Here is a 182,080-nt window from a genome sequence, read left to right as displayed (position 1 = left end):
CGGCCAGCCTTGGTGCCCAGCTAGACCGGTCGGGGGCGCGCGCACCCAGCCGAGTGAGGCAGGATGGACCCATCCGCACCGTCGTGGGAGGGGCGCTTTGATCCGATATGTCGTCGTGCTGGGGCTGGGGTACGTGCTGGGCTCGAAAGCCGGACGCAGGCGATACGAGCAGATCGCCGCTACGTATCGCTCGCTGACCAGTAGTCCCATGGCCCAGTCGGTGATCGAAGGTGGGCGGCGCAAGATCGCGAATCGGATCTCGCCCGACGCCGGGTTTGTCACCGTGGCCGAGATCGACAACGCGACGGCCGTGGTGCAGCGCGAAGTCGAGCGGCCGGTCGATGAGGCCCTTACACCGTCAGATCGTCGCCGCTAGCCTGCTCCAGCAGGCTGCGCCGGTATGCCTCCATGGCGACCAGGTCGCCGAACAGCGCGTGATACTCGTCGCCTTGCTCGATGGGTGACATGCGCTGCAGCTTGGACTTGACCTCGGCGATCTGCCGGCCCATCCAGACCTCCTGCAGGCGAGCCAGCACCCCGGCGATGTAGCGGGGCAGTCTCTCGTCATCGACGGCAACGGACTCCACGCCGAGCTCGTTGATCAGGCCCGCGGTCAGACTCGATGTGGTGTGTTGGCGCACCGCGTCGATCCACTGTGCGCCGGTAGTGCCGGTCGACGTGCCGCCGGCCGCGTCGATGGCCGCGCGCACGGCCGCATACCCGGGGTGGGTGAAGCTCTCGACGGTCAGGGTGTCGAACACCGGGCCGGCGAACGCCGGGTATTGCAACGCCGACTTGAGCGCCTCGCGCTGCGGCCACAGGGTCGGGTCGCGCGGGTCGGGACGAGCGGCGGCGGGCTCGGCCGGGGCGCTTTCGGTTGGTTGCTGCTCGGCTCCGCGACGGCGCGGATTCGGCGCGAAACCACCCCGGGTCGCCGGGGCCTTGGACGCCCTCGCCTCGGTCCGCACCCGGTCGATGATCTGCGCCACGTCGTCCCACCCAACCCAGCCGGCGAGTTGGCGGGCGTACTCGTCGCGCAGCGTGGGGTCTTTGATCTGACCCACCATCGGGATGCAGCGGCGCAGTGTGCCGACCCTGCCTTCGGCGTTGTCCAGGTCGAACTCGGCGATCGCGGTGCGAATCGCGAACTCGAACAACGGGGTTCGTCGTGCCACCAGGTCGCGCAGCGCGCCGTCGCCGGACTTCAGTCGCAGGTCGCAGGGATCCATGCCATCTGGGGCGACCGCGACAAAGGACTGTCCCGCCAGGTTCTGTTCGCCGCCGAAGGCCTTGAGCGCGGCCGCGCGGCCGGCCTCGTCGCCGTCGAAAACGTAGATCAGTTCGCCGCGGAAGAAGCTGTCATCCATCATCAGCCTGCGCAGCATCGCCAGATGCTCGTCGCCGAATGCGGTGCCACAGGACGCGACCGCGGTGGTGACCCCGGCCAGATGCATGGCCATCACGTCGGTGTAGCCCTCGACGACGACCGCCTGGTGTCCCCTGGCGATGTCGCGTTTGGCCAAGTCGAGCCCGAACATCACCGACGACTTCTTGTAGAGCAGTGTCTCGGGCGTATTGACGTACTTGGCTTCCATCGGGTCGTCGTCGAACAGCCGCCGGGCCCCGAACCCGATCACTTCACCGGCCGAGCTGCGGATCGGCCACAGCAGCCTGCGGTGAAAGCGGTCCATCGGCCCGCGGCGCCCCTCCCGGGACAACCCGGCGGCCTCGAGCTCCTTGAACTCAAAACCCTTGCGCTGCAGATGTTTTGTCAGCATCTCCCAGCCCGACGGCGCGAATCCGCAGCCGAAGCGTCGAGCGGCCTCGGCGTCGAAGTTCCGCTCCTTCAGATACTGACGGGCCGGTGCCGCCTCGTCGGATTCCAGCGCCGCCGCATAGAACTCGGCCGCGGCGGCGTTGGCCGCGACGAGCCTGCTGCGGCTGCCACGATCGCGCTGCACGTTGGTGGTCGCTGCGCCGGTGTAAGTGATCGTGTGGCCGAGCCGGTCGGCGAGCAGTTCGACGGCTTCGACAAAGCTGACGTGTTCGATCTTCTGGATGAACGCATACACGTCGCCGCCTTCACCACAGCCGAAGCAGTGGAAGTGGCCGTGGTTGGGGCGAACGTGAAACGACGGGGACTTCTCGTTGTGGAAGGGGCACAAGCCCTTCAGCGAGTCAGCGCCCGCGCGTCGCAGCTGGACGTAGTCGCCGACGACTTCCTCGATGCGGGCGCGTTCACGGATGGCGGCGATATCACGATCGGAGATCCGGCCAGCCATCGGCTCAGTCTAGGACGACGGATCCGGCGGCGTGGCCGACCAGGTCAGCTGGCCGGGCCGATCACGCCACAGGCAACGCGGTCCATTGCCACGTCGGTGTCCTGAGGACCGTGCAGCATCAGGGCCGTCCTGGTACCGCCCAGCAGATCATCCCTGGTGAACGCGTCTGTGGTGGTCACCAGATAAGCGGAGCCGTCCTGGCGCACCTCCAGCGACGTCAGGTCGCCGCTTTCGGGCTTTCCGGTGTGCCCGGGCGCCTGGTAGTGACCGCCCGCCGACAGGAAGTTCCCCGGCGGACCGCCCGTCGGCGCAACCGAGTTCGGCTCGCACTTGCCGACCTGGTGCACGTGCAGGCCATGGATACCGGGCGCCAGGATGCCGGGGGTGTCCGTCTTCACCGTGACGGTGATGTAGCCGTCGGTGAAGTCGAAGGTGGCCGTGGCCACCTGCCGACCGTCGGGTGCTTTGAGTGCAGCGGCCAGCGCTTGGCCGCTAGGCGCCGCGCTGGATGTCGCCGGCGACGCCGGGGCGCCGCTGAGGACCGAAGGGGTAGTGCCCGGCTGGGTGCTCGCATGCTGGGGCGAACTGCAGGCGGCGATGGCCACGACCGGAATCGACATCAGGGCGGCAACGGCGGTGTTTCTGCTCATGCCCGCAGCCTAACCTGTGCCGTCCAGCCGAGGAATGCCTTTACGGGCTCGTCGGGCCGGCATCGATTCGTTCCAGCCGCCCCTCGGTGTACGAGGCGATCTGGTCGATGATGACGCGGAGCCGGGCGCCGTCGTCGGCGGCCGTGGTGAAAGCCGAGGCGAACATCGGATCCAGCGTTCGGGGGGCTCCGGCGTACAGCCACTGCGCCACTTGATGAATGCGGTCGCGCTGCCGGGCCTGCGTCTCCAGATGCCGCGGGTCCGACATGATGAACTGCAGCGCCAGAATTTTCAGCAGGGCGACCTCGGCGCGCACCAAATCGGGTACCTGCAGCTCGGCCTGGAAACGCACCAACGGCCCGGGACCGGCCGCCGCGCGTGTGGTGGCGATCGCGGCCGAGGCGAATCTGCCCACCAATTCACTGGTCAACTGTTTGAGCGCGACCGACGCGGCCAACGTGGCGTCGTACTTACCGACGGCCGCAACCACCGGCAGCCCCGACAGCCGGCGCGCGGCGGCCATGAAATCGTCGGCGCTCACCCGGGAAAATTCGCTCTCCCCCAGCTTGGCCAGCGCCGCCGCCTCGTCGTCGTCGGCAAGCACCCGCAAATCGATGCGCTGTGAGACGACGCCGTCCTCGACGTCGTGCACCGAGTAGGCGACATCGTCGGCCCAGTCCATCACCTGTGCTTCCAGGCACATTCGGTGCTGCGGTGCGCCCGCGCGCATCCATTCGGCGGCCTCGCGGTCCGCCTCGTAGAACCCGAACTTCCTTCTTCCTGCTCCGAGCCCGCTGCCGCTGTACCACGGATATTTCGTAACCGCGTCCAGCGACGCGCGGGTCAGGTTCAGCCCCGCGCTATTGCCTTGCTCGTCAAGCACTTTGGGCTCGAGGCTGGTCAGGATCCGGAAATTCTGGGCATTGCCTTCGAAACCGCCGTACTGGTCGGCGACCTCACTGAGTGCGCGCTCGCCGTTGTGCCCGTAGGGCGGGTGCCCGATGTCATGGGCCAGCCCGGCCAGCTCGACGAGATCGAGATCGCAGCCCATTCCGATCGCCATGCCGCGCCCGATCTGCGCGACCTCCAGCGAGTGGGTCAGCCGGGTGCGCGGCGTGTCACCTTCACGAGGCCCGACGACTTGTGTCTTGTCCGCCAAGCGGCGCAGCGCGGCACTGTGCAAGACGCGTGCCCGGTCCCGGGCGAAGTCGGTGCGGTGCTGACCTTCGGTGCCCGGCAGACCCGCGGTCTTCGGCGCTTCGCCCACCCGCCGTTGACGGTCGAAGTCGTCGTATGGGTCTTGCAGGTTCGTGATCACCGACGCACAGTCTGCCAGGGAATGCCGGGAAGTGGCCTCGCCGTCCCCCACGGCGTTCCGCGGCTCGGGGTAGCTCGCCTCACGCCCTGCGGGCCGGCGTTGTCGCGGGGCTTAAATTGACCTATGCGCACTGCCCGCTTACTCCGCGTGATCCTGACAATGCTCATCACCGGGCTGCTGGTGGCACCGACGGCCGAAGCGCAGGCCCCGTTCCGGCTGCCGGGGTATGTCACCGACAACGCGGGCGCGCTATCGGTCTCCGGTCGCGCCGAGGTGAGCGCAGCGATCGACAAGCTCTACACCGACCGCCACATCCGACTGTGGGTGGTCTATGTCGAAGACTTCTCCGGCCAGAGCGGGATGAACTGGGCACAGCGCACCGTCCACGAAAGCGATTTGGGTACTTACGACGCACTGCTCGCGGTGGCCACCACCGGACGCGCATACGCGTTCCTGGTGCCGTCCGGGGTGAAAGGCGTGACCCAAACACAGGTGGATGACCTGCGGCATAACAGGATCGAACCCGATCTGCGCGACGGCGACTGGAGTGGTGCCGCGGTTTCCGCGGCGAATGGGCTTAATGCGACGCCGAATTCGTCGAACCGATTCTGGCTGCTGGGCACACTCGGCGTGATCGGCCTCGCGGTAGTGGCCCTGATGCTCGTCATGCGTTATCGCCGCCGGCGACGCCGCGCCGCCGAATTGGCTGCCGCGCGGCGAGTGGACCCCACCGACCAGACCGCGCTGGCCGCCGTGCCGCTGGAAGCGCTCGATGACCTGTCGCGCTCGATGGTGGTGGAGGTCGACAACGCGGTACGGACCAGCTCCAACGAGCTCGCCCTGGCGATCGACGAGTTCGGCGCCGAACGCACCGAGCCCTTCACCAAGGCCGTCGAGAATGCCAAAGCAGCACTGTCCCAAGCCTTTACGGTGCGTCAGCAACTTGACGACCACACACCCGAGACGCCCGAGCAGCAGCGCCAGCTGCTCACCCAGGTAGTCGTGTCGGCGGCCGGCGCCGACCGCGAACTAGAGGCCCAGACCGAGGCGTTCGAGCAGCTGCGGGACTTGGTGGTCAATGCCGCATCGCGGCTCGACGCGCTGACCCAGCAGGTCGTCGAACTCACCACTCGCATCGAGCCGGCCGAACAGCGACTAGCCGAGTTGAACAACGAATTCGGTCCTGCGGCACTGACTTCGGTGTCGGGTAATATCTCGGCCGCCACGCAGCGCCTGGCATTCGCAGACCGCAACATCGGCTCGGCCCGAACGCTGGCCGGCCAAGCGGTGAGTGGACAGCAGAGCGGTTTGGTCGACGCGGTGCGGGCCGCCGAGTCAGCGCTCGGGCAAACCCGCGCGCTGCTCGATGCGGTGGACAACGCGGCCAGCGACATCCGGCGTGCCGTTGAGCGGTTGCCATCGGTGATGACCGACATCAAGGCGGGCATTACGCACGCCACCGAGCAACTGCAAAGGCAGGACATCAAATCCGCGCATACCAGCGAGCTCGTCGCGGCCCGTGACGCCGCCACCAGAGCCGTCGACGCAGCCGGCGGGGGATCCGCCGATCCCCTGGGCACATTCGCTCAGCTGGCGAAGGCGGACTCCGACCTCAACCGGCAGTTGGCCACACTGGCCGGGGAACAGGCAGCCGCCGATCGGCTTGCTCGGTCACTCGAACAGGCGCTGTTCACCGCCCAGGCGCGGGTGCGCGGTGTCTCGGAGTTCATCGACACGCGTCGCGGCAGCATCGGCCCCGACGCTCGAACCCGGCTCACCGAAGCCCAACGACATCTCGAAGCCGCACAAGATAAAAGGACCACCAACCCGGCCGAGGCGATTGCCCACGCCAATGCGGCCTCGACACTGGCGGCCAACGCGCAGTCGCTGGCCAACGCCGATTTGATGTCCGCGCAGCGCGCCTACGCCCGCCGCGGCGGCAACAACACCGGCGCGATGATCGGCGGGATCATCATCGGCGACCTCCTCAGCGGAGGAATGCGCGGCGGATTCGGCAGCTGGAGTCCCACGTCGTTCGGCGGATCTTCGAGCTCGTCGCCGGGCGGCGGATTCATGGGTGGCGGCGGACGATTCTAAGACAATAAATGCGTGGCGGCGGACGGTTCTAAGACAATAAATGCGTGGCGGCGCACGTTCGTAAGACAGCAGTAGGGGTGCACCGATTCGGCGCGCCCCTACTGCTCGAAAGTACGTTAGGCCCAGCTGGACCCGACGGCGCTGTCGGTGCTGGCCATGTTGTTGCCCGCACTTTGCACCTTCTGGCCGTGGGAGTTGGCCTGCTCGTAGATCACCTGGAAGTTACGACCCAACTGGGTGATGAACTCCTGGCAAGACACCGAACCGGCGCCGCCCCAAAAGTCTCCGGCGGCAAGCACATCGCGAACGATGGCCTGGTGCTCGGCCTCCAGCGAAGCGGCCTGCGCGCGGACCAGCGCACCGTGCGCGTCCACATCTCCGAACTGGTAATTGATCGACATTGTCTATGTCCTCAAGTGTTGGGTAGCAGCGAGTTTCGCGGCTAGTGGCTGAGGGTCTGCTGCGAGGCCTGCTCTTGCGTCTCGTAGTTGTTGGCGTCACGGATCAAACCGTCACGCACGCCGTGGAGCATGTTGACAATGTTGTTGAACGCCTGGTTCATCTGACCCATGGTGTCGTACGACGTGGCCTGAGCCTGACCACTCCAGCCAGCGCCGGCGATGTTCATCGACGACGACCACATCTTGCGAGCCTCATCCGACACCGTCTGCGCGTGCATCTCAAAACGGCCCGCCATCGCACGCATCGCATGCGGATCAGTCATAAAACGTGTTGCCATACTGCCTGTTCCTTAGTTACGCGGACTAACCCACAGACGTGGCGGACCTGTTGCCCGACAGTCTTTCTCGCTCACCCAGCCGCTGGAGAATGCGGTACAACGCTGCTGGGTCGGGGAACTTCGAAGCGAGGTTCGGCGTCGCCGCCCCATTCGCCCCACTGCCCCCATTCCTTCTTTTCACTCATGCCGTCGGCGCCCGCCGCCTCTGAATCCGGCCCGTCGATCGCCTTGTCATCGGCATCGGAGAGCTCTTCGCGCTCCGGTGCCCAATGGTCATAGTCGTCCGGCGGAACGGCCACACCCCAACTGAGTGGAACCGTTAAGCGACCGAGCATGCCTGACTCACCCCGAACTGCCGCCACCGAATCGTCCGGCAGAGGTGAACCAAGAGGCAAAAGCATGATGCCCCCTTTCCACACCCGAAACTCTGTTCACACAGACCCCAACGGCGCACCAATGGCCGCCGAGTATTTTTCATACTAAAGCAAACCAAAGGACAATTGTTGGAAATTTCTGTTTCTATCGCCGTTAAACACGAAAATTCAGCCACACGGGAACCCGCAGCCGCGATCGTCGGCGAGCCCGTCGATCGCGACGGGGACGGACGCAACTGCGAGGAGCGACGCGCCTGGGAGAACCGGCCGCTGGGCTTGAGTGCGAAAAATGTTGCTCGGCAGCGATTCTGCGAAAAATCAGCAGGCGCGTTCACAAAGGTGTTCACCCGCGACCTCGGCGTGACGGCAATTGGCTCGAGCTTGCCGGACCCGACAACACGACCGGCACCCAACGCTGTATCTACCCGCAGTACGCATGTTCTTGGCCGGCATTGCGTGCGTCAGAATCATTCACTGTCGCAAACCGTACCTAATAGTTTGATTAAGCGCGTAACTCATGAATAGGCGTTCGCAACATGTTGAGAAATTTGCACGGCTCCCGATTCGACGGTTTGGGCGCTTCGGCAATTGCGGCTGGGCCTCTCAGGCGCCCTTGCGGGGCACCACCTTGGGCCGGGACTGCACCACATGGGGCGGACTCGCCCCGGCGCGGCCCACCATTCCGGTCGGCTTGTCATCCCCGGGCCCCGTCCGCGCCGGCATGGGCATGCCAGCAGCGGGTCGTGCCGGCTGCGCCACGGCGCCGGGCACTGCCGCCGCCGAGCTAACGATCGGCGCCGGCGTCGATCCCTGCCACACCGAGGGCACCGATATCGCGCCCACCAACCGCGCCCTGCCCAGACTGGCCGAGATATTCGAGCCCCAGCCCCCGCCGCTGCCGAGCACGTTCGTCCCCGGAGCGGTCGAACTGACGTATTGCGACGGACTGCCGGCGGCCACATTCGTGGCACCGGCCAGCGACGTAACCGGCGCGGTGCCTTGCGTCATCGCCATCATCGGCGACATCAACGCGCTCGCCGGGTACATCCCGATCTGGGCCGCCGACATCAATGACGACACCGGCGCCGACGAAACTATCGATCCCACCTGAGTCAGCGCGGATTGAATTGCGGTCACCGCTGACGAGAAGCCCGGGCCGAATATTTGACCGCCCACCGACGACAGCGTCCCGGCAAACTGCGACGCCAAACTGCTCAGGGGCGTCGTCAGCAATCCCGCCAAACTCGACGGTGCCGAACTGATCGACGGCAAGGCCGACATCACCGATTGCGCGCCCGCGTGATAGCCGAACATGGCCATCACATCCTGCAGCCACATCTCGACGTATTCGAATTCGGTGGCCGCAATTGCTGCGGTGTTCTGGCCCAGAATGTTCGTCGCGATCAATGTCATCAACTGGACACGATTTGCCGCCACCGCCGCGGGCGGCACTGTCGCCGCGAATGCCCCCTCGTACGACATTGCCGCCACCCGGGCCTGCATGGCCGACATGGAGGCGTGCGCCGCCGCACCGTGCAACCACTGCAGATAGGGGCCTGCCGCCTGCGTCATCGACTCCGCTGACGGACCCGTCCACTGCCCATTCGACGCCAGGCCCGAGACCACGGAGTCGAAGGACGACGCCGACGCCCACATGTCGGCGGCCAACCCATCCCACGCCGCGGCAGCCGCCATCAGCGGCCCAGAGCCGGCACCGGCGTACATCAGGGCCGAATTGATCTCCGGCGGCAAAAACGCAAAATCCAGAACCATCTACACCTCGACACGCCTGGCCGCTTCCACGGCCTCACAACTGCACCCCGACAGTCATTACAGCGACTGGACACTGCGTATAAGACTAAAGCCGAATAGTAGGGCAGCACCACACCAAGATTGCCGCGTTTGTCCAAATGGCTGGATTGCGGGCCGCTAGGCGCCCTTGAGCCGAACCGCCAGGTAGTCGGCGACGGCGTCCATCGACACCCGCTCCTGCGTCATCGCGTCGCGGTCACGCACGGTGACGGCGTTGTCTTCCAGCGAGTCGAAATCGACCGTCACGCAGAATGGCGTCCCGACCTCGTCCTGGCGCCGATAACGGCGTCCGATCGCGCCGGCGTCGTCGAAATCGATGTTCCAGGATTTCCGCAGTTCGGCGGCCAGGTCTCTGGCCTTGGGGCTCAAGTCGGCGTGGCGGGACAACGGCAGCACGGCCGCCTTGACCGGGGCCAGCCGCGGGTCGAGGCGAAGCACCGTGCGCTTGTCCACGCCGCCCTTGGCGTTCGGGGCTTCGTCCTCGGCGTAGGCATCGATCAAGAACGCCATGAACGACCGGGTCAGGCCGGCGGCGGGTTCGATCACGTAGGGCGTGTACCGGGTGTCGCTAACCTGGTCGTAGAAGGACAGGTCGGTGCCGGAATGCTTTGCGTGCGTTGATAAGTCGAAGTCAGTGCGGTTTGCGACGCCTTCCAGCTCACCCCACGGATTGCCCTGGAAACCGAATTTGTATTCGATGTCGACCGTGCGATCGGAATAGTGCGACAGCTTGTCTTTGGGATGTTCGTACAGGCGCAGGTTCTCCGGGTTGATACCGAGGTCGATGTACCACTGCTGCCGGGTGTCGATCCAGTACTGGTGCCATTCCTTGGCGGTGGATGGCTCGACGAAGAACTCCATCTCCATCTGCTCGAACTCGCGGGTGCGGAAGATGAAGTTGCCCGGGGTGATCTCGTTGCGAAAGCTCTTGCCGATCTGGCCGATGCCGAACGGCGGCTTGCGCCGCGCGGTCGTCACCACGTTCGCGAAGTTGACGAAGATGCCCTGCGCGGTCTCGGGCCGCAGGTAGTGCAGCCCCTCCTCGGTCTCGATCGGCCCGAGGTAGGTCTTGAGCATCATGTTGAATTCGCGCGGCTCGGTCCACTGACCGGGCTCCCCGGTCTCCGGGTCGCGGATGTCGGCCAGCCCGTTGGGCGGCGGATGCCCGTGCTTGGCCTCGTAGGCCTCGATCAGGTGGTCGGCGCGGTAACGCTTGTGGGTGATCAGCGACTCCACCAGCGGGTCGTGGAACACCTCAACGTGCCCGGATGCCACCCACACCTGCCGCGGCAGGATGATCGACGAGTCGAGTCCCACGACGTCGTCGCGGCCGGTGACCACCGTGCGCCACCACTGCCGCTTGATGTTCTCTTTGAGTTCCACGCCCAGCGGCCCGTAGTCCCAGGCCGACTTGGTGCCGCCGTAGATCTCACCCGCGGGGAAGACGAATCCGCGCCGTTTGGCCAGGTTAACGACGGTGTCGATGACGGACGCCACGGGGTGTCCCACTCTCTTTCTTCGATTACTGCGACGCGCGGGGCGGCGAAACGTCGCCCGCGAAACCTCAGCAATGGTATCGACCGAGCCGGGGTCTTTGACATGCGTCATCATGCATGTGACAGTGGATGTCGTTCCCTACAGTGGGGCACTGGCACGTACCCGGCACTTCTCAAGGTGATGACTTTCGCATGGTGATGCCCTCAACGCCGACCGCCGCCCATGGCTCCTCGTCGGACCCGGGCGCCCACGGGCACACCCAGGCAGCAGCGGGCGAGCACTCCCCGTTCGCCGAGTATCCGGTACCGCCGTCGCGCGAAATTCTCGACGCAGCCGGTGAGCTGCTGCGCGCGCTGGCCGCACCCGTGCGCATCGCGATCGTGCTGCAACTACGCGAATCCCAGCGCTGCGTGCACGAGCTGGTCGACGCGTTGGGCGTGCCACAACCGCTGGTCAGCCAGCATTTGAAGATTCTCAAGGCAGCCGGGGTGGTCGCCGGGGAGCGATCCGGCCGCGAGGTGCTCTACCGGCTGGCCGACCACCACCTGGCGCACATCGTCGTCGACGCCGTCGCCCATGCCAGCGAGGACACACCATGACAGGACCCAGCGTCCGTTCCACCCGGCAGCGGACGGCAATTTCCACGCTGTTGGAGACCCTCGACGAATTCCGCTCCGCGCAGGAGCTGCACGACGAGCTACGCCGCCGCGGCGACAACATCGGCCTGACCACGGTCTACCGGACGCTGCAATCCATGGCTACGGCGGGAATGGTCGACACGCTGCGCACCGACACCGGCGAGTCGGTCTACCGCCGTTGCTCGGAGCACCATCACCACCACCTGGTGTGCCGCCACTGCGGGTCCACGATCGAGGTGGGCGACCACGAAGTCGAGGAGTGGGCGGAGCAAGTGGCCGCCAAGCATGGCTATTCCGAGGTCAGCCACACCATCGAGATCTTCGGCACCTGCTCGGACTGCGGTTAAACCTGCCGAAAGTGAAACTGGCTTCACGTTCGCGCCCCAATGTGAAACTAACTTCACGCTCGGCGTCGGCTAACCGCTGATCGCGGGCTCAGGCCGTCAGCACGCGCCGTATCTGGGCGCCCGTATCGAGCACCAGCAGGATCAGGGTGCGCAGGGCGTCGTCGGTCAGGCCCGCCCCGGGAAAGTTGTATCGCAGCATCACGTCCGCGGTTTTGGATCCGCCCTTGCCGGAGTTGCGCTGCGCGGCCTTGTCGCTGATCTTCTCGACCAGCGTCACATTGCCGAAGTTGCTGTCGTGCGCTTGCTTGGCGACCTGATCGCTGAGCTTCTTGGTCAGCGGCAGATCCCACGCCACGATCTGGGTGAGCGACACCAGGTCCAGGCCCTCGGCGATGTTCACCACCCGCAACGACGCGAACGTGGCGTCGTGGTGCACCGTCAGCCCACCGTCGGGTTCATCCTCGACCGGCAACACATCGCGGAGAATCGACCCCAGGCGCTCCTGCAGGGATGGCATCAGGCACTCCCAAACCGTCGGTTGCGGTCCGCATATTCAACGCAGGCCGCCCACAGATCGCGACGGTCGTAGTCGGGCCACAGCTTGTCTTGAAAGATGTATTCGGCGTAGGCCGCCTGCCACAGCATGAAGTTGCTGGAGCGCTGCTCCCCCGAAGTCCGCAGAAAAAGATCCACGTCCGGGATGTCGGGCCGCTGCAGGTGATGCGCCACCGTCGTCTCGGTGATGCGCTCCGGGTTCAGCCGCCCGGCGGCGGCCAAGCGTGCGATTTCCTTTGTGGCTTCGGCGATTTCGGCGCGGCCGCCATAGTTGACGCAGTAGTTGACGGTGATGACGTCGTTGCCCTTCGTCATGTCCTCCGCGATCGCCAATTCATTGATCACGCTGCGCCACAGGCGTGGCCGCGAACCCACCCAGCGGATCTTGACCCCCATCGCCATGAGGTTCACCCGGCGCATACGGACCACGTCGCGGTTGAACCCCATCAGGAAGCGGACCTCCTCGGGAGAACGCTTCCAGTTTTCGGTCGAGAAGGCGTAGAGGCTGAGCCACTTGATCCCGATTTCGATTGCCCCGCAGACGACGTCGATGACCACCGCCTCGCCCGCCTTGTGGCCGTCGGTGCGGGTCAGCCCCTGCTGGGTGGCCCAGCGGCCGTTGCCGTCCATCACGATGGCCACATGGTTGGGCAATCGGTCGGCCGGGATCCGCGGTGCCACCGCCTTCGAAATGTGCTGGGGTGGCCGGCTCGGGCCGCCGTGGGCAGCGGGCGGTAATTCGGGGAATTCCACCGGCCACGTCGACCTGTCGGGAAAAGTCGGATAGCCGTCGGGCGCTGCGGGTAGTTGCGGGAAGTCGGTGGACTTCAGCTTGCGCTCGTGGTTCCTAGCCACAGTCCTCATCCTGCCCGAGCAGCGCTGCGCGCCGATCGGCGATCGTCCGGTCTACCCGATAATTGCGCTCCACCAGCGGCAACGTCTTGAGCTGGCGTTCCAGGTGCCATTGCAGGTGGGCGGCCACCAATCCGCTGACATGGCTGCGGTGGGACTGCGGCGTCGCCTCGGCGGCTTCCCAATCGCCATCGTGCAGCGCGGACATCAGTTCCAGCACGCCCAGCGGCGGCGTGGTCGAACCCGCGGGCCGGCAGTGGCCGCAGACGCTGCCACCGGCGGCGATGTGGAATGCCCGATGCGGGCCGGGTGTGGCGCAGCGGGCGCACTCGGTCAGCGCCGGCGCCCAGCCGGCGATGCCCATGGCACGCAGCAGGTAGGCGTCCAGCAGCAGGTCACGGGGGCGGTGTCCGTCGGCCACCGCCCGCAGCGCGCCCACCGTGAGCCGGTGCAGCGCCGGGGCGGGCGCCCGCTCCTCACCGGCGAGGCGTTCGGCGGTTTCCAGCATCGCGCACCCGCAGGTGTACCGGCCGTAGTCGCTGACGATGTCGGTGGCGAACGCGTCGATCGCGACGACCTGGGTGACGATGTCGAGATTGCGGCCGGGATGCAGCTGCACATCGATGTGCGCGAACGGCTCCAGCCGCGCGCCGAATTTGCTGCGGGTGCGGCGCACCCCTTTGGCCACCGCGCGGACCAACCCGTGATCGCGGGTCAGCAGGGTGACGATCCGGTCGGCTTCGCCGAGCTTGTGCTGGCGCAGCACTACCGCTCGGTCTCGATACAGCCGCATCTCAATAGTTTTGCACCCCGCCGCGACATCTCGGGTATCCGCGCCGATAGTCTCGTACCCCGTGATTGGCGCTCCTGGGTCCGCTTCCGGATCCGCTTCCGGATCCCGTGGCACGCGCCTGCCCACACTCACTGACCTGCTCTATCAGCTGGCCAGCCGCTCGGTGACATCCGACACATTGGTGCGCCGTTCGCTGCACGCGATCGACGCCAGCCAATCCACGCTGAACGCATTCCGGGTGGTGCTGACCGAGTCGGCGCTGGCCGACGCGGCCGAGGCCGACCGGCGACGCGCCGCCGGTGACACGGCGCCGTTGCTGGGCGTCCCGATCGCGGTCAAGGACGACGTCGACGTTGCCGGCGTGCCCACCGCCTTCGGCGCCGACGGTTACGTCCGGCCCGCCGCCCAGGACGCCGAGGTGGTTCGCCGTCTCAAAGCCGCCGGGGCCGTCATCGTCGGCAAGACCAACACCTGCGAACTGGGACAGTGGCCGTTCACCAGCGGGCCCGGGTTCGGGCACACCCGCAACCCGTGGTCGCGGCGGCACACCCCGGGCGGATCGTCGGGCGGCAGCGCGGCCGCGGTGGCCGCCGGCCTGGTCACCGCCGCGATCGGCTCCGACGGCGCCGGCAGCGTCCGCATCCCGGCGGCCTGGACACACCTGGTCGGTATCAAGCCACAGCGCGGCCGCATCTCCACCTGGCCGTTGCCGGAGTCGTTCAACGGGATCACCGTCAACGGCGTGCTGGCCCGCACCGTGGCCGACGCGGCGCTGGTGCTCGACGCCGCATCCGGGAACGTCGAGGGCGACCGGCACAAGCCCGCCCCGATCAGGGCATCCGACTACGTCAGCATCGCGCCCGGGCCGCTGAACATCGCGCTGTCAACCCGGTTCCCGTACACCTACTTTCGGGCCAAGCTGCATCCCGAGATCCTGGCCGCGACCCGCTCCGTGGGCAAGCAACTCCAATTGCTCGGCCACACCGTCGTTTCCGGTAACCCGGACTACGGCGTGCGGCTGGGGTGGGACTTTCTGGCCCGCTCGACCGCGGGGCTGCGCGAATGGGAGGAGCGGCTGGGCGACGGTGTCGCCCTGGACCCCCGCACCCTGTCCAACCTGCGGATGGGACATGTGCTGGGACAGGCGATCCTGCGCAACGCGCGCCTGCACGAAGGCGCGCTGCAGCGCCGGGTGGGCTCGATCTTCGACATCGTCGACGTGGTGGTGGCACCGACGACCGCGCAACCGCCCCCGCTGGCACGAGCCTTCGACCGGTTGGGCGGCTTCGGCACCGACCGCGTGATGGTCAAGGCGTGCCCGGTGACGTGGCCGTGGAATGTGCTGGGCTGGCCGTCGATCAACGTGCCGGCGGGGTTCACCTCGGACGGCTTGCCGATCGGTGTGCAGCTGATGGGACCGGCCAACAGCGAACCCATGCTGATCTCGCTGGCCGCCGAGCTGGAGGCGGTCTGCGGCTGGGCGTCCAAGCAGCCGAAGGTGTGGTGGGAGCATGAGCACGGCCAACCCCTGGATTGAGAAGCGCTAAAAGCCCAGCCGCCCAAGCTGTTTGGGGTCACTCTGCCAGTTTTTGGCGACCTTGACCCGCAGGTCGAGATAGACCTTGGTGCCCAGCAGCTTCTCGATCTGCCGGCGCGCCACGGTCCCCACTTCCCGCAATCGGGCTCCGCCCTTGCCGATGATGATGCCCTTCTGGCTGTCCCGCTCGACGTAGAGCAGCGCATACACGTCGATCAGGTCGTCGCGGCCCTCGCGCGGATTGACTTCGTCGATCACCACCGCCAGCGAATGCGGAAGCTCGTCGCGCACTCCCTCCAGGGCGGCCTCCCGGATCAGCTCGGCCATCAGGATCTCTTCCGGCTCGTCGGTCAGCTCGCCGTCGGGGTAAAACGCCGGACCGGTGGGCAGTGCGGCGGCCAGCACGTCGATCAGCAGGTCGACCTGGGTGCCGGCGACCGCCGACACCGGGACGATTTCGGCCGAACCGTCGACCAGCTCATTGGCCGCGACCAGCTGTGCGGCCACTCGGTCTTTGGGCACCTTGTCGATCTTGGTGACGATGACGACGAGCGTGGTCTTGGGTGCGACGGAACGAATCTGGTCGACGATCCAGCGGTCTCCGGGGCCGATCGCCTCGTCGGCCGGGATGCACAGCCCGATCACGTCGACTTCGGAGTAGGTGTCCCGGACCAAGTCGTTCAGCCGCTTGCCCAGCAGGGTGCGCGGCCGGTGCAAGCCCGGGGTGTCGACCAGGATGATCTGGAAGTTCTCCCGGTGCACGATGCCGCGGATGGTGTGCCGGGTGGTCTGCGGGCGCTTAGAGGTGATCGCCACTTTGCTGCCGACCAGAGCGTTGGTCAGCGTCGACTTGCCGGTATTCGGCCGGCCGACCAAACACACGAAGCCCGAACGGAATTCGTTCCCACTTGGTGTCATAGCGAGGCACCGGCGCTGTCGGTGAGGATGATCGCCGCGGTCGGACTGCCGGCCTCCGCGCGCGCCATCGCGGGGCGCGCCAGCACCACCAGCTTCTCGTCCTCGGGATCCTGCTGCTCAGCCATCATGCGTGTCCTCAAACTCGTGGTCCTCCGGCTCGACCGGACTGAGCAGCACGGTGCCGATCCGCAGCCGGCCGCGATGGTCAGGGCCGCCCTCGGCGCGTAGCCGCAAGCCGTGCGAGACCACCTCGGCGCCGGGCAGCGGAACCCGGCCCAATTCCAATGCCAGCAGGCCGCCCACCGTATCGACGTCGAGATCGTCGTCGAACTCCACGCCGTACAGTTCGCCGACATCTTCGATGGCCAGCCGCGACGACACCCGGAAATGCTTGTCGCCCAAGTCTTCTATCGGAGCCGTCTCTTCCTGGTCGTACTCGTCGGCAATCTCACCGACGATCTCCTCCAGCACGTCTTCGATGCTGACCAGGCCGGCAATCGCGCCGTATTCGTCGACGAGCAGCGCCATGTGATTGCGGTCGCGCTGCATTTCACGCAGCAGCGCATCCAACGGCTTGGAGTCCGGCACGAACACGGGCGGACGCATGATCTCCGACACCTTGGTGTCGCGGCCACCGTCGGCCGACAAGAACGTCTGCTGGACAAGGTCTTTCAGATACACCACCCCGACGACGTCGTCGACGTTCTCGCCGATCACCGGAATGCGCGAATGCCCGCTGCGCACAGCCAAGTTCGTCGCTTGGCCGGCGAATTTGTCGCTTTCGATCCAGATCATCTCGGTCCGCGGCACCATCACCTCACGCGCCGGGGTGTCACCGAGTTCGAACACCGACTCGATCATCCGGCGCTCGTCGGCGGCCACCACGCCGCGCTGCTGGGCCAGGTCGACGACCTCGCGCAGCTCGATCTCGGATGCGAACGGGCCATTGCGAAAGCCGCGACCCGGCGTGAGCGCGTTACCCAGCACCACCAGCAACCGGCTGATCGGCATCAACAGCGACGAGATCACCTGCAGCGGAAGGGCTGTCACCAGCGAAATAGAATACGCATGCTGGCGGCCCAGGGTCCGCGGGCCCACCCCGATGACGACGAAGCTGGTCAGCACCATGATGGTCGCAGCGCCGAACACCGCCCAATTCAGGCCGAAGTTGTCATAGAGGAACACCACGAGCAGCACGGTCGCGGTGACCTCACAGATGATGCGCAACAGCACCACCAGGTTGATATAGCGCGGCCGGTCGGCCATCACCTTCGCCAGGGACCCCGCACCCGGGCGCTCATCGCGCATCAGCTCCGCCACCCGAGCCACCGACACCGTGCTAATCGCGGCGTCGATCGCCGCGAAAGCCCCACCCAGACAGATCAACGCAATCGCGCCGAGCAGCTGAGATAAGCCGGTCAATTGTGAGAATGCCTTGACTCGGTCGCGGACTTGCCGGTCGCGTCGCCGCTCTTGTTCCGACGATTCAGCAACCCCGCGATGACGACGACCGCCATCACCAACAACCCGTACCGCACTCCCCACGGCCACCAAGGTTGGGCAGGTGCCGCGGGCTGGGCGGGCTGGGTCTGATCACCGCGGACGGCCAGCGTCGCCAAGAAGTCGCCATTGTCGGTCGGCCCGAAGCCGGGCAGCGACTGGGTCTTGGTCACCCTGATTTGCACGCCGCTGCTGGGATCGGCGACCTGACCCCAGGCCAAGGTCGAGTCGTCGAGCAGGAAGGAGTCCTGGCTGCCCGCGGGCTCGCTATCGTCGTGCCCTACCACCGCCACCTGGCCGACTTGCACGATCTCGTTCACGGCGGGGATATCGGCCAAGACGCTCTGGTACAGCGTCGGGGCTGCCGGGGCCGCGTACTCCGGCGGCGGGGGGCCCTGGAAGTTGTCCGGCGGTACGAAGGCCCCGCCGTAGAAGCTGCCCGACGCCAGGTAGCTGTCGCCGACCGCGGTGAACGGGACCAGGCCAACGGTGGCGGCATCGAGCACGATCCGGCCGCCGGCCGGCAGGTACGCCTCCCGGGAAGCGCCGCCGTAGGTGTAGCGGAAGGTCATCGCCTGACTGAGCGGGTTGTACAGCGTCGGGCGGTGATATTCGTCGTAGTCGACGTAGTCCCAGTGCCGGGGACGGGCCAACTCCTTGTTGTCAGCTTTGATGAGATCGACATTCTCGCTGTGGGCGCTGACGACGTTCTGCACCTGCTGGTTGAAGTCCGTCTGGGTCGGCGGCTTCGGTGGGTCGGCGGGATTGAGCCGGGCCGCCGGTGCGGCCTTGGCAGCCGCGATCGCCTGTGGGGGCGCCTCGAGCTTCTTCGGCGGTGACACCACGGCCACGTTTCTTGGTGCCCCCGGGGACGGCGGATTGATCTTCGGGGTCTGCACCGGGACCGGCGCCGGGCGGGTGGACGTCGGCGGGGGCAACGGCGGAGGCTCCGGAATGTATACCGGCACGGTGCTCGACGGCGCCGGGGCCGGCCGGGGCGCGGGGGCGTTGCACACGTTCGCGGTGTGATAGGCCTGCACATAAAACAGACAGTGCTGGCAGGACACGGGGTTTGACCCCTCGCCGGCGCACGGCGATGCCTGTGCCACACCGGTCGTGCCGACCAGCAGCACCGACGGCGCCAAAGCCATGGCGGCCGAAACCGCGATCCAGAGTGCTCTCTTCAAAGGGCTCAATTGTCGAAATACCTTGACTTGTCCAGCAACCGGCGGTCTTTCTCGTCTTGCCGGTCGTAGTGGTAGGCCTCGACCTGTTCGGCTACCCACTCTTCGAGAAGTCGCTGCTGTAGCGCGAACATCTCCTTCTCCTCATCGTGCTCGGCGTGGTCGTAGCCGAGCAAGTGCAGCACGCCGTGAATTGTCAACAGCGCCAACTCATGTCCGAGACTGTGGCCTGCCGCGGCGGCCTGCTCGGTCGCGAATTCCGGACACAGCACGATGTCACCCAGCATCGACGGCCCGGGCTCGGGCGCGTCCGGGCGGCCGCCGGGCTCGAGCTCGTCCATCGGGAAACTCATCACGTCGGTCGGGCCGGGTAGGTCCATCCAGCGCATGTGCAGGTCGGCCATCGCCGCGGTGTCCAGCAGCACCATCGACAGCTCGGCACCCGGATTGACCTCCATTTTGGCGATGACGAAGCGCGCGACGCTCACCAATTCCACTTCGGAGACATCGATGCCCGACTCGTTGGACACTTCAATAGTCATGGGCTGCTCACCGCACACTCATCGGCGATTTCGCGTTCCGGATGCCCGCCGAGCGGCCCGATTCATCCCGGAGTCCGGGTCCTCGTGGCGAGCGTAAGCATCGACGATCTCGGAGACCAGCCGGTGGCGGACCACATCCGCGCTGGTCAACTCCGCGATGTGGATGTCGTCGATGTCTTCCAGGATGTCGACCGCCGCCCGTAGACCCGACCTGGCGCCGCCCGGCAGGTCGATCTGGGTGATATCGCCGGTGACGACGATCTTCGACCCGAAGCCCAGCCGGGTGAGGAACATCTTCATCTGCTCGGGCGTGGTGTTCTGCGCCTCGTCGAGAACGATGAATGCATTATTAAGGGTTCTACCCCGCATATATGCGAGCGGCGCCACCTCGATCACCCCGGCCGACATCAGCTTGGGGATCAGCTCGGGATCCATCATGTCGTAGAGCGCGTCGTACAGCGGGCGCAGATACGGGTCGATCTTCTCGCTCAGCGTGCCCGGCAAAAACCCAAGGCGCTCACCGGCTTCCACGGCCGGACGGGTCAAGATGATGCGGGTGACCTTCTTGGACTGCAGGGCGTTGACCGCCTTGGCCATCGCGAGATAGGTCTTGCCGGTTCCGGCCGGCCCGATGCCGAACACGACGGTGTGGGCGTCGATGGCGTCGACGTAGCGCTTCTGGTTGAGCGTCTTGGGCCGGATCGTCTTGCCGCGGCGCGACAAAATATCCAGGGTGAGCACCTCGGCCGGTGACTCGTTGCCCGTGCCGACCAGCATCGCGACGCTGTGGCGCACCACCTCGGGTGTCAACGGCTGGCCATTGGCCACGATCGCGATCAGCTCGGAGATCACTCGCTCGGCGAGCGCGACGTCGGCCGGTTCGCCCGACAGCGTGACGGCGTTGCCGCGAACATGCAGGTCGGCGCTGAGTATGCGTTCGAGGGCGCGCAAATTCTCGTCTGCCGAACCCAGCAAGCCCACGACCAGATCAGAAGGAATGTCGATGCTGCTGCGAACCTGAGCATCGGCCTGCAGGGCCCCAGCTGCGTCAGCAGCGTTGGTCTCGCGTGGCGTCACGTGGTTTCCGGTGCCTGCCTTCTCGGGCTCGTCAGGGTAGTTCGGGATGCCTCAGTCTACGCCGAGGGCTCCGCCTGGTCAGCCGCGAGCGGCCCAGGTGGCCCGACCTCGACGGTTTGCTCCCATCGCGAAGTGAGCACGCCGAGGGCACCCAGGGCCACCGCGGCGGCTGTCGAGGTCCGCAGTACCTGCGGGCCCAGCCGTGTCGCGACGGCCCCCGCGTCGGTCAGCGCGGCCAGCTCATCCGGCGCGATACCTCCCTCGGGACCGACCACGACGAACAGCGAGCTCGCCTGCGCCACAGCGACATCCGCGATCCGCTCGGCCGCCGACTCGTGCAACACCAATACCGCTGCGCCGGCGGCCACTTCATCGCGGATCCGCTGGGCCAGCGCCGCCGTCGACAACACGCCGTCAACCGGTGGGATGTGCGCCCGCCGCGATTGCCGGGCCGCCGAGCGGACCACGGCGCGCCAGCGGCGCAGACCCTTCTCCACGCGGGCCCCCTGCCAGGTGGCCACGCATCGGGCCGCCTGCCAGGGCAAAAACGCGTCAGCGCCGGCCTCGGTGGCCAATTCGATCGCCAACTCCGAGCGCTCCGATTTGGGCAGCGCCTGCACCACCGTCACCGGCGGCTTCGGTGGATCGACGCTCCAGCGGTCCAGCACCCGGGCACCTAAACCGTCGCGCCCGGACTGCTCGACCACGCAGCGGGCCAAGCCGCCGGCGCCGTCGCCGAGCACCAATTCCTCCCCGGACCGGATCCGGCGCACCGTCGCGGCGTGAAACCCCTCCTCACCGTCGACGACGGCCAGTTCACCGGCGCCGGGTAGTGCTTCGATGTAAAACAGCGTCGCCACCATGTGCAGGGGCCCCTCAGAAGTTGCGTCAGCGACCGGTGAAGGTCTCGCGCAGCCGGCTGAACAGCCCACCGCCGCTGTGCGTCGAGCGGACCTCGGGTACGTCGCGGGTGCGGCGGTTCTTCAGCTCGCGCAACAGGTCGCTGTCGTGGTTGTCCAGCCGGGTGGGAACGACCACCTCGACGTGGACGTGCAGGTTGCCGCGGGTGGCCGCGCGCAGCTGCGGCATCCCGTGGCCGCGCATCGTGATGACCGAACCCGGTTGCGTGCCAGGCGGAATGGTGATCTCGCTCGTGCCATCGAGGATGGCGTCGACGCTGAGCGTGGCGCCGAGCGCGGCGTCGACCATCGGCACCGACACCGTGCAATGCAAGTCGTCGCCGTCGCGGACGAAGATGTCGTGGGCCTGCTCATGGACCTCCACGTAGAGGTCACCGGCCGGCCCGCCCCCGGGCCCGACCTCACCCTGAGCCGCCAGCCGAACTCGCATGCCGTCGCCGACACCGGCGGGAATCTTGACGCTGATCTCCCGGCGGGCCCGCACCCGGCCATCGCCCACGCACTGATGGCAGGGGTCGGGGATGACCACGCCCACTCCGCGGCAGGTGGGGCACGGCCGCGACGTCACCATCTGGCCCAACAGCGAGCGCTGCACCGACTGCACCTCACCGCGGCCGCCGCAGGTGTCGCAGGGAATCGGCACGGAATCGCCGTTGGTGCCCTTGCCCTGGCAGCGGTCGCACAACACCGCGGTGTCGACCGTGACCTGCTTGGTCACACCGGTCGCGCACTCCTCGAGGTCCAGCCGCATCCGCAGCAACGAGTCCGAACCCGGCCGAACCCGGCCGATCGGACCGCGGGACGTCCCGCCCCCGCTGAAGCCGCCACCGAAGAAGGCTTCGAAAACGTCGCCCAGGCCGCCGAAGCCGCCAAACCCGCCGGCCCCCGCGGCCGCGCCTTCCAACGGGTCGCCCCCCAGGTCGACGATGCGACGCTTCTCGGGATCGCTGAGCACCTCATAGGCGGCGCTGATCTCCTTGAACTTCGCCTGCGCGGCCTCATCGGGGTTGATGTCGGGGTGCAGTTCACGCGCCAGCTTCCGGTACGCGCGTTTGATCTCCGCATCGCCGGCGTTCCTGCTCACGCCGAGCATCCCGTAATAGTCGCGTGCCACGCCTGACCTTTCTGGGCCCTTTTAAGGCCGCGTTACCACGTCTGTCCACAAACCCTGCGGGTGCGCGCTCATCGAGCACCCAGGACTTCGCCAATATAAAGAGCAACCGCGGCTACGCTGGCGATAGTTCCCGGATAGTCCATGCGTGTGGGCCCCAACACACCCATGCCGCCGTACACGGTGTCCATCGTGCCGTACACGGTAGACACCATCGACGTGCCCGCCATTTGCTCGGCTTCCGTCTCATGACCGATGCGCACCGTCACCTTGCCGGCTTCCTGCTGTGCCGCCAGCAATCGCAGCACCACCACCTGCTCCTCGAGAGCCTCGAGAATGGATCGCAGCGACCCGCCGAAGTCCGCGGCGTTGCGGGTCAGGTTGGCGGCGCCGCCCATCAACAGGCGCTCTTCGGTGTGCTCGACGAGCGACTCCAGCAGCACCGTCGCCGAGCGGCCGACCGCGTTGCCCAATCCGCCGGCGCCGCCCAGCTGCTGCGTCAGCTCGGCCACCGCGACCGAGGCCGCGGCCAGCTTCTTGCCCTCCAGGGCCTGGCCGAGAATCTCCCGCAGCTGAGAGAGCTGATGATCGTCGATGACGTCGCCGAGCTCGACGATGCGCTGATCCACCCGCCCGGACGACGTGATGACCACCATCAACAGCCGGGCTGGCGTCACCGCGATCACTTCCAGATGCCGAACCGTCGACGTCGACAACGTCGGGTACTGCACCACCGCCACCTGACGGGTGAGCTGAGCCAGCAGCCGCACCGCCCGGCGCAATACGTCGTCGAGGTCCACGCCGGATTCCAGGAAGCTTTGGATCGCCCGCCGCTCGGCCGACGACAACGGCTTGACGTCGTCGATCCGGTCGACGAACTCGCGGTAGCCCTTCTCGGTGGGCACTCGCCCGGAGCTGGTGTGCGGCTGGGTGATGTAGCCCTCGGCCTCCAGCACCGCCATGTCGTTGCGGATGGTGGCGCTGGACACCCCGAGGTTGTGGCGCTCGACGAGCGACTTCGAACCGATGGGTTCCTGGGTGGAAACGAAGTCGGCGACGATGGCGCGCAGCACCTCGAAGCGACGGTCGTCAGCACTGCCCATCCGTACCCACCTCCTTGACCGAGTCCATTTTACGGTCTCACGGCGCGCTGACTCTCCATCAGCAAGCGTCCACCGCGCGCTGCCGATCATTTTGCGGCTAGCCTGTCCAGCATGTATCCGTCGGGCCTCGACGACGCAGCCAAGAAGATCCGCCCATGATTTTCAAGGGCGTACGCGACGGTAAGCCCTACCCGGAACACGGGCTGACCTATCGGGACTGGTCCCAGATCCCGCCGCAGCAGATCCGGCTCGACGAATTGGTCACCACGACCACCGTGCTGGCCCTGGACCGGCTGCTCTCGGAGGATTCCACCTTCTACGGCGATCTGTTCCCACACGCGGTCCGCTGGCGGGGCATCATCTATCTCGAGGACGGCCTGCACCGCGCGGTGCAGGCCGCGCTGCGGAATCGCACGGTGTTCCATGCCCGGGTCTACGACATGGATGTACCGCTGAGTCAGCAGACGCAGGGATCCGGTTCGACCTTCGGGCATTGACCGGTCACGTTTGCGCGTCGCCGGGTGTCGACGTAGTTGAGGGCCAACAAGGTCCGCACCGTCACTATTCGGGAGGTTCGCCATGTCCCGGCTTCAGGGAGTCTCCGATCGCGACGCCAGCCTGGGCGCCAAGATCGCCTTCTTCTTCACCAAACGCAAACTCGCGCAGATGGCCGGCCTCGAAACGGCCGGCATGCTCGAACCGTTGCGGATGTATGCCCACATCCCCAAGTTGCTCAGCGCCTACGGCAAGCTCGAGCAGGCCGAATCGAAGCTGGACATGCTCAGCCCGCGGCACCGCGCGCTGGCCGAGCTGAAGGCGGCGACGACGGTGCGCTGCGAGTACTGCATCGATCTCGGCTCGCAGATCGCCCGGCAATGGGGAATCACCGACGAAGAACTGCTGGCGATCACGGACTACCGCAACGCCGCGTGCTTCTCCGAGGTCGACAAGCTGATCCTCGAGTACGCCACCGCGATGAGCCGCACCCCGGTCGAGGTGACCGACCAGCTGTTCGACGCGCTGCGCGCCCACTTCGACACGCCACAACTGGTCGCCCTCACCCACGTCATCAACCTCGGCAACATGCGCGCCCGGTTCAACACCGCGCTCGGCATCGGGTCGTCCGGCTTCTCCGGCAACCGGGTGTGCGCTCTCCCCGACGCCGGCCGCGGATGACGGTGGACGCGTCGCTAATGGCGCGGTTCGAGGCGGCCCGGCCACAGCTGGGCGCCATCGCCTACCGCATGCTGGGCTCGATCGACGACGCTCAGGACGCCGTGCAGGAAGCCTGGCTGCGGCTGAACCGCAACTCCGGCGAAGACATCGCGAACCTCGACGCCTGGCTGACCACCGTGGTCGCCCGCATCTGCCTGAACACCTTGCGCGATCGCCACGCCCGTCATCGCGAGGAACCGGTCGCCCAGCTGCCGGATCCGATCGTGGACACTCCCGGCGAATTCGACCCCGAACACCGCGCGATGCTGGCGGACGCGGTGGGCCTGGCGCTGTTTGTCGTGCTGGACACCCTGCCGCCGGCGGAGCGGCTGGCGTTCGTCCTGCACGACGTTTTCACGATCCCGTTCGATCAGATCGCGCCCATCGTCGACCGGACGCCGGAAGCGACCCGCAAGCTGGCCAGCCGCGCGCGCCGGCGCATCCAGCAGGCGGACCCGCTTCCCGACGCCGACATCGCCGCGCAGCGCGAGGCCGTCGACGCGTTCTTCGCCGCCGGGCGCTCCGGTGACTTCGACCGGCTGGTGTCGGTGCTTGATCCCGACGTGGTGTTGCGCGGCGACTTCGGCTCCGGTGCCGGGTTGTTCCGCGCCGAGGGTGCGCCGTCGGTGGCCAAGCTGGCCCGCAGCTACGCAGGCCCCGAGCGTGAAGTGCGCGCCGCGATCGTCAACGGCGCGGCGGGCGCCGTCGTATTCGTCGCCGGTCGGCCCGCCTCGATCATGGCGTTCGTGGTACGCGACGGCCGGGTCGCCGCGATCGATGTGCTGGCCGACCCGGCCCGCATCGCCAGGCTCGACCTGAAAGCCGTGTCCGGCTAGTTCGTCGCGGTCGCCGCCTGCACCAGGGCGAGCGCGGAGTCGTGCTGCAGGATCCAGTTGCCACCCTCGTTGACGAACGCGAGGTTCTTGGTGACCGGTCCGGCGAACTTCGGACCCGCTATCGCGACGTCGGCGGTGGCCGCATTCGGGCCGGCCGGCGCAATATTCGTCACGGTGAAGGTCTCCGGAAAGTTCCCGTTCCGGTAGGCCTTGCGCAGGTCGTGGTCGGCCACGTGACCCTCATCCGGACTGATGCCGCCCTGGACCAGATTGATCTTGGTCGAGTACCCAGTACCGGCATCGGTGACCTGGTTGCACAGGTTCACCAACTGGTCCGGGGTCGGCAGGTTTTGACCCGGCGCCGGCGGCGGGGGCGGAGGCGGCGGCGGGTCCTGCGGCAGTGCTGGTCCATAAGGCGCGCCGACCGCGGCCAGCTGCACCTGAGTCATCGGTGCTGCGACAGCAGCGATTCCGACGGCCGCGCCGCCGACGACGGCCAGCGCCGCCACGCTCATAGCTACGGATTTCACGATTCCCCCTTCAGAGGCCCGTTCGGGGCCAACCTGCCAGATGCTAGTCAGCTTCCGGCCGCTTGCAGAAGCTCCATCGCCGAAGAGCGCGACAATATCCAACCGCCCTGGTTGACGAAGGTGACGTTTTGCATCACCGGGTTCGGCAGCTTCGGGCCCGACACCGCGACGTCCGCAGTTACCGAACCCCCGGCGGCCGGCGCAATGTTGGTGATGTTGAACGCCAACGGCAGGTCGCCGTTCTTGGCCGCCTTCTGCAACTTGCGGTCCGCGAAGTGCGCCTCGGTCCCGCCAATGCCGCCTTCGACCAGATTGCCCTTGCTGGTGAACGACACGCTGGGATCGGCGAGCGTGTTGAGCAGCCCGGTCAGCTGGTCCGACGTCGGAACGCCGGCGACGGGCGCAGGGACGGGCGCGGGCGGCGCCGGATCCTGCGGCAACGGTGCGCCGACCGCGGCGAGCTGCACCTGGGCAGCGCTACCAGTCGGAATGGCCGCGATTGAGGTGACGCCGATCGCGGCGGCGCCGAGAGCGCCCAGAGCTGCCACACCGGTGGCAATGGCTTTCACGGATTTCATGATTCCCCCTTCGAAGTGCAGCGACGTGACGGAATGCCACCCCATGCCAACACCTGGTGTAGATGGTGTGGTTGTGCACCTTGTGACAGATGCTACGCGGGATCGCACGGATTAATCTGTGCGCAACCTGTGTAGCAGCCCAGAATCTCGGGTTTGCTGGCTAGCCAACCGACCGGGTCCCGGCGACGGACTCACGCAGGCTCTTCGGCCGGATATCGGGCCAGTTTTGTTCGACATAGTCCAGGCACGCCGCCCGGGTGGCTTCGCCGTGCACCACGCGCCAGCCCGCCGGAATGTCGCTGCAGACAGGCCAGAGACTGTGCTGCTCCTCGTCGTTGACCAGCACGAAGAAGGCGCCATTGTCGTCGTCGAAAGGGTTGGTACTCATCGCTTCTCCACCATCGTTTGGAGTCTGGACAAACCCGCGGGACCGACCCAGGACCCCAGTACTCGGTCCGACAGCAGTCCCAGGCAGCTCAGGTTGGGAAATCCGGGGCCCTGGGTGAGGCCGGACAGGTTGGGCAGGAACAGCTTGGGGGTGACGTCGCTGACGGACAGGTCGTAGCCGATCCCCTCCTGCAGGCGCTCGGAGGCCAGCGGTCCGCCCAGACCCAGCTCGAGGGTGTCGAGGGCCTCCTGGCTGAACAGTGAGGTAAACCAGAGTGCGTCGGCGCCCGAGCCGTCGATCACCAGATCGAACCCGTGCACCGTCTCCAGGTTCTCGCTGAACCGGTTGGTGGACAGCGTCAGCCGGATCTGCCCGTCGCGACCTACCGCGTGGGCGACCCGGCCGCGCAGGTGGCGGATGCGGTCGTCGGCCAGCAGCGCCTCTTGCACGTTTGCCGAGAAGACGCCGCGGTCGGTGCGGGCCAACGCGTCGCGGCGTTCGGCAAGTGTCAGCGCGGTCCAGTCCGTGGGGTCCGAGAACAGCGAGTTCTCGAAGAAACTCTCGCCGCGGGTGAACAAGGTTACCTGCGGCGAGATGACCGTGATCGTCGAAACCCGGTGCCGGAAGAGCTCATTGAGCATCGAGGCGGCCGTCTCACCGCCGCCGATCACCGCAACCCGCTCGGCAGTGATCCGGTCGTGGCCGGCGGCGCGATCCCAGAACTGGGCGATCGACATCATCCGCGGGTTGCCGGGCAGCAGCGATTTCTCCGCCTGGCCGGGCCCGGTGATCATCAACGCGTCCGCGTGCACGGTGGTCTCGTGGGTGCGTAGCGCCCAGCGGTCACCGAGGACACCCAGTCCGTCGACCTCGCCGTGCACCACTTTCATCCCGACCTGGTCGGCGACCCAGCCCAGGTACTGGCTCCACTTGCGATGCGGCGGAGCCGGCCTGCCCCGGTCGATCCACTCGGCGAAGGATGCGGTCGCGATCAGATACGACTGCCAGCTGTAGCGGGTCATCAGCTCGTCGAGATCGCCGTTGCGGCGCGGCACCAGCGCCGACCGGTAGGGGAACCCGACATCTTTTTCCGGGCTGGTACCCAGCCGGTGCGCCCCGTCGGTCCAGCCGCCGCTCGCCTGCCAGTTCGCCCCGACCCCGGTGCGTTCGACGGCGATCACGTCGGGGACCTCGACGCCCATGTCGCGCAGTGCCTTGGCCTTGGCGGCCACGGCCACCGCCTTGGCGCCGGCGCCGAGGATCGCTAACGTGCTCATGTCACCATCTCCCGCAGTGATTCAATCCAAAGCTGTTGCAACGCAGAGATATCCGCATCATCGAGGATGTCGGGCAGCGCGCGCCACTGCGCGGCCAGGATGCGCTGCCCGTCGAACGGGAGCACGGTGGCCATGATCGTGAGCTCGTGGCGCACCGCCAGATCCGGTTCCGGTTGCGGCGATACCCCGGCGAGCAGCCCGCGCTCCGGCGCCACCACGGTCCCGCCGCCGGTGTGGGCTGCGCCCAGATAGTTCAGCAGCAGCTGCGGGTCGGGCAACGAGGCCAGGCGCGGGGCGGTGTCGGTCCGCAGGTAGCGCAGCAAGCCGTAATCGAGTCCGTCACCCGGGATCGCCGCCAACCGCGCGCCGACGGCTCGCGGGTCGGCCGAGTCCACCCGCACCGGGTAGATGGAACTGAGCAGTCCGATCGTGTCGCCGGTGTCGATGGTGTGCGCGCCGGGTCCATCGACCAGACCGTCTGCGCGGCCATGGGTTTCGAGCGCCAACAGCGGCGGCGGCGTGGCCTGGTTCCGACGCTGCCGCCAGCGCGTCACCGTCGCCGCGGTGGCGGCGATCAACAGGTGGGGCAACGGCAGCCCGCAATCCAAGAGCCGGCGGGTGATGTCCGCATCGGCGGCGACCATGCGGACGATCAGGTCGCCGGCCCGGTCGCGGCCCGGATCGACCCGTCGGGCACCGAGGTTGGGGTCATCGCCTTCGAGTTGGGCCGCCCAGAACTGCGCGGTGTCCAACCGGGCGGCACGCTCGGCGAGAACAGCGGCCCAGCGCCGGTAACTGGTGTGCTCCCGGACCGGTGCGGGCGAGTGTCCGGTAGCAAAAGCCCTTAGCGCGGCGTCAAGTTCACCGAGAATCACCCGCCAAGATGCCGGATCCATCGCCAGCACATGGGCAGCCAGCAGCAGCACGCTCGGTCCGGTCCGCGGGCGAAGCCACACCGCGGCCAGCAGCGCTCCCCGCTCCGGGTCAAGACGGTCGACGGCCTGTGCGACGTATCCGGGGACCACCGCGTGCAGGTCGTCGGAGACCGCGACCTCGTTGATGATTTCACCGGGGGGTTCGGTGGTCGGCGCCGGCACCAAGGTCATGGTGGCGCGGTCCAGCCGGGTGCGTAGCACTTCATGCCCGGCGACGATGCTCGCCAGCGCGGCATCCAGTTGCTCGCGGCTGACGTCGTCGGGCAGCCGGATGGCTTCGGTCTGGGCCAGCCGTCTGGCCTCACCGTATTCGTAGAGCCAGCGGCCGTTGGCCAGCACCGGCATGGGCCCGGCGCCGTTTTCGACATCGGTTATGGCAGATGCAGTTTCGGAATCGATTGCCTCCGCCAGTTCCCGGATGTTGGCGCACTCGAGGATGAGCCTGGCACGCAGCGCGAGACCCCGCGCCCGCGCCGCCTGCACCACCGACAACGCCATGATGCTGTCCAGGCCCAGCTGCAGGAAGTCCGCGGCGACGTCGACTCGGGGCAGGTGCAGCAGCTCCGAAAGCACTTCGGCCAGTGCGGCTTCGGTGGGAGTTTCGGGATCGGCCCCGGCGGAATCCGTGGTCTCGGCCGCGTCGAATGCGCTCAGTGCGGATTCGTCCAGCTTGCCGTTGGCGGTCAGCGGAATTTCGTCGACCTTGATGATGCGCTGCGGAATCATGTAGCGCGGCAACCGGGTACCGAGCATGGCACGCAGCTCGGCTGCCGGCGGTTTGGATGCGGCCGTTTCGGAAATCACCACGTAGGCGGTCAGCCGCGCTCCTGCTTGCCGCTGCCGCACCAGAACGCCCGCGCGCTGCACGGCGGGGTGCGCTTCGAGGGCCGCGGCGATCTCGCCCGGTTCCACCCGGTAGCCGCGAATCTTGACCTGCGCATCGGCGCGCCCCACGTATTGCAGCGAGCCGTCCGGCCCCCGACGCACCAAATCGCCGGTGCGGTACATCCGCTCGCCGGCGGCGAACGGATCGGCGACGAACCGGTGGCTCGTCTCCCCCGCGCGGCCGAGATAGCCGCGGGCCAGTTGCGCGCCGCCCAGGTAGAGCTCGCCGGTCGCCCCCACCGGCACCGGACGCAGGGCCGAGTCCAGCACGTAACCGCGGGTGTGCCGGGTCGGCCGCCCGATCGAGGGCTCGTCGTACTCCGTGATGGTTGCCACCACGGCCTCGACGGTGGTTTCGGTTGGGCCGTAACAGTTGTAGGCGCGCAATCCGGTTCGCGCACACTCGCCGCGGATCAGGGCCCACGCCGAGCTGCCGAGCGCTTCGCCGCCCAGCGCCAGCACCACCAGCGGGACCGTCGTGAGCAGTCCAGATGCGGTGAGTTGGGCGAACATCGACGGGGTGGTGTCGATCATGTCGACACCGTGCCGGGCAATCGCCCCGACGAGAGCCTCGGCGTCGGTCTGGGTCCGCTCGTCGACGATGTGCACACCGTGACCGTCCAGCAGCGCGACCAAAGGCTGCCAGGCGGCGTCGAATGCAAACGACCAAGCGTGCGCGATGCGCAGCGGGCGACCCAGCCGGGCGGCCGCGGGGCGCAACACGCTGTCCAGGTGATCATCGGCATAGGCGCCGACTGCCGCATGAGTTCCTATGACGCCCTTGGGTTCTCCCGTCGTCCCCGACGTGAAGACCACATACGCGGCCCGCTCGGGCGACACCTCGACCGGCCGGAACTCGGCGCCGCCATACCCGCGGGCTTCCAGCAGGTCCTCATCGACGACGATCGACGCACCCGTTTGACGCAGAATCGACTCCACCCGTTCGGGGGGCAGCCCCGGCTCCGTCGGCACACACATGCCGCCGGCTTTGAGCACCGCGAGCATCGCGACGACGTATTCCGGCCCGCGGAAAAGCCGTATGGCCACCGGGGTTTCGGAGTTCACTCCGCGAGCGGCGAGCCGGGCGGCCAGCGCATTGGCGCGAGCGTCGAGCTCGCGGTAGCTCAGCGTGCCGCCTGCCCAGCTGACCGCGACGTTGTCGGGCGTCTTGCCGGCGACCTCGGCGAAGCGAGTGTGGATGCCGCGTGCCGGTGGGGCTACGGCGTCCGCGGCGTCCGCGGCGTCCGCGACGGTCTCGTCCTCGAACAGGACGCTGACCTCACGCAACGGCCGCTCCCAGTCCTGCAGCAGCCGTTCGGCGCTGGTCAGCACCCGCCGGCCCAGCCGCCCGGCAGTGATCGCGCCGAGCGCGCCGTCCAACACTTCGATCAGCACCACGAGTTCGCGGCCCTCCAGGTGGGCAGCGATCGCGATCGGGAAGTGGGACAGGCTCTCCAGGGCAGATGGCCGGAATGTCGCACTGCCGGCGGTCAATTCGCCACCGGCGACCAGTCCGTCCATCGGGAAGTTCTCGTAGACGAGCAGGGTGTCGAACATCTCTCCCACGCCGCCAAGCGCCCGCAGCTGCGCGTGGCCGAGGAAACCGTGCTCGCGCAGCAGCGCGGCAGTGCGCTGCACCGCGCGGCATTGTTCGCCGACGCCGGCGGCCGGGTCGAGCTGCACCCGCATCGGCACGGTGTTGATGAACAGGCCGATCATCGTCTCGACGCCGGCAAGTTCGGGCGGCCTTCCAGACACTGTCACCCCGAAGACCACGTCGTGGGTGTCGGTCAGCCGGGACAACACCAGCGCCCAGGCCATCTGCATCAGGGTGTTGACGGTGATGCCACGCGATCGGGTGCCCGCGACCAGCCGCTCGGTGGCGTCGGGCGGCAGTCGCAGTTCGGTGGTGCGCGGCAAGCCGGCCCGCTGCCCGTCGGCCGCCTCGGCCGAGCCGAGCGAAGCCGACAGCAGGGTGGGGCCGGGCAGGCCGGCCAGGTGCCGACACCAAACCTGTTGGCTGGCTTCGGGATCGCGGCTTGCCAGCCACCCGATGTAATCCCGGTACGGCCGCGGGGCGACGGGCAACGCCGCAAGGTCTCCCCCGGCGCCGTACAAGATCATCATCTCGTTGACGAACACCGGCAACGACCAACCGTCGATCACGATGTGGTGGGCGGTGATCACCAAACGCCACCGTGCGCATGGCAATTCGATCAGAAGGAAGCGAATCGCCGGCCCATGTTCCAGATCGAACGGTCGCCGGCGTTCGCCGACCTCTAACGCCTGCACATCCTCCGGCGCGGCCGTGACGACGTGCCACGGCAGCTCGACGCGGGACGGGACGATCTGCACCGGCCGCGCGATGCCCCGGCTGAAGAAGCTGGCCCGCAGGTTTGGGTGTCGCGCCAACATCTTCGACGCGCAGTCGTGCAGCAGCGCGACGTCGAGTACACCGGAGATGTCAGCGGCCATCCCGATCATGTACGGATCGTCGGCCGCTTCGCCTTCGACGAATTCGGTGAGCGCGGACAACGAATACAGGCCCTCTTGCAGCGGGCTCAACGCCATCACGTCCTCGATGTCGGGTGCGACATCGGTTTCGGTAGCGGTCATGACGTGCCGTCGCGTGACGACGACCAAAGCTGCGTCACCGCAGCCAGATCGTCGGCCGACAGGCCGGACGCCGCCATCGGCTCGAAGCGGGCATCCGCCGGCTCATCGGCCTGCTCGGTATCGGTCTGCGCGTCACCCAGCGCGTCCAGGGCGGCGGCCAACTGCTGGACCGTCGGATGCTCGAAGATCATCCGCGGACTGACCGCCAGGCCCACCGCGCGGGCCCGCGATGCCAGCTGGACCGAAAGGATGCTGTCGCCGCCGAGCGCGAAGAAGTCGTCGAACCGGCCGACCTCGGGGGTCGAGAGCAGCTCGGCGAACACCTTGGCCAGCGCCCGCTCGGTGTCGGTGCGCGACGGTTCGACCTGCCCGCTGGTGGCCACGGCCGGCTTCGGCAGCCCGGGCCGGTTCAGCTTGCCCGAGTCGGTCTTTGGCAGTGCGTCGAGCACCGTCAGCGACGACGGCATCATGTATCCGGGCAGCGCCGTCGCGATCGCGGCACGCACGGCGCCCGCGAAGGCTGCCTTCCCGGCGTCATCGACGATCGGCCGTTGCGGCACAACATATCCCGCCAGCGATGTACCGCCGTGCACCTCCCAGGTACGCGCCGCCGCCGCGCCGACGCCCTCCGCCGCCGCCAGCGCGGCTTCGACCTCGGCCAGCTCGACGCGGAAACCGCGCACCTGTACCTGATGGTCGACACGGCCGGCGAACTCCAGCTGGCCGTCCTCGGTCCACCGGGCCAGGTCGCCACTGCGGTACAACCGCGACCCCGGTTCCAGCGCATACGGATTGGCCACGAACCGCGTCGCGGTCAGACCTGACCGCTTCCAGTAGCCCCGGGCCAGTTGGTCGCCGGCGTAATACAGTTCGCCCACCACACCGACCGGCACCGGGCGCAGGCCGTCATCGAGCAGGTAGGCATCCGCACCCGGCACCGGCTTGCCGACAAGCGGATTCGGCAGACCGAGCCGCCCGCGCGACACCGCACCGGAGGTCTCGGTGGAACCGATGTTGTTCAGCAGCTGAGTATCCGTGCCACCGGCACATGCGGCGACGAGCCGCTGCAGCAGCGACGCGCTCACCGGCTCCCCACCGCAGACCAGCCGGGACAGGGAACGCACCACATCCGGCCGGGTGTCCACCAGCGCGGAGACCAGGCTGGGCACCGCGGTCACCTGCGCCACCGAATGGCGGGCCATCAGGGCCCCGAGGGCTTCGGCGTCGCGGTGCTCGGCGTCGTCGGCGAGGATCATCGTGGCACCGGCCGCCAGGCCGGCCAGCATCTCCATACCGCCCTCGAGGAAGGTGATCGAGGCCTGCGCCAGTCGAATGTCGTTGGCGCAGGGCGGGTAATGCCGCAACTGCCAATCCAGCCGGGCCGACATGGACCGATGCGTGCCCACGGCGCCCTTCGGCTTGCCGGTGGAGCCGGACGTGAACACCAAATACATCGGGTCGTCGGGGTGCGGTGCCGGCAACTGCTGCACGGCCGCATCGCTGTTGTCCACGGCGGCACGCACTTGTGGGTCGTCCAGCGAAATCACCGTGACTCCAGGCACTTCCGGCGTGCTATCCACGGCTTCCGCGGTGGCCAGCAGCACGGGCGGCGCGACATCGTCGAGCATGAACTGCTTGCGGGCCAGCGGATAACCGGGATCGATCGGGAAGTAGCCGCCGCCGGCCTTCATGATGGCCACCAGCGCCACCACCATGTCGATGCCACGCCGCGTCGAGAGCCCGACCAGCGTCCCCGGTCGCACGCCATGTTCGGCGAGCAGCGCCGCCAGGTTGTCCGAACGGCGGTGCAACGCGGGGTAATCGATCTGCTCGTTACCCCAACGCACCGCGATCCGATCCCGGCCCCAATTCCGGCTGGGCGCAAGCAATTCCGGAATGGTGCGCGGTCGGTCGTGCGGCGCCGGCGTACCGCGGCTCCACTCGTCAAGGATGCGGCGCCGCTCGTCGTCGTCGATCACCGCAACGTCGCGCAATGTTGTATCGACGTTGTTGGCGAACTCGGTGACGATCCGCGCCAGCCAGTCGGCCAACCGCTCGATGGTGGACCTGCTGTACAGCTCGGTCCGATAGATGACGTTGCAGGTGTATCCGGCGCCGTCCGACCCGTCGGTGCCGAAGAAGTTGACGCTGAGGTCGGCATGCGCCATGTCGAAGACGGGGTCCAGCGAGGTGCACACCGTGTCGTCGTCGCCGCGGCTGTCGGGCCCCGAATCGATCACCCGGGTGGCGGGCAGGTGGTCACGCACGTGCACCACGACCTGGAACAGCGGGTTGCGCGACAGCGAACGCACCGGGCTGACGCTGTCGACCACCCGGTCGAACGGCAGATCCTGGTGGGCGTAGGCGGCCAGCGCCGTCTCCCGGGCCCGAACCAGCGCTTCTCGCAGCGTCGGGTTGCCGTCCAGGTCATTGCGCAGCACCAGGATGTTGACGAAAAAGCCGATCAGTTGCTCCAATTCGGCTTCCGTGCGTCCGGCAACCGGGGTGCCGAGCGGAATATCCACGCCGCCACCGGCCTTGTGCAGCACCACGGCGACGGCCGTTTGCAGCAGCATGAATTCGGTGATGCCCATCTCGCGGCACAACTCGGTGAGCTTGGCCCGGGTGGCCGCATCGATGGCGAAGTCGACGGATTCGCCCTCGCCGCTGGGCACCGGCTGGCGGGCAAAGTCGGGTCGCAGCCCGGTGTCCTCCGGCATCCCGGCCAACTGCCGCGTCCAGTAGTCCCGCTGCTCGCTGGCGATCGGGGATTCCTGACCACTGGAGTCACCCAGGAACTCGCTCTGCCAGGTCGCGTAGTCGGCGTACTGCACGCGAAGCGGCGCCCAGGACGGCACCTCTCCGGCTCGTCGGGCCCGGTACGCGGTGAGCACGTCGGTGAACAACACGCCCGCCGACCAGTGGTCGGAGGCGATGTGGTGGACCACAAACGACATCACGTGTTCGCCCGCGTCCCCGCCGGTGCGCAGCACGGCGATCCGGATCGGCCGCTCGCCGTCCAATTCGAAGCAGTGCCGACGCTCGGCGTCGAGCTGCTCCGTCAGCCAGGCTTCGCTGTCTGTGGCGGCGCCGTCGAAGGCCGCCCGGCGGATCGGCAGATCTCCGGCCGGATTGACCACTTGGTAGGGCACGCCGTCGATTTCGACGTAGCTGGTGCGCAGAATTTCGTGGCGGGCAACGACGTCGCCGATGGCGGCGATCAAAGCCTCGATGTCCCACGGCCCGGTCAGCTTCGCGGCGAACGGAATGTTGTTGACCCAACTGGGTCCGTCGATGCGGTAGGCGAACCAGCTGCGCAGCTGCGACGCCGACAGCGGTAACGGTTCGTCGTGAGCGGTCGCGATCAGCTTGGGCCGCGACTGGGCGAGCTCGCCGGACAGCAGCTGGTCGACCCGCTCGGACAGTAGGCCCACCGTCCCCAACTCGAAGACGTCGCGGATGCCAAGCTCCACACCGCACTCCGAACGGATCGCGGTGACCAGTTTGGTTGCCACCAGGGAGTGGCCGCCCAAATCGAAGAACGAGTCGTCGACACCCACCCGGTCGTGGCCGAGCAGCATGGAAAACATTGCGGCGACGCGGCGTTCGGTGGGAGTCGTCGGGTCGCGGTATTCGGCGCCGGCCGCGATCTCCGGTTGCGGCAGCGCGACTCGGTCGATCTTGCCGTGCGCGGTGATCGGGATCTCGTCGAGCACGACGTAGCCGGCCGGGGTCATGTAGTCCGGCAGCGCGGCGGCCACCCGGGCGCGGATACGTTCGACGTCAACGCTGTTGGTGCCGCAGTCCGGGGCCGGGGTCACGTACCCGACCAGGCTCTTGCCCAACCGGGGCAGGTCCACCGCCAGCACGACCGCCTGGCCGACGCTGGGATCGACCGAGATGGCGGCGGCGATCTCACCGAGCTCGATGCGGAAGCCGCGGATCTTGACCTGTTCGTCGGCACGTCCGACGAACTCGATGTCGCCGTCGGCATTGCGGCGGGCCAGGTCGCCCGAGCGGTACATCCGCCCGCCGGGGGTGAACGGGTCGGCGACGAAGCGTTCGGCTGTCAGCCCCGGACGACGGTGATAGCCCTGAGCGACATGTGTCCCGGCGATGTAGATTTCGCCGATCACGCCCACCGGGACCGGGCGCAGCGCATCGTCGAACAGATGCACCTGAGTGTTGATCTTAGGTTTACCGATCGGCACGATCCGGGTGCCCTGCGTGCCCTGCACCGGGTAACTGGTGCAGTTGACGACGGTCTCGGTGGGTCCGTAGAAGTTGTACAGCAGCGCGTCGAAGGTGGCGTGGAACTTGTCGGCGATCTCGCCGGGCAGCGCCTCTCCACCGATGGGGACTCGCCGCAGGGTGCGCCACTGGTTGACGCCGGGCAGCGACAGGAAGAGCCCCAGCAGCGACGGCACGAAATGCATCGAGGTAATGCCTTCGCGGCTGAGCAGATCGGTCAGGTAGCCGATGTCGCGCAGGCCGTCGGGCCGGGGAATGACCAACCGGGCACCCATGATCAGCGTGCCGAAGATCTCGCCCATCGACACGTCGAAGCTGGGCGAAGCGACCTGCAGCAGCGATTCGGTTGCGTCGACCTGGTATTCGTCGCCGAACCAGACGAAGTACTCGGCGATCGGCGCATGCGGCACCGGGACGCCCTTGGGCAGCCCCGTCGACCCCGAGGTGTAGATCAGATAGGCGGTGTTGTGCGGGCTCAGTGGCCGAATCAGCTGTTCGGGCGCGGTGCCCGGATAGTTAGATAGGCCGGTAACCGGTTCGTGCAGAACCAGTTTGGCGTCCGCATCGCCCAGGATGAAGGAGACTCGATCCTGCGGGTAGGTGGGGTCCACCGGCAGATAGACGGCACCCGCTTTGAGGATGCCCAGGGCCGTGACGACGAGTTCGGGCGACTTGTCCAGCAATAGCGCGACCCGGTCTTCGGTGCCGATGCCCTGCTCGATGAGCCAGTGCGCCACCCGGTTCGACTCTTCGTCGATCTCGCGGTAGGTGTAGTCGCGGCCTTCGTAGCCGACGGCCACGGCATCGGGCGCTTGGGCCGCGCGCCGGCTGACCAACTCCGGCAGCGTGGCAGCCGGGGTGGTGAACTCTTCACCCGTCGACACCTGGCGCAGCCACTCGGCGTCTTCGTCGCTCATCAGCGCGCACGCGGACAGCGGCGCGTCGGGGTTGCTCAGCGCGTTGTCCAGCAAGACGACATAGTGTCGCAGCAGCTGTTCGACCAGGGGACGATCCAGCACCTCGACCAGATATTCGGCCTCGACCAATCCGCCACTGTTCGCCGAGCGCTGAAGCTCCACCATGAAACTCAGTGGCAGCTGGTTGAAGTGACCGCGTAACTCGCCGCGCTCGCACTTGACGCCCGGCGGGCAGAAGCCGGCGCCATCTGCGTCTCGCTGTCCGAAGCTCACCCGGGTCATGCGGTCCGCGCCGTGCCGGCGATCGGGGTTGGATTCGCGCACCAGCCAGTCCAGGTCGGCGCGTGAATGCGCGAAGGCGCCCACGGCGCTGTCACGAGTTTGGGCCAGCAGTTCCCGGAAGGTCTGGTGGGAGTGCGGTTGCAGCCGAATCACCACGGTGTTGCCGTAATAGCCGATCGCGTCCTCGGCCCCGAGGCCGCGATTCAGCACCGGGACCGCGACCAGGAAGTCACTCGACTGCGTGTAACGCTGCACCAGTGCGGCGAACGCCGACATCAACACCATGTAGGGCGTGGCGCCGCATTCCCGGGCCAGCGCCGCCGCCCGCTCGACAACGGCCGCCGACAAGGGCGCCGAAGCGCGCTGCGCACGCCAACTGCTCGGCACCACCGACCCGTTGGCGCCCGGAAGCTCAAGAGGCTCCGGCAGATTCGCAATCAGCGGCCGCCAGTAGTCCGCGTCCTCGTCATGACTCGGGGTGTCGGCGAAAGCCGGCTCCACCGTGGGAGCGCCGGCCGCCGGCGCGGCGCCGAAACCATCCGCGTCGGTGTACGCCCGGGTCAGATCGGCGAAGAAGGGCGCCCATGAGCCGTCGTCCCACGCGATGTGGTGGGCGGTGATCAACAGCATCAGTTCGTCGGCCGACAAGCGCGCCACCGTGACCCGCAGCGGCGAAGCCTTGGCCAGGTCGAAGGGCCGGCCGAAGTCCCGCTGCGCCAGCACATCCAGCCGTAGCCGCCGGGACTGATCGGTCAGGCCGGACAAATCGTGTTCGGCCCAGTGCGGTCGCAGATCCTCGCGGATCGCCGGATACGGGAAGCCCTCACTGTCGGTCTCGTAGGTGGTGTGCAGCACGCGATGGCGCGCGGCCACGGCATCGATCGCCCCGTGCAGCCGCGTGATGTCGACGCTGCCGGTGATGCGATACGAGACACAGATATTGAGCAGCGCGCTGTCGGGATCGACGGACTGCACGAACCACATCCGGTGCTGACCGCCGGACATGCGCGGCTCGTCGCAGGTCGCCACGGACCCTTCGGCCGCGGGCCGATCGAGGCCACGTTCAGCGATCTTGCGGCGCAGCAGTTCCAGCCGCTTATCGTCGAGCCGGGCACTGGCACCGGAGGTTTCAGTCACGCTAGGAGTCCAACCTTTCTAGCATCGCGAGCGTCGAGTGGTGCGCCCCGATCGGAGGGGCGGTGGCTTCCAACCTCGGCGGCGCCGTCGGCCCGCCGGTTGAGCCAACGCCCAACGCATCGATCAATTCGTGCACGGTGATGCCGCCGAGCATGCGTGCCACCGGAACCGAGCTCCCCACCGTCCGGCGCAGCCGCTTGCGCAGATCGAGCGCGAGCAGCGAGTCCACCCCGAGGTCGATCAGTGACGCACTCAGGTCAATCGATGACGAATCACCCAAGTGCAAGGTCGCGGCCAGCTCGGCGCGCACCACGTCGGCGACCGGCTTCGCATCCGAGTCGTCGTCACTCTCGGGGCTGTCGTTGCTGCCTGGACCGCTGAACGGCATTGGCATTCCCTGGCTTTCGAAGAAGACCGCGAGCCGCTCGAAGTCCGCGTCGAAAATCAGTGGATCACCGACGTAGCGGTTCAGGCTGGCTTCTATCGCCAGTTCGGGTTCCATGGCAATCAGGCCGGAACGCTCGGTGCGGGTGATCTCGTTGGCCGCCACTACCCCGGCGGCCCGCCACAGTCCCCATCGAACCGCCATGCAGTCCCGGCCTCTGGCACGCAGCTGCGCGGCCAGCACGTCGAGCATCCGGTTGGATGCCGCGTAGGCCGCGTGGTTGTAACCGCCCCATACGCCAAACACGGACGAGCAGGCCAGTATCCGGCTGTCGGGCCGCGCCGGCCACACGTCGGCCAGCAGCGCCAGCCCCCGAACCTTCGCGGCACAGACCTCCGCCACATCCATTCCGGCGAGATCGGCGCGCGCAACGGCTTTGGCGATACCGGCGGTGTGGATCAGCAATGACGCACCGGGGCCGGCATATTCGGCGGCGACGGTGGACACGGCGGCACGGTCGGTGATGTCGCACAGCGGGGCCCGGACCACCGCATCGGAATTTTCCGCGAGCCGCGCCAGCGCGTCGGCATCAACGCCGTTGCGGCTCAACAGGGTGACCGTGCGGGCTCCGTGCTCGATGCAGTACCGCGCGTACCGCAGGCCGATGGCTCCGCTGCCGCCGGTGATCACCACGTTGTCCAGCGCAGCGGCGTCCAGCGGCCGACTGGTTGCCGATTCGCGGCATTCCCGGAAGGTCCGGACATGGCGCCGCGGCGATTCGGTTCCTCGTAAGGCGACCTCGGCGTCGTCACCGAGCAGCACGTCGACGACCGCGAGTGCGGTCTCGGGGTTGACGTCGCGGCTGGGAAGGTCCAGGTGCCCGAACGTCTGGTCGGGGAATTCGAAGCCGACGCTGCGATGCATCGCGGCCAGCGCCGCCTGCGCCGGCGAGACGTGGGGCTGGTCGGAATCGACGTGCTCGGCACCGACGGTGAGCAACCACACGGCCCGGCATCGTGGACCGATGACCGCGGCGTAGTCGGGCAGGCCCGCATCGGCGCGGCCGGCGATCTGCTCGATTGCGGCAAGCGCATCCAGCTGGTCGAGCTCCGGGGCGATCACCGCGACGACTTGCGCCTCGCCCAGCGGCACTGCCTGGCAACCGTCGTGCGTGGCAACGGCGTCGATCAGCTGCTGGGTCAATGCGCCTGCCGCGGCCTCACCGAAAAACCCGATGGTGCAACGCGTTGCGCTGACCGGGCTCGCTGATGTCACCTGCTGCCAGTCCTCGACGGCGGCGGTAAGCGCTGGAACCGGCACCGTGTCGGTCAGCGGTTCCGGTGTCACCCACAGATGCTCCGCCCGCATCGGCGCGTTCGGGAAGCCGCGCAGCGGCGGCTGGACACCGCCCGGGACGGCATTGGCCCACGGGCTGCCGGGTTCAGCGGTCGCGACGGCGGCGATGCTCGCCGACAGCGAGTCGGTGATGGATTTGTCGCGGTGCCCAGATCCGACGATCACGGCCGACTCGTCGTCGACGATGTCGGCGAGCGGATACAGCAGCGACGGGTGCGCGGACAGCTCCACGAACGTGTCCATACCGTCCTTTTGGGCACGTCGCACCGCCCGATCGAATCGCACCGTGCCGCAGAGGTTCTCATACCAGTACTCGGAGAAGTCGACGTCGCCGTCCACCTCGTCACCGAAGGTGGATCCAATGAAGCGCGCAGCTCCGCGCCGGAAGGCCGACTCGGGGATCAGTTCGATCAGCGGGGTGCGCAACGCCCGTAGCGCACTGGTGTGGCCCGGATAGTCCACGGACAGCTGGTGATTGAAGATGCCTCGCCGCCCGGCCAGTTGCACCGCGGCGGCCACGGCGTCCTGGTCACCGGACACCACGGTCGACGACGGCCCGTTGACCGCCGAAACTTCGAGCCACCCCGGCGCATCGGCCAGCACCGACTCCGCCCCGTCGAGGCCGACTCCCAGCACCGCCATCGCGTAGCGGCCGGTCAGCCGGTCGACAACGGTCGCGCGCGCGCCTACCAAGGTGACCGCATCCGGCAGCGTGATCGTTGCGGCCACGTACGCGGCCGCCACCTCGCCGAGGCTGTGCCCGATGGTGACCTCGGGAACCACGCCGCAGTCTCGCCACGCCGCGGCCAGCGAGACCGCATGCGTGAACTGTGCTCCCTGAATCTCCGTGCGCGACCAGCTCTGCTCCACCTCGCCCACCAGGTACGGCAGTGGTGACGGCAACCCGGCGGCGACGAACGCCTGCCCGCACTCGTCGGCGGTCGCCCGGTAGGTAGGCAGGCGCCGGTAGGCGTCGGCTCCCATCGCCTGCCATTGATTGCCTTGTCCCGGAAACACGAACGCGATTCGCGGCGTCGAGCTCTGCGACGACCAGCTGATCAGGGGGTGCTCTTCAGCACGGGCGAGCGCGGACAAGCCGTCGACGAGCTCGGTCCGGTCGGCGGCCCGCAGCACCGCTCGGTGCCGTCGCACCCGCCGCAGCCGCAGCAGGGTCGACGCAACCGCCGCCGCGACATCCGGTGCGTTGGACGCGTTGCGATCGAGGTAGTCCAGGATCGCCGCCGCATCCGGGCGGACGAGTTCCTTGTCGTGCGAGGTGAGCAACACCGGGACGCGACCATCGGGTAACACGTGATCGAGCACTATGCGACCTCAGGCACTGAGACGATCAGATGTGCGTTGGTGCCCGCGATCCCGAACGCCGATGCCACGGCCGTGCGCTGTCCGGCGATCGCCGGCCACGGCGTCAAGCTCTGCGCCAGACGCAATCCTTGGCTTTCCCACTCGATTTCGGGACTGGCTTCGGCGGCGTGCAGGGTGGCCGGGATGGCGCCGTGTTCGGCCGAGACGAGAACTTTGGCCAGGCCGAGTGCGCCGGCAGCGGCCAGCGAGTGGCCCACATTGGATTTCACCGAACCAAGCAGAGCTCCGACTCCAGGTTCGGTGTCGCCGTAAGTCTCTGCCAGCGAACGTAGTTCGGTGCGGTCGCCGAGCCGGGTACCGGTGCCGTGGCCCTCGATCATCCCGACTTCCGCGGGCTTGATCCCGGCCTGGGTGATGGCCCGGCGGAACAGCCGGACCTGTGCGTCCTCACTGGGGGCGGACAGGCCGGCGCTGCGGCCGTCCTGATTGACCGCGGTAGCGCGGACTTCGGCCATGATCTGCCGGCCGGCCCGCAGCGCTGCCGATTTACGTTGCAGCACAAACATTGCCGATCCCTCTGCCCACACCGTTCCGCTGGCCTGCGCGCTGTACGGACGGCAGTAGCCGTCGTCGGAGAGGGCATGCTGCTTGGAGAACTCGACGAAGAAGCCGGGTGAGCCCAGCACATTGACTCCGCCGGCCAGCGCCAGGTCGCAGTCGCCGTCCTTGAGGGCACGCACCGCGACGTGGAAGGCCACCAGCGCCGATGCGCACGAGGAATCGAGGGTGAGCGCCGGGCCGGTCAGCCCCAACGTGTACGCGACCCGGCCGGAAATCACGCTCAGCGCCGTCCCGGCGAGCAGATGACCACTGTGCCGGGAGAACTCGGCCATCTCGGGGCCATACCCCGTCATGGATGCGCCGACATAGCAGCCCACGTCATGGCCGGCAAGGTCGTCGGGATTGATGCCGCTATTCTCCAGCGCGCGCCACGACACCCGCAGCGTCACCCGCTGCTGCGGGTCCATCGCGATCGCCTCGCGCGGCGAGATGCCGAAGAATTCCGGGTCGAATGTAGCTGCCCCGCAGAGGAATCCACCGCGGTCGTGGATCTGTTTGAATCCGCTGCGACGTGATCCGGCGAGCAGCTCCGCGACCGACCAGCCGCGGTCGGCCGGGAACGGGCCCAGCGCTTCACGGCCGTGCGCCAACAGGTCCCAGTAGCTGTCGGCGGTGTCGATGCCGCCGGGCGCTTCGACGGCCATCCCGACGATAACGACCGGGTCGGCACCTTCAGGTTCGACTCCATTGTCAGACATCGGCATTCACCTGTGCGGCGATCGCGTCGACGTGGTCATAGACGTAGAAGTGCCCGCCGTCGTAGAGCGACAGCGCAAACGTCCCGGCGGTGTGCCTCTCCCACCGCCGCAGCACTTCGATCCCGATGCGGTGATCGTCGCGGCCGCCGAGGACGTGGATGTCGGCACCAATGCGGATGTCGGGACTGGGGTCGTAACGATTGAACGCCTGGTAGTCGGCTCGCATCGCGGTGGTGAGCAGTTCGGAGAACTCTTCGTCGGCAAGCAGTTCGGGATCGGTACCGCCCAGATCGGCGATGTCGGCCAGCACTCCGTCATCGCTGGTCGGCAGCTCGGGCAGGTCGGCCACCACGCACGGCGGCGGACCCGCGGACGCCCACAGCATCTGCACGGCGACGTCGTTCTCTTCGGCCACCCGGGCGAATTCGAACGCCACGACGGCGCCCATGCTGTGGCCGAACAACCGCAACGGTGCGACGCTGCGCCACGGCCCGGCCGCGAAGAGTCCGAGGGCGAGGTCATGCACGGTTTCGTGAGCAGGTTCGGCGAGCCGGTCGGCGCGCCGCGGGTACTGCACGATGTAGGTGTCGCCGCCGGCGGCCAGCGCGGCGGCCAGCAGCCGGTAGCTCGCGGCGGCGGCCCCGGCGTGCGGGAAGACCACAGTGGCTCCCGCGGCCTGCTTTTCGTCTCGCCCCGGGACGAGCTTGACCCAGGACGGAAACGTGGCAGGCATGCTAATCAGGTCACGGAATGTCATTGTGCCGCTTCATAGTTTGCGGATTGATCAGTTGCGTCCAGAACCAAGTCAGCGTCCATGCCGATAACCTCCAGATACAACTCGGCGACCTGGTCCAGCCGGCCGGGGTCGCGCTCGCGGCGACCGAGCAACCCGGCCAGCGCCGATACGGTTCGGTTGGCGAAGACGTCGGCGACCATCACATCCGGGCTGTCCAGCCAGCTGCGGATTCGAGCCACCGCTTGGGTGGCAAGCACCGAATCGCCGCCGAGGGCGAAGAAGTCGTCGTCGAGACCGACCCTATCCAGGCCGAGCAATTCCGCGACGATGCCGGCAAGCGCGGATTCCAGTGCCGTCGATGGCGCCCGGTAGCCGGGTGTGTCGGTGTCCGAGCCGGAGACGGCGGCGGCCAGTTGCCCGGCGACGACGCGGCGGTCGATCTTCCCGGCATCGGTGAACGGAATGTTCTCCACCAGCAGTACGTGACGCGGAATCATATGCGTGGGAAGGACATCGACGAGAGCATCGCGAATCTGCTCGGGAGTTGGCTCGGTGTCGCCAGATGCCTCCGCACAGACGGCCGCGGCCAGTACCTCGGATCCGCCCGACCCGGACAGCAAGGCCGCCAACGCGATTCGCACTCCCGGCAACCGCCGTATCGCGGCCTCGACCTCGCCGAGCTCGACCCGGTACCCGCTGATCTTGATCCGGTGGTCGGCGCGGCCGACGAACTCCAGCGTGCCGTCCGGCCAATACCTGGCCAAATCACCCGTGCGATACCAGCGTCGGCCGTCATGCTCGACGAATCGCTCCGCGGTGAGATCGGGACGACCGCGGTAACCGCGCGCGATGCCGCGGCCCGATACCCAGAACTCACCGGGCACCCAGTCGGGGCAGTCGTCGCCGGTGTCGCTGACGACACGGCACGCGTTGTTGACAAGCGGCGTCCCAAAGGGCAGGGCGGTCCAGTCCGCCGGCAGCGCGGCAGCGTCGAGCACCTCGAAAATCGTGTTGTGGACCGGGGTTTCGGTCGCACCACCCAGGCCGGCGAACCGCACATTGGGTGCCTCGGCCGCAAAGCGGCGAGCCAACTCGGGCCGCACCCAGTCGCCACCGGTGGGAATCACCCGTACCGACGAGAGTCCCCCGCCGGCCACCTCGATCAGCATCTCCAGCCAACCCGGCATGAAATGCAGCACGGTGATGTGGTGGAGGTCGATCAGCCGGGCCCACGCGTCAGGATCGCGGCGTTGCGCCTCGTCGACCACGACGATCGACCCGCCCGTCCGCAAGGTGACGAAGAGGTCCATCACCGAAATGTCGCCTTCCAGCGTCGACAGGGCCAGGCATCGATCCTGCGGCCCGATCTCGAAGTGATGGCCGATGAATTCCACCGTGTTCATGGCGGCGTCGTGTGTCACCTCGACACCTTTGGGTTCACCGGTCGAGCCCGAAGTGAACAAGACGTAGGCGAGGTCGGCGGGATCGACTCTCACAGACTGAATCTCGGCGCCGGCCGTCACGTCGGCGAGCACGTCGGCAAGCGTCAGCGCGGGCACCGGCAACGACGGCTGCTGTCCGCCGCAGACCAGGGCCAGCCGCACGCCTCCGGTTTGCAGGATGCGCTCCGCGCGCTCGCGGGGTTGATCGACGCCGATCGGTAGATAGGCCGCGCCGGCCGCCAGGATGCCCAACACCGCGGGCACCTGCTCGGCGGACTTCGGGCCGACCACCGCGACCGTGTCGCCGGCCTCGACCCCGGCCGCACGCAATGCCGCGACCACTGCCAGCACCCGATCACGCAACTGCGCATAAGTGAGGTCACCGGAACTGGAAAACACCGCGGGAGCATCGGGCCGCTGCTCGGCCTGCCGGAAGAACCCGTCGTGCAACGCCTCTCCGCTGGGCTCGGCGGTGCGGCTGTTCACCGCGTCACGCACCGCGCACTGTTCGGCGGGCAGCGCCGACGGGCCCGCGAGCTCCCACGGTTCGTCGCCGGAAGCCAATCGCAGTAGCTCGTCGACTTGGTCAGCGAACATCGCATCGATGACGCCCGGCGCGAAAACGCCGTCGCGCACGTCCCAGTTCACCAGCACTCCGCCGTCGAACTCAGTGACCTGAGCGTCCAGTAACACCTGCGGGCCCTGGGAGATGATCCATCCGGGTGTGCCGAATTGCTCTGTGACGTCAGCACTGAACAGTTCTCCGAGTCCCAGCGCACTGGTGAAGACGACCGGCGCCAGCACCTGGGTGCCGCGGTGGCGACTCAGATCGCGCAGCACGGACAGCCCGGAGTAGGCGGAGTGCGCGGCGGCGGTCTGCATGGCATCCTGCACCGCCCGCGCCCGCTGCGCGGGGGTTGCTGCGCCCGTCAGATCGACGTCGAGTAACAGCGACGAAGTGAAGTCGCCAACCAACAAGTCGACGTCGGCGTGCAGCGCCTGCCGCCCGAACAGCGGGACGTTCAGCAAGAACCGCGAGGTGGCCGACCAGCGGGCCAGGACATTGGCGAACGCGGCGGCCAGCGCCATCGCCGGCGTGATTCCCCGCGCTCGCGCGCGGGAGAACAGGGCGTCGCGAGTCGCCGAGTCCAGCCAGTGCCAGCGACGCGTTCCGCGCCGTGAGTCTCGGCCCCCGAGCACGGGCGGCATCGGCGGGTCGGGCAACTGCGGGATACGTTGCGCCCACCACTGTCGGGCGGCATCGCGAGCCGGCTGTGGACGCTCCTCGTCGCGCACCACGGCTTGACGGTATTCCCGGTAGGTGTAGCCCAATTCGGGTAAATCGCGACCGCGGTAGAGGGCGGCAAGGTCGGACATCAGAGTGCGGTAGCTCATCGCGTCGGCCGCCTGCATGTCCAGATCGACGTGCAGCCGCGAGCGCCACCCGGGCTGGGGGCACCGCCCGCTTGCGGGGGACAGCGTCAGCGCGAGTTCGAACACCGCGCCGCCGAGCTGCTGATGCGACTTTTCGTCCCGGATCGCGTCGAGCCGCTCGGCGACCCGATCCGCGTCCAGGTGCCGCAGATCCTCGACGACCACGGGGAACTCTCCGCACTCGTCGGCCGCGGCGATGCGCTGCGTGCCGTCGGGCAGGAACCGCACGCGCAGCATCGGGTGACGAATCGCCAGCCGGGTGGCCGCCGCTCGCAGTCGGACCGGATCGATCGGCCCACCGTCAAACTCCACATACAGGTGCCCGGCGACCCCGCCGAACTGCTGGTTGTCGTGGCGGCCCACCCACATCGCGTGCTGCATCGGGGCGAGCGGAAACGGCTCGCCGGATGCGTCGGCGCCGTCGCTATCGGGGGCCCGCTCGTCGGCGTCGGCAGCCCGTGAGCCCGCGGCTGCTACCAGCTTCGACCAGGCCTCGATCGTCGGCGTGGCAGACAGCGTGGCGAAGTCGACGTCGATGCCCCGGCGGCGCCAACGACCGGCAAGCGACATCATCCGGATCGAGTCCAGGCCCTGGCTGATCAGGTTGTCAGCTGGCTGAACAGCGTCAACACCGACGCCGAGCAGTTCGGCTACCTCCGCACGGATGTCCTCCGAGCCCGCGGGGGCACGCACCACGACTCTCCTCCTGAATTAGCACAGGCTGCCCTAATTTGGTTTGGTTACCCTATCCTTTATCCCGACGCCTTTGCTACCAAGCCCCCCTTAAGGAGCCCCGGTGATCCCGAACACAGCGCAGCCCGTAGCGGGTTTTGTGCCGTTCCCCACCGACCGGGCTGCCACCTATCGAGCGGCTGGCTATTGGGCGGGCCGACCCCTGGACTCCGTCCTGACCGAGGCGGCCGCGCGCTGGGCGGACAAAGTCGCGGTGCTCGACGCGCGCGCCGACCGGGGTATGACGTTCGCCGAACTCGACGAGCGGGCACGCCGCGCCGCCGCGGGGCTGCGTGCTCTGGGCATCGCGCCGGGCGACCGCATTCTGCTGCAACTCCCCAACGGCTCGCAGTTCGCGGTGGCGCTGTTCGGACTGTTGCGGGCCGGGGCGACCCCGGTGATGTGTCTGCCGGGCCATCGCGCCGCGGAGTTGGGCCGCTTCGCGGCGGTCAGCCAGGCCACCGGGCTCCTGATCACCGATACCGCAAACGGTTTCGACTACCGCGCCATGGCGCGCGATCTTGTGCAGCAGCACCCGGGCCTGCGGCACGTCATCGTCGATGGCGATCCCGAGTCGTTCGTGTCATGGGCCCAGCTCTGCGAGTCCGCCGCCGACACCGAGCCTCGTCCAACGGCCGACCCGGGATCGCCTGCGCTGCTGCTGGTTTCCGGCGGCACCACCGGACTGCCCAAGCTGATCCCCCGCACGCACGACGACTACGTGTTCAACGCGGCCGCGAGCGCCGAGATCTGCGGCCTGCGCTCCGACGACGTCTATCTGGTCGTGTTGTCGGCGGGCCACAACTTCCCGCTGGCCTGTCCGGGCCTGCTCGGCGCGATGACGGTGGGCGCCACCACGGTGTTCGGCACCGATCCCAGCCCCGAGGCCGCCTTCGACACGATCGCGCGCCATGGCGTCACGGTCGCCGCCCTGGTCCCCGCATTGGCCAAACTGTGGGCACAAGCCTGCGACTGGGAGCCGGTCACCCCAAAGACATTGCGGCTCTTGCAGGTTGGCGGGGCTCGGTTGGAGCCCGACGACGCCCGCCGGATTCGTCAGACGCTGACTCCGGGCCTGCAGCAGGTGTTCGGGATGGCCGAGGGGCTGCTGAACTACACCCGCCTCGACGATCCGGCCGACGTGATCGAACACACTCAGGGCCGGCCACTGTGCGCGGCCGACGAACTGCGGATCGTTGACGGCGCGGGTGAGCAGGTAACACCCGGCGAAGAGGGCGAGCTGCTGGTGCGCGGCCCCTACACGCTCAACGGCTACTTCCGGGCCGAGCGCGACAACCAACGCAGCTTCGACCCCGACGGCTTCTACCGCAGCGGCGATCTGGTCCGTCGACGAGACGACGGCAACCTGGTGGTCACCGGCCGGGTCAAGGACGTCATCACCCGCGCGGGTGAAACGATCGCCGCCCAAGACTTAGAAGAGCAGATGCTGAGTCACCCGACGATTTTCTCGGCCGCCGCGGTGCCGCTGCCGGATCCCTATCTGGGTGAAAAGATCTGTGCCGCAGTTGTTTTCACCGGCGAGCCGATCGGCCTTGCCGAGTTGAACGCATATCTTGACCGGCGCGGTGTCGCCGCGCACTCGCGGCCGGACATGTTGGTCGCGATGCCGGCGCTGCCCACCACGCCGATCGGAAAGATCGACAAGAAGGCGATCGTCCGCCAGGTCGGCACCGCGTAATCAGGTCGGCACCCCGTGTCGAGTGTGAACTCACGGCTATCGGTGTGTAGTGACGGCGCCCTGAGCGCACACTCGACGCCGTCATCGCGCACTCGAGGCGGCTAGTAGTTCAGACCGGAGAACATGACGCGGCCGGGGTCGACCTTCTGTCGTACCGCGGACAGCCGGGAGAGGTTCTGGCCGAAGTAGCGCGCGGGTGGCTGGTTTGCCTCGATGTAGTTCACATAGCCGCCTACCGAATACGCTTGCACCGCTTGGTGAGCCGTGCTGAGCCAGTTCGTTGCGGCCGCCGGGTCGCCGGTCTCGACGTACCACTGCACCAGCGCGGTCTGCCGGCGCCACGGAAACGCGGTGGCCCCCGGTGCCACGGTCGCCAGCGCACCGTCGAGGGCGTGCATGATGGCCAGCATGCGGCCCGCGCCGCGCGGAAAAGCGTTGACCGCGGCGGCGATTCCCTGCGCGGCGGCCGGGGTGAGACTCGGAAAGACATCCGATCCGCCGACGTAGCCGAGCGGGGCCGGGTTGAGGTTGTTGACGGCCAGATACCTCACCAGGTCCATGCGGTTGAACGTGTGGTTCTCGGTTCCGGTCGGCTGTATCCCGACGGCAGCGATGATGGCATTCGCCACGCTGGGACCCGACCCGGCCGGGCAGGTGGCGAGAATCCGACATTGCGAACCCGTGCCGTCGTTGGTGCTGTCGGCCAACGCCCAGCTGTTTCGGTCGGCGGTGCGCAGCCAATTCGCCCAACCGACGAGAACCTGCGCGAACGACTGCGGCGGGAAGTTGAGGTTCACGGCGTCGACGTCGTGGGTGGCAAAAGTGTTGAAGGTCATCGAAGTGGTCACCCCGAAGTTGCCGCCACCGCCGCCGCGCAGCGCCCAGAACAGGTCGGGGTTGCTGTTGGCAGACGCGGTAACCGCCTGGCCGCCAGGTACCACGACGGTGGCCGACGTCAACTGGTCGCAGAGCAGTCCGGCGTGCCGGGAATCGGCGCCCATCCCGCCGCCCAGGGCGTGTCCCGCCGCACCGACCGACGGGCAAGTACCCGTCGGCAGGCCACGGCCGGCACCGGCCAGCGTCTCGTGCATCGAATACAGACTCGTCGCCGGCGTCACCGTGACCTGGCCGGTAGCGGCGTCGAAGTTGATTCCGCCGGGCAGCTGGCGCAGGTCAAACACCATGGCGCCGTTCGCCGTAGACGCGCCGATATACGAGTGCCCACCGCTGCGCGGCGCGACCTTGAGGTGGTTGGCGGCCGCGAATGCCATCGCCTTTTGCACGTCCGCCGCCGATGTGGGGGTGACGATCGCCGCCGGACTAAAGCCGTTGTAGTTGGTGTTGAACACCTGCTTGGCGGCCCCGAATTGGGGACTGTCCGGGAGTAGCACCTTACCGCCGAGGGCGCTCGAAAGTCCGTCCCAGCCAGTGGCATTCGGTGCGGCGGCAGCCGGGACCGAACCGAGTCGGCCCGATCCGAGCATTGCACCGGCCGCTAACGCTCCGGCGGCACCACGCAGAAACGTCTGCCGCGAGATCTCACGCGCCATCGTCGGACTTCCGCGATTGCGTCATGCCCCGCATTGTTGAACCACGCGCTCCGCGGCAGCGCCCGACGTGCGGCGGTATAACCGAAACGAGCCCGAACCGTTACCGCCGCCTGACCGAACGCGGGGCGCACACCATTCCCCGCACGACACGCGCGGGCCTAAGCTAGTGATCGATCGCGTCCACAACCGGGAGCGACCGCACGGAAAAGGAGCGAGGTAATGGCCCAGGGTCTGTATGGATTGCTGACCGTCCTTGCCCTCGCCCTGGCTCTGGTGTTGGTAGCCGTTGCTACGGTGTTCGTCGCGCGAATGGAACGCCGAGTACCTGCTCCGATCAGCGAAGAAATTGGCAGCGCCAAGACCGTTCTCCATAAAGTCCGCAAAGGCGAGCCCATGTCGCCCGACGAGGTGAGCTTCGCAAAGCAGGTCGTCGCCGATCGCAGCTCTTTGCGGGCGTTGTGCATCCCCGCCGCGTTGTTCATGTTGGGGTGCTTTTTTGTGTTCGGCAGTCTTTACCATTTGCATGGGGCGACACCGTCCGAGCGGACATTCCTGGGAGTGATTCCGATGCTCACGTCCACAAACCTGGGCCTGCGGATGGTGAGCAGCGCACGGCTGAAGGGGCGCTTGCGGAAAATGGCGTAACGCAACGCCACGTGGCCACATCCACACCCACTCTCACGTGCCATTTTCCACTGGCAGCACTACTTGCAGCAAAACCCCGGGCATCGCGATTCGCCGTGCTGCCGTTTTCGTGGATTCCCGGTGAGTTCAGGACGGGGCTCGTCCCTGTTGCCGAGAGCACCAGCGGATGGCAACGTCCGTGATCATCGTGTTCGTTTTTTCGCGTAGAGCCGCTAGTCTTGACGATCAGTCCAAGCCATTGGGCACACGACCGTCTACTATCTGAACCGGCGCGAGGGCGGGATGGGATGAGAGCACAAGGTCAGGGGCCGGAGCCCGAAAAGGTGATCGAGTGAGCCCGCGTTCAGCCGGGAGGACCGTCCTGGCGCGAATGTGGATGCCGTTGGTCGCGGTCGTTGCGGTCGGTGCGGGCCTGCTGTGCATGCACAAGGTGCACCAGTTCTCCGAGCCGGAGCCGGTCATCACCGTCAACGGTCCGCAGGCACCCGATGAGTTCAACATCAAACGGATCACCTATGAGGTGTTCGGCTCCGCAGGGCAAGGCGGGAAGCTTGTCTACATTGACATCGACGGCCACCCGCATCAGGTTGATGTCACGACACTGCCGTGGAGCCACACGGAGACCACCACGCTAACGGTGGCGTCCGGCAGCATCTCGGTGCACGTGAGTGGCGGTCAGGTGGGCTGCCGGATGCTGGTGGATGGCGTCGTCCGCGATGAACAGTCGAGTGACCATCAGGACGCCGACGTCCAGTGCAGAGTGAAATCGGCATGAGCGAGCACCGCACCGATGAGCCCCGCGTCAAACGCCCTTTCATCCCCAGGATGGTCCGCGCCTTCGCGATACCGATCATCTTCTTCTGGGGCCTTCTCGCGGTCACGACGAACACCTTTATGCCCCAAGTAGAACGGGTCGCAGAAGAACTCGCCGGACCGATGGTCCCGCACTACGCGCCCTCACAGCGGGCACTGCTGCACATCGGCGAAAAGTTCCACGAATCCAACTCGACCAACTTGACCATGGTGGTGTTCGAGGCGAACCGGCCACTGGGAGACCAGGACCATCGGTACTACGACGATCTGATGCGCCGCCTCGAGCGCGACACCAAGCACGTGCAGTACGTGATGGATTTGTGGGGCAAGCCGTTCACCGCGGCGGGGGCGCAGAGCGTCGACGGCAAGTCCACCTATGTGCTGTTGCGTCTCGCCGGTGACATCGGCCAGATTCAAGCCAACCAGTCGGTGGACGCCGTCCGCGACATCATCAAGAAGGACACCCCGCCGCCCGGGCTCAAGGTCTACGTCAGCGGCGCGGCCCCGCTGGCCTCCGACACGTTGGCTATCGCGAATGCGAGCCTGAACAACGTCACGATCGTCACGATCATCCTCATCATCGTGATGCTGCTGCTGGTGTACCGCACCCCGTCCACCCTGTTGGTGCCCTTGCTCGGCGTCCTCATCGAGATGCTCGTCGCGAAGGGCATCATCTCGACCCTCGGGCATTACGGATACATCGAACTCTCGTCGTTCGCGGTGAACATCGTCATCGCGCTAACCCTGGGAGCCGGAACGGATTACGGCATCTTCCTTATGGGTCGCTATCACGAGGCGCGACAGGCCGGCGAAAGCCGGGAAGACAGTTTCTACATCGCGTACAAGGGTGTTGCGCCCATCATCATCGGTTCCGGGCTGACGATCGCCGGTGCGTGTTACTGCCTGACGTTCGCGCGCCTGAACTACTTCCACACCATGGGGCCGGCAGTAGCGATCACCATGCTGTTCACCATCGCGGCAGCGATGACGCTGGGCCCGGCGGCCTTGACCGTCGGCAGCCTTTTCGGGATGTTCGACCCGAGAACCACCGTCCACGGACGTCTGTATCGGCGGATCGGGGCGAGCGTGGTGCGCTGGCCGGTGCCGATCCTGGTGGCCAGCTCCGCCATTGTGATGCTCGGAGCAATCTTCGTGCCGACCTATCGGCAGAACTACGACGATCGCCAGTACCAGCCGGCCAATGCGCCCGCAAACCTGGGTTTCCAAGCGGCCGATCGGCATTTCCCCAAAAGCAAGCTGTTCTCCGAGATGCTGATGGTCGAGACCGATCACGACATGCGCAACTCGGCCGACTTCATCTCGCTGGACCGGGTCGCCAGGGCGCTGATTCGGCTGCACGGTGTGGCGATGGTGCAGGGCATGACCAGGCCGTTGGGCCGCGCGCTCGAACACGCCAGCATCCCGTACCTGTTCACCACGCAAGGCAGCGGCAACGGTCAACAACTCCCGTTCAATAGGGAGCAGAACTCCAACACCGATGCGCAGGCCGAGATCCAGTCGCACTCTGTCGCGGTCTTGCGGAAAGAGATCGGCTATTTCCAAAAGGTCTCCGATGAGCTGCACCAGACCGTGCTCACCGTTCAGGATCTGGAAAAGATCACCCAGGAGATGAACGAGGAAGTCTCAAATCTCGACGACTTCTTCCGTCCGATCAAGAGCTACTTCTATTGGGAGAAGCACTGTTTCGACATCCCCATCTGCTGGGCATTCAGATCGGTATTCGACACGATCGACCACATCGACCATTTGGCCGAAGACATCACCCGCACCAAAATGTCGCTCGAGGAGGTCGACAAGGCCTTCCCGCAGATCATCGCCCAACTGAAAGCCACCGCCGACGACACCGAGGCACTGCAGTTGAAGTTGGTCAACAGTTACGGTTCGGCGGATCTGCAGGCCACCCAGACCGAGCAGACATTCGACGATTCGATCAACGTGGGCAACGACTTCGACAAGTCCCGCAGCGACGATTTCTTCTACATCCCGCACGAGGCCTTCGACAACGAGGACCTCAAGGCGGGCATGAAGTTGATGATGTCGCCGGACGGGAAGGCGGCCCGGTTCATCGTCACCCACGAGGGTGACGCCATGGGCCCCGAAGGCGTGGAGCATGTACAACAGTTTCCGGACGCGATAAAAACGATCCTGAAAGAGACGTCCCTGGCCGGCGCCCGGGTATACATCGGCGGTTCGGGGTCCAACGACAAGGACATCAAGGAATACGCCACGTCGGATCTGCTGATCGCGGCGATCGCCGCCTTCGTGCTGATCTTCTTGATCATGATGTTCATCACGCGAAGTCTGGTGGCGGCCTTGGTGATTCCCGGCACGGTGGCCTTTTCCTACGCCGGGGCGTTCGGGTTGTCCATACTCGTCTGGCAGCACCTGATCGGCCTGCACCTGCACTGGCTCGTCCTACCGCTGACGTTCATCATCCTGGTGGCGGTCGGATCGGACTACAACCTGCTGCTGATCAATAGGGTCAAAGAGGAGCTGCACGGCGGAATTCACACCGGTCTGATCCGCGCGCTGGGAAGCACGGGCGGTGTGGTGACCTCGGCGGGTCTGGTGTTCGCCTTCACGATGCTGGCAATGCTGACAAGCGATCTGCGAACGATCGGGCAGGTGGGTTCCACCGTCTGCATCGGCCTGCTGCTCGACACCCTGATCGTGCGTTCGTTCGTCGTGCCGGCGATCCTGCGGATCCTCGGGCCGTGGTTCTGGTGGCCGACGCTGGTGCGCAACCGCCCGCTGCCGCAGCACTAACGCCGGATTGTGTGAGAGACCCATCCCGCCTTGTGCGCTCACCCCAAAGCTGCCATTGACGAATGTCACCATTTGCGGTTGACTCCGTTGCATGGCGGACGTCGTTCCGGCCCGTGGGTCATTGCGGTCCCGCGGCGCGGCAGCGGTAAGCACCTACACATTGCGGCCGTTCAGCGGGCTGGTGCCGCCCGAGCGGGCGTGGGGAATTTGGCTGTCGCGCCGAATGATCGCGCGGGTCATGGCCACCTTCGGCCCGTCGGTGGCGGGCACGCGCGTTGAACAGGTCGACACCAGGTTGTCCGACGGCCGCCGGGTCAAGGGCGAATGGGTGTACGGGCCGCGAACGCCGACGAGCGAGCCTTCGCGTTCGTCGACCGAGGCTGGGCCGATGGGCGCCGGCTCTTCTCGCGGGCAAGCCCGCTCGTCGACCGACGCTCGGCCGATGGGCGCCGGCTCTTCTCGCGGGCAAGCCCGCTCGTCGACCGACGCCGGCGCGGTCTACTACGTGCACGGCAGCGGCTACGCCGTGTGTTCGCCAAAAACCCACCGGCGGTTGGCATCCTGGCTGTCGTCGCTGACCGGCTTGCCGGTGTTCAGCGTCGACTACCGGCTGGCACCACGCTATCGCTTCCCGACCGCCGCCGACGACGTCCGCGCGGGTTGGGACTGGCTGGTGCCAACATGCCGCGTACCGGCGAAACAGATTGTCGTGGCCGGTGATTCGGCGGGCGGCCACCTGACGGTCGACATGCTGTTGCAGCCAGAGGTCGCCGCGAACTCCCCCGCCGCGCTGGTGTTGTTCTCGCCGCTGATCGATATGACATTCGCGCTGTCGCGCGCCCGCGAGCGGATACGCCCCGATCCCGCCATTCGGGTGCGCGACGCGGCCCGCCTGGTCGCGCTCTATCACGCGGGCATCGATCTCACCCACCCCCGGTTGACGCTCGACATCGCTGGCGGAGCAATGCTGCCCCCGACCCTGGTTCAGGCCGGTGGGGCCGAAATGCTGCAGGACGACGCGCGGCGGCTGGCCGCCGACGTCAAAGCGGCCGGCGGCCGCTGCGAGCTGCAAGTGTGGCCGCACCAAGTCCATGTGTTCCAGGCACTTCCACGCATGACACCAGAAGCCGCCAAGGCCATGGCCTACGTGGCACGCTTCATCGCCCACGCGTTGCAGGATGCGCGCGCCCTGGCCGACGAGGTGGGCTGACGATGTTGGGTCCGCTGGACAAGCTGCTCGGCAAATCGACATCCACCAGCCACAGCGCGTTGGCGGTGGTGACCGGGGCCGGCAGCGGCATCGGAGCCGCGTTCGCCGTCGAGCTCGGCCGCCGCGGGGGCACGGTGGTGTGCAGCGACATCGACGAAGCCGCCGCACAGATCACGGCCGACGCGATTATCGAGCAAGGCGGCACAGCAGTGGCCGTCCGCTGCGATGTCTCGCGATTCGACGACGTGAGCACCCTGGCCGACCAAGCACAGTCCTTCTTCGGGGCCGCACCCACCCTGGTCGTCAACAACGCCGGTGTCGGCGCCGGCGGCGCGGCGATCGGCGATGTGCCCCTGGATGATTGGACGTGGACCCTAGGCATCAACTTGTGGGGTCCGATACACGGCTGCCACGTGTTCACCCCGATTCTGCGCGAGGCTGGGCCGTCACATGCCCCACGCGGCATCATCAACGTCGCCTCGGCGGCCGCGTTCGGCGCCGCCCCGGGTATGGCCGCCTACAACGTCAGCAAGGCCGGTGTTCTCTCGCTTTCCGAAACGCTGGCCGCCGAATTGTCCGGCACCGCAATCCGGGTCACCGTGCTGTGCCCGACGTTCGTCAAGACCAACATCGTCGAATCGGGCCGCATCACCGAGCAATCCGGTGAGCTCGCCGCCAAACTGATGCGCTGGACCGGCCTCTCGGCGCAGAAGGTGGCGCGAACCTGCCTGGACGCTCACGATCGCGGCGAGCTGTACTGCATGCCACAACTCGACGCCAAGATCGGCTGGAATATCAAACGTATTGCCCCACAGGCATACACCCGCGCGATTGGGCTTGTATCCCGCGCAAACATGCACTGATAACCCTGAGTGAAAGGAGCTGCTGGTGGCCATCGACATGGAAGCCATGCTCGCCAAGATCAAGGATCGGCAATGGGCACTCGCCGACATCGACTGGGACGCACCGGGCGCCGACACCATCAAGCCCGAATTCCGGCCCAAGCTCAAGGCCTTCATGGCCGACCTGTGCTGGATCGAGAACATCGGCGCCCGGGGCTTCGCGGCGCTGGCCAAGAAGGCGCCCGACGCGACCATCGCCGAGATCTACCGGTATTTCCACGCCGAGGAGCAACGCCACGCCAACGCCGAACTGGCGCTGATGAAGCGCTGGGGCATGCTCGAGGACGGCGAGATCCCCAAGCCCAATGTCAACATCCGGTTGGCCATCGAGTGGCTGGACACGTTCGCCGACGACATGCCGCTGTCGGTGCTGGGCACCGTGATCCCGATGCTGGAGGTGGCACTCGACGGTGCGTTACTGAAATTCCTGCTGGAATCCGTGCAGGATCCCGTCTGCCACCAGGTTTTCGAGAAGATCAACAACGACGAATCGCGGCATATCGCCGTCGATTTCGAGGTACTCGAGATGATCGGCAACGCAAAGGCCCGCCGCCTGGCTATCGAATTCGTCGGCCGCTTCGCATCACCGGGCCTGATCCTCGGGATGGTCATGTACGTACCGCTACTTAACCGCGTCCGCAACGAGATGGCCGGGATGGGAATGGAACCCGAGCGACTGTTCAACGCGGTCAACCGTTTCAAGCAACTCGGCGATCGGGGCGAACGTACCCGGCGGGTGCCTACCTACAAATTGCTCAAGCGGCATGGCATGTGGGTGGTCAACCCCAGACATCCCTATCAGCTGCTGGCCAATTCCATGGTGTGGCTGTCGGATTTGTATCCCAAGCCGCTGCTGCGGCCGATGCCGAGCTGGTCGAAGGAACTCACCCACGAGCCGGCGGCGTGATCATGAGCCCCGACCACATCCACGCAACACTGATCATCGGAGCCGGCTTCACCGGACTCGGATCCGCAATTCGGTTGGCCGAGGCCGGGGTTGGCGACATCGTCATCCTGGAGCGCGCCGACCGGGTGGGTGGAACCTGGCGCGACACCACCTACCCGGGGGCCAGCTGCGACGTCCCGTCGCTGCTGTACTCGTACTCGTTCGTGAAGAACCCGACCTGGTCGCGGACGTACTCACCGGCCCCGGAGATCTGTCGCCATCTCGAGGACATGGCGACCAGATTCGATATCCGCCGTCACATCCGGTTCAACCACGAGGTCAGCGACCTGACCTTCGACGAGTCCACCGGTGTGTGGACGGCTAAGACCAAGAACCGCAAGCGCTTTCGGGCCCGCACCGTCGTCTTGGCGTCCGGCCCCCTGTCGGATGTCAGCTTCCCCGACATCCGCGGCCTGGACAAATATCAGGGACACAAGATTCACAGCGCCCGCTGGGATCACGACTACGACTTCACGGACAAGCGCGTCGCCGTCGTCGGTACCGGCGCCAGCGCCATCCAGATCGTTCCCGAACTGGTCAAGCAGGCCGGGTTCGTCAAGGTGTTCCAGCGCACCCCCGGCTGGGTGCTGCCGCGCCTGGACACGGCGACGCCGCCGGCGGTGCAAGCCCTGTTCGCCAAAGTTCCCGCCATCCAACAACTTGCCCGCCAGGCGCTGTTCTGGGGCCACGAAGCCAGTGCAACGGCTCTGGTGTGGGACACCCCGCTCACCTCACTGGTGGCGCGATTGGGCCAGGTCAATCTGCGCGTTCAGGTCAAAGACCCGTGGCTGCGCCGGCAGCTGACGCCCGACTTCGCTCCCGGATGCAAGCGCATGCTGGTCTCCAGCGACTACTACCCGGCGCTGCAGCGCGACAACTGCAAGCTGGTCTCCTGGCCCATCGCGACGCTGAGCCCCGCCGGCATCCGCACCAGTGACGGCGTCGAACACCACCTCGACTGCATCGTGTTCGCCACGGGCTACGACGTCCACCTCACCGGCCCGCCGTTTGCCGTCACCGGTCTCGGCGGCCGGTCGCTGGCCGACGAATGGGCCGACGGCGCACAGGCTTACAAGAGCATCAACGCGCACGGCTATCCGAACCTGTTCTTCATGACCGGCCCCAACTCCGGGCCGGGTCACAACTCGCTGCTGGTCTACATCGAAGGCCAGCTCGACTACGCGGTGCGGGGTATCCGCACCATCCTCGACGACGACCTGCGCTACCTCGATGTGCGCGAAGACGTCCAACTGCGCCACAACGAGGACATCCAGCGCCGCCTCACCAAAACGACCTGGATGTCGGGTTGCCGCAGTTGGTATCTCACCAAGGACGGGTTCAACGGCTCGATGTACCCGGGCTTCGCGACGCAGTATCTTCGCCAGATGGGCGATTTCCGCTACGCGGACTACCATGCGGTGGCGCGCCGGGCCACGGCGCGCGTCACCTCCAGCGCCTGAGGACGAAATGGCACAGAACCGACCGGAACCCGGCACGATCGCCAGCGTCCTGTACAACGTGCGACGGGCGCCCAAACGCGTTCGGCGCCAATCGCGGGACTTCATCGAGACCGCGGTGTCTCAGCTTTTCGACGCGGCCGCACGCCAGCCGCACGGGGTCGCGGCGTCCGGGGAGTACCGGATCGACGACCTGGCCCGGCTGGCCGGCACAACCACCCGCAACATCCGGGTCTACCGCGACCGCGGACTGCTGCCTCCGCCACTGCGGGTCGGCCGAATCGCCCTGTTCAACGACACGCATCTGACCCGGCTGCGACTGATCACCTCGATGCTCGACCGCGGCTACAACATCGCGCACGTACGCGAAATGCTCAGCGCGTGGGAGGAAGGCAAGAACCTCGGCGATGTGCTGGGCCTGGAGACGGCCATCGTGGGTAGCTGGACCTCCGAAAAGCCGGAAACCATGCCGCTCGTCGACGCCCAGCGGCTCGTCGACGACCCCACCGCATTCGAGCGGCTGGTCGCACTGCAGGTGATCCGGGTGGACGGCGAGCGGGCCACCGTGATCCGGCCCAAGCTGATCGAAGCGTTCAACGAGATCCGTGGCTACGGGGTCAAATTGGAGAAGCTCGTCGACCTGCACGAGCAGATCGTGCCCGAGATTGACAAGATCAGCGACTTGCTGGTGCGTGCCGGCGCCGAACACGTCATCGACAAGATCAAACCGGGCCAGGCGCTGCCCGCGGATGCCGAGATCGCCGAGCTGATCACCATGCTGGTCCGATTCCGCACTCAGGCCGTGGCAACAGTCACGGCAACGCTCGCGTCCTCGATCGAGTCGAACATCGAGTCGTTGGCCAGCCGCATCCTCGCTGACTATCTGGAACGCTCACCCGAGGCCGGGCCAGAAGCGGTCCCCGACGAGTTGTCCGCACGCCGGCGCAAGGCCAACTGAGAAGCTACTGACGCGCAATCAAATACGGCGCCAGGGTGGACAGCTTCTCGCAAGTCTCCTCGAATTCGCGCTCGGCCAACGACTCTTCGATGATTCCGGCACCGGCCCGCAGCCACGTCGTACCGTCGGATTCGTAGGCCGCCCGCAGCGTCAGCGCGGCATCCAGCGCCCCGTCAGCCGAAACCGTCACCACCGCACCGGAATACAGCCCGCGCGGTCCTTCGTCCAGACGCAGGATCGCCTCGACGCCGGCGCCTTTCGGGATGCCCGACGCGGTAACCGCCGGGAAGAGCGCTTCCAAAGCGTCCATCCGGTCGCTGGACGGATCCAGACGCCCGCTGACCGTGGAGCCCAGGTGCTGCACGCTCCCCCGTTCCCGCACGGTCATGAAATCGGTCACCACCGCTGTTCCGGGTTCGGCGATCTCGCTCATCTCCTGCAACGAGCTGCGCACCGAAATAGCATGCTCGACAATCTCTTTCGAATTCGTCTCCAGGTCATCGCGAGCTTGGCGATCGTTGGCCGGACCACGACCGAGCGCGCGGGTGCCGGCCAACGGCTCGGTGATCACTTCGCCGTCCCGACGGACGGCCGTGACGAGTTCGGGGCTGTAGCCCAGCGCACGGATTCCGCCCAGCCGCAGCAAGAACGACCTCACCGGCGTGTTGTGCCGACGGCCCAGTCGATAGGTGGACGGGAAGTCCAGCGCGAACGGCACTTCCACCGAACGGGAAAGAATCACCTTGTTGTAGTTGCCGGCGGCGATCTCGCTCACGGCCGTGGTCACGCGATCGCGGTAGCCCGACCCGTCGGCGGTGATATCGATCTCGCGAGTTTCGCGCAGATTGGGCACGTCCTCGCGCAGCATTTCCAATACCGCTTCGCGGTGATTTTCCGCCGCATCGGAAAGGGAAACGCCGTCCTGGCTCACCACGATGCGGGAAATCGGCCAGAACAGTCGTGCCAGTGGAGTGCCCGGGGCCAACCGTTGCCGTAGTCCGTAACGGTAAACGCCGAATTCGAATGCGATCCAGCCGAACAACTGATCGGTTTCCAGCAACAGACAATCAATGGCTTCGCCCAGCACCGATCCCGGTCGCCCGGACCACTGTTGCCGCCGCGTCACACCATCGCGGATTACCCGCAGCTCGTCGCTGTCCAGCTCGATCATCGCGTGCACACCGCTGGCGAGCACCCATTCACCGGCGTTCTCGTAGAGCAAGTACTCCTCGCCGAGCCGTTCGGGCAGGACCGTGGCGAGCTGACCTGCCAGGTCGGCCGGATCGATATGCGCAGGAAGGGGAATCGGCAACGACGTAGAGCCGATGGGGGTTGTCTCGACGCTGGCCTCGGTCACAGCTAGTAAATGTAGCCTAACCTATGAAAGTCCCCAAGCAGTGGTCGTGTGTGCTCGGTCTCCTTAGCTGCGCACTCCATACGCATCGCGTGGAGTTAAAGCATCAGCCGTTGTCACGGCCCCCCTTCAAGGGGCTGCGGCGGTAGCCCAGGACCTATCTCGCCCAATACCGTTTCCGCAGCCAGAGGCGGTAAAATCGGCATTTGCGGGGTGGAAATGAGCGCCCTCTGCGAGGCACCCGAAGCGGCCGAACGTTTCCAGATCGTTTACCTACCGGGCCCTGCGCGACGGGCTACCATAACCGGAGTTCTCCCAACGAAGCTGGTTTGCGCAGCGACTCGCCAAGCTCAGCGGCGGGGGGTTCGGTACACCGCCGTCACGTACTCCTGCGCATTGGGGCGGCGGGGATCACGCCAGATGCGGCATAGGACTAATGACAGAAAGGCGTAACAAGACTTTAATCCGACCGGGTTTACGAATCGCCCAGCAAACGCCCGATCGCCATCTATCCCTCCATCGATCGAGAGGAAGAATATGTTTGTGATCAGGCTCGCGAACGGTGAGGAAGTCCAGGCGTCCGACGGCGACGAGCTCGAAATTAACCAGGAGACCGGTGTCCTTACGGTTTCCCGGGTCGATGGATTCGAAGAAATTACGACGCATTACTCGCCGTCGGCGTGGCTATCCGTGACCCACCGCAAACGAGGCGCCGGGGTCAGACCCTCGCTAATTTCCGGTGGAACGACGACACGCTAATCCTGACAGCAAATGCACAGCGAACTCACAACGCATTCACGCTAATCTCAGCTTACCCGGTCCCACCAGCACCGCTGTGACCACCGGTTTTGTGATGCGCGACCATTTTGGCGCGGCCTGGAACGGCATGCACATTTCGGGCTCAATCCGAGTGGCGGTTTGACAGCGGCAGAGCTAAATTTTCCACGGTCGTCGGGATGTTCGTGGTCGCCCCTGCTTGCGGACAGTGCTTCCCCCGGGCCACCGGACAGATAATGAGAGGCACCATGCTGCAAGAGTTCTGGCATAACTTCACGCATAACCTGTTCAAACCACTTCTGCTTTTCTTCTACTTCGGATTCCTCATTCCGATCTTGAAGGTGCGATTCGAGTTCCCCTATGTGATCTATCAAGGCCTCACCATGTATCTGCTGCTGGCTATCGGCTGGCACGGGGGTGAGGAACTCGCCCAGGTCAACGCCTCCAGCGTCGGGGCGATCGTGGGATTCATGGTGTTGGGCTTTGTGCTCAACTTCGTGATCGGCGTTATCGCCTACTTCCTGCTGACTTGGCTGACCAAATTGCGGCGAATCGATCGGGCAACCGTCGCCGGTTATTACGGGTCGGACTCGGCCGGCACCTTTGCCACCTGCGTGGCGGTTCTGGCCGCCGTCAACATCGCCTTCAACGCGTACATGCCGGTGATGCTGGCCGTCATGGAGATTCCCGGCTGCCTGGTGGCGCTGTACCTGGTCGCCCGGCTGCGGCACCGGGGGATGGACGCGGCAGGCAACATGGCCGACGAGCCCGGCTACACGCCGGTAAAGGTCGGGGTCGGGCCCGGCACCGCGGCACGGCCTCCGCACGGCCAGAGCCTGGAGACCGAGCGCGCACTTGCGGTCGAGGAGGAACTCGAGCTTTCGCTCGAAAAGGGCGAGCGCACTGAGGAACTCGACGTGAGCCCGAGCGCGCCGCTCGGCAAGAAGCCGTCCCTCCTCTCTCGTGAGCTTTTCCGGGAGGTCTTCCTCAACCCCGGGCTGGTGCTGCTGATCGGCGGCATCGCCATCGGCCTCATCAGTGGCCTGCAGGGCCAAAAGGTTGTGCAAGACGACGACAAGTTCTTCGTCTTGGCGTTCCAGGGCGTGCTGTGTCTGTTCCTGCTCGAGATGGGCATGACGGCCTCACGCAAGTTGAAAGACCTGAGAACGGCGGGGCCCGGCTTCATCTTCTTCGCGCTGTTGGCCCCGAATCTCTTTGCGACACTGGGGATTTTCGTCTCCTGCGGCTATGCCAGCCTGGTCCACACCGACTTCAAGACGGGCACCTATGTGCTGTTCGCGGTCTTGTGCGGTGCGGCGTCCTATATCGCCGTTCCTGCGGTCCAGCGATTGGCAATACCGGAAGCCAGCCCGACATTGCCGCTGGCCGCATCACTGGGTCTGACGTTCTCCTACAACGTCACCATCGGAATCCCGCTCTACATCGAGATTGCCCGCGTCGTCGAACGGTGGTTCGGCGTCTGACGCCGTCACCCTAGAAGCATCCGCACGACCGCGTCGGCCAAGCGATCGGCCGCGCGGTGCGGCGCTGGTTCGCGATCACCTCAAATGGCGCTACCCCAGCACCGTGCGGACCGCGGTGGGTAATCCTCGTCAGGCCCATCACGGAGAGCACTGATCCGGCCACTCGTCGGGTCGCTACCAGTTCGACCTACTACCCACCCCGACACCGGTGGGCTGACTGGATGCCTCCGTGCTGCCAGAGTGCTGTGTCAATGGCTCGTAAATGTGGTGTCAATTGTTCGTAAAGAGCCGTTCACTCGGGTCGCAGCGGGTGTGAGAGGGGGGATGCTCCATGAGTTCCGTGTGAATTTCACCCACAACCTGTTTGAGCTACTGCTCAGAGGAGGCTCGCCGATGCTGTTGAGAGGGGGCTCACCAACGCTGCCGGATCTAGCGGTTCGGACCGAAAAGCCCCGCAATGGCCTTGCCGGTCTCAAACACTGGCGCTATGACCTTCGCTCGGGTTTCACGGTGGCCATGATCTCGCTGCCGTTCTCGATGGGAATCGCGATGACCTCGGGTGCGCCGCCGATCTGCGGGATCATGTCGGCGATCATCGCCGGTTTCATCTTGCCGTTCGTGGGCGGCTCGTATGTGACGATCAGCGGGCCGGCCGCGGGCCTGGCGCCGGCCCTATTCGCTGGCATGATCGCACTGGGACACGCCCACCTGGGACATGGCGGCTCTACATCCGAGTTGCTGGCCGTGGGATACCCCTTGGTCCTGGTCGCCATCGCCATCGCCGGCGTGTTACAAGTGATCCTTGCCAAGTTGAAGGTCGCGCGCCTGAGCGCCATCTTCCCGGCCGCGGCCATCCACGGCATGCTGGCGGCGATCGGCCTGATGATCATCGTCAAGCAGATTCCCCTCTTCATGGGAGTGAAGTTCGAGGCCCACGAATTCTGGGCGGTCCTGGGCGAAGTGCCCAGCCATGTCCACTCGATGAGCCCCAAGGTCTGCGCCCTGGGGATCGGCTGCCTGGCGGCGCTGTTCGCGCTCGCGGTCGTGCCCTGGCGGCTCTTGAAGATCATGCCGCCTCCGGTCTGGGTGTTCGTAGGCGGCACGTTGGTCAGCGCATTCATCCTGAAGGTGGACAATTCCCACCTGATCAACATTCCCGACTCGCTCGAGCACGGGATCGTCTTCCCCCAGTTCGGTGAGGCATTCACCGATGCCGCAGTGTGGCTGCCCCTGGCCTACCTGGTTGTCACGCTCCTGTTGATCGACGCGACCGAGTCCCTGGCGACGATCGCGGCCGTGGACAATATCGACCCCTATCGCCGCCGGTCCGACCCGGACAAGACCTTGCTGGCCATGGGCATGTCCAACGGCGCTTCGAGCATGCTCGGCGGCTTGACCATCATCCCTGGCATGGTCAAGAGCACGGCGAACGTCATGGCCGGCGGCCGAACCCAGTGGGCCAACTTCTACAACGCCTGCTTCCTGCTGACGTTCGTGCTGGTCGGCCGCTACGTGATCGACATGGTCCCGATGGCCGTGCTGGGCGCCATCCTCGTCTTCATCGGCTACAAGCTGTGTAAGCCCGCGCTCTGGCTCAAGCTCGCGCGGATCGGGACGGAGCAGTTCGTCGTCTTCGTCACCACATTGCTCGTGACCGTGACGACGGACCTGCTCATCGGCATCGTCGCCGGCGTGGCCCTGGAGTTGCTTTTGAACCTGTGGTACGTGGGCCTCTGGCACACGCTGAGCAACGGGTCGCAATTCGCCAGACCGAATTTTGCAGCGCGCTTCCTCAGTCTCTTCCGCAATCCGGTGTCCCAGCGGGAAGCCGATGAAGACACGTACCACCTGTACCTGGATGGTCCCCTTGTGTGTTTCAACCTCTTCCACGTGATTCGGGAGCTGGGGCAACTTCCGGACGGCACCCAGACGGTGTATCTCCACTTGAGCTCCCGTGTGCCGCTCGTCGATCACACGACAGGTGAATCCCTCCGTTATTACCTGGAAGAGTTCAGCGGCCAGGACCAAAGTCCGAGGCTGGTGATCGAGGGATGGGACCACATGCGATCTCTGTCCAAACATGAGACGAGCACGCGGATTGCGATAGCCGCCGTCGAGAAGGCGGTCTCCACGGATCGAGCTGAACCTGAGCTGAGGATCGCCATAGCCACCGTCGAGAAGGTGGCGTCCGCGGATCGCGCCGAACATGAGTTGAGGATCGCGCAGACGACGGATTGACGGCCGCACCTGCGCACTACCCCAGCAGCGTGCGCACGACCGCGTCGGCCAGCAACCGGCCGCGCGGCGTGAGGACCAGCCTGTCGCCGTCGGCGACCAGCAAGCCTTCGGCGACAACGGTTTCGGCGCGTTCGCGTTCGGCGGCGTTTAGTCCTTCAAGCGGGAGCCCTTGGCGCAGCCTGGTTTTCAACAGCACGTCCTCGGTGTGCAACGCCTCGGCGTCGAGCTGCTCGAAACCCGCGACCGGCAACGCGGAACCGGCCAGCATCTCCGTATAAGCGTTGGGGTGCTTGACATTCCACCACCGCATTGCGCCCACGTATCCGTGCGCACCCGGTCCGGCACCCCACCACTGACCACCGTCCCAGTAGCCCAGGTTGTGCCGGCACTCCCCGCCCGGGCGCGACCAGTTGGACACCTCGTACCAGGTCATCCCCGCCGCGGACAGCGTCGAGTCGACCAACTCGTAGCGGTGCGCCAGCACATCGTCGTCCGGCGCGGCCAGCTCACCGCTGCGAACCCGGCGGGCCAGGGCGGTGCCCGGCTCGACCACCAGGGAGTACGCGGACACGTGATCGACCCCGGTCTCGACGGCCACCTCGACCGAACGCAGCAGATCGTCGTCGGATTCGCCCGGAGTGCCGTAGATCAGGTCCAGGCTGACGTGGTCGAAACCCGCGGCCATGGCCTCTCGCGCGGCGGCGGCCGGGCGCCCGGGCGAGTGCACGCGGTCGAGGGTCGCCAGCACTCGCGGCGCCGCCGACTGCATGCCCAGCGACACCCGGGTATAGCCGGCCGCCCGGATGGCGTCGAAGAACTCCGGCCAGGTCGACTCGGGGTTCGCCTCGGTGGTGATCTCGGCGTCCGGCGCCAACGCGAAGTGCTCGCGCACCATGTCCAGCAGCGTGGCCAGGCGGGCACCGCCCAGCAGCGACGGTGTCCCACCGCCGACGAACACCGTGTTCACCGTCGGTGCGTCCAGCCGTGCGGCGGCCAGCGCCAACTCGCTACGCAGCGCCAGCAGCCACGCGTCCGGGTTGACGCCACCCAACTCGGCGGGCGTGTAGGTGTTGAAATCGCAATATCCGCAACGGGTGATGCAGAACGGGACATGCACGTACACCCCAAACGAATGTTCGGGGCTCCGCTGCATCTCGGGCAGCTCAACCGGCGCCGCACGAAGGGCCATGCCAAATGATTGCACGGCTATCGGGCCGAGCCGGCCGCTCAGCCGGGAGGCCACCGCCGCCGAGCGTGGGGTTTGAGAACGAATCCGCGGCAGTTCTCGTCCCAAGGCCCCACCCTCGGCGATCTCGAGGACACGCACTCTCAGCGCTTTCTCGGTTTTGTATATCGAATTACCCAGGATTGGCGGGTAGTTTTGCTCATCGTGAGAACAAATTCGACCTGGTGGCGCCGCACATCCCTATCCGTGGCAGAATGGTCGCGTGACCGTCGCCCAGCCCAGCCCGCGCATTGCGCTAGTGGCGCGGCGGCATATCGATCTCAAGCGTGTCTGCAGCTGTAGCTGTCCGGCTTGATGTCGTAGACCCGCCCACCTGTACGTCCAGCTGGCGCCGGATCTGCGCCCGCCGTCAATAGCCCCGGTGAGTCGCGCGTCCACGCCTGCACATTCGCGAAGGAGACCTTCGAATGACCGCAGCCCGTCCCGCCAAGGCCCGAAATGAGGGCCAGTGGGCGCTGGGAGATCGCGAGCCGCTCAACCCCAACGAAGAGATGAAGCAGGCCGGCGCCCCGCTCGACGTGCGTGAACGCATTTTGGACAGGTACGCCAAGGACGGATTCGACAGCATCGACAAGAGCGATCTGCGGGGCCGTATGCGCTGGTGGGGCCTGTACACACAACGCGAGCAGGGGTACGACGGCTCATTCACCGGTGACGACAACATCGAGATGCTCGAGGCCAAATACTTCATGATGCGGGTGCGCTGCGACGGCGGCGCGCTCTCAACCTCCGCGCTGCGCACCTTGGGGACGATTTCCACCGAGTTCGCCCGCGACACCGCCGACATCTCCGACCGGGAGAACGTCCAATACCACTGGATCGAGGTGGAAAACGTCCCCGAAATCTGGCGACGGCTGGACGAGGTCGGGCTGCAGACCGCCGAGGCGTGCGGTGACTGCCCACGCGTCATCCTGGGCTCACCGCTTGCCGGTGAGTCGCTCGACGAGGTGCTGGACCCGACCTGGGCGATCGACGAAATCGTGCGTCGCTACATCGGTCACCCCGACTTCGCCGACCTGCCGCGCAAGTACAAGACCGCTATTTCCGGGCTGCAGGACGTCGTACACGAGGTCAACGACATCGCGTTCATCGGCGTCAACCACCCCGAGCATGGACCGGGGCTGGACCTCTGGGTCGGCGGCGGTCTTTCGACCGTCCCGATGCTGGGCCAGCGCGTCGGCGCCTGGGTGCCGCTCGAAGAGGTGCCCGAGGTGTGGCACGCGGTCACCTCGATATTCCGCGACTACGGCTACCGGCGGCTGCGGGCCAAGGCGCGGCTGAAGTTCCTGATCAAGGACTGGGGCATCGAAAAGTTCCGGGAAGTTCTGGAAACCGAGTACCTCAAGCGTCCGCTGATCGACGGCCCGGCGCCCGAGCCGGTCAAGCATCCAATCGATCACGTCGGGGTGCAGCGTCTCAAAAACGGCCTCAACGCCGTCGGGGTTGCCCCGATCGCCGGACGGGTGTCCGGCACCATCCTCACCGCGGTTGCCGACCTTGCCGAACAGGCCGGCTCGGACCGGATCCGGTTCACCCCCTACCAGAAATTGGTCATCCTCGACGTGCCCGACGACAAGCTCGACGGCTTCGTCGCCGGCCTGGAGGCGCTCGGCCTGCAGTCGCGGCCGTCGCATTGGCGCCGGAACCTGATGGCGTGCACCGGGATTGAGTTCTGCAAGTTGTCCTTCGCCGAAACCCGGGTCAAAGCACAGTCTTTGGTGCCCGAGCTGGAGAGCAGGCTCGAAGACATAAACTCCCGGCTCGACGTGCCGATCACCGTCAACATCAACGGCTGCCCCAACTCATGTGCGCGAATTCAGGTCGCCGACATCGGCTTCAAGGGCCAGATGGTCGACGACGGTGCAGGCAACTCGGTCGAGGGCTTCCAGGTACATCTGGGCGGTAGCCTCGGCCTGGACAGCGGGTTCGGTCGAAAACTGCGCCAGCACAAGGTCACCAGCAACGAGCTGGGCGACTACATCGATCGGGTGGTACGCAACTTCGTCAAGCACCGCAACAACGGGGAACGCTTCGCGCAGTGGGCGCTTCGCGCCGAGGAGGGCGACCTGCGATGAGCAGCCAAACGAACGATCCGGCCCACGCCGCACTGCGCGAGGTAGCCGCCCGGGGCGCGGCCGAACTCGAGGGCGCCAGCGCCACCGAGCTGTTGCGCTGGACCGACGAGAACTTCGGCGGCGTCAACGGGCCGCGCGGCTGGGCGACGTGCAACTACATCGTCGCGTCCAATATGCAGGACGCCGTGCTGGTGGATCTGGCGTCCAAGGTGCGCCCCGGTGTACCGGTGCTCTTCCTCGACACCGGCTATCACTTCGTCGAAACCGTCGGCACCCGCGATGCGATCGAATCCGTCTACGACGTACGGGTTCTCAACGTCACGCCGGAGAACACGGTGGCCGAGCAGGACGAACTGCTGGGCAAGGACCTGTTCGCCCGGGACCCCGGCGAGTGCTGCCGGCGACGCAAGGTCCTCCCGCTGGGCAAAGCGCTCAGCGGCTACTCCGCCTGGGTGACCGGACTGCGCCGGGTCGAGGCGCCGACCCGCGCCAACGCACCGCTGATCAGCTTCGACGAGGCGTTCAAGCTGGTGAAGATCAACCCGCTGGCGGCGTGGAGCGACGAGGAGATGCAGAACTACATCGACGAGCACGACGTGCTGGTCAATCCGCTTGTCTACGAGGGCTATCCGTCGATCGGTTGCGCGCCTTGCACGGCCAAGCCGGAGGAAGGCGCCGATCCGCGCAGCGGTCGTTGGCAGGGGCTCTCCAAGACCGAGTGCGGGTTACACGCGTCGTGACCACTCTCGTGCTGACCGCACACGGAAGCAGGGATCCACGATCGGCGGCCAATGCGCACGCGGTCGCCGGCCAAGTGGCGCGCCTGCGGCCGAATCTCGATGTGCGACTGGCATTCCTGGACCACGACTCGCCGAGCCTGGCCGATGTGCTCACATCACTGGATGGCCCGGCCGTCGTCACCCCGTTGTTGTTGGCGAACGCGTACCACGCCCGAGTCGACATCCCTGCGCAGATCGCCAGTTGCGTTACGGCCCAACATGTGTGGCAGGCACCCGTACTCGGCGAGGACGACCGGCTGGTGTCGGTGCTGCGCCGGCGCGTGATGGAGTTGGGGGTCTCGCACCTCGATGACGGTCTTGGTGTACTGGTCGTGGCGATCGGCACATCCGACCTGGCGGTGAACGCGCGCACCGGCCGGGTCGCACCGAAGCTGTTGGCGGGCACCTGCTGGGCGGGGGCAACCACCGCGTTCGCGACGCAACAGGAACGCTCGCTGGCCGAAGCGCTGGGCAGGTTGCGCCGCCAGGGCGCGCACCGCGTGGTCGTCGCGCCGTGGTTCCTGGCGCAAGGACGCCTCCCCGACCAGGTACAAGGATTCGCCGATAAGGCCGGCATCGAGATGGCGGCCCCGTTGGGTGCCCATCGTTTGGTGGCCGAGACGGTGCTGGACCGCTTCACCGCGGCCGCCGCCGACCAGATCGCGGCCTGATCGGCCTGACGTCAAAGCGCTTGCAGCACTAACATGGCGCAATGGGCGATCACGACGCGCGCCGGCTTGCCGAGCACCTGGCCGGCCTTCCCCACTTTCATGTGGTCGCCCAAAACCAGAACAACGAAGTCATTTACAGCGACGGCCTGACCTGGCCCGGCGCAGAAGGATTCGCCGCAGACCTGATTTCGCCGGCGCCGGGCGCCCCGGTGCCCGACGTGGAGCTCGAAGCGGTGTGGATTATCGAAGCCGATCCACGATGGTGCCCACTCGCCCACGGTGATGACACCGCCGAATCTGACGAGGAGACGGTGGCCACGTACCTCGAGCGGCTGACACTGCAGCCGCCCTACTGGTCGGCGCGGCCATGACCATCGATCACGCCGACGTCAGCGTGCTCTGATCTTCACCGGACGACAGAGCATCCGCGATGATCGGCGGCACCCGGGTGGCCCGCACGTAGACGGTGTCCCCGTCCTTCAGGGCCAGCGCCTCGGCGTCGCCTCGGGTGATCTGGGCGGTGAAACTGCCGCCGGTGGCCGCGCTGGTCAACTCGACGCGCACCTCGAAACCCAGTGCCACCACTCGCTCGACGGTAGCGCGCACCACCCCGATGGACTCGGCGGTGCCGTCACCGCCGGAGATCGCCATCTCGGGATTGCGGCCGACCCGAATGTCATGCGGGCGAACCAAACTGCCGTTCAGTGTCGAGACCGCGCCCAGGAAGGACATCACGAACGCGTTCGCCGGAGCGTCGTAGACTTCGGTCGGAGAGCCGACCTGCTCGATGCGGCCCTTGTTGAGCACCGCTATCCGATCTGCGACGTCCAGCGCCTCGGACTGATCGTGGGTGACCAGCACCGTGGTGACGTGGACCTCGTCATGCAGGCGCCGTAACCAGGCCCGCAGATCCTCGCGCACCTTGGCGTCCAGCGCGCCGAACGGCTCGTCGAGCAGCAGCACCTGCGGGTCGACGGCCAGCGCACGTGCCAGCGCCATGCGCTGTCGTTGACCACCGGAGAGCTGGTTGGGGTACCGCCCCTGAAATCCGCTGAGGCCCACGACCTCCAGCAGGTTGTCGACCTTTTCCTTGACCTCGGCCTTGGGTCGCTTGCGGATCTTGAGCCCATAGGCGACGTTGTCGCGGACTGTCATGTGCTTGAACGCGGCGTAATGCTGGAACACGAATCCGATGCCGCGCCGCTGCGGCGGCACCCGGGTCACGTCAAGACCATTGATCGTCACGGTCCCGGTGTCCGGCTGGTCGAGACCGGCGATGGTACGCAACAGGGTCGACTTCCCCGAACCGCTGGGCCCCAGCAAAGCCGTCAGCGATCCGGTGGGGACCACGAAGTCGACATTCTCCAGTGCGACGAAGTCGCCATAGCGCTTGTTGGCGTCGCGCACGATGATCGCGTTGTCTGTCTTGATGGCGGTCATATCCGTGTCTCCTTGTCAAGCAACCTTGTTCGCCCGTGCTCGGCGAATGTCGAGGATCACCTGGACGATCAGAACCGCCACGGCGACTCCCATCAGCAGCGTGGATAGTGCGTAGGCGCCGTACTCGGCGCCCCGGTTATAGCGATCCGAGACCAATAGCGTCAGTGTCTGCGATGTCCCGGGGAGATTGGACGACACGATGATGACCGCTCCGTATTCGCCCAGAGTGCGCGCGATGGTCAGCATGATGCCGTAGGTCAGGCCCCACCGAATGGACGGCAGCGTGATCCGCCAAAACGTCTGCCACCAACTGGAACCCAGTGTCGCGGCCGCCTGCTCTTGGTCCGTTCCCAACTCGTGTAGCACCGGCTCGACCTCACGGACCACGAAGGGCAGCGTGACGAAAATACTGGCGAGGACTATGCCCGGTAGGCCAAAGATGATCTTCAGCCCGAGGTCTCTCTCGACGAATCCGAACGCACCCGCCGATCCCCACAACAGGATCAGGGCAACACCCACGATTACCGGCGACACAGCGAACGGCAGGTCGATGACCGCCTGAAGCACACCCTTGCCCCGGAACTTGTTGCGCGCCAGCACCAATGCCGTGGGAATACCGAAGACCACGTTGAGTGGCACCACGATGGCCACCACCAGCAGCGACAAGTCCAGTGCCGATTGGGCCGCCGGGGTGCTCACCCAGTCATAGAACTGGCCCAATCCCGGCTCGAAAGTCCGCCACAGGATCAGGGACACCGGAACGATCAACAGCACAAAGATGTACGCGAGTCCGACATAGCGAGTGAGGTAACGAACCCACCGCGACGACGTCACGACCCCCCCTCCCGTCGCGCAGCCCGGACGCCCACAATCCGCAAAATGAACAGCAGGACGAATGAAATCAGCAACAACACAATGGATATCGCCGCGGCGCCGGTACGGTCGTCGTTCTCGATCAAAGTGCGGATCCACTGCGACGAGACTTCGGTCTTGCCGGGCACCGCCCCACCGATCAGTACCACCGAACCGAACTCGCCGATGGCCCGCGAAAACGCCAGGCCCGCACCGGATAACAACGACGGCAGCAGCGACGGCAGGATGACCGAGGTGAAGATCTTCGGGCCACTCGCGCCCAGCGATGCCGCCGCCTCTTCGGTCTCGCGGTCGATTTCCAGCAGCACCGGCTGAACCGCGCGGACCACAAACGGCAACGTGACGAATGCCAGCGCGACTGCCACACCCCACGCGGTGTGCTGCAGGTGCAAGCCCACCGGGCTGTTGTTTCCGTATAGGGCCAACATCACCAGGCTGGCGACAATCGTGGGAAGCGCGAACGGCAGGTCGATGACCGTATCGACCAGTCTTCTACCGATGAAGTCGTCGCGCACCAGAATCCAGGCGATCAGCAGACCGAACACGGTGTTGACCACTGTGACCCCAAGGCTGATGGTCAGCGTGACCCGGAACGATTCCACTGCCGCGTTCGAGGTGACCGCCAGCCAGAAGGCGTGCCAGCCCCCACCGGCGGCCTGCCAGGCGATGGCGGCCAACGGGAGCAGAACGATCACCGAGAGCCATACCGTCGCCACCCCGACACGCAGTGATGCGGTGCCGGGCCGGACGAGGGGCTGCCCGCTCGGCTGCCGGTGCGGACCTTCACCTTCGGGCTCGTCGAGTTCGGCCCGGATCGCCGCCGTCATCCGGTGGCCTTCGTATAGATCTTGGTGATGCTGCCGTTGCTCTTGTCGAAAAGCTGCGGATCCACGTTGGCCCAGCCGCCCAGGTCGGCGATCGTCCAGAGTTTCGCCGGGAGTGGGAACTGGTCCCGGAACTCGGCGGCGACCGCGGGATCGACCGGCCGGAAACCGGCTTGCCCCCATACCTTCTGCGCCGCGGCGGTGTATTGGAAGTTCTTGAACGCGGTCGCGGCGTCAAGGTGCGGGCTGGTTGTCACCACCGCCACCGGGTTCTCGATTTTGAAGGTCTGCGTCGGGATGACATGTTCGACCGGTTTGCCCGCCCGCTCCGCGACGATGGCCTCGTTCTCATAGCTGATCAGCACGTCGCCGCTGCCTTGGACGAAAACATCGGTGGCTTCCCGTCCGGATCCGGGACGCAGTTTGACGTGTTCGCGTACCAGCTTGCCGATGAAGTCGATGCCCGCTTGGCTATTCCTGCCGCCGTCGCTCTTGGCTGCGTACGGCGCCAGCAGGTTCCACTTCGCCGAGCCCGAACTCAACGGGCTGGGTGTGATGACCTCCACGCCGGGCCGCAGTAAATCATCCCAATCTTTGATGTTCTTCGGATTGCCCTTGCGCACCACCAACGACACCACCGAGCCGAACGGGATGCCCTTGGTGGCATCGGTATTCCAGTCCTTGGAAACCTTGCCCGCCTTGACCAATCGGGTGATGTCCGGCTCCACCGAGAAGTTGACCAGGTCGGCCGGCTTACCGTCGGCCACTCCGCGGGACTGGTCGCCGGAGGCGCCATACGAGGTGATCACCTGTACGCTCTTGCCTTCTTCGGAAGCATTGAAAGCGGGAATCACCTTGCTCCACCCGGGTTCTGGGACCGAATAGGCGACCAGGGTGATGGTCGTGTGGGCGTTGGCCAAGCCGCCGCCGCCCACGGCGTCGCTGGGCCCGGGGCTACATGCCGCGACGACAACCGAAATCAATACGAGCGCAGCGAAAGGTCGCCAGCGCCTTGCGCTGCCGATGTCGTTGAACATTCGCGGCCTTCCAGTGCGGGACTTACGGATCTTGTTCCCGTAGCTGCGGACTGGCATATAGAACAGAAGGAGAATTCGCGAATTCCCTACCAAACCGCGCGCGGGTGGTAGTCAGCGACAACAGTGCACGAAGACATCACATTCCGGGGCTTCGGATGTCACGTGCATGGCGCGAAGCCTAACAGGAATTCGCGGGCCCGCCACCGGGCCGGGTCTCGGCCCAAGTCAGCACGCTCGCCTCAGTGCGTCACCAGCCACGCAACGATCACCAACACCACGAGCGTGACGAGAACCAACGTCACGTGGGAACGAGGCATGAGGGTTACCTGGGCGTTCCGTCGATCTGGCGGCCGCGGCGCAGCAATTCGATGCCCTTGCTGAGCACGGTGTCCAGCGACACCGCCGCGATGTAGGCCACCGCCAGCACGACGGGCATCACCACCATGGCCTGCAGCACGAAGGGAAGTCCGGAAATCCAGAGCTCATTTCCGTCCCACCAATTGAGGAACCCGTTCACCGGGCTCACACTATTCTTCCGAGCACTGCAAACACCAATGTGCCAAGATCGGCGAGTGCCTGACGCATCCGACGAAACCACCTGTGTCATCGCGGGCGGTGGTCCGGCCGGCATGGTGCTTGGCCTGCTTCTAGCCCGCGGCGGCGTTGAAGTCACGGTGATGGAAAAACACGCCGACTTCCTGCGTGATTTCCGGGGTGACACCGTGCACGCGAGCACCTTACGCCTGCTCGACGAACTCGGTCTCGGATCGCGGTTCGCCCAGATCCCGCATCGTCTGATCGACACCATGCGGATGCAGCTGGATGGACAACCGGTCAGTTTCGATCTGACCCACCTGCCCGGTGCGCATCAGCACATCGCCCTGGTGCCCCAGTGGGATCTGCTGGAACTGCTGGCCAGCGCCGCCGAGTCGGAACCCACCTTCCAGTTGCTGCGCAGCACCGAGGTGACCGGTGTGGTTCGCGACGGCGACCGCGTCGTCGGCGTCACCTACCGCGATCAGAGCGGCGAAACCAAGCAGATGCGCGCCTTGCTGACAGTGGCCTGCGACGGCCGCAGTTCGACGGTGCGCTCAGCGGTCGGGCTGACGCCCCGAAGTTTCGGTGCACCAATGGATGTGTGGTGGTTCCGCTTGCCTCGCCAACCCGGTGACCCGGCCGGACTCGCAGCCACCTTCCAGGCGGGACACGGGACGATCATGATCGACCGCGGCGACTACTACCAGATCGCCTACGTCATTCCCAAGGGCGCCGACGCGCAGGTGCGCGCGGAAGGCATCCAGGCGTTCCACCGCGTGTTGCTGAGCCTGGTCCCTTGGCTCGCCGACCGGATCGACACGTTGTCCTCGTTCGACGACGTGAAACTGCTTGACGTGCAACTCGATCGGCTCTCCCGCTGGTACGCCGACGGTGTGCTGTGCATCGGAGACGCGGCGCACGCGATGTCGCCGGTCGGGGGCGTCGGCATCAACCTGGCCGTGGCCGACGCGGTCGCGGCGGCGCGGTTACTGGCCGGCCCGCTGCAACACGGACGGGTATCCACCCGGCAGCTGGCCCGGGTCCAGCTGCGCCGATGGATGCCGACGGCGCTGCTGCAGGCGATACAACGCGCCATCCATGCCCGGGTCATTGCCGTCGCCGTGGAGTCGCCCGATCGCCCGGAGCGCCACGACGGCGACCGCGGGGTTGCGAGGGTGGTGCGACTCATCGGCCGAGCGCCGGCATTGCAGCGGCTGATCGGCTACATGATGGCGATCGGTCCGCTCCCCGAACACGCGCCGAAGTTCGCCCGGCCGCACGGGTAATCCGCCCACCGTCGCCGCGCCGTGCGGCGAAAGCATGGACGCCGGACGGGTCGACAGATGATGATGTCGGGATGGTCATGCACGCCGAGCCCGCCGACCAGCCCGCCGACGCCGCCCCCGAGGAGCCGATTCAACAGGCCCAGGAGTCGCCCCTGGCCTCGCCGCTCGATTTCAGTGCAGCGGCCCCGTTCACCTCCAGCTCGGCGTTGCGTAACCCGTTCCCGCCGATCGCCGATTACGCCTTTCTGTCCGACTGGGAAACGACGTGCCTGATCTCCCCCGCCGGTTCGGTCGAGTGGCTGTGTGTGCCGCGGCCGGACTCACCGAGCGCGTTCGGCGCGATCCTGGACCGCAGCGCCGGCCACTTCCGGCTGGGCCCGTACGGCGTCTCGGTGCCCTCGGCCCGCCGCTACCTGCCCGGCAGCCTGATCATGGAAACCACCTGGCAAACCCACACCGGGTGGCTGATCGTGCGCGACGCGCTGGTGATGGGCCCGTGGCATGACATCGAGCGTCGCTCCAAGACACATCGCCGCACGCCGATGGACTGGGATGCCGAGCACATCCTGCTGCGCACGGTGCGTTGCGTCAGCGGCACCGTCGAGCTGATGATGAGCTGCGAACCCGCATTCGATTACCACCGCATCGGCGCCACCTGGGAGTACTCGGCCAATGCGTACAGCGAGGCGATCGCTAGTGCCAGCAAGCAGCCAGACGACCATCCGCAACTGCGCCTGACCACCAACCTGAACATCGGGCTGGAAGGCCGCGAGGCACGGGCACGCACCCGGATGAAAGAAGGCGACGACGTGTTCGTCGCGCTCAGCTGGACCAAACACCCGGCGCCGCAGACCTTTGAAGAGGCTGCGGACAAGATGTGGCAAACCACTGAGTGCTGGCGTCAGTGGATCAACATCGGCAACTTCCCCGACCACCCGTGGCGTGAGTTCCTGCAGCGCAGCGCGCTCACCCTGAAGGGCCTGACGTATTCACCCACCGGTGCGCTGCTGGCTGCCAGCACCACATCTCTGCCCGAAACTCCGCAGGGCCAGCGCAACTGGGACTACCGCTATGCCTGGATTCGGGACTCGACATTCGCGTTGTGGGGCCTGTACACGCTGGGGCTGGATCGGGAGGCGGATGACTTCTTCGCGTTCATCGCCGACGTGTCCGGCGCCAACAACAACGAACGTCATCCGCTTCAGGTGATGTACGGCGTCGGCGGCGAACGCAGCCTGGTCGAAGAAGAACTGAACCATCTTTCCGGCTATGACCGTGCTCGCCCGGTACGCATCGGCAACGGTGCCTACGACCAGATTCAGCACGATATTTGGGGCTCGCTACTGGATTCCTTCTATCTGCATGCCAAGTCACGCGAGCAGGTGCCGGAGACGTTGTGGCCGGTGCTGAAGAAGCAGGTGGAAGAGGCGATCGCGCACTGGCGCGAGCCCGATCGCGGTATCTGGGAGGTGCGCGGGGAGCCGCAGCACTTCACGTCGTCGAAGGTGATGTGCTGGGTAGCTCTCGACCGCGGGTCCAAACTCGCCGAACGCCAGGGCGAGAAGAGCTACGCCCAACAGTGGCGCGCGATCGCCGAGGAGATCAAGGCCGACATCCTCAAGCACGGCGTGGACTCCCGCGGCGTGTTCACCCAGCGCTACGGCAGCGACGCGCTGGACGCCTCGCTGCTGCTAATCGTGCTGACGCGATTCCTGCCGCCCGACGATCCGCGGGTGCGCAACACGGTGCTGGCGATCGCCAACGAACTCACCGAGGAAGGCCTGGTGCTGCGCTACCGGGTCGAGCAGACCGACGACGGGCTGTCCGGCGAGGAAGGCACGTTCACCATTTGCTCGTTCTGGCTGGTGTCAGCGCTGGTCGAGATCGGTGAGGTGCACCGCGCCAAACGTCTGTGTGAGCGGCTGCTGTCCTACGCCAGCCCGCTGCAGCTCTACGCCGAGGAGATCGAGCCACGCACCGGCCGGCACCTGGGCAACTTCCCGCAAGCGTTCACCCATCTGGCGTTGATCAACGCGGTGGTACACGTGATCCGCGCCGAGGAGGAATCCGACGGCTCCGGGATGTTCCAGCCCGCCAACGCACCCATGTGAGCCAATCGCGTGTGTGTCCTGGGCGTCGAGTGTGCGTGCAGGGTGGGAATTTTGACGAATTCCGGCCACTACCGCACACTCGGCGCCGTCGGCGCACCGCGGGGGTGGCTGGCTCTCGTCAGTTGGTGCTCGACACTTTCCGCAGCATGACCTTGACGAGATCGATTGCCCGGGTTCCAGCCGCCACGCCAGGTTGAACTGCGGCTTCAACATCGACGATGACGTCAGACTCCACTCCGACGGCATGCTCGTTGGGAGCTTGCGGGGTGTGGTGGTTGTCCCAGCTGATCAGAGTCGCCGACAGTATCGGTCCGTCGACCTTCACGTCGGCGACTTTCGAATACAGCTCGGTGTTCTCGGAATCGTGAGTGAACATCGTGACGGTGGTTCCCACGCACTTCTGCCACTGCGATACGAAGGACGCGAACAGTCGTTGCGCATCTGCCGACGACACCAGCTGGACCGCACCCGCGTGTGCGCTGAACACCGCCACGCCGAAGTCGTAATTCCAGTAGGTCTGCTTGGCCACGGCACGTACCGGTCCCTTTTCGTAAGCGACCCGCAGCAATGGTTCGGTCGCACCGATGCATTCAATGGGGGCGGCGCTGCTGTCGTCGCGAATCCCGTTCGGCAGCACCTCGATACCGCCCGTTTCAGGTTTGCTATGCGGCGGCAGGTCGTTGCCGACCGCGGTCCTGACCTCCTCGTCGGTCGGCAAGATCTGCTCTAGTGGCGCCACCCCCGTAGCGGGGCGGACGGCGCGCGTCGGCACGCCGACGACAGTGTCGACACAACCGGCGCTCAGCAAGCCGATAGCCAACAATCCAAGCACTCGCGCTAGGCCGCCACCCCCGCAGACCATGGCTATTTCTTGCCCTTGTCCCCCGTGGCATCGGTGGATAGCGCCGCGACGAAGGCCTCTTGCGGAACATCCACGCGTCCAATGGTTTTCATCCGCTTCTTGCCTTCCTTCTGCTTTTCCAGAAGTTTGCGTTTACGGGTGATGTCTCCCCCATAGCATTTGGAGAGAACGTCCTTGCGGATCGCGCGGATGTTCTCGCGCGCAATGATTTTCGATCCGATGGCGGCCTGAATCGGCACCTCGAACTGCTGGCGCGGGATGAGTTCCTTGAGCTTGGTCGTCATCTTGTTCCCGTAGGCCGCCGCACCGTCCTTGTGCACGATCGCGCTGAACGCATCGACGGCCTCGCCCTGCAACAAGATATCGACCTTGACCAGTTGGGCCTCCTGCTCGCCGGCCTCCTCGTAGTCGAGGCTGGCGTAGCCGCGGGTGCGCGACTTCAGGGAGTCGAAGAAGTCAAAGATGATCTCCCCCAACGGCATGCTGTAACGCAGCTCCACCCGCTCCGGCGACAGGTAGTCCATGCCGCCGAGCTCGCCGCGGCGCGACTGGCACAGCTCCATGATGGTGCCGATGAACTCGCTGGGCGCGATGACGGTGGTCTTGACAACGGGTTCGTAGACCGTGCGCACCTTGCCTTCTGGCCAGTCCGACGGGTTGGTCACGACGATCTCGCTGTCATCTTCCTTGATCACCCGGTAGACGACGTTGGGCGACGTCGAGATCAGGTCCAGGTCGAATTCGCGCTCCAGGCGCTCGCGGGTGATCTCCATGTGCAGCAGGCCCAGGAACCCACAGCGGAATCCGAAGCCCAGCGCCACCGACGTCTCCGGCTCGTAGGTCAGGGCCGCATCGTTGAGCTGCAGCCTGTCCAGGGCGTCGCGCAGCACCGGGTAGTCGGACCCGTCGACGGGATACAGCCCCGAATAGACCATCGGCCTGGGTTCGCGATAGCCGGTGAGCGCTTCGGTGGCGCCGTGGCGGGCCGTCGTCACGGTGTCCCCGACCTTGGATTGCCGGACGTCCTTGACGCCGGTGATCAGGTAGCCGACCTCGCCCACACCCAGGCCGATGCTGGGCTTGGGTTCGGGCGAGACGATGCCGACCTCGAGCAGCTCGTGCGTCGCACCGGTGGACATCATCAAGATGCGCTCACGCGGGACGATCTTGCCGTCCATCACCCGGACATAGGTCACCACGCCGCGGTAGATGTCGTAGACGGAGTCGAAGATCATCGCGCGGGTCGGCGCGTCGGCGTCGCCTTGCGGCGGCGGCACCTCGCGCACCACGTGGTCGAGCAAGTCGGCGACGCCCTCCCCGGTCTTGCCGGACACGCGGAGCACGTCGCCGGGTTCGCAGCCGATGATGTGCGCGATCTCACCCGCGTAGCGGTCCGGGTCGGCGGCGGGCAGGTCGATCTTGTTGAGCACCGGGATGATGTGCAGGTCGCGATCGAGCGCCAGGTAGAGGTTGGCCAGCGTCTGCGCCTCGATGCCCTGCGCGGCGTCGACCAGCAACACCGCCCCCTCGCAGGCCTCCAGCGCGCGGGACACCTCGTAGGTGAAGTCGACGTGGCCGGGGGTGTCGATCAGGTGCAGTACGTACTCGGTTCCTGCGACCTCCCAGGGCAACCGCACGTTCTGCGCCTTGATGGTGATGCCGCGCTCGCGCTCGATGTCCATCCGGTCGAGGTACTGAGCACGCATGTCGCGGTCTGCGACAACGCCCGTGAACTGAAGCATCCGGTCGGCCAGCGTGGACTTGCCGTGGTCGATATGAGCGATGATGCAGAAGTTCCTGATCTGCGCCGGCGCGGTGAAGGTCTTGTCGGCGAAACTGCTGATGGGGATCTCCTGGCTGGTGCTGTTGATGCTGCTTGACCGGCGGTTCGCGGGTACGTCCAGGGTATCCATGCGGGCTGGTCGGGACCTACTCGGACACAGTCGCCCCCACCCGCCGACGTCTATGCTGCGACTATGGCCCCTGCCCGGAAATCGCAGTGGAAGACGTTCCAGCGATTTGCCCAGAACGTGGTCGTCTACGGGGTTCCGCGATTCATCCAGAGCGTGCAGACCGCTCAGGCCGTGATGCGTGAAATCGAGCAAGTCGTGAAAACCACCGCGAACGCCCGGGAGTCCGGCGACGAGTCGCAGACGACGTCGATCACCGAGGGCCGGCCGGTGACCAACGCCAGCTTCCCCACCGCGCAGCGGGCCCGCAAGGTGGTTTACGCCCCGGACCTGGACGGCCGGGCCGATCCCGGGGAGATCGTCTGGACGTGGGTGGTCTACGAGGACGATCCCACCCGCGGCAAGGACCGCCCGGTCCTCGTCGTGGGCCGCGAGCGCAGCGTGCTGCTCGGACTCATGCTGTCCAGCCAGGAGCATTACGCCTCCAACCCGGACTGGGTCGGGATCGGCGCCGGCGACTGGGATTACGAGGGCAGGCAGAGCTGGGTGCGCCTGGACCGCGTGCTCGACGTGCCCGAGGAGGGCATCCGTCGCGAAGGCGCGATCCTGGAACGCGAGATCTTCGACATGGTGGCCGCGCGCCTGCGCACCGAGTACGCCTGGCGCTAGTCAGTTCATCGCACCCAACGTGCTCTCTGGGCGGAAAATGGGCAGATTTTTCGCCCTGAGAGCACGCTCGGCGAAAAGGGCGATCAGCCTTGCGTGATGTAGGACTGCAGCTGCTGCTGTTCGGCCTCGAGCTCTTCCATGCGCGTCTTGACCACATCACCGATGCTGACGATGCCGATCAGCTTCTTGCCGTCGAGCACCGGGACGTGGCGCACCCTGTTTTTGGTCATCAGCACGCTGATGGCGTCGACGGTGTCGGACTTCGTGCAGGTGGCAACCGCCGCGGTCATGATCTTGGAGATCGGGCGGGTGAGCACGCTGGGGCCATGCGCGTGCATTTGACGCACGACGTCGCGCTCGGACACGATGCCGACCACTCCCTCGTCACCGACCACCACCATGGCGCCGATGTTTTGCTCGGCCAGGCCGGCGAGGAGTTCCCGGACCGTGGCCTCGGGGTTGATCGTCGTGACCGCCGCACCCTTGTTACGCAAGACGTCCGCTATCCGCATCAAGCCTCCAGCTGGTTGTGATCTGCTTCACACCAGGCTACGGCTAACTCGCGTAGCGGGAAAGCCAACGCGAAAACCGGGCATGAAACGTGCTGCTGACAACGGCCGATCGCGTGGATCGGCCGAATGGCCCACAGCACGCCGACGCTTCTTGAAGGATTGGGGCCATGATCGAGATCACCTTGCTGGGCACCGGCAGTCCCATTCCCGATCCAAACCGCGCGGGACCGGCGACGCTGGTGCGAGCCGGCGGGCAGGTGTTCCTGGTGGATTGCGGGCGTGGAGTCCTGCAGCGCGCGGCGGCCGTCGGCGTGGGCGCAGCCGGGTTGTCGGCGCTGCTGCTCACCCATTTGCACAGCGACCACATCGGCGATCTCGGCGACCTGCTCATCACGCGCTGGATCACCACGTTCACGCCGGATCCCGCGCCGTTCCCGATCATCGGGCCGCCCGGCACCGCCGAGACGGTCGAGGCCATGCTGAACGCGTTCGGCCACGACATCAGTTACCGGATCGCCCATCACGACGACCTGAACACGCCACCGCCGATCGAGGTGCACGAATACACCGAGGGTCCGGTGTGGGACCGCGACGGCGTCTCGATTCGGGTGGCCCCCACCGACCACCGGCCGGTGGCGCCGACCATCGGGTTCCGGATCGAGTTCGACGGCACCTCGGTGGTGCTGGCCGGCGACACGGTGCCCTGCGCCGGCCTGGACGAGCTGGCGGCCGGGGCGGATGCCCTGGTGCATACCGTGATTCGCAAGGACATTGTCACGCAGATCCCGCAGCAGCGGCTGCAGGACATCTGCGACTACCACTCGTCGGTCGAAGAAGCGGCGGCGACCGCGGCCCGCGCGGGCGTCGGCACTTTCGTCATGACGCACTATGTGCCGGCGTTGGTGCCCGGACAAGAAGAACAATGGCGGACATTGGCCGCCTCGGAATTCGGTGGGCGAATCGAGCTCGGCGACGACCTGCATCGGGTCGAAGTCCAGCCGCGGGCATAGCCTTTCGCCCGCGATGCTGGTGCCGCTAGGCCAGCCGGGTGACCTCCACGACCACGTCGAGGTCGGTTGCGCCCTGTCCCGAGTAGATGCCCTTCAGCGGGGACACATCGGTGTAATCACGGCCGAGGCCCACGCTGACGTATTGCTCGGTGATCTCGGTGTCCTTGGTGGGGTCGTAGTTCCACCATCCACCGGTCCAGGCCTGAATCCACGCGTGACTTCGGCCTTCCACGGTCTCCCCGACGACCGCGTCCCGCACCGGATGGAGGTAGCCCGACACGTACCGGGCCGGAATACCCATGTCGCGCAACAGCATCAGCGACAGGTGCACAAAGTCCTGACAAACACCCTTGCCCGCCTTGAGGGCGTCGAGCCCGGACGAACGCACCCCGGTGGTCCCCGGGAGGTATTTCAGTTCGCCGTGCACCCAGTTGGCTGCGGCGACCACGGCTTCCTGCGGCTCAAGGCTTTTGGCGATCTTCCTGCCGACGGATCTCAGCCGCTTGGCCGCCGGGGTGTACTCGGTGGGCTGCAGCAATTCGTCGAACCGATCGACCACTGCCACGGACTGCAGGTCGCTCCAGGTGACGTCCTTCGCGGGCGGTTCGGGCTGCTCGGTCTCGACGACCGACGAGGACGTCACCGTCAGATCGCTGTGCGGCGCGTGCAAGTCGAACGCCGTGACGGCGGTGCCCCAATAGTCGATGTAACGGTAGGACCGGGTTGCCGGAATGGTTTCGACACGGTTGAGGATGACGTTTTGCCGGGTGTCAGAACTCGGGGTCAGCCGCGCCTCGTTGTAGGAGGCGGTCACCGCCGATTGGTAGGCGAACCCGGTCGTGTGCACGACACGCAGCCGCCACATCAGGTATCTCCATTCCGGGCGACCATGCCAACGCCATGACCGGCATCCGACCACGCCACCCACGGTGTGACATGGAAATACTGCAGCGACAACGCGTCTCCGACATCGCTGCAGGTGGTCTGCAAGCCCGCCAGGCGGGTCTCCAGTGTGTCGAGCAATACCCCCGGCGGTAGGAACTCCAATTCGCTGCGGGCCTGCCCCAGCAGTCGCTGCGCTTCGGCGGTGGCCCCCACCCGGCTCGTCGGGTCGCGCACCAACTCTTCGATGCTGTGTTCGGCCAGCTTCAGTGAGTAGAAAACCGATCGAGGGAAAAGCCGATCGAGCATCATGAACTCGACCACCCGGCCGGCATCGAGCACCCCGCGATAGGTACGCAGATAGGTGTCGTGGGCACCGGCCGAGCGCAGCAGCGTCACCCAGGCCGGCGAGGACGCGCTGTCCCCGACCCGAGATAGCAACAGCCGCACCGTCATATCTACGCGCTCGATCGCGCGGCCCAACAACATGAACCGGTACCCGTCATCACGCGAGAGCGTCGAGTCGGCCAGGCCGGCGAACATCGCGGCCCTGCCCTCGATGAAGGACAGAAACTCGTGTGGCCCAAGGCGTTTGGCGGCGCGTTCGCGTTCGGCCAGGGCGTGGTAGGTGGTGTTGAGGCATTCCCAGATTTCGATGGACGTCACTTCGCGGGCCGACTTGGCGTTTTCGCGTGCCGCCGTGATCGCGTCGACGATAGAGCAGCCGCCCTTGTTGCCGGTGCTGTAGGCCACCAGATCGGTCAACGACCAGACATCCATGGCGTGATCCGGGGACTCGATGCCGAGCACCCGCAGCAGCAGTCGCGACGCCTGGTCGGGATCGACGCTGGAATCCTCCAGCAATTGGTGCAGCGCCACATCGAGAATCCGCGCGGTATCGTCTGCCCGCTCCACATAACGGCCAATCCAGTACAGCGCCTCGGCATTTCGGGCCAACATCAGCGGACCGCCTTCTGTTGTTGCTGCTTCTGCTTCTGCTTTTGCTTTTGCGGGGGCTTCTCCTGCGGTTGCTCCGTCTGCAACGGCTGTTGGCGTGGCGACCCTGGCGAGTCATCGACCTCCGGGTCCGACATGGACTTCGGCAAAGAACGAACGACTTCGGCGGCACCCAGTTCACGGTCGGCGGTCGACGCGCGCGGTGCGAGCACCCAGGTGTCCTTGGAACCACCGCCCTGGCTGGAGTTGACCACCCGCGAGCCCTCGACCAAGGCCACCCGGCTCAACCCGCCCGGCAGCACCCACACCTCGTCGCCGTCGTTGACCGCGAACGGCCGCAGGTCGACATAGCGCGGCGCCAGGGTGTTGCCGATCTGCGTCGGCACGGTCGACAGCTCCATCATCGGCTGGGCGATCCACGCACGAGGGTCGTCACGAATTTTCTTGCTGATCGCCGCCAGTTCTTTCTCGGATGCCTCGGGACCGAACACAATGCCGTAGCCGCCGGATCCCTCGACCGGCTTGATGACCAATTCGCCGACCCGGTCGAGCACCTCGTCGCGCTCGTCGTCCAGCCAGCACCGGAAGGTCTCCACGTTGGCCAGCAGCGGCTTCTCGCCCAGGTAGTACTCGATCATGGTCGGCACGTAGGTGTAGACGAGCTTGTCGTCGCCGACCCCGTTGCCGATCGCGCTGGATATCACGACGTTTCCGGCGCGCGCGGCGTTGACCAGACCGGCCACCCCCAGCACCGAGTCGGCGCGGAACTGCAGCGGGTCGAGGAAGACGTCGTCGATGCGCCGGTAGATGACGTCGACCTGGCGCTCCCCCTCCGTGGTCCGCATGTAGACCTGGTTGTCGCGGCAGAACAGGTCACGACCCTCGACCAGTTCGACGCCCATCTGCCGGGCGAGCAGCGAGTGCTCAAAGTACGCCGAGTTGTAGACGCCCGGGGTCAACACCACCACCGTCGGGTCGGCCTCGTTGGTGGCCGCGGAATTGCGCAGCGCCCGCAGCAGATGCGAAGAGTAGTCGTCGACGGCACGCACCCGGTGCGTGGCGAACAAATTCGGGAAGACCCGCGCCATCGTGCGCCGGTTCTCCATGACGTAGGACACGCCCGACGGCGAGCGCAGGTTGTCCTCGAGAACCCGCCAGGTGCCCTTCTCGTCGCGGATCAGGTCGATGCCGGCGACGTGGATGCGCACGCCGTTGGGCGGGACGATGCCCACGGCCTGGCGGTGAAAGTGCTCACAGGAAGTGACCAGCCGACGCGGGATGACGCCGTCGTTCAGGATCTCCTGATCGCCGTAGATGTCGTCGAGATACATCTCGAGGGCTTTGACACGTTGGACGATGCCCCGCTCGAGCCGGTTCCATTCGGCCGCCGAGATCACCCGCGGCACCAGGTCCAGCGGAAACGGCCGCTCCTGGCCCGATAGCGAGAACGTGATGCCCTGGTCGATGAACGCGCGGGCCAACGCTTCGGCACGGGCCCGCAGGTCGGAGGCGTCCGCCGGCGCAAGCTCGGCGTAAATGCCCTTGTACGGGCCGCGGACGTTGCCCTGCGCGTCGAACATCTCATCGAAGGCCAGCGCGTACACGTCCGACGTGTTGTATCCGCCGAAGATACGCTCGGAGCGCGCAAGGGCCCGCGCAGCGCCGCGCGACCCGCGCCTGGCCGTCTCAACCTGGTTCGGAACACTCACTTTTAGGATGCTGCCTCAAATCGACGTTATGGCTGGCCACGAGTTCCCGTTTTGGGAGAAAACGTAACGGACTGCTAACCTGAGCAGTCGCAATCGGGTGTGGGGCGCCCCCCGAAACGAAGACCGCAGATACCGAATCGACGAAGGAACATTTCGCGTGGCCAACATCAAGTCGCAGCAGAAGCGCATCAAGACGAACGAGCGCGCCCGACTGCGCAACAAGTCGGTGAAGTCCTCGCTGCGCACTGCCGTGCGCGCGTTCCGCGAGGCCGCTGAGGCCGGCGACAAGGAAAAGGCCGCGGAATTGCTGGTGTCGACCAACCGCAAGCTGGACAAGGCGGCCACCAAGGGCGTCATCCACAAGAACCAGGCCGCCAACAAGAAGTCGGCGCTGGCGCGGTCCCTCAACAAGATCTGAGCCCCGGCCAAGTCATCGGCCCCGGTCGGCGACGAGCTCGGCCACTTTTCTGACGGCGGATTCCAGTGCGTAGTCGGCGTCTGCGGCGGCTCCTTTCACATTGGCGTTGAGTTCCGCCACCACTTTCATCGCGGTTGCCACGCTGTCACGCGACCAGCGTCTGGCCTGCTTCTGAGCTTTCTGCACCCGCCACGGCGGCATCCCCAGCTGCCCGGCCAGGCGGTACGGGTCGCCGGAGAGCGGACCGACGCGGCCGATGGTGTGGATCGCTTCGGCCAGCGCGTCGGCCAGCACCACCAGCGGCTCGCCGCGCATCATCGCCCACCGCAGCGCCTCGGCCGCTCCCGCGACATCTCCGGCCACGGCCTTGTCCGCGATATCGAAGCCCTTCACCTCGGCTTTGCCGCTGTGATAGCGGCGCACCGCGGCCTCGTCGACCGCACCGCCGGTGTCGGCGACCAGTTGCGAACAGGCCGAGGCCAGCTCGCGCGCGTCGGAGCCGACGGCGTCCAGCAGGGCGGTCACCGTGTCCTCGTCGACCTTGACCCGCAGCGCGCGAAACTCCTTGCGGATGAAGTCGATGCGTTCGCTCAACTTGGTGATCCGGGCGCAGGGATGAACCTCGGCGCCCAGCGACTTCAACTGGTCGGCCAGCGCCTTGGCCCGTCCGCCGCCTGAATGCAGCACCACCAGCACCGTGGCCGGCGGCAGGTCGGCGGCGGCCGCAGCGATCATCGCGACGGCGTCCTTGCCCGCCTCGGCCGCGGCCTCCAGCACGACGATGCGTTCGTCGGCGAACAGCGACGGGCTCAGCAGTTCGGCCAGCTCGTAGGTGTCGACGTCGCCCGCCCGCATGCGATTCACCGGGACGTCGTCGGTGCCGGCCCGTTTGCGTGCCGCCCGGAGGACGTCCGCCACGGCCCGCTCGACCAACAGGTCCTCTTCTCCCAGGACCAGGTGCAACGGCGAAGCCTCACTCACCCCACGATGGTGTCACGAAGGGCCGACCAATCAGCTCTGGGATCCAGTAGCTCCGATGCCGACCAGGCCAGCACGCACACCACCGAGACCACCCCGGCCGCGCGGGTCGACGCGCGAAACCAGGACCGGCGCCACAGCAGCATGCCCAGCACCAGCAGCAGCGCCGTGGCGGAACCGACCAGCAGCACACCGGCCAGACCGTCGGGAACCGGCACGGTCGCCGCGGGCACACCGGCGGCGACGTGGGCCACCTTCGACACCCACCACAGTTCCGGGCCGGTGAAACGCATCAGCAGCTGCGCACCGGGCGGCCAGAGCACACACATCACGGCCGCTCCGCTGCCCAGCACGGTGATCGGTGCGATCACCGGCGCCGCGGCCAGATTGGCCGCCACGGACACCAGGCTGACCCGACCCGAGATGCCGGCAACCAGGGGCGCGGTCACCACCTGTGCGGCCAGCGCGACCGCGAGGCCGTCGGCCAGCAGCTTGGGGCAGCCCTTGGCGGCCAGGCGCCGCGACCAGACCGGCGCGATGACCACCAGCGCGCCCGTCGCCAGGACCGACAGCGCAAAGCCGGCGTCGACGGCCAGCTGGGGAGCGACGGCGAGCAATATCAGCAGCGCGGCCGACAGCGCCGGAATCGCTTGCCGTCGACGCGAAGTCAGCATGGCCGCCAGCGCGATGGCGCCCATCACGGCCGCCCGCAACACACTGGCCGTCGGCTGGACGACGATCACGAACGCCACCAGCGCCATGCCGGCGAGCAGCACGGCCGCCCGCGGGCCGATCAGCCGGGCGGAGAACAGCACCGCCGCGCACACGATCGTGACGTTGGCTCCCGATACGGCCATCAGGTGTGTCATTCCGGCCGAACGGAATTCGCGGCCGGTGTCGGCGGTGACCGCCGAGGTGTCGCCGAGAACCAGGGCCGGCAACATCGCGGCCGGGGCGGAGGGCAACACCTCGCGCGCGGTGGCGGCGAACCGGCCGCGCACCACGTGCGCGGCGCGCTGCAGCGCACCAGCCCGGCCCAGGACGGGCCGGCCCGCCGCGTTGAGCACCGCGACCGTCAGGTCGTGGCGAGTGGGAGGGTTGATCCGCGCCGAAAACCGCACCGGCTGGCCCACCATTACGTCGAAGTCCGATGCCCGCGCGAAAACGGTTACCCGGCCCGATATTTCGTCGTCACGCAGCCGCTGCAGGGTGGCGCGAAACATCAGCCGGCCGGAGCCCAGCGACAGCGCGCTCTCGCTGGGCGTCACGGTCACCGGGGCAACCGTCCCGAACGCCGCGGTGATCGGGTGGCGCACCACCGCGTCGGCGCGCAGGGCGATCGCGAAACCAAACCCCGCGCCCACCACACCGACCGCCACCAGGCCGGCGCCGACGGCCCGCAGCCGCGGGTTGCGGCCATCGCGGCGCGATGCGTAGCACGTCAGCACCCCGGCGACGGCGACCAGCGCGACGCAGCACGAGGCCAACATTCGTCCGACCGGCCAGATGATGCCGGAGGCGGTGACGATCCAACTGGTGAGCGCGGCGGGTAGCAGGCGCACGTCGATGTGGGCGAGCGCCGACAGGACGCGCGGTGGCGCGACGCTGTCAGACACGGACCAGGGCGCGCAGCTTGTCCAGCCGCGCCGGCCCGATGCCGTCGACATCGCCGAGCTGGTCGACGCTGGTGAACTTGCCGTTCGCCTGCCGCCACGCCACGATCGCGGCGGCAGTGACCGGCCCGACCCCGGGCAGGGCGTCCAGCTGCTCGGTGGTCGCGGTATTGAGGTCGACGGCATCGCCCGCCTTCGGCGGGATCGCTCCCTTGACCGATCCCGCCGGTGCCGGCGTCTTGGGGCCCGGAGTCGAGCCGGTGGTCACGGAGCTGCCCAGCGCGGTCGGCTGCCCCGACACGGGCGCCAGCCCGACCACGATCTGCTCGCCGTCACCGAGCGGGCGGGCCATGTTCAGTCCGGTGGTGTCGGCGCCGGCCATCGCACCCCCGGCGGCCTGCAGGGCGTCGGCGATCCGCGCGCCGGGCGTCAGCGTGACCAGGCCGGGCTTGGGCACCAGGCCCACCACGCTGACCACCACCGGCCGGTCCGGACCGGCCGGCTGATCGGCACCCGGGCTGGCCGAGGATCGGGGGCTCGCCGTGGACGCCATCGCGACCGGCGGCAGCTTGGCCGACATCACGGGTGCGGACCGGTCGCGCATCAGCGTGAAGATCGTGACCAGCACGGCCAGCGCGGCCACCACCGCTAAGCCGATCGCACCGGCGCGGCCCGGATCGGCACGCAGCCGGGCCGCCCAGCCCTCCCTACCGGCGGCGTCGGGAAGCCACCGCGGCAGCAGCGAATTCTGATCCTCATCCGGTGCGGGCTGGTCCGGCTCCGAGTCGGGCTCCGCGGCGTGCGAATCGATGTCCGGGTCGGCACCGAGCCGTCGATGCAGTCGCTCGGCCGGAAGTTCTGTTCTCATGGGCCGACGGTAGGTGCGCCGACCGCCACAGCGGCCCGACCAACGGCGTCGCAACCGTCTGCTGTGGATTAACCGGAGGCTGTGCACAAGCACAGCGCGGGATGGGTCAAGATGGAGCGTGGAGCACGCGACCTGACTCCGACGCCCATCGTCGTAAATGCGGTTGCCACGCTCAACCCCAGGCAAAGGAGTCTGCATGCAACTGGCGCTCACACCGGAGGAAGCCGCGTTCCGCGACGAACTCCGCACCATCTACACCACCAAGATTCCGCAGGAGATGCGCGACCGGGTGCGCCAGGGCTCGGCCGAAGCGAACCGCGATGACATCGTCACCAGTCACAAAATCCTGCACGAGCACGGTCTGGCGGTTCCGAACTGGCCGGTCGAGTGGGGCGGCAAGGACTGGACGCCCACCCAGCACCAGATCTGGGCCGACGAGATGCAACTGGCCTGCGTGCCGGAGCCGCTGAACTTCAACACCAAGATGGTCGGCCCGGTGATCGCCGAATTCGGTTCGGAGGAAATCAAACAACGCTTCCTGCCGCCGACGGCCAACCTCGACATCTGGTGGTGCCAGGGCTTCTCCGAGCCCGAGGCCGGTTCGGACCTGGCCTCGCTGCGCACCACCGCGGTCCGCGACGGCGACAGCTACGTCGTCAACGGCCAGAAGACCTGGACCACGCTGGGCCAGTACGCCGACTGGATCTTCTGCCTGGTGCGCACCGACCCGCAGGCGCCCAAGCGTCAGGCCGGCATCTCGTTCCTGCTGTTCGACATGAAGACGCCGGGCATCACGCTGCGGCCCATCAAGACGATCGACGGCGGCCACGAGGTCAACGAGTTGTTCTTCTCCGACGTTCGCGTACCCGCCGACCAGCTTGTCGGAGAAGAGAATCAGGGCTGGACCTACGCGAAGTTCCTACTGGGCAACGAACGCACCGGCATCGCCGGCGTGGGGCGGACCAAAGTGCGCCTCGCCGAGGTGAAGAAATTCGCGGCAGACGCCGGGGTGCTCGACGATCCCCTGTTCGCGGCCCGGCTGGCCGAGGCCGAAAATGAGCTGCTGGCACTGGAACTCACGCAGTCGCGGGTGGTCACCGATTCCGCGGACGGGCAGCCCAACCCGGCGTCGTCGGTGCTGAAGCTGCGTGGCAGTCAACTGCAGCAGATAGCCACCGAGCTACTCGTCGAGGTGGCCGGACCGGACGCGCTGCCCGCGGACGGCGAAGGCATTGCGTCTCCGGACTGGGCGCAACACAGTGCGCCGCACTACCTCAACTACCGCAAGACGTCGATCTACGGCGGCAGCAGCGAGGTGCAGCGCAACATCATCGCGTCCACCATTCTGGGATTGTGAGGCAGCCATGGACTTTCAGTTGACCGACGAGCAGGGCCTGCTGCGCGACACGACCCGCGACCTGTTGTCGCGCAGCTACGACCCGGAAAGCCGCATCAAGGTCATCGGCTCCGATCTCGGTTGGAGCCGCGAGGTCTGGAGTCAGCTCGCCGACACCGGGATTCTCGGCCTGGGCTTCGATCCGGACGAGGCGGGCCAGATCGAGATCATGGCCGTGCTGACCGAGGCCGGGCGCCGGTTGGCTCCCGAACCGATCCTGCACGCTGCGCTCGCTCCGGGTGCGCTGATCGCCGAGCTGGGCACCGACGCCCAGAAAGAACAGCTCGACGACGTCGCGGCCGGCCAACGGCTACTGGCGTTCGCCCACGTGGAACCGGGCCACCGCAAGCCGACCACGACGGTCACGACTCAGGCCGCACGGCAAGGTGATTCATGGACGCTGACGGGGCGCAAGAACCCGGTGCTCGCCGGTGACTGCGCCGACGCGTTGGTGGTCAGCGCCGCGTTGCCGGACGGTGGCACCGGCCTGTTCCTGGTCGACGCGAGCTCCGTCACTCGTCATCCCTACCGGACCTTCGACGGACAACGCGGCGCGCAGGTCGACTTGGACGGCGCACCCGCCGAACCCTTGGGCGAAGCGGTCGACGCGTCGCAGGCGATCAGCGGAGCCATCGTCCGCATCCAGTCGGCGTTGTGCGCCGAGGCAGTCGGGGCGATGGAGGAAGCGCTACGCCTGACCACCGACTACCTCAAGACCCGCAAGCAGTTCGGCGTCACGCTCAACACGTTCCAGGCGCTCACCCAACGAGCCGCCGACATGTACGTGTCGCTGGAACTGGCGCGCAGCATGAGTCTGTACGCCGCGATGTCGATCGCCGACGGCAACCTCGACCCGCTGATCGCGTCGCGCGCCAAGGTGCAGATCGGCCGATCGGGCCGGCACATCGCGCAGGAGTCGATCCAGATGCACGGCGGAATCGGTGTGACCGCGGAATATCCGGTCAGCCACTACGCGGCCCGGCTCACCGCGATCGAGCACACCCTGGGCACCTCGGGTGACCACCTGCACAACCTGATCGACCACCTCGGCGACTACGACTTGGCCCGGCTCTAGCCGATGGCACGTGATTCGCGCGTTGTGATCTCTAGGCCCGGTGTGCGCCTGGGGCGTTGACTGTGCGTCGAGGGCGGCGACACGCCGATCGATCCCACCCTCACCGCACACTCGATGCCCTCAGCACACGCTCGGCGTCGACGACCCCCACCCGCCCTACTCGTCCGTGGCAGGCTCCGGGGCCGCAACAGATTCCGAGCCCGACTCTGGCCCGGCAACCGGTTCCGGACTCGACTCCGGCGCCGCAATCGATTCGGCCTCCTGCGGCGGCGAATCCGACTCGGGCAGCTGACCCACGAGATACTCGGCGAGCCCCCCGATGGTCGGATAGTCGAATACGGCGGTCGCGTTGATGGTGAACGCGCCGCCGAACTGACTGTGCAGCCGGTTGCGGAGTTCAATCGCCATCAGTGAATCCGTGCCCAGGTCCAGGAACCGACTGGTTGCCGCGGGCGGCTGCGCAAGCCGCAGGAAGTTCTGCACCTCGCGCTGAAGGAATTCGGTCACGAAGCCCGCGCGCTGTGGCACCGGTATTTCCTGCAGCTGCTTGAGCAACTCACTGTCACCGGTCACCTCGCCGACGGCACTGGGCAACACGAGGTCGAGAATCGCGGGACGCGAACTGCCCAGCACCTTGGCGGCACGCTGCCAGTTGGCTTTGATGACGGTTGCCTGCCCGGTTCCATTGGCCACGACCTCGGCGAGAGCGCTCAGCGCCGCCGAGGGTTCCAGCGGAATCAGGCCCTGCGCACTGATATTGGCGGTCGCGGCGTCCGAAGAGGCCATGCCGCCTTGGGCCCAGGGACCGAAGTTGACACCGGTGGCGGGCAAGCCCTGCGCCCGCCGCTGCGCGACCAAGCCGTCCAGCAGCGCGTTGGCGGTCGCGTAGTTGGACTGACCGGGTGAACCGAACAAGCTGGACACCGAGGAGGACACGATGAAGAAGTCCAGATCGTCGCCCTTCGTCAACCTGTCCAAGTGGCAGGCGCCGAACGCCTTGGGCGCCAACGTTGTTCGGAACCGCTCCGGGGTCTGCTGCGATAGCAGCGCATCGTCGAGCACACCGGCCAAATGGGCCACGCCGGCGAGCGGCGGCAACTCCGCGCGGATCCGCTCCAACAGCTTGGCGACCTCGGCCTCGTCGCCGACATCGGCGCCGAAGACGTGGATGCGGCACTTGTGGCGCTCGGTGATCTCCTCGATCAGCCGATGCGCGTCCGCATCGGGCGCGCGCCGGCTGGTCAACACGATGTCACCGGCACCGAGTTGGGCCAGATACGACGCCGTGTGCAGACCGATCGCGCCGAGCCCGCCGGTGATCAGATAGCTTCGATCGGCCCGGGGTGTGAGCGGGTTCGGTATCTGCACCACGATCTTCCCGATGTGGCGCGCTTGCTGCATGCGCCGGAACGCGGCCCTGGCTTCGGTCAGCGGGTAGATCTCTGCGGGTAGTGGCGTCCACTCACCGTTGGCCAATCCCTGCGACACCTCGGTCAGCAAGCCCCGAATACGTTCGGGCTCTTGGAAGGTCACCGTGTCCAGCGCCACGATCTCGTAGGAGATGTCGGGACGGGCCTGCGCCATCTGCTCCGGCGTCCAGATGTCGCGCTTGGCGATCTCGGCGAAACGGCCATTGTGCGCGGTGGCCCGTACGGTCGCTTCGAGGAACCCCTCACTGGTCAGGCTGTTGAGCACGACGTCGACGCCGGCGCCATCGGTGTCGGCCAGGATCTGGTCGGCGAAATCCGTAGTGCGCGAGTCGTAGACGTATTTCACACCCAGCTTGCGCAGCGTCGCGCGCTTGTAGGTGCTGGCGGTCGCGAAGACGGTGGCGCCGCACTGCTGAGCCATCTGGATCGCGGCCAGTCCGACACCGCCACTGGCGGCGTGGATGAGCACCCGGTCACCGGGCCGCAGCTGCGCCCAGTCGAACGCGAGCCGGACCGTCAGCGCCGCGGCGGGGATTGTCGCTGCCTCGACCGCGCTCACCCGAGAAGGGATCGGCGCCAACAGCTGGGCCGGCACGTTGAACCGACTGGAGAACGCGCCCTGCATGAAGCCGTAGACGCGTTGGCCCACCTCGAGTCCGGTGACGCCGCAGCCCAGTTGGGTGACGACGCCGGCGAAGTCCCCGCCGATCGGTCCGGGGTCGCCCGGGTAGAGGCCGAGAACGTTGAGCACATCCCGGAAGTTGAGGCCGGCGGCTTCCACCCGGACCTGCACGTAACCCTCGTCCGGCGGCGGCACGTCCGCCTCGGTAAGCCGCAGGTTGTCGACCGCGCCGCGTTCGGTGGGCGCCAGGACGTAGTCGCCTCCGCGCGGCACCGTGAGGTGACCGCTGCGTGCCCAGGGCAACAACCGCGAAGCCAGCAGCTTCCCTTGGCGCAGCGCAAGTTCCGGTTCGTCCACCGGCGTGGCCAACAGGTCGGCCAGTGCCCGCACCGCCTCCGCCGATCCGTCGCAATCGACCAGTTTGGCGCGCAGCGCCGGTTCCTCGTTGATCGTGGTGCGCCCGAACCCCCACAACGCCGCCTGCACCGGGTCGACCGGCTCGCCGGATTCGCATGCCACGGCTCGCTCGGTGACGATCCACAGTCCGCCAGGCAGTTTCACCTCGCCCCGTTGCACGGCGTGCACGGCGCTGAGCAGGTTGGCGATCTCGGTCTCGACCCGCGCGGCGACATCGGCGCTCGACTCGTCCGCATTCGGCCCGGTGCCGCGCCAGACGACGCCGGCGAACGGCAGACCGCGCTCGTGAGCCTGAACCAGCAGCTGTCCCAACGGCTCCGGATCTCCTGCCCGGTCGAACGGGATGCAGCCCGGCATGGTGGCGGCCAGTTCGTCGAATCCGGCGATCAGCCAGGTGCCGTTCGCACCGGCGGCGCCGTCGCTCGGCACCGGTGGCGGCACCTCATGCCAGCCAAGGGTGTAGAGCAGCCGGGTGGCGTCGCCGCCGAGGCCGCGCAGCAACGCCTCGCGGGGTGCACGTTTGACCGTGAACTCGCGAATCCCCCCGAGCTTACGGCCATCCCGGTCGACGAAATCCAGGTCGAATACCTGGGTTTCGCTGTTGAGTTCGCTGCTGTGCCAACGCGCCCGGCAATAGAACCGCCGTGGCATCTTCTCCCGCAGCGTCACCTGCCCGTACCGCAACGGCAGGAACAGATCGTTGACGCCTTGTTCGGCTGCCAGAAGGGCCGGGAAGGCCGGGAAGGCGACTCCGGTGCACAGGTCCATCAGCACCGGGTGCATCGGCTCGCTTCCGAGCTGTTCGGCGAGCTCCTCGCCGACCAGGATGTCGCCGATCGCTTCACCCTCGCCGAGCCACAGCGACTTCAGGGAACCGGACCAGGCGGGCCCCCACGCCAGCTCCAAGTCGGCGAACGTCTCGAACAACTCCTGAGGACGCATGCGGCTCAATCGCTCGATCGCTTCGTCGACCGGATCATTGCCAGACACCGGCTCTTCATCAATTCCGGCGACGACCGTGCCCTCGGCGTTCAACGACCATTCGGCGCCGCGTTCACCGTACGGGCGGCTGTGCACCTGGAAACTCGACTCACCGTCGCCGTCCAGCGGGTGCAACGTCAGCTGCACCTCGCGGGAAGCCTTCTCGGGCAAGATGATCGGCTCGTAGAAGAACACGTCCTTCACCCGCGCCGGCGTACCGGCCGCGGCCAACGCCATCGCCGCGTACGTCGCCCCAGGGACGACGACCGTGCCGTAGATGACGTGGTCGCAAAGCCACGGCTGCGATTTGACGGACAATCGGCTGGTGTACACCGTGTCACCGGAGGCGAGGTCCTTTGCACTGCCCAGGATTCCGGATACCGCGGGCCCGTCGACGGTGATGCCGGACGTCTTGGGCCAGAAGCGGCGGCGCTGGAACGGGTAGGTGGGCAATTCGAGTCGACGACGGGGCTGAGGATGCAATGCAGCGAAATCGGGTCGGTGGCCACCGACGTAAGCCGCGGCCAGCGCGTCGGCGATCTGACGCCGGTCGCCGACACCCTTGCGCAGCGAGACGATCGCCCGCGGCGCGGCCAGGTGCTCCGGCCAGACCTGGACCGCGGCGCCGGTCAACACCGGCTGCGGACCGATCTCCATCACGACCGAGCATCCCAGCGCCGCTACGGTGCGCACACTCTCGGCGAACTGCACCGGCTGGCGGGAATGCCGCCGCCAATACCCCGCGTCGAGCGGTGTCTGGGCCGTGAGCACGGCGCCGGTGCGGTTGCAAACCAGCGGCAACGTCGGCGGAGCGAACTCCAACTGCGCTGCGTACGACTCGAATTCATCGAGCACCGGATCCAGCAGTTCCGAGTGGAAGGCGTGGCTGGTCTCCAGCCAGGTGCAGCGGATCCCCTCGTCGGTGCACCTGGTGACGATCTGTTCGAGATCCTCACCCGGACCCGAGAGCACGGTGTTGGGTCCGTTGTAGGCGCCGACGGACACCCGCGGGAATTCGCCGGCGATCTCCTCGACGTGCTTGGCGTCGTTGAACACCGCCACCATTCGCCCGCCTTCGGGCAGGCTGCCGAACATCCGGCCGCGCTCGGCCATCAGCCGTGCGCCGTCCTCCAGGCTGAAAACTCCGGCCACGCATGCCGCTGCATACTGGCCGACGCTGTGCCCCAGCACCACGTCCGGCTCGATGCCCCACGACTGCCACAAACGGGCCAGGCCCATCTCGATGGCGAATAGCGCCGGCTGGGCAAACGATGTGTGCCGCAATGCTTCTCCGGCCTGGCCACCGGTTTCGCGATCGGTGGCGAATAGCACCTCCAGCAACGGACGCGGCAGCATGTCATTGACCGCGTCCGCACATCGTGTCACGGTTTCGGCGAAAACCGGCTCGGTGTCGAACAACTCACGCGCCATCCCCGGATACTGGCTGCCCTGGCCGGTGAACAACCACGCAGTCGTCGGGTGGTTTCTGTGCTCGCCACGAACCACACCGGGTCGCAGGCGGTTCGCGGCCAGTTCGGCCAGGCCCTCGCGCGCGGCCTCAAGCGAATGCACGACCAGCGCGGCGCGGTGTTCGAAATGCGAGCGCCCGGTTCCGGCGGTGCGGCATACGTCGGCGAGGTCCACATCCGGGTGGGCGCCCAACCATGTCTCATACCGCTGCGCCAGCGCCACCAGCGCTTCCGGTGACCGCGCGGAAAGCGGTAGCACGCTTGTCTGTTCAGCCCGAGCTTCCGCCGCAGATTCCGATGCGACGTCGTCGGCGAGGTGCTCGTCGGCACGCGCCGATTCTGCTGGCGCCTCCTCGATCAGTACGTGCGCGTTAGTGCCGGTGAACCCGAAGGAACTCACGCCGGCGCGCCGTGGCCTGCCGTTGGCGTGCCACGGAATCGCCTTGTCCACGACCCGCACCGGCAGCGAGTCCCACGGGATGTGTGGCGACGGATTCTCGAAGTGCAGGCTGGCCGGCAGCACCTCGTTTTGTAGCGACAACACGATTTTGATCAAACCGGCGGCCCCAGAAGCGGATTCGAGGTGGCCGATGTTGGTCTTCACCGATCCCATCAGCAACGGTCGATCGGCGTCGCGCGAGGCGCCATAGGCGGCCGCGGCCGCCTGTACCTCGATCGGATCACCCAGCGGGGTGCCCGTTCCGTGCGCCTCGAGGTAGTCGACATCCCCGCCTGCCAAACCGGCGCGGGCCAGCACCGTCCCGATGAGGCGCTGCTGTGCACCACCATTGGGCACCGTAAGACCGCTCGAGGCGCCGTCCTGGTTCACCGCGCTGCTGGGAATGACGGCGCAGACCCGATCGCCATCGCGCATCGCGTCGCTCAGTCGCTTGAGCACGAGCATCCCGCAGCCTTCACTGCGCACATAGCCGTCAGCGGAAGCATCGAAGGTCTTGCACCGTCCGCCGGGGGAAAGCATCCTGGCGCGTGAAGCGGCGACCACTGTCACGGGAGAAAGCAAGACGTTCACACCGCCGGCCAACGCCAAATCGCAGTCACCGGACCGCAATGCCTGGCTCGCCTGGTGGACGGCCACCAACGACGAACTGCATGCCGTATCAACGGCCACTGCCGGTCCTTCGAGTCCCAGCGCGAAGGCGACCCGACCGGAAATGGCGTTGAGCGCATTGCCGGTGATGAAGTGAGGTTCGATTTTGTCGATCGACTCGGCGGACAGCAGGTGCGCATACTCGTTGGCGGCAACGCCCACGAAAATGCCGGTCCGGCTGCCGCGCAACGCCCCTGGTGAGTACCCGGCGCGTTCCAAACCCTCCCACGCCGTCTCGAGCGTCAGCCGCTGTTGCGGTTCGATCCAGACCGCCTCGCGCGGAGAGATGCCAAAAAATTCAGGGTCGAATTCGTCGATTCCCTCGAGGAATCCGCCAAAACGCGTGTAGGTCTTGCCCGGAGCATCGGGATCCGGGTCGTAGAACTCGTCGATGTCGAATCGGTCCTCGGGGACTTCCCGGATCGCATCGACACCGCCCGAGAGCACCTCCCAGAATGCTTCCGGGTCCGGCGCTCCGGGGAATCGGCACGACACCGCGACAATCGCGATCGGTTCGTCCGTGCGTGTCGTCACCGTTGACGCCAGCGCAGTCCGTGATCCGGCGGATGCCTGCTCACTGAGCTCGAGCACGTCGCCGAGCAGGTAGTCGGCCACGTCGGACAGTCGGGGATGATCCATCACCAGGGTGATGGGTATCTCCCTGCCCACCCCTTGCTCGATGCGGCGCCGCATCTCGACGGCCATCAGCGAATCCATGCCGAGGTCGAAGAACCCCGCATCCTCGCGGACTTCCGTGACATCGACCCGCGTCACGTCCGCTACCGCGTCGCGCAGATAATCGGTCAGCAGCTTCTTGCGCTGCTGCACCGGAGCGTTCGTGAGCCGCTCGACCAGCTGGGTCTTCCCCGACGGCGTCACGACCGGCACCGCATCGGGCACCTCGCGCTCCAACTCCGTCAGGAATGCTCGCCTGCCGGCCTGCTCATAGAGCGGCAGGAAGCGGGCCCAGTCGATCCGGGCGACGACACCCTGCACCGACGACGCGACAACGTCGGCCAGCCCCGCCAGCGCATCGGCAGGTGACAACGTCGCGATCCCGCGCTGATCCAGTCGCGCACGGGACTCCGCGTCGGCCATGCCCGCCGACCACGGACCGAAGTTGACGCTGGTCCCGCAGACGCCCCGCTCGCGCAGGCGCCAGGCCAGCCCGTCGAGGAATGCGTTGGCCGCACCGTAGGTGGTCTGACCGAATCCGCCCCAAACCGACGCGATCGAGGAGGTGCTGATGAAGAAGTCGAGCTTCAGATCGGCGGCGGCTTCGCTCAGATGCCAAGCACCCCAGACCTTCCCGGCGAAGACGCGATCGACTTCCGTGTCGTCCAGCTTGCTCAGCGGGGTGGTGCCGATCTCACCCGCGGCGTGGACGATGCCGGCTAACGGCGGCAGTTCGCTCCGCACGCCGGCCAACAGGCGGGCGACGTCGTGGGCGTCGGCGACGTCGGCAGTGACGACTCCGACCTCGCAGCCATGCAGTGCGGCCAGTGCGTCGATGCGCCGTTGCACGGCTTCGCCCGGCGCACGACGGCTGGTCAGGACCAGATTCCCGGCGCCGTGCGCGGCCAGGTATCCGGCAATCTCCAGTCCGATCGCACCCAGCCCACCGGTCACCAGATACGTTGCGTCAGTGCGCAGTTCCAGCGGCGCACCGGTCGGCTGGCCGACCCGCCGAACCAGCCGGGGCACGTAGATCGTTTGATCACGCAGCGCCACTTGGTCTTCGCGCGAGGCCGACTCGTGCGACGTCGTGACCCGACCGATGAACCGGTCCCACTCGTCGGCAGTGCCCTGGGCCAGATCCGCCAGTCCACCCCACACCTGCGGATGCTCCAGCGATGCGGCACGTCCGAAGCCCCACATGCAGCTCTGGTCCGGCGCCACGGAGTCCGCATCGGTGACTCGCTGTGCGCCACGGGTTACCAGCCAGATGGGGGTGCGCAGGTCGGCGGTGACGGCAGCGCGCCAGAGCCGCCGAGTTCCGCCCAGGATTCGGTGTTGCATCCGCAACAGCGACTGCATCGATGGCTGGGTTTCGGAGTCCACGGCCGCAACGTGCACGATACGCAGCGTCGAATCCTCTGCTGCCGCAGCGCGCAACGCATCTGTGAGCATTTCCTCATCGGCGTCGGACGTGGGCAAACCGATGAACCGAGGCTGCTGTCCACGTGCGGTGAGCGCGTCGACCAGCGGCTGAACCGCGGGCGAATCCTCACCGATGAGAAGCCAGGTAGATCCCTCGCCGGCTTCCACGCCGGAGAGCGGCGTGTGGGCTTTCTCCCAGCAGATCTCGTAGCGGTCGTCCGCTATCGCCTGGGTCGTCCGCTGCTGGTTGTGTTGCGCCGCAAGCTTGGTCAGCACACGCAGGGTTTGAAGATCGCCGCTCGCGCCGTCGAGCAGGGCCGCGAGTTCCTCGATCCGGCCGTCCTCGAGCAGACGGATGGCTTCGGTACGTGGGCCGCCAATGCGCTGCTGTTGGTTGGCGCGATCCTGATTGTCTCGAAACCAGTACTGGCGGCGCTCGAACGGATAGGTGGGCAGGTCGAGTTTGCGCGCGTGCGCGGGTCGCAGCGTGGCGAATTCGGGTAGGTGGCCCAACACATATGCGTCGGCTACGGCTTCGGTGATCTGTCGGTGGTCGGCGGTGTTTCGGCGTAGCGACGTGATCGCCCGCGGCGAGGTGGCCGGGTCAGGCCACGCGCTCAGGGCTGTGGCGGTGAGCACCGGCCGTGGGCCGATCTCGAGCAACATTTTGCAATTCAGATCGGCAAGGGTCCGCACGCTCTTGGCAAATTCCACCGGTTGACGCGCGTGACGGCGCCAATAGGCGCCATCGAGCTTCACGCTCCGGCCGAGCGCGGCGCCAGTGCGATTGTCAACCAGAATCCGTTGTGGCGCAGCGAAATTGAATCGCTGCGCATGCGACTCGAAGTCGTCCAGAATCGGGTCCAGCAGCGCCGAGTGGAACGCGTGGCTGGTGTCCAACCACTCACACCGGACACCGTCGGCCGCCAGTCCAGCTACCACCTTCTCCAGATCCCCTGCGGGCCCGGACAATACGGTGTTAGCACCGTTGTAGGCGGCGACCGACAGGTTCGGGAACTCGTCGGTCACGCGCTCGACGCGCTCGGCGGCGGTGAACACCGCGGCCATTCGGCCACCGGCAGGCAAATTGCCGAAGAGACGACCGCGTTCGGCCATCAGCAGCGCGCCGTCCTCGAGACCGAACACGCCCGCGACGCAGGCCGCCGAATACTGGCCGACGCTGTGGCCCAACACCACGTCGGGCTCGAAGCCCCACGACTGCCAGAGGCGGGCCAGGCCCATCTCCACCGCGAACAAGGCGGGCTGTGCGTAGGAGGTCTGTCGCAGCGCCGCTTCGCTGTCCGGGCTGTCGACATCAAAAATTTTTTCCAGCAAAGGCTTTTCGAGAACGTCGGCAACCGCGCCGGCGCAACGATTCAGCGTCTCGGCGAACACCGGCTCGGTGTCGAACAACTCGCGGGCCATGCCGGGGTACTGGCTGCCTTGACCGGTGAACAGCCACGCCGTTTTCGGTGTGTCATGGGATTCTCCGCGAAACAAGCCGGGCGCCGGGCGATCGTCCGCGAGTGCGCCAAGTAGCTCCAAGGCAGATTCTCTCGAATTGACCACCAACGCGGCGCGGTGCTCCAAGTGCGCGCGCCCCGACCCGGCGGTGAAGCACACGTCGGCCAGGGTGGCCTCCGGATGCGCGCTCAGCCAGTTGCGGTATTCGTCGGCGAGCCGCACCAACGCGGCGGGTGTTCGCGCCGAGAGCGGAAGAATGCTGAACCGTCGGTCACCGAGCTGCCCGACCGGAACCGGTGCAGCGGGGGGCGGGGCCGCTTGCTCGGGCGCTTCTTCGAGAATCACGTGAGCGTTGGTCCCGGCGAACCCAAATGAGCTGATTCCCGCAATGCGCGGGCGCCCGTTGCGTTCCCAGGCGGTGGCCTCCTTGACAACCTGCACCGCAAGCCGGTCCCACGGAATGTGGGGCGACGGGTTCTGAAAGTGAAGGTGCTGCGGCAGCAACTCGTTCTCGAGCGACAGTATGACTTTGATCACACCCGCGATACCCGCGGCAGCTTCCAGATGTCCGATGTTCGTTTTCACCGAGCCCATCAGCAGCGGCTCGCTGGGCTCGCGTCCGGCGCCGAGCACCGCACCCGCGGCCTGGGCCTCGATGGGGTCGCCCAGCGATGTCCCCGTGCCGTGCGCTTCCAGGTACCCGACGTCGCGTGGTTCGAGGTCGGCGCGCTTCAGCGCGTCGGCGATGACCCTTTGCTGGGCAACGCCGTTCGGCACCGTCAATCCACCCGATGCGCCGTCCTGATTGATCGCGCTGCTGCGGATCACGGCACGAATCCGGTCGCCGTCGCGAATCGCGTCCTCGAGGCGTTTGACCACGATGACGCCGCAGCCCTCGCCGCGCACATAGCCGTCCGCGGCGGCGTCGAATGTCTTGCACCGGCCGTCGGGCGCGAGCATGTGCGCACTCGAGAACGTGATCATGGTCGCCGGGGTGAGCAGGACGTTCGCGCCACCGGCCAGCGCGAGATCACATTCGCCCAAGCGCAGCGCTTGGCACGCCTGATGGATTGCCACCAGCGACGAACTGCACGCCGTGTCGACGGCCACCGACGGACCCTGCAGCCCCAACCGATAGCTGATCCGGCCCGCCGCCGCCGCATTCGACGTCCCGATGGCCATGTAGGCCTCGATCTCGGGGTACGTCAGCTCGTCGGATGCCATTCCCAGGTAGTCATGGGTGGCCAAACCGACGAAGACACCAGTGTTGGTGTTAGCCAGAGCCGTTGGCGCGGTGCCCGAATGCTCTACCGCGCGCCATGCCGTCTCCAGCAAGATCCGATGCTGTGGGTCCATCAATCTGACCTCGCGCGTCGACATACCGAAAAACGGCGCGTCGAACCCGGTCACGTCATCGACGAAACCCGCACGACGGGTCACGACCTTGCCGGGCGCACCGGGTTCCGGATCGTAGAATTCGTCGACATCCCACCGGTCCTGCGGCACCTCCGATATCGCATCCCGGCCTTGCGACAACACATCCCAGAACTCATCCGCATCCGCAGCACCCGGAAAACGCGCCGCATAGCCGATGATTGCAACACCCGATGCCGGCTCGCTCAGACTTTCGACAGATGCCATGCGCTTGTCCTCCCTTGGCCGGTCAAGATTCGATCCTCGCGGGAGACCGGTTGCGCTTCGGAATCAACTTCCGAAGGCGGGCACTGCAATTGCGACGCCCGCACCGCGCGACCACAGCCAGTGCGGCTGCCGCCCTGCGTCCCCCGCCCGGCCGTTTGATCGCCACAACCGCCCGCCGGATCCGTGAGTGAGTGTAGGCGTTGGCTCGCGCATGCCCGCGGAGGCGATCTCCGGGCGGGTTATCTTGGTGTCGCCACCAGTGGCCGGACCGGAACCGTTCAAACCAGGGGGAAGTAGTTTTGCGCATCGGGAAGATTACGATCGGCGCACTCCATGATTGGACGTTGACCCCGGGTTCGGTCACCTCGTGGCACCCGACGGCCGCCGCTAAAGACAAGGTCCGACACGCACCGGTCAGCTCCGTACCGGTCAGCTACATGCAGGGCCAGCATCTTCGTAACTACTGTGAACGGGCGGCCGCGGGGCTGAATTTTTCTCGGCAGATCATCGCGACCTGTGAATTACCTGGGAGTTGTGATGTTTCCGCGATGGACCATGCCGTCAACGCCTACCTGCGTCGGCACGACACGTTCCGCAGTTGGTTCGAGCACACCGGTGACGGAGAGTTCGTCAGGCATACCGTCAGCGATCCAGCCGATATCGAATTCACGCCAATCGACCACGGCCACATGACGGTTGACGAAATACACGCCCATGTCGTGGCCATACCGAATCCGCTGGAGTGGGGCTGCTTCACCTTCGGGATCATCCAAAGCGAGGCCCACTTCACGTTCTTTGCCGCCATGGATCATGTCCACGGGGACGCGACGTTGATCGGCACAACGATGATGGAGGCCAACGGCATGTATACGGCGTTGAGCGGAGGCGGCGAGTCCCTTGTTCTTCCCGATGCCGGCAGCTTCGATGATTTCTGCAGCCGCGAACGCGACTACACGTCAACGTTGACCGTCGATTCGCCTGAGGTGCGTGCGTGGATTGACTTCGCCGACAACAACAATGGCGGTTTCCCTGAATTCCCACTCCCACTGGGCAACCCGTTGGAGTCGAGTAGCAGTGACATGGCCTCCGAATTGCTGATGGACGCGGCCCAGACGGAGCGATTCGAATCAGCGTGCACGGCGGCCGGCGCGCGCTTCGTCGGCGGCCTTTTCGCCTGCCTCGCACTGATCGAGCACGAATTCACCGGCGCTCTCACGTATTACGGGCTCACTCCCAGGGATTCCCGCACCGGCGCGGACAATTTCATGACACAGGGTTGGTTCACCGGCTTGATTCCGATTACCGTGCCCATAGCCGCGGCCTCATTCGGCGATGCCGCATGGGCAGCGCAGGCTTCGTTCGATTCAGGCCTGGACATGGCGAAGGTGCCCTACTACCGCGTATTGGAATTAGCGCCGTGGTTGAACTGGCCACGGCCGAACTTTCCGGTGTCGAACTTCTTGCATGGCGGCGCCGCTCCACTCAACGCAATTCTTGCCGCAGCCGACCTGGGGCTGGCGAACAATATCGGCATCTATCCCGACGGCCGGTATTCGTATCAACTGACCATTTACATATTCCGGTACGGAGAGGGCACGGTGATGGCGATCATGCATCCCGACAACCCGGTCGCACAGAAATCAGTGAGCCGTTACCTGGCGGCGATGAAATCCGTGTGCGGTCGGGTCGCTGGTAGCGGGCACTGGGGTCGCGTTGCGTAGCGTGCAGCAAGCGAGGGCGATATGCGACGGCTAGCCGATTTTGTGGTGCGGTGGCCATGGGCAGTAATCGGGGTCTGGGTCGCGATCGCGGTCGCGCTAGCACTGACACTGCCCTCCCTCGGCGAGATGGCCCAGAAGCATCCACTCGCCATCTTGCCCAGCGATGCACCGTCGAACGTCACCGCTCGAAACATGACTGCGGCGTTTCATGAATCGGGCTCAGAAGACCTCCTGCTGGTGGTCCTGACCGACGACAAGGGGCTTGGCGCAGGCGACGAAGCCACTTACCGCAAACTGGTGGACGCGCTGCGCGCGGACACGCGAGATGTCTTGATGGTGCAGGATTTCATCAGCACGCCGCCCCTTCGCTCGGTCGTGACCAGCAAGGATCACAAAGCTTGGGTGCTGCCGGTCGGCGTCGCCGGCGAGTTGGGCACTCCACAGTCGTACGCCGCCTTCAACCGGATCGGCGACATCGTCAAACGCGACGTCGCCGCAACTCCCCTGACGGCGAACCTCACCGGGCCTGCGGCAACCGTCGCCGACCTCACGGTCGCGGGCGATCATGATCGACTTCCGATCGAGCTGGCGATCGCCATTCTGGTGCTCATCGTCCTGCTGGTGATTTACCGCAGCGCGGTCACCATGCTGCTGCCGTTGCTGACGATCGGGATATCCCTGGTGATAGCGCAGGCGGTGGTGGCGGGCTACTCGCAACTGACTGGCTCGGGCGTCTCGAACCAGTCCATCGTATTTCTGAGCGCCATAATGGCAGGCGCCGGAACGGATTACGCGGTGTTTCTGATCAGCCGCTATCACGACTATCTGCGGTCAGGTGCGGATTTCGACCAGGCGATCAGGCGCGCAATGATCTCGATCGGAAAAGTGATCGGCGCATCCGCCGCCACCGTCGGAATCACATTTCTCCTCATAAGCTTCGCCCGAATGGGAGTGTTCAAAACGGTCGGGGCGTCGTCGGCGATAGGGATCGGTGTGGCGTTCCTCGCCGCGGTGACGTTGCTGCCGGCAATTCTTGTGCTTGCGGGGCCACGGGGCTGGGTCAAGCCACGGCGCGAACTGACCGCCCGGTTCTGGCGGCGTTCGGGCATCCGCATCGTTCGCCGGCCCAAGGCCAATCTTGTTGCCAGTGTGCTCGTGCTGATCATCCTGGCCAGCTGCGCCGGCTTGGTGCGCTACAACTACGACGACCGCAAGGCCCTGCCGTCTTCTGCTCCGAGCTCCGTCGGGTATACCGCGCTGGATCGTCATTTCCCGGTGAATCAATCCATTCCGGAGTACATCCTCATCCAGTCACCGCATGACCTTCGCACACCGAAGGCCCTTGCAGACTTGGAACAGATGGCGGACCGCGTCAGCCAACTGCCGAATATCGCTGCAGTCAGCGGCATTACCCGTCCCACCGGAGATGTGCCAGAGCAATTCCGCGCCACCTATCAGGCGGGCGCTGTCGGCACCCTGCTGGCCGGCGGGTCCACCATGATCAACGATCACACCGGTGACCTCAACCGGCTGGTCGCAGGGGCCGGCACGCTGGCCAACAGCCTCGGCGATGTGCGCGGCCAGGTCACCCAGCTCGCCGCCAGCCTGCAGGAACTGGAGAACGCCTTCGCGTCGGCGAAGAGCCAGTACAGCGGCGACGCGCTGGTTAAACAGGTCGACATCGCGGCCCAGCTCGTCGACCATGTCAACTCGCTCAGCAATGCGATGGGCTGGAACTTCTCGGCGGCCAAGAACGTGTTCGCCTGGATTGGCCCGGTGCTGACGGCGCTGCAGGGCAACCCGGTCTGCGACGCCGATCAATCGTGCAGCGCCACCCGCGGGACATTCGAGCAGCTGGTCGGTTCGCGCGATCAAGCAGACCTCGACGCGATCAATGATTTGGCCCACCAACTGCAGGACTACCCGGACAAACGGGCTCTCAAATCGTCGACCGACCGCGTACGTGCAGCATTGGGGAAGCTCACCAACGTGATGCACTCCATGGGGATGGACAAACCCGGTGGCCTGCAAGCGAATTTGAACAGTGTCCAAGATGGCGCAAACCGACTCGCCGGCGGGAGCCGGCAAGTGGCCGACGCGGTGGCTCAACTCGTCGACCAAGTCAAACAGCTCGGTAGCGGGCTCGGTGAGTCAGCGGCGTTCCTTCTATCGCTGAAACGCGATGCGGCGCAACCGGCAATGGCCGGGTTCAATATCCCGCCCCAGCTGCTGCATTTAGCGGAGTTCCAGAAGGCGGCCAAGGTATTCATTTCGCCAGACGGCCACTCGGTGCGGTATTTGGTTCAAACCAAACTGAATCCGTTCAGCACCGAAGCCATGGATCAGGTCAACGCGATCAGTACGACCGCTCGCGCGGCCCAACCGAATACCGCGTTGGCGGACGCCACGATATCGATGTCGGGATACACCGTCGGCCTGAAGGACACGCGCGACTATTACCAACACGACATCCGGTTCATCATCGCGGTAACCCTATTCGTCGTGCTTCTGACCTTGATCGCACTGCTGCGTGCGATTGTCGCGCCGCTGTATCTGGTTGCTTCCGTGGTTATTTCGTATTTGTCGGCGGTAGGTATTGGCGTACTCGTATTTCAATACATACTGGGCCAGCAATTACATTGGAGCGTGCCCCCGCTGGCGTTCGTGGTGTTGGTCGCGGTGGGAGCCGACTACAACATGCTGCTCGTCTCGCGAATGCGTGAGGAGTCTGGACACAGCATGCGTTACAGCATCATTCGCACCCTGAGTTCGACAGGCGGTGTGATCACTGCGGCAGGTCTGATCTTCGCTGCGTCGATGTGCGGTCTGTTGTTCTCCAGCATCGGCACCGTGGTCCAGGGCGGTTTCGTGATCGGCGTGGGAATTTTGCTGGACACATTCTTGGTGCGCACCATCACAGTTCCGGCCATCGCCGCGCTGGTCGGACGGGCGAACTGGTGGCCGTCCCGAGTGGGTGTGCGGTGGTCGCCGGTTCGACGCGCCGAGCCGCAACCCAATTAGCGCGTACACATGACGTGTGTGAGACTACGAGGCGAATCCGAGCGGGCAGGATTAGGTATGAAGAAGCTACTCGCAAGAGTCACGGTGCTGGTAACTGTCGGCGCCACAGGATATTTCGGCGTCGGAACCGCGTCGGCTGACGATACACCCATCGGCGGGCCGCCGACCCCAGGGGCGCCGGGCGACCAGACCGCGTTCGCCCTGGGCGGCGCTCACGTTCTCGGTATCCCGTACGACGAGTACATCCGCCGTGAGGGCGCTGAATGGTTCCCAGGTCAGAAGCGCGAAATCGTTCGCTACCCGGCGGGCCAGGTTCAGGGCCACGTGTTGGAACGACTCTTCCCGGGAATCGGCCGGCTCGATGAACTCTTCCCGGGCCTGGGTCTGGACGGCCCCAGCGTCGGCGAGTCCGTCGACGCGGGAGTAGACAACCTCGATGCGGCGATTCGCGCCGGCCGCCCCGGTACGGCGATCGGCTTGTCCGAGGGCGGGTTCGTGGTCGATGGCGAGCAGGCTCGGCTGGCGAATGACCCGACTGCACCTCCGCCGGACAAACTGAACTTCGCGACATTCGGCGACCCGATTGGGCGGCACGCCTTCGGTCAGAGCTTCCTGTCCGCCATGTTCCCGGTCGGCAGCGTTGTTCCGGCACTCGACTACACCATGCCACCGCCGTATGAAAGCCAGTACGACACAAACAGGTTCGTGGCTGCGTACGACTCGATCGCGGACTTCCCCGACCGGCCGGACAACATGTTTGCTCTGGCTAACACGCTCCTGGGCCTTGCCACGGGTCACACCGCGGTAGCCTTTACGAACCCGAGTATGGTGCCGCCGCAGAACATCAGGACGACCATCAACTCCAGGGGCGCGAAAGACACGACGATCATGGTCCCGGAAAAGCACCTTCCTCTTGTCATGCCGCTGAAGTACGTCGGGATCGACGAAGACACGCTGAACAAGCTGGACGCAATCCTGATTCCCCGGGTGAACGCGGGCTACTCGCGAAACGACGACCCGTCGACCGCTCCGGTTCAGGTGGACCCGGTGCACGGCTTCGACCCAGCGGAAGTCACCGCGCCGGCCAACCAGGCGACGTTCGGCGGCGGCGCCGACCCTCTTTCACAGATCCTCAGCGGTGCCATGTCCGTGTTGTCCCACGGGACCGGCTGACAAAGGCGCCTATGTCTGGATCATCGATTCTCTCCATGCTGCACGGGCGCGCAAGCCTGCGGCCGCATGATGCGGCGTACACGTTTACCGATTACGAGGGCGACGCCGACGGTGTTTCCGAGCGCCTCACGTGGTCGCAAATATCCCGCCGAACACTCAATGTGGCACGCGATCTCGGCCCGCACGGGTCGACCGGAGACCGGGCAGTAATCCTGGCTCCCCAGGGCCTTGATTACATTGCGGCGTTCCTGGGATCCATGCAGGCCGGGCTCATCGCAGTTCCGCTGCCGCTGCCGCATCGCGGCTCGAGTCACGAGCGGGTAGGTGCGGTCCTTGCCGATACCTCGCCCTCGGTTGTTCTCACAACGTCCGCGGTCGCCGAAGATGTCGCGGAATATGTCGATCGAGCACGCATGGACGATGTTCCCAAGATCGTCGAAATCGATTCGATGAATCTGGACGTCGATGGCGAAACAAGCTTTCCGACAGCTGATTTGCCCGGCATCGCGTATTTGCAGTACAGCTCAGGTTCGACCCGGACGCCGACCGGCGTGATGATCTCGCACCGAAATCTCGAAGTGAATTTCGGGCAGCTGATGCGCAGCTTCTTCGTGGACTCCGGAAACAACTTCCCGTCGGAAGCCACGATCGTGTCGTGGTTGCCCTTCTACCACGACATGGGTTTGGTGCTGGGAGTCTGCGCCCCAATCCTGAGCGGCCATCGTGCCGAGCTGACCAGTCCGGTCGGGTTCCTGGAGAGGCCGGCCAGGTGGGTGCGAGCGCTGGCCGAAAATCCTCACGCGTGGTCGTCCGCGCCCAACTTCGCCTTTGACTTGGCGGCCCGCAAAACCACCGACAAAGACCTCGCCGGGCTCGACCTCGGCGGTGTCCTGGGCATCATCAGCGGCGCCGAACGTGTCGAGCCGGCGACCTTGAATCGCTTCGTGGATCGGTTTGCGCACTTCAATTTTCGGGACCACATGATGCGTCCGTCGTATGGAATGGCCGAGGCCACGGTCTTCGTGGCGACCGGCACCTGGAGTGAATCCTCGCCTGCGGCACACTTCGATGCCGGAGCGCTCGGCGCAGGCCGTGTTGAGCCGTGCGCAGCCGGGAAAGGCACGGCAGCTGGGAAAGCTACGGCTCTGGTGAAGTACCAGGTGCCGCAATCCCCCGCGCTGCGGATCGTCGACAGTGAGACGAATCGCGAATGCCCGCCGAACTTGATCGGCGAAATCTGGGTGCATGGTGAGAATGTCGCCGACGGCTATTGGCGCAAGCCGCCATCCGAGCAGCGATGCTTCGGCGCAACACTTGTCGACCCGTCGCCGGGAACGCCTGACGGACCCTGGCTAAAGACCGGCGACCTGGGTTTCATCTACCAGGGTGAGTTGTTCATCGTCGGCCGCATCAAGGACCTGCTGATCATCCGCGGGCGCAATCACTACCCCGAGGACATCGAGGCGACGGTCCAGGAGATCACGCGTGGCCGGGTCGCGGCCATTTCGGTTCCGGTGAACGGTACCGAGCAGCTGGTCACCGTCATCGAGCTCAAGGAGCGCGGCGATTCCATCGAGGAGGCGACGCACTGGCTCACCTCCGTCAAAAGTGACGTCACCTCCGCGATATCCAATGCGCACGGCCTGAATGTCGGGGATCTCGTTCTGGTAGCTCCCGGGTCGATTCCCACCACCACGAGCGGCAAGATCCGGCGCGCCGCCTGTGTCGAGCGGTACCGGCAGGACCAATTCGTTCGCTTGGCCGCCTAAACCGGCCGAACGTCGAGTTGTCGGGCCGGTACGCGGAGTTTCGGCGCAACAGGTCGACACTCGCGCACAGACGCGTAGCGCGATTCGCATAATGGTTCCACCCCCGCAGCGGCAAAGGAGCCACGATGAGCACAACCAGTACTGACCGTCCGTTACGCGTTATCCAGTGGACGACCGGGAACATCGGGCGGCGGTCGCTGCACGCCATCATCGGCAGACCCGACATGGAGCTGGTCGGGGTGTACGCGCACGGGGCGGACAAGGTCGGTGTCGATGCCGCGGAGCTGTCCGGCCGGCCGGAGCCGACCGGAGTGCAAGCCACCAACGACATCGACGCGCTCATCGCCCTAGGCGCCGACGCGTGTTGCTATAACCCGTTGTGGCCCAACATCGACGAATTGGTGCGGCTGCTGGAATCGGGAGTCAACGTGTGCTCGAGCGCGGCCTGGATCACCGGCGGCAAGCAGACACCGCAGGATCGCAAGCGGATCGAGGACGCCTGCCAGAAGGGCAATTCGACGATCTTCGGCAGCGGCGCGCATCCGGGGATGACGAACATGGTCGGCATGGTGCTGTCCGCCTCCTGCGAGCGCGTCGACGAAATCCGGATCACCGAGTCGGTGGACTGCTCGACCTACGAATCCGCGGAAACACAGACCGCAATGGGCTTCTCACAAGACCCCGACACACCGGGGCTGGCGGAGAACGTGCGGCGGGAAAGCGAAGTCTTCGCCGAATCGGCGGCGATGATGGCCGACGCGATCGGCGCCAAGCTGGACAGGATGACATTCGACGTCACGTTCACCCCGGCCACCGGCGACTCCGATCTGGGCTTCATGAAGATTCCCGCCGGCACGGTCGGCGGCGTGTACGGCTTCCACCGCGGCTGGGAAGGCGACCGCAATGTCGTCAGCGTCGGATTCAACTGGACCATGGGTAACCACGTGGTCCCGCCCAAGCCGCTCGAGCACGGCCACGTCATTCAGGTCTTCGGTATGCCCAACATGCGGACGGTCCTGCACTGCCTGCCGCCGAAGGATTGGACGGAGCCCGGATTCATGGGTTTGGGAATGATCTACACCGCCATGCCAGTTACCAATGCCGTCCCGGCAGTGGTGGCTGCCAGACCCGGGATAATGACGCTTGCCGACTTGCCGCCAGTGACTGGACGGCTGGCGCGCTAGTCCTATGGCGTTGGCCACAACCGTGGCACCCCGGAGGAACGGTTCCGTGCTCTAAGAGTTAGAGTACTTAGCCGAGCAAAGGTTCCGCCGACAATTAGGGTTGTCGACGACGGTGGTGAGCTTTCCAAAAGCGGGATGGCAGGCCCCCGCAGCGGTGAGCGGAAGGCGGTCAAGGTGAGGACTTCGCCTAATTCGGATGCCATAACCCGCGCGCTCAGACGGGCGTGGATACCCCTGTTGTTGATTGTGGTACTGGCCGTCTCGGCGTTGGTCGTGTCGCGGTTGCACAAGATCTTCGGCTCACAGGACCTCAACGCGAATGCCGGCAAGGGGATCGAGATCGTGCAGTTCAACCCAAAGGTCGTCGTCTACGAAATCTCGGGCCCGGCGGGTGCCACCGCGAACATCAACTACTGGGACGAAAACGCCAACACGCACCAGATCAACAACGCCTCGTTACCGTGGACGGCCACCATCTCAACCACGCTGCCGTCGGTGAGCGCCAACATCATGGCGCAAAGTGATGGCAGCCGAATCAGCTGCAAGATCACCGTCGATGGCGTCGTCCGCGATCAGCAAAACTCCGATGGCCACAACGCCCAGACCTTCTGCCTGGTGAAGTCCGCATGAGCGATCTCAATAGCAAGAGCCAGCTGGGTGTCGACGACGCCGCCGACACCGGGCCGATCAGCACCCGGGGTTCCGGTAAGCCGGAGCGCGGCCACCGGCCATACCTCCCCCACACCATTCGGATCTTTGCGGTGCCGATCATCCTGGCCTGGGTAGCTGTGACGGTCCTGGTGAACGTCATCGTTCCCACCCTGGAAGTCGTCGGCGAGGCCCATTCGGCGCCGATGACACCCCTGGACGCGCCGTCGATGAAGGCGATGATGCGCCTGGGCCATAACTTCCACGAGTTCGATTCCAACAGCACCATCATGATCGTGCTGGAAGGCCAACAACCTCTCGGCGCCGATGCACACCAGTACTACGACAAGCTGATCCGGCAACTGCGCCAGGATCCCAAGCACGTCCAGCACATCCAGGACTTCTGGGGAGACCGGCTGACGGCGGCGGGCGCACAGAGCGCCGACGCCAAGGCCGCCTACGTACAGGTGAACCTCGCCGGTAACCAAGGCACCACGGAGGCGAACGAGTCCGTGGACGCCGTGCGTAAGGTCATCGAAGAGAACAAGGCGCCACCCGGCGTCAAGGCCTACGTCACCGGTCCCGCCGCGCTGTCCGACGACATGCACCTCATCGGCAATGCCAGCCTGGCCACGATCACGCTGTTCACCCTGGGCGCCATCGCGATCATGTTGCTGCTGGTCTACCGGTCCATCGTCACCACACTGGTCCAGCTGTTCATGACCTTTGTGGCGCTCGCGTGTTCACGTGGAGTCGTCGCGGTTCTGGCGTATCACAACGCATTCGGGCTCACCACGTTCGCCGCCAACATCCTCACCATGCTGGCGATCGCGGCCGGAACGGACTACGGCATCTTCCTCGTCGGCCGCTACCAAGAGGCACTCCGAGAAGGCGAAGATCGAGAAACCGCGTATTACACCACATTCAAGGGAGTCGCCCCGGTTGTCTTGGGGTCGGGCCTGACGATTGCCGGGGCGACTTACTGCCTGAGTTTTTCCCGGCTGCCCTGGTTCAACACCATGGGCGCGCCCGTGGCGATCGGCATGCTGGTCGTGGTGGCGGCCGGACTTACGCTGGGCCCCGCGGTTGTCTTCGTGGGCAGTCGCTTTCACCTCTTCGAGACCAAGCGCGCAGCCAAGCAAGGGCGGCTATGGCGCCGGGTTGGCACCGCGGTAGTGCGTTGGCCCGCGCCGATTCTGGCGGTCAGCGCCGCGGTCGTGTTGGTCGGCATGGTCGCTTTGCCGAGCTACACGACGAGCTACAACGACCGCTACTACCTGCCCGCGTCGGCCCCGTCCAATCTCGGGCAAGCGGCCGCGAACCGACATTTCTCCGAGGCCCGGATGAACCCCGACATGTTGATGGTCGAATCCGACCATGACATGCGGAACACGGCCGACATGCTGGTCTTGGACCGGGTGGCCAAAAACGAGATGCGCACGCTCGGCATCGCCATGGTCCAGGACATCACCAGGCCACTGGGCATTCCGATCCAGCACAGCTCGATACCGTTCCAGAACAGCATCCAAAGCCAAACGACCATGCAGAACATGGGCTTCCTCAAGGAGCGCATCGCCGACATCCTCAGGATGGCCGACGACCTGCAGACCCAAATCGACACCACGCAGCGCCAGTACGAAGTATCGCTAGATCTCGCCCATGCCGCCGACGACAGCGCAAATACCACGGCGGTAACGTCGCAAATCACCGATAGCCTGCGCGACCACATCGCGGATTTCGACGACACCTTCCGGCCGGTACGGACTTACTTCTATTGGGAGAAGCACTGCTTCGACATCCCGTTGTGCTTCGGGTTGCGATCCCTGTTCGACACTTTGGACGGCTTCGACCAGCTCGCCGAGCAGTTCCACTTCCTCACGGCCGACATCAAGCACACCGCCCAGGCCACACACGACCTGAATGCGCTGTTTCCCACGCTGATCACGACGTTGAAGACCACCCGGGGCATCACGCTGACGCTCTACCAGACCTTCAAGGCGATGATCGACCAGATGGAGGCGATGAGCAACACCGCGATCGTGATGGGGCAAAGCTTCGACCAGTCCAAGAACGACGACTTCTTCTATCTGCCACCGGAAGCGTTCCAGAACCCCGATTTCCAGACGGGTCTTCGCATGTTCTTGTCGCCGGACGGCAAGTCGGCGCGGTACTTCATCACGCATCAGGGCGATCCGATGACGCCGGAAGGCATTTCGCGGGTCGATGCCGAGCGCACCGCCGCGCAGGAGGGGTTGAAGCAGTCCTCGCTGTCCGACGCCAGGGTGTATCTCGGTGGCACGGCCGCGACCTTCAAGGACATGCACGACGGCGCCAAATTCGACCTGATGATCGCGGTGGTGTCGGCACTCACGCTGATCTTCATGATCATGCTGCTGCTGACCAGGAGCGTGGTGGCCGCGCTGGTCATCGTCGGCACCGCGGCCAGCTCGATTGCCGCGTCGTTCGGTCTGTCCGTGCTGATTTGGCAGGACTTGTTCGGCATCAAGATCCACTGGATCGTGATGGCGCTGTCCGTGATCATCCTGCTGGCCGTCGGGTCTGACTACAACCTGCTATTGGTCTCCCGGTTCAAAGAGGAGATTCATCGCGGGCTGAAGACCGGAATCATCCGGTCAATGGCCGGGACCGGTGGGGTGGTGACGGCCGCGGGTCTGGTGTTCGCCTTCACGATGGCGTCCATGCTGGGCAGTGACTTGCGGGTGTTGGGCCAATTCGGATCTACCGTCTGTATCGGTCTGCTGCTCGACACGCTGATCGTGCGCACGCTCTTGATGCCGTCGATCGCCACGCTGCTCGGACGCTGGTTCTGGTGGCCACAGGTCGTGCATCCGCGTGGTGACTACGGTCGAAAACCCGTATCGGCTTAGCGCGCAGCGACTTCCACACAGACGGCGACGGCGCCGGACCCGACGTGCACGCCCAGCACCGGTCCCAGCGAGGTGACGATCGCCGGCTCGCAGGCCGGTAGCCGCTGGGCCAGGGCGGCCGCCACCTCATTCGCGCCGTCCGGGTTCAGGACGTGGTGTACCGCTACCGCCGCAGAGCCGTCGCCGACAATTTCGCAGACGCGGTCGAGCATCGTTGCTGTCGCCTTGCTGACGGTCCTTACCCGTTGGGCCAGAACGAGTTTTCCGTCTTCGATGCGCAGCAGCGGCTTGAGTGACAGCGCGGTGCCCAGCCATGCCTTGGCGCCACCGATCCGTCCGCTGCGCCGCAAGTTGTCCAAACCATGCACCACGATGAACGCGTGACTGCGGCTTACCGCGGAGTTCGCAGCGGCCACGACCTCATCCAGGTCGCCGCCCGCGGCCGCGGCCCGAGCCGCGGCCAGCGCGACAAAGCCGGTGCCCATCGCCGCCGACCTGGAGTCGACAACCCGCACGGCCGGCCCGATTTCGGCCCCCGCCCGCTCACCCACGCCACAGGTGCCCGACAGCGCCGACGAAATATGCACTGCCACCACGCCATCCCCGCCGGAATCGGTCAACGCCCGGCGGTAGGCGGCGTCGAGTTCGGCCGGGGTTGCCGCCGCGGTCGTGGCGTGATGCCGATAGACGGCGTCGGGGATCTCGTCCACACCGTCGCGCAGATCGCCACCATCAAGCAGGACATGAAGCGGGACAACGCGTATCGCCCACTTTTCCAGCAGATCGGCCGGGAGGCGCGACGAGGCATCGGTCACCACCACGACTGTCATGGATTAGCCGTGCGACTTCTCGTTCGATACCCCGGCTTCGGCCAGCGCCTTGAGCATCAACTCCGCGACCGCCTGGTGGGCTTCGAAGTTCCAGTGGATGCCGTCGGGATTGCCGCGCCCACTCATAACCTGTTCGGCCACAGCAGCTTTGAGATCCACCAGGGGAACACTGTGCTCCTGGGCCCATTCCGTGATCGCCGCGACGGTCCCGGCGCGACCGTGATGGGCCTTGCCGTAGGTCTCGGCGATATGCACGGACGGCAGCGACGCGACGATTGGGATACCCGGACGGTTGAAATCGATTGCGCCACGGGTCTGCTCGAGATAGTCGGCACTCAAGTGCGGCGGCAGGGCGGCCCGCGCCATCGGCGAGAGCCGGGGCTGCACCCAGCCGTAGCCGTCGCGGATCCAGCGCCGCAGCCACGGCGGGCGGACATAGCGGATCAGCTCACGCAGCGCCGTCGGCAACACCGAGGGCAGTGAATCCATCCCGCTCGTCGCGAAGATCACCGCGCCGGCCCGCGGCAGCGCCGCCCAGGCCCGCGGATCCTGCGTAGCCGCCCACCAGACGTCGCGACAGGTCCAGCCGATGCGGCCGATCAGCTCCACATCCCAACCTAGCTGGGAAGCAACGATATTGGGCCAGATGCGGGGATCGTCGGCAGGCAGTCCCCCGGTCGGCCCGTAATAGGCCAGCGAGTCCGCGAAGACCAGTAACGTCGGTCGTACGTCAGAGGACATCGTTGGAGACCTGCGCCGAAGCGTTCCACACGTCCAGACGCCAGCGGATGCCGTCGAAATCGGCGCCGGAGTCGTGCGAATGGCCGGAGAGCTGCACCCAGCTGGCATTGCCCATGCCGCCCAGGATCGGCCAGTTGGCGACCGGAAGCTTCAGCAGCGCAGCCGATAACGCGGCGATTAGCCCGCCGTGGGCGACCAACACCACCGGCCGATCCGGCTCGTCCGCGTTACCCCATTCCGGCTCGCCGACCACCAGCTCGGCGACCAGCGGCACGCTGCGCGCGGCGACGTCGACCCTGCTTTCCCCGCCGTGCGGCGCCCAGGCGGCGTCGTCGCGCCAGGTGAGGCGGGCGCCCGGGGCCTGCGCGTCGACCTCGGTGTGGGTGAGGCCCTGCCAGTCGCCGAGGTGTGTCTCGCGTAGTCGCGTGTCTGCCCGCACCTGCAGCCCGGTCCGCTCCCCCAGCTTGATCGCGGTGTCGTAGGCGCGATGCAGATCCGACGACACGATCAGCAACGGCTGCAACTTGCCCAATACTTCGGCGGCGGCGACCGCCTGGGCGCGGCCCAGCTCGGTGAGTGCGGAGTCCAGTTGTCCCTGCATCCGGCTGCCGGCGTTGAAGTCGGTTTGCCCGTGCCGCAACATCACCAGGCGACGGATACTCATTGTGCGCTCGCCGAGTCTTTCGGACCGGCCGCCAAGTCCACCGGTACCACCGGGCAGTCACCCCACAAGCGGTCCAGGGCATAGAAGTTGCGGTCGTCCTGGTGCTGAATGTGCACGACGATGTCGCGGTAATCCAGCAGCGTCCAGCGGCCTTCCCGAGCACCCTCCCGGCGCGCGGGTTTGTAGCCGGCCTTCTGCATTTTCTCCTCGACCTCGTCGACGATCGCGTTGACTTGCCGCTCATTTGACGCCGACGCGATGACGAAGCAGTCGGTGATGACCAATTGTCCGGAGACGTCGATGACGACGACGTCGTTGGCGAGCTTCGAGGCCGCCGCGTGCGCCGCAATCGTCGCCATGTCGATGGCTTCCTGGGTGGCGCTCATGTGTTGTTCCCCGTGGATAGGGTGGACTGCGTCGGGCCCAGCGTTGCGTTCGCCTCTCCCTCAACAGGTCCGCGGTACAGGCGGCGTTTGGAGACGTATTGCACGACGCCGTCGGGCATCAGGTACCACAGTGGACGGCGCTCCGCGGCACGCTGGCGGCAGTCCGTCGACGAGATCGCCAGCGCAGGAATTTCGACCAGGGTCAGCGCATCCTTGGCCAGGTCGCCGAGCACCGCGGTGATGTGTTCGTGCCGCAGCTCGTAGCCGGGCCGGCTGACGCCGATGAACCGTGCCAATTCGAACAGCACTTCCCAGCCCTGCCAGGACAGGATGGACGACAGCGCGTCGGCGCCGGTGATGAAGAACAGCTCGGAATCCGGGTTCAGGGCGTGCAGGTCCTGCAAGGTGTCTTTGGTGTAGGTGGGGCCGCCGCGGTCGATATCGACTCGGCTCACCGAGAACCGGGGATTGGAGGCGGTCGCAATCACCGTCATCAGATACCGATCCTCGGCGGCAGAGACATCGCGGCTCTTCTGCCACGGCTGACCACTGGGCACGAACACCACTTCGTCGAGGTCGAACAGGTCGGCCACCTCGCTGGCGGCAACCAAGTGCCCGTAATGGATGGGGTCGAATGTCCCACCCATTACTCCCAGCCTGCGACGGGGCTTTTGCACGATGTGCCAGCTTACCGGGCCGCTCGGGCTGCCCGTCGCCGCGCTGCGGTCACATGCGCCACATCAGTCTCCGGGTCGGGAGGTAGGCATCGTGCCCGCCTCACAGCGACACGAGCCGCGGGCGGCGTCACACCGGCAGCAGTTGGTCAATCACCGTGGCGAGCTGCTTGGCCGACCGGCACTCGTGCATGGTGATCACTTCTTCGTAGCGCGGCACCGCCGAGTCGCCGCTGCCCCATAGGTGCCTGGGCTCGGGATTGAGCCAGTGCGCGTGCCGGGCGGCGGTGACCATGTCGGACAGGACGTCGATGGCCGGGTCGCGGTAGTTGGTGCGCCCGTCGCCGAGCACCAGCAGCGAGCTGCGCGGCGACAGCACATTCGGATTCGCCTGGACGAACGAGACGAACGCATTGCCGTAGTCGGAGTGGCCGTCTCGGCTGTACACGCCGGCTTCTCGGGTGATCCGCTGGATCGCCACGGCCAGATCGCATTCCGGCCCGAACATGTGGGTCACCTCGTCGGTGGTGTCGATGAACGCGAAGACCCGCACGCGTGAGAACTGTTGGCGCAGCGCGTGTACCAGCAGCAGGGTGAAGTGGCTGAACCCGGCGACCGAGCCGGACACGTCGCACAACACCACCAGTTCCGGGCGCGCCGGGCGGGGCTTGGCCAGCACCACGTCGATCGGCACCCCGCCGGTGGACATGGACTTGCGCAGCGTCTTCCGCAGATCGATCGTCCCGGCGCGGCTGCGGCGCCGGCGGGCCGCCAGCCGAGTCGCCAAGGTCCGGGCCAGCGGCGCGACGGCTCGCTGCATCTGACGCAGCTGGTCGCCGGACGCCCGCAGAAACTCGACGTTCTCGGAAAGCTGTGGGATGCCGTACATCTGGACGTGATCACGGCCGAGCTGCTCGGCGGTGCGCCGCTTGGTCTCGGCGTCGACCATTTTGCGCAGCTGGGTAATCCGCTGTGCAGCAAGCGCTTTGGCGATCTGCTCTTGAGTCGGACTTGGCTCGTCGCCGTAGGGCGCGAGCAGACCCGCGAGCAGCTTGCCTTCCAGCTCGTCCAGCGCCATCGCCTTGAGCGCCTGATACGACGAGAACGACGGACCCCGGCTGGAACTGTATTTGCCATAGGCCTCCACGATCCGCGCGATCATCGCGACGAGTCGTTCGTCCATGTCGGCCAGTTCTTCGTTCTGGGTGAGCAGGTCGAGCAGCATCTGCCGCATCGCGTCGACGTCGTCGGCGGGCAGGGCGTCGCTGTCTTGCCCCGGCTCCCCGCCGTCTTCGGTGACGACCGCGCGCGCACCCATCGCCGCGGGGAACCACAAGTCGAACATCGCGTCGTAGGTCTCGCGGTGGTCGGGCTGGCGCAGCACCGCACACGCGATGCCTTCGCGCAGCACGTCACGATCAATGAGGCCGAGGGTGGCCATCACCCGACCGGCGTCCACCGTCTCCGAAGGGCCAACCGAAATCCCGCTTCCGCGAAGCGCTTCCACGAATCCCACCAAGTGACCCGGCAACCCGTGCGGAGCAAGTGGCCTGGAGGGGCGGATGCGGCGAGGAGGCATTAATTCAGCCTCAGTTCCCCGGCCGCGCGTTGCTGATCGGATTGGTGCTTGAGGATCACTCCGAGTGTCTGGGCAACGACCGCATCGTCAATCGTGTCCAGCCCCAGCGCTAGCAGCGTCCGGCCCCAGTCGATCGTCTCGGCAATGGACGGCACTTTCTTCAGCTGCATCCCGCGCAGCACACCGATGATGCGAACCAGCTCCTCGGCGAGATGCGCGGGTAGCTCGGGAACGCGGGACAGCAGGATGCGCCGTTCCAGGTCGGGACTGGGGAAGTCGATGTGCAGGAACAGGCAGCGACGCTTGAGCGCCTCGGACAGCTCGCGGGTGGCGTTGGAGGTCAGCACCACGAGCGGCGTCCGCGAGGCCGTGATCGTGCCCAGTTCGGGGACGGTCACCGCGAAGTCGGACAGCACCTCTAGCAGCAGGCCCTCGATTTCGATGTCGGCCTTGTCGGTCTCGTCGATCAGCAGCACGGTGGGCTCGGTGCGCCGGATCGCGGTCAGCAGTGGACGTTGCAGTAGGAACTCCTCGCTGAACACGTCATCTTTGGTGTGATCCCAGTCGCCCGAGCCGGCCTGAATACGCAGGATCTGCTTGGCGTGGTTCCACTCGTAGAGTGCCCGCGCTTCGTCGACCCCCTCGTAACACTGCAGCCGAACCAGACCCGAGCCGGTGGCCTGCGCGACGGCGCGGGCCAGCTCGGTCTTGCCTACACCGGCGGGACCCTCCACCAGCAGCGGCTTACCCAGCCGGTCAGCCAGGAATACTGCCGTCGCGGTGGCGGTGTCGGGCAGATAGCCGGTCTCAGCCAACCGTCGCGAGACGTCGTTGATGTCCGCGAACAGCGGAGTGGACCGGGCGGGCACGCTCACAATCAGGTTCTCCTAAAACACTTTTGGTGGACCGGGTCAGGCCGGGCGGACCTGGCCGTCGCCCCATGCGATCCATTTGGTCGACGTCAGTTCCGGCAAGCCCATCGGACCGCGCGCATGCAACTTCTGGGTCGAGATGCCGATCTCGGCGCCGAAACCGAATTGCTCGCCGTCGGTGAATGCCGTCGATGCGTTGACCATCACCGCGGCCGCATCGACTCCATCCGAAAACCGTTGAGCCGCCGCCATGTTTGTGGTCACGATGGCCTCGGTGTGTCCGGTGCCGTATTCGTTGATGTGCGCGATCGCGCCGTCGACGCCGTCGACCACCGCCACCGCGATGTCCATCGACAGGTATTCGCGACGCAGGTTGTCCTCGTCCGGGTCGAGGTGCACCGTCACACCGGCGTCTTGCAGCGCCGCCACCAGTCGAGGCATCGCGTTACCGGCGATCGCGGAGTCCACCAGCAGCGTCTCGGCGGCGTTGCACACACTGGGCCGACGGGTCTTGGAGTTCAGCAGGATCCGTTCTGCCACATCCAGGTCGGCGCCGCCGTCCACGTAGACGTGACAGTTGCCGACACCGGTCTCGATGGTGGGCACCTGCGCGTCACGGACCACCGCGTCGATCAGGCTCGCTCCCCCGCGTGGGATCACCACATCGACCAGACCGCGCGCCTGGATCAGGTGCGTGACCGTGGACCGGTCATCGGCCGACAGCAGCTGGACCGCGTCGGCGGGCAGGTCTTCGCTGACCAGCGAAGATCGCAACACCTCGACCAGCGCCTGGTTGGAGTGAGCCGCCGATGAACTGCCGCGCAGCAGCACGGCGTTGCCGGATTTGAGCGCCAACCCGAAAGCGTCGACGGTGACATTGGGCCGGCCCTCGTAAATTATGCCGATCACGCCGAGCGGAACGCGCTGTTCCCGCAATTGCAGCCCATTGGGCAAGGTGTAACCGCGCAGCACCTCCCCGACCGGGTCGGGCAGCCCCGCAACCTGGCGCAGACCAGCGGCGATTCCGTCCACGCGCTTGGCGTCCAACGCCAACCGGTCGAGCATCGCGTTCGGCGTCCCGGCGGCCCGGGCGGCCTTCAGATCTTCGGCGTTGGCCGCCAGGATCTGCCGGGTGTTGGCCGTGATCGCATCGGCAGCCGAATGCAGCGCCTGGTCCTTGGCAACCGTCGGCAGCAACGCCAGCGCACGGGACGCAATACGGGCGCGACGGGCGGCGTTGTGAACCTCCTGACGCAAGCCAGGACGCGATGGTGCTTGCAGACTCATTGAACCAGGGTATCGGTCCTTAGCCGGCCAGGTAAGGCGGGCCGTGCCACGGTCTGGGTCAACCTACCCGCTCACCGCGTTCCGCCATTCGCACTTTGCTTTGCCGCTCTTCCAGAATGTTGCCAAAGTCCTGCAGCAGCAACGGTTCACGCATCACCAGACCCTCGAGGTGTTCGCGATCGATCTCCAACGCGGTGACCTCTTCCAGTGCATAGGCGCTCGCCAGGTTGGGTTGACGGGTCAGCGCGGTCAGCCCCAAGAATGAGCCCTCCTCCAACGTGCTGATCGGCACCACCGATCCGTCCTCGGTCGTGGCCATCATGCGCACCCGCCCCGCAACGATGAATGTCATCCCCGCGGGCACCTGACCGGCGTATTCCACGATTTCGTCCGCTCCATAGCGGACGATCCGCGCACTTGAGTTCAGCGACTGCTGATCGGCGATGCTGAGCCGCATCACCGGCGCCACCACGGTGCGCAACGCGTGCTGCACCCGCTCCCGCGTCGAGTAGTCGTCATCGGCGTCATCGAGGTGCAGCTCCGCCCGCCGCGAGGCGTACCAGATCCAGCGCAGAAACGTTGATCGCGCAGCGCCGTCGTCGGCCGGTGAGTGCAACCCAATGCTCGTCGAGTACTCGCCGCCCCCGGTGGGGACCGAGCGCGGCACGCTGCCGGCCTTGAGGTGCGGCAGCGAGCTGGCGACACGCGACAGCATCGCGCACACCTGATCGGGCGGATCGGCGGTCGAAAACGTGGTCTTCATCGTCAATTTGTGCGTGCCCGGCGGACGGCTCAGATTCGTGAACGAGGTGCTGGCCAACACCGAGTTCGGGGTGATCCGCGTTCCGGTGCCGGTCTGGATGTGCACGGCGCGCCAGTTCACCTCGACGACCCGTCCGCGCTCATTGGACGTGTCGAGCCAATCGTTGATACGGAAAGGCTGCTCGAACAACATGAACAGGCCCGACACGACCTGGCCGACGGAGTTCTGCAGCATCAAACCGATGACGACCGACCCCACGCCCAACGCGGTGAACAGGCCGCCGACCCGGACACCCCAGATGAAAGAAAGGATCAGTGTCACCCCGACGCCGATCAGGGCGAAGCGGGCAACATCAAGGAAGATCGTGGGTAATCGTTTGCGCCAGCTGTCTTCGGGGGCGCCTTCGAACACCGTGGCGTTGAGGCCAGACAGCATCACCACCAACACCAACACGCCAAACACCGTGCTCAGGATTCGCACCACGCCGCCTGCGGCGGATACCTGGGCGGTCTTGACCAGCAACAGCAATAGCGCACCCAGCGGTAGCAGGTAATTGCGTAACAGCCCAACTTGGCGGGCCAGCCGGTTATGTCTGCGAATGAGAACGTGGTGCAGCTCGGTGAGCAGGATTACCCCGACCGGAAATCCCAGCGCAACGCCAACAGCCCAGTAGAACCAAGAGGAGTGGAACGTGTTCATCATCGCTCCGAAAGCCGATAGATCGCCTGATCAGTTCCACTGACCGAAATCGTGCCAGCCGGCGTGAATTGCCGCACGTCCTGCAGCGCTTCGTAAACCTGCGAGGTGACATAAACGCCGGGCTGCGGTGCACCACTGTGCATTTGGTAGGCCAGACTTACCGCGGCGCCCCACATGTCGTACACAAGACTCGATCGGCCCACCAGCCCACTGACGACGTTGCCGGTGTTGATGCCGACTCGAAGCCGTAGCTCGTGTCCGGATCGGCCGTTAAACCGATCGATGATCTGGCGCATTTCGAGGGCGAATTCAACGCTTCGGTGAATGCTGTCCAGTCGCGGAGTGACTACCCCGCAGCTGGCGAGATAGCCATTGTGGAAGGTACGAATCCGCTCGACGCCAAGGGCTTCGGCCGCCGCATCGAATTGTCGGAACAGATCGTCGACGATCTCGATGAGTTCGTCGCCGGACAGTTCGGTGGAGATCTCATCGAGCCCAACGATGTCGGCGAAGATGATGGTGACATCCTGATGTTTTTGCGAGATGGTCTCCTGACCCTCCCGGTATCGTTGCGCAACCGACTCGGGCATGAGCGCTAACAACAGGCGGTCGTTTTCCTTGCGCTGCTCGGCGAGCAACTCGTCCTTGATCGCCAGATTTCGGCTCATTTCGTTGAAAGCCGCAGTGAGATCACCGATTTCGTCGCGCGACGTCACCGGGATGCTGACTTCGTAGTCGCCAGAACTGATCTTTTGCGTTCCGGTTTGCAACCGCCGGACCGGCCGCAACATGACCTGGGCGAGCAGCATCGCGGCGACGCACACGGCGAAAATCATCGCCGAGACGCCAACGACGAGCGTTTTACTGAACCGGCCCAGCCGGGCATAGGCAGCGGAGTCGTCACGTGTCACCAGGAGCGACCAATGCAGATCGGAATTCCGCACGTTCAACGGGGTAAAGGCTTGCATCTCCTTGTTACCCGTGTAGTCGGTGTCGGTGACGGTGCCGGTCTGTCCGCGTTGGGCGGCGCGCAGCCCCGCGCCCGGAACCGGCTGGACCAGGATCGTGGTACCCAACTCGAGCGCCCTGTTCACGACGTCGGGCGGAGTTCCGGCAGCCACGGCCTCGCGCCGATACTCCTCCGGGTCTTCCAGGAACAAGCGTGAATCGGAACGCATCAAATCGTCGGGGCCCGCCAAATACGACTCGGTCGCCGAGCCCATGCCGGCGCTTTGCCACTGCTTGTCGGCGGTCATGATCCTGTTGATCTTCGGGGTCGGCAGGGGCCACGCCATCACGCCGTCAACTTTTCCGTTGAGACCGACCGGCGACACCACCCATCCCGTGGGGGCAGCCAATGCCGGCTGATACGACTGGAAGTCGGTGATCCAGACGAAGTCGACGTCGTTGGAACGCAAGGCTTTCTGGTATGCATCGCGCAGCTTGGATCCACTGTATGGACCAGTGAGAATATTTGTGCCGAGGTCGGGGCCCTTGTTCACGGAATACACGACATTGCCCTGCGTATCGAGCAACAGCACGTCGCGGTAATCGAAGCGGGTGACGATGCCGCGCATGTAGAAGTCGAAGCGGGCATTCGCCGCCGACCAGGCGCTGCCATCACCGGCATCCTCTACGGGCAACGCGCCCGCACTCGGCCTCGGGGGTGCGGTGTAATACGCCTGAACGTATTTCTGCGAGTTGGAACTCGGCAGCACCGCGTTGAGATCGATGCTCTCGCCGGTGATCCGCTTGATCGGTTTGATCATGTCGGTGTCGTAGTAATTCACCAGCGCCTGCTGCTGGGCGGGACTGATCGTCGAGTTGGCCAATTGGTTAAAGCCCGCGGTGAACGACTCCAATGCCTGAACAATGCTGAACCCGCCGCTGTAGACGATCAGCGAATTCGTCATTTGCCTGAAAAGCGCCTCCAACTCCCGCTTCTGCGACTCGCGCAATTCGGTCAGCCGGTCGGCCTCGACCTGCCGCAGCGCGTTGCGCCCCGACACGGCCCCGATCAGGCCAACCACCGACACCGACAAGATGCTGCAGATCAACAGCGTCATCAACAGCTTGGACTGGATCCCAACCCGAATAAAGCGTCGACGGCGCGACTTCGGAGTCTTCGGAATCTCGCCCTGTTGCGCCGACGCCTCCGGAGCCGGGTCGGATTCTGCGGCGGATTCTGGGGCGGTTTTGGAGGCCGGTTTGGCGTCCGTTCGCTCGCTCGATGTCAACGCAGCCCACTTTCCGCGATCCAAGCATCGCTAACGCTGCAGACTAGCGCGCGGACAGCGCGATATTGGCGTTTGCGCCGTTCGACTCAGGCCAAAATGCAGGGCAGACGCGACTAACGTCGGCGAGATGGCACGGGTATGCGTGGTGGGCAGCGTCAACATGGACATCACGTGCGACGTCGAGGCCCTGCCACGCCCGGGCGAGACGGTGCTCGCGTCGTCATTGAGTTACGCGCCCGGCGGCAAGGGTGGCAACCAGGCCGTGGCCGCGGCACGCGCCGGGGCGCGTGTGCAATTCGTCGGCGCGGTCGGCGACGACGCCGCGGCCGAATCGTTGCGGGCGCATCTGTTGGCCAATGGCGTTGGGCTGGACGCGACCGTTGCAGTACCCGGCCCCAGTGGTACCGCGATCGTCGTGGTCGACGCCGGTGCGGAGAACACGATCGTGGTGGCGCCGGGCGCCAACGGGCAGCTGACCCTGACCACCGCGGCCACGCGGGCGGTCGTCGCCGACTGCGATGTGTTGTTGACCCAGTTGGAGATTCCGATCGCTACCGCGGTGGCCGCGGCACGCGAGGCAAAAACGGGCGGGGCAGTCGTCATCGTCAACGCGTCACCGGGCGGCCAGGAGCCAAGCGCGCTGACTGAACTGGCGGAGCTCGCCGACGTGGTCATCGCCAACGAAGCCGAAGCTGAGGAATGGCCCTGGCGGCCAAGCTATTTGGTGACTACATTGAGTGCCCGCGGCGCCCGTTGCGCCAGTTCCGACGACGAGTTCTGGGTGCCCGCGCCGGCGGTCAACGCGGTGGACACCACCGGCGCCGGCGACGTCTTCGCCGGAGTCCTGGCGGCGAACTGGCCCCGCGACCCGGGTTCGCGCGCCGAGCGGCTGGCGGCGCTGCAGCGGGCCTGCACCGCGGGGGCACTAGCGACGCTGGTACCCGGAGCCGGAGACTGCGCGCCGGATGCCGAAGCCATCGACGCGGCGCTGCCCGGGCCGACGTGATGAACACCGCCGTCATTGCCCTGGTGCTCGGCATGCACTGGCCCGAGGCAGTTCGCGAGCCTAACGCCACTGCGAATTTGGGGCCCATTTTTCGCCGTGGCGTTAGGCTCGCAGCCGGCGCCCGCCCCCAGCTCACGGCAAGCGGGGACATCTCCCGCACCCGCTGGCCTGCGGTTGGCAGTGGTTGGCAGCGTCTGGCGTCGATCTGGCAGTGGTTTCCGAGCAACGTCAGTCGCATCGGAACCACCCAACCAGAAAGGAACGTCATGTCCGCCACCACTCTTGACCGCAAAGGCACTCGCGACGGTTTGCTTCGCTTCGCGATGCGCGCCGACGCCGCCATCAGCGGCCTGGTCGGCCTGGCCGGCGCGCCGCTGGCCGGCTGGCTGGCCACGACATCCGGCACCACGAAGGCGTTCGAGTACGGCATGGCCACGTTCTTGATCAGTTACGGCGTGCTCGTGTTCGGCCTGGCCGCACTTCCGTCGGTGCGCCGCGCCGGCATGGCCGTCGTGCTCGGCAATCTGATCTACACGGTGGCTGCCGTCGTTCTGGTGCTCGCGGATGTCTTCCCGTTGACCGCCACCGGCGTGATTATCACCTTGGGATCCGGCATCTACACACTGTTCTTCGCCGAGCTGCAATACCAGGGCTGGCGCCGGGCGAGGACATAGCCCGTTGCCGCTGGGGCCCGCTCGGCAATGCCGGGCGGGCTTCGAGCGGCGCTAGTCTTCGGGCACCTCGCGGTCGATCTCGTCGAGCCAAATGCGCGCGGACATGTCCGACGGTGCGCGCCAGTCTCCGCGTGGCGACAGCGCACCGCCGTGGGAAACCTTGGGGCCGTTGGGCAATGCCGAGCGTTTGAACTGACTGAACGAGTAGAACCGCTGCACGAAGGTCTGCAGCCAGTGCCGGATCTCCTTGAGCGGGTACGACGGCCGCTTGTCTTCGGGGAATCCGGCCGGCCAGCTCCCCCGCTCGGGATCGCTCCAGGCGTGCCACGCCAAAAACGCGATCTTCGACGGCCGGAATCCATAGCGCAGCACATAGAACAACGAAAAGTCTTGCAGGGCAAACGGCCCGACCTTCGCCTCACTGCTCTGCAGCTCTTCTTCCTCGCCAGTCGGGACGAGTTCGGGAGTGATCTCGGTGTCGAGCACCGACTGCAAGACCGCGTCGACGTCCGACTCGAACTGCCCCGACGCGATGACCCAGCGGATCAGATGCTGAATCAGCGTCTTGGGCACCCCGCCGTTGACGTTGTAGTGCGACATCTGGTCGCCGACACCGTATGTCGACCAGCCCAAGCCCAACTCGGAGAGATCGCCGGTACCCAACACGATCCCACCACGCTGATTGGCCAGCCGAAACAGATAGTCCGTGCGCAGACCGGCCTGGACGTTCTCGAACGTGACGTCATAGACCTTCTCGCCCTGGGCGAACGGATGATCCATCTCCTTGAGCATCAGCTTCGCGGTGTCCCGGATGTCGATCTCGGCGAAGGTCACACCCAGCGCGCGGCACAGCTCGATCGCATTGCGTTTGGTGCGCTCGCCCGTCGCGAAGCCCGGTAGCGTGAACGCCAGAATGTCGCTGCGCGGCCGGTTTTCGCGGTCCATGGCGTGCGCGGCGACGATCAGCGCGTGCGTCGAGTCCAGCCCGCCGGACACCCCGATGACGACCTTCGGGAAGTTCAGCGAGCGCAGCCGCTGTTCGAGCCCGGACACCTGGATGTTGTAGGCCTCGTAGCAATCCTGTTGCAGCCGTTGCGGATCGGCGGGGACGAACGGGAAACGCTCGATCGTTCGCCGTAGTCCGATGTCGCCGGCTGGCGGGTCGAGTCGAAACTCGATGCGCCGGAACGACTCCGTCAACGGCCGGTGATGGCGCCGGTTGTCGTCGAAAGTGCCCATCCGCAGCCGCTCCGAGCGCAACAGCCCGGTGTCGACGTCGGCCACCGAACGACGCTCACCCTTCGGGAAGCGCTCGGATTCGGCCAGCAGTACCCCGTTTTCGAAGATCATGGTCTGCCCGTCCCAGGCCAGGTCTGTCGTCGATTCGCCCTCCCCCGCGGCGGCATAGACGTAGGCGGCCAGGCATCGCGACGATGCCGAACGGGCCAGCAGCGCGCGGTCTTCGGCCCGCCCGATCGTGATCGGGCTGCCGGACATGTTCGCCAGCACCGTCGCACCGGCCAGCGCCGCTTGGGCACTGGGCGGGATCGGCACGAACATGTCCTCGCAGATTTCGACGTGCAGCACGAAATCGGGAAAGTCGGACGCCCCGAACAGCAGATCGGGTCCGAAGGGCGCCTCGATGTCGCCGATGCGGATGGTGCCGTGCTCGTCGTCACCGGCGGCGATTTGGCGGCGCTCGTAGAACTCGCGATAGGTGGGCAGGTACGACTTGGGCGCCACCCCCAGCACCACCCCGCGGTGGATGACCACCGCGGCGTTGTAGATGCGCTGCCGGTAACGCAGCGGCGCGCCCACGACGAGGACAGGCAGCAGATCGGCCGAATTCTCGACGACGTCGGCCAGGGCGGCTTCGACGTCGTCGAGCAGGAGGTCCTGCAGGACGATGTCCTCGATCGAGTAACCGGACAGCGTCAACTCGGGGAAGACGGCCAGCGCGACACCCTCGTCGTGGCACTCGCCGGCCAACCGCAACACCGAGGCAGCATTGGCCGCCGGATCGCCGAGCGTGGTGTGGTGCGTACACGCGGCGACCCGGACGAAACCGTGGCTGTAGCTGTTGTAAAAGTCCATCGCCCTTCCATTGTCGCGCAACCAGTGTCAACAAGTATTCGCCGGGTATCACTCCAGCATGAGCGAAATCGCTGTGCTGGTGGTCGACATGATGAACAGCTATCGGCATGCCGACGCCGAAGTACTGGTACCCAATGTCGGCAAAATCATCGATCCGCTGGCTGATTTGGTCAGCCGCGCGCGTGAATCCGACGACGTAGACCTGATTTATGTCAACGACAACTACGGGGATTTCACTGCCCAGTTCACCGACCTCGTGGAATCCGCATGCAACGGCGCACGTCCCGATCTGGTGGAGCCGATCGTGCCGGCCCAGGGCAGTCGGCTGCTGACGAAGGTCCGCCACAGCGCGTTCTATTCGACGTCGCTGGAGTACCTACTCAATCGTCTCGGCACCCACCGGTTGATCCTGACCGGCCAGGTCACCGAACAGTGCATCCTCTACACCGCGCTCGACGCCTACGTGCGCCATCTGCAGGTCGTGGTTCCGACGGATGCCGTCGCTGGCATCGACGGAGAGCTCGGTGCGGCGGCGCTGAAGATGATGGAGCAGAACATGTCTGCCGAGCTGACGACGGCGGCGGACTGCCTCGGGTGAGGATCGCCCGCGCACGAATCTGTCGTTGCCCCAGCGGTATTCGTCAAAGGCACGTTTCGTGCAACTAACGCCGCGTAAAGGCATCTGATGGCAAAGCGTAGCGGCGCCGCTGACCGACTAGCTTATTGCCGCGTGAGCTTTAAACTAGGCGAGGTGGCGGACGTGCTGCGAGTCAGCAATGAGGGGCTGCAGGTACTGGCAGCGCATTGCGACGGTGTGTCCGCAGGTTTGGTAGCAGCGACTCCGCTACCCAGTGCGGGCCTACCAACCCAGGCGACCTCTGGCGCCGTTGGCGCCGCGTATGTGGCCATCGACGGGGTGATCACGACCCTGGCAGGGCGAGCGCAGACAAGTGCAGTCAAAGCCGCCGCAGCGGGCGCCGGCTTTGCCGCCCGCGACGCCGCCGGCGCTCAGAGCGTCGCCGCTCTCGGTGCCTCGATCGCCCAGGTGTGACCAGTGGCCGGGGTCGTGGGCGTCGGTGCGCCCAGCTTGTCGGAGATTCAAGCGTGGGACGTCACGCACCTGGAAAACGCAGCCAGGGACTGGGCCGCTACTGCCCAGCATTGGGAAACATCGTTTACCTCGATTCATCGGGCTTCGGTGTCCCCGGGCGGGACGGTCTGGGAAGGCATTGCGGCCGAGGCGGCACAGGAACGCGCCTTCGCCGATCTCGTGAAAGTACGGGGATTGGCTGATGTCCTGCACGAATCCGCAGCGATAGCGCGCCGGGGCGCCGAGACCCTCTATTCCGCCAAGCAGAGCGTGCTGGATGCGGTCAGGGACGCGAGCTCCGCCGGTTATGTGGTGGGCGAAGAACTGTCGGTATCGCCGTCGCGGGGTGGTGCGGTTGCTCAAGCGCAAGCGCAGGTGTACGCCGCGAGGATCCAGGAACGCGCTGTCCAGCTAGCCGCCCACGATCAAGAGATCGCCGCCAAAATCAGCGCCACCACCGCACCGCTTCGCGCGGTGACCTTCCCCGAACCGCCATCCGCGCCCCGCGACAACAAGCCGAAAATTCAAGCCGTTGATCAGCACACGTTCAAAGACGCTCCGAATCCGGAACCCAACCCGCCGCCGGGCGGTTGGAGCAGCGACCCGTTAATGCGGGCGGCACAGAAAATCGCCTACGGGCACGCCAGTGCGCCCGACGGACACTTGGGCCAGTTCCCCGGGATGACTAAGGACCAACTTGCCGACCTGATACATGACATGTTCACCCGTGATCCGAAGGACCTGATCGTTGGCAGGGCTAGAGACGGTGCGCCGGTGCTGTACGACCCGAAAAACAATGTGATTGTGATCCGTGATCCGGGCGGCCTCGACTGCGGAACAGTGTTTAAGCCAGACAACGGTATCGGGTACGTGTTGGGCGACGAGGCTAACCATCCAAAGATTGTCGCCCGCGAACCATCCATTCCGCCCGGACAACTTTCTGATGGTCCACTTCCGAAAGCCGTCGAGCCCCCACGGACTGCGCCAGCCGAATCCGCCCCCTCCGCACCACGATCCCCAGTTGAGGTGCAACCCGCACCCAGGCCACAAGCACCGTCGATCAAGGAAGGACCGACGGTTGCCGGTGGACCCGGAGCACCCTTTGGCCCCACCTTGGCGCCACCCCCGCACTGGCACGGACCGCACGTCCTCGGCGACGCCGGCGAAGATCCCTGGGAGGACGATCACCATTGATCTCCGAACACCCAGTTAGGCTGAGATTATGACCGCGACGGAGCTCACCGACATCGAGCTAACCGACGATGAGCGCGACCTCCTTTCCCACGGGCTCAACGAATACGGCGGGTCGATTCATTACAAACCGGTGATGACCCGAGCTCTAGGGCTGCCAGACCGTGCCAGCTTCGATGCCCTTCTCGACCGGCTCAGGAGAGCCATCGGGCGGAAGGAACCGCTGTCCAAGCTTGACTGGGCCCGCGCGGTCTTTCTCACCGAAGTTTCGTGGGCGAGCAACTTGGTTGGCTCCGGCCTAGATTTCAGATCCAACTTCCACGATGACGAAGCAGCTCCGTTAATGCGCTCCATCCAATGGAAGGTCGGTCGCTATGGCGTCGGAGGAAATTTGCTAATTCCCGAGCAAGCTGACCGGTAAGGCTAATAGCACCGGCTGCTCGGCGACGAAGAACTCGCTAGACGTACTCGTCGAGCGAAATCACCAGCGTCCTCGCAGGGGTGGATAGATCGACGTAATGGTGACCCCGACCAGGACGCTTACTCATCTCCGTCAACGACTCAATAATTTCGTGCGCTTTTGCGCCGTCAAGGTGCCACACCACCAAGCGGCCTTATTGTGGAACTCGATGTTTGATGCCCTGCGCTCGATGAGGAGCTGTTGAATCGTTGTCTCGACGTCTCAGTGAGACACCCCCTCTTGCTCCGCTTGCATCAGCGCGCGAGGAAGATATTCATCCCTTCGGTGTCCAAGGCCAACAACACCGCATCCTCGCCAAAGTAGAACCCCTCAGCCAGACCTACACGGACCAGGGACATGCCTTCATGGTTCCCGACCGTCGAATGGGATCGCAATCAGCGAATCGGATACGAGCGCCTAAAACTTGGCATCGGAATGAACGAACTGCGCGCTGACCTCGCCGGCGCTGAAGTGGCACCAGAAACCGACGTTGTGAAACGAATTCTGGTCGCCGAGCGATAACAGGAAGGTAACGGGTTGGCATACCGCTGCGACAAGGGACTTCAGCGAGGGGAAGCGTATGAAGACCAAGGGGGTTGTGGCTGCAGTCGCCGTGGGCAGCGCACTCTCACTGGGACCTTCGATGGCTACCGCACCAGCCAACGGGGATCCGGCAGCGACCATAGGCCGCACGATCGACCACAACCCGCTCAGCGACTACGAGGGCTACTGCACTTGGGGGGCCCAAGAACAGATACACGTCCATACCGGCTACTACATCAAGGCGCTCACCGGCAATGCCGAGACCTGGGCCAACCAGGCCGAAGCGGCAGGCTGGACAGTGGTGAGCGAAGCGCAGCCCCACTCGATCGCCGTCTTCAGCAGCTCGCTCGTCGGCGGTGTCGGACACGTCGCCTGGGTCGATGCCGTCAATGGCAACAGCATCACGATCACCGAAATGAACACCGGTTACGGGGCCACTGCGTCCAACGGATACCGCACCACAGGTTTCCACGAATTCGACACGCGCACCGTCGCACAAGCCCCGGGGATGAGCTACATCCTGATCCCCTGAAATGTCGCACCGTGACGGACGGTGGGTCGGGCTGACCACCCGAGCGTCTCTGACACAGTGCCGGTATCCGCAAGCGGCTAGGACGCGCCACCGTGCGTCGCTTCGCTGCGGCCGCCGACGGCGGCGTCGCCAACTTCCCCGCAGACCATCCTCCACCACGGTTTGATGTAGCGGTGTTTGCCGTGCGGTTCGAAGTAGCGGCTCATCAGCTCTTGTGCTCCCACGTCGACCACGTTCTGGAAGCCCCGCGAGGTAAGGAATTCGGGCGCTTGGCCCTCGTCGATCCCGAAAGTCAGCGGCTCGCTGGTGCGGCTCATTTTGGCGAACTCGTTCGCCGCCCCACGCAGCGTGCACGTGCCCTCCACCACCGAGCGCAGGATGTAATCGAACACGATCGCGCTGCCCGGCGCGGCACTGGCCATCACAAAGCCCAGAATCTCATCCACCGCCGCCAGATCGAGGTAGGGCGTCACACCTTCCCACAGAAACACCGTCGGGCGCGTCGTGCGGTAGCCACACCCCAGCAGCTTGTCGGCAAGCTTGTCCACCGTGAAATCCACCGCAACGTAGGCCACGTTGGCCGGGATCTCGCCGAAGCTAGCAACAACCTTGGCCTGCTTGACCGTGGACGTCGCAGGATGATCCACCTCGAACACCTGCACACCACCCAGCCGATCGGCAAACCGGTAGGGCCGCGAATCGAACCCGGCGCCCAGTATCACCAGCTGCTCAGCCCCGCCCGCCAGCTGTTGCTGCAAGAAATCGTCGAAATAACGAGTACGAGCGATGACGTAGTAATGATGTCCGGCGTAGCGCCGTTCGATCAGTCCCTCCACCGCATCCCGAAAAGGCCGACCCCATAGCAGCATTCGGTATTTCGCGCCGAGAAATCGTTCCGCCAACGGATCGGAGCAGATCCGCTCGGCAGCAGGTTTGCAGGTCTCGATCGCTCGTGACAGCGCCATCTGCTCCGCGGTGGCACTAGATCGAGTCGCTTTCATAGTGCTCGACACTAATTTATGGTTGACCGGGCCCGGTCGGTGACCGTAAAGCGCCTCGACTGCGACGGGGGTCGGCGGCAACACTCAACACGGACTGACTTGTTAGTCCGTACTCTCGAATACGTGACAGGGCGCCCCGAATCTCCGGAACTTGTCGCGCTGTTGGCCGGACGCCGGATCGCGGTACTGACCGGCGCGGGCATTTCCACCGACTCGGGCATTCCCGACTACCGGGGTCCTGATTCGCCGCCGAGCAACCCGATGACCATCCGCCAGTTCACCTCGGATGCCGCATTCCGGCAACGGTATTGGGCGCGCAACCATGTCGGTTGGCGCCATATGGACGAGACTCAGCCGAACGCCGGACATCGGGCGCTCGCGGCACTGGAGCACGCCGCGGTGGTGACGGGCGTGATCACCCAGAACGTCGACCTGCTGCACACCAAGGCCGGCAGCCAGAACGTGATCAATCTGCACGGCACCTACGCGCAGGTGATCTGCCTGGGCTGCGGCCACATCATGAGCCGGGCCGCACTCGCCGAGGAACTCGAGGCACTCAACCCCGGATTCATCGAGCACGCCGAGGCGATCGGTGGGCTGGCGGTGGCTCCCGATGCCGATGCCGTCGTCGCCGATACCACGTCGTTCCAGTATCTCGACTGCCCGCGCTGCTCCGGCATGCTTAAGCCGGATATCGTCTACTTTGGCGAAAGTGTGCCTAAAGAAACTGTGGCGCAAGCTTTTTCACTGGTCGATCAGGCCGAGGCGCTGCTGGTCGCGGGCTCGTCGCTGACCGTATTCTCCGGCTACCGGTTCGTGCGGCACGCCGCCGCACGCGGCATCCCGGTCGCCATCGTCAACCGCGGCCCCACCCGTGGCGATGACCTGGCTACCGTCAAGCTCGACGGGTGGTGCTCCGAATTGCTGGCGCTGCTTTCCGATGAGCTGGCGCCGCTGCCGTTGCGCTAAAACGTGCAGGGCAGGCTGCGCACCGCGTGCACGAAGTTGCCCGCCACGTACGTCGCATCGCTTGCCTGAATCTCGGGCAGCTGACCCAACAGCTCACCGAAAATCGCGCGCAGTTGCGCGCGTGCGACGTGGGCGCCGAGGCAGAAATGCAGTCCGCCCCCGCCGAACCCGACATGAGGATTGGGGCTGCGGCTCAGGTCGAATCGCTCCGGATGATCGAACGCCTCGGTATCCCAATTGGCGGACGGATAGAACATCACCACCTTCTCCCCCGCGGCGATGTTCTGGCCCCCAAGTTCGAAATCGGTTGCCGCCGTGCGACGGAAGGTCATTACCGGTGTCGCCCAACGAATGAACTCCTCGACCGCGACACCGATCCGGTTCTCGTAATCTGCTAGCAGCCAAGCCCTTTGGTCCGGGAAGTCGGTGAGCGCTTTCATGGTGTGGCTGATGGTCTGCCGGGTGGTGTCATTGGCCGCCACCGACAGCAACACGAAGAAGGCGGCCACCTCGGCGTCGGTCAGCCGGTCGCCATCCACCTCCGCGTGCACCAGGCTGCTGATCAGGTCTTCGCCCGGGTTCTCACGGCGCTCTGCGGCGAGAGTGCCGACGACCTGGTGAAGGTACATCTGCTGTTCGAAGATGACTTCCAGTGCGGGGCGCCCTTGCAGGGAGTCGGGATCGGCCCACGACACCATCGCGTCGGTGGCGTGCGCCATGCGCTCACGCTCGGAATCCGGAATCCCCACCATGTCCGAAAGCGTGCGGATGGGAAGCTCCTTGGCGCAGTGATCGACGAAATCCGCGCCGCTACCGGCTTCGCGAAGCTCTTCGACGATGGCCTTGGCATTCGCCTGGATCGATTCCTCGATGCGGCGCACCTGCCGCGGCGTGAATGCGGCATGGGCGAGCTTGCGCAACTTGGTGTGCCGTGGGGGGTCCATCGCCAGGAAGGATTGCGATGCCTCGAGCAGCTCGACCGGAATGCTCTCGAACATCACCCCCTTACCGGACAGGAACACCTCGCTGTCGCGACTGACCGTGACGATGTCCGCGCGCCGGGTGACCGCCCAATAGCCGGGATCGTCGGGGTCCGGCATCAGGGAATCCTCGACCGGAGGATGCCAGCTGACCGGCCGCTCGGCCCGCAGCTGCGCAAACGAGCGCTCCCGGTCGGCGGCCGTCGTCGACCAGAACGCACGCGAGGACAGATCAATCGCGTCGTAGGTGCGGGGGCGGCCAGACCGCCCGGTCAGCACTGCCATCGTTGGTCCTCCGTCACGTGGCCGCCGGTCATGAACTGTGTCGAACAGTATGCCTAGACAGCATGTCTAGTCAACATGTTGAATGGTCGGTTATGCTCGGCAAATGCCGTCCGTCACCCGCAAGCCGCAGCCCAAGCGCGAGCACACGCGCCAGCAGCGGCGTGAGGAGATGGAGCGCCGGCTGCTCGACGCCACCGAGCGGCTGATGCGCGGCGGGGCCAGTTTCACCGAACTCAGCGTGGACCGGCTGTCGACGGAGGCCGGTATCTCGCGGGCGAGCTTCTACATCTACTTCGAGGACAAGGGTCACCTGCTGCGCCGGCTCGCCGGCCAGGTATTCGCCGATCTGGCCGAGAGCGCGAATCGCTGGTGGAGCGTGGCGGGGCGGCACGATCCCGCCGACGTCCGCGCGGCGATGACGAGCCTCGTTGCCAGCTATCGCCGCCATCAGCCGGTGCTTGTCGCGCTCAACGAAATGGCCGCCTACGACGCGGTGGTGGGCGCGACTTACCGCAATCTGTTGACCGCGATCACCGGGCGCCTGACCCGGGTCATCGAGGCCGGCCAGGCCGACGGTTCGATCCGCCCGGGGTTACCCGCAGCCAGCACGGCCAGCGCACTGACCTGGATGGCCGAGCGAGCCTGCCAGCAGAATCTTCCGGGCGCGCCGGATTCCTACGATGCCGAGCTGGCCACGACGTTAGCCGAAATTGTCTGGGCCACTTTGTATCTCGAGACCGCGTACTGACCTCAGACCGCCACCAAGTCATCGGCATGTACCGCGGGCCGGCGCAGCTCGTCGGGCAGCTCCGAGGTCGACCTGCCCATCATGGTCGCGAGCTCCGCGACGTCATAGGCGACCACACCGCGGGCCACCATGGTCGCGTCCGGTGCGTGCAATTCGACGACATCTCCGGCGTAGAACCGGCCCGACACCGCGGTGATACCCGCGGCCAGCAGCGAGCGACGTCGGGCCAGCACCGCATGTACCGCGCCCTCATCGAGGCTCAGCGATCCGGTGGATTCGGCGGCATAGCGCACCCAGAACCGGCGGGCCGACATCCGCGCGGGCCTGGCGGCGAAGACCGTGCCCGACGAGGCGTCGGTGAGCGCCGTCGCGGCATCCGAAGCCGCCGCCAGCAGCACCGGCACCCCGGCGTCGGCGGCCAGTAGCGCCGAGGACATCTTCGACGCCATTCCCCCGGTACCCAATGCACTGCCCGGGCCGGCCACCACACCGTTGAGGTCCGAGGACGCCGCGACCTCGGGAATGAAGCGCGCCCCCTTGGTCTTTCGCGGGTCGGTGTCGTAAAGCCCGTCGATGTCGGAGAGCAGCACCAGGGCCTCGGCACCGACCAGGTGGGCCACCAGCGCCGACAGCCGGTCGTTGTCGCCGAACCGGATCTCGTTGGTGGCCACGGTGTCGTTTTCGTTGACGATCGCGACCGCGTGCAGCGCGCGCAGCCGGTCCAGCGTGCGCTGCGCGTTGGTGTGCTGGGCCCGCATCGAAATGTCATGCGCGCTCAGCAGCACCTGCCCGACTGTGCGGCCGTACCGGGCGAACGCGGCACTCCATGCGTTCACCAGCGCGACCTGACCCACGCTGGCTGCAGCCTGCTTGGTCGCCAGATCCTTTGGGCGACGCGATAATCCGAGTGGCTCGATGCCGGCAGCGATCGCGCCGGAGGACACGATGACGACATCGGTGCCCGCTTTCATCCGCGCCTCGATCGCATCGGCCAGCCCGGCCAGCCGGCCCCCGTCGAACACCCCGGACGGCGTGGTCAGCGCGTTGGTCCCGATCTTGACGACCAGACTGCGAGCGGTCCGGATGACTTCGCGATGAGCGCTCACGACTCGTCACCGCGTTCACGCCGCCGCCGCCGCGCGGCCTTGCGCTCGTCGGCGCCGACGCGTTCGTTGCGTTCCAGACGCACGTCGGTACCGCGGCCGGTCATCGTGACGTCGACCCCCGCGGGCGTCTGCGGCTCCCAGTCGAATGTCATGTCACCGATGGTCACCGCGCACCCGGGTTTGGCGCCCAGCTTTAGCAGCTCCTCCTCGACCCCCAGGCGCGCCAGGCGGTCGGCGAGATAGCCCACTGCTTCGTCGTTGTTGAAATCGGTCTGGCCGATCCAGCGCTGGGGACGTGCACCGGTCACGACGAAACCGCCCTCTCCGTCGGGCTCGACGGTGAAACCGCTGTCGTCGACGGGCACCGGGCGGATCACCGGGCGTCGCGCTACCGGCGCCGGACGCGCCGCGCTGTAGTCTTCGATCATCTGCCACAGCCCAAAGATCAACTGCTGCAACCCTTCCCGGGTTACCGTCGACACCAGGAACACCGGCCAGCCACGCTCGGCGATCTCGTCACGGACGAACTCGGCGAGCTCACGCGCCTCGGGAACGTCAATCTTGTTGAGTACCACCGCACGCGGCCGCTCGGCCAGGTCGACCAACGCCGCATCGCCCTGCAGTGTGGGCGTGTATGCGGCGAGTTCGGCTTCCAGCGCATCGATGTCGGAGATCGGGTCGCGGCCCGGATCTGCAGTAGCGCAGTCGACGACGTGCACCAGCACCGCGCACCGCTCGATGTGCCGCAGGAAATCCAGGCCCAGGCCGCGGCCCTCGGACGCGCCCGGGATCAAGCCGGGTACGTCGGCGACCGTGAACGAATGCTCGCCGGCCGAGACGACACCGAGGTTGGGGACCAGTGTGGTGAACGGGTAATCGGCGACCTTGGGTTTGGCCGCCGAGATCACCGATACCAGCGACGACTTTCCCGCCGAAGGAAAACCGACCAGTCCGGCATCGGCAACGGTTTTGAGTTCGAGGGTGAGGTCGCGGGCCTGGCCGGGCTCACCCAGCAGCGCGAAGCCGGGCGCCTTGCGGGCACGAGACGCGAGCGCCGCGTTGCCCAGCCCGCCGCGGCCGCCCGCGGCGGCGTCGAAGCGGGTGCCCGTACCGACCAAATCGGCCAGCAGACGGCCGTTTTCGTCCAGCACGACAGTGCCGTCGGGGACTTTGACTTCCAGGTCCGTACCGCTGGCGCCGTCGCGGTTGCTGCCCATCCCCTGCTTGCCCGCAGGCGCGGTGACATGCGGACGGAAATGGAAGTCCAGCAGGGTGTGCACGGCGGGGTCCACGACGAAGACAATGCTGCCGCCACGGCCGCCGTTGCCACCGTCGGGGCCGCCGAGCGGCTTGAACTTTTCGCGATGGACCGACGCGCAGCCGTTACCGCCGGAACCCGCACGCGCGTGGATGACGACCCGATCGATAAACCGAGGCATCGGGGTTCCCCTTAATCACGGGTGAATGCGCACCCGCGACGCTCAGTCGGAGCTCTGCCCGGCCGTGACGATGCTGATGGTCTTACGCCCGCGCTTGATGCCGAACTCGACGGCGCCGGCTTCCTTGGCGAACAACGTGTCGTCGCCGCCACGGCCGACGTTCACGCCGGGGTGAAAGTGGGTGCCACGCTGGCGGACGATGATCTCGCCGGCCTTGACGACCTGGCCGCCGAACCGCTTGACGCCAAGCCGCTGAGCGTTGGAGTCGCGACCGTTGCGCGAGCTGGAAGCGCCCTTCTTGTGTGCCATGTCTGTCGCCTCCGCTACTTGATTCCGGTGACCTTCAGGACCGTCAACCGCTGACGGTGGCCCTGACGCTTGTGGTAGCCGGTCTTGTTCTTGAACTTGTGGATACGGATCTTCGGGCCCTTGGTGTGCTCGAGCACCTCGCCCGTCACCGCGACCTTGGCCAGCGCGGCGGCGTCGGAGGTGACGGTGGCACCGTCGACAACCAGCGCGACCGGCAGCGACACCTTGGCGCCGGGCTCGGATTCGAGCTTCTCGACCTTGACCACGTCACCGACGGCGACCTTGTACTGCTTGCCACCGGTCTTGACGATTGCGTAGGTCGCCATCGTTGCTCCTGCCTGTTCCTCACGTCTTCCGCGCGCGTGCAAGCTGCGATGCGCGTGGTGGGTCTGGGTTGCGGGTCTGCGCCGATTGCTCGGGAGTCCCGCTGTCGTCAGCCGAAGTCAGCTGCCCGGCTTGACGACAACTGTCCAAGGGTACGTGACCAGCGGCTACAGGGTCAAACCAGCACCCTGGCGAGCCGCGGACCCGCCGAGGCGGACAAACACGCAGCTCAAGGCCCGGTCAGCCCACCCAAGGGGCGGATTGTGGCAACGGAATAAAACGCCCTGTCCAGGCATTTGTCATCTGCTAGCTAAAAACTCCGGTTAGTCCGCGTGGACGGGTGGGCCGGCCGGCCGGCCCGCCGCGCGTCGCCGGCGATGACGTTCAAGACCCGAATCGCCGTCGGCCCCGTTCGTGTCGCCGGAATCCTCGTCGTCGTCGAGATCCTCGTCATCGTCGTCGTCGAGATCCTCGTCATCGTCGTCCTCGAGATCCTCGTCTTCGTCGTCCTCGAGGTCCTCGTCGTCATCGTCGAGGTCCTCGTCGTCATCGTCGAGGTCCTCGTCTACCGAGTCCTCTTCGTCGACGTCGTCGGTGTCCTGATCGGTGTCGTCGTCTTCGCCGTCGTCCTCGGTGTCCTCGAAGTCGTCCTGGTCGGTGTCGTCGAGGTCGGTGGCACCCTGCGCCTCGGTCTGCTCGTCGACCTCGGTGGTGATTTCTTCGCCGGCCTCGTCCGCGTCGTCGGATTCGCCGTCTTCGCGAGGGACCGTCGAGCCGGCGGCCATCGCCTTGAACATCGGATGCTCGCCCGGCGCATGCACGGGCACCTTGGCCACCGCGGGCTGCTCGGAGGGCTCTTCGGATCGGTTCTTCTTCGACCGCTTGCCTCGCCGACCGCCGGACTCCGACTTACGCCCCGGCGCCGGAGCCGAGTCGACCGGGTCGCCATGGAGCAGGATGCCGCGGCCCCCGCAGTTGGGACACGATGTCGAAAACGCCTCGATCAGACCGGTTCCCAGCCGTTTGCGGGTCAATTGCACCAGGCCCAGCGAGGTCACCTCGGACACCTGGTGACGGGTGCGGTCACGCGCCAGCGATTCGGTGAGGCGGCGCAGCACCAGGTCGCGGTTGGACTCGAGCACCATGTCGATGAAGTCGATGACCACGATGCCGCCGATGTCACGCAGCCGCAGTTGGCGCACGATCTCCTCGGCCGCCTCCAGGTTGTTCTTGGTGACCGTCTGCTCGAGGTTGCCCCCGGACCCAGTGAACTTGCCGGTGTTGACGTCGACCACCGTCATCGCCTCGGTCCGGTCGATGACCAGCGTGCCACCCGAGGGCAGCCACACCTTGCGCTCCATAGCCTTGGCCAGTTGCTCGTCGATGCGATGCACGGCGAACACGTCCGGCCCGGGTTGCCCTTCGGCTCCGGCGGGTGGCTCGTACTTCGTCAGCTTCGAAACAAGATCGGGCGCAACGGAATTCACGTATTCGTTGATGGTGCTCCACGCCTCGTCGCCGGCGACTATCAGGCCGGCGAAGTCCTCGTTAAACAGGTCGCGGATGACCTTGACCAACACGTCGGGCTCTTCGTAGAGCGCCACCGCCGCGCCGGCGGCCTTCTCCTTGGTCTCGACCGCCTTTGCCTCGATCTGTTCCCAGCGCTCCTGCAGTCGGGTGACGTCCCCGCGGATGTCGTCCTCTTTGACGCCCTCGGACGCGGTCCGGATGATCACCCCGGCGTTCGACGGCACCACCTCACGCAGGATCTCCTTGAGACGCTGGCGTTCGGTGTCGGGCAGCTTGCGGCTGATCCCAGTCGACGACGCACCCGGCACATAAACCAGATAGCGGCCGGCCAACGACACCTGCGTGGTCAGCCGCGCACCCTTGTGCCCGACCGGGTCCTTGCTGACCTGGACGAGGACATAGTCGCCCGGCTTGAGCGCCTTTTCGATCTTGCGCTCGGCGCCGCCCAGTCCAGCGGCTTCCCAGTTGACTTCGCCGGCGTACAGCACGCCGTTGCGGCCCCGACCGATGTCGACGAAGGCCGCCTCCATCGAGGGCAGCACGTTCTGCACGATGCCGAGGTAGATGTTGCCGACCAGCGACGCAGACGCCGCGGACGTGACGAAATGCTCGACGACGATGCCGTCTTCGAGCACCGCGATCTGGGTGTAGCGCGCACCAGGGTGCGGCGGGTCGGTGCGAACCCGGTCGCGCACCACCATGACCCGTTCGACGGCCTCGCGGCGCGCCAGGAATTCGGCCTCGGTCAGTACCGGCGGGCGACGCCGTCCGGCGTCACGCCCGTCGCGGCGCCGTTGCCGCTTGGCCTCCAGCCGTGTCGATCCGCTGATGCCCTTGATCTCGGCATTACTACTCGAGCCGTTGTTGCCGCCGCCATCGTCGGAGGAACCGGACTTGCCGCGCGGCGGTCGCTCGTGCACCACGGTGTTCGGCGGATCGTCCGGTGATGAGCCCTCGCCGTTGTCGTCACCCGAACCCGATTTGCGCCGACGGCGCCTGCGACGGCGCCTATTGCCGCCGTCCGAGGAGTCGTCGAGGCCGTCACCGTCATCGGCGTCATCCGAATCCTGGTCATCGGCATCGTCAGAGTCACCCGAGTCGGCGGATCTCGAGCCCCGCTGCTCGTCGTCGTCGTCGTCGTCCTGGTCCGATCCGCCCTGTTCACCGCGGCCGCGGCCACGTCCCCGCCGGCCCCGGCGCCGACGCCGGTTAGCCGGCCGATCGGCCTGCTCCTCGTCGTCGTCATCGTCGGAGTCGTCGGAGTCGTCGGTGTCAGCGCTGCTGTCGGCGCGGGCGTTGTCGTCATTGGCCATCGGTTGCGGCGCGACGAACAGCGGCATGTAGGCCGGGCGCTCGATCGCGGTCTCCAGCATCAGCCGGGACTCGGGTTCCGCGGGCGTGGGCCCTTCGGCGTTGCTGAAGGCCACGAAGTTCTCCGGCGGCCGGGGCGACAGCAGATCACGCACCCGAATCGCGTCCTCATAGTCCACGCCGGAATGCGCGCTGCGGACTCGTCCATCGAGTGCGCTCAGCGCGTCCAGCACGCGCTTACTGGTGGTTCCCAACGCGCGTGCGAGCGAATGGACTCTCAGTCGGTCCGGTAGGTCTTCCTGGGCCGGCGTTGTTGAAGGGTCTGAAGTTTGGTCACCGTCTATCACGTATTCTCCTCAAGCCCCCGGGCGCGTCATATCGACGCGGCCACGCGAGGGCTTCGCTATGTACCCGGGTCACTTCTCCCGGACTTGTGATGGTCTCGCCCCGAGCGACTCGGCTAGAACCAACTCGGCGCCGTGCTGAATGTCGGCCTGACATGCGGCGCTACATCGCGAGCTGGCAATGGTCGCGCTTGTCTAAGTCTTCATTCGGGTGTCTGACGCCGGTCCGGCGACGTTCACCCTGTGTCAGTATCCCACATCACGCCGCAGGCCCAAACGAGTCTGACCTGGAATCCGGCAATGCGGTCCGGGGTCGGGGCCTAAGCGCCCGGAAACCATAGCGCGATCTCGCGCTTGGCCGAATCGATCGAGTCGGATCCGTGCACCAGATTGAGCTGCGTTTCCAGCCCGAAATCGCCGCGAATCGTGCCGGGCGTGGCCTTCTCCACCGGGTCGGTACCCCCGGCGAGCTGCCGAAATGCCGCAATCGCCCGCGGTCCCTCGACGATCGCCGCCACAACCGGTCCCGACGTAATGAAGTCGAGCAACGATTCGAAGAACGGCTTGCCCTCATGCTCGGCGTAGTGCTGGGTGGCCAGCTTCTTGCTCACGCCGCGCAGCTCGAGCGCCACGATGGCCAGCCCCTTGCGCTCGATGCGGCTGATGATCTCGCCGATCAGCCGGCGCTCGACACCGTCGGGCTTGATCAGTACCAGGGTCCGTTCCGTCACGGCGCACAGCGTACAGAACCATTCAGCTCTCAGCCCGGCGGAATTCGCCCGTGCTCCTGGCGCCTGCGGACCTCGGCGCGAAAGTACGCGATCAGCAGCCACAGTCCGGTGAACAGCAGACCGATGAATCCCACACCCGGGTAGACCGCGAACCCGGCGAGGACCAGCAGTTGGACGGCCAGGTTCACCCAAATTGCCCACGGCCGGCCCTGCACCCCGCCCAGCAGGATCAGCAGCGCCGCGAGCCCGACGAGATAGCCGAGCGATACCCTGTTCAGGCCGCCGCCGACCGCGCCCACCACCGGTATCGCCAGCAGCACCACGATCGCCTCCAAGATCAGCGTCGCGGCCATCACGCCCCGGAAGCTCTTCCAGGGATCCGCGGGCGGCGGGTTCTCGTCGCTATCGGTCATTCCGGATCACGACCAAACAAGGTACGCGCGGCCCCGGCGGTGACAACCGAACCGGTGATCACCATTCCGGTGCCGGAAAACTCTTCGGCCTCGCCGCCGAACCCTTCCGAGGCGGCATCGTCGACCAGCGCAGTCGCGACGTCGATCGCGTCGCGCAGGTTCTCGGCGGTCAGTACCCGGTCGGGCCCGAACCGTTGCTGGGCCGCGAGCGCCAGTGACTCGACATCCAGTGCGCGCGGCGACCCGTTGTGGGTCACGACCACTGCATCGAACGCCGGCTCCAGCGCGGCAAGGATGCCGTCTACGTCCTTGTCGGCCATGATGCTGAGGACGCCGACGAGGTATCGGAAGTCGAATTCACCGTCCAGCGTCTGCGCCAGCGCGGCCGCTCCGGCCGGATTGTGTGCGGCGTCGATGAACACAGTGGGGGCGCTGCGCATGCGCTCCAGCCGCCCTGGGCTGGTGACGGCGGCGAAACCGGCGCGCACCGCGTTGACGTCGAGTTGCCGCTGCGCGCCGGCGCCGAAGAAGGCCTCGACTGCTGCAAGAGCCACCACCGCGTTGTGCGCCTGGTGTTCGCCGTGCAGCGGCAGGTACACATCGGAGTACACCCCGCCGAGACCCTGCAGTTGCAGCACCTGCCCGCCGATCGCGACCTGACGGCCCATCACCGCGAACTCGGAATCCTCACGCGCCACTGCTGCGTCGGCCGGAACAGATTGCGCCAGTACTACTTCCATCGCCTCGGGCAGCTGCCGCGCGATGACCGCGACGGTGTCAGGCGCGCCGTCCGGGGCTTTCGTGATGATGCCGGCCTTCTCACCGGCGATCCCGGCGAGGTCCTCACCGAGGTATTCGACATGGTCGATGCCGATCGGGGTGATGACCGCGACGGGCGCGTTGATCACGTTCGTGGCGTCCCAGCGACCGCCCATGCCCACCTCGACGACGGCAACCTCGACGGGCGCATCGGCAAAGGCCGCGAACGCCATCGCGGTCAGCACCTCGAACTTGCTCATCGCCGGACCACCGGAGGCCTGCGACTGCGCGTCGACCATCTGCACGAACGGCTCGATCTCGCGGTAGGTCGCCACGTATTGTGCTGGGCTGATTGGCTTTCCGTCGATCGCGATGCGTTCGACCGCCGACTGCAAGTGCGGGCTGGTGGTTCGGCCGGTGCGCCGGTGCAGCGCGGTCAGCAGCGCGTCGATCATTCGCACCACCGAGGTCTTGCCGTTGGTGCCCGCGACATGGATCGACGGATAGCCGAGCTGCGGCGAGCCGAGCAAGTCCATCAGGGCGCTGATACGGGTCAGGCTCGGTTCGATTTTGGTCTCGGGCCAGCGCTGGTCCAGCAGATGCTCGACCTGCAACAGAGACGCGATCTCATCCGGCGTCGGAGCCAGGCTGGTAGCCGGGCGCCAGTCGGGTTGCTCGGTCATTGCAGCCCGGCCAACCTGGTGCTGATGCGGTCGGTTTCCTCTTGGGCCAGCCGCTGACGATCGCGGATCTTGGTGACGACCTGCTCCGGCGCCTTGGCCAGGAAGTCCGCGTTGGCCAATTTGGCTGCGGTGGAAGCTAATTCCTTCTGCGCAGCTGCCAGATCCTTTTCGAGGCGACGGCGTTCGGCGGCGACGTCGATGGTGCCCGACGTGTCGAGTTCGACGACGACGGTGCCACCGCCGAGCCGCACTTCCAAGGACACCGACGCGCGGAAATCCGGACCCGGCGCGGTGAGCCACGCCAGCGAAGTGACCGCGGACACCTGAGTGCTCAGATCGCTGTCCTGGACACCGGCCAGCCGGGCCGGCACTTTCTGCCGGTCGGCCAGACCCTGGTCGCTGCGGAACCTGCGAACCTCGGTCACCAGTCGTTGCATATCGCTGACACGCTGCACGGCAACAGGATCCAGGCTGATGCCGGACGACTTCGGCCACTCGGCGATGACCAGCGACTCCTCACCCGTCAATGCCTGCCATAGTTCCTCGGTGACGAACGGGATGACCGGCTGCAGCAACCGCAGCAGCGTGTCGAGCACCGCGGCCAGCACCGCGGTGGTCTGGGTGAGCCCGTCGGCAAGTTGCACCTTGGCCACTTCGACATACCAGTCGCAGAACTCGTCCCACGCGAAGTGGTAGAGCGCCTCGCAGGCCCGGCTGAACTCGTAGCTGTCGAAAGCCGAATCTACCTCAGCGCGAACCTCTTCCAACCGTCCCAGGATCCACCGATCGGCATCGGCCAGCTCGGCGACCGGCGGCACCGGTGCCAGCTGAGCACCGTTGAGCAACGCAAACCGGGTCGCATTGAACAGCTTGGTAACGAAGTTGCGCGAGGCCCGGACCGCATCCTCTCCGACGGACAGGTCACCGCCGGGACTGGCACCCCGGGCGAGAGTGAACCGCAACGCGTCGGCGCCGAACGTCTCCAGCCAGTCCAGCGGGTCGATCACATTGCCCTTGGACTTACTCATCTTGCGGCCGAATTCGTCGCGGATGAGCCCATGCAGGAAGACGTCGGTGAACGGCACCTGCGGGCCGCGGGTGCCGCCGAGCGTGATCGCGTCGTCGCCGCCGACGAACGTGCCGAACATCATCATCCGCGCCACCCAGAAGAACAGGATGTCGTAGCCGGTCACCAAAACGCTTGTTGGGTAGAACTTTTCCAGTTCCGGAGTCCGCGACGGCCAGCCAAAGGTGGAGAACGGCCACAGTGCCGACGAGAACCAGGTGTCCAGCACGTCGGGGTCTTGCTCCCAGCCCTCCGGCGGGCTCTCGTCCGGGCCGACGCACACCTGATCGCCGTCGGGTCCGTACCAGATCGGGATGCGGTGGCCCCACCACAGCTGTCGCGAGATGCACCAGTCGTGCATGTCGTCCACCCACGCAAACCAACGCGGCTCCAGGCTGGCGGGGTGAATCACGGTGTCCCCGTTACGCACTGCGTCGCCGGCGGCTTTGGCCAGCGATTCCACCCGGACCCACCACTGCAGCGACAGCCGAGGCTCGATCGGCTCGCCGCTGCGTTCCGAGTGTCCGACGCTGTGCAGGTAAGGCCGTTTCTCCTCCACCACCCGGCCCTGGGCCGCCAGCGCCTCACGAACCGCGACGCGGGCCTCGAAGCGGTCCATGCCGTCGAATTGCGTTCCGGTGTCGACGATCCGGCCCTTGGTGTCGAGGATCGAGATCATCGGCAACTCGTGCCGCAGCCCGATCTCGAAGTCGTTCGGGTCGTGAGCGGGCGTGACTTTGACGGCGCCGGTACCGAATTCGGGGTCGACGTGCTCGTCGGCGACGATGATGAGCTGCCGGTCGATGAACGGGTGCGGCAGCGTGGTGCCGACCAGGTGGCGGTAGCGCTCGTCGTCGGGGTGCACCGCGACCGCGGTGTCGCCCAGCATCGTCTCGACCCGGGTGGTGGCGACCACGATGTGCGGTTGCGAGTCGTCCAGCGAGCCGTAGCGGAACGACACCAGTTCGCCTTCGACATCGACATAGTTGACCTCGAGGTCCGAGATCGCCGTCTGCAGCACCGGCGACCAGTTGACCAGCCGCTCAGCCTGATAGATCAGCCCGGCGTCGTAGAGCCGTTTGAATATCGTCCGCACCGCGCGCGACAGGCCCTCGTCCATCGTGAACCGGTCGCGGTCCCAGTCGACTCCGTCGCCGAGGCGCCGCATCTGGCCACCGATGGCGCCACCGGACTCACGCTTCCAGTCCCAGACCTTGTCGACGAAGAGTTCCCGGCCAAAGTCCTCTTTGGTCTTGCCGTCGACCGCGAGCTGCTTTTCCACCACGCTCTGAGTCGCGATGCCGGCGTGGTCCATCCCCGGCTGCCACAGCACCTCGTACCCCTGCATGCGCTTACGGCGCGTCAGGGCATCCATCATCGTGTGTTCCAGCGCGTGGCCCATGTGCAGGCTGCCCGTGACGTTCGGTGGCGGCAGCACGATCGAGTACCCGGGTTTTGCGCTGGCCGGGTCCGCCTTGAAGTAGCCGGCGTCCACCCACTTCTGGTAGATCGCGGTCTCCGTCGCACCGGGATCCCACGACTTGGGCAGGTCGGCGGCAGAGCTGCGGCTGGCGGTCACCGGTCAATTCTAGGAACCGCGACCGGCCCGCGTGTAAGCGCCCGAACACGCAGGTGGTCGGTCTGCCTCGGTTTTGCCCGCCGATCAGGGGAGGGTAAGCACCTGGCCGGGGCGGATCAGATCCGGATCGGTGACGCCGCTGGCGTCCGCGATCACCTGATACTTGCTGCCGTCACCGTAGAAGCGCTCCGCGATGGACCACATCGTGTCGCCGGAGACGACGGTGTAAGTGGGTGGCGTGGGCGCCGGCGCGGCGTCCGCGACGGGCTCGGACATCGGTTCCGGCACGGGCTCGGCCGTGGCGGTCGTCACATCCGCGGCGGCGGGCTCGGCAGCCGACGGCGGGGGCGGCGGACCGTCGGTCTGCGTGTGGCTGGACCACGCCGGTCCGTCAGCGGCGTAGAGCACCAGGTTGCAGTCATCCTGAAGCACGAGCCGGACGTCCTTCTTACCCTTGGTATCGGTCTGCCAGACCGGTTTGTCCGACGTGTACAGCACGAAGTTGCCGTCGCGTTGCACTTCGGCGCGCACCACATCCTGGCCATTGGTCGAGGTCGCCCACAGCGCCTCGCCCCGCGCGGCGAGCACGAGGTTGCCGTCGTCTTGCAGCGTGAGGGTATAAGCCCCATTGGGTGAGGCGAGCGATTGTCCCTTCTGCAGCTGCTGTCCTTCAGTAAGCGTGTCTGACATGGCATTTCCCTCTCGTCATCTAGCCCGGCGCGATGGCGCCGAACGCGCTTGCCGGTGCCCGATGAATGGGCGCCCACTGACTTCGGTCGGACGTGGCATACCTCCCTCGACGCAATCCAAACCATCAGAAATCGAGGACGAACCCTCCAGAAGCGCTGCGCCGCTTGGCTACTTCTTGCCGCCGAGCGGTCCGCCGAGGACGTCGCCGAGTGCGCCGCCCCTCCCACTCAGCACGCGTGAAGGATGTTGCCGAGCGACTTGTCGCCGGTGCCGCCCCGGGATCTCCACCTTGGTTGCACGGATGTTCGGGCAAGTCGACTACGACAATAGTCCCATGCAGTGCCAACCGAAAGCCGTTGCGGCAGCGGGCTTAATCCAACCGCTCGGTCCGCAGCGTCGCGCCGGCCGCAGGGAGTCGGGTCAGCAAGACATCGCCCATTGCGGCCGCGGGGGTGAGCACGCCACGCAGGTCCGAGAGCTTGTCGCGATCCAGTGCGAGCGCAAGGCCGCACTCCCCCAGCAACACCGAGGTTGCCTTGTAGCCGGGGTCGCCCTGCTGCTCCATCCTCGCGACGTAACGCGCGCCGCTCGTTGTGGTGGTGTAGGTCTCCAGCCGGTAATAGCCGCGGTCCCGCGTGCGCTCGCTCGGGCCGGTGCCGGGCTTCGGCGCGATGCGGTCCACTAGCGAGCGCGGCAGCAGCCGGAAGTAGCGACTACCTAGTTCAAACGAGGCGTTGCCGACCCCGGCCATGATGGCGGACGTCACCGGCGCCAGCGGCGACGACCCCAGGCTCATGTGTTCGCTGTAGCGGAACCGCCGACCGTATGCCCAGTCCAGTAATCCGTTGCTGCGTCGCACGATTCGGGTGTTGATCGACGACATCAAGAATCCGGCCGTCCACACACCGGACAGCTCCGGCGCGATGTAGCGACCCCGCCGCCAGGGCAGATCGGGCTGCCGGCCGAGTTCGGGTTCTGCGCCGCGATCGACGCTCAGCGTGTACGGGTCGGCGAGCTGACGGCGTGTATCAGGGTCACTCGAGGCGGCGCGCAGCACGCCTATCAACGACGCGACCGTCCCGCCGGAGAACCCACCCATCAACTTGCGCATGACGAAGTTGGTGTCACCGAGTTCGCCGGTGCCGTCGTGTTGTGCCGCCCGGTACAGCGCGTACACCGTCATGTCGGAAGGGATGGAATCGAACCCGCAGCAGTGCACAATACGGGCTCCGGTGTCGGCGGCCTGCTTGTGATGAAGGTCAATGGCCTCGCGGATGAACATCGCCTCACCGGTCAAGTCCGCGTAGTCGGTGCCCGCCGCGGCGCATGCGGCCACCAACGGCATCCCGTACTGGGCGTAGGGCCCGACTGTGGTGACGACGACCTGGGTGCGCGCGGCCATCTCATTCAGCGTCGACGGCGACGCCGCGTCGGCGCTCAGAACCGGCCAGGACTGCGCGGCCTCCCCCAGGCTGTCGCGAACGGCGCGCAACCGGTCTGTCGACCGGCCGGCCAGGGCGATCCGCGCACCGGCTGCGGCCCGTGCCAGGTATCCGGCGGTGAGCTTGCCCACGAAGCCGGTCGCTCCGTACAGCACGATGTCGAATTCACGCCCCGATGCGGTCATCGTCGCGACGGTACCCGATCGACTACGGCGGCCCGGTGGGCGCAAGCCCGCACCCCGGTCAGGGCGCGTGCGGCGGACCGAGATAGGGGAACTCGGTCAGTGTGTCGGTATGCGGCGAGAGGCCCGACGGCGGGCACTCGCCCTTGGTGAGGAACGCCAGGCGGTAGTCGATGACGTCGTCGGTGAACACCCGGCCGTTCGGGTATCGGGCCGGTTTGGCCGGATCAAAGGTCAGCATGTCCGGCAGCGTGCCCTCCTGCTCGATCGCGGCGATGGCCTCCTTGCGGTTGTAGCCGCCGGTGTGGCCCATGAGGTGGACGAACTGGTCCAGCCATCGGTTCCAGTCGTTCGGGGGCTCGCTCGCGTTGTATTCGAGTTTGGTGTCGTCGGTGTTGAAGAAGCTGCTGACCGACGGATGTCCGGCCCGGTCCACATGATTCAGTGAGCCGTTCTGACGCAAGCTGCAACGCCCCCAGAGTCGCATCGGCCCCGCCGCGCCGAGCGCGCCGGTCGGCAGCTCGATCGCCATCGAGCAGACATTGGCCTTGGTATTGGAGTCCCGGCCGGTCCATGGCGATCTGCCGCCGAGTTCGGCTAGATGAGGAGCGGTGAAGTTCCGCTTTCCGCTGATGTCGAACAGATTCTTGACGCCGTCGAAGTCGAAGAAGAAAGCATCGCTGCGAGCGCCGGCGGCGAACGTGATGTCGCCGGCGGTGGCGACATTCGGCTGCGGTCCGAACGACACCTGGACATCGGTGAAGATCTGCTCGCCCCCCGGCTCTGGCGAACGGGACTCTGCACCGTGGGCCATGAACACATCGACCGTCTGCTTGCCGTCCACCGGAGTGGAGAACACGAAACTGAACGCGACGTCGTTGATCAGGTCGCCGTCGGTATCGATCGCCAGCCGGTAGATGGCATCCGGATGCAGCGCATCGGCCTCCGGATTGGCGTTGAGGATCAGAACGGTCCGCGAGTTGTCGGTCGGCGATTGGAACGCGTACAGGTCGCACAGGTCTAGCCGCTGGTCACCTAGCGGCGGTCCCAGACTGAGGCCGGTGAAGTGGTTGGACACGTGACGGCCCCTTTCACGCCTTGCCCCGTTCGTCGTCAACCTAGCCTGTCCGCGCGCTGCGCGGTGATCAACAGAAAATGCCGGGCACCAGGCCCGGCATTTTCTGTGTCAGCTACGGCAGCAAGGCCGCCCGTTGGTCAGCCACGCCGACCGCACACCGGCCAAGCACCGATGCCCTGCGAGTGCAGCACGTTCTCGGCCACCCGGATCTGCTCCTCACGGCTCGCGCCGTTCGGGGAACCCGACCCGCCGTTGGAACGCCAGGTGCTCGGGGTGAACTGCAGACCGCCGGAGAACCCGTTCCCGGTGCTGATGCCCCAGTTGCCACCCGATTCGCACTGCGCGATGGCATCCCAGTTCACGCTGTACGCCCTAACGGGCGGAGGCGGCGGGACGTTGGGGTCAAAGCCCACCGGAGCGGGCGGCGGCGGGGCGTCCGGCCCCGGAGGCGGCGGCGGAACGTTGGGGTCAAAGCCCACCGGTGCAGGCGGCGGGGCGTCCGGCCCCGGAGGCGGCGGCGGAACGTTCGGGTCGAAGCCCGCAGGCGCCGCGGGCGCGTCGGGAGCCGGAGGCGGCGGGGGCACTTCCGCGCTGGCGCTGGCGGACGGAAGCGTCACCAGCGATCCCGTGATCGCAGCGAGGATGAGCGTCTTACGGACGTTGTTCAATGTGTTCCTTTCGCGGTGCGCGCGCGCCAAAGCAAACCCACCGAGGTGGGTTTAGGTACTTCGTGATGTGGAAATGGGTGCTCTGGGACGTGCCGTCTCGTTTCGGCACGGCAGCGAGGGCATGATCTGCCCAGCGGGTCAAAAGCCGCTGGCTGCCGGATGACCATCGCCACCCGCAGCCCCGCTCACACACGGGTCCGTGGATTAAATTTTATTAACCCCTTTCGGGCTAAAAGGCACCGTACGAGACTGGCGCGCTCACGTCATATCCGACACGCCGATATCTCGGAACAATAACGAGCAGATCACGGTGCGAGCGGCGAAATATTCTTGCAGGTCAACCGCGCCTTTTCTTTGTAAACTCACAGGTCAAGATCAAGACACAATCGTGACTCGAATCACGCACATTTTGTGAGCTGGGCCACGCATTTGCCATGCAGCTAAATGCCCGTCCGGTTGACTTTCGTCAAGGCCCGCTCGGAACCGATCGCCCGCACGACAAGCCGGTTTCTCGATCGGTTCACCTGCGGCCGGATCGACCGCAATACACCTATGACTACCAGCCCAAACATGCCTAGCAGCAACATCATTCGGCCACATCGACCATGGATGTCCGAGCTGAACTCGTTAGCATCGTGTAAACATGTCCCGGCCAACGTTTCGAGCGAGTTACACAGTGCTTCAAAGGCTTTAGCCGGATTCACGCGCTGAAGAACCCCACTGGGCCGCCGTGCGACACGACCCACCCCCACCGACACGACCGCGTACGCCGCCCCACCCACATTTGCGCAAAACAATTTGCTGAGGAAATTTCCATAGCCAGTTCAATGGGTCGCACGGCGGCATCACCCACCCGCGAGGCCGGCACCCGCCCGTCAGGCGCTCGAAATCCCCTCTGCCCCAACGAAATCCAGACCACAACGGTCGCCTCAGTCCGAAATTATTCGCAGTGAGCTCGCAATGACCGGACGATCGACAACAGCAAATAACGAAAATGAATAAACAATCGGCTAACGAGTCCCGAAAATAAGCGGAGTGTGTAAACCGAGAAAATGCAAGGACCGGAAGAACTAATTCAAAGGGCGGCGAAAGTCGCCGATGGCCTTTCAGGCTCCGGGCTGCACCAGGGCGCGGAACTCGGAGTCGGTGTTGACGTTGGTCAACGCACGCGAGTCCGGCAGCACGATCTGCTGGGCGTCGGAAGCATCGATCAGGGCGCTCATTTTGCGCTCACCGGCGGCCACCAGCGCGTCGATCCGCTCGGCCAGATCGGTGCGGTACACCGCGGCCAGGTAGTGGCTGCGCCCATCCCACGGCAACACCACTTCGGCGTCGGTCTTGATGGCGAGCTGCATCAGCTCGTCGATCAATTCGGCTGCCAGCAGCGGCATGTCGACCGCGCAGACGAACGCGTACTGTGCGCCCGCTTCCGCGGCCGCACGCAGACCTCGCCCGGTCGCGGGCAACGGTCCCAGTCCCTGTATCTCGTCGCGGATGACGCGCGCCTCCAGCTGGGGCAGCGGTTGGCCCGGGGCGGCGACGACGAATACCGGTTCGCAACGCGCAGCGACGACGCCGACGACATATTCGACCAGCGTGCCTACTCCTCCAGGACCCGGCAAGGTGGCCTTGTCGCGGCCCATACGCCGCGATTCGCCTCCGGCGAGCACTATTGCGGCCAATGACACTGCATCGGACACGAACGCCAGCCCCTTAGTCGACGGTCCAGGTGTCACGCCCGCGCAAAAGTGACTGCAGCGCGGCCGCGTCGAACGGAGTTGCGGCCCGGGCCGCGGCGACCTGAGCGCGGGCGGCGTCGTCGTATGTGGGCCGGGCGATGTCCCGGAAGATACCCAGCACGGTGTGATCGAGGTTTTGATCCGACAGCCGCGACAGCGCAAACGCGTAGGCCGGGTCGTCGGCGTGCGCGTCGTGCTTGACGATCTCCTCGACTGAAACGTCGGCGGTCTTGGCGACTTCGAGGCTGAAGCCGGACTTCACCACGCAGTATTCGCCGTTGGCGCCGAACACAATCGGGTCGCCGTCACGGACGTTGATCACGTGGTCCTCGGCGCCCTCTTTGCGCAGCGCGTCGAACGAGCCGTCGTTGAAAATCGGGCAGTCCTGCAGGATTTCGACCACCGCGGCGCCACGGTGCTCGGCGGCACCGCGCAACACCTCGGTCAGCCCGGCGCGGTCGGAGTCCAGCGCGCGACCGACGAAGGTCGCCTCGGCGCCCAGCGCGAGCGATACCGGGTTGAACGGGTGATCCAGCGAACCCATCGGCGTCGACTTGGTGACCTTGCCGACCTCTGACGTCGGCGAGTACTGGCCCTTGGTCAGCCCGTAGATCCGGTTGTTGAACAACAGGATCGTGATGTTGACGTTGCGGCGCAACGCGTGGATCAGGTGGTTGCCGCCGATCGACAAGGCGTCGCCGTCACCGGTGACCACCCAGACCGACAGGTCCTCGCGGGACAGCGCCAGGCCGGTCGCGATCGCCGGCGCACGCCCGTGGATCGAGTGGAACCCGTAGGTCTCCAGGTAATAGGGGAACCGGCTGGAGCAGCCGATACCGCTGATGAACACGATGTTCTCGCGACGCAGCCCGAGGTCGGGCAGGAAGTTGCGGATGGTGTTGAGGATGACGTAGTCGCCGCAACCCGGGCACCAGCGGACCTCTTGGTCACTGGTGAAGTCCTTGCCCTTCTGTGGCTGATCCGTGGTGGGCACGCCGTCGTTTTTCTTCAGCCTCGGAGTCAAGCCGAGGTCTGTGCCCGTCAGGTCGCCAGCGATCCCGCTTGTCATGCGTTAGCTCCAACCGTTGCTGCCGCCATTCTGGCGACCATCGCTTTGTCTTGCTCGATTTCGGCCAGTGTCCCGGCCAGTGCGGCGCGGATGACCCGTCCCACCTCGTCGGCGAGGAAGGCAAGACCGTGCACCTTGGTGACCGATTGCACGTCAACCAGGTACTTGGCGCGCAGCAGCATCGCCAACTGACCCAGGTTCATCTCCGGTGCCACCACCTTCGGGTAACGCCGTAACACGTCGCCGAGGTTGGCGGGGAAGGGATTGAGATAACGCAGGTGGGCATGGGCGACCTTGATGCCCTTGCGCCGCGCACGCCGGCAGGCCTCACCGATCGGGCCGTACGAGCTGCCCCAGCCGATCAGCAGCAGCTCGGCATCCCCGGTCGGATCGTCGACTTCCAGGTCGGGCACCGTGATGCCGTCAATCTTGGCCTGGCGTATCCGGACCATCAGGTCGTGGTTGACCGGCTCGTAAGAGATGGCACCCGAGCCGTTCGCGGCTTCCAGGCCGCCGATCCGGTGTTCCAGCCCGGGCGTGCCCGGCACGGCGAACTGGCGGGCCAGCGTCTCCGGGTCGCGCGCATAGGGCTGGAAGGGCTCGTCTGGCTTGGCGAAGGCGTGTGTGATCGGCTGCAGCGAACCGACGTCCGGGATCTGCCACGGCTCCGAGCCGTTGGCAATTGCGCCGTCGGACAACAGGATCACCGGCGTGTGGTACGACACCGCGATGCGCACCGCCTCGAGAGCGGTTTCAAAGCAGTCCGACGGCGACCGCGGCGCCAGCACCGCCACCGGCGACTCTCCATTGCGGCCGAACAGCGCCTGCAGCAGGTCGGCCTGCTCGGTCTTGGTGGGCAAACCGGTCGACGGCCCGCCCCGTTGCACGTCGATAACCAGCAGCGGCAGTTCGGTCATCACGGCCAGGCCGAGCGCTTCGGACTTCAGCGAGATACCCGGCCCGGAGGTGCTGGTGACGCCCAGCGCGCCGCCGTAGGAGGCGCCGATCGCGGCGCAGATGCCGCCGATCTCGTCCTCGGCCTGGAAGGTGATCACATTGAAGTTCTTGTGTTTGGACAGCTCGTGCAGGATGTCCGAGGCCGGCGTGATCGGATAGCTGCCGAGCAAGACCTGAATGCCGGCGAGCTGACCGGCGGCCACGATGCCGTAAGCCAGCGCGGTGTTGCCGGAGATCTGGCGGTATTCGCCGGTGGGCAAGGTCGCCCGGGAGACCTCATAGGTGGTGCCGAAAGCCTCGGTGGTTTCGCCGTAGTTCCACCCCGCTTTGAGGGCGAGCACGTTGGCCTCAGCGATGTCGGGCTTGCGGGCGAACTTCTCCCGGATGAAGGTCTCGCTGGTCTGGATCGGTCGCCCGTACATCCACGACAACAGACCCAGCGCGAACATGTTCTTGGCCCGCTGACCGTCTTTCTTGGACGCGCCGATCGTCTCGACGGCGCCGAGCGTCAGCGTGGTCATCGCAACGGAATGCACAACATAATCGGTCAGCTCGTCGGTCTCCAGCGGGTTTGCTACGTAACCCACCTTCGTCAGGTTGCGTTTGGTGAATTCGTCGGAATTCGCGATCACCATTCCGCCGCGGGGCAGGTCGTCGATGTTGGCCTTCAACGCGGCCGGGTTCATCGCGACGAGCACGTCGGGCCGGTCGCCGGCGGTCAGGATGTCGTAGTCGGCGATTTGAATCTGGAAGGACGAGACTCCGGGCAATGTGCCTGCGGGGGCACGGATCTCGGCGGGATAGTTCGGCTGAGTCGCGAGGTCGTTGCCGAAGAGCGCGGCCTCCGAGGTGAATCGGTCACCGGTGAGCTGCATACCGTCACCGGAGTCGCCGGCGAATCGGATGACGACCTGTTCCAGACGCTTACGGTCCGACGAGCCGCGATGGGAATCTGACCCGGCTCCGCTGCCGTTCGGATCCACGTCTCCGCCTTCCATTTGTTAACCGGACAGGCACTCTGCCGAAGCTTCAGGTTACGCGCCGTCAAAGGGAGTCCCAGGCCCACACGTTTGTATGAGACTGGTAGTACCAATTATTGCACTCGTTTTCGGTTCAGAAGGACGTCTCCGGCCGCGCGTACTTACCAATAGCTTAGGCAAAACACGAGATCAACGCGTCCTACTGATGAGTACGACACAAAACTGTGGTATTGGTCACGCTGTCGTGAGACAGATTCGCATGCTGCAAACGATCGTCATCCGCGAGCACCTACGACACATACCCGACCGTGCAGGGTGCCGGCTTACGCGCTCTTGTCGCGGCGCTCGCTACGCGACGGCTTGCGCGGCACGATCGTCGGCAGCACGTTGTCCTGCACCGTCTCCTTGGTCACGACCACCTTGGCGACGTCGTCGCGGCTGGGGATGTCGTACATCACCGGCAGCAGGACCTCTTCCATGATGGCGCGCAAGCCACGTGCACCGGTGCCGCGGTGGATCGCCTGGTCGGCGATCGCCTCGAGCGCGTCGTCGGTGAACTCCAGCTCGACGCCGTCCATCTCGAACAGGCGGGTGTACTGCTTGACCAGAGCGTTCTTCGGCTCGGACAGGATCTTCACCAAAGAATCCATGTCCAGGTTGGTGACCGAAGCAACGACCGGGAGCCGGCCGATGAACTCGGGGATCAGGCCGAACTTGATCAGATCCTCGGGCATCACATCGGCGAAGTGATCCGTCGTGTCGATCTCAGCCTTCGAGCGCACCTCGGCACCGAAGCCCAGGCCGCGCTTGCCGACGCGCTCGTAGATGATCTTCTCCAGCCCGGCGAACGCACCCGCGACGATGAACAACACGTTGGTGGTGTCGATCTGGATGAACTCTTGGTGCGGGTGCTTGCGACCGCCCTGCGGAGGAACCGAAGCCTGAGTGCCCTCCAGGATTTTCAGCAGGGCCTGCTGCACGCCCTCACCGGAGACGTCGCGAGTGATCGACGGGTTCTCGCTCTTACGGGCGATCTTGTCGACCTCGTCGATGTAGATGATGCCGGTCTCGGCGCGCTTCACGTCGTAGTCGGCGGCCTGGATCAGCTTGAGCAGAATGTTCTCGACGTCCTCACCGACATAACCGGCCTCGGTCAGTGCGGTGGCGTCCGCGATGGCGAACGGCACGTTGAGCATCTTGGCCAGGGTCTGGGCCAGGTAGGTCTTGCCGCAGCCGGTGGGGCCGAGCATCAGAATGTTGGACTTGGTCAGCTCGACCGGTTCATACCGGGAGTCACGGCTCTTCTCGCCGGCCTGAATCCGCTTGTAGTGGTTGTAGACCGCGACCGCCAGCGTCCGCTTGGCGGTGTCCTGCCCGATGACGTATCCCTCCAGGAACTCCCGGATCTCAGCGGGCTTGGGCAGTTCGTCAAGCTTGACGTCGTCGGCGTCAGCAAGCTCCTCTTCGATGATCTCGTTACAAAGATCAATGCACTCATCGCAGATGTAGACACCCGGGCCCGCAATGAGTTTCTTGACCTGCTTCTGACTCTTTCCGCAGAACGAGCACTTCAGCAGATCACCGCCGTCTCCGATGCGTGCCATGTGCCTAAGTGCCTACTTCCTGTTCGCCGTACGCCTTAACGTGCCGCATGTAGTCCCCCCGACGCTACCCGCTGGATCGCGGCCGCCGCGACCATTAGCGCCGAATCGCGTCGGTGGTATTCATGCCTGTCCGAAAACATATAGCCGAACACCCCCAGTCGCTGGCTGAGACGCGCTTTCCGTGTCTTTGGCGTGTCGCGGTCGTAACCCGACCGACGCCGGTTTCGCCATACGGGCTGGTGGCCAGGCCACCACCCTACAGGGGCTGTGTGGGATTGGCTGTGGGAATTTTCGGGCCCGCCGAATCCGTGCTGATCAGCGACGGCGGCCTGGCCACCGAGTTGGAAACGCGCTGGCGGCCGTCGCCGAAAGCCCTTAGGCGGTCTGGGCCGAAAGCTTCCGGTACTCCAGAACGGTGTCGATGATCCCGTAACCCTTGGCCTCTTCCGCGGTCAGGATCTTGTCCCGGTCGGTGTCCTTGCGGATCGTCGCGGCGTCCTTGCCGGTGTGGTGGGCCAGCGTCGTCTCCATCAGCGTGCGCATCCGCTCGATCTCGGCGGCCTGGATCTCCAGGTCGGAGAACTGGCCCTGGATCACGCCGGACAGGGAAGGCTGGTGGATCAGCACGCGCGCGTTGGGCAGCGCCATCCGCTTGCCCGGCGTGCCGGCGGCCAGCAGCACCGCCGCGGCCGAGGCGGCCTGGCCGAGACACACCGTCTGAATGTCAGCCCGCACGTACTGCATCGTGTCGTAGATGGCCATCAGTGAGGTGAACCCGCCACCCGGGGAGTTGATGTACATGGTGATGTCGCGGTCGGGATCCAGCGACTCCAGCACCAACAGCTGGGCCATGATGTCGTTGGCGGACGCGTCGTCAACCTGGACGCCGAGGAAGATGATGCGTTCCTCGAAAAGCTTGTTGTAGGGGTTGGATTCCTTGACGCCGAAGCTGGAGTGCTCGATGAACGACGGCAGGATGTAGCGCGCCTGGGGTTGGGTTTCGCGGTTCATCGGGCTTCTCCATTGGTGATGTGGGCGGCGCGGGTGATGATGTGGTCGACGAAGCCGTAGTCCAGGGCCTCTGGCGCAGTGAACCAGCGGTCGCGGTCGGAGTCGGCCTCGATGCGCTCGATCGACTGGCCGGTGAACTCCGCGTTGAGCCGGAACATTTCCTTCTTAATGACGTGGAACTGCTCGGCCTGGATGGCGATGTCGGCCGCGCTGCCGGTCACCCCGCCTAGTGGCTGGTGCATCAGGACGCGGGCGTGCGGCAGCGCGTAGCGCTTGCCCTTGGTGCCCGCCGCCAACAGGAACTCACCCATCGAGGCGGCCATGCCCATCGCGTAGGTGGCGATGTCGCAGGGCGCCAGCACCATCGTGTCGTAGATCGCCATCCCCGCGCTGATCGATCCGCCCGGGGAGTTGATGTAGAGGTTGATGTCCTTGTCACCGTCCTCGGCGGCGAGCAGCAGAATCTGCGCGCACAACCGGTTGGCGACCTCGTCGTTCACCTCCGAGCCCAGAAAGATGATGCGCTCGGAGAGCAAGCGCTCATAAACGGAGTCCGTGAGGTTGAGACCCACCGAGTTCGAACGCATGTCAGTCACGACCGGGTTACCTGCTTTCTTTCAGATCTGTACTCACGACACTAACCAACCCAGCCCGCGGTTTCGCGGCCACGCACCCCTGAAACGGGCGCGTTCGCTGACAGCTTCACGGCTGGGTCATCCCTCGCCGGACTCATCGGCCGCGTCGTCGCCGTCGTCCGAATCCTCGGCAGCGGCGTCATCCTTCGAGCGGTCCGGGAAGAACTCGCTCGTGTCGATGGTGTTGCCGTCGGTATCGGTGACCGTCGCCTTCGAGACCACCGCGGCGATCGCCAGACCGCGCCGCACGTCGGCGAACATGGCCGGAAGCTGATTGTTTTCCTGCAGGTAGGCGAAGAGCTGCTGCGGCTCGATGCCGTATTGCCGCGACGTCGCCACCAGCCGCTCGGTCAGGTCGTCCTGGCCGACCTGGACCTCCAGTTCGTCGGCCAGCGCGTCGAACAACAGCTGCCGTTGGACGTCCTTCTCTACCGCGCTGCGCGTCTCGGTTTCGAACTCCTCGCGCGTCTTGCCCTGCTGGGCCAGCACCTCTTCGAACTTGGCTTCGTCGTGGTTGACGCTGTCGATGGCGCCGTGGACGGCGCTGTCGAATTGCTCCTGGACGATGCCCTCCGGCAGCGGCACGTCGACCTGCTCGAGCAGAGCGGCCATCGCGGCTTCCTGGATCTTGCCCGCTTGCTCGGCGCGCTTGAGGTTGCCCACCTGGTCGCGCAGGTTGCTGCGCAATTCGTCGATGGTGTCGAATTCGCTTGCCAATTGCGCGAATTCGTCATCGGGTTCCGGCAGTTCGCGTTGCTTGATCGTCTTGACGGTTACGGTGACCTGCGCATCTTGGCCGGCGTGTTCGCCGGTCGCCAGCTTGGTGGTGAATTCCTTGGACTCGTCGACGGACAGGCCGACGAGCGCATCGTCGAGACCCTCGATGAGCCGGCCGGAGCCAACCTCATGCGATAGCCCCTGCGCGGCGGCGTTCGGGATCTCCACACCGTCGATGGTCGCCGACAAGTCGATCGACACGAAGTCGCCGTCGGCCACCGGACGATCGACTCCGGTCAGGGTGCCGAACCGGGCACGCAAGGACTGCAGCTCGGCATCGACGTCGTCGTCGCCGACCTCGATCGGGTCCACCGACACCTTCAGCGCGCTGAGGTCGGGCAGGGTGATCGTGGGGCGGACGTCGACCTCGGCGGTGAATGCGAGGTCCTCGCCGTACTCCTTCTTGGTCACCTCGATTTCGGGCCGGCCGATCGGGTGTACTTCGGTCTCGCTGACCGCTTGTCCATACCTGGTGGGCAGCGCCTCGCTGACGACCTGGTCGAGCATCTCCTCCCGGCCGAAGCGGGCCTCCAGCAACTTCATCGGCACCTTGCCGGGACGGAATCCGGGCATCCGGACCTGCTTGGCCAGCTCCTTGTAGGCACGCTGGAAGTCAGGCTCGAGTTCGGTGAAAGGCACCTCCACGTTGATGCGCACCCGGGTGGGGCTCAACTGCTCGACGCTGCTCTTCACGGGTGTGCTCCTCGTTCTATGGTTTCGGTGGCCTTGCGAACCAGCCGGGTTGCGGCGCGGTGCTGGTCGGGGTGACAGGATTTGAACCTGCGGCCTTCCGCTCCCAAAGCGGATGCGCTACCAAGCTGCGCTACACCCCGCGCTGACCTCGCGATCCTACGGCCCGACCACTCCGGCTTCGAAACGACCTCAAGACCTCACAAAGCCGTCACAAATCCGCTTCGATTAGATTTGATCTTCGCCGCCAGATAAAGTCTCGCTCGACTAATGCATGCGGGCGTAGCTCAATGGTAGAGCCCTAGTCTTCCAAACTAGCTACGCGGGTTCGATTCCCGTCGCCCGCTCGGGGTAAGTAGTGCTCCACAGAAAGGCGCCATGAGCGACCTGAAAACAGACGTGGACATTAAAGGCTCATGCACGGCGGACTTCATCGGAGTGCGCGACGCGTTCGCGCGTAACTTTGCCCAGCTCAACGAGACGGGCGCGGCCGTGGCCGTATGGGTCGACGGGGACCTCGTCGTCAACCTCTGGGGTGGCTGGGCCGACGCGGACGCCACTCGACCCTGGCGGCAAAGCACCTTGACCACCGTGCTGTCCGGCACCAAAGGGCTTTCGGCCACCTGTCTCCATCAACTCGCCGATCGCGGTGAGGTGGACCTGCACGCCCCGATCAAGCGCTACTGGCCCGAATTCGGGCAGGCCGGCAAGGAAGACATCACGCTGGCCATGGTGATGAGCCACCGGTCCGGCGTTATCGGGCCACGCACCCCGATGAGTTGGCAACAGGTCACCAACTGGGACTACGTCTGCGAGCAACTGACAATCGCCGAACCCTGGTGGGAGCCGGGCACCGCCCAGGGCTATCACATGACCACCTTCGGCTTTATCGTCGGCGAGGTCTTTCGCCGGGTGACGGGCCGCACGATCGGCCAGTACCTGCGCACCGAGATCGCCGAACCACTGGGCGCCGACGTCCACATCGGCTTGACCGACGCCGACCAGCTCCGCTGCGCCGAACGGGTGAACAAGCCGCACATGCGCGACCTGCTGACGCACATCCCCAGCGACCCAACCAGCTTGGACGACCACCCCAAGGCAGGGCTCGCGGTCGCGATGGGCTTCGCCCCGGATGACGAGGTCAGCTCGTACGACCTCGACCTGTGGCGCCGGCTCGAGTTCCCCGGCACCAACGGTCAGGTGTCCGCCTTGGGCCTGGCGACCTTCTACAACGCGCTCGCCCAAGAGAAGCTGCTCAGCCGCGAGCACATGGACCTGATCCGGGTGTCGCAGGGCGGCTTCGAGCCCGACCTGGTGCTCGGCCCCCGGGTGGCCGACCACGGCTGGGGGCTGGGCTACATGCTCAACCAGCGTTGTATCAACGGCCCCAACCCGCGGATCTTCGGCCACGGCGGGCTGGGCGGCTCGTTCGGATTCGTCGACCTGGAGCACCGCATCGGCTACGCCTACGTGGCGAATCGCTTCGACGCCACCAAGTCCAACGCGGACCCCCGCAGCCTGGCGCTGAGCAACGAGGTCTACGCCGTGCTGGGCGTCGACGTCTCCTGACCGGCAGGGCGCGAGTCACTTCTGGCAGGTCGGGCACCAGAACACGTTGCGGCCCTCCAACACTGCCGTGCGGATCGCGCCGCCACACACCCGGCACGGCTCACCGGCGCGCCGGTACACATAGGTGCGCGGCCGGTCCGGGCGGTAGGACGGCAGACCGTGATCGTGCTCGGGTGCCACCACGACGATCTTGCCGCGCCGCAGTCCGACCTTCATCAGCGCCACCAGGTCGGTCCATGCGGCATCGAACTCCGCCTCGCCGACCGCCCGACCGGGCCGGTACGGGTCGATACGGTGGCGGAACAACAACTCGCTGCGGTAGACATTGCCCACGCCGGCGATAATCGTCTGGTCCATCAGTAAGGCGCCAATAGGCCTGCGGGACTTCGTGATTCGAGCCCACGCCCACGCCGGGTCGGCATCGCTGCGCAACGGGTCGGGACCGAGCCTGGCCACGACGTCGCTGACCTGAGCCTCGTCGATCACCTCGCACACCGTCGGGCCGCGCAGGTCGGTTCCGTACCCGGCGCCGACCATCCGCATCCGCACCTGCCCGACCGGTTCCGGAAGCGGGGGGTGCTCCCATTCGGTGAAAGTGCCGTAGAGACCGAGATGTACGTGCACGATCGAGCCGCCGGCGTAGTGATGGAAAAGATGCTTGCCCCAGGCGCTGGACTTACGCAGCACCTGGCCGTCGACTGCGGCCGCCGCACCGGCGAAGCGACCTTGCGGGCTGGACACGGCGACCGGCGCACCGCCGAATCGCCGCTGGTGCAGCCGGGCCAGCCGGTGCAGCGTGTGCCCTTCGGGCAACGGAGTCCTTAAGCCTGCGCGCCGGGCACCGGCGGGGCCTGATGGGTGCGCTCGTACTCGTCGAGTATGTCGATACGTCGTTGGTGGCGCTGCGCTTTGGACCATGGCGTGGTGAGAAAGGCGTCGACGAAGCTCAGCGCTTCGGCCACGGTGTGCATCCGGCCACCAATGCCGATCAACTGTGCGTTGTTGTGCTGACGCGCCAGCGATGCGGTTTCGACGCTCCACGCCAACGCGCAGCGAGCGCCCGGAACCTTGTTGGCCGCGATCTGCTCGCCGTTGCCCGATCCCCCGATGACGATGCCCAAGCTGTCCGGGTCGGCCACCGTGCGCCTTGCGGCGTCAATGCAAAACGCCGGGTAGTCGTCCTCGGCGTCATAGGTGAACGCGCCGCAGTCGATCGGCTCGTGCCCGGCTTTCTCGAGGTGGTCGGTGATCGCTTGCTTGAGCTCGAATCCAGCGTGGTCAGAACCCAGGTAGACGCGCATGACCGTCATTGTGCACGACGGCCTAACGGCAGACCTAGTCGAACTCGGGCGCCTCGGTCCGGCTCCGCTTGAGCTCGAAGAAGTGCGGGTAGGCGGCGAAGGTCACCGAGGCGTCCCACAGCTTGCCGGCCTCCTCGCCGCGCGGGATCTTCGAGAGCACGGGGCCGAAGAACGCCACCCCGTTGACGTGGATGGTCGGTGTGCCGACGTCGTCGCCGACCGCGTCCATGCCGGCGTGGTGGCTCTTGCGTAGCGCCTCGTCGTAGTCGGTGCTGGTTGCGGCCTGGGCCAGTTCCGCGGGCAGACCCGCGTCGGCCAGCGACAGCTTGATGACCTCGTCGAGGTCCTTGTTGCCCTCGTTGTGGATACGGGTGCCCATCGCGGTGTACAGCGGGGCCAGCACCTCGGCGCCGTGGGCCTGCTCGGCGGCGATCGCCACCCGCACCGGCCCCCACGCCCGCTTCATGTTCTCGCGGTACTGCTCGGGCAGGTCTTCGCGGTTCTCGTTGAGTATCGCCAGGCTCATAACGTGGAAGTTCACCTCGATGTCGCGAACCTTTTCGACTTCGAGGATCCAGCGCGACGTGATCCAGCACCACGGGCACAGCGGGTCGAACCAGAAATCGGCTTGGTTTTTCTCGGCAGACTTCTCGGACATTGCGCGGTCCTCTCGGAAAGAGCTTCAGGGACGGTCATAACACCGTCTAGCACAACCGTAGTCGCCGTGCGCCTGTTCCCGGTCAGTACCGACAGCCGGCCGCGCTACTAGGTTGGACGAGTGGCCCTTCCTAACCTCACCCGAGACCAAGCAGTCGAGCGCGCGGCGCTGATCACCGTCGACAGCTACCAAATCAGCCTCGACGTCACCGACGGCTCCGGCGTCTCTGGCGGGCCCGGCGAAGGCACTTTCCGCTCCACCACCACCGTGGTGTTCGACGCACTCGCCGGCGCCGACACGGTCATCGACCTCGCCGCCCAGAACGTTCGCAGCGCCACCCTCAACGGCCGCGACTTGGACGTCTCGGGATACGACGAATCGACCGGCATCCCGTTGCGCGGCCTGGCCGACCGCAACGTCGTCGTCGTCGACGCCGACTGCCGCTACTCCAACACCGGCGAGGGACTGCATCGCTTCGTCGACCCGGTCGACAACGAGACCTACCTGTACTCGCAGTTCGAAACCGCCGACGCCAAGCGCATGTTCGCCTGCTTCGACCAACCCGATCTCAAGGCAACATTCGATTTGCGGGTGGCTGCGCCCGAGCACTGGAAAGTGATCTCCAACGGCGCCACCACCTCGATCGAGAACGGCGTGCACAGTTTTGCGATCACCCCGCGAATGAGCACCTATCTGGTTGCCTTGATCGCCGGCCCGTACACGCAGTGGAAGGACTCCTACCGCGACGAGCACGGCGAGATCCCGCTGGGCATCTATTGCCGGGCCTCGCTGGCGCAGCACATGGACGCCGAGCGGTTGTTCACCCAAACCAAGCAGGGGTTCGGCTTCTACCACCGCAACTTTGGCCTGCCCTACGCGTTCGGCAAGTACGACCAGCTGTTCGTGCCCGAATTCAACGCCGGCGCAATGGAAAACGCCGGGGCGGTGACCTTCCTCGAGGACTACGTCTTCCGCAGCAAGGTCACCCGCGCCTCCTACGAGCGGCGAGCCGAGACGGTGCTGCATGAGATGGCGCACATGTGGTTCGGCGACCTGGTGACCATGACCTGGTGGGACGACCTGTGGCTGAACGAGTCGTTCGCGACGTTCGCGTCGGTGTTGTGCCAAAGCGAGGCAACCGAATTCACCGAGGCCTGGACCACGTTCGCGACCGTCGAGAAATCGTGGGCGTACCGCCAGGACCAGTTGCCGTCGACGCACCCGATCGCCGCCGACATCCCCGACCTGGCCGCGGTCGAGGTGAACTTCGACGGCATCACCTACGCCAAGGGCGCCTCGGTGCTCAAGCAGCTTGTCGCCTACGTCGGGCTGGAGCACTTCCTGGCCGGGCTGCGCGACTATTTCCGCACGCATGCGTTCGGTAATGCCACCTTCGACGATCTGCTGTCCGCGCTGGAGCAGGCGTCGGGCCGTGACCTGTCGAATTGGGGTCAGCAGTGGCTGAAAACCACCGGGCTGAACACGCTGCGCCCGGAATTCGAGCTGGACGCCGACGGGAAGTTCACCCGGTTCGCGGTGACGCAAAGCGGCGCCGCTCCGGGAGCCGGCGAAACCCGGGTGCACCGGCTGGCGGTCGGGATCTACGACGAAGACGACGCGGGCAAGCTGGTGCGGGCGCACCGGGAGGAACTCGATGTCGACGGACCGGAGACGGAAGTGCCTGCGCTGGTTGGCGTTTCGTCCGGCAAGCTGATTCTGGTCAACGATGACGACTTGACCTACTGCTCGCTTCGCCTGGACGCCCAGTCGTTGCGCACGGCGCTGGAACGCATCGCCGACATCGCCGAGCCGCTGCCCCGCTCGCTGGTGTGGTCGGCGGCGTGGGAGATGACCCGCGACGCCGAACTGCGTGCCCGCGACTTCGTGGCGCTGGTGTCCGCAGGTGTGCAGGCCGAGACGGAAGTCGGGGTGGCGCAACGGCTGCTGCTGCAGGCGCAGACGGCGCTCGGCTCCTACGCCGAGCCGGGCTGGGCCCGTGAGCATGGCTGGCCGCAGTTCGCCGACCGGGTGCTCGAACTGGCCCGCGCGGCGCAGCCGGGTTCGGACCACCAGCTCGCCTTCGTCAACACGCTGTGCTCGTCGGTGCTGTCCGGCCGGCACGTCGCGACGCTGGCCGACCTGCTCGACGACGAGCCCTCGTCGTTGGGCCTGGCGGGCCTCGAGATCGACACCGACCTGCGCTGGCGCATCGTGACGGCCCTGGCCGCCGCCGGCGATGTCGATGCCGACGGGCTTGCGACTCCGTTCATCGATGCCGAGGTCCAGCGCGACCCGACGGCGACCGGCAAGCGCCACGGCGCCCAGGCGGCCGCCGCCCGCCCGCAGCTCGACGTCAAGGAGAAGGCGTTCACCACGGTGGTAGAGGACGACACCGTGGCCAACACATCGGCCCGCGCGATCATCGCGGGTTTCGGGGCGCCCGGCCAGGGCGAGTTACTCAAGCCGTTCGCCGCGCGCTATTTCCAGGCCATCGCCGGAGTCTGGGCGCGGCGCTCCAGCGAGGTCGCCCAGACGGTGGTGATCGGGCTGTATCCGTCCTACGACATCAGCGAGGACGGCGTCGCCGCCGCCGACAAGTTCCTGACCGCGCCGGACTCGGAGGTGCCGCCGGCCTTGCGCCGCCTGGTGCTCGAGGGGCAGGCCGGGGTGAAGCGGGCGTTGCGGGCCCGCAAGTTCGACGGTGCTTAGCTAGCGCCGTTACGCCGGGGAAATCCCCGCGCTGAGCACGCGGATCGCGCTGACGAGGCCGTCGACCAAGTGGCCCTGCTCGAACGCCGACGACGCGGCGGCCACACCCAACGGGGCGGCCGACTCGGCACCGCGTCCGCGAACCTCCGAGCCGTAGACCACCTCGATGACGGCCTGGTCGGGCGAGACGGCAAGCAGCACCGCGTTGTTCGGCGTCTGCACGTCGGCCAGGATCTCGCGAGCCCGCGCTGCGGTGTCGCTACCCAGGTCGCCGATGTACACGGCGAACCGCGTCATCGACTGGCGCGAGCCGTATTTCAGGGCGTCGTCGATGGCGACGAGGTCCTTGGTCGGGAACGGGTAGTGCACGGACAGCTCGCCGGGCTCGGTGACGCCGGACACCCGTCCGCTGGTGGTGATCGCAAAGCCCGCGGGCAATGCCGCGGGCGCCTTCGTCGCTACCTCACCATGTGCCACTGGCGCCACCTCCGACCGAGAACTCCGATGCGTGATGTCCGGGTGAATGGCCGACGAATTCGTCGGTGGCTGCCCACAGAACCGGCGGATGCGTCCACGGCTCGGACATCTTGTAGGTCGCGGGGTGCGGCCCCTTGCGCGACCAGATCAGCGCCGCCAGCACGATCACCAGCAACGCCGGGATTCCAACCAGGTACAGGTGAATCTCCATAGCGCTCACGACGGAAACCGTATCCCACCGAGTGATCCGGCGGCGCGCTTGGACACAAGATTGGCGATCAGGCCGCGCCCTCGCCGAGGTACCGGACCCAGGTTGGATCCATTTCCTTGACCGTGGACAGCAGTCGCCAGTGCTGCCCCGTCGGCGGCAACGGCGCCCGGCGCAGGGCCCAGCCGAGTTCAGTGAGCAGCTTGTCGCCCTTGCGGTGGTTACAGGTCGAGCAGCAGGCGACGCAGTTCTCCCACGAGTGGTCACCGCCGCGGCTGCGTGGCACGACATGGTCGACGGTGTCGGCCTTGGCCCCGCAGTAGGCACAGCAGAACCGGTCGCGGTGCATCAGCGCGGCACGGGTCATCGGGACTCGGGCCCGGTACGGAACCCGGACATAGGACCGCAGCTGGATCACCGACGGCACCACGATCGACTCGCTCGCCGAATGGATGACCGGTCCGGTGGGATCGGCGTGCACCACGTCGGCCTTGCCACAGATCACCATCACGATCGCTCGCCGCATCGGCAGCGCGGTCAGGGGCTCGTAAGTGGAGTTCAGCAGCAGCACCCGTCGGCGACTCCAGATCGACACACTCTCGTGCCGGGTGGGCGGGTGGGTGTCGGCGCCCGGGGCGGGGCGGTGGGAAAGACCCTGGGTGGGGCGGTGGGAAAGGCTATGCAGGGATGACACGGTTGGGGGCCCGGTTAACCCTGCCGCGGCCCCAGAACTGCGGTGGCCGCGGCGTTTCTTGCCCTGCGCCATAAATCCTCCGCGGATAGTCCACCATGATTCGCGGCCAATCGCACGCCTAATTGCTGGTGCACGCCGTGTCGAAACGGTGAACAGCGATTGCAACTCCGGCCCGTTTGACTTCGCCGGCCGACGGATGCACCACAATGGGACGTGATGGATCAGGTACAACAGTCCTTTTACGACGCTGTCGGCGGTGCCGAGACCTTCAAGACGATCGTGGCGCGGTTCTATGCGCAGGTCCCCGAGGACGAAATCCTGCGCGAGCTGTACCCCTTGGACGACCTAGCGGGTGCCGAAGAGCGGTTACGCATGTTCCTCGAGCAGTACTGGGGCGGCCCGCGCACCTACTCCGACCAGCGTGGACATCCCCGGCTGCGGATGCGTCACGTTCCGTTCCGAATCACCCCGATCGAGCGCGACGCGTGGCTGCGGTGCATGCACACCGCGGTCGCGTCGATCGACTCGCAGACTCTCGACGACGAACACCGTCGCGAGTTGCTCAACTATTTGGAAATGGCCGCACACTCACTCGTCAATACCCCTTTTTGACTTCTAGCCTTTAACGCCCAGCGAACTGAACGGAGCAGGATGAGCCCCGGAGCATGGTGGTCGAGCGCGGTTTTTTACCAGGTCTATCCCCGATCATTCGCCGACAGCAACGGTGACGGCATCGGCGACATCGACGGGTTGGAGGCCCATCTGGACTACCTCGAGCGGCTGGGGGTGGATGCGATTTGGCTCAACCCTGTCACCGTCTCGCCGATGGCCGACCACGGCTACGACGTCGCCGATCCCCGTGACATCGACCCGCTGTTCGGCGGCATGGCCGCCATCGAGCGGCTGATCGCGGCGGCCCACCAGCGCGGCATCAAGATCACCATGGACGTGGTGCCCAATCACACCAGTTCGCAGCATGTCTGGTTCCAGGCGGCGCTGGCGGCCGGGCCGGGCACCGAGGCGCGGGAGCGCTATTACTTTCGCGATGGTGTCGGCCCTGACGGGGCGCTGCCGCCCAACAACTGGACCTCGGTGTTCGGCGGGTCGGCCTGGACGCGGGTGGTCGAACCGGACGGCAATCCCGGCCAGTACTACCTGCACCTCTTCGACACCGAGCAGCCGGACCTGAACTGGGAGAATCGCGAGGTCTTCGACGACTTCGAGAAGTCGCTGCGGTTCTGGCTGGAACGCGGCGTGGACGGCTTCCGCATCGACGTGGCGCACGGGATGGCCAAGCCGCCCGGCCTGCCCGACGCGAAGGACGACATCAAAATTCTGAGTCACAGCGACGACGACCCACGGTTCAACCACCCGAGCGTGCACGAGATCCACCGCGGCATCCGCAAGATCGTCGACGACTTTCCCGACGCGGTGACCATCGGCGAGGTGTGGGTGATGGACAACCTCCTGTGGGCCGAGTATCTGCGGCCCGACGAACTACACCTCGGTTTCAACTTCCGGCTGACCAAGATCGACTTCGACGCGGGCCAGATCCATGACGCGATCCAGAATTCGATGGAGGCCATCGCGATCCACGACGCCATACCGACCTGGACGCTGTCCAACCATGACGTGGGACGTGAGGTCACCCGGTACGGCGGCGGCGAGATCGGGCTGCGCCGCGCGCGTGCCATGTCGATGGTGATGCTCGCCCTGCCGGGCACTGTGTTCATCTACAACGGCGAGGAGCTGGGCCTGCCCGACGTGTTGGACCTGCCCGACGAGGTGCTGCAGGACCCGACGTGGGAACGCTCGGGGCACACCGAGCGGGGCCGCGACAAATGCCGGGTTCCGTTGCCGTGGTCGGGCGAGGCTCCCCCGTTCGGATTCTCCAGCTCGCCCGACACCTGGTTGCCGATGCCCGCGGATTGGGCATCGCTGACGGTGGAAAAGCAGGACGCCGATCCCAACTCGACATTGTCGTTTTTCCGCACCGCGCTCAAATTGCGCAGGGACCGTGCCGAATTCGACGGCGTCGAGCTGGAGTGGCTGACGGCAACGCCCGACGCGCTGGTATTCCGGCGCAGCACCGGCGGTCTGGTGTGCGCGCTGAACACCGGAAAGCGTCCGATGCCGCTGCCCGCCGGCGAACTCATTTTCGCCAGTGCGCCGTTGGTCGACGGCCAGTTGCCGACCGACACGGTGGCCTGGTTGGTCTAGCTTCGGGCCGTCGGGCGATTCGCGCCGCGGCCCGCGCTGGCCTATATGTGTTACATGGCAGCATATGCGTGGGCAGTCGTCGGAGCCGGCCCCGCCGGAATTGCCGCGGTGGGAAGGCTTTTAGATCAGGGCATCGCGGCGGACAAGATCGCCTGGATTGATCCTGCTTTTGCGGCAGGCGATCTCGGCCAGAAGTGGCGGTCGGTATCGAGTAACACCATCGCCGAGACCTTCCTGAGTTTCCTGAATGGCTCCTCGGCGTTCCGGTTCTCGGAGGCACCGGCATTGCCGCTGCACCATGTCGACCCGGACGACACGTGCGCCCTTGACCTGGTCGCAGATCCCTTGGTGTGGATTACGCAGCACCTGCGTGAGCGGGTGCATGTCTTGCAAGCGACGGCGACATCGTTGCATTTGGGTAATCGGCAGTGGCGAATCCAAACAGAGCAACAAGAAGTCTTCTCCGACAATGTGATTCTGGCCGTCGGCGCGGTTCCCAAGACGCTTGCATACGCTGGCCTGGACGAGATTGCGGTGGAGGTCGCGCTGGATCCCGACCGGCTCGCCGAGCAGTCGCTCGACGGTTCGACGGTGGCCGTGTTCGGCTCGTCGCACTCGTCGATGATCGTGTTGCCCAATCTGCTGAGCCATCCCGTCAAGCGGGTGATCAATTTCTACCAAGGACCGCTGAAATATGCTGTCTATCTGGATGATTGGATCCTTTTCGACGATACCGGCCTCAAGGGCCGGGCAGCCACGTGGGCCCGGGAAAACATCGACGGCGTCTACCCGGAACGACTCGACAGGTGCTGGGTATCAAGCCCGGAATTCGACGACAAACTCGCGCAATGCGATCGCGTGGTCTATACCGTCGGCTTCGAGCGCAGAAAGCTGCCCGAGACGCCGCAATGGGGCCAGCTGGACTACAACCCGAGAAACGGAATCCTTGCGCCCGGGCTGTTCGGGCTGGGCATCGCGTTTCCCGAATATGCCGAAGATCCGTACGGGTTCGGCCAATACCGGGTGGGGCTCAAGAAGTTCATGGACTACCTGGATTCGGCTTTGCCGTTGTGGTTGCAGTACGGGGCCTGACGCACCGCTCAGCGCAGCACCAGCGCCGCTTGACCGCGGCGGCGATAGACCGAACCGAACCTGGCGTCGAGACGCAACCACGCCGGAAGTGTCCGAACCCGGATCATTTCGCTCGCGTCGATTGCATCCCTTGACTGCGGCAGGAAACCCATTGCGGTCAAAGCGAACACACAACGCATCGGCAGTCCCACGCTGGTGTCGGCCGAGCTGACCCGGATCACCTCCTGGTCGAGCAGCGAGGCCGGCGGACCATGCGAGCTGCTGTGTTCCTTGGCGAGCTGCGCGCCGCGTTGCGCCAGGTCCAGCATCACCTGGGCCGGCACGTCATCGAGGTAGGTGAAGCCGGATTCCGGGGGCAGTGCGCTGCGCCACGACGAGTCCATGGCGAACCCCGGATCGACGTAGCCCGTGTCGTCCATTCCGGCCAGCCCGCGCGCCAACCCGTCCGCGGCGACCGTCATGTCCTCGGGCCGCACCTTGCCCACCACAACCCGGCTGGCCAGCACGTCGAATCCGGTTGCCATCCAAGCCGTTAGCAAGCCGGAAGATCGGGCGCGAAGCCGTATCACCGCGGCGTCGTCGAGGCGTGCCGCATGATCGACGAACGCAGCCAGATCGGTACGGTGGGCCTCCATCGATGCCGGGCCCAGCCATAATCCACGCTCAGCTAACGCAGCCACCGTTGCAAATACTCCCGATGATTTGGCGAGAGTCGCACCAGCCGCTGCTCCTCGATGTGAACCGCGGCCAACTGCGACTCGGCGATGACGGCAGGCCTGGATTCCGGATCGGCGTTCACCGAACGCACTTCGTAGCCCAGTGTGAAGTCGACCGCTCGCAGTCGCTTGGTCCAAATAGTCACCTGCAGAGGCGAATCCGCCAACCGCAGCTGATCCTTGTAGGTCACCCGCACGTCGGCGATCAGCAGCCCGATCGTGGTGATGTCGGCGCCGAACGGGTCCGTGAGGAACGGGACCCGCGCCTCTTCGAGGATGGTGACCATCGTGGCGTGGTTGACATGCTGGTACATGTCGATGTCCGACCAGCGCACCGGCACGGGTGCGACGTACCCGATGCTCACCCCGACGTCCCCCGCCCACTGGTTTGGGTCATGCGGCGGATCTGTCGCGCGGCCACCGACAGCGTCGCGAGATCCGTAGCGCCGCTTTCGTAGATTTCGGTGAGCGTGCGCTGCGCCCGCTGGACCCGGGAGGCGCTGATGTGTTCCCACTCGACGATCTTCTCTTCCCCGCTTTCGTCCGGCTCCCCCGCGGCCAACACGTCGAGACATAGCGACCGCAGCGATGCGTAGATGTCGTCACGAATTGCCAGGCGCGCCAACGAATGCCAACGGTCGTATCGCGGCAGCGCGGATATCGCGGTGAGCAGGCCGTCGGTGCCCAGCCGGTCCATCAGCGCGAAATACGTGTCGGCGACGTCGGCGGTGTCGGTCTCGGTGATGTCGGCGATGTCGATGATGTCGAGCAGGCTGAAGCGGTATAGGCCGGCCGCTACCAGGTAGGCCAGGTCTTCGGGAGCACCCTCGGCGGCAAACGCTCCGGCTTCCTGTTCGACGATGGCCTTGTCGTCACCGCGCAGCCACTCCGACATCCGCGGCGTCAGCGCTTTGACCTTGGCGGCGAACCGGTTGATCTCGGCGCCCACGGCCAACGGTTGCGGACGGTAGTTGAGCAGCCAGCGTCCGGCACGGTCGATCAGCCGTCGGGTATCCAGGGTCATCCGGTCCGACAGCGCGACCGGGATGTCCGCCGCACGGATGCCCCGCCAGATGTGCTCGATGCCAAAGATCGCATCGGTGGCGACCCAGGTCCGTACCGCGTCGATCGGCCCGACACCGACGTCCTGGGCGATCCGGTACGCGTAGCTGATGCCGGCGGCGTCAACCAGGTCGTTGATCAACATCGTCGTGACGATTTCGCGGCGCAGCTGGTGGGTGCGGATCTCCGGAGTGAACCGTTCCCGCAACTGTGTCGGGAAATAACGGGGCAACCGGGACTTGAAGACGTCCTGCTCGGGCAGTTCGGTGGTCAGCATCTCCTCCTTGAGGAGCAGCTTGACGTGGGCCATCAGCGTGCAGAGTTCGGGAGAGGTGAGCCCGATGCCGGCTTCGGCTCGCCGCGCGATCTCCTTCTCCGACGGCAGCGCTTCCAGTTCGCGGTCGATGCCGTGTTCTTCGAGGTACTTGATCTGCATCGCGTGCACCGGAAGCAGGCTGGCGGCGTTGGCGCGGCTGGTGCCCATCAGATCGTTCTGGTCCTCGTTGTCGGTGAGCACCAGTTGGGCGACCTCGTCGGTCATCGACTCCAACAGCGGTGTGCGCTCATCGGCCTTGACCTTGCCGGCGGTGACTAGCCGGTCGATCAGGATCTTGATGTTGACCTCGTGGTCGGAGCAGTCCACACCGGCGGAGTTGTCCATCGCGTCGGTATTGATCCGCCCGCCGGTCAGGTCGAACTCGACGCGGCCCAAGGCCGTCACGCCGAGGTTGCCACCCTCGCCGATCACCTTGGCGCGCAACTGGTTTCCGTTGACCCGCACCGGGTCGTTGGCGCGGTCGCCCACATCGGCGTCGGACTCGGTTTCGGCTTTGATGTAGGTGCCGATACCGCCGTTGAACAGCAGATCCACCGGTGCGAGCAGGATCGCCTTGATCAGGTTCGGCGGGGCCATCTCGCTGACCTCGTCGTCGATGTCGAGCGCCTGGCGCACCTGCGGGCTGACCGGGATGGCCTTCTGCTCGCGGCTGTACACCCCGCCGCCCTCGCTGATCAGCGACTTGTCGTAGTCCTCCCAGCTGGAGCGCGGCAGGTCGAACATCCGCTGGCGTTCCGGCCACGATGTCGCGGCATCGGGGTCCGGGTCCAAGAAGATGTGCCGGTGATCGAAGGCGGCGATCAACCGGATGTGCTTGCTCAGCAGCATGCCGTTGCCGAACACGTCGCCGCTCATGTCGCCGACGCCGACGACCGTGAAGTCCTCGGTCTGGGTGTCTACGCCCATCTCGCGGAAGTGTCGTTTGACGGCTTCCCAGGTGCCCTTCGCGGTGATGCCCATGGCCTTGTGGTCGTAGCCGACCGAACCGCCGGACGCGAACGCATCGCCCAGCCAGAAGCCGTAGGACTTGGCGACGTCGTTGGCGATGTCGGAGAAAGTGGCGGTGCCCTTGTCCGCGGCCACCACCAGGTAGGCGTCGTCGCCGTCGCGACGTATCACCTGCGGTGGCGGGCTGACGTGTCCGGTTGAATGGTCGACGTTGTCGGTGACATCGAGCAATCCGGAGATGAAGAGCTGATAGCAGGCGACACCTTCGGTGCGGGTCGCATCGCGGTCGGCCGCGGCGTCACCGGTGGGCAGCGGCGGCCGCTTGAGGACGAACCCGCCCTTGGCCCCGACCGGCACGATGACGGCGTTCTTCACCGCCTGCGCCTTGACCAGACCCAGGATCTCGGTGCGGAAGTCGTCGCGCCGGTCCGACCAGCGCAGCCCGCCGCGGGCCACCGGGCCGAACCGCAGGTGCACGCCCTCGACCCGGGGTGAATATACGAAGATCTCGTACTTGGGCCGCGGCAGCGGAAGCTCGTCGACCAGTTGGGCATCCAGCTTGATCACCAAAACATTGCGGGCCCGGGCCGAACCCTCGTGTGTCACAAAGTAATTGGTGCGCAAGGTGGCCTGCACCAGTGACGCGAAGGCACGCAGGATGCGGTCGGTATCCAGGCTGACCAGCGCGTCGATGTCCGCGGCGACCGCGGCGGCGGCCGTTTGCGCGTCGCTGCTGGGCGATCCCGAGGTCGTGGGATCGAACAGCGCTTCAAACAGCGTCACGAGTGATCGCGCGGTCGAGGCGTGCTCATTGAGCACAGATTCGATGTAGGACTGACTGTAGGGGAAGTTGGCCTGCCGCAAGTACTTTGCGTAGGCGCGCACCAGCACGACCTGCTGCCAGGTGAGGCCGGCGCGCATCACCAGCTCGTTGAAGCGGTCGATTTCGACCCGGCCGTGCCAAATCGCGGTGACCGCGTCGGCGAAACGTTCGGCCATCGCGTCCCGCTCGGCTTGCGTCTGCGCCAGGTGGATGGTCGGGTGCGGCGAGATCCGGAATTGGTAGATCCACACCGGCAATTCGTCCGGCCGGGTGACCGTGAACGGGCGCTCCTCGAGGACGACGACGCCCATGCTCTGCAGCATCGGCAGCAGCTGGCTCAGCGACGCGCTGTGTCCACCCAGAAACCAGTTCAACTGGGCCAGGCCGTCCCCGCGATCGGAGAACACCAGCTTGACGGAATCATCGGTCAGCTCTTTGATGATGGCGATCTGGTCGATGGCATCCTCGGGGGTGACGGCCGACTTGTAGGCCTCGGCGAATGCGCCGGCGTAGTGCTCGGCGTCAGCGTGGGTCACGGTGCCGGTGGGCGCGGCGGCGATGAGCCGGTCGGACCAGGTGCGCGCGGCCTCGCTGACCAGCGCCTGGATTCGGATCCGGTTGTTCTCGGAGACGTCGACCGGCCCGGCATCTTCCGGCAGTCGCACCATGAAATGCATGAGCGCCCAAGGTGATTCACTGACTCGCGCGGTGAATTCCAGTCGCGTCCCGCCGAATTCACGAACCAGGATGTCCTCGATCTGCAATCGCACGGCTGTGGTGTAGCGATCGCGGGGCACGTAGACCAGGCAGGAGACGAAGTAGCGCAGCCGGTCGGCGCGCAGGAACAACAACGCTCGCCGTTGGGACCCCAGATCGACCACGGCTTTGGCCATCGTGAAAAGCCGTTCGCCGCTGAGGGTGAACAGCTCCGAGCGCGGCACGGTCTGGATCACGTCGAGGATCAGCTGGGCCGGGTGGACGGGGTCGCTGTCCGCCATCGCCAGCGCCTCGCGGACCCGGCGCGAGATCGACGGGATCTCCAGCACGTCCGCATTCATCGCGGCGACGGTGAACAGCCCGACGAAGCGGTGCTCGAGCACGCCGTCGTCGACGTATTCGCGAACCCCGATGGCATAGGGATATGCCCCGTAGCGCAGATAGCTGCCGACGGTGGCCTGGGCCAGCACCAGCAATTTGTCGTCGTCGGTCAGCCGCGGGCGGGAAACGGTGC

Annotated in this window: 141 protein-coding genes, 2 tRNA genes and 3 pseudogenes (1 of these 146 running past the window's edge); 55 read left to right on the top strand and 91 right to left on the bottom strand. The window is 66.0% G+C overall.

Translation table 11 applies throughout. The features are described 5' to 3' along the window. The first annotated feature begins 97 nt into the window (after window positions 1-97). Window positions 98-376: a hypothetical protein gene (locus tag ACZY0B_RS03735; RefSeq protein WP_463762648.1), complete on the top strand. Its 279-nt coding sequence runs from the start codon at window positions 98-100 to the stop codon at window positions 374-376. Here the strand turns inward: ACZY0B_RS03735 and dnaG are convergent. The 3 genes from dnaG to ACZY0B_RS03720 are packed head-to-tail and all read right to left on the bottom strand — an operon-like array spanning window position 351 to window position 4,250. Beyond that, window positions 351-2,282, bottom strand: coding sequence for a DNA primase (gene dnaG, locus ACZY0B_RS03730; protein ID WP_463762631.1), 1,932 nt, complete (start codon window positions 2,280-2,282; stop codon window positions 351-353). The two genes, ACZY0B_RS03735 and dnaG, sit on opposite strands and share 26 nt — an antisense overlap. A 44-nt stretch (window positions 2,283-2,326) precedes the next feature. Then, on the bottom strand, window positions 2,327-2,932 hold the full coding sequence (sodC, locus tag ACZY0B_RS03725; RefSeq protein WP_463762630.1) for a superoxide dismutase[Cu-Zn]: 606 nt from the start codon (window positions 2,930-2,932) through the stop codon (window positions 2,327-2,329). Between the two features lie 40 nt (window positions 2,933-2,972). Continuing rightward, window positions 2,973-4,250, bottom strand: a complete 1,278-nt coding sequence (locus ACZY0B_RS03720) for a deoxyguanosinetriphosphate triphosphohydrolase (protein ID WP_463762629.1) — start codon at window positions 4,248-4,250, stop codon at window positions 2,973-2,975. A 123-nt stretch (window positions 4,251-4,373) separates the two neighbouring features. Here ACZY0B_RS03720 and ACZY0B_RS03715 point away from each other — a divergent pair, with 123 nt between their 5' ends. Next, window positions 4,374-6,347: a TPM domain-containing protein gene (locus tag ACZY0B_RS03715; RefSeq protein ID WP_463762628.1), complete on the top strand. Its 1,974-nt coding sequence runs from the start codon at window positions 4,374-4,376 to the stop codon at window positions 6,345-6,347. Between the two features lie 116 nt (window positions 6,348-6,463). Here the strand turns inward: ACZY0B_RS03715 and ACZY0B_RS03710 are convergent, their stop codons facing one another. From ACZY0B_RS03710 to ACZY0B_RS03700, 3 genes are all read right to left on the bottom strand, one after another. Next, window positions 6,464-6,748, bottom strand: coding sequence for a WXG100 family type VII secretion target (locus tag ACZY0B_RS03710; RefSeq protein WP_463762627.1), 285 nt, complete (start codon window positions 6,746-6,748; stop codon window positions 6,464-6,466). A gap of 41 nt (window positions 6,749-6,789) precedes the next feature. After that, complete coding sequence (locus tag ACZY0B_RS03705) at window positions 6,790-7,086, bottom strand: WXG100 family type VII secretion target (protein WP_463762626.1); 297 nt, start codon at window positions 7,084-7,086, stop codon at window positions 6,790-6,792. A gap of 71 nt (window positions 7,087-7,157) precedes the next feature. Further along, window positions 7,158-7,421 (bottom strand): hypothetical protein, encoded by a 264-nt coding sequence (locus tag ACZY0B_RS03700; protein WP_463762625.1) that lies wholly within the window; start codon window positions 7,419-7,421, stop codon window positions 7,158-7,160. A 168-nt stretch (window positions 7,422-7,589) separates the two neighbouring features. Between ACZY0B_RS03700 and ACZY0B_RS03695 the strand changes: the two genes are divergently transcribed. Then, window positions 7,590-7,985, top strand: coding sequence for a hypothetical protein (locus tag ACZY0B_RS03695; RefSeq protein WP_463762624.1), 396 nt, complete (start codon window positions 7,590-7,592; stop codon window positions 7,983-7,985). Between the two features lie 78 nt (window positions 7,986-8,063). On the opposite strand, the gene ACZY0B_RS03690 is transcribed toward ACZY0B_RS03695, so the two are convergent. Both ACZY0B_RS03690 and ACZY0B_RS03685 read right to left on the bottom strand, forming a co-directional pair. Further along, on the bottom strand, window positions 8,064-9,233 hold the full coding sequence (locus ACZY0B_RS03690; protein ID WP_463762623.1) for a PPE family protein: 1,170 nt from the start codon (window positions 9,231-9,233) through the stop codon (window positions 8,064-8,066). A 156-nt stretch (window positions 9,234-9,389) separates the two neighbouring features. Further along, a complete protein-coding gene (locus ACZY0B_RS03685) occupies window positions 9,390-10,781 on the bottom strand; it encodes a glycine--tRNA ligase (RefSeq protein ID WP_463762621.1) in 1,392 nt (463 codons plus the stop codon). A gap of 179 nt (window positions 10,782-10,960) precedes the next feature. Here ACZY0B_RS03685 and ACZY0B_RS03680 point away from each other — a divergent pair, with 179 nt between their 5' ends. Both ACZY0B_RS03680 and ACZY0B_RS03675 read left to right on the top strand, forming a co-directional pair. Next, on the top strand, window positions 10,961-11,368 hold the full coding sequence (locus ACZY0B_RS03680) for an ArsR/SmtB family transcription factor (protein WP_463762619.1): 408 nt from the start codon (window positions 10,961-10,963) through the stop codon (window positions 11,366-11,368). Further along, the gene (locus ACZY0B_RS03675; RefSeq protein ID WP_463762618.1) at window positions 11,365-11,754 is read left to right on the top strand and encodes a Fur family transcriptional regulator; all 390 of its coding nucleotides are present in this window, start codon (window positions 11,365-11,367) and stop codon (window positions 11,752-11,754) included. The genes ACZY0B_RS03680 and ACZY0B_RS03675 overlap by 4 nt, the downstream gene beginning before the upstream one ends. An 88-nt stretch (window positions 11,755-11,842) precedes the next feature. On the opposite strand, the gene ACZY0B_RS03670 is transcribed toward ACZY0B_RS03675, so the two are convergent. From ACZY0B_RS03670 to recO, 3 genes are read right to left on the bottom strand one after another with little or no spacing between them, the layout of a single operon-like run. Then, window positions 11,843-12,271: a hypothetical protein gene (locus ACZY0B_RS03670; protein WP_463762617.1), complete on the bottom strand. Its 429-nt coding sequence runs from the start codon at window positions 12,269-12,271 to the stop codon at window positions 11,843-11,845. Next, complete coding sequence (locus ACZY0B_RS03665; RefSeq protein ID WP_463762616.1) at window positions 12,271-13,164, bottom strand: decaprenyl diphosphate synthase; 894 nt, start codon at window positions 13,162-13,164, stop codon at window positions 12,271-12,273. The genes ACZY0B_RS03670 and ACZY0B_RS03665 overlap by 1 nt, the downstream gene beginning before the upstream one ends. Continuing rightward, entirely contained in the window at window positions 13,157-13,954 is a 798-nt protein-coding gene (gene recO, locus ACZY0B_RS03660; protein WP_463762615.1) for a DNA repair protein RecO, read from the bottom strand. The genes ACZY0B_RS03665 and recO overlap by 8 nt, the downstream gene beginning before the upstream one ends. A gap of 61 nt (window positions 13,955-14,015) precedes the next feature. Between recO and ACZY0B_RS03655 the strand changes: the two genes are divergently transcribed. Further along, window positions 14,016-15,491, top strand: a complete 1,476-nt coding sequence (locus ACZY0B_RS03655) for an amidase (protein WP_463762614.1) — start codon at window positions 14,016-14,018, stop codon at window positions 15,489-15,491. A 6-nt stretch (window positions 15,492-15,497) separates the two neighbouring features. On the opposite strand, the gene era is transcribed toward ACZY0B_RS03655, so the two are convergent. From era to hrcA, 9 genes and pseudogenes are all read right to left on the bottom strand, one after another. Next, the gene (gene era / locus ACZY0B_RS03650) at window positions 15,498-16,409 is read right to left on the bottom strand and encodes a GTPase Era (protein ID WP_463762613.1); all 912 of its coding nucleotides are present in this window, start codon (window positions 16,407-16,409) and stop codon (window positions 15,498-15,500) included. Between the two features lie 35 nt (window positions 16,410-16,444). Then, window positions 16,445-16,537: pseudogene (locus ACZY0B_RS03645) on the bottom strand (cytidine deaminase); the annotation flags it as partial. Beyond that, complete coding sequence (locus ACZY0B_RS03640; RefSeq protein WP_463762612.1) at window positions 16,527-17,831, bottom strand: hemolysin family protein; 1,305 nt, start codon at window positions 17,829-17,831, stop codon at window positions 16,527-16,529. The pseudogene ACZY0B_RS03645 and the gene ACZY0B_RS03640, both read right to left, overlap by 11 nt. Further along, a complete protein-coding gene (locus tag ACZY0B_RS03635) occupies window positions 17,828-19,060 on the bottom strand; it encodes a hypothetical protein (protein ID WP_463762647.1) in 1,233 nt (410 codons plus the stop codon). Before ACZY0B_RS03635 ends, ACZY0B_RS03640 begins: the two co-directional genes overlap by 4 nt. Before the next feature lie 41 nt (window positions 19,061-19,101). Next, on the bottom strand, window positions 19,102-19,635 hold the full coding sequence (ybeY, locus tag ACZY0B_RS03630) for an rRNA maturation RNase YbeY (protein ID WP_463762611.1): 534 nt from the start codon (window positions 19,633-19,635) through the stop codon (window positions 19,102-19,104). Window positions 19,636-19,653: 18 nt separating this feature from the next. Continuing rightward, window positions 19,654-20,712: a PhoH family protein gene (locus ACZY0B_RS03625; protein ID WP_463762610.1), complete on the bottom strand. Its 1,059-nt coding sequence runs from the start codon at window positions 20,710-20,712 to the stop codon at window positions 19,654-19,656. A 56-nt stretch (window positions 20,713-20,768) separates the two neighbouring features. Further along, window positions 20,769-21,575, bottom strand: a complete 807-nt coding sequence (locus tag ACZY0B_RS03620; RefSeq protein WP_463762609.1) for a 16S rRNA (uracil(1498)-N(3))-methyltransferase — start codon at window positions 21,573-21,575, stop codon at window positions 20,769-20,771. Between the two features lie 25 nt (window positions 21,576-21,600). After that, window positions 21,601-22,746 (bottom strand): molecular chaperone DnaJ, encoded by a 1,146-nt coding sequence (dnaJ, locus tag ACZY0B_RS03615; RefSeq protein WP_463762608.1) that lies wholly within the window; start codon window positions 22,744-22,746, stop codon window positions 21,601-21,603. Window positions 22,747-22,814: 68 nt separating this feature from the next. Beyond that, a complete protein-coding gene (gene hrcA / locus ACZY0B_RS03610; RefSeq protein ID WP_463762607.1) occupies window positions 22,815-23,846 on the bottom strand; it encodes a heat-inducible transcriptional repressor HrcA in 1,032 nt (343 codons plus the stop codon). 155 nt (window positions 23,847-24,001) lie between these two features. Here hrcA and ACZY0B_RS03605 point away from each other — a divergent pair, with 155 nt between their 5' ends. From ACZY0B_RS03605 to ACZY0B_RS03595, 3 genes are all read left to right on the top strand, one after another. Then, on the top strand, window positions 24,002-24,343 hold the full coding sequence (locus tag ACZY0B_RS03605) for a type II toxin-antitoxin system VapB family antitoxin (protein WP_463762606.1): 342 nt from the start codon (window positions 24,002-24,004) through the stop codon (window positions 24,341-24,343). A gap of 82 nt (window positions 24,344-24,425) precedes the next feature. Continuing rightward, on the top strand, window positions 24,426-25,022 hold the full coding sequence (locus ACZY0B_RS03600) for a carboxymuconolactone decarboxylase family protein (protein ID WP_463762605.1): 597 nt from the start codon (window positions 24,426-24,428) through the stop codon (window positions 25,020-25,022). Further along, on the top strand, window positions 25,019-25,897 hold the full coding sequence (locus ACZY0B_RS03595; RefSeq protein WP_463762604.1) for a sigma-70 family RNA polymerase sigma factor: 879 nt from the start codon (window positions 25,019-25,021) through the stop codon (window positions 25,895-25,897). Before ACZY0B_RS03600 ends, ACZY0B_RS03595 begins: the two co-directional genes overlap by 4 nt. Here the strand turns inward: ACZY0B_RS03595 and ACZY0B_RS03590 are convergent. The 10 genes and pseudogenes from ACZY0B_RS03590 to ACZY0B_RS03545 form a co-directional block, all read right to left on the bottom strand. Beyond that, window positions 25,894-26,427: an MTB12 family secreted protein gene (locus ACZY0B_RS03590; RefSeq protein ID WP_463762603.1), complete on the bottom strand. Its 534-nt coding sequence runs from the start codon at window positions 26,425-26,427 to the stop codon at window positions 25,894-25,896. The genes ACZY0B_RS03595 and ACZY0B_RS03590 overlap by 4 nt on opposite strands. 47 nt (window positions 26,428-26,474) lie before the next feature. Beyond that, a complete protein-coding gene (locus ACZY0B_RS03585) occupies window positions 26,475-27,005 on the bottom strand; it encodes an MTB12 family secreted protein (protein ID WP_463762602.1) in 531 nt (176 codons plus the stop codon). A gap of 160 nt (window positions 27,006-27,165) precedes the next feature. Further along, window positions 27,166-27,393 carry an MbtH family protein gene (locus ACZY0B_RS03580; RefSeq protein ID WP_463762601.1) on the bottom strand — a complete coding sequence of 76 codons (228 nt, stop codon included), beginning with the start codon at window positions 27,391-27,393 and terminating at the stop codon, window positions 27,166-27,168. Next, window positions 27,374-28,670: pseudogene (locus tag ACZY0B_RS03575) on the bottom strand (SidA/IucD/PvdA family monooxygenase); the annotation flags it as partial. The gene ACZY0B_RS03580 and the pseudogene ACZY0B_RS03575, both read right to left, overlap by 20 nt. Continuing rightward, window positions 28,667-33,106 (bottom strand): amino acid adenylation domain-containing protein, encoded by a 4,440-nt coding sequence (locus ACZY0B_RS03570; protein WP_463762600.1) that lies wholly within the window; start codon window positions 33,104-33,106, stop codon window positions 28,667-28,669. The gene ACZY0B_RS03570 and the pseudogene ACZY0B_RS03575, both read right to left, overlap by 4 nt. Continuing rightward, entirely contained in the window at window positions 33,103-39,693 is a 6,591-nt protein-coding gene (locus ACZY0B_RS03565; RefSeq protein ID WP_463762599.1) for an amino acid adenylation domain-containing protein, read from the bottom strand. Before ACZY0B_RS03565 ends, ACZY0B_RS03570 begins: the two co-directional genes overlap by 4 nt. A gap of 1 nt (window position 39,694) precedes the next feature. Further along, window positions 39,695-42,757 (bottom strand): mycobactin polyketide synthase MbtD, encoded by a 3,063-nt coding sequence (gene mbtD / locus ACZY0B_RS03560; RefSeq protein ID WP_463762598.1) that lies wholly within the window; start codon window positions 42,755-42,757, stop codon window positions 39,695-39,697. Then, a complete protein-coding gene (locus ACZY0B_RS03555; RefSeq protein WP_463762597.1) occupies window positions 42,757-44,082 on the bottom strand; it encodes a beta-ketoacyl [acyl carrier protein] synthase domain-containing protein in 1,326 nt (441 codons plus the stop codon). Before ACZY0B_RS03555 ends, mbtD begins: the two co-directional genes overlap by 1 nt. Then, window positions 44,069-44,809: a thioesterase II family protein gene (locus tag ACZY0B_RS03550; protein WP_463762596.1), complete on the bottom strand. Its 741-nt coding sequence runs from the start codon at window positions 44,807-44,809 to the stop codon at window positions 44,069-44,071. The genes ACZY0B_RS03555 and ACZY0B_RS03550 overlap by 14 nt, the downstream gene beginning before the upstream one ends. A gap of 20 nt (window positions 44,810-44,829) precedes the next feature. Next, window positions 44,830-48,384 carry a non-ribosomal peptide synthetase gene (locus tag ACZY0B_RS03545; RefSeq protein WP_463762595.1) on the bottom strand — a complete coding sequence of 1,185 codons (3,555 nt, stop codon included), beginning with the start codon at window positions 48,382-48,384 and terminating at the stop codon, window positions 44,830-44,832. A 100-nt stretch (window positions 48,385-48,484) separates the two neighbouring features. Here ACZY0B_RS03545 and ACZY0B_RS03540 point away from each other — a divergent pair, with 100 nt between their 5' ends. After that, window positions 48,485-50,119, top strand: a complete 1,635-nt coding sequence (locus ACZY0B_RS03540; RefSeq protein ID WP_463762594.1) for a (2,3-dihydroxybenzoyl)adenylate synthase — start codon at window positions 48,485-48,487, stop codon at window positions 50,117-50,119. A gap of 101 nt (window positions 50,120-50,220) precedes the next feature. Here ACZY0B_RS03540 and ACZY0B_RS03535 read toward each other — a convergent pair whose 3' ends face one another. Beyond that, window positions 50,221-51,669 (bottom strand): FAD-binding oxidoreductase, encoded by a 1,449-nt coding sequence (locus tag ACZY0B_RS03535; RefSeq protein ID WP_463762593.1) that lies wholly within the window; start codon window positions 51,667-51,669, stop codon window positions 50,221-50,223. Window positions 51,670-51,888: 219 nt separating this feature from the next. Between ACZY0B_RS03535 and ACZY0B_RS03530 the strand changes: the two genes are divergently transcribed. The 8 genes from ACZY0B_RS03530 (at window position 51,889) to ACZY0B_RS03495 (ending at window position 61,387) form a co-directional block, all read left to right on the top strand. Further along, window positions 51,889-52,314, top strand: a complete 426-nt coding sequence (locus tag ACZY0B_RS03530; protein WP_463762592.1) for a hypothetical protein — start codon at window positions 51,889-51,891, stop codon at window positions 52,312-52,314. A 376-nt stretch (window positions 52,315-52,690) separates the two neighbouring features. Beyond that, entirely contained in the window at window positions 52,691-53,089 is a 399-nt protein-coding gene (locus ACZY0B_RS03525) for an MmpS family transport accessory protein (RefSeq protein WP_463762646.1), read from the top strand. After that, window positions 53,086-55,914, top strand: coding sequence for an MMPL/RND family transporter (locus ACZY0B_RS03520; protein WP_463762591.1), 2,829 nt, complete (start codon window positions 53,086-53,088; stop codon window positions 55,912-55,914). The genes ACZY0B_RS03525 and ACZY0B_RS03520 overlap by 4 nt, the downstream gene beginning before the upstream one ends. A gap of 91 nt (window positions 55,915-56,005) precedes the next feature. Further along, a complete protein-coding gene (locus tag ACZY0B_RS03515; RefSeq protein WP_463762590.1) occupies window positions 56,006-57,124 on the top strand; it encodes an alpha/beta hydrolase in 1,119 nt (372 codons plus the stop codon). Window positions 57,125-57,126: 2 nt separating this feature from the next. Further along, window positions 57,127-57,987, top strand: a complete 861-nt coding sequence (locus ACZY0B_RS03510) for an SDR family NAD(P)-dependent oxidoreductase (protein WP_463762589.1) — start codon at window positions 57,127-57,129, stop codon at window positions 57,985-57,987. 25 nt (window positions 57,988-58,012) lie between these two features. Then, window positions 58,013-58,933, top strand: coding sequence for a ferritin-like domain-containing protein (locus ACZY0B_RS03505; protein ID WP_463762588.1), 921 nt, complete (start codon window positions 58,013-58,015; stop codon window positions 58,931-58,933). Next, window positions 58,930-60,432, top strand: a complete 1,503-nt coding sequence (locus ACZY0B_RS03500; protein WP_463762645.1) for a flavin-containing monooxygenase — start codon at window positions 58,930-58,932, stop codon at window positions 60,430-60,432. Before ACZY0B_RS03505 ends, ACZY0B_RS03500 begins: the two co-directional genes overlap by 4 nt. A gap of 7 nt (window positions 60,433-60,439) precedes the next feature. Continuing rightward, window positions 60,440-61,387, top strand: coding sequence for a MerR family transcriptional regulator (locus ACZY0B_RS03495; RefSeq protein ID WP_463762587.1), 948 nt, complete (start codon window positions 60,440-60,442; stop codon window positions 61,385-61,387). 4 nt (window positions 61,388-61,391) lie between these two features. Here ACZY0B_RS03495 and ACZY0B_RS03490 read toward each other — a convergent pair whose 3' ends face one another. Further along, a complete protein-coding gene (locus ACZY0B_RS03490; RefSeq protein ID WP_463762586.1) occupies window positions 61,392-62,744 on the bottom strand; it encodes a salicylate synthase in 1,353 nt (450 codons plus the stop codon). 534 nt (window positions 62,745-63,278) lie between these two features. On the opposite strand from ACZY0B_RS03490, the gene ACZY0B_RS03485 reads away from it, so the two are divergent. The 3 genes from ACZY0B_RS03485 (at window position 63,279) to ACZY0B_RS03475 (ending at window position 67,240) form a co-directional block, all read left to right on the top strand. Beyond that, entirely contained in the window at window positions 63,279-63,500 is a 222-nt protein-coding gene (locus ACZY0B_RS03485) for a hypothetical protein (RefSeq protein WP_264058678.1), read from the top strand. 266 nt (window positions 63,501-63,766) lie between these two features. After that, window positions 63,767-65,002, top strand: coding sequence for a sodium-dependent bicarbonate transport family permease (locus ACZY0B_RS03480; protein WP_463762584.1), 1,236 nt, complete (start codon window positions 63,767-63,769; stop codon window positions 65,000-65,002). Window positions 65,003-65,326: 324 nt separating this feature from the next. Further along, window positions 65,327-67,240, top strand: coding sequence for a SulP family inorganic anion transporter (locus tag ACZY0B_RS03475; protein WP_463762583.1), 1,914 nt, complete (start codon window positions 65,327-65,329; stop codon window positions 67,238-67,240). Window positions 67,241-67,256: 16 nt separating this feature from the next. On the opposite strand, the gene hemW is transcribed toward ACZY0B_RS03475, so the two are convergent. Next, complete coding sequence (gene hemW, locus ACZY0B_RS03470) at window positions 67,257-68,429, bottom strand: radical SAM family heme chaperone HemW (protein ID WP_463762582.1); 1,173 nt, start codon at window positions 68,427-68,429, stop codon at window positions 67,257-67,259. A 259-nt stretch (window positions 68,430-68,688) separates the two neighbouring features. Between hemW and ACZY0B_RS03465 the strand changes: the two genes are divergently transcribed. The 5 genes from ACZY0B_RS03465 to ACZY0B_RS03445 all read left to right on the top strand — a co-directional run bounded on the left by ACZY0B_RS03465 (window position 68,689) and on the right by ACZY0B_RS03445 (window position 72,382). Continuing rightward, window positions 68,689-68,781, top strand: a complete 93-nt coding sequence (locus tag ACZY0B_RS03465) for an Ms4527A family Cys-rich leader peptide (protein ID WP_463762581.1) — start codon at window positions 68,689-68,691, stop codon at window positions 68,779-68,781. Between the two features lie 112 nt (window positions 68,782-68,893). After that, window positions 68,894-70,561 carry a nitrite/sulfite reductase gene (locus ACZY0B_RS03460; RefSeq protein WP_463762580.1) on the top strand — a complete coding sequence of 556 codons (1,668 nt, stop codon included), beginning with the start codon at window positions 68,894-68,896 and terminating at the stop codon, window positions 70,559-70,561. Further along, window positions 70,558-71,301, top strand: a complete 744-nt coding sequence (locus ACZY0B_RS03455; RefSeq protein ID WP_463762579.1) for a phosphoadenylyl-sulfate reductase — start codon at window positions 70,558-70,560, stop codon at window positions 71,299-71,301. The genes ACZY0B_RS03460 and ACZY0B_RS03455 overlap by 4 nt, the downstream gene beginning before the upstream one ends. Further along, a complete protein-coding gene (locus tag ACZY0B_RS03450; protein WP_463762578.1) occupies window positions 71,256-72,011 on the top strand; it encodes a sirohydrochlorin chelatase in 756 nt (251 codons plus the stop codon). The genes ACZY0B_RS03455 and ACZY0B_RS03450 overlap by 46 nt, the downstream gene beginning before the upstream one ends. A 41-nt stretch (window positions 72,012-72,052) precedes the next feature. Continuing rightward, window positions 72,053-72,382 (top strand): hypothetical protein, encoded by a 330-nt coding sequence (locus ACZY0B_RS03445; protein WP_463762577.1) that lies wholly within the window; start codon window positions 72,053-72,055, stop codon window positions 72,380-72,382. A gap of 7 nt (window positions 72,383-72,389) precedes the next feature. Here ACZY0B_RS03445 and ACZY0B_RS03440 read toward each other — a convergent pair whose 3' ends face one another. From ACZY0B_RS03440 to ACZY0B_RS03420, 5 genes are all read right to left on the bottom strand, one after another. Continuing rightward, window positions 72,390-73,451, bottom strand: coding sequence for a sulfate/molybdate ABC transporter ATP-binding protein (locus tag ACZY0B_RS03440; RefSeq protein WP_463762576.1), 1,062 nt, complete (start codon window positions 73,449-73,451; stop codon window positions 72,390-72,392). Window positions 73,452-73,466: 15 nt separating this feature from the next. Continuing rightward, entirely contained in the window at window positions 73,467-74,285 is an 819-nt protein-coding gene (cysW, locus tag ACZY0B_RS03435; protein WP_463762575.1) for a sulfate ABC transporter permease subunit CysW, read from the bottom strand. After that, complete coding sequence (cysT, locus tag ACZY0B_RS03430) at window positions 74,282-75,151, bottom strand: sulfate ABC transporter permease subunit CysT (protein WP_463762574.1); 870 nt, start codon at window positions 75,149-75,151, stop codon at window positions 74,282-74,284. The genes cysW and cysT overlap by 4 nt, the downstream gene beginning before the upstream one ends. Further along, window positions 75,148-76,185, bottom strand: coding sequence for a sulfate ABC transporter substrate-binding protein (locus ACZY0B_RS03425; RefSeq protein WP_463762573.1), 1,038 nt, complete (start codon window positions 76,183-76,185; stop codon window positions 75,148-75,150). The genes cysT and ACZY0B_RS03425 overlap by 4 nt, the downstream gene beginning before the upstream one ends. A 322-nt stretch (window positions 76,186-76,507) precedes the next feature. Next, entirely contained in the window at window positions 76,508-76,711 is a 204-nt protein-coding gene (locus tag ACZY0B_RS03420) for a hypothetical protein (RefSeq protein ID WP_463762571.1), read from the bottom strand. A gap of 28 nt (window positions 76,712-76,739) precedes the next feature. On the opposite strand from ACZY0B_RS03420, the gene ACZY0B_RS03415 reads away from it, so the two are divergent. Together ACZY0B_RS03415 and ACZY0B_RS03410 are read left to right on the top strand one after the other, a co-directional pair. Next, window positions 76,740-78,008 (top strand): FAD-dependent oxidoreductase, encoded by a 1,269-nt coding sequence (locus tag ACZY0B_RS03415; RefSeq protein WP_463762569.1) that lies wholly within the window; start codon window positions 76,740-76,742, stop codon window positions 78,006-78,008. A gap of 194 nt (window positions 78,009-78,202) precedes the next feature. Next, window positions 78,203-80,119 (top strand): annotated as a pseudogene (locus ACZY0B_RS03410) (glycoside hydrolase family 15 protein); the annotation flags it as partial. A 118-nt stretch (window positions 80,120-80,237) separates the two neighbouring features. Here ACZY0B_RS03410 and ACZY0B_RS03405 read toward each other — a convergent pair. After that, window positions 80,238-80,891 carry a sensor domain-containing protein gene (locus tag ACZY0B_RS03405; protein ID WP_463762567.1) on the bottom strand — a complete coding sequence of 218 codons (654 nt, stop codon included), beginning with the start codon at window positions 80,889-80,891 and terminating at the stop codon, window positions 80,238-80,240. A 92-nt stretch (window positions 80,892-80,983) separates the two neighbouring features. After that, window positions 80,984-82,894: a translation elongation factor 4 gene (lepA, locus tag ACZY0B_RS03400; protein ID WP_463762566.1), complete on the bottom strand. Its 1,911-nt coding sequence runs from the start codon at window positions 82,892-82,894 to the stop codon at window positions 80,984-80,986. 63 nt (window positions 82,895-82,957) lie between these two features. On the opposite strand from lepA, the gene ACZY0B_RS03395 reads away from it, so the two are divergent. Further along, window positions 82,958-83,560, top strand: coding sequence for a type II toxin-antitoxin system PemK/MazF family toxin (locus ACZY0B_RS03395; protein WP_463762565.1), 603 nt, complete (start codon window positions 82,958-82,960; stop codon window positions 83,558-83,560). An 83-nt stretch (window positions 83,561-83,643) separates the two neighbouring features. On the opposite strand, the gene ACZY0B_RS03390 is transcribed toward ACZY0B_RS03395, so the two are convergent. After that, a complete protein-coding gene (locus tag ACZY0B_RS03390) occupies window positions 83,644-84,072 on the bottom strand; it encodes a CBS domain-containing protein (RefSeq protein WP_108925436.1) in 429 nt (142 codons plus the stop codon). 167 nt (window positions 84,073-84,239) lie between these two features. Between ACZY0B_RS03390 and ACZY0B_RS03385 the strand changes: the two genes are divergently transcribed. Continuing rightward, window positions 84,240-85,082 (top strand): ribonuclease Z, encoded by an 843-nt coding sequence (locus ACZY0B_RS03385; protein ID WP_463762564.1) that lies wholly within the window; start codon window positions 84,240-84,242, stop codon window positions 85,080-85,082. 25 nt (window positions 85,083-85,107) lie between these two features. Here ACZY0B_RS03385 and ACZY0B_RS03380 read toward each other — a convergent pair whose 3' ends face one another. The 3 genes from ACZY0B_RS03380 to ACZY0B_RS03370 are packed head-to-tail and all read right to left on the bottom strand — an operon-like array spanning window position 85,108 to window position 88,639. Next, complete coding sequence (locus ACZY0B_RS03380) at window positions 85,108-85,947, bottom strand: transglutaminase family protein (RefSeq protein ID WP_463762563.1); 840 nt, start codon at window positions 85,945-85,947, stop codon at window positions 85,108-85,110. Beyond that, window positions 85,947-86,924 carry an alpha-E domain-containing protein gene (locus ACZY0B_RS03375; protein WP_463762562.1) on the bottom strand — a complete coding sequence of 326 codons (978 nt, stop codon included), beginning with the start codon at window positions 86,922-86,924 and terminating at the stop codon, window positions 85,947-85,949. The genes ACZY0B_RS03380 and ACZY0B_RS03375 overlap by 1 nt, the downstream gene beginning before the upstream one ends. Continuing rightward, window positions 86,924-88,639 (bottom strand): circularly permuted type 2 ATP-grasp protein, encoded by a 1,716-nt coding sequence (locus ACZY0B_RS03370; RefSeq protein ID WP_463762644.1) that lies wholly within the window; start codon window positions 88,637-88,639, stop codon window positions 86,924-86,926. The genes ACZY0B_RS03375 and ACZY0B_RS03370 overlap by 1 nt, the downstream gene beginning before the upstream one ends. 148 nt (window positions 88,640-88,787) lie before the next feature. Here ACZY0B_RS03370 and rpsT point away from each other — a divergent pair, with 148 nt between their 5' ends. Continuing rightward, window positions 88,788-89,048: a 30S ribosomal protein S20 gene (gene rpsT / locus ACZY0B_RS03365; protein WP_463762561.1), complete on the top strand. Its 261-nt coding sequence runs from the start codon at window positions 88,788-88,790 to the stop codon at window positions 89,046-89,048. Between the two features lie 12 nt (window positions 89,049-89,060). On the opposite strand, the gene holA is transcribed toward rpsT, so the two are convergent. From holA to ACZY0B_RS03350, 3 genes are read right to left on the bottom strand one after another with little or no spacing between them, the layout of a single operon-like run. Continuing rightward, window positions 89,061-90,011, bottom strand: a complete 951-nt coding sequence (gene holA / locus ACZY0B_RS03360; RefSeq protein WP_463762643.1) for a DNA polymerase III subunit delta — start codon at window positions 90,009-90,011, stop codon at window positions 89,061-89,063. Window positions 90,012-90,025: 14 nt separating this feature from the next. Next, window positions 90,026-91,588: a ComEC/Rec2 family competence protein gene (locus ACZY0B_RS03355; protein WP_463762642.1), complete on the bottom strand. Its 1,563-nt coding sequence runs from the start codon at window positions 91,586-91,588 to the stop codon at window positions 90,026-90,028. A 46-nt stretch (window positions 91,589-91,634) separates the two neighbouring features. After that, window positions 91,635-92,507: a ComEA family DNA-binding protein gene (locus ACZY0B_RS03350; protein WP_463762560.1), complete on the bottom strand. Its 873-nt coding sequence runs from the start codon at window positions 92,505-92,507 to the stop codon at window positions 91,635-91,637. A gap of 196 nt (window positions 92,508-92,703) precedes the next feature. On the opposite strand from ACZY0B_RS03350, the gene ACZY0B_RS03345 reads away from it, so the two are divergent. Next, window positions 92,704-93,864 carry an acyl-CoA dehydrogenase family protein gene (locus tag ACZY0B_RS03345; RefSeq protein ID WP_463762559.1) on the top strand — a complete coding sequence of 387 codons (1,161 nt, stop codon included), beginning with the start codon at window positions 92,704-92,706 and terminating at the stop codon, window positions 93,862-93,864. A gap of 7 nt (window positions 93,865-93,871) precedes the next feature. Next, window positions 93,872-94,978: an acyl-CoA dehydrogenase family protein gene (locus tag ACZY0B_RS03340; protein WP_463762558.1), complete on the top strand. Its 1,107-nt coding sequence runs from the start codon at window positions 93,872-93,874 to the stop codon at window positions 94,976-94,978. Window positions 94,979-95,134: 156 nt separating this feature from the next. Here ACZY0B_RS03340 and ACZY0B_RS03335 read toward each other — a convergent pair whose 3' ends face one another. Beyond that, window positions 95,135-106,210: an SDR family NAD(P)-dependent oxidoreductase gene (locus ACZY0B_RS03335; RefSeq protein WP_463762557.1), complete on the bottom strand. Its 11,076-nt coding sequence runs from the start codon at window positions 106,208-106,210 to the stop codon at window positions 95,135-95,137. Window positions 106,211-106,509: 299 nt separating this feature from the next. On the opposite strand from ACZY0B_RS03335, the gene ACZY0B_RS03330 reads away from it, so the two are divergent. The 7 genes from ACZY0B_RS03330 to ACZY0B_RS03300 all read left to right on the top strand — a co-directional run bounded on the left by ACZY0B_RS03330 (window position 106,510) and on the right by ACZY0B_RS03300 (window position 118,614). Further along, a complete protein-coding gene (locus ACZY0B_RS03330; RefSeq protein WP_463762556.1) occupies window positions 106,510-107,931 on the top strand; it encodes a condensation domain-containing protein in 1,422 nt (473 codons plus the stop codon). Between the two features lie 21 nt (window positions 107,932-107,952). Then, the gene (locus tag ACZY0B_RS03325) at window positions 107,953-110,952 is read left to right on the top strand and encodes an MMPL/RND family transporter (RefSeq protein WP_463762555.1); all 3,000 of its coding nucleotides are present in this window, start codon (window positions 107,953-107,955) and stop codon (window positions 110,950-110,952) included. A gap of 57 nt (window positions 110,953-111,009) precedes the next feature. Further along, on the top strand, window positions 111,010-112,125 hold the full coding sequence (pe, locus tag ACZY0B_RS03320) for an acyltransferase PE (protein ID WP_463762554.1): 1,116 nt from the start codon (window positions 111,010-111,012) through the stop codon (window positions 112,123-112,125). 11 nt (window positions 112,126-112,136) lie between these two features. After that, the gene (locus ACZY0B_RS03315) at window positions 112,137-113,894 is read left to right on the top strand and encodes an AMP-binding protein (RefSeq protein ID WP_463762553.1); all 1,758 of its coding nucleotides are present in this window, start codon (window positions 112,137-112,139) and stop codon (window positions 113,892-113,894) included. A 125-nt stretch (window positions 113,895-114,019) separates the two neighbouring features. Further along, window positions 114,020-115,078: an NAD(P)H-dependent amine dehydrogenase family protein gene (locus tag ACZY0B_RS03310; protein WP_463762552.1), complete on the top strand. Its 1,059-nt coding sequence runs from the start codon at window positions 114,020-114,022 to the stop codon at window positions 115,076-115,078. Window positions 115,079-115,279: 201 nt separating this feature from the next. Further along, complete coding sequence (locus ACZY0B_RS03305) at window positions 115,280-115,708, top strand: MmpS family transport accessory protein (RefSeq protein ID WP_463762641.1); 429 nt, start codon at window positions 115,280-115,282, stop codon at window positions 115,706-115,708. Next, window positions 115,705-118,614 carry an MMPL/RND family transporter gene (locus ACZY0B_RS03300; RefSeq protein ID WP_463762551.1) on the top strand — a complete coding sequence of 970 codons (2,910 nt, stop codon included), beginning with the start codon at window positions 115,705-115,707 and terminating at the stop codon, window positions 118,612-118,614. The genes ACZY0B_RS03305 and ACZY0B_RS03300 overlap by 4 nt, the downstream gene beginning before the upstream one ends. On the opposite strand, the gene ACZY0B_RS03295 is transcribed toward ACZY0B_RS03300, so the two are convergent. The 10 genes from ACZY0B_RS03295 to ACZY0B_RS03250 form a co-directional block, all read right to left on the bottom strand. Next, a complete protein-coding gene (locus ACZY0B_RS03295) occupies window positions 118,611-119,444 on the bottom strand; it encodes a DegV family protein (protein ID WP_463762550.1) in 834 nt (277 codons plus the stop codon). The genes ACZY0B_RS03300 and ACZY0B_RS03295 overlap by 4 nt on opposite strands. A gap of 3 nt (window positions 119,445-119,447) precedes the next feature. Then, window positions 119,448-120,185 carry a diglucosylglycerate octanoyltransferase gene (gene octT / locus ACZY0B_RS03290; protein WP_463762549.1) on the bottom strand — a complete coding sequence of 246 codons (738 nt, stop codon included), beginning with the start codon at window positions 120,183-120,185 and terminating at the stop codon, window positions 119,448-119,450. Beyond that, window positions 120,175-120,849: a glucosyl-3-phosphoglycerate phosphatase gene (gene gpgP, locus ACZY0B_RS03285; protein WP_463762548.1), complete on the bottom strand. Its 675-nt coding sequence runs from the start codon at window positions 120,847-120,849 to the stop codon at window positions 120,175-120,177. The genes octT and gpgP overlap by 11 nt, the downstream gene beginning before the upstream one ends. Next, window positions 120,846-121,235: a ribosome silencing factor gene (gene rsfS / locus ACZY0B_RS03280; protein ID WP_463762547.1), complete on the bottom strand. Its 390-nt coding sequence runs from the start codon at window positions 121,233-121,235 to the stop codon at window positions 120,846-120,848. Before rsfS ends, gpgP begins: the two co-directional genes overlap by 4 nt. After that, entirely contained in the window at window positions 121,232-121,891 is a 660-nt protein-coding gene (gene nadD, locus ACZY0B_RS03275; protein WP_463762640.1) for a nicotinate-nucleotide adenylyltransferase, read from the bottom strand. Before nadD ends, rsfS begins: the two co-directional genes overlap by 4 nt. A gap of 148 nt (window positions 121,892-122,039) precedes the next feature. After that, window positions 122,040-123,488, bottom strand: a complete 1,449-nt coding sequence (locus ACZY0B_RS03270) for a vWA domain-containing protein (RefSeq protein WP_463762546.1) — start codon at window positions 123,486-123,488, stop codon at window positions 122,040-122,042. Further along, the gene (locus ACZY0B_RS03265) at window positions 123,488-124,363 is read right to left on the bottom strand and encodes an AAA family ATPase (RefSeq protein ID WP_463762545.1); all 876 of its coding nucleotides are present in this window, start codon (window positions 124,361-124,363) and stop codon (window positions 123,488-123,490) included. Before ACZY0B_RS03265 ends, ACZY0B_RS03270 begins: the two co-directional genes overlap by 1 nt. A 36-nt stretch (window positions 124,364-124,399) precedes the next feature. After that, a complete protein-coding gene (locus ACZY0B_RS03260) occupies window positions 124,400-125,647 on the bottom strand; it encodes a glutamate-5-semialdehyde dehydrogenase (RefSeq protein ID WP_463762544.1) in 1,248 nt (415 codons plus the stop codon). A gap of 58 nt (window positions 125,648-125,705) precedes the next feature. Next, complete coding sequence (locus ACZY0B_RS03255; protein WP_463762543.1) at window positions 125,706-127,109, bottom strand: mechanosensitive ion channel domain-containing protein; 1,404 nt, start codon at window positions 127,107-127,109, stop codon at window positions 125,706-125,708. Beyond that, window positions 127,109-129,346, bottom strand: a complete 2,238-nt coding sequence (locus ACZY0B_RS03250) for an adenylate/guanylate cyclase domain-containing protein (protein ID WP_463762542.1) — start codon at window positions 129,344-129,346, stop codon at window positions 127,109-127,111. The genes ACZY0B_RS03255 and ACZY0B_RS03250 overlap by 1 nt, the downstream gene beginning before the upstream one ends. 127 nt (window positions 129,347-129,473) lie before the next feature. Between ACZY0B_RS03250 and ACZY0B_RS03245 the strand changes: the two genes are divergently transcribed. Both ACZY0B_RS03245 and ACZY0B_RS03240 read left to right on the top strand, forming a co-directional pair. Beyond that, the gene (locus ACZY0B_RS03245; RefSeq protein WP_463762541.1) at window positions 129,474-130,352 is read left to right on the top strand and encodes a ribokinase; all 879 of its coding nucleotides are present in this window, start codon (window positions 129,474-129,476) and stop codon (window positions 130,350-130,352) included. Window positions 130,353-130,618: 266 nt separating this feature from the next. Further along, the gene (locus tag ACZY0B_RS03240; RefSeq protein WP_463762540.1) at window positions 130,619-131,026 is read left to right on the top strand and encodes a hypothetical protein; all 408 of its coding nucleotides are present in this window, start codon (window positions 130,619-130,621) and stop codon (window positions 131,024-131,026) included. Window positions 131,027-131,077: 51 nt separating this feature from the next. On the opposite strand, the gene ACZY0B_RS03235 is transcribed toward ACZY0B_RS03240, so the two are convergent. Then, window positions 131,078-133,120, bottom strand: a complete 2,043-nt coding sequence (locus tag ACZY0B_RS03235) for an NAD(+) synthase (protein ID WP_463762539.1) — start codon at window positions 133,118-133,120, stop codon at window positions 131,078-131,080. A 58-nt stretch (window positions 133,121-133,178) separates the two neighbouring features. On the opposite strand from ACZY0B_RS03235, the gene ACZY0B_RS03230 reads away from it, so the two are divergent. The 5 genes from ACZY0B_RS03230 to ACZY0B_RS03210 all read left to right on the top strand — a co-directional run bounded on the left by ACZY0B_RS03230 (window position 133,179) and on the right by ACZY0B_RS03210 (window position 136,936). Next, on the top strand, window positions 133,179-133,718 hold the full coding sequence (locus tag ACZY0B_RS03230; protein WP_463762538.1) for a cysteine hydrolase family protein: 540 nt from the start codon (window positions 133,179-133,181) through the stop codon (window positions 133,716-133,718). A gap of 132 nt (window positions 133,719-133,850) precedes the next feature. Beyond that, window positions 133,851-134,171 carry a hypothetical protein gene (locus ACZY0B_RS03225; RefSeq protein ID WP_463762537.1) on the top strand — a complete coding sequence of 107 codons (321 nt, stop codon included), beginning with the start codon at window positions 133,851-133,853 and terminating at the stop codon, window positions 134,169-134,171. 3 nt (window positions 134,172-134,174) lie between these two features. Further along, complete coding sequence (locus tag ACZY0B_RS03220; RefSeq protein WP_463762536.1) at window positions 134,175-135,404, top strand: hypothetical protein; 1,230 nt, start codon at window positions 134,175-134,177, stop codon at window positions 135,402-135,404. A 28-nt stretch (window positions 135,405-135,432) separates the two neighbouring features. Further along, window positions 135,433-135,822, top strand: a complete 390-nt coding sequence (locus tag ACZY0B_RS03215; RefSeq protein WP_463762535.1) for a hypothetical protein — start codon at window positions 135,433-135,435, stop codon at window positions 135,820-135,822. A 682-nt stretch (window positions 135,823-136,504) separates the two neighbouring features. Next, a complete protein-coding gene (locus ACZY0B_RS03210; protein WP_463762534.1) occupies window positions 136,505-136,936 on the top strand; it encodes a CHAP domain-containing protein in 432 nt (143 codons plus the stop codon). 77 nt (window positions 136,937-137,013) lie between these two features. On the opposite strand, the gene ACZY0B_RS03205 is transcribed toward ACZY0B_RS03210, so the two are convergent. Continuing rightward, complete coding sequence (locus ACZY0B_RS03205; RefSeq protein WP_463762533.1) at window positions 137,014-137,937, bottom strand: SAM-dependent methyltransferase; 924 nt, start codon at window positions 137,935-137,937, stop codon at window positions 137,014-137,016. Between the two features lie 123 nt (window positions 137,938-138,060). Here ACZY0B_RS03205 and ACZY0B_RS03200 point away from each other — a divergent pair, with 123 nt between their 5' ends. Further along, window positions 138,061-138,906, top strand: coding sequence for an NAD-dependent protein deacetylase (locus tag ACZY0B_RS03200; protein ID WP_463762532.1), 846 nt, complete (start codon window positions 138,061-138,063; stop codon window positions 138,904-138,906). On the opposite strand, the gene ACZY0B_RS03195 is transcribed toward ACZY0B_RS03200, so the two are convergent. Further along, window positions 138,903-140,171 (bottom strand): cytochrome P450, encoded by a 1,269-nt coding sequence (locus tag ACZY0B_RS03195; protein WP_463762531.1) that lies wholly within the window; start codon window positions 140,169-140,171, stop codon window positions 138,903-138,905. The genes ACZY0B_RS03200 and ACZY0B_RS03195 overlap by 4 nt on opposite strands. 103 nt (window positions 140,172-140,274) lie before the next feature. Here ACZY0B_RS03195 and ACZY0B_RS03190 point away from each other — a divergent pair, with 103 nt between their 5' ends. Then, on the top strand, window positions 140,275-140,919 hold the full coding sequence (locus tag ACZY0B_RS03190; protein ID WP_463762530.1) for a TetR/AcrR family transcriptional regulator: 645 nt from the start codon (window positions 140,275-140,277) through the stop codon (window positions 140,917-140,919). Window positions 140,920-140,921: 2 nt separating this feature from the next. Here the strand turns inward: ACZY0B_RS03190 and proB are convergent, their stop codons facing one another. The 21 genes from proB to ACZY0B_RS03085 form a co-directional block, all read right to left on the bottom strand. Beyond that, window positions 140,922-142,025, bottom strand: coding sequence for a glutamate 5-kinase (proB, locus tag ACZY0B_RS03185; protein ID WP_463762529.1), 1,104 nt, complete (start codon window positions 142,023-142,025; stop codon window positions 140,922-140,924). Further along, the gene (gene obgE, locus ACZY0B_RS03180; protein WP_463762528.1) at window positions 142,022-143,464 is read right to left on the bottom strand and encodes a GTPase ObgE; all 1,443 of its coding nucleotides are present in this window, start codon (window positions 143,462-143,464) and stop codon (window positions 142,022-142,024) included. The genes proB and obgE overlap by 4 nt, the downstream gene beginning before the upstream one ends. 42 nt (window positions 143,465-143,506) lie before the next feature. Beyond that, window positions 143,507-143,773 carry a 50S ribosomal protein L27 gene (gene rpmA, locus ACZY0B_RS03175; RefSeq protein ID WP_463762527.1) on the bottom strand — a complete coding sequence of 89 codons (267 nt, stop codon included), beginning with the start codon at window positions 143,771-143,773 and terminating at the stop codon, window positions 143,507-143,509. A gap of 14 nt (window positions 143,774-143,787) precedes the next feature. Further along, window positions 143,788-144,099: a 50S ribosomal protein L21 gene (rplU, locus tag ACZY0B_RS03170; protein WP_108921670.1), complete on the bottom strand. Its 312-nt coding sequence runs from the start codon at window positions 144,097-144,099 to the stop codon at window positions 143,788-143,790. A gap of 321 nt (window positions 144,100-144,420) precedes the next feature. Continuing rightward, window positions 144,421-147,285: a ribonuclease E gene (gene rne, locus ACZY0B_RS03165; protein WP_463762526.1), complete on the bottom strand. Its 2,865-nt coding sequence runs from the start codon at window positions 147,283-147,285 to the stop codon at window positions 144,421-144,423. A 317-nt stretch (window positions 147,286-147,602) separates the two neighbouring features. Next, window positions 147,603-148,013 carry a nucleoside-diphosphate kinase gene (ndk, locus tag ACZY0B_RS03160; protein WP_463762525.1) on the bottom strand — a complete coding sequence of 137 codons (411 nt, stop codon included), beginning with the start codon at window positions 148,011-148,013 and terminating at the stop codon, window positions 147,603-147,605. 29 nt (window positions 148,014-148,042) lie between these two features. Beyond that, entirely contained in the window at window positions 148,043-148,426 is a 384-nt protein-coding gene (locus ACZY0B_RS03155; RefSeq protein WP_463762524.1) for a DUF4233 domain-containing protein, read from the bottom strand. Further along, complete coding sequence (gene folC / locus ACZY0B_RS03150; RefSeq protein WP_463762523.1) at window positions 148,423-149,868, bottom strand: bifunctional tetrahydrofolate synthase/dihydrofolate synthase; 1,446 nt, start codon at window positions 149,866-149,868, stop codon at window positions 148,423-148,425. Before folC ends, ACZY0B_RS03155 begins: the two co-directional genes overlap by 4 nt. Next, entirely contained in the window at window positions 149,865-152,513 is a 2,649-nt protein-coding gene (locus ACZY0B_RS03145; protein WP_463762522.1) for a valine--tRNA ligase, read from the bottom strand. Before ACZY0B_RS03145 ends, folC begins: the two co-directional genes overlap by 4 nt. A gap of 84 nt (window positions 152,514-152,597) precedes the next feature. Further along, window positions 152,598-153,203, bottom strand: coding sequence for a LysM peptidoglycan-binding domain-containing protein (locus tag ACZY0B_RS03140; protein ID WP_463762520.1), 606 nt, complete (start codon window positions 153,201-153,203; stop codon window positions 152,598-152,600). 370 nt (window positions 153,204-153,573) lie between these two features. Next, a complete protein-coding gene (locus tag ACZY0B_RS03135) occupies window positions 153,574-154,830 on the bottom strand; it encodes a saccharopine dehydrogenase family protein (protein ID WP_463762518.1) in 1,257 nt (418 codons plus the stop codon). A gap of 58 nt (window positions 154,831-154,888) precedes the next feature. Then, complete coding sequence (locus ACZY0B_RS03130; RefSeq protein ID WP_463762516.1) at window positions 154,889-155,905, bottom strand: DUF4331 family protein; 1,017 nt, start codon at window positions 155,903-155,905, stop codon at window positions 154,889-154,891. Window positions 155,906-156,042: 137 nt separating this feature from the next. Beyond that, window positions 156,043-156,573 carry a transglycosylase family protein gene (locus ACZY0B_RS03125; RefSeq protein WP_463762515.1) on the bottom strand — a complete coding sequence of 177 codons (531 nt, stop codon included), beginning with the start codon at window positions 156,571-156,573 and terminating at the stop codon, window positions 156,043-156,045. Window positions 156,574-157,679: 1,106 nt separating this feature from the next. Continuing rightward, complete coding sequence (gene mobA, locus ACZY0B_RS03120; protein WP_463762514.1) at window positions 157,680-158,273, bottom strand: molybdenum cofactor guanylyltransferase; 594 nt, start codon at window positions 158,271-158,273, stop codon at window positions 157,680-157,682. A gap of 13 nt (window positions 158,274-158,286) precedes the next feature. Beyond that, complete coding sequence (locus tag ACZY0B_RS03115) at window positions 158,287-159,381, bottom strand: 2-oxoacid:ferredoxin oxidoreductase subunit beta (protein ID WP_463762513.1); 1,095 nt, start codon at window positions 159,379-159,381, stop codon at window positions 158,287-158,289. Beyond that, window positions 159,378-161,321: a 2-oxoacid:acceptor oxidoreductase subunit alpha gene (locus tag ACZY0B_RS03110; protein ID WP_463762512.1), complete on the bottom strand. Its 1,944-nt coding sequence runs from the start codon at window positions 161,319-161,321 to the stop codon at window positions 159,378-159,380. The genes ACZY0B_RS03115 and ACZY0B_RS03110 overlap by 4 nt, the downstream gene beginning before the upstream one ends. A 320-nt stretch (window positions 161,322-161,641) precedes the next feature. Beyond that, window positions 161,642-162,922 (bottom strand): ATP-dependent Clp protease ATP-binding subunit ClpX, encoded by a 1,281-nt coding sequence (clpX, locus tag ACZY0B_RS03105; protein WP_463762511.1) that lies wholly within the window; start codon window positions 162,920-162,922, stop codon window positions 161,642-161,644. A 375-nt stretch (window positions 162,923-163,297) separates the two neighbouring features. Beyond that, complete coding sequence (gene clpP2, locus ACZY0B_RS03100) at window positions 163,298-163,933, bottom strand: ATP-dependent CLP protease proteolytic subunit ClpP2 (protein WP_463762510.1); 636 nt, start codon at window positions 163,931-163,933, stop codon at window positions 163,298-163,300. Next, window positions 163,930-164,520, bottom strand: coding sequence for an ATP-dependent Clp protease proteolytic subunit (locus ACZY0B_RS03095; protein ID WP_463762639.1), 591 nt, complete (start codon window positions 164,518-164,520; stop codon window positions 163,930-163,932). The genes clpP2 and ACZY0B_RS03095 overlap by 4 nt, the downstream gene beginning before the upstream one ends. Before the next feature lie 126 nt (window positions 164,521-164,646). Continuing rightward, on the bottom strand, window positions 164,647-166,038 hold the full coding sequence (gene tig / locus ACZY0B_RS03090) for a trigger factor (protein WP_463762509.1): 1,392 nt from the start codon (window positions 166,036-166,038) through the stop codon (window positions 164,647-164,649). Between the two features lie 63 nt (window positions 166,039-166,101). Then, window positions 166,102-166,178 (bottom strand) — tRNA-Pro (locus ACZY0B_RS03085). 133 nt (window positions 166,179-166,311) lie between these two features. Between ACZY0B_RS03085 and ACZY0B_RS03080 the strand changes: the two genes are divergently transcribed. Further along, window positions 166,312-166,382 (top strand) — tRNA-Gly (locus ACZY0B_RS03080). Window positions 166,383-166,413: 31 nt separating this feature from the next. Further along, the gene (locus tag ACZY0B_RS03075) at window positions 166,414-167,604 is read left to right on the top strand and encodes a serine hydrolase domain-containing protein (protein WP_463762508.1); all 1,191 of its coding nucleotides are present in this window, start codon (window positions 166,414-166,416) and stop codon (window positions 167,602-167,604) included. Between the two features lie 15 nt (window positions 167,605-167,619). Here ACZY0B_RS03075 and ACZY0B_RS03070 read toward each other — a convergent pair whose 3' ends face one another. Genes ACZY0B_RS03070 through ACZY0B_RS03060 form a run of 3 tightly spaced genes read right to left on the bottom strand, consistent with a single transcriptional unit; the run spans window position 167,620 to window position 169,563 of the window. Continuing rightward, window positions 167,620-168,417, bottom strand: coding sequence for an Fpg/Nei family DNA glycosylase (locus tag ACZY0B_RS03070; RefSeq protein ID WP_463762507.1), 798 nt, complete (start codon window positions 168,415-168,417; stop codon window positions 167,620-167,622). A gap of 8 nt (window positions 168,418-168,425) precedes the next feature. Beyond that, the gene (locus tag ACZY0B_RS03065; protein ID WP_463762506.1) at window positions 168,426-168,905 is read right to left on the bottom strand and encodes a ribose-5-phosphate isomerase; all 480 of its coding nucleotides are present in this window, start codon (window positions 168,903-168,905) and stop codon (window positions 168,426-168,428) included. A gap of 34 nt (window positions 168,906-168,939) precedes the next feature. Then, on the bottom strand, window positions 168,940-169,563 hold the full coding sequence (locus tag ACZY0B_RS03060) for an Rv2466c family mycothiol-dependent reductase (RefSeq protein WP_463762505.1): 624 nt from the start codon (window positions 169,561-169,563) through the stop codon (window positions 168,940-168,942). A 120-nt stretch (window positions 169,564-169,683) separates the two neighbouring features. Here ACZY0B_RS03060 and pepN point away from each other — a divergent pair, with 120 nt between their 5' ends. After that, window positions 169,684-172,272, top strand: coding sequence for an aminopeptidase N (gene pepN, locus ACZY0B_RS03055; protein WP_463762504.1), 2,589 nt, complete (start codon window positions 169,684-169,686; stop codon window positions 172,270-172,272). A gap of 9 nt (window positions 172,273-172,281) precedes the next feature. Here the strand turns inward: pepN and ACZY0B_RS03050 are convergent, their stop codons facing one another. The 3 genes from ACZY0B_RS03050 to ACZY0B_RS03040 all read right to left on the bottom strand — a co-directional run bounded on the left by ACZY0B_RS03050 (window position 172,282) and on the right by ACZY0B_RS03040 (window position 173,723). Next, window positions 172,282-172,749, bottom strand: coding sequence for a DUF5130 domain-containing protein (locus tag ACZY0B_RS03050; RefSeq protein ID WP_463762503.1), 468 nt, complete (start codon window positions 172,747-172,749; stop codon window positions 172,282-172,284). Next, complete coding sequence (gene ctaJ / locus ACZY0B_RS03045) at window positions 172,736-172,960, bottom strand: aa3-type cytochrome oxidase subunit CtaJ (RefSeq protein ID WP_463762637.1); 225 nt, start codon at window positions 172,958-172,960, stop codon at window positions 172,736-172,738. Before ctaJ ends, ACZY0B_RS03050 begins: the two co-directional genes overlap by 14 nt. 67 nt (window positions 172,961-173,027) lie before the next feature. Next, window positions 173,028-173,723 (bottom strand): HNH endonuclease, encoded by a 696-nt coding sequence (locus ACZY0B_RS03040; RefSeq protein WP_463762501.1) that lies wholly within the window; start codon window positions 173,721-173,723, stop codon window positions 173,028-173,030. 144 nt (window positions 173,724-173,867) lie between these two features. Here ACZY0B_RS03040 and ACZY0B_RS03035 point away from each other — a divergent pair, with 144 nt between their 5' ends. The 3 genes from ACZY0B_RS03035 to ACZY0B_RS03025 are packed head-to-tail and all read left to right on the top strand — an operon-like array spanning window position 173,868 to window position 176,963. Further along, window positions 173,868-174,263, top strand: coding sequence for a globin (locus ACZY0B_RS03035; RefSeq protein ID WP_463762500.1), 396 nt, complete (start codon window positions 173,868-173,870; stop codon window positions 174,261-174,263). 39 nt (window positions 174,264-174,302) lie between these two features. After that, on the top strand, window positions 174,303-175,871 hold the full coding sequence (locus tag ACZY0B_RS03030; RefSeq protein WP_463762499.1) for a glycoside hydrolase family 13 protein: 1,569 nt from the start codon (window positions 174,303-174,305) through the stop codon (window positions 175,869-175,871). Window positions 175,872-175,925: 54 nt separating this feature from the next. Next, the gene (locus ACZY0B_RS03025; protein ID WP_463762498.1) at window positions 175,926-176,963 is read left to right on the top strand and encodes an FAD-dependent oxidoreductase; all 1,038 of its coding nucleotides are present in this window, start codon (window positions 175,926-175,928) and stop codon (window positions 176,961-176,963) included. An 8-nt stretch (window positions 176,964-176,971) separates the two neighbouring features. Here the strand turns inward: ACZY0B_RS03025 and ACZY0B_RS03020 are convergent, their stop codons facing one another. The 3 genes in view from ACZY0B_RS03020 to ACZY0B_RS03010 are tightly spaced (at most 32 nt apart) and all read right to left on the bottom strand, a layout consistent with a single transcriptional unit that may run on beyond the window. Continuing rightward, window positions 176,972-177,598, bottom strand: a complete 627-nt coding sequence (locus ACZY0B_RS03020; protein WP_463762636.1) for a DUF8185 domain-containing protein — start codon at window positions 177,596-177,598, stop codon at window positions 176,972-176,974. A 32-nt stretch (window positions 177,599-177,630) separates the two neighbouring features. After that, window positions 177,631-178,044 carry an acyl-CoA thioesterase gene (locus tag ACZY0B_RS03015; RefSeq protein ID WP_463762497.1) on the bottom strand — a complete coding sequence of 138 codons (414 nt, stop codon included), beginning with the start codon at window positions 178,042-178,044 and terminating at the stop codon, window positions 177,631-177,633. Next, a protein-coding gene (locus ACZY0B_RS03010; RefSeq protein WP_463762495.1) for an NAD-glutamate dehydrogenase crosses the window boundary here: on the bottom strand, window positions 178,041-182,080 show its 3' portion. Its footprint extends 790 nt past the window's final position; only the last 4,040 of its 4,830 coding nucleotides appear in the window; its start codon lies off the right edge, out of view; its stop codon occupies window positions 178,041-178,043. Before ACZY0B_RS03010 ends, ACZY0B_RS03015 begins: the two co-directional genes overlap by 4 nt.

This window comes from Mycobacterium sp. IDUB_19, assembly GCF_055419445.1.
The sequence above is the reverse complement of the archived record's forward strand: the minus strand, read 5'-3'. Positions and strand labels throughout refer to the sequence as shown.

Bases quoted from the DNA above. Each gene is read 5' to 3' on its own strand.
- obgE (WP_463762528.1), bottom strand. From the start codon at position 143,464: ATGCCTCGGTTTATCGATCGGGTCGTCATCCACGCGCGTGCGGGTTCC.
- era (WP_463762613.1), bottom strand. From the start codon at position 16,409: ATGACACCAAGTGGGAACGAATTCCGTTCGGGCTTCGTGTGTTTGGTC.
- ACZY0B_RS03270 (WP_463762546.1), bottom strand. From the start codon at position 123,488: ATGCCTCCTCGCCGCATCCGCCCCTCCAGGCCACTTGCTCCGCACGGG.
- ACZY0B_RS03585 (WP_463762602.1), bottom strand. From the start codon at position 27,005: ATGAAATCCGTGAAAGCCATTGCCACCGGTGTGGCAGCTCTGGGCGCT.
- ACZY0B_RS03030 (WP_463762499.1), top strand. From the start codon at position 174,303: ATGAGCCCCGGAGCATGGTGGTCGAGCGCGGTTTTTTACCAGGTCTAT.
- ACZY0B_RS03215 (WP_463762535.1), top strand. From the start codon at position 135,433: ATGACCGCGACGGAGCTCACCGACATCGAGCTAACCGACGATGAGCGC.
- ACZY0B_RS03300 (WP_463762551.1), top strand. From the start codon at position 115,705: ATGAGCGATCTCAATAGCAAGAGCCAGCTGGGTGTCGACGACGCCGCC.
- ACZY0B_RS03115 (WP_463762513.1), bottom strand. From the start codon at position 159,381: ATGACAAGCGGGATCGCTGGCGACCTGACGGGCACAGACCTCGGCTTG.
- ACZY0B_RS03445 (WP_463762577.1), top strand. From the start codon at position 72,053: ATGGGCGATCACGACGCGCGCCGGCTTGCCGAGCACCTGGCCGGCCTT.
- ACZY0B_RS03670 (WP_463762617.1), bottom strand. From the start codon at position 12,271: ATGCCATCCCTGCAGGAGCGCCTGGGGTCGATTCTCCGCGATGTGTTG.
- ACZY0B_RS03230 (WP_463762538.1), top strand. From the start codon at position 133,179: ATGAGCGAAATCGCTGTGCTGGTGGTCGACATGATGAACAGCTATCGG.
- ACZY0B_RS03515 (WP_463762590.1), top strand. From the start codon at position 56,006: ATGGCGGACGTCGTTCCGGCCCGTGGGTCATTGCGGTCCCGCGGCGCG.
- ACZY0B_RS03715 (WP_463762628.1), top strand. From the start codon at position 4,374: ATGCGCACTGCCCGCTTACTCCGCGTGATCCTGACAATGCTCATCACC.
- ACZY0B_RS03550 (WP_463762596.1), bottom strand. From the start codon at position 44,809: ATGCCTGCCACGTTTCCGTCCTGGGTCAAGCTCGTCCCGGGGCGAGAC.
- pe (WP_463762554.1), top strand. From the start codon at position 111,010: ATGAAGAAGCTACTCGCAAGAGTCACGGTGCTGGTAACTGTCGGCGCC.
- ACZY0B_RS03425 (WP_463762573.1), bottom strand. From the start codon at position 76,185: ATGTTCAACGACATCGGCAGCGCAAGGCGCTGGCGACCTTTCGCTGCG.
- ACZY0B_RS03335 (WP_463762557.1), bottom strand. From the start codon at position 106,210: ATGGCATCTGTCGAAAGTCTGAGCGAGCCGGCATCGGGTGTTGCAATC.
- ACZY0B_RS03240 (WP_463762540.1), top strand. From the start codon at position 130,619: ATGTCCGCCACCACTCTTGACCGCAAAGGCACTCGCGACGGTTTGCTT.
- ACZY0B_RS03705 (WP_463762626.1), bottom strand. From the start codon at position 7,086: ATGGCAACACGTTTTATGACTGATCCGCATGCGATGCGTGCGATGGCG.
- ACZY0B_RS03455 (WP_463762579.1), top strand. From the start codon at position 70,558: ATGAGCAGCCAAACGAACGATCCGGCCCACGCCGCACTGCGCGAGGTA.
- ACZY0B_RS03535 (WP_463762593.1), bottom strand. From the start codon at position 51,669: ATGGCGCGTGAGATCTCGCGGCAGACGTTTCTGCGTGGTGCCGCCGGA.
- ACZY0B_RS03195 (WP_463762531.1), bottom strand. From the start codon at position 140,171: ATGGCAGTGCTGACCGGGCGGTCTGGCCGCCCCCGCACCTACGACGCG.
- ACZY0B_RS03595 (WP_463762604.1), top strand. From the start codon at position 25,019: ATGACGGTGGACGCGTCGCTAATGGCGCGGTTCGAGGCGGCCCGGCCA.
- clpP2 (WP_463762510.1), bottom strand. From the start codon at position 163,933: ATGAACCGCGAAACCCAACCCCAGGCGCGCTACATCCTGCCGTCGTTC.
- ACZY0B_RS03675 (WP_463762618.1), top strand. From the start codon at position 11,365: ATGACAGGACCCAGCGTCCGTTCCACCCGGCAGCGGACGGCAATTTCC.
- ACZY0B_RS03260 (WP_463762544.1), bottom strand. From the start codon at position 125,647: ATGAGTCTGCAAGCACCATCGCGTCCTGGCTTGCGTCAGGAGGTTCAC.
- ACZY0B_RS03570 (WP_463762600.1), bottom strand. From the start codon at position 33,106: ATGACCGCTACCGAAACCGATGTCGCACCCGACATCGAGGACGTGATG.
- rplU (WP_108921670.1), bottom strand. From the start codon at position 144,099: ATGGCGACCTACGCAATCGTCAAGACCGGTGGCAAGCAGTACAAGGTC.
- recO (WP_463762615.1), bottom strand. From the start codon at position 13,954: ATGCGGCTGTATCGAGACCGAGCGGTAGTGCTGCGCCAGCACAAGCTC.
- clpX (WP_463762511.1), bottom strand. From the start codon at position 162,922: ATGGCACGCATCGGAGACGGCGGTGATCTGCTGAAGTGCTCGTTCTGC.
- lepA (WP_463762566.1), bottom strand. From the start codon at position 82,894: ATGGATACCCTGGACGTACCCGCGAACCGCCGGTCAAGCAGCATCAAC.
- ACZY0B_RS03245 (WP_463762541.1), top strand. From the start codon at position 129,474: ATGGCACGGGTATGCGTGGTGGGCAGCGTCAACATGGACATCACGTGC.
- ACZY0B_RS03020 (WP_463762636.1), bottom strand. From the start codon at position 177,598: ATGGAGGCCCACCGTACCGATCTGGCTGCGTTCGTCGATCATGCGGCA.
- rsfS (WP_463762547.1), bottom strand. From the start codon at position 121,235: ATGAGCGCCACCCAGGAAGCCATCGACATGGCGACGATTGCGGCGCAC.
- hrcA (WP_463762607.1), bottom strand. From the start codon at position 23,846: ATGGGCAGTGCTGACGACCGTCGCTTCGAGGTGCTGCGCGCCATCGTC.
- ACZY0B_RS03350 (WP_463762560.1), bottom strand. From the start codon at position 92,507: ATGAGAACAGAACTTCCGGCCGAGCGACTGCATCGACGGCTCGGTGCC.
- ACZY0B_RS03525 (WP_463762646.1), top strand. From the start codon at position 52,691: ATGCCGTTGGTCGCGGTCGTTGCGGTCGGTGCGGGCCTGCTGTGCATG.
- ACZY0B_RS03025 (WP_463762498.1), top strand. From the start codon at position 175,926: ATGGCAGCATATGCGTGGGCAGTCGTCGGAGCCGGCCCCGCCGGAATT.
- ACZY0B_RS03605 (WP_463762606.1), top strand. From the start codon at position 24,002: ATGATTTTCAAGGGCGTACGCGACGGTAAGCCCTACCCGGAACACGGG.
- ACZY0B_RS03480 (WP_463762584.1), top strand. From the start codon at position 63,767: ATGCTGCAAGAGTTCTGGCATAACTTCACGCATAACCTGTTCAAACCA.
- ACZY0B_RS03190 (WP_463762530.1), top strand. From the start codon at position 140,275: ATGCCGTCCGTCACCCGCAAGCCGCAGCCCAAGCGCGAGCACACGCGC.
- ACZY0B_RS03035 (WP_463762500.1), top strand. From the start codon at position 173,868: ATGGATCAGGTACAACAGTCCTTTTACGACGCTGTCGGCGGTGCCGAG.
- ACZY0B_RS03485 (WP_264058678.1), top strand. From the start codon at position 63,279: ATGTTTGTGATCAGGCTCGCGAACGGTGAGGAAGTCCAGGCGTCCGAC.
- ACZY0B_RS03600 (WP_463762605.1), top strand. From the start codon at position 24,426: ATGTCCCGGCTTCAGGGAGTCTCCGATCGCGACGCCAGCCTGGGCGCC.
- ACZY0B_RS03690 (WP_463762623.1), bottom strand. From the start codon at position 9,233: ATGGTTCTGGATTTTGCGTTTTTGCCGCCGGAGATCAATTCGGCCCTG.
- ACZY0B_RS03325 (WP_463762555.1), top strand. From the start codon at position 107,953: ATGCGACGGCTAGCCGATTTTGTGGTGCGGTGGCCATGGGCAGTAATC.
- gpgP (WP_463762548.1), bottom strand. From the start codon at position 120,849: ATGAGTATCCGTCGCCTGGTGATGTTGCGGCACGGGCAAACCGACTTC.
- ACZY0B_RS03440 (WP_463762576.1), bottom strand. From the start codon at position 73,451: ATGACCGCCATCAAGACAGACAACGCGATCATCGTGCGCGACGCCAAC.
- ACZY0B_RS03680 (WP_463762619.1), top strand. From the start codon at position 10,961: ATGGTGATGCCCTCAACGCCGACCGCCGCCCATGGCTCCTCGTCGGAC.
- ACZY0B_RS03710 (WP_463762627.1), bottom strand. From the start codon at position 6,748: ATGTCGATCAATTACCAGTTCGGAGATGTGGACGCGCACGGTGCGCTG.
- folC (WP_463762523.1), bottom strand. From the start codon at position 149,868: ATGACCGAGCAACCCGACTGGCGCCCGGCTACCAGCCTGGCTCCGACG.
- ACZY0B_RS03065 (WP_463762506.1), bottom strand. From the start codon at position 168,905: ATGCGCGTCTACCTGGGTTCTGACCACGCTGGATTCGAGCTCAAGCAA.
- ACZY0B_RS03620 (WP_463762609.1), bottom strand. From the start codon at position 21,575: ATGGTGGCGACGCTGTTTTACATCGAAGCACTACCCGGCGCCGGTGAA.
- ACZY0B_RS03310 (WP_463762552.1), top strand. From the start codon at position 114,020: ATGAGCACAACCAGTACTGACCGTCCGTTACGCGTTATCCAGTGGACG.
- cysT (WP_463762574.1), bottom strand. From the start codon at position 75,151: ATGACGGCGGCGATCCGGGCCGAACTCGACGAGCCCGAAGGTGAAGGT.
- ACZY0B_RS03340 (WP_463762558.1), top strand. From the start codon at position 93,872: ATGGACTTTCAGTTGACCGACGAGCAGGGCCTGCTGCGCGACACGACC.
- rpmA (WP_463762527.1), bottom strand. From the start codon at position 143,773: ATGGCACACAAGAAGGGCGCTTCCAGCTCGCGCAACGGTCGCGACTCC.
- octT (WP_463762549.1), bottom strand. From the start codon at position 120,185: ATGTCCTCTGACGTACGACCGACGTTACTGGTCTTCGCGGACTCGCTG.
- ybeY (WP_463762611.1), bottom strand. From the start codon at position 19,635: ATGACTATTGAAGTGTCCAACGAGTCGGGCATCGATGTCTCCGAAGTG.
- ACZY0B_RS03635 (WP_463762647.1), bottom strand. From the start codon at position 19,060: ATGGCTTTGGCGCCGTCGGTGCTGCTGGTCGGCACGACCGGTGTGGCA.
- ACZY0B_RS03460 (WP_463762580.1), top strand. From the start codon at position 68,894: ATGACCGCAGCCCGTCCCGCCAAGGCCCGAAATGAGGGCCAGTGGGCG.
- ACZY0B_RS03075 (WP_463762508.1), top strand. From the start codon at position 166,414: ATGAGCGACCTGAAAACAGACGTGGACATTAAAGGCTCATGCACGGCG.
- ACZY0B_RS03395 (WP_463762565.1), top strand. From the start codon at position 82,958: ATGGCCCCTGCCCGGAAATCGCAGTGGAAGACGTTCCAGCGATTTGCC.
- ACZY0B_RS03040 (WP_463762501.1), bottom strand. From the start codon at position 173,723: ATGGCGCAGGGCAAGAAACGCCGCGGCCACCGCAGTTCTGGGGCCGCG.
- ACZY0B_RS03520 (WP_463762591.1), top strand. From the start codon at position 53,086: ATGAGCGAGCACCGCACCGATGAGCCCCGCGTCAAACGCCCTTTCATC.
- ACZY0B_RS03375 (WP_463762562.1), bottom strand. From the start codon at position 86,924: ATGTTGGCCCGAAATGCCGAGGCGCTGTACTGGATTGGCCGTTATGTG.
- ACZY0B_RS03415 (WP_463762569.1), top strand. From the start codon at position 76,740: ATGTGCCAAGATCGGCGAGTGCCTGACGCATCCGACGAAACCACCTGT.
- ACZY0B_RS03530 (WP_463762592.1), top strand. From the start codon at position 51,889: ATGGCCCAGGGTCTGTATGGATTGCTGACCGTCCTTGCCCTCGCCCTG.
- dnaG (WP_463762631.1), bottom strand. From the start codon at position 2,282: ATGGCTGGCCGGATCTCCGATCGTGATATCGCCGCCATCCGTGAACGC.
- ACZY0B_RS03345 (WP_463762559.1), top strand. From the start codon at position 92,704: ATGCAACTGGCGCTCACACCGGAGGAAGCCGCGTTCCGCGACGAACTC.
- ACZY0B_RS03205 (WP_463762533.1), bottom strand. From the start codon at position 137,937: ATGAAAGCGACTCGATCTAGTGCCACCGCGGAGCAGATGGCGCTGTCA.
- ACZY0B_RS03495 (WP_463762587.1), top strand. From the start codon at position 60,440: ATGGCACAGAACCGACCGGAACCCGGCACGATCGCCAGCGTCCTGTAC.
- ACZY0B_RS03510 (WP_463762589.1), top strand. From the start codon at position 57,127: ATGTTGGGTCCGCTGGACAAGCTGCTCGGCAAATCGACATCCACCAGC.
- ACZY0B_RS03700 (WP_463762625.1), bottom strand. From the start codon at position 7,421: ATGCTCGGTCGCTTAACGGTTCCACTCAGTTGGGGTGTGGCCGTTCCG.
- ACZY0B_RS03060 (WP_463762505.1), bottom strand. From the start codon at position 169,563: ATGTCCGAGAAGTCTGCCGAGAAAAACCAAGCCGATTTCTGGTTCGAC.
- ACZY0B_RS03255 (WP_463762543.1), bottom strand. From the start codon at position 127,109: ATGAACACGTTCCACTCCTCTTGGTTCTACTGGGCTGTTGGCGTTGCG.
- sodC (WP_463762630.1), bottom strand. From the start codon at position 2,932: ATGAGCAGAAACACCGCCGTTGCCGCCCTGATGTCGATTCCGGTCGTG.
- ACZY0B_RS03390 (WP_108925436.1), bottom strand. From the start codon at position 84,072: ATGCGGATAGCGGACGTCTTGCGTAACAAGGGTGCGGCGGTCACGACG.
- ACZY0B_RS03135 (WP_463762518.1), bottom strand. From the start codon at position 154,830: ATGACCGCATCGGGGCGTGAATTCGACATCGTGCTGTACGGAGCGACC.
- ACZY0B_RS03315 (WP_463762553.1), top strand. From the start codon at position 112,137: ATGTCTGGATCATCGATTCTCTCCATGCTGCACGGGCGCGCAAGCCTG.
- ctaJ (WP_463762637.1), bottom strand. From the start codon at position 172,960: ATGGAGATTCACCTGTACCTGGTTGGAATCCCGGCGTTGCTGGTGATC.
- ACZY0B_RS03475 (WP_463762583.1), top strand. From the start codon at position 65,327: ATGCTCCATGAGTTCCGTGTGAATTTCACCCACAACCTGTTTGAGCTA.
- hemW (WP_463762582.1), bottom strand. From the start codon at position 68,429: ATGGCCCTTCGTGCGGCGCCGGTTGAGCTGCCCGAGATGCAGCGGAGC.
- ACZY0B_RS03140 (WP_463762520.1), bottom strand. From the start codon at position 153,203: ATGTCAGACACGCTTACTGAAGGACAGCAGCTGCAGAAGGGACAATCG.
- ACZY0B_RS03385 (WP_463762564.1), top strand. From the start codon at position 84,240: ATGATCGAGATCACCTTGCTGGGCACCGGCAGTCCCATTCCCGATCCA.
- ACZY0B_RS03210 (WP_463762534.1), top strand. From the start codon at position 136,505: ATGGCTACCGCACCAGCCAACGGGGATCCGGCAGCGACCATAGGCCGC.
- ACZY0B_RS03295 (WP_463762550.1), bottom strand. From the start codon at position 119,444: ATGACAGTCGTGGTGGTGACCGATGCCTCGTCGCGCCTCCCGGCCGAT.
- ACZY0B_RS03155 (WP_463762524.1), bottom strand. From the start codon at position 148,426: ATGACCGATAGCGACGAGAACCCGCCGCCCGCGGATCCCTGGAAGAGC.
- ACZY0B_RS03235 (WP_463762539.1), bottom strand. From the start codon at position 133,120: ATGGACTTTTACAACAGCTACAGCCACGGTTTCGTCCGGGTCGCCGCG.
- ACZY0B_RS03580 (WP_463762601.1), bottom strand. From the start codon at position 27,393: ATGAGTACCAACCCTTTCGACGACGACAATGGCGCCTTCTTCGTGCTG.
- ACZY0B_RS03095 (WP_463762639.1), bottom strand. From the start codon at position 164,520: ATGCGTTCGAACTCGGTGGGTCTCAACCTCACGGACTCCGTTTATGAG.
- ACZY0B_RS03555 (WP_463762597.1), bottom strand. From the start codon at position 44,082: ATGCCGATGTCTGACAATGGAGTCGAACCTGAAGGTGCCGACCCGGTC.
- ACZY0B_RS03380 (WP_463762563.1), bottom strand. From the start codon at position 85,947: ATGTGGCGGCTGCGTGTCGTGCACACGACCGGGTTCGCCTACCAATCG.